Here is a 230686-nt window from a genome sequence, read left to right as displayed (position 1 = left end):
CACGAGGGGCACGCGTCCCTCATGGTCGAGGCGCGCAAGCGCGCGAAGACCGTCGTGGCCAGCATCTTCGTCAATCCGACCCAGTTCGGCGTCAACGAGGACCTGGACAGCTATCCCCGCGACCTCGAGCGCGACAAGAAGATCGCCGCGGCGGCCGGGGTGGACGTCATCTTCGCCCCCAAGGCGGCCGACATGTACCCCGCCGGCTACCAGAGCTACCTGAATGTCGAGGAACTCACCACCGAGCTTTGCGGCGCGAGCCGCCCCGGCCATTTCCGCGGCGTGACCACGGTGGTCGCGAAGCTCTTCAACATCGTCATGCCGGCAGTCGCCATCTTCGGCAAGAAGGATTTCCAGCAGCTCGCCGTGATCCGGCGCATGGTGCGGGATTTCAACTTCGACGTCGAGATCGTGGGTATGCCCATCGTGCGCGAGGCCGACGGGCTGGCCTTGAGTTCCCGCAACGCGCGGCTTACCCCGGAACAGCGCGAGCCCGCCCTGTGCCTCTCCCGTTCCATCGCCGCCGCCCGTGACGCCTTCCGGGGTGGCGAGAAGAGCGTCGCCGTCCTGAGGCAAAAGGCGCTGGCGCCGATCGAGCGTGAGCGCGTCGCGGAACTCGATTACCTGGAGTTCAGGGATCAGGATACCCTGCTTCCGTTGCAGATAGCTGATGAGAGGACGCTGCTCGCACTGGCCGTGCGGGTCGGCTCGGTAAGATTAATCGACAACTGTGTACTAGGGGAGGAATAAGAATATGGACAGGAAGATGCTGAAGAGCAAGATTCACCGCGCCACCGTCACCGGTGCCGACCTGCATTACGAGGGGAGCATCACCATCGATCTCGATCTCATGGAAGCGGCCGACATCATCCCGTACGAGGCCGTCTGCATCTGGGACGTCACCAACGGCAGCCGTTTCGAGACCTACGCCATCGAGGGGGAGCGCGGTTCCGGCGTCATCTGCATCAACGGCGCGGCGGCGCGTCTGGTCGCTCCGCAGGACCTGGTGATCATCGCGAGCTTCGTCAACATGGAGAACGCCGAGGCCATCGCCCATGAGCCCAAGCTGGTCTTCGTCGACGAGAAGAACAAGATGCTCCCCACCCGCAAGGAAGCCGCCGGCCAGGCCACCCTGAAGAGCGTGCACTGGAAGAACTAGCGTCATCGAAGCAGCAACAAGGGACGCTGATGGATAGATAATTCGTCAGCGTCTTTTTCTTTTAGCTCTTTCAGTAAGGAGCCCTCTGCCCCCCCTGTTGCCTCTCAATCTCACTCTCCCTCTGGGAGAGGGGCGGGGTGAGGGTCGCCTCGCCGCTTCTTTCCCATTAGCCTCGAGCACAGAACCTGTTAAACTATGCTCCTGTGGTTTTCCTCTGAGACCTCAGTGATCCTCCGTGTCCTCTGTGGTAAAGCTTCTTTGCTGTGCGGGGTTTTCGAATGAGAATATATGCCGCTTCCTACCTGCTCCCCATTTCCTCTCCGCCCATAGAGGGGGGTGCCCTCGCCGTGAAAGACGGCCGCATCGTCGCGGTCGGCAAGATCAACGAGTTGCGCGCGCAGTTCTCCGCGCCGGTCACCGACCTGCACGAGTCGGTGCTCATGCCGGGCATGGTGAACGCGCACACCCATCTCGAGCTTACCCATTTCTCCGCCTGGAAAGTCCGCAAGGACCTCGACTATCTTCCCAAGCGCTACGTGGAATGGATTCAGCAGGTGGTGAAAATAAAGCGGTCTCTGGAGCCGGGAGAGCTGGAGCACTCGGCGCGGGAAGGGATGAGGCTGTGCGTGGAATCCGGCACCACCGCCGTGGGGGACATTCTCTCCGATCTTTCCCTGGTGCCCCTGTACCGCGACACGGTGCTTACCGGCAGGCTGTTCCTGGAGGCGATCGGGCACGACCCCCTTTTATGCGACACGGTGGTGGCGCGGATAGAAGCGACGCTCGAGAACTTGCAGGGAGGGCTTCTTCCCGGTCTTTCCCCGCACGCGCCCCACACCGTTTCCGCGAAACTGTTCCGCTGCCTGCAGGATCTTTCCGGGAAGCTGGGCGCGCCCAAGGCGGTGCATCTCTCCGAAACCGCGGCAGAAGCCGCCTTCATGCATGACACGACCGGCGACATTGCCGAACTGCTCTACCCGATGGCGCACTGGGAGCAGTACCTGCCACACCCGATGCGCACTACCTCGACCCGTTACCTGGACGAGCTGGGCGTGCTGGACTCCGCCACCCTGGCGGTGCACGCGGTCCATGTCACCCCCAACGACGTCTCCATCCTCAAGGAGCGCGGCGTGAGCGTCGTCCTTTGCCCGCGCAGCAACGACCGTCTCTTCGTGGGCTGCGCTCCGCACAAGCTGTTAAAGGAAGCCGGGCTGCCGCTCGCCCTCGGTACCGACTCGCTCGCCAGCAACGATTCGCTCTCGCTTTGGGACGAGATCCGTTTCCTCGAGCAGATAGCCCCCGGCGTCTTCAGTTGCCAGGACCTTCTCGCCATGGCAACGCTCGGTGGCGCCCGGGCGCTGCAGATCGATTCCGACACCGGATCCCTTGAAGTCGGGAAACGGGCGGATTTCCTGGTCCTTGGCGGCTGCAACGTCGCCGCCGGCGCCGGCATCGAGGCGACCGTCCTCGCCAAGGGGCGTCTCGAGCGTGTTTATGTTGCCGGAGCGGCGCCGCAGTAAAAAACTCGGCGCCGCCTGATCTCCACCGTCCCCCTCACGCGTCCAGGACCTCCCGTACCCTCTGTAAAAGTTCCATCGGCTGGATCGGCTTCATGATCAGATCGATTCCCTCCTCGGGCACCCCGCGTTTCTGGATGAAATCCGCCGTATAGCCGCTGGCGAACAACACCTTCGTCCCGGGGGCCTGCTCGGCGATCTCGTCGTAGGCTTCCTTGCCGTTTTTGCGCGGCATGATCAGGTCCATCAGGATCATGTCGATCTCGTCCCGGTGCGCGAGATACTTCTCCACCGCGTCCTGGCCATCCACCGCCTGGATCACGCGGTAGCCAAAGCGCGTCAATACCGAGACGACCAGGTTGCGCACCCCTTCGTCGTCCTCGGCGACCAGTATCGTCTCGCTCCCTCCCTGCGGCGGCGCGGCCTGCCTGCCGTCGTCATGGCCCCGGACCGCGTCCGAGTGGTAGATGGGGAGGTAGATCCTGAAGGTGGTGCCGTGGTCGGGTTCGCTGTAGACGTTGATGAAGCCGTTATGCTGCTTCACGATGCCGTACACGATGGCCAACCCCAGCCCGGTTCCCTTGCTGACCTCCTTGGTGGTGTAGAACGGCTCGAAGATCCTCTTGCAGGTCTCCGTATCCATGCCGCAACCGGTGTCGGAGACGGTCAGCACCGCGTAGTGGCCCTGCTTGTGCTCCCCCGATTCCTGGTCCAGCGGGGATTCCACCTCCTGGCTCCCCGTTTCTATGGCGAGCACGCCACCTTTGGACATGGCGTCCCTGGCGTTGGTCGCCAAGTTGATGAGGACCTGCTCCATTTGCCCCAGGTCTGCCATGATGTACAGGCTTGCCGTGCTGGGCGTCGTTTTCAGCTGGATGTCCTCGCCGATGATGCGCACCAGGAACTTCCGGACGCTCTCCACCACGTCGTTGAGATTCACCGGTGCCAGCGTGATCACCTGTTTGCGGCTGAACGCCAACAGTCCCCTGGTCAGTTGCGCCGCCCGCTCCGCCGCCAAAAGGATCTGGTCGACTTCCTGTTTCTGCCGCTCGTCGAGCCTTTCATCCAGCTTCAAGATGCTGCCGTAGCCGCTGATCACCTGCAGCACGTTGTTGAAATCGTGGGCGACTCCGCCGGCCAGTTGTCCCACTGCCTCCATTTTCTGCGCCTGGCGCAGCTGCGCCTCCAGGGCGATGCGCTCGGTGAGATCGACGAAGCTGACCACGGCGCCCTCGATAACCCCGTCGTTCACGATGGGATACGAGGAGTACTCCACCGGGAAAGAGGTGCCGTCCTTGCGCCAGAACACCTCGTCGCGCACGGTGCACCCTGCACCTTCGTTGAAGGCCCTAAAGATGTTGCATTGCGCCACCGGCGCGGGGAGCCCGTTGGGTTGGGTGTGGTGTATGATGTCGTGCATGTTCTTGCCGAGCAAGTCGTCCAGGTTGTCGTAGCCGGTAAGCTTGAGGCAGGTCCTGTTGGCGAAGATGCATCTCCCCGCCGTGTCTATCCCGTAGATGGCGGCATGGGTAGAATCCATGATCAGCTGCAGCGTCCTCTGGTTCGCTACCGCCTCCTCCTGGGCCGCCTGGCGTTCGGCAACTTCCTCCTCCAGGAGAGTGGCCTGCTCCCGGAGCTGTTCCTGGGCGATCTCGCGTTCGGTCACCTCGTTCAACAGTTCGGCATTGGTCTCTTCCAGGCGCCTTGAGCTTTGCGAAATCTTCCTGGCCCCCAAGAGGATCAGGCATAATCCCGCGCTACCTATCAGCAGAAGGGTCGCCGCGGTGCTGGCGAGCACCTGGTTAGAGCCAGCCGAGAAGAGCGTGAGCGGCACCGTCACGCTGATGCCGCCCCGGATGTCGCCCTTTTTGTAGCCTTGGGCGGCATGGCACTTCAGGCACGAGATCTCGACCTTGAAAGGCCGCATGAACCTGATGAAGCGGCGGCCGTCCAGCGTCACCACCTCGCTCACCTCCTGCGCCCCATTTTCAAAGGCCTCAAGAGCCTTTCGTTCCCACGCGTCGGGGGCGTTTTCACCCCTGATCGGGTTCAAGCTGGTGATGTGTCCCCTGGCGATCTGTTTTTCTGTCTCAGCCAGTTCGAAAACCTGGCGCGTCATGTACGCCGGGTTGATGAGGGTCAGTTGCTTGCCCGAGGGAGTCGTGATGTCACGTTCCGGGATATGGGCCAGGTAGGGGTTGGGTTGGGTGTGTGGGGTGACGGGGACGTAGACGCCGCCGTGTTGGGACGCCCACTTACGGTACAGCAGGTCCTTCTCGAAGGCGATGCGGGCCTGCGCCTTGGCGACTTCATCGAGGTTATTTCTGTGCTGAACGTAGAACCACGCCAGCGATACGGCGATGAGCAAAACCCAGATGAAGCATAGCGAGAGGGCGTATCGCCTGGTCGTGGAGAGTCGGGAGAACATCTGGGTCACCGCCTAGGCTGAGTCGGTCTTTGCGTTCGGATTGTCATCACTGTATGAAGTAGTATTCGGCAGATTGCTGGTGCACGTTTAGGGGTATTTGGTGAAGTCCTTGTGGGACAGTGCCACCTCCTTGAAGATCCGTTGCTGGTCGGCGGCACAGTCCGGGCAGATGCCGTGACTGAACATGGCGTCGGAATGCTCGCTGAAATACATTTCGAGCTGTTGCCATGAATCTTCCTCGGTGCGGATCTTCTTGCAGTAGGAACAGATCGAGATAATCCCTTCCAGGCGCTTGATCCTGGCCAGCGCAGCGTTGAGTTCCTCGTTTTGCTGCTTCATCTCGTCGCCGTAGCGCTTGGCCTCGGCGTGGAGCAGGGCGCTCATCTTGCTCTTGTAAAGAAAACGCGCGGAGGCCACCGTCATGGTGGTGAAGAGCAACATCAGCACCAGCCCCACCGCGGCTTCCTTGCGCCAGGAGGTCATGTAGTCGGCCGGCGAGATGGTAGCAAAGATGTAATAGGGATACTTGGCGATCTTGCGGAAGGTGACCATCCGCTCCTTTTTGTCCCGCGCGAAGACCGTCTTGTAGGTGGCGGTTACCGGGTTGGCGAGGATCATGTCGCGTGTCTTTTGGGAGATCACGTTGGAGCCGATCTGGCTTGCCGCCTCCTTCCCCTTCGGGTGCAGGGCGACCAGCTTGAAATCCGTATCCCGAACGCCGACGGCGCCGTACTTGCCTATATCGAGGTGAGCGAGGAGTTTGTCGAAGTAGGCGACATCGATTCTACCAACCACCACCCCCGCGAAGGAACCGTCCATGTTGTTGTAGCGTCTGGCGGCGATGATCATCCATTTGCCCGTAATTTTCTCCTGCAGCAGGTTGGAAACCACCAGTTGTTCGTCGAGGCCGTTGCTGAGTCTTCGGAAATAGTCACGGTCGCTGATATTGACGGAGGCGGTGGTGCCGTCGCTGCCGCAAAGAACGTTGCCGGAGGGGTCGGTGATGGCGATCTTGTCGGCTTCCGGCAGTACCTGGACCTGTTGCCTGGCGTAAGCGCTCAACGCTCCCTTGTCGATGCCGCGCGAGGCGATTTGTTCTTGTGCCTCTTCGCCGACCGAGAAAAGGACGATGTTCATCTTGTCCAGGATGTCTGAGACGTTCGACTCGAGGGATCTGGCGAGGTTTTGCGTAGTCACTTCCGCAAGCTTGTCGTAGTGCTTGCGGCTGTTGTAGAGGGAGTTGCCCACCATGAGGTAGGCGAAGACGTTGAACAACAGCACTCCCACCACCAGGCTGGAGAAGAAACTGTCTTTGTCCCGGGGTGGAGTGTGGCCTGGTTCAGTGTTCGCCATTCGCGAATTGCCTCTGTGACAGAAAAATCAATGTGGAAGATGAAATTAGCATTAGATTATACAGCACTTTCTGTCACTGTCATTGCAGCGAGAGTAGGATTATTTGCCGTCGATGCTGCCAGTTGTACTGCCAGAATTATTTTTTGAGGTCGCACGCAGCGCATTCCTTATCCGTTCCAAACCTTTGCCGTAGGTCTCGGCGTCGCCGAACTCGAAGAAACGGGGATAGCGGCTGTGGGCGTCGCGAATGCGCCGGGCGTGCTTTATCGGGCACCAGTATTGCTCGGTCCGTGCGCCGATCTCCCTGACCAATGCCGCCAGACCGTTGCCGTACGAGCAGTAGAAACAGTTGAATTTCTCGATAATGTTCAGGTACTGAAGATCTTCCCGGTCAAAGACCAGGTAGTCTGAGCGTTTCACCTTGTGAATCCCGTAAATGGGGAAACAGATCGACTGGTACAGGAAAAGATACAGGTCAAGCACGATGAATGGCACGAAGCCAAGATAAATGAGCGGCGCGGAAATGACGTTGAGGAGTCGTGCCTCCAGGATATACCTGAACAGGCCGGTCTTGAGTCGGCGTTGCTGGCGGGCCACCTCTTCGGCGAAGCGGACCCGCTTCTCGTTGATGGTGAAATCGAACTGCGCTCGCCTGTTGTGGTACTCGACCTCCAGCTCTTCCTCGAGGTCGTGCATTTTCCGGATCAGTTCGTCAACGTTGGGGCTCATGCCGGTCTCCGATGTGCAATAGGTTGGACAGCTTGCACGCCCTCGGCCCGACGATCGAGCGGAAAGAGTAATTTTTATAGGAAAGAAGATACCTCGAAACTGACTTAGTTCCGGCAATCGATCAAGACTTGCAACTTAGAGAAAGGTTGATGTGGATAAAGGAATTAGCTTCGATTATACAGTACTTCCTGTCCCTGTCATGAAGTGAGAATAGGATTGTTGCCGCATTGTATTTCTCCGCCATCTCGCACAGCGCTGAAGCTCAAGTGGGAAAGCAGACAAGGTCCCAAGAGCAAGAAAGCCTCAGGTCATACTTCCGGGATCAGAGGCTTTCTTTTCCACCTCGATGTTATCGATACTTTAATTTCCAGAGCACTGCAGGAGGTCGTCGAGCTCGTTAGAGATTTTCTGCCGTAAGCAAAAAAACCCTTATATTTTTCCCCCTGTCCTTTTGTAGGCGATTCTGGTACTATGAGTCGTTATGGGTGAGAAGCTGATTTGCAACAACAAGAAGGCCTTCCATGACTACTTCATCGAAGAGCGTTTCGAGGCGGGCATGGTGCTGCAGGGGACCGAGGTAAAGTCCCTGCGCAATGGCAAGGCCAACCTAAACGACTCCTTCGCCATGGTGAAGAACGGCGAGGCCTTCCTGCACAACTTTCACATCAACCCGTACGATTTCGGGAACCGGGAAAACCACGATCCGGACCGGATGCGGAAGCTGTTGTTGCACAAGAAGGAGATCGTGAAGCTCTTCTCCAAGATCAGGGAGCAAGGCTACACGCTGATCCCGCTTCGGGTATACTTCAAGGACGGCAAGGTCAAGACCGAACTGGGACTCGCCAAGGGCAAGAAGAACTACGACAAGCGCGAAGTCATGAAGGAGAAGGACATGCGGCGCGACGTCGTGGTCGCGCTGAAAGAAAGAAACCGAGGATCCAGGGACAGGGACTAAGTTAAAATTTAAGGTTTTAGGGGGGTGTAAAGGTTTCGACGGGGGTAAGAAGCTAAGGTTGCATGCCGAGGTCCGGGTGGCTCGTTAAACAATCCGGGACGCATTAAGCGCCGACAATTACGATTACGCTTTAGCAGCTTAATAACCTGCTAACGTTCTACCTGCCATCTCCCACGTGGGAGGATAGAACGTCATTCAGTGGGATAGTTTCAGGGAGAGTCCGTGGCCCTGCGGCGAAATTTAGCGGAATCGGCAATCGGGAATCCCGGCCTGTGGAGTCCCGAGCGGCTAAAGTAAAAACAGGTATAAGCATGTAGACGCCTTATGTGTACGATTCTCGGACGCGGGTTCGATTCCCGCCACCTCCACCAACCTCCGCCAAGGCTTCGGTTGGCACGCCAGTGCCAGCCGGAGCCTTTTGCTTTTGGCGGAGGTTGTACCTCCCCTGGAAGTTAATTACCTATCTCGGTTTCACCGATGACGCCAAGGCCGTCGTCTTTGAAAAATACAAAACGGCTCCGGCCAAGCCTTCCGAATAAAGCCCTTCTGATTCTCTCGATGTCCCTCCCGGTCCCCCTTGACTTTCCAGGCAAAAGCGGTGACACTGGCCGACCGCGCCGCGCGACACCACTTACCGCTTAAGGAACATCATGCAGGCCAAAACCATCAAGTCCGATCTCCTACTCCTCCTGATCGCCGCCATCTGGGGCGGCGGGTTCGTCGCGCAGCGCAAGGGACTCGATTTCCTGGGGCCGTTTTCCTACAACGGCGTCCGCTTCGCGCTGGGGAGCCTCTCTTTGCTCCCCCTGGTGTATCTGAATCGGCGCCGGCTGGGACCCTACCACGGCAGCCTGCCGCAAGCCAGTACCCGCGCGCTGATTCACGGCGGACTGATGGCGGGAGGCGCGCTCTTCATGGGGGCTTCGCTGCAGCAGGTCGGCATAGCCTACACCACGGCGGGTAACGCCGGTTTCATCACCGGACTTTACGTGGTCCTCGTTCCTCTGCTGGGAACCTTCTGGGGACAGCGGCCCAGCATCGGCACCTGGCTCGGCGCCGTCCTCGCTGCCGCCGGACTTTTCTTTCTGAGCGTCACCGACCACTTCACCATCGGCATCGGTGATCTTTTGGAGCTGATCGGTGCCGTTTTCTGGGCGGGGCACGTGCTCCTGATCGGCTGGCTCTCTCCGCGCCTGGACCCCTTCAAGCTTTCCGCCCTGCAGTTCGCGGTCTGCTCAGTCCTGAGCCTTATCACCGCGTTCGTCTTCGAGTCCATGACGCTCACTACGGTGGTTGCGGCCTGGCGTCCCATCCTCTACGGCGGCCTGATCTCCGTGGGCTTTGCCTACACCATGCAGGTGGTGGCGCAGCGCGATGCACATCCCGCGCACACGGCGGTGATCCTGAGCGCCGAGGGTGTGTTCGCCGCTACCTGGGGGTGGTTCTTCCTTGGCGAGGTGCTGGGATCCCGCGGGTTGTTAGGCTGTGCCCTGATGCTGGCCGGCATCCTCTGCTCGGAACTCTGCAATTTTGTCATCCAAGTAAGGAGCAGCGCCAAGACGGCGTGAACGTGATGACCGACGAGCACATCCTCATCATTCCCTTCCTGCTGGCGGCTTATCTCTCCCGGAGAATCGGCAAGGTCTTCATGCCGGTTCCGCTGTACCGGTTCCTCGCCAATAAGAATCTTAAGGGGTAAGGGCCAGTTACCATCGTCGTGTACCTCGGAGGTACAGATAAATGCGAAAGCTTTGGCTATTTCTCTCCACCATCTTCAGCGGTAACACGACGCACAGCGATGTGAACGGCGAGCGCTTCGCGTCCCTGCCGTTTAGCTATTCGCAGTTCGACCTGGCCTTGGCGTGGGAATTGAAGCAGGCGGGAATGGAGACGGTTGTCGAGGGGGTGGGGAAAAATCTCCGCTACGCCTTCATGGAAGGGATCGAGATCTGGATCGCGGCAGTCGATGCCGCAGGGGAAACAAGAGCACGCAACGTCTGCTTCGTCATCCCGCGCCAGGTCAGGCAGGACGGGACCTTTCCCTTCAGCGTCAAGCTTGCGGTTCCTGTGGAGCCAGGCATGCAGCTGAAGTTCACCTACAAGTACAACGGCTCCGATGGCGGTGACGGTGGCGTGAACTGGATGCAGAGTTTCGACTGGACTGTGCCCTAAAGTATGATGTTTTTTGAGGACGATGGGAGAATCTGTGGCCAGGCTTGCGATGTTGCAACCTTGAACTGACAACGGACCTTGCAACAGCGCAAGCCTGACTCGGTTAGAATAAACCGCTAATCAAACAACTCAGACAGCCATGATTTTCTCTTGTGATAGCCACTTTGCTGATAGCCGTGGCCATCATGATGGTCTTCCCTATGATGCTGCCGATGTGATGGCGCTTGGTAATTCTGTTGTTCCACTGGAGCACTGGTTGTTGCCGGCGCAAATGATCGGTCGATGATCTTATCCAGTTCTCCCCGGTCAAGCCAGACACCCCGGCATTCGGGGCAGTAATCGATTTCCACTCCCTGGCGCTCAGCTATTTTGAGTTCGACTCCTGGACATATCGGGCATTTCATACGTTCTCTCCTAGTTGTTACCTGCTGTCAATCCCATAAAGACTTTTCGGCTTACTCGCGCCACTGATGCCTAATAGCAAGGAACGCGTTGCCGAGGACAGCCGGTATTCAGCGGTTTGATGTGGTTTTACTGCCTGTGATGCTTTCGGCAAAACGGGCGTAGCAACAAGAGGGGTTCTTAACAGTGATGGCGTGCGACTGCGGCGTGATTTTCCGGAGGGACGAATATCTTGTCCAGCATGCGTGGCAGGGCCAGATAGGGTTCTTTGGACAGAGGATGGTCGGTGATGTCGAAGTAGGGGGGATGGATCAAGGATGTAGGGACGTGGCCAGCACAGCAGCAGGCGGTTTCGCAATTGTCGGAATGGTCCCCTGGGCTTTCATCGCACTGGGTAATCTCGATGCTACTATGATCGGCATGTGCTGAAAACTCGTCGCAGGGATGCCCGAAGCAGAGGGCGGGAAGCAACAGGTAGGCTATGATCAGTATGACAGATACCACTTTCATAAGATGGTCACGATCATCCTTGCTCGTAATGGGCACCACTGTTAAAAACGCTTCAGCTTGTGCGTTTTCGTACTATAGATGAAACACTGCGAATTGCAAGGTCGCAGTGCATAACTTCACGCAGTACCGGTCTTGACATGGATGAAGAGGATGAATGGGCGGAGTAACGCGTTGATGACCGCCAAGGGGGCGCAGGATCTCGTACGCACACAAAGACGGGGACGGGGGGCTGAAGCTGCCGGAGTGCGTTGGGCGCAGGCGATTTGCTCCGGCCCGATGCTCGGCTTAAGGGAAAAACGACCCGGTGCTGCTCCGTTTCTTGACACGCCTGCGAGATCGGATATATTGGCATCTGCTAATAAAACTTGGCGGCTGTTAATAAATTTGAACGGAGGTGCCCATGCCCCACCAGTACGACATCGTGGAATTGAATTTGCGAAGGCAGCCTTTCCCCCAATACTTTGTAATCCTTCACGGTTTTGCGGATGCACTCGATGCCTGTCAGCTGTACAACGAGAACCGGCCGGCACACATCCACCCCGGGCAGAGGTTCCGGGATCATGTGACAACCATGAAAGAACTGAGCGTTGGGGCAGACCGCGGTGACACCCTGCTCCAGAAAAAGCGCCAGGCAATTCGGGATCTCTCGGAGCTCGAAATGCACGCCTCCGTCAGCTACGTTAAGACCATTGCGATCCACCTGAAGGACCCCGGCATCCTCCGTGCCTTGAACCTGCCCATCAAGGAGACTTACCAGAAGAGTTCCCGCAAACAGCTGTCTCCGCAACAGGTCGAGATACGCCTGGAGCTGAAACGGGTCAGAAACGAGTCGGGGGCGATCATAATTATGGGCCGTCATGTGCGGGGCGGGGGGCCGTACATGATCAATCTCTGCAAGGGGGAGCCCACTTCGGAAGAGAGCTGGTACAACCCAGGCGGGCATTACTCGAGTTGCGGCAGGATCCTCCAAAGGAACCTCGAACCGGCGAACAAGTACTACGTGAGGATGAGGACCGATCGCCCGGAGGGGCTGGGACCTTGGTCCCAGCCGGTTTCCATCATCGTTTTGTGAACCTTACCCCATCCCACCGCTTCGGCCTGCCGCCACCTCGGCAGGCCGAAGCTTCGCCCCCTCCCTCCTTGTTTCCACACGCCTTTCAATACCCAAATGAAGCGCCAATCTTCTGAAGATACGTGCACGCGCGGAAAGTTTTTGACAACTTCATCAATCGAAGTTTCAATTTCACGAATCGGCGTTTCAACTTCAAAAAGATATTTTCATACCTCGGTAAGATACGTTTAAACTCAAAAAGTTAGCGCCAACTTCACGGATCGAAGTTTCAATTTCAAAAAACGACGCTCGAACTCCAAAAAGATTTTTTCAAATCTCGGTCAGATGAGTTTAAGCGCAAAAAGTTCGCGACGACTTCACGAATCGAAATTTCAAATTCTGAAATGGACGCTCGAACTCCAAAAAGATTTTTTCAAACCTCGGTCAGATGAGTTTAAACGCAAAAAGTTCACGACAACTTCGCAAATCGAAATTTCAAACTCGCAAACCGACGCTCGAACTCCAAAAAGATTTTTTCAAACCTCGGTGAGATGAGTTTAAGCGCAAAAATTTCGCGACAACGTCACGAAGCGGAGTTTCAATTCCACAAACCGGCGCTCGAACTTCAAAAAGATTTTTTCAAACAGCGATAAGATAAGTTTAAGCGCCAAAAGATCGCGACATCTTGGGGGGGGCAGCGTTCACGCTCAAAAAGGTTGCCAACGTCTCGCAGGACAATGGTGGAAACGCGGGCGGCGGGGCGAAGTGATGACCTTGTGTTGACATATTCGGATATCCGGATATAATGTCAGCCATGAAAAAACAGATGCAACAATTAAAGGCGCTCGCCGACGAAACGCGACTCCGGCTCCTGGCGCTCCTGCTCAGCGCCGGAGAACTTTGCGTCTGCGACCTGACCGCGACGCTGCAGTTGCCCCAGTCCACGGTGTCCAGGCATCTCGCCTACCTGAAAGGGGCAGGGTGGGTCATCGACAGGAGGGTAGGGGTCTGGATCTATTACTCCATCTCCACCGACAACGCGCTGCAGCACGACATTGCCGAGGTGCTCCGCGCCCGGCTTCCGGAAATCCCGGCCATCGCTGACGACATCAGGAGACTCGCCTCGTTTTCCGAAGGCGCCAGCTGCGCCTGATTTTTTTTGCCCCCACGTATCCGTTAATCCGGATGGAAGGAACTGCCGCCGCGAGCTCGTACCATTCCGGGGCGAGGCCCCCGTCCGTCACGAGCCTGCGGATTCCGATCCGATGGGGGCGGCAAGGATTGTAGATGCTCAAGGATTTAGCTGACGACTTGGTCTTCACCACGCTGGGGATGGACCCCAGGAGTCCCCTGGGGGAGGCGCTCGACTTCTTCATCTACGACACGGTGAAGATATTCCTGCTGCTGACCACCATCGTCTATGTCGTCGCCGTGATCCGCTCCTACTTTTCGCCCGAGCGCACCCGGCGCATCCTGTCCCACAATCGCGAGTACGTCGGCAACGTCCTCGCCGCCCTTTTGGGCATAGTCACCCCGTTTTGCTCCTGCTCGGCCGTCCCCCTGTTCATCGGTTTCGTCGAATCGGGCATCCCGCTCGGGGTCACCTTTTCCTTCCTTATCTCCTCGCCCATGGTGAACGAGGTGGCGCTCATCATGCTGTGGGGCCTGTTCGGCTGGAAGATCGCGACCATCTACATCGTTTCCGGGGTGTTGGTGGCTATCCTGGCCGGCATCGTGATCGGCAGGCTCGAGATGGAACGCTATGTCCAGGACTATGTCTGGGAGATCAAGGTCGGTGCCTCCGAGATACAGGAGCGGAGCTTCAGGGAGAAGCTCGCCGACGCGCGCGACTACACCGTCAGCCTGCTCAGGAAGATATGGCCGTACGTCGTCGTGGGGATCGGCCTCGGGGCCTTCATCCACGGCTATGCGCCGGAGGACCTGCTCCTTCGTTACGCGGGGAGGGACAACCCGTTGGCCGTGCCGGTCGCGGTCATCATCGGCGTGCCGCTCTACAGCAACGCGGCCGGCATCATCCCGATCGTGCAGGCCCTCATGGAAAAAGGGCTCCCCATCGGCACGGTGCTGGCCTTCATGATGGCGGTGACGGCCCTCTCCTTTCCGGAGGCGGTCATCCTGAAGAACGTCCTGAAGACGAGACTGCTGGCGACCTTTTTCGGCACCGTCGCGGTGGCCATCATCGTGGTCGGTTATCTGTTCAACACCATACTGTAAAAGGAGATTGCGATGAAAATCGAAGTGCTGGGAACCGGTTGCGCCAAGTGCACGACGCTCTACGAAAACACCAGACAGGCCTTGCAGGAGAGCGGCAAGAGCGCCGAGGTGGTCAAGGTCCAGGATATTCCCACCATCATGAAGTACGGCGTGATGAGCACGCCGGCGCTGGTCGTCGACGGGCAGGTGAAGGTTTCGGGGAAGGTGGCCACGGTCGCCGAGATCGTCGGGTTGCTGTCATGAGGCGGCTAATCCTCGCGGCAGCTCTCCTCGTCGCCGCCACCGCCCATGCCGAGCTCCCCTCCGCTTCCGACGCCGTCATCCGCAAGGCGCTCGCCTCGGGGAAGCCGACCGTCATCGACCTGGGGGCGCGCACCTGCATCCCGTGCCGGCAGATGGCCCCGGTCCTTGAGCAGCTTTTTTCCGAGTACCGGGGCAAGGCATCGGTGCTCTTCATCGACGTCCACGCCGACCAGGCCGCAGCGGAACGGTTCAGGATCCAGATGATTCCCACCCAGATCTTCTTCGACGCCAAGGGGCGCGAGGTGAAGCGGCACGTCGGGGCGCTGGAGAAGGCGGACATCGTCAAAGAGTTGAAGGCGGCGGGACTGCGGTGACCATCCTCGACGACGTCGGGCTGATCGTCTCGACCTACCCGCTGATCGCCTTCGGCGCGGTGTTCCTGGCGGGAGTGCTGTCTTCGGCCTCGCCCTGCGTGCTGGCTACCATTCCGCTCGTGGTCGGTTTCGTCGGCGGCTATGCCGACGGCGACCGCCGTCGGGCCTTCACGTTGTCCCTGGCATTCGTCGTGGGGCTTTCGCTCACCTTCACCGCGTTCGGCGCGGCCGCCGGGTGGTTCGGCACCATGTTCGGCACGGTGGGAGGCCGGTGGTACCTCGTTGCCGGGATCGTTGCGCTGGTGATGGGGGGGCAGCTCATGGGGTTCTACGAGGTGCGTCTGCCGCTGCGGTTCGACTACCGGCCCAGGCAGGGGGGAGCGATCGGCGCCTTCCTGCTGGGCCTTTTCTTCGGCGTGGTCTCCTCGCCCTGCGCCACTCCCGTCCTCGTCGTTCTGCTCACCGTCGTCGCCACCAAGGGAGAGGTCCTCTACGGCGTAGCGCTCCTGTTCACCTACGCGGTGGGGCATTGCATGCTGATGCTGGCGGCGGGCACGTTCACCGGCTTCGTGGAATCGTTTGCCGCGGCGCGGGGAGTTTTGAGCTTCTCGGCCTGGTCCAAGCGGGTCGGCGGCGCCATCGTTGCCCTGGTCGGCATCTACCTGGTCTGGAACGGGTTCTAGCCGTCGGGCCGGGGCGCTTCTGCCGGAGCAGCGCCTTTGCTGTTTACTTGTTAAAGAGAATAGTGTATACGCTATCGGCAGGGCGAGAGGGAACCTGCAGCCGCCGATGCATCCGAGCAATTCCCGTACGCGACGAATCGAAGTAGCTGGGCCCGATCGGGCCCGCGGTTCTGCAGCCGTCGATACCCGTAGCGATTTCGGCGGCGTTTAGGGATGCCATGATGCGTTCTCTGCCACTGTACGCCGCGATGACCGCGGCCCTCAAACAGGCCCACATGCTTTCCTCCGCCGTCCTGGCGGGGAGCGGGGCCATGCTTCTCTACCTGCTGCACATCTACACATCCTCATCGCGAAAAATGGAGAGCGCCGCCCTCAACCAGTCGACCATCGAACTGGTGTGCTATCTCCTGTTGCCCAGCGCCGGCTTCTGCATCGTCACCGGCGCCATCATCTGCCTGGCCGAAAAGCGCGCCGTCTTCTCCTGCCACTACCTGATGACCAAGGCCGCCAACGCGCTCGCCGCGCTGGTTCTCGGCGGCTGCCTCTACCTGGGGCTTGGCAAACTCGCCGCCGCGGCCTCGGATCTGCGCGGGGTGGCGCTCGCGGGGCGCATGTTCCAGGCCGAGGATCTTCTCGGCGGCAACAACGTCCTCGCCGCCGTCTTCATGGCGACGATATTCTTCGTGCTCTACAACGTGGTCCATCGCCCCTGCGACGGCTGCCAGCTGTGCGGTCCGACCCGCGACGAGGCCTGAACGGGGTCGCCGCCCGTTGTTCGTGAGCTGATAGCAGGTCCCACCGTTTGTTCCGCTCTCCCTGCCGCGGAAAAAATTCCTTTGGTAGTATTTTCCTGATGTAGCCACCCCTTTACGCTTTATCATTCTCTGTTATCTTATCTTGACTCGGACGGCTGATACTCATTAGACAGTCAACGCCAGTTCCTGTGGAGCGGTTTTACTTTCAGCGCATTCCCTATGAGGATCTTTCTCTTCACATCAACCAGAGGACCCGCAATGCTCAAACGTCTCATCGTCATCGCCTGCCTGCTCGCCTCCGTCGCCGCCGCGACCGCTGCCGATCACCTGCACAAGACGCTGGTTGTCGGCAGTGAGGAGAACTTCCCCCCCTTCTCCACAGGGAGCACCGATGACACGGCCGGCGGTTTCGCCGTGGAGCTCTGGAAGGAGGTGGCCCGCGAGGCGGGGCTCACCTACACCATGCGAGTGAGGCCGTGGGGCGAGCTGCTCCAGGAGTTCAAGGACGGGAAGGTGGACGTCCTGGTCAACATCGCCACCTCGCCGGAGCGTCATCGTTACACCGATTTCAGCGTCCCCCACGTCACCGTCAACGGCGCCATCTTCGTGCGCAAGGGGGACTCCCGGATCCGTTCCGAGGAGGATCTCGCCGGCAAGTCCATCATCGTGTTCAAGTCCGACCTGGCCCACGAGTACGCGCTCTCCAGGGGATGGCAGAAGCAGCTCGTGCTGGTTTCGGACGCGGCGGAAGGGCTGAGGCTCCTCGCCTCCGGCAAGCACGACGCCATGCTGGTCAGTAAGCTCGCCGGTCTGCAGACGCTCAAGGAGCTGAAGATCGGCAACGTGAAAGCCCTCGATGCCAAGGCCGGTTACGCGCAGAAGTTCACCTTCGGGGTGCACAAGGGGGAGACCGACCTCCTCGCCGCGCTCAACGAGGGGCTGGCACTGACCAAGGCCGACGGCGACTACGACGAGCTGTACCAGAAGTGGTTCGGCGTCTACGAAGCGAAGGAGCCGACCTTCACGGACATGCTGAAGTACCTGCTCCCCTTCGCGCTTTTGGTGCTCTGCCTCGCCGCCTACTTCTTCTACCGGCGCAGCCGCGAGCGCAAAGCCGCCGAGAGCGCGCTGCGCGAGAGCAAGCTGCGCCTGGACACCATCCTCGACAACGTCGGCGCCTGCATCTTCATAAAGGACACCGACTACCGCTACAGCTACGTCAACCGCAAGGTCTGCGAACTCTTCGGCCACTCCGAGGACGAGATCCTGGGCCGGACCGACGCTGCGTTCTTCTCGCCGGAATCGGTGCGCGAGATCAGGGTGAGCGACCGGCCGGTGCTCGAGGAGGAGGTCACCGTCAAGCGGGAAGAGACCGACCTGAGCGCAGGCGACGACCAGCCGCGCACCTACTGGACCGTGAAGATCCCGCTCAAGGACGAAACCGGCGCCGTGTACGGCCTGTGCGGCATCTCGACCGACATCACCGAGCGCAAGCTGCTCGAGGACGAGGTGAAGAAAAAGACTACGCAGCTCGAGGAGGAACTGGCGGAGCGCGAGATGGCCCAGTTGTCGCTGCAGGAACAGACGGCGCTCTTGGAGGAGCAGACCGCGATCCTGGAGGAGGAGGTCGAGGAGCGCAGGAGGGCGGAACAGGCCCTGAAGGCGAGCGAGGAGAGCGTCCGGCACCGGCTGAAGGCGATCATGGAACCCGAGGGGGACATCGGCGCCCTGGAGCTCTCGGACATCATCGACAGCGACATGCTGCAGTCCATGATGGAGAATTTCTACCAGCTCACCGGGATGTTGGGCGCGGTGCTCGATGTTTCGGGCAAGGTGCTGGTCGCGGTGGGGTGGCAGGACATCTGCACCAAGTTCCACCGGCTTCATCCCGAGGCGTGCAAGAACTGCCTTGAAAGCGACACGGTTCTCACCAGCGGGGTGGCGGTCGGGACGTACAAGCTGTACCGCTGCAAGAACAACATGTGGGACATGGTGACCCCCATCGAAGTGGGGGGACGACACGTCGGCAACGTCTTCATCGGCCAGTTCTTCTACGAGGACGAGCCGCCCGACCTGGAGCTGTTCCGCGAGCAGGCGAGGCGTTACGGCTTCGACGAGAAGGAGTACCTCGCGGCGCTGGAGCGGGTGCCGCGCTTCAGCCGGGCGGCGGTCGACGCCGGGATGAAGTTTTACGCCGAACTGACCCGGATGGTTTCCACGCTCAGTTTCACCTCAATCAAGCTGTCGCGGATACTCGCCGAGCGCATCCACCTCGAGGAGCAGCTCCGCCAGTCGCAGAAAATGGAGGCGGTGGGGCAGTTGGCGGGGGGCGTCGCCCACGACTTCAACAACATCCTGCAGGTGATCAGCGGCTACGGCAACATGCTCATGATGGAGCAGGGGCTCGCCGAGCAGCAGCGGCAATGGGTCGACCACATCCTCTCCTCGGCGGACCGTGCCGCCCAGCTGACCAAGGGGTTGCTGGCGTTCAGCCGCAAGCAGGTGATCAACCTGCAACCCGTGGACCTAAACGACATCATCGAGAATTTCAGGAAGTTCATCCTCAGGGTCATCGGGGAGGACATCCACCTGAGGACGGTTACCTTCGCCGAGCGCCTGGTCGTGCTCGCCGACGCGGGACAGCTGGAACAGGTCCTCATCAACCTGGCCACCAACGCCCGCGACTCGATGCCCAAAGGGGGCGTCCTCACCATCGAGACCGGGCTGCAGGCGGTGGAGGCCCCCTTCGACCACGAACTCGGGCGCGCGGAACCGGGAAGCTACGCCGTGGTCACCGTGTCGGACAGCGGCAGCGGCATGGACCAGGAGACACGCAAGAGGATCTTCGAACCCTTCTACACCACCAAGGAGGTCGGCAAGGGGACCGGCCTCGGCATGGCCATCGTCTACGGCATCGTCAAGCAGCACAACGGTGTCATCAACGTCTACAGCGAGCCCGGGCGCGGAACCACTTTCAGGATCTACCTGCCGGTCGAGGAAACGGCGCGAAAAGGCGAGGGGGGGCAGGCCGAGCCGGTGCAGCCGGTGCAGGGGGGGAGCGAAACGATCCTTTTAGCCGAGGACGACGCCGAGGTTCGCGAGCTCGTGGTTTCCATCCTGAGCCGCTACGGCTACGAGGTGATCCAGGCGGTGGACGGCCAGGACGTGGTGGAGCGGTTCGTCGCGAACAGGGACAGGATCGCCATGATCCTCATGGACATGATCATGCCCAAGAAGAACGGCAAGGAGGCCTACGACGAGATCTCCTCGCTGCAGCCGGGGGTGAAGGTGCTCTACTCCAGCGGCTACACCGCCGACTTCATCCAGAACAGGGGGGTCTCGGAGGACGGCATCGAGCTGATCATGAAACCGGTGCAGCCGATGGAGCTGTTGCGCAAGGTCAGGGAGATACTGGATCGTTGAGAAACAATCATTTCCGCAGCGCCAGGATGAACAGTTCCAGGGTGACCAGGTCGTGCACGAGATGCATGCCGAGACGCTCGAAGAGCTTTCCTGAGCCGTAGCCGGCGTCCCACAGGGTGCGGTCGATGTCGAAATGGGCATGGGCCTTGATACTGCCGTCTTCCTGGGGCGCCACTATGGCGGGGAAGCCCACCGGCCGGGTGATGCCCCGGATGGTGAGCTCGCCGATCACGGTCCCCTCCGGCGCTTCGGGCGGTCCCGAGCTTTCGGGCTCCCAGCGGGTGAGCCGGAACGAGGCGGTGGGGAAGCGCTCGACGGCGAAGAAATCCACGGATTTCAGGTGACTCACCAGGAGGTCACGCCAGTAAGGGTCCTGCAGATCGCGGTTTTGGATGCTGGTCATGTCCAGCACTATGGAGCCGGCGGTGAGCCTGCCGTCGCTCAGCACCAGCTCGCCTCCCTGCACGCCAATGGTGCCGTGGTGGCGGTTGTTCAGGTTGCGTCCGATCCACTCCAGCGAACTCCTTTCCGCATCGATCAGGTAGCTCCCGTCGCAACGTCCCGCGTCGGTCGGCGGTTTCGCTCCGGTCTCAACGGGAAGGCCGGCCGCTTTCAGGGCGGCGAGTCCTCCTTCCAGGACGGAAACGTTTCGATACCCTGCCTGAACCAGGCGATCACCCGCCACCTCGGCGGTGAGCCTGCTCCCGGTTGCGTCGTACAGGACCAGTTCGGTGTTCCGCTCCGGAACCAGTTCAGCGACGCGGTCCAGGAACACCATTTCGTAGATGCAGGCGTTATGTGCACCTGCCAAATGGCAGGCGGCGTAATCCTCGGGCGTCATGACGTCGATGACAATGGCGCCGGAGGTCAACAGGTCCTTCAGTTCTGCACAGGTGGTCGTCTTCATGTCTCATCCCTCTTGTTCTCCAGCGGTAATGACTTCAGGCACCGATCCATCCTCTTATTTTAACACTTCAACCGATTTCAGAAACTTCAGAACCAAGGTGTCCCGTACCGCCCCCAGTATTTGAATCCTGGCAGCTTTACGCGGATCACCTTTTTGATATTGTTTGCAGGTCGGCTGTGTCTGGCGGTCCCGGTTCAACTGCTTTCCCGTGTCAGGTGCAACGCTCACCATCTCGCATGAAGGAGGACGCTATGAGGAAAAAGCTGATTGCCTGTGTCGTAGCCTTGTCGGTAGCAGGTTCGGTCGCCGCGGCCGACCGTCCGGTCGCTCCCAACGGCATCGCGCTGTATCCCGACTACCTGTCCTGGAAGGTGGTCGCGCCGTCGTACCGGGAGGACAAGGGGCAGATCCGGGTCATCACGGGGAACGAGATCGCGGTGGCAGCGCTGAAGGCCGGCACCAGGCCGCTTCCGGACGGGAGCGTGCTGGCCAAGGTGGCCTGGAAAGCGGAGAAGCACCCTTCTTTTCCCGTGGCGACCGAACCGGGCGCGTTCGTGCAGGTCGAGTTCATGGTGAAGGATGCCAAGAAATACAAGGATACCGGGGGGTGGGGCTTCGCCCGTTTCGTCGGAAACCGGCTGCAGCCTTACGGCAAGGATGGCGGCTTCGTCGCCGAGTGTTTCGGCTGTCACACGCCGGTTGCGGGTAACGACTACCTGTTCACCAGCATGGTCAAGACGCCGTAGCTGCCTGGCTTTTTGAAAAGGTAAATCCCCCGCCTCCCCCTTCGCAAAGGTTCATCCGGGAATTTCGGGAATAGAGCGCGCGTAACTCCCCTCCCTTGACGGGAGGGGAACTGTAACAGCGTGTTTCCGGAATTACCCGAAGACCTTCGCAAGGGGGGGACGCGGGTTCGCGTGCGGTGTTTTGCTGATATCCACTTAGCATGATTCATGAATATAGGAATTTCTTGCTATGAGGTGACCCACATGCTATAAACCTTTCCAGTTTCAAAAAAGACAAAAAAGGTCCTATTTAAAAGTGGAAAAGAAAAACTGTATCTGTATCGACGCTTCGGAACTCTCACTGGGTGAGAATTGCGAGCCCCGGGTCAAAGCCGCGAGAGGGCCCCGGCTCTCACTGAGAACCTTCATCCTCGCTTCGTCACTCGCTGTTTCCTTCATCAGCTTCGCTTGCGTCCTCGGCATCACCTCGCTCGTTTACCTCGACACCGCCAAGCGCAGCGCCACCACTCTCGCCTACGACCAGGCGCGGCAGTTGCGGCACTCGATCCCCTTGCTGATGGCGAAAGGGACCACGCGGCGGGAGCTTCTGAGTCTCTACAACACCCCGGGGACGTCGGGGATGCCGGGAAGCCATTTGGTCGAGTTGTACCGCACCCCGGTGGTGGAGGCGCTGTACGGGCGGACCGAGCTTCCCGCCGACCCGGGCGTGGCGCGGGTGTTCACAACCGGCGCGGTCCTCGAGCGCGGCGCGGGGCGGGTGGTCGAGGCGATCTTCCCGCTCTTCGCGGAGAAGAACTGTCTCGGGTGTCACGGCAACGCCCGCACCGGAAGCCTGCTCGGGGCGGTCAAGGTGCGCCAGGATATAGAGCCGATGCTGCGGCAGGCCCGGCAGAAACTCCTGTTCCTTTTCCTGCTCCTTTCCCCCATCCCGGTGCTGATGGCCTTCTTCATCGCGCGGCTGGTCAGCGCACGGGTGGTCCCGGCCATCACCGAGCTAGGGGACAAGGTGATCAAGGTCAACAGCATCCGCGACCTGACCCGCCTGGAGTTCTCCATGGTGGCACCCGGCTTCACCGAGCTGGACCGGATCTTCGCCGAGGTGTCCAAGCTGGTGGACAAGATACGGGCGGTGTCGGTGGACAAGGAGATCCTGGAACTGGAGATCCAGATGCTGGAGAAGTTCATCATCACCTCGGAGGTGATCCGGGACTGGAAGGAGCATGTCGCCTGCCTGCTCCTGGAGATCAACCAGGTGGTGGACGCCTACATGCTGTTCTGCATCTTCCAGGTGGGCGAGGAGCTCTACGATATCGAGATCTTCTGGCGCTCGCAGCCCAGCGAGGGGACCAAGAAACAGGTCGAACGGGAGGTGCTGCGCAAGATCCGCAGCGAGAACGCCCGCCTGGCGGAGAGCTCGGCCCTGCAGGTGATCCACAACGTGGCCGCGGACACCACGCCGCTCGCGCTCGAGCAGGGTGACCTGGAACTGCAGACCAAGTCGCTGATCCTCGATTGCCCGCAGATCGGCGGGGTGGTGGGGATCGGGGTCCAGTCCGAATCGGCGTGGAACTCGACCCGCGGACTGGTGATCGACAGCATCCTGACCACGCTTTTGAACGTGATCGGCTCCATCAAGGCGATCCACAAGTACACCAAGGACCTGGAATACTACGCCACCCGCGATCCCCTCACCAACCTTTTCAACCAGCGGGTGTTCTGGGAGCTGATCTCCTACGAGATCGGCCGGGCCGACCGGCACGGCTACAGTTTCGGGCTGCTCGTGATCGACCTGGACAACTTCAAGCACATCAACGACACCTGGGGGCACGCGACCGGCGACCGCTACCTGGCCGCCTTCGCCGGCGCGGTCCAGCACGCCCTGCGCAAGGGGGACATCTTCGCCCGCTACGGCGGGGATGAATTCGTGATCCTGCTCCCCGAGGCGGACGAGGAGCAGGCCGCGCTGGTGGCGGCACGGATCCGGAACATCACCGAGGACCTTGACGTCGGCACGCCGGACGGGGGGAAGGCGCGGGCGACCGCCTCCATCGGCCTCGCCATGTTCCCGCTGCACGCGGTGAACGAAAAGGACCTGTTCCTGTTCGCGGACAACATGACCTACAAGGCCAAAGGGGAGGGGAAAAACCGGGTCAGCATTCCGACAGCCGAGGACGTGGTCGAGGTGTTCCGGATGGTGGGAGAAAAGGCGCGGCTCGTGCAGGAGGCGGTGGACGGCCGCCGGGTGATGCCGTACTTCCAGCCCATCGTCGCGCTGGGGCCGGGGCAGCCCGAGTGCTGCGAGGTGCTCTGCCGCATAGAGATGAAGGGGGAGGTGATCGCCGCCGGCGACTTCATCGAAACCGCCGAGAGCCTCGGCATCGTGGGACGGCTCGACGCGATCCTCCTGGAAAAGGCGTTCGCCATGGTCGAGGAGCAGGATTACCAGGGGAACCTCTTCGTGAACCTCTCCCCGAAGTCGATGATCCTGAGCGAATTCCTTCCCAACATCATCGGCCTCGCGGACCGGTACCGCATCGACCGCAGCAAGGTGGTGTTCGAGCTGACCGAGCGGGAAACGGTGAAGAACCTGACCCTGCTGGAGAAATTCGTCTACGACCTGAAGTCCCAGGGGTTCAAGTTCGCCATCGACGACTTCGGCTCGGGCTTTTCCTCGTTCCAGTACATACGGCAGTTCCCCATCGATTACGTGAAGATCGAGGGGGTCTTCGTCAGGAACATGCTCAACGACTACAAGGACATGGCCTTCGTGAAGACGCTCGCCATCCTGGCCAAGGAGTTCAACATCAGCACCATCGCCGAGTACATCGAATCGGAGGAGATCCTGGAGGCGGTGAAGAGCGTCGGCATCGACTACGCCCAGGGGTACCACCTTGGCTGCCCCTCGCCGAACCTGGGGCAGGAGGACGACCTGGACGCGGCGTGATTGCTTACGTTACGGGATCGGAGCGGTGATGAAAGCGGCGGCCGTCGGAACCGGCGCGTGGTGCAGGGAGATGCCGAGCGACGAACGGGTGAAAGGTGAGTCAGCGGGAAGGCGGCAGTGGTCGCAGCACGCGGTCCCGCTCCGCGGCGCGCCTTGCGGCGCGTGCCTTGACAAGGTCGATCTCCTTTTTCGCCAGCGCGTCGCCCAGGTGCTCGTACTCGGTGGCGCAGGTATAAAAACAGTAGGTCGAGCCGTTGACCGCGTACTTGTCCTTCGACCTCGCGAACTGCTCCATTTTTATCCTGAGCTCCCCTGCCGGCATCTTCATCAGTTGCTCGTACTCGACCGGCTGGCAGTCGCACTCTTCGGCCCATGCACCCCCGTTCGGAATCGGCAGCAGCAATAACAGCGACAGCGCTATCTCTTTCATGGCGTCCTCCCGGTGAGGCGAATTGGATCATGAGCTTCGGCCAATGTTAGCAGGCGCGCCCGGTTCCGCAAGCCGCGCGATGAAGCCGTCGCGGCCGGCGCAACATAAACGTTGATTTTGACCGGTCGGTCAACTATTTTGGCGTTACCTTGCCTACGTCCCGGGACCAGGCCCCGGAAATTTTTTTGAGAAGGAGCACTCCATGCGTCTGAAGATACCTTTCCTGTTCCTTATGATGGCCCTGTTGACTTCGGTGGCTCCTGCGTTCGCGGGGGGCGGCGTGAAGAAGGTGCTCATGGTGGTCACCAGCAGCGCCCAGTTGCCGGACGGCAAGCCCACCGGTCTCTGGCTCGAGGAGTTCGCGGTCCCGTTCCTGATGTTCAAGGAGGCGGGCTACCGGGTGACCGTGGCCAGTCCCGCCGGCGGCAAGGCGCCGGTCGATCCGCGCAGTTTGGAGGATAAAAAGAAGGTGCAGCGCTGGAGCAGGGTGGCGGCGGAACTGGATGAGACCATGCCGCTCGCGGAGGTCGTGGCGGAGCGTTACGATGCCGTCTTTCTCCCCGGCGGGCACGGCACCATGTTCGATTTCCCCGGCGACGCCACGCTGAAGGCGCTGCTCAACAAGTTCGCGGCCTCGGACAAGGTGATCGCGGCGGTTTGCCACGGACCGGCCGGCCTGGTCGGGGTGAAGAAGGCGGATGGCACCCCGCTGGTGGCGGGGAAGACCATCACCGCCTTCACCGACGCCGAGGAAAAGGCGATCCAGCTCGACAAGGTGGTGCCGTTCCTGCTGGAAAGCAGGCTGCGCGAGGAAGGCGCCAAGTTCGTGGTCGGGCAGAAGTGGGCGGCGCACACCCAGGTGGACGGCCTGCTGGTCACCGGGCAGAACCCCGCCTCCAGCGCCGGGACTGCCGAGGCGGTGATCCGCATGCTCAAGAGCAGGTAGAAAGCTGGAAAAAAAAGGGACAGGCTACTTTTCAATCCATGCAAAAGGAACGAGACGCAGAAAAAGTAGCCGGTCCCCTTTTCCCTTTTCCCCAAAGAGCACGTAAAAAATCTTATCCAGGAGGACGTTGTCCATGTCGAAGAACATTCTGTTGCTGACCGGGAGCCCCAGGAAAGGGGGGAACACCGACAAGCTGGCTGACGCCTTCACCACCGGCGCGGAGCGGGCGGGTCATACCGTGGTGCGGTACCGGACGGCGGACAAAAACATCAAGGGGTGCGTGGACTGCAAGACCTGCTTCAGCAAGGGGACGGCCTGCTCCTTCGCGGATGATTTCAACGAGCTGGCGCCACTTTACCAACAGGCCGACGTGGTGGTGTTCGCGACGCCGCTGTACTGGTTCTCCTTTCCGGTCCAGCTGAAGGCCGCCATCGACAAGCTCTACGCCTTCTTGATTGGCGACCGGCCGCTGAAAATCAAGGAGTGCCTGCTCCTTGCCAGCGGCGGCGACAAGGAGGAGCGCAAGTTCGAGGGGCTCGTGAAGTCGTACCAGCTCATCGCGGAGTTCCTGGGGTGGCAGGACCGCGGCGTCCTGGTGGTGCCGGGGCTCCACGACAAGGACGATGTCGTGAAGACCGAGGGGCTGCGCCAGGCGGAAGCGCTGGGACAGGCCATCGCATGATTGGAGAAATGACGCCGGAGACGGCGACGAAGGATGCCATGACAGCCAATGACGATTGCTTGCGGCAGTTGATCGACCAGGCGAAGCAGCAGCAGATGTTCCTGGAGATGTTCGTCCGCTCCTGGGTGGACGATTACCGCTGCGGCGGCGGCACCGTCCACTGCGGCAAGGGATGCCGCAACTGCTGCAGCCTCGCGGTCCATACCGGCTTCGCCGAGGCGCTGGCCGTGGCGCGCCAGTTGAGCGTCGAGCAGGGAATGAAGGTGGCGGATTACGCCGTGAAATTGCGGGACCTCGCGCGGGGGGTAAGCGAACTGCCGCACTACCTGCGCCTGCACCGGGACGAGATGGGTTTCTGCCCGTTGCTGAACGAGGAGGGGGCCTGCGGCGTCTATCCGGTCCGCCCCCTGACCTGCCGCTCGCTCATTTCCACCCGCGAAAGCGTCTGGTGCGGCGCCGATTTCACCAAGGTAGCCGCTGCGGAGCGGGATGCCTTTCTGGCGGCCCTGGATCGGAAGGTGGTCTCCTTCCCGAGCCATTACGTGGCGGTGCTCCAGGAAAGCGGCAAGGAACTGGAGGAGGCGGGGGCGCAGCTGATGCGGTCCCTGCTCGGCTTCGCCCTCTACGGCAACCTCGGAGTCCTGGCGCACCTCTGCTTGCATCACGACCTGGCGGGGGCGGCACTGGAGGGACGCGACCGGGCGGTTTCCGTCATCGCCCAGGCCGGTTTCGATCATCCGCTGCTGCTGACCGTTTCCTAGCGGTGCGGTCGGCGCTTCTTCCGGCGGGCGCCGCCGCTTCCCCGCTTCATTTCGACCTGCCGGATCTCCCGGATCTCCCGCCCGTCTTCAGCGGATCGCCCGGGTAGCCAAGGGCCTTCCAATCCAGACGCCTCCCCCCCTCGTGGCACTCTCCGCAGCGCAGCGCCTTTTCCCTGGGCGCCACTTCGTGGTTGATGTTGCCGAAGGAAACCGTCCTGACGAACTCGAATTTCCCGCTGTAGGGGAGACCCGTCCCCTTGGCCCCTTCCCGGAGCGCCCTTTCCCAGTCGTGGTTGTCGTAGAACTCGCCGTGGGTCTGCGGGACGAGCAGGTACCGGTACACCGAATCCATGGGCTGGTTGCCGGCCAACGCCTTGAAGGGATAGATCTTGGCGGCGGCATCGGTGATGTCCCCGGCCGGCCTGGAGAGCGCCACCGGCTCGGCGGTCCCCGTGATTTTCTCCCCTTTCAGGTATCTCCGCACCGTACCGTTGAACCAGGCGTAGGTCGGCACCACGTTTTTGCCCCACACAAAGCTTCCCTTTCCCTTGTCGAAGGTGTCCTTGTCGAACTGCTCCTCGGGCTCGATCTCTTTGCCGGCGCTGGACCAATCCCAGCTCATCTTGGTGGCCTGTTCCCTGGCGAACTGCGGGATGTGGCAGGTCTGGCAGGCCACCGACGCGAGGTGCCGGTTCAGGATGGCGCGGTCGGGGGAGTCGCGGTGGGGGTCCTTGGCGCCGGCGTGGCAATCCTCGCAGGCGACCCTGCCGTCGTAGGTGGCGAGAAAGGTGGAGGCACCGGCGATCCTGTGCCGGCTGGTGCGGTGGCAGCGCTGGCAGGCCATGTCCTGGCCGCCGCTTTGCCTGGTCCCCATGTGCACGTCGTTGGCCTTGTCGGTCTTCAAGAGGGAGGAACTGAGATCGCCGTTTTTGGAGCCGTCCTCGCCGCCGCTGAAGAAATGACAGGTGCCGCAGTTGTTCCGGGTAGGCGCCCCGACTCCCTGTGCCGCCCGGGTCAGGTCGAGGTAGCCGTGCACGATCGCCTTGGCGTCGGGCATGCCGGCTGAGACTTTTTTGTAGGCGGCTTCCCTGGCGTGGCAGACCAGGCAGTCGATCCGGGTCCTGTCGCTGTAGTCGAACCCGCTGCCGGTGAGGCCGTAACCGGCGTGGCACTTGGCGCACGCCTCGATGTTGGCGTAGTTGGGGCCGCCCTGCACCGAGATGGCGAAGTTGTTGACCAGGTTGATCTTGCCGAGCTCCTGTGCGCTCCGCTCCATCCCCTTGACCAGTCTCGGCGGCCCTTTCCAGGTCCAGTGCGGGGTCTTGATGAAGTCCGCGGCCTGCCGGTCGTGGCAGGCAATGCAGGCCTTGGTGACTTCGAGGGCGTTTTTGAAGGGACCGCGCACCAACTGGGAATGATCGACCGCCGCCATTGATCCGGCGGGCCCCATGACAACCATCGCTGCGACGAGTGCGGCTGAACTTGCTCTCACATGTCCTCCCGGCTGACGTGCTGGTGCTACGGCGCCGTAGTATACCTCAGCCTTGTCGCTTTCCGGGTGGGAAAAATAGGGGGAGGGGATGGGATATTTCGGAGAGGGGGAGGGGGAAATCACCGCTGCGAGGTCTTGCGCATCACCTCTTTGAGCACGTTCAGCGTGTACGGCTTCTGTATGAAACCGGCCAACCCTTTGCCGTCGAACTTTCGCACCACGTCCTGTTCGCTGAAACCGCTGGACATGATGACCCGCACCTTGGGGTCGAGGAGTTGCAGCTGCCGGAAGCACTCCTCCCCGTCCATCCCGGGCATGGTGAGGTCGAGTATGACCGCCGTGACGTCGGGGTTGTCCCGGTAAACGGAGATGGCTTCCGGGCCGCCTGGCGCCGCCAGCGGGGTGTAGCCCAACTCCCGCAGCATGCGGGTGCCGATGCTGAGCACCGTCTCCTCGTCGTCGACCAGCAGTATCTTCCCTTCTCCGTGCCAGTCATCCCGGACCGGCGCCGCCTCGACCGGTTCGCTGGCGGCGTCGCCCGCCGGCAGCAGCACCTTGAAGGTGGTGCCCCGTCCCGGCTCGCTGTAGATCCGGATCCCCCCCTTGTGTCCACGGACGATGCCGTGGACGGCGGCGAGGCCAAGCCCGCGGCCGGTGAACTTGGTGGTGAAGAAGGGATCGAAGATCTTGGTGAGCACCTCCTGGTCCATGCCGCTGCCGGTGTCGACTACCTCCACGAAAACGTGGCGCCCCTCCGTCATGTTCTCGCCCAGGACGAGATCCTTCAGGCTGTCCCGGTCCAGAGTCGTGGAGCCGGTGCGGATGGTGATCTCCCCCTTTTGTTCCCCTATCGCTTCGGCGGCGTTTTGCACGAGGTTCATCAGTATCTGGCGCATCTGGTTCAGGTCCGCCTCGACCACGGGGAGCGGACGGACCAGGTCCAGCTTCACCCGGGCGTTGGGGGCGGAGGTCTCCAGCACGTGGCGCAGTTCCTCGATGAGCCGGTTTAGGTCTCCCTTCTCGACCAGGAACCTCCCCTTGCCGGAGTAGGCCAGCATCTGCTTGGCGAGGTAGGCGGCGCGGTTGGCGGCGGTCTCGATGTTCTTGAGGTTGGGAGCGACGGGGGAGTCATCGGGGAGCTTCATCAAGGACAGGTCGACGTTGCCGATGATGGCCATGAGGATGTTGTTGAAGTCGTGGGCGATGCCGCCGGCGAGGACGCCGAGGCTCTCCATCTTCTGGGCGTGCAGCAACTGCTGCTCGTAGCGGGCCCGGTCCTCCTCGGCCTTCTTGCGCTCGGTTATGTCCTGACCGACCGCCTGCACCTCGGCGAGCCTTCCCTGCTCGTCGAAGATCCCCCTGTTGGTCCATTGGTGCCAGATGACGGTATTCTCGGGGCCGAGGAAGGCGAGCTCCATGGTCTCGGTCGGGTGCTCCTGGGTCAGGTTGCCCAGGGAGTCCCGCACCGGGGAGCGGTACTCGGGGACCATGAAATCGAGCAGGTTTTTCCCCGCCAGTTGTGCCTGGGTGGTGTGGGCGTCTTTGGCCAGGGCTGGGTTCACGTAGGTGAGCGTGCCGTCGGGAAGATAGGTGCAGATGTAGGCGGGGCTGTCCTCGGAGATCTTGCGGTAGCGCTCCTGGCTTTCCCTCAGGGCCTGCGCAGCCCTCACCGCGCTCGTGTGGGCGTTGCGGAGCATGAAGGCGATCACCGTCAAGAGCGCGCTGACGATCAGCCCCCCGGCGAGGTAGCTGCGGGACTGGCTCTTCCCCTGCTCCCTGGCGAAGCTCGGCAGGGTCTCGAACGTGAACAGCCAGTCGCGCCCGAACCTGTTCAGGCTGCGGGTGGCCTGGAAGTCGGGGCGGTAGTCCCGGGGGCGGGGGAGCTTCCAGTCGGCAACGCTGTCGAAGAGAAGGGCAGATTCGCTGGGGCTCTTCTCGGTGTAGATGCGAAAGCCGATGTCGAGGGGGGGCTTGGGGAAGGTGGCCGACATGAAGTCCCTCATCCGGATCGGGCTGTAGGCCCACCCCAGCAGCGCGTCGACGCGCTGCTCCCTGGTGGCGCTGGCCTGGCTCCGGTCATAGACCGGAACGTACATGAGGACTCCCTTTTGGCGGTCCTTTTCGGTCTCCTGCACCAGGAATACCGGGTTGGTTAGCGCCGCGTCGCCGGTGTCGCGCGCCTTCGCCATGGCGTCGTGACGGTTGGGCTCGGAGAACATGTCGTAGCCGAAGGCCCGCTGGTTGCGCCAGTCGAACGGCTCCAGGTAAACGATGGCGGTGTAGAGGGGGCGCTCTCCGTCGGGCCAGATCCGGTACCGTGAGAATCCCTCCGCCCGCATGCGCCTTATATGGCGTTCCTTGTCCTTGGGGAGCACCACCTGGGAGAAGCCGAGCCCCTGAAGTCCGGGGTAGTTCCGGTCCAGGGAGAGCGAATTGGAGAACCGATGCCATTCGTCGCGGGTGACGCTGTCGCTGGCGTTGAAGAGGCCGACCGCTCCGCGCAGGACCTGCTCGTCATCGGTCATCCGGTTCAGGAACCTGTTCATGATCTCGACGCTTTTGTCCTGGAAGGCGGTCTGGAAGCGGGAGGTAAGGCTGCGGTCGTATTGGCGCCAGAAGAAAAGCGTCATGAGCAAGGACAGGGTCAGGACCAGGTAGGGAAGCAGGTTCACGGCCCTACCCCAGGAGGAGACTCCCTGGAGCGGCGACGCGGTGGCTTCGCTTGGCTTGTCGCTGTCTGTCGGCATCTGTGCTCCCCGGCTCGTTGCGCGTGGCGCTTCCCGCCCTGTGGCTGGATGATTAACTTTACAGAAGTTGGCGCCGAATTCAATGCGTGCGGGCGGTGTTGGGGCTTTGGGCGTCGGCGTTCGTTACACCCGGGGCGCGCCAAAGCCGGCCGCCCTGATCACGTCACGCAGCGAGGAGAGTTTGTAAGGCTTTTGGATCAGCCCGGCGAGTCCCTTACCCGCGAACTTCCGCGACACCTCGTGCTCGCTGAAACCGCTGGACATGATGACCGGGACCGTGGGATCGATGCGGCGCAGCTCTCGGAAACACTGCTCACCGTCCATGTGCGGCATGGTGAGATCCAGCAGCACCAGGACGATGCCTCGCCGCTCGCGGTAAAGCTCCAACGCCTCGCGGCCGTCGGCGGCGGTGATGACGTCGAAACCGAACTGGCGCAACAGGTCGCCGCCGGTGCTCCGGATGGTCTCCTCGTCGTCCACGAGGAGCACGACCCCCTCGCCCCGCCAGTCGTCGGTCTTTGCTTCCGGGACGACGTCGGTGGCGGCTCCAGCCGCGACCGGAAGCAGCACCTTGAAGCTGGTGCCGCGTCCGGGCTCGCTGTAAACCTTGATCGCCCCCTTGTGGCTGCGGATGATGCCGAGCACGGCCGCCATCCCCAGGCCGCGGCCGGTGAACTTGGTGGTGAAGAAGGGATCGAAAATCCTGGCGAGGGTCTCCTGGTCCATGCCGCAACCGGTATCACAAACCTCGAGGGCGACGTAGGAGCCTTCGGGTATCGGGTCGATGAGCCAGGGGTCCTTCAGGTACTGCTCCTGGCATTCGATGCAGCCGGTCGAGACGGCTATGACGCCGTCGCGGTCGCCGATGGCCTCGGAGGCGTTGATGACCAGGTTCATCACGATCTGCCTGATCTGGGTGGCGTCCACCTCGATCGCGGGGAGCTTTTGGGAGAGGTGGTAGCGCAGCACCACCTTCTTGGAGATGGCGACCTGGAGCATGTGCCCCATCTCCTGGAGCAGGCGGTTCAGATCGATGGACTCGATGACGAACTTCCCCTTGCCCGAGTAGGCCAGCATCTGCCGGGCCAGGTCGGCGGCGCGCACGGCTGAGGCCTCGATGCGTTGCAGGTTCTCGCACGCGGGAGATGCCGGGGGGAGCCTGAGCTGCGCCAGTTCGGCGTTTCCCATGATCGAGGTGAGGATGTTGTTGAAATCGTGGGCGATGCCGCCGGCCAGCACGCCGAGACTCTCCAGCTTCTGGGCGTGCAGCAGCTGCTGCTCGAGACGGATGCGCTCCTCCTCGGCCCTCTTGCGCTCCGAGATGTTCCTGGCCACCCCGATGACGGCGTGGCGCCCCTCCAGGTCGATGCGCCGGACCTTCACTTCCGCCGGAAAGGTGGTCCCGTCCTCGCGGCGGTGCACGGTCTCGAAGGTGACCGAGGCGGAGAGGGGGAAGCTGTCGAACTGGCGGGCCACCTTGCCGTCGTCGTTGTTGATGGCGTCGAGGTCGCCGATGCTTTTGGAGAGCAGCTCCTCCCTGGTGAAGCCGAGCTCGTGACAGGCCTGCTCGTTGGCGTCCAGGATCCTTCCCCTGGCGTCGGCGATGTAGACCGGATCGGCCACGTTCTGGAACAGTTCCCGGAAGCGCTGCTCGCTGGCCGCGACCGCCTGCTCGGACCTGGTCCGCTCCGTGACCTCCCGCTCCAGGTCCGCGGTGCGATCCCTGACCCGGTCCTCAAGCTGCACCGACAGCGCCTTCAGGGCCTGTTGCGCCTTCTCCCGCTCCCGTAGTTCCTCCCGTAGCGACTCCGTCCGGCTGCGCACCACTTTCTGCAAGGCGTAGTTGGCGTAGGCGGCGCCGACGAGCAGCAGGGCGAGCAGCACCGCGACGCTGCCGACGATGAAGGTCCTGGTCGGGCGCCAGCGCATGTCCTCCACGAAAAGCCACTTCTGCAGGGCGCGGCTGCGCTCGTCCCGGTCGATGGCCGCCAGCCCCTTGTTCAGGATGCGCTGCAGGATCGGCCAGTCCCTGCGCACCCCCATGCCCCAGCGGTAGTCGAAGTCGGTCTTGCCGGCCAACTGCAGGTTGGCGATGCCGGCCTCTTGCGCGTAGTAGGTGGCGTTGGCCATGTTCTCGACGTAATAATCGACCATGCCCAGGGAGGTCTTGGCCAGGGCCGTGGAGACGTCGGGGACCACCTCCAGCCTGATGTCGGGGAACCTTGTGCTGAGGATGTCGTGGGAGGCGTAGTTGGAGACCACCGCGACCTTCTTTCCCTTGAGGTCGGTCAGCGTGAGGTCGGTGCGGGTGCCGCTGCGGGCGAAGATGCCGCCGGGGACGGTGACCAGGGTGTCGGTGAAAAGGGCGAACCGCTCGCGGTTTGGGGTTCGCACCATGGCGCCCAGCAGGTCCACCTCGTGCGCCTTGAATTTCTCCAGCACCTCGTCCCAGTTGCGCAGGCGGACCGCGGTGATGGTGATGCCGAGTTTTTGTTCCAGCAGCCGGATCATGTCGGCCGCGGCGCCCTGGTAGCGGCCTTGATCGTCGAAGAACTCGATGGGCTTGAAATCCGGGTCGGGGGCGAGCTTGATGACGGGATGCCGTTGGAGCCATTGTTGCTCCTCGACGGTGAGTTGAACGCCCGCTTCGGCCCGGCCGGCGCTGGAGAGGAGCGTCGACAGGACTGTCACGAGCAAAAAGGTTGCTGTTACAACATGTCGGATACAAGTCATATCGCCATCCTTCATGGGGTGAAGACGCGTCAACTGAGCCGGGTAACAGTTCATTTCTCTTCGGCTGACAAAGCTGCAATCTTTACAACTGATTTCATGACCGTGGCGTCAACATGGAACCGGAGCGCCCTCAACATGGCGCCGTGGCTCCTGAGGCTGTGCCGGGGGCGGGAAACCTGTGCAGGGCGCGCTCGGAAGCGAGGGGGGCGGCCACCAAGGCGGCGGATGGCCTCGCGCCGGGGCTGGGGACAGGTATTGACATCGCATGGGGCGAATCCTATCCTGAGTAGGTCGGGGTCAATAAATCCCTGACAGACAGGAGGTTTATCATGACAAAGCCCATTCCGGAAGGATTTCACAGTGTCACAGCCATGTTCATGTTCAAGGACTGCCGCAAGGCGATCGACTTCTACAAGAATGCCTTCGGTGCCGTGGAAAGATATGCCATGCCGGGACCTGACGGGCGGGGGATCATGCACGCGGAGTTGCAGGTGGGCGACTCCATCATCATGATGGGGGACGAGTTCCCCGGCGAAAACTGCAAGAGCGCGGAAACCCTCGGAGCATCACCGATCAGCTTCTATCTTTACGTCGATAACGTCGACGCGGCCTTCAGGCGCGCGCTGGAAGCCGGGGCCACGGAGAAGATGGCGGTCCAGGAGATGTTCTGGGGAGACCGGGCCGGTTCGCTGCAGGACCCCTTCGGGTACAACTGGATGCTCGCTACCCACACCAGGGACTTGAGCCCGGAGGAGATCAGCGCAGGCGCCAAAGCCGCGTTCGCCCAGGTGCCGAGGGAGATCAAGGAAATAATATCGTGAGGTCGATGCCATGCCGCTTCCGGCACCGCGCGGGGGGCGCACGACGTCTGCTCGCGGGTGCCGGAGGCGATGGGAGGGACATAATCATGAAGAGCATGATCCGCATTTTCACCCTCACCGCGCTCATGGCGGCGCAGATCGCCGGCGCGGAGACGAACTGGTACGCGGGGGACGAGCGCTGCCCGCCGCCCCGGGACGACGGCACCTTTTCGGCGCCCTACGACGCCAAGGATCACCCCGGCGACTACCCCACCTTTGCCGGGGCGGACAAGCCCGGCTGGTTCTGCAGTTACCAGCGGGAGGACGGGGTCCTGGTACAGTACGGCAACAGCCTGACGCCGCAGCAACAATGGCTGGCCGTCTGGGCCTCAGGCGCCAACAGCATGGATTGAGAGCGGCAGGCCTCAACGGGGAGGTCCCTATGAAAGATCTCGAAGGGAACATCATTTTGATCACCGGTGCGACCGACGGCCTGGGTGAAAAGGTCGCCACCGATTTCGCCGCCCTCGGGGCGACGCTGTTATTGCATGGCCGGGACCCGGAGAAGGGGCGTCGGGTCACGGCCGCCATCAGCGAGACCACGGGGAGCGACCGGCTGCATTACTACAACGCCGACCTCGCCTCGCTCGCCGCGGTGGAGGCCCTGGCCGACTCCATCGCCGCCGACTGGCGCGGGCTGGACGTCCTGGTCAACAATGCCGGGGTCGGCGCCGGGCCCGATCCCAAGCGGCGCGAGCTGAGCCGGGACGGTTTCGAGCTCCGTTTCGCGGTGAACTACCTGGCGCCGTTTCTGCTCAGTTACCGGTTGCTGCCGCTGTTGCGCCTTCGGGCCGACGAGGTGGGGCTCGCCCGGATCGTGAACGTGGCCTCGGTCGCGCAGCAGGCGCTCGATTTCGAGGACGTGATGCTGGAGAAGGGGTATGACGGCATGCGCGCCTATGCCCAAAGCAAACTGGCGCTGATCATGTTCAGCTTCGATCTGGCCCACGAGTTGGTCGGGACCGGCATCACGGTCAACGCCATGCATCCGGCTTCGCTGATGGACACCAAGATGGTGCGTGAGTGGTTCGGGGCGGCGAGGACCACGGTGGAGGAAGGGGCGCGCTACCTGGAGCGGCTGGCGGTGGACGACGAGGTGCAGGGGAAAACGGGGCTCTACTTCGACCAGGGAACGCCGGCACGGGCGGCCGAACAGGCGTACGACGAAAAGGCGCGCGAACGGCTTAGGGAGTTGAGTTTGAAACTGATCAGCCTTCGCCAAGGCTACGGCCGACACGTCGGGGGGATCAATCCGGATGATGAATCTCGACGATAACTCGGCTGAGTCATGCACGTCGGGAAGATGAGTCTCGACGATGGGGCCGGCTGACGTATTGATCATTCCTCGCGGGGCGGCACCAGGTACCAACGGTCGTCGCCGAGATCATGACGGAGCAGGTGCTGCCCTCCTTCCTCTACCGACACCTTGAAGTAGTTGCCATCCCGGTCGTACCATCGGTCGAGGACGTCGAGCACCTGGTACGTCCGCTCCCGCCAGGTGACGGTGGTGGGACGCTCGTCGGCCTTGTACCCGGCATAACAGGTGACTTCTACCGGCTCTCCCCTGTGCTGGTCTCCCACATTCTCTCCCATCGGTTACAGTTCCCTGCGTGACCCAGCCGGCGAAAACCTCACCGCAACGATCCGGATCAAGGCCAAAGAAAGCACCAAGGAGATGGTCATGGCAACTTCCTGCCAATCGATGTCCTTGTACCAGAAAGCCATTACTTCTGTCAGCACCGTGACGATCACCGTGTCGATGATGTAGGTCACCTTCACGCGCCCTTCCGTCGAATAGGCGAGCGCGGTGCGCAGGACCTCGATGATGGCGAGCACGGTCAGCAGATCCACCATGATCTGCTTTGACGCGCCGTGGAAGTCCTGCTGGAAAACCAGGCGCAGGTCGTAGAGCGTGCACCCGACTCCGGCCACGATGGCAAGCAGGATGGCTACGATCAGCAGGCATAGCACCGCGCGCGCCGACATCTCGTAAAACCGGTTCAGCCTCAGATCAACGCTGTTTTCTCTCCACATGATCCTTCTCCCTTGGTTTCGTTTTGCGGCGAACGTACCAGAGGAAGGTTACGGAGCGTTGAAGAGAGTTTTACATTTGCGTTAAAGCCTCTTCCTGAAGTTTGGCCAGTAGTGCCAGAAGCTTGGTGGTATCGGGGAAGCCGCGCTGGATGTGACGGATGACGCCGGCCTTGTCGATGACGAAGGTGGCACGACCGGCTCCATAAAGCTTTACCAACTTCCCGTTCTCGTCGGCCAGAAGCGGGAAGGCGAGGTTGTGTTCCCTGGCAAATTCCGCGTGGGTCGCCACCGTGTCGCTGCTCACGCCCAGGACCTGGGCGTCCTGCTTCTCAAAAAGGGAAAGTTCCTTTTGAAAAGCCTGCATCTCGCTGGTTCAGACGGGAGTGAAATCGGCGTAGTAAAAGGCGAGCACCACATACTTCTTACCCGCGTAGTCGGCGAGCCTGACGGCGCCAAGGGTGGATTCCACCTCGAACTCCGGCGCTTGCTCCCCCACCCGCGGCAGCCTGGTGCCGATACTGCCGATGGCGGCGAGCGCCGACGTTGCCATGCTTCCCAAGATCGATCGTCTCATCTTATCCCTCCTATCACGTGCGCAGAGTGTGCGCCGCAACCGGCGCCACCACGCGAGTGTACCAGATACCACGAAAAAACCAGCTTCCCTTAGGGAAACTGGTCCGCGAAACCGTCAGCTGAAGGATCGACCTTATCTGTGCACGCGTTTCCTGCGCCACCAAGTCGCGCCCAGCATCCCGGCAAAGCCGGTGGCCATAAGCAGTGCCGTGGCGGGCTCGGGGGTCGGCCTGGGATCACACTTTACGGAGACGGTCCAGGTCCCTTCGTTGAAATTCCGGCCGAAATCGGCACCGTACATGCCGATGTCGTACGAGCCGTCGGGGGAGTTCTCGGAGTAGACGGTGTACGTGGTGTCGAGCGGGTTGTCGGCCAGCCAGATCCACCAGCCGATGGGGGTGCCGTCAGCTTTGAGGCCGTCGAAGATCTCCAGTTCGGCGAAGCAGCCGTCGCCCAGCTTCATGGTCTGGTAGCCGTCGGACATGATGAAGGAGATCATCTCGGAACTCTGGTTCTCAGCGACGGTGCGATCGCTGTAGCTCAGGGGGTGGTCGGTGAGCAACGAGATGGTGACGTGGTTGGCGGGAGTGTAGACGGTACCTTCGATCCAGTCGAAGGGGAGCCCGACGTACTCGTAATCGTAGAGATGGGCGTGCGAGGATACCGGCAGAAGCAACAGCACCAAAAGCGCGGCGGCGAGAAGCGTGGTCCTCATGTGTGACCTCCTTTGCTGCTGTCAGTCGTGCACCGATACTGCGATTATATTTTTCCAATAAAATTGAAGCAACGGCTAAGGTATTAAACGGCGGTTGCTTCGTCGCTAATAAGAGAGGCCGGGTCTGCGTTAGCGACGCCGGCGAGCGCGACGACGCGGTAGGCGCGGTCGCCGCGCTACCTTGTCAGGTCACCCCCAGATCCTTCAGCGCGAGGCTCGCGGCATGGTAGCCGCACATGCCGTGCACGCCTCCGCCGGGGGGTGTCCCCGAGGAACAGAGGTACACGCCGGGAAGCGGGGTCCGGTACGGTGCCAGCAGTTTGGGGCGGGCCAGGAACTGACGCAGGTCCTGTACGCCGCCGTTGATGTCCCCTCCTATGATGTTGGCGTTGTATTTTTCATACTGCCGGCAGTTGCGGGTGTGGCGCCCGAGGATGAGGTCGCGGAATCCGGGTGCGAAACGCTCGATCTGTGCCTCGATTCTCTCGGTCATGTCGAGGGTGGAGCCGTTGGGGACGTGGCAGTAGGCCCAGGCGACGTGTTTTCCCCGCGGCGCCCGCGAGGGATCCACCAGGGTGGGCTGCGCCACCAGCACGAAGGGGCGCTCGGGGTGGACGCCACGCCATACCTCGGCCTCGCCGGCGGTGACGTCTTCAGCGGTGCCGCCGACATGGACGGTGGCGGAACGCCGGCACTCGGACGAGGTCCAGGGGATGGGGCCAGCCAGGGCCCAGTCGATCTTGAAGACGCCCGGGCCGTAGCGGTAGCGCGAGAGCCTGCGCTGGTACCCGGCCGGCAGGCGTTGACCGGCAATCTCCTCCAACTGGCGCTCGGTGACGTCGAGCATGACGATGCGGGCCGCGGGGAGGTCGGCGAGGCCTTTGACCTGGCACCCGGTGACGATCTCGCCTCCAAGCGTGCGGAGGTAGCTTGCCAGGGCGGCGGCGAGGTTGCGCGAGCCCCCCTTCGCCACCGGCCAGCCGGCGACGTGCCCGAGCGTTCCGAGGATCAGGCCAAAGGCTGAGGTAAGCGGATGTTGCAAGGGGAGAAAGGCGTGGGCGGACATGCCGCAGAAGAGGGCTCGGCCGGGGGCTTCCTTGAATGCGAGCCGGGCGAGCAGGTGCGCGGGGAAGAGCGCCTTTACGCCGAAGAGCGCGGTGGCGACGGGGTGCCGGGGGACGTGCAGCGGCGCCAGCAGGTCCGGGGCGAGGTCGTCCCAGCGCTCGACCAGGGGGTGGAACAGGCGGCGGTAGGATGGGCCGTCCTGTCCCAGGTGGGACGAGGTCTGTTCGAGGTCGCGGAGCAGCAGCGCCGCCTCGCCGTCGGGGAGCGGGTGGGCGAGCTGCACCTCCGGGTAGATCCATTCCAGGCCGTGCTCTGCCAGGGGCAAGGTTTTGAAGAAGGGGGATGCGACGCCCAGGGGGTGGATGGCGGCGCAGACGTCGTGCAGGAAGCCGGGGAGGGTGAGTTCTTCGCTGCGGGTCCCCCCGCCGAAGGTGGCGGCACCCTCGACGACGGTGACCGAGAGACCGGCCCTGGCAAGGGTTATGGCGGCAGCGAGGCCGTTCGGCCCGGACCCCACCACCACGGCATCCATGTCGCTCACCTTTGGCATCCCGGTAACCCCGCGCGAACTGAAATCGAAACACGAGGTCCAAGTCTAACAAACGGAAAACCATTGGCCACGGAGAAAATCTGAGGGAATCTGAGAAAGACGAACCGGAGAAGGACAGAGGCGTGAAACCTTACGTCATCGGAATCTACGGGTTGTGCAGAGATCAGCGGAGGGCGAGGAGGGTCTCGCTGGTGAAGGTCTCGCAGTGGTTGCGGTGGGAACGCATGTGCCATTGCACGGATACGGCCTCGGCGCTGCGCCAGGGAGGCGCCAGGACCTTGCCCTTCCCCTCCAACAGGGCGCGGACGTTGTCGATGCCCCTGCCGGCATAGGGACCGGTGGCAGTCCCGCCCAGCCACCTCTCCTCGGGGATGTCGCTGCTGGTCCAGGAAAAAGGGGAGGCGAACAGGAAGCGGGCGTCCCGCTCGCGGGCGACGCGGTTCATCTCGTAGAGGTGGGCGAGCGGGTAGCCGACCCGGTCCAGCACGTTCAAGGACGAGACTTGTCCGAAGCTCCCCTTGGCGAAGGGAAGCCGCAGGGCATCGGCGACGACGAATTCGACGCGATCGGAGGGGAGAGCGTCCGGCAGGACGATCTCGAAGGTCTCGCGCAGGTTCCCCTCCAGGGGGAGCGAGTACTTGAGTCGGCGTTCGCGGGCCAGGCGGCGGGCGGTCTTGACGAAGCTGAGCGACAGGTCGCAGCCGACGGCGGTCGCACCTGCCGCCGCGAGTTCCAGGACGATCCTCCCAACCGAGCATCCGGCGTCGAGCGCCAAGGTTCCTGCGGTGCCCAAGGCGCCCGCCCAGGCCGCGACCGCGGCGGCATTGCCGGCGTCACCGTGCAGGTCGGCGTAGTGGCTCCAGAGGTAGCGGTTCAAGGTCTCGGCATCCTCGTAACGCCAGTGCCCCTCGTTTTCGGCGCCGGGCAGGAGCAGGGCGACGCCGTCCTCGATGGGGAAGCGGCGCCCGCACCCCGCGCAGCGGAGGCTGCCGTCGATGATGTCGTCCCCGGTTTGCCGATGGGCCGTCAGCTCCAGCCGGTGCTCCTTGGGGAGACAGGTGGGGCAGATGAGATGGGGGAGAAGAAACGTCTTCATGGGCCGCAACGGTATCACATCACGACGGGCGATCAAAGACGCAAACCATTGGCCACGGAGAAAATCTGAGGAAATCTGAGAAGGCCAAAAGGCAAACTGCAAAACCACGCACACGGAGAACGGGAGAAAGAAGCAAAAAAGGGAACAAAAAGGAAGCACCTGTTGAAGATGGGAAGGGTGCCGGCCGCCGCTGTGGTCGGCGGCCGGTTCACATTGGGGTACGTCTACTTGTGGGCGTGACGGATGCCGAGCATCATCCGGCCGGGGCCGGGGACGCCGGTGGGGACGAAGGCGACCTGGTCGCCGGGATGCACTTCGTGGTCCAGCGCGTACGCCTTGTGGTTGACGAATACCGCCTCGATCTTCTCCATGGGAAGACCAAGTTCACGGGCGATGGCCGACGCGGGACACCCCTCCTCGGGAACCGCCACCTCGGCCTGGGACGCAAGACCATGGTCTTTCCTGAAGGTGTGCAGTAGGCCGAACATCCGAACCGTCGTGTTTGCTTTCGATGACATGTCTGACTCCTCTCTTTGGTTGTGACATTGCAGGCGGTGCTTCACCGTTTCATGTTGCAACTGGCTAAGAGTGAGGCATCTGTCCCTGTCTTAAATCGAACGTTTGTTCGGTTAAGACTTTACACCTTTTTGTATGACAAACAAGTGAAAAATGTCGTGAGGACGCGGGAGTGTCACCCGCGACTCCTCATTCACCGGCTGCTGTTCAATGCCAGCAGGAGCAACTCGGCCAGGTGCAGGGGCTTGCGCTGGGTCGCCTGCAGGATCTGGGTGCGACAGCTGAAGCCGTCGGCGACGATGTAGTCGCCCGGCCGGGCCTCCCTGACCACGGGGAGAAGCCCCATCTCGCCGATACGCATCGATATCTCGTACTTCCCTTTCTCGAAACCGAAGGATCCCGCCATGCCGCAACATCCCTGCTGCGGCTCGACCACGGTGAGCCCCATCTGCTTGAACAGTTCGTGCGCAGCCTCCGGATTCAACAACGCCTTCTGGTGACAGTGGGCCTGGTACACGATGGTCCCCGCGAGCTTGGGCGGGGTGAGCCCCTCTCTCTTCATGAATTCCGATACGGTCACGGCGAGGCTGGTGACGCGTTTGCCATCCTCGTGCTGCGGGTAGAACTCGGACAATTCGTCGCGGAATACGGCGGCGCTGCTCGGCTCCAGGATCAGCACCGGGATGCCCTGGCGCACGTAGGGACTCAACAGCTCCACCGCCTTGAGGATCTTCTTCCTGGCATAGTCGAGCATGCCGTAGTCGATGGGGGGACGCACCGCCGGGGGGCGCTCCTTCGGGACGATGACCTGGTAGCCATACCGGGTCAGGAGCTCGAAGGCGGCCTTCAGCGTCTCGGGAAAGAAGCAGTCGTTGAAGATGTCGGGGTAGAGGACGACGCTGGGACCGTCACCGCGGCCGCCGTATTTGCCGCTTTTATACCAGGAGGTGAAGGTCTCGTCGGCGAAGCGCGGCATGCTCCGCTGGGACGCGATGCCGCCCAGCGCCTTGGTGATGCCGGAGAGGACCGGGGTCTGTCCCATGAAGTTGGCGAGTGCCGGCACCTTGGCCCCCAGGGCACCCCAGATCCCGAAGAGCCCCATGGAGTAGGCGGGGAGCGGGCGGAGCCGGCGCCGGTAGTGGTGGTGCAGAAACTCGGCCTTGTAGGTGGCCATGTCGACGTTGACCGGGCAGTCGGTCTTGCACCCCTTGCAGGAGAGGCAGTATTCCAGGGACTCCAGCACCTCCTTGCTGTGCCAGCCGTCGGCCACGAAGTCGCCCCGGAACATCTCGAAAAGGAGATGGGCGCGGCCGCGGGTGGTGTGCTTCTCCTCCAGCGTGGCCAGAAAACTCGGGCACATGAAGGCGTCGTGGGTGCGGCGGCACTTGCCCACCCCGACGCAGCGCAGGATGGCGCGCGGGAAACTGCCGTCGTCGTTGGGGAACCGGAAGCGCGTTTCCGGCTGCCAGGGGTTGTACTCCGGCCCCAGCCGCAGGTTCTGGTCGGGACGGAAGGGCTCCACGACCTTGCCGGGGTTCATCTTCCACTCCGGGTCCCATAATTGCTTGAAGCTGCGGAACGCCTCCAGGAGTTCGGGGCCGTACATCTTTTCCAGGTACATCGCCTTGGACTGGCCGTCGCCGTGCTCGGCGGAGAAGGAGCCGCCGTAGCGGACCACGAGGTCGGTGGCCTTGTCCAGGAAGCTCAGGTAGTTTTGCACCCCCTGGTGGGTGAAGAGGTCGAAGGAGATGCGGCAGTGGATGCAGCCGTCGCCGAAGTGGCCGTAGAGCGAGGCGATCAGGCCGTGCTCTTTGAGCAGGGCGTGGAAATCGCGCAGGTAGGGACCCACCTTGTCCGGGGGGACGGCGGCGTCCTCCCATCCCGGCCACCCAAGCGGCACCCCGGGAACGTTGGCCGTGGCGCCAAGACCCGATTCCCGCACCTCCCAGACCATCTTCTCCTCCTTGCTGTCGGAAAAGAGCTTCATGCTGGGGGCGTCGTTCCGCTTGCCGATCTTCTTCATGGCTTCCCGCGCCTTGTGGTCGGATTCCTCCCTGGTATCGCCGCCGAACTCGGCCAGGAGCCACCCCTTGCCCGGCGGGAGGAGCTCGAGATCCTCGGGGTGCAGTTTCTTCTTCTTCATGAACTTGATGAGGAGCTCGTCCAGCCCCTCCAGGCCGACCGGGCCGAACTCCATGATTGCGCCGATGTCGTCGGCGGCGCTGTAGACGTCGGGGTAGCCCAGCACCAACAGCGTACGCGACGGCGGGCTGTGCACCAGGCGGACGGTCGCTTCCAGCACGGTGACGCAGGTTCCCTCGGTCCCCACCAGGGCCCGCGCCACGTTGAAGCCGTTTTCGGGGAGGAGGTCGTCCAGGTTGAACCCGGAGACGCGGCGCGGGATCCTGGGATAGCGGCGTCGGATCAGCTCGGCGTAGCGATCCCGGATCTCGCGCAGCCCGGCGTAGATCGCGCCGCGCCTCCCGCCGCCGGCGATGATCCGCTCCAGTTCCTCCTCGCTGGTGGGCCCAACCGTCATGCGGACGCCGTCGTAGGTGACCACGTCGAGTTCCAGCACGTTGTCGGCGGTGCGCCCGGCCATGACCGAGTGGATGCCGCAGGAGTTGTTGCCGATCATGCCGCCGAAGGTGTTGTGGTCGTGGGTGGCGGGGTCCGGGCCGTAGGTCAGGTGGAACTTCTCGGTCTCGTCGCGCAACTGGTCCAGGACCACCCCCGGCTGCACCCGGGCGATCCTCTTTTTCGGGTCGATCTCCAGGATGCCGCGCAGGTACTTGGAGTGGTCGATGACCACGGCGACGTTGCAGGTCTGGCCGCACAGGGCGGTGCCGCCGCCGCGCGAGACCACCGGGGCGCCGTGTCCGCGGCAGATCTCCAGGGTCTTGATGACGGCGTCGGTGGTTTTGGGGAGCACCACGCCGATCGGTATCTGCCGGTAGTTGGAGGCGTCGGTCGCGTACAGGGCGCGGCTCGTGCTGTCGAAACGGACCTCGCCATCGACCGCCGTGCGCAGCTCCGCCTCGAGCGCCCGCGCGTTGACCGTCTCGCTTCCCATTCTTTCTTCTTCGCTCATCGCTCCTCCTCTGTGGCGGTCAGATCTGGAACCTCCGGGCCTCGGCCACCCTGAGCGCGAGGCCGTGCCCGGGGCGCTCCAGGTCGGGCGCAAGGGTGCCGTGCCACGGCTCGATGACCCCGTCCAAAAGCATGCGCTCGATGCGGACGTGGTCGTGGAAGTATTCCAGGTGGCGGACGGGCGCCGCGGCGCAGCACAGGTGCAGGTGCAGCGCGGGGGCACAGTGGGACGACATGGGGAGGCCCCAGGCGCCGCACAGGGCCGCGGCCTGCATGAACCCGGTGATCCCGCAGCGTGTGGCGTCGGCCTGGAGCACGTCGACGCAGCCGTCCCGCAAAAGGTCCAGGAAGTAGCGCAGGTTGAAGCCGTACTCGCCCGAGGAGATCTCCATCCCCTCAGGTGCCAGGTCGCGCAGCAGGCGCAGCCCCTCCCGGTCCTGGTGCGGCACCGGCTCCTCGAACCAGGTGACCCCCTGCGCGGCGAACTCAGCGGCCAGGGCGAGCGCCTGCTTGCGGGCATAGCCGCCGTTGGCGTCCACCATGAGCTCGGCTTCGGCCCCGATCGCCTGCCGGGCCGCCCTGACCCTTTCCGGGTCCGCCTTGGCGTCGCGCCCCACCTTCATCTTGACCCGGCCGATCCCCTGGCCGACCCAGCCCGAGAGCTGCCGCTGCAGCTTGTCCACCGGATACGAGGTGAAGCCGCCGCTGCCGTAGACCGGGACCCGTTCGCGCGCCTCGCCCAAAAGGGCGACCAGCGGCACCCCGAGCAGCCGTGCCTTCAGGTCCCACAGGGCGGCGTCCAACGCCGAGACCGCCAGCATGCCGATGCCGTCTTCGCCCAGGTTGCGCAGGGCTCCGGTCAGGACGACCCAGCAGCCGGCGATGTCCAGCGCGTTGCGCCCGCGCAGCAGGTCGCCCAGCTTGTCCTCGATCAAGGTCGCCGCGGCGGGTGAGGCGTAACTGTAGCCGAACCCCTTCTCGCCGCCGCAGAAAAGGTGCACCGCGACCATGACCGTGTCCTCCCAGCGGTAGGTCCCGTCGGACTCGCGCTCCTCGGTGGGGATGCGGTAGCAGTTGACCTCGACCCGTTCCACGATGCCCTGTTTCATGCCGGTTCCTCCCGCGGCAAGGCCGTTTGCAACCGGCGCCGCCGCAAACGCACTTCGCTCTCAGCGCCGCCGCGGCGCCGCGAGCCGCCAGTCGTACTCCGCGTACTCGATGTGGAACGATTCCGGATGTTCCCTGATCTCTCGGGCGGTGTCGGCATCGGTGTAGCCGGCGACGAATACCGCCACGTCGTGGGCCGTCCTCCCCGGATCGTCGAACCACTTGAAGATGCGCGGCAGCACCAGTTTCCTCTCCGCCAGGTCCAGCCGCGCCTCCCGCCCGAGATAGCGCCGCAGCGCCGACGAGAGCTCCGCCTCCAGGGTCGCCGGAGTGAGGACGGTGATCGGCGGGGACGAGGCGGTGGCGGTGTGGACCGCGAACAGGACCCGCGGGTCGCTGGGGCGGATGGAGCGGCGCAGGCGCGGGTCGCCGGGGGGGAAGGGGGGGAGGAGCCATCCCGGCGCCGGGCGGTTGCCGCGCAGGACGCCGTGCAGGATCGCCTCTGCGCTGAACTCCTCCCGGCCGATGCGGCACCCCGCCTTGCGGTAGAACTTGGGGACCTCCTTCACCGACACCCGCGGTTCGAGCGCGAGCACGGCGTGGATCACCACCAGGGCGTGCAGGTTGCACCAGAAGCTCGTCTGCCCGGGGATCTCGCGCACCCCTTCCAGGTCGAAGGCGGCCAGCGATGACAGTGCCTCGGCGAGTTTCTGCCGCATCCCGGCCGCGGCGAGCCCGCTGTAGTCGGGGTGACCCTCCTGGGCGTGATCGCGGGCCACCTCGGCCAGCAGGTCGGCCAGCTCCTCCGGGGTGGCGGCCGCCGCCGGGTGCGGCGCCCCGGGGATGAACAGTTCCGGGCGCTCGGGCCTGCGCCGCTCGTCGGCCTTGGCGTTGGCGAGCGAGGTGGCCGCCACGATGTAGGCCTCGTGGCTGAACGCCTGCGGGAAGTTCCCCAGCTGTTCCCGCCACAGCGGGTCGTACTCCTCCGCCAGGAGATGGAGGTGCCCCCCCACCTGGTTGACCCGCCCCAAGAGGAGGTCCGCCTCCTCGATCTCCCCCTGCTTGGCCAGGTTGGTGATGAGCCACAGCGTGCAGGCGAGGAAGGTGCCGTCGCGCCCGGGGAGACCGTCGTCGGCGCGGTAGCGGTAGAGAAAGCCGTCCTCGGCGAGGTCCATGCGCAACGCTTCCACCGTCGCGAGCATGCGGGGATCGTCGTAGGGGATGAAGTCGCTGATGGACATGAGCAGCGCGCTGCCGTCCAGGGTGTCGCTGTCGTAGCACATGGTGAAGGCCTGCCGGGTGGCGCTCCAGCCGCGCGACAGCACCTCGCTCTCGATCTCGCCGCGCGCCCCCTCCCACCCCTCGCCGGGGGGAAGCCCGAGGTGCCGGGCGATGCGCAGACCGCGGTCCAGGGTCACCCAGCACATGGACTTGGAGTGGACGTAGTGCCTGGGCTCGCCCCGTATCTCCCAGATGCTCCAGTCGGCCTCGCGCCAGTGGTCCCGCGCGAAGTCGCACATGAGGCTAAGCCCCTGCCACATCTCGGGGGCGCTGCCGCGGTCGCGGCTCAGCGCCAGGTGGGCCGCGATCAGGACATGGCCGTAGATGCTGAACTGCTTCTGGGAGGAGGCCTGGTTGCCGATGCGCACCGGCGCGGAGCCGCGGTACCCCTGCAGGTGCGGCAGCTCGTATTCTTCCAGCCTGCCGGTACCGTCCATGCGGTACATCACCTGCAGCTCGTTTCTCCTGCTCTTCAGGATCACCTCCTCCAGCCACCCAAGGTAACTCTGCACCTCGTCGAAGTGACCCACCTCGAAAAGCGCGGTGAGCGCCATGGCGGTGTCGCGCACCCAGGAGTAGCGGTAGTCCCAGTTGCGCATCCCGCCGATCTCCTCGGGGAGCGACGTGGTGGCCGCCGCGGCCATGGTCCCCTGCGGCTCGAAGCAGAGCAGTTTCAGCACCAGGAGGGAGCGGATCACCGGGACCCGGTGCGGACCGAGCTCGTTGAAAAAGCCGGTGCCGCTTTTGTGCAGCCAGTCGCGCCAGAAGGCGAGGGTCTCCACCAGGAGGTGCTCGGCCCTCCCTTCGGAAACCGGATCGGGCTCGCTCGTCCCGAAGTGCAGCCGGAGCACCGCCCGGTCACCCTGGCCCAGGTCCCAGATCCCCTCGGCATCGCCCCCTTTGACCGAGAGCTCGCCGGTGCAGGAGAGGGTGACGCCGGTGTCGCCGCCGCGGGCCACCACGCCGCGTCCGGGATAGGGCACCAGTTCCGGCGTGACGCGGCCGTAGTCGAACCTGGGGGAGAACCGGACCCGGAGCCTGATGCGGCCGCTGTCGACCTTGATCAGGCGCAGCAGCACGAAGTCGCGCAGTCCGTCCTCCCCCTCGGGCTGGGGGAGGGTGAGGAAGTCGGTGAGGGTGCAGCTGCCGCTTCCTGTGCGGAAGCGCGCGGTGAGGACGTTGCTGTCATCGAGATAGGAGTGGGTGGAATCCCATTCCCCTTCAGGGGTGATGGAGAAGGTGCCGCCCCGGTCCCGGTCCAGGAGCGCCGCGAAGACGCTCGGGGAATCGATGTGCGGCAGGCAGAGCCAGTCGATGGCGCCGTCGCGCCCCACCAGCGCCACCGACTGCAGGTTGCCGATTATGCCGTAATCACTGATGCCGTTGCTCATCGCCCCCCCTGGTCCCTCATGTGCGCCCCGGCTGCCGCGGACACATTGGTGCAGTATAACCGAGTGAAATTAAAAATCACAAATTTTACTGCGCGGCGCCGAGGCTCATGTGAGATGGCGAGGCCCGGGGCGGGCCTGGGCCGGAATCCGCCCGGGCCGGAGCTTCCCCCTGCCGCTTCCGGAGGCCTTTTCACATGAGTCCGGGTTTGACTCCCTTCTAATTGCTATTACAGTTGAAGCGTCGGCTTTTCGGTGACATGTCCTTGTGATCTCGGCCCGCCAACCGCGGTGGCCGGGGCGTGACCATGAACGGTACCCTAAACCAGCAGCACGATGACCACCCCTGGCACGAACTCCCGGTGCCGGACGTACTGGCTGCGCTTGGGACCTCCGCCGCCGGGCTCTCCTCCGCGGAGGCCGCCGCCCGGCTCGAGCGCGACGGCCCCAACACCATCCGCGCCGCCGCGGGGAAACCCCTCTACCGCAAACTGTTGGCCGACTTCAGCCACCCCATGGCGCTGCTGCTTTGGGGTGGCGGCGCCATGGCCTGGCTGGGCGGCATGCCACAGCTCGCCATCGCCATCTGGGCCGTCGTCTTCATCAACGCCGTTTTTTCCTTCTGGCAGGAGTTCCGCGCCGAGCAGGCGGTCGCGGCGCTGCAGCGGCTTTTGCCGGCCCAGGCGACGGTCCTGCGGGACGGGGTCGAACGGCAGGTGCCGGCGCGAGAGCTGGTGCCCGGCGACCTGGTCCGGGTGAGCCCCGGGGATCGCATCTCGGCCGACGCGCGGGTCATCGAGGAGTGGGACCTGCGCGTGGACCAGTCCACGCTCTCGGGCGAGGCGCATCCCGCGCGCAAGAGCGCCGACCCGCTCCCCGGGCAGCCCCTTTCCCGCACGGAACTCCCCAACCTCATCTTCGCCGGTACCTCAGCGGTCGCCGGGACCGGCAGCGCGGTCGTCTGCGCCACCGGGATGCGCACCGAGTTCGGCCGCATCGCCCACCTCACCACGGCAACCCCGGAGACCCCGTCGCCGCTGCAGATCGAGATAGACCGGATGACCCGGGTGGTGACCGCGCTGGCGCTGGCGATCGGGACGCTCTTTTTGGTGCTTTCGGTGGGGGTGCTGGGGCGCGAGCCGCACGTTGGCTTCATCTTCGCCGTCGGCATGGTGGTCGCGTTCGTGCCGGAAGGGCTGCTCCCGACGGTCTCCCTGTCCCTGGCCATGGCGGTGCAGCGCATGGCGAAGCAAAACGCCCTGGTCAAAAAACTGTCCTCGGTGGAGGCCCTTGGCTGCTGCACCGTGATCTGCACTGACAAGACCGGGACCCTGACCCAGAACGAGATGACGGTGCGCGAGGTCTGGGTTGACGGCGCCGCGCGGGAGGTCTCCGGGGTGGGGTACGCCCCGACCGGGACCATCGGGGGGGGCAACGCCTCGGCCACCCTGGCACGGTTACTCACCGCGGCGGCTCTGTGCAACGACGCCCGGCTCGTCCAACCCCAGGGGGATGGGGAGCCGTGGCGCATCATCGGCGACCCGACCGAGGGGGCGCTCCTCGTGGCCGCGCGCAAGGGGGGGGTGGACCCGGAGGCGCAGGTGGCCCTCCTCCCCCGGCTGAGGGAAATCCCCTTCGATTCAGAGCGCAAGAGGATGACCAGCGTGCACCGCGAGGGGGAGGGGGAGACGGCCTTCGTGAAGGGGGCGCCGGCCGAGGTGGTGGCCCTTTGCTGCGCGGTCGCCCGGGACGGGAGCACGTCGCCGCTGGATCCCCCCCTGGTGGCCGAGGTGCTCGGGCAGGTGGACGCCTACGCGCGCCAGGGGTACCGCGTGCTCGCGGTCGCCGAGCGCAGGGTGCCGCGGGAGATCCCGGCATACACGGCGGGGGAGGTGGAGCGGGAGCTCACCCTGCTCGGCCTGGTGGCCATGAACGATCCTCCCCGTCCCGAGGTGGCGAGCGCGGTGCGCAAGTGCCACAGCGCCGGGATCAGGGTGGTGATGGTGACCGGTGACTACGGCCTTACCGCCGAGAGCGTGGCCCGGCGCATCGGGGTGCTCGGGCCGGCGGACCCCTGCCTGGTGGTGAGCGGGGCGGAACTCGACGCCATGGATGAACCGGCCCTGGACCGGGTCCTGTCCGGGGAGGTGATCTTCGCCCGCGTCTCCCCCGAGCACAAGCTGCGGGTGGTGAGCGCGCTGCAAAAACGGGGCGAGATCGTGGCGGTCACCGGCGACGGCGTCAACGACGCGCCGGCCCTCAAGAGGGCGGACATCGGCGTCGCCATGGGGCTTGCCGGCACGGACGTCGCCAAGGAGGCGGCCGACATGATCCTTTTGGACGACAACTTCGCCTCCATCGTCAACACCATCGAGGAGGGGCGCGCCGTCTACGCCAACATACGGAAATTCGTCACCTACATCTTCACCAGCAACATGACGGAGGCCTGGCCCTTCATCCTGCAGATAACCCTGAACGTGCCGCTGGCCCTGACCGTGATGCAGGTGCTCGCCATCGACCTCGGGGCCGACATCCTGCCGGCGCTGGCCCTGGGCACGGAGCCGCCGGAGCCGGGGATCATGGAACGGCCGCCGCGCCCCCGCGACGAGCGCCTGGTGAACTGGGCGCTGCTCTCCCGGGCTCTCCTCTGGCTCGGGACGCTGATGGCGCTCTTGTGCCTTGGGGGCTTTTTCCTTTTGTACCGAAGCTACGGTTACACCGACCTGCTGCACCTGCCGCGTCCCGATCTCCTCCCCTACCAGGAGCGCCTCGCCTCCCCCGACGGCGCCGTTTACGTGCTGGCGAGCACCATGTTCTTCGCCGGCGTGATCGGGGCCCAGGCGGGCAACGCCTGGTGCTGCCGCAGCGAGCGACTCTCCGTCCTGCGCATCGGGCTGTTCGCCAACCGCTTCCTCGTGGCCGGCGTCGCGTTCCAGCTTGTTTTCTGTCTCGCCCTGATCTATCTCCCCCCCCTGCAGCGCCTCTTCGAGGTGGCGGCGCTGCCTCCGCGTTTCTGGGGGGTGATCGCCTGCTATCCCGTGCTGCTGTTCCTCGCCGAGGAGGCGCGCAAGTGGTGGCTGCGGCGACGGGAGGCGAAGCGGGGTTCCGGAGGTGCATCATGAAGGTGATAGTGATCGGGTGCGGCAGGCTTGGGGCGGCGCTCGCCGAGGCGCTCGCCGGGCGCGGCATGCGGGTGGCGGTGGTGGACCGCGACGAGGGCGCCTTCGAGCGGCTCCCCCCCTCCTTTGCCGGGAGCCGGGTGGTCGGCATGGGGTTCGACCGGGAGGCGCTGCTGCGCGCCGGGATCGAGAGCGCCGACGCCCTGGCCGCGCTCACCGCCAGCGACGAGGTGAACGCGGTGAGCGCGCGGGCGGCGAGGCTCCTGTTCCGGGTGCCCCGCGTGGTGGCGAGGCTCTACGACCCGGGCAAGGCCGAGTCCTACCGGCGCCTGGGGATCCCCACCATCTCGCACGTGACCTGGGGGGTGGGGCGCATCATCGAGCTCTTGTGCTACTCGCCGGTGGAGCAGGTGCGCAGCCTGGGCGCGGGGGAGGTGGAGCTGGTGCAGGTCGAGCTGCCGCCGCTTCTGGCCGGGCGCGGCGTCCAGGAACTCACCCTGATGGGGGAGATCATGGTGGTCGCCGTCACCAGGCAGGGACGGACCCTCATCCCGACGCCGGGGACGCTGTTCCAGCACGGGGACCAGGTGCACCTGGCCCTGCTCACCTCGTCTTCGGCCCGGCTGAAGCACCTGCTCGGCCTGGTATAAGGAGGGCGCCATGTTCGTGATCATCGTTGGCGGTGGCAAGGTCGGCGCGCACCTGGCGCGGCTTCTGTCCGGGGCGGGAATGCGGGTGCTCCTGGTGGAGGAGCGGCGCGAGCTCTGCCGGGAACTGTCCCGGGAGTTGGACGGGGTGGGGGTGCTGGAGGGGAGCGGCTGCGATCCGGGCGTGCTGGAACGGGCGGGTGTGCGCGAGGCGGACGCGGTGGCGGCGGTCACCGGGACGGACGAGGCGAACCTGGTGGTGGCAAGTCTCGCGCACGCCGAGTTCGGGGTGCGCCGGGTCATCGCGCGGGTGAACGACCCGAAGCACCTCTGGCTGTTCACCCCCAAGCTCGGCGTGGACGTCGCGCTGAACCAGGCGGACATACTCTCCCACCTGATCGCCGAGGAGATGTCGCTGGGGGAGATGATCACCCTTTTGAAGCTCAGGAAGGGGGAGTACTCGCTGGTGGAGGTGAAGGTGCATCCCCGCTCCGGCGCGGCCGGGCGCTCCATCATGGAGCTGGCCCTTCCCGCCGAGAGCGTCATCGCCGCGGTGATCCGGGGGGGGCGGCTGATCGTGCCGCGCGGGAACCTGGTCTTGGAGTCGGGGGACGAGGTGCTGGCGCTGGCGCACGCCCGGGAGATCCCGAAGCTGTCGGCTCTTTTGGGGGGGGCTGAAGGGAGCTAGCCTTGCGCCGGCTGCGCCGGGAGCACCTCGCGCAGCACCCGCGCCACCTCCTTGACGGTGTAGGGCTTGGTGAGCGTGGCGCAAAAGCCGTGTTCCCGGTACTCGGACATCACCGGGTCGTTGGAGTAGCCGCTGGAAACGATGAGGCAGGCCGCCGGGTCCAGCTCCAGGATGCGCCGCGCCGCCTCCTTCCCTCCCATCCCGCCGGGAATGGTCAGGTCCATGATCACGGCGTCGAACCGCTCCCCCTTTTGCCGCGCCGCGCGGTACAACTCCACCGCCTCGCTCCCCTCGCAGCAGGTGGTCGGGGTGTAGCCCAACTGCTCGAGCATGGCGCCGGTGAGGTCCCGGATCAGCTCCTCGTCGTCCATCACCACCACGCTGCCCCCCCCGGCGGGGACGTGCCCGGTATCCCGCTCCTTGGCGAGTTCGGCGGCGCTCTGGCCGAGCGAGGGGAGGTAGATGGTGAAGGTGGTCCCCCGCCCGGGGGTCGAGTCGGCCAGGATCACGCCGCCATGCCTGGTCACGATGGAGTGGGTCGAGGCGAGCCCGAGGCCGGTGCCGCTGGTCTTGGTGGTGAAGTAGGGGTCGAAGATCTTCTTCAGATCGCCCTCGGCGATGCCGCACCCCTCGTCCCTGAAGTCGAGCCGCACGTAGTGCCCCGGCGCGAGCCCGAGCCGGTTCTGCGGTGCCATGACCTCGTTTCTCCCGGTGATGGTCAGCGTGCCGCCGCCGGGCATGGCGTGCACCGCGTTGATGATGATGTTGTTGAAGGCCTGGTTCATCTGCCCTTCGTCCGCCTCGACGATGTCGAGCGTGTCCGCTATCTCGATCCTCCCCTTGACGTTGGTGCCCCGCAGCACCAGGGAGAGCGACTCCCCGGCCAGCTGCTTCACCGAGAAGACCTTCTTGATGGGCTGGCCGCCGCGGGCGAAGGTGAGGAGCTGCCCCGCCAGCTCCGCCGCCCGCTGGCAGGCCTTTTCCGCCTTGCCCAGCGGTCCCTTGGCCTTGTGCTCCTTTTCCAGCACCATCTGGGCGAAGCTAATGTTGCCGACGATGCCGGTCAGGATGTTGTTGAAGTCGTGGGCGATGCCGCCGGCCAGGACCCCCAGGCTCTCCAGTTTCTGCATGTTGAGCATCTGCGCCTCGATGCGCTTGTTCTCGCGGTCGAGACGCTTCTCCTCGGTGATATCCTGCACCATCACCAAAAGGTGCGCCCTCTCCTCGACCTGGAACCGGGCCATGTAGCAGCGCAGGGTAAGGGCCTTGCCGAACGTGGAGTGCAGCTCCCGCTCCAGGGTTCGCGGCGTGCCGTCGGAGAGGACCAGCAGCGCCTGTTCCAGCATCCCCCCCTCCCCATGCCATGAGGAGAGCTCCCTGAAGTTCTGCCGCAGCATTTCGGTCACGCTGCCGCCGGTGATCTCGGCAGCGGCCTGGTTGGCCCGGATGCAGGTGCCGGTCTCCCCGTCGAAAACGACGATCCCCATCGGGGACTGGGCCAGGAGCGTCTCGACCAGCATGAGCGCCTTGCCGCGCGCCTGCTCCGCCTCGATCCGGTCGGTGATGTCGGAGATGATCCCCACCAGGGCCCGCAGCGTCCCGTCCGGCGCCTCGAGCCTTCGGCCGGAAAGGTAGCCCCAGAAGTGCCCCTCCTTGCCGCACAGGTAGTGGCGCTCGGTGGAGGTCCCCTTCACCTCGCCGGACATGAGACGGCGCATCAGTTCGGTGCCGGTCTCCTGTTGGTCCGGGTGCAGGTGACTCGTATAGCTTGAGCCCACCAGTTCGTCCATGGTGCAGCCGAACATCTCGGCCATGCGGTTGTTGGCGAAGCGGATGATCCCCTGCGGGTCGACCATGATGATGCCGGCCTGCGAGGTCTCGAAGGTCACCCTGAGCTGCTCCTCGCTCTCCTTGAGCGCCTTTTCGGCGGCCATCCGCTCACCGACCTCCGCCTTGAGGGTCGCGTTCAACTGCCGGAACTTCATCACGATGGCGCACAGGATGGCGATGACCGCGGTGCTGAGCAGCAACGCGCCCAGAAGGAGGCCGTAGCTCCCGCGGGGCCCCGGATCGTAGATGATGCCGGAGGGATCGAAGCCTTCGGGAAGCATCCCCATGCTGGCGAAGGTGTCGGCGATGTGGCGCCAGCGGGTGGGGCTTTGGTAACCGAGCTCGACCAGGGTGGGCTGGATCAGCCCCTCCATCTGGTTCGCCTCGAAGAGGAGCCAGGCGCGGCTGCGTTCCCGGGAGTACTTGGCCAGGATGAGGTCGGCGATCTCCTCCTTGTGGGTGAGGGCGTAGCGCCACCCCTTGAGGGTCGCCTCCCGGAAGGACTTCACCAGCGCGGGACGGGAGGCGATGTTGGCGCGGGTGGTGAAGAAGTTGTCGCCGTAGAAGTCGATGCCGTAGGTGAGCGGGGAGAAGACCAGGTACGGTTCGCCCGCCTGCTCCAGGATGTAGGGCTCGTTGAAGCTGTAGGCCATCATCACGTCGGCCTTGCCGGCTATGAGGTCGCGGGCGTCGCCGCGGTGCTCCACCTTGACGATGTCCTTCTCCTCGATGCCGTTGTTCTTGAGCAGGGTAAGCATGTCGCCGTGCTGGTTGGAGTACATGAAGCGGCGACCCTTCATGTCGGCCACCGTGTGGATGCCGGTCTTGCGCGGGGTGAGCAGGATGGCGGGGGAGTGCTGGAAGATCTGGCCGAGCACGACGAGGTCGTCGCCGTGGGCGCGGTGCAGCAAAAGCGCGGAGGTCCCCACCCCGAAGTCGGCGCGCCCCGAGGTGACCGCGTCCTCGACCTCGACGTCGGGGCCCCCCTCGCGGATGGTGACGTCGAGCCCGGCTTCCCGGTAGTACCCCTTGTCCAGCGCGGCGTAATAGCCGGCGAACTGGAAGTGGTGCAGCCACTTGAGCTGGAGGGTGGCGCGTTCGAGCGCGAGGGCTGGGTGCGCGAGCGCGAGCAACAGGGACAGCGCGAGCAGGACGCTCCACCCCGTGCGCGTGGCTCGTTGGGCAGGTTTCATGGTGCGTTCCTCGTCAGCGGTGCGGCGGCGCGTGGGCGCGGGGTCACGGTGTGTTGCAGTAGTCGGCCAGGTAGCCGCGGATGCGGTCCAGGTCGTCCTGGTCCTGGTCGGGCTCCTCGCGCATCAGCTCCATCAACAAGGCGATGCAGCCGCTGCCGTCGACGTCGTGGTCCACGAACTTGACGCCGAGCAGCTCGCGGTCGCCGTGCACCACCTCGGTCCAGATCTGCAGGGGGGGGCGTGGGTCGGGGTCGGGGTCGAGATGGATGCGCAGCAGGCACCCGGTCCCTCCGGAAAGTGCCGCTGCGTCGCGCAGGTGGAGCAGCGCCCCGTTGAACGAGATGTTCTCCAGGACGCCGGTGAGGCACTCGCCGTGGTGCACCAGTTCCACCTTTTTCGAGGAGGGGGCACGATAAAACTGTCGCAGCTCTGTCATAGGGTGCTGACCTTTGCCAAACAGGATGAAGTGTTCAGTTTCATCATCGGAAAGAACCTTCCCGCCCTTGAGAACTTTTCGCAAGAAGCTTGTACGCCACACTGTGAGACCTGCGCGTGAGGCAATCACCTCGTCGAGCGTTAGTATTATGCCATGATATGAAAGTTTTTCGCTATGGTTTTGTCTTACAAAACGCCAGGAGATGGTGGTGTCAGCCCCCCTCTCTTCTTGAGTGGCGGTTGATTAAGAACTGCCGCGATAGTGCTTGAATCTGGCTGGCCCTTCTTGTATAAGTACCCTGGCCTGTCTATCTCTCCCACAGTGAGCCGGGCTCCCCATTTTTACCCACCTTACCGTCCGGTGTACCGACCGCGGACGACGCTTTTAACCGAAACTGTTTGATTGACCGCCCTGCCAACTGGAGCACCGTCGATGGGATACGCCGAGGCAAGAGAGCACCAGCAGCCACCCTCCCTTCTGTGGGGGGCGGCCTTTTCGCTGCTGCTCTGCGCGCTGGTCCGGCTGGAGCTCCTGTCGATGTCGCTGCTTGGCGGCTACCTGCTGCTGAGCTTGTGCGCCTTTCTCCTTTACGCGGCGGACAAGCATGCCGCGCTGCGCGGGGGACGCAGGATCCGGGAGCGGACCCTGCACCTGGCGGGGCTCTTGGGAGGGTGGCCGGGCGCGGTCCTGGCGCAGCACCTGCTGCACCACAAGTCGCGCAAGCGCTCCTTCCAGCTCGCCTTCCGGCTCACCGCGCTGGCCAACTCGGCGGCGCTCGCCCTCTACGCCTGGGGGCGCCCGGGGGGGTAAGGGCGGCGAACGCCGCGGTCGGTCCGGGCGCCGGGCGCGGCCCCCTGCCGTTTCACTTTAATGCAATGAAGATCGTGGAGGGATGGTGTCAGGTTCGGATCAGCAAGCGATGGAATACGGGATGTTCTCCTACCCGGCGCGGGGGGAGCAGCGGTCGCTGTACCAGGAACTGGTGCTGGTGAACCGGACCCTCAAGCAGAAGGTCGAGGAGCTGAACCGCGCCCAGCAGCGGCTCATGGAATACCGCAAAGTCTTCGAGTGCACCCGCGACCTCATCTACGTCTTCGATCGCGATTACCGTTACCTCATGGCCAACGAGGCCTACCGCGAGTGCCGCAAAAGCCGGTTCCCGGACCTGATCGGACGCACCCTCCCCGAGGTGATCGGGGCGGAGACCTTCGCCCGGGTCAAGCCGCACATCGACGCCTGCTTCGCCGGCAACGAGCTGAGTTACGAGGACAGCCACCACTACGTCGACAAGGGAAGGCGCGACCTCCTGGTCACCTTCTCCCCCATCTTCGACGGCGACCGCGTCGAGCGGGTCGCCTGCCTCATCAAGGACATCAGCGAGCGCAAACTCTTGGAGGAGCAGCTGCGGCAGTCGCAGAAAATGGAGGCGATCGGCACCCTGGCCGGCGGCATCGCCCACGACTTCAACAACATCCTCACCGTGATCGCGGGCTACGCCTCGCTGATCCAGATCAACGGTGAGCAAAACGAAGCCGCGGCCATGGCGGAGGAGATACTGTTCTCGGTGGAGCGGGCCGCGGAGATGACCCGGAGCCTTTTGGCCTTCAGCCGCAAGCAGGAGGTGCACCTGGAGACGGTGGACCTGAACCAGCTGGTGGCGGAGCTGCACAAGAGCCTGTCGCGGCTGATCAGCGAGGAGATCGAGCTCGTGGTGCACATCTCCGGGGCCGAGCTCTGCTGCGTGGCCGACCGGGGGCAGCTGGAGCAGGTGCTGATCAACCTCGCCGTCAACGCCCGCGACGCCATGCCCGGAGGGGGGATCCTCGATATCTCGACCGGGACCGCGGACCTTGAGGAGGAGGAAATCGCCGCCGGCCGCTACGCCGTGATCACCGTCTCCGACAACGGCACCGGGATGGAAAAGGAGGTGCAGGAGCGGGTCTTCGAGCCCTTCTTCACCACCAAGGAGGTGGGGAAGGGGACCGGCCTCGGACTCTCCTCCAGCTACGGCATCATCAAGATGCACAACGGGGCGATCCGCATGCAGAGCGAGCCGGGGACCGGCACCACCTTCCGCATCTACCTCCCCCTGGCCGCCGGGCGCCCAAGCGGTGAGCGCGGGGAGAGCGAGGGGGGCTTGAGCGCGGGGAGCGGCACCGTGCTCCTGGCCGAGGACGAAGAGAACGTGCGCGACATGACCCGGGTGCTCCTGGAGCGCCACGGCTACCGCGTGATCACCGCCCGCAACGGCCACGAGGCCCTGGAGCTGTACCGGGAAAACCAGCAGAGCGTGCAGGTGCTGTTAAGCGACGTGATCATGCCGCGCATGAACGGCAGGGAGCTCAGCGAGCATGTGCGGCAGCTGGCGCCGGAACTCCCGGTCATCTTCATGAGCGGTTATCCCGCCGACGTCATGTCCGAGCGGGGCCTTTGCGGCGGCGGCGCCTACCTGCAGAAGCCGGTCAAGCCCGAGGAGCTGCTCGGGACGCTGCGTAAGGCCCTGTCTCTGGCGGGGCAGGCGCCGTCGGCATGATGCCGCGCCGCCCTCCCGGGCCCGGCTTCCCCCTGCCGCTTCCCCGGTCGTGGTTTTTCCGGCCCCTTGAGCTAGGGCCTCCGCTCGGGCTTCCGCCACCTTCGACACGGTAGAGAATTGGCTCAACTTCCCTTTATACTGTCTTAAAAATCGTCCCCACTGTCATTACTCCTGACGACGCGGCTTCCTCCCCATGTTGCATCAATCAATTCAGGCGCTACACTCAATACGGTTTCGCGTCGCCAGTCACCAATCCGACCAATTTAAAGGTTAATTCCTTTTCATTTCTTTTACACATACACTTTCTTTCGAAAATTGACTTCCGTCAAATATTTTCCCCGGCGTTTCGTGCATGAATGGGGCGCGTTTTGGCCGTCCACAGCAGGCTGCAATCGGCGTAATGGGCCGGAAATCCATACACTACAAGAGGAGGAAAACGATGCTCAAGAAGAATGTGGCTGTTACCGCTGCAATTGCCGGGGCGATCGCGCTGTTGTCGATCCCCGCCCTGACCACGGCGGCCAAAAGCAAGCCGGTGCAGGTCGCCAACGACGGCAGGGCCAAGTGCTACGACTGTCACGACGAGGTGAAGGCGCTCAAGGAGGGGTCCAAGCACGCCAAGCTCTCCTGCAAGGTGTGCCACGACAAGCTGGACGCCCACATGAGCGATCCGGAGAAGAACAAGCCGGTCACCGTGATCGACCAGGCGCTGTGCGGCAAGTGCCACAAGGCGCAGTACGACAGCTTCTTCGAGGTGAACTACGAGGCGGCCGCCAGGAAGGAGAAGGGGACCCCGACCGGGCGTTCGCCGATGCAGGACAAGCTCCTCGCCGGGCACGGCTTCACCTTCGAGCACGATGAGCCGCGCGGCCACGCCTTCATGGTCATCGACCAGTTCGCGGTGGACCGCTTCCAGGGCGGCCGCTTCCAGTACAAGAAAGGGTGGCAGGGGGTCACCTCCACCGGCAAGACCTGGGACGTCTTGACCGACACCGGCAAGAAGCTCCCGGAAACCGCCATGGCCGGCAACCCGACCTGCATCCAGTGCAAGACCTCCGACCACCTCCTGAAATGGAAGTTCATGGGTGACAAGGATCCCAAGGCGAAGTGGGACCGCACCTCCAACATCGTCGACGTGGCCAAGGACACCAACAACCCGCTTGGCTGCGTGCACTGCCACGACCCGCACGGCACCCAGCCGCGCGTGGTGCGCGACGCGCTGATCCAGGCCATCGAGCGTGACCCCAAGGGGAACATCTTCGCCAAAAACGGCGCCACCGACCTCAAGGTGATCGACTTCCGCGGCTTCAGGAAGATCGGCATCATGCAGAAGACCGACTCCAGGATGATGTGCGCCCAGTGCCACGTGGAGTACAACTGCAACGCGGGGACCCAGTGGAGCGACGGCAAGCCGGTGAAGTACGACGACCTGCGCACCAACCACTTCCCGCTCAAGAACTCGCTGCAGCTTTTAAAGCACTACCAGGATCTCAACTTCTTCGACTTCAAGCACGCCGTGACCGGCGCGCGCCTGATCAAGTTCCAGCACCCGGAAGCCGAGACCTACGCGGGGAGCGTCCACGACAAGGCGGGCGTGCAGTGCCACCAGTGCCACATGCCGCAGAAGAAGGACAAAAACGGCAAGAAGTTCTCCTCGCACGGCGTGATCCGTCCCAAGAACCACGTCAAGGAGGCCTGCCTTTCCTGCCACCCGAAGGACAGCGTGGCCAAGAAGAGCTACGAGATCGACGCCGCGCAGAACTACGTGAAGGGCAAGATGCGCAAGGCCGAGTACTGGCTCGGGCAGCTGATCGACACCTATGCCGCGGCGCAGCGCATGGGGGTCGCCCCGACCGTCCTGGACGAGGCGCGCGCGAAACATGAAGAGGCGCACGTCCTCTGGGAATACTGGACCGCCGAGAACTCGGACGGCTTCCACAACCCCGACCTGGCGCGCGAGTCCCTGACCGGCTCCATCGCCGCCTCCAAGGCGGGCGTCAAGATCCTCAACGACGCCATGGCGGTAGCCAAGAAGGACGAGCCCAAGAAGTAACGGACGGACCGTAACCGCTGCAAACAAGAAAGCCCCGCCTCCGCATGGAGACGGGGCTTTCTTTGTTCGCGGGCACAGTCAGGGAGCTTCTTTGTCGGGCACGGCCGGCTGGGGCACTGACAAAAGCGGCCCTCGGTACTGACATTAAAATAAAATAATCCAGTTAACGTAAACGGGATTCAAGGATTGAAGTGAGGTTCCGATAAATGTCACTGGCGGGAGTTATGGTAGCGGTTGTTTCGCTAAATCTATTTTCTCGCCGGGAGTGTTCTATGGCCTTTACGTTTTTCATGCGCGACCAGCCCACACTGGAGTACGCGGCCGATCACATGATCGGTTACGCCACCGGCCGAAGCCGCATCAAGGTCTGGGACGCCGGCTGCGCCCTCGGGCAGGAAACCTACACGCTGGCCATGATCTTCGCCCAGAAGATGAACTCCTTCGGCTTCAAGAACCTGCGCATCGACGCCACCGACTACGACAGCGCCAACAACTTCGGCGACGTGGTCAAGGCGGGCACCTACCCCTACGACGAACTGCAGCGCACCCCCATCGAACTTTTCAACAAGTATTTCGAACCCGCGGAGCGGCCGGGCCAGTACCGGGTGGTGCCGCTTCTGCGCGACCGGGTCAACTTCCAGTACCACGACCTCCTCTCACTCAAAGCGCCCGGCGGCGACTACTGCCTGGTGGTGTGCAAGAACGTGCTGCTTCATTTCCAGTACCAGGAGCGGGTCGAGGTCTTCAGGATGTTCCACCAGGCCCTCGCACCCGGCGGCTACCTGGCCACCGAGAACACCCAGAAGCTGCCACCTGAGGTCGCCCACCTCTTCGAGCAGGTGGTGCCGGACGCGCAGCTGTTCAAGAAGGTCGGGGGGGCACCATGATTTGTGGCAGGTCCTGGTCGAGGTGCTGAAAACGCAGCAAACCTGAAATGACAAGTCCCCGCGCCGACACGGAAACCGCCGTGGCGGTCGTGTAGCCGGGCGATAACGCGGAATCAAGGAGGCAGACATGAAGTGGTTTTACGATCTGAAGCTGGGGACAAAGCTGATGACGGGGTTCATCGCGATAGCCGTCATCGCGGGGGCGATCGGGTACTTCGGCATCCGGGAGATTCACAACATCGAGGCGGCCGACAGCAAGCTGTACGAGAAAATCACCATCCCGATCGCGCACCTGCAGGACGTTTCCACATCGTTCCAGCGCATCCGCGTCAACTTAAGGGACCTGCTCACCGCGAAAACGCCGCAGGAAGAGCAGGCCAAGGTGGACCGGGTCAAGATGCTGCGCGGCGAACTGGACAAGGCCGCCGGCGAGTTCGAGAAGACCATCCTCACCGACGAGGGGCGCAAGCTGTTCCAGGAGTTCAAGCAGGCCCGTGCCGGCTATGAGCCCATCATCGACCAGATCGTGCGTCTGGCACTCGCCAACCGCGACAACGAGGCTACCGCCCTCATGACCGGCGAGGGCGCCAAGTTCTCCAAGATGGAGCAGGACGCCATCGACAAACTGGTCGACGCCAAGCTGAAGCAGGCGAAGCTCACCGCCGACTCCAACGCAGAACTGGCCACCTCGGCCACCAAAATCATGCTGGTCCTGATCGTGGTGGGCATGGCTCTCGCCATCGGGCTCGGGCTCTTCATCACGAGGATCGTGCAGCGCCAACTGGGTGCCGATCCCAAGGAGGTGGGCGAGGTCGCTAACCGCGTGGCCGCGGGCGACATGAGCGTCACTATAGACCTGAAGGGTGTGCACGGCGACTCGGTCATGGCCGCCATGCAGAAGATGGTCGATTCCATCAAGGCGCTGGTCGTTGACGCTTCCATGCTCTCCGACGCGGCCATCGCCGGCAAACTCGCCACCCGCGCCGACGCTTCAAAGCACCAGGGAGACTTCCAGAAGGTGGTGGCCGGGGTGAACGACACCCTCGACGCGGTGATCGGACCCCTGAACGTGGCCGCCGAGTACGTGGACCGCATCTCCAAGGGAGACGTGCCGCCGAAAATCACCGACAGCTACAACGGCGACTTCAACGAGATCAAGAACAACCTGAACGTCTGCATCGACGCGGTGAACGCGCTGGTCGCCGACGCCGGCATGCTTTCCCAGGCCGCGGTGGACGGCAAGCTCGCCACCCGCGCCGACGCCTCCAGGCACCAGGGCGACTTCAGAAAGATCGTCACCGGCGTGAACGACACCCTGGACGCGGTGATCGGACCCTTGAACGTGGCCGCCGAGTACGTGGACCGCATCTCCAAGGGGGACATCCCGCCGAAAATCACCGACAGCTACAACGGCGATTTCAACGAGATCAAGAACAACCTGAACGTCTGCATCGAGACCCTGGGCGCCCTCATCGCCGACATGAAGAACATGTCGACCCAGCACGACCTCGGCGACATCGACGTGCAGATCGCCGCGGAGAACTACCAGGGGGTCTACCGCGAGATGGCCGCGGGCGTGAACAACATGGTGAACGGCCACATCGCCGTCAAGAAGAAGGCGATGGCCTGCATCGCCGAGTTCGGGCGCGGCAACTTCGAGGCGGAACTGGAGAAATTCCCGGGCAAGAAGGCCTTCATCAACAACACCATCGAGCAGGTGCGCGCGAACCTGAAGGCGCTCATCGCCGACGCGAACATGCTCGCCGAGGCGGCGGTGGCCGGCAAGCTCGCCACCCGCGCCGACGCGAGCAAACACGAGGGCGACTTCAGAAAGATCGTGCAGGGGGTGAACGATACCCTGGACGCGGTGATCGGGCCCTTGAACGTGGCCGCCGAGTACGTGGACCGCATCTCCAAGGGGGATATCCCGCCGCGCATCACCGACAACTACAACGGCGACTTCAACGAGATCAAGCTGAACCTCAACAACTGCATCGACATCATGAACAACCTGCTCATCGAGGCCAACAAGGTGGTCAAGGCGGCGGCGGACGGGCAGCTTGACGAGCGCGCCAACGCCGACCTCTTCATCGGCGGATGGAAGGAGCTGGTGGTCGGTGTGAACAACATCGTCACCAACATCGTGAACCCGCTCATGGTGACCGCGGATTACGTGGACAAGGTGGCCAAGGGGGTCATCCCTCCCGCCATCGTCACCGAGTACAAGGGACAGTACAACATCATCAAGGAGAACCTGAACGCGGTGGTGAAGATGATGAACGAGCTCCTCGAGCAGACCGACATCATCATCAAGGCCGCCGCCGACGGGGAGCTGGACAAGCGCGCCGACGCCGCCCTCTTCGTCGGGGGGTGGCACAAGCTCGTCACCGGCGTGAACGACACGGTCACCAACATCGTCAACCCGCTCATGGTGACCGCGGACTACGTCGACCGCATCGCCAAGGGGGACATGCCCCCGACCATCGTGACCGAGTACAAGGGGCAGTACAACCTGATCAAGACCAACCTGAACGTGCTGATCGAGGCGATCAACAAGATCACCGACGCGGCCAAGGAGGTCTCCAACGGCAACCTGATGGTCTCCCTCAAGGAGAGAAGCAGCCAGGACGAGCTGATCCACGCCCTCTCCGCCATGGTCGGCAAGATCACCGAGGTGGTCACCGAGGTGAAGGTGGCGGCGGACAACGTCGCTTCCGGCAGCGTCCAGCTCTCCGCCAACGCCCAGTCCATGTCCGAGGGTGCCTCGCAGCAGGCGGCCGCCGCCGAGGAGGCCTCCTCCTCCATGGAGGAGATGAGCGCCAACATCAGGCAGAACGCGGACAACGCGCAGCAGACCGAGAAGATCGCGGTGAAATCGGCCGAGGACGCCAAGGAGGGGGGCAAGGCGGTCGCCGAGACGGTGCAGGCGATGAAGGACATCGCCGGCAAGATCTCCATCATCGAGGAGATCGCGCGCCAGACCAACATGCTGGCCCTGAACGCGGCCATCGAGGCGGCCCGCGCCGGCGAGCACGGCAAGGGGTTCGCGGTGGTGGCTTCCGAGGTGAGAAAGCTCGCCGAAAGGAGCCAGGTCGCCGCGGGCGAGATCTCGGAGCTGTCGATAACCAGCGTCGAGGTCGCCGAGCGGGCCGGTGAGATGCTCTCCGCCATCCTCCCCGACATCCAGAAGACGGCCGAGCTGGTGCAGGAGATCAACGCCTCCAGCAAGGAGCAGGACACCGGCGCCCAGCAGATCAACAAGGCGATCCAGCAGCTGGACCAGGTGATCCAGCAAAACGCCTCGGCCAGCGAGGAGATGGCCTCCACCGCCGAGGAGCTTTCCTCGCAGTCGGAGCAGCTGCAGTCGACCATCTCCTTCTTCAGGATTGACATGGTGGCGCGCGGGCACCAGGCGGCGCCCAAGCAGCTCACCAAGTCGGCAACCAAGAACGAGGTGAAGCAGTTGAAGCAGAGGCCGGCCGCGCAGACCAAGAAGGCCATGGGGCATGACCTGATGCTGGCCGATATGGACAGCGACGGCGACTTCGAGAGGTTCTAGCACGAAACGGGTCCGGGCGGCGATTTCCGCGCCGCCCGGACCGCCAAGAAGGATAAACCATGGACGGGGCACACGTGAAGGTATCGAAGAGGAAGGACCGTACCCTGGTCACCTTCTCGGGGGAGATGACCATAGCCAATGTCGGGGAGCTCAGGGAGCGGCTGCTGCAGGCCTTCGCCGCGGGCAAGCCGGTGGAGCTTTCCGTGGCCGGGCTCACCGACATCGACGTGACCGGGCTGCAGCTTCTGTGCAGCTGCCACAGGACCTCCGTGGCGCGGGGGCTACCCTGCACGGTTACCGGCCGCAACGAAGCGCTGGCGGCGACCGCCGCGGTGGCGGGGATGCCCAGGCTCAAGGGGTGCGTGATGGACGTCGACAGGACCTGCGTCTGGCACATCGACACGGATAAGGTGGCGGTATGAGTGATGCTTTTGCCCAGGCGTTCAAGGACGAGGCACGGGAGCTGCTGGCGGACCTCGAGGAGGCGCTGCTCGAGATGGAGGATAACCCTGCCGACCTCGGGCTGGTGGGGCGGGTGTTCCGGACCATGCACACCATCAAGGGCTCCGGCGCCATGTTCGGCTTCGATGACATCGCCTCGTTCACCCACAACGTGGAGACGGTCTACGACCTGGTGCGCAACGGCGAGCTGGCGGTGAGCAAGGAGCTGGTCAACCTGAGCCTCGCCGCGCGGGACCGCATCCTCGCCATGCTGGAGGCCGCGGAGAGCGGCGCGCCGGCCGATGTGCAACGAAACGAAGAGGTGATCAGGGGCTTTCGCGCCCTGGTCCCCGACCCGGGGGAGGAAGGGGCGCCAACGGTTGCCCAGGGCGCACCGGAAAAGGTTGAGGCGGCGGCGCCGATGGTCACCTACCGGATCCGGTTCCGGCCGGAACCCGCGATCTTCAACAGCGGCGTCAACCCGTTGAGCCTGTTGCGCGAGCTGCAGGAGCTCGGGCCGTGCCGCGTCGTGGCCAACACCTGCGACATGCGGACCCTGGACGCGCTCGATCCGGAGCTCTGCTACCTGTACTGGGACGTGATCCTCAGCACCTGCGCGGGAAGGGACGCCATCGACGACGTCTTCATCTTCGTCACCGACTCCTGCGAGCTGAGCGTCACCGTCATCGACGACGGCAGCGTCGAGGAGGCGGCGGGGGGATACAAGAAACTCGGCGAGATCCTCATCGAGCGCGGCGACCTGACGCCGGAGCAGATGGACGAGCTCTTGGGGAAACAGAAGAAATTCGGCGAGCTGGCGCTCGAGGCGGGACTCGTCAACGCCGCCACCATCACCTCGGCGCTGGTCGAGCAGCAGCACGTCAAGGAAATGCGCCAGGAGCGGCAGGCCCAGACCCAGAGCCAGGAAGCCGCCTCCAGCATCCGGGTCAGCGCGGACAAGCTCGACCTCCTGGTGAACCTTGTGGGCGAGCTGGTGACGGTCCAGGCGCGCCTGAGCCTGGTGGCCCAGGAGTTGAAGCGGCATGCCGAGCTGGTATCGGTGGCCGAGGAGGTGGAGCGGCTCACCAACGACTTGAGGGACAACGCGCTCGACATCAGGATGCTCCCCATCGGCGCCACCTTCTCGAAGTTCAAGCGGCTGGTCCGGGACCTCTCGGCGGAGCTTGGCAAGGAGATCGAGCTCACCACCGAGGGGGCCGACACCGAGCTGGACAAGACGGTGATCGAGAAGCTCAACGACCCCCTGGTGCACATCATCCGTAACAGCATCGACCACGGCGTCGAGACGCCGGAACAGCGCCTGGCCAAGGGAAAGCCGCGAAGCGGCACCATCCACCTCGCCGCGGTGCACTCCGGCGACAGCGTGCTGATCACCATCCGCGACGACGGGGCCGGCTTGAACGTGGACGCCATCCGGGCCAAGGCCGTGGAGAGAAAGATCATCTCCGCGGGTGCGGAACTCGCCGACCGCGAGATCTGGCAGCTCATCTTCGCTCCCGGCTTCTCGACCGCGGCCAAGGTGACCTCCGTCTCGGGGCGCGGCGTCGGCATGGACGTGGTCAAGCAGGCCATCGAGGGGCTGCGCGGCAGCATCGACGTGAAGAGCGAGCCGGGCCGCGGCACCTGCATCACCCTGAAGATCCCGCTCACCCTGGCCATCATCGAGAGCCTCTTGGTGCAGATCGGCAAGGACCGCTTCGTCATGCCCCTGGCCATGGTGGACGAATGTATCCTGCTCACCGAGAAGGAGATCGAACAGGGGCACGGGCGCGACCTGCTCCTGGTGCGCGAGAAGCTGGTCCCCTACATCCCGCTCAGGAAGATGTTCCGCATCGAGGGGAAGGCCCCCCCGATCCAGCAGGTGGTCATCTGCCAGTTGGAGGGGAAACGGGTGGGGCTCGTGGTGGACTGGGTGATCGGGGAGCACCAGACCGTGATCAAGTCCCTGGGGCGGATGTACCAGCAGGTCGAGGGGATGTCCGGCGCCACCATCCTGGGGGACGGCTCGGTGGCCCTCATCCTGGACGTCCCCACCATCTTCAAAACGGCCGAGGGGGCGGCCTGACCGCGGACCCGCCATGGGGAGGGGAGCACCTTGTGGCTGGACAAGTCAGCAGATGCTGTGTACTATAGGCCCCATTTTTCGCAAGCTCCTCCTGTTTCTTCCGGCAGTATCCAGGCCCCTGTTTTCTGGAGTTTCTGCGTGAAGCGCGTTACCGCACGACTTTTTATCATGCTTACCGTGCTCTGGCTCGGTTTGCTCGCCCTCCACACTCCCCCTGCCTGTGCTGTCCAGCAGACGGTGCGCATCGCCGCGTTCAACTTCTATCCCGGCATCTTCAAGGCCAAGGACGGCAGCGTCCAGGGCTTCTACGTCGACACCCTCGCCGAGATCGCGCGCCGGGAAGGGTGGCGCGTCGAATACGTCTACGGCGACTGGGCGGAGGGGATCTCCCGCATCAAGAACGGCGAGGTCGACCTGCTCACCAGCGTTGCCTGGACCAGCGAACGCGCCCAATTCCTCGACTACGGCAAGGTGCCCCTGCTCACCGTGTGGGGGGAGCTCTACGTCCCGCGCAAGGCGAACCTGAACAGCATCAAGGACGTCGAGGGGAAGACGGTCGCGGTGATGAAGCGGGACTTCAACGGCGCGAGCTTCCGCAACATGGTGGAGAAGTTCGGCATCAACTGCCGCTTCGTGGAATACGGCAACTTCGAGGAGATCTTCCAGGCGGTCGTTGCCGGCCGGGTCGACGCCGGGGTGGTCAACAACACCTTCGGCGCGGCCAAGCAGTACCAGTACGGCCTGGTCTCCTCCGGCATCATCTTCAACCCCTTCGATATCTTTCTCGCCACGGGCAAGGGACGCAACGCCGGTCTCCTCGCCACCCTGGACCGCTACCTCGAGGGGTGGCGCGGCACCGAGGGGTCGCCCTACCACAAGGCCCTGGACCGCTGGTCCCACGGCGGCGCGGCCTCCATTCACGTCGTGCCCGGCTGGCTCGCCCCGATCCTGATCGGACTGGTCCTGTTCCTCGCCGTTGCCGGCATCTTCATCATCCTGCTCCGTCTCCAGGTGCGCAAAAAGACCGACGAGATCGTCAGGCAGGCCGCGGACCGGAAGCTGATCGAGGAGACGCTCTACTTCATCAACGACTGCGGGGCCAGGCACCGGGGCGACAAGCTCCTCTACGGCATCAACCGGCACCTCGCCACCTGCCTCGACGTCGATTACGCCTTCGTGGCCCGACTCGGCGACGAGCCCGGCTGGGCCCGCACCCACGGCTTCTACGCCCGGTCGGGGGAGGGGAGCGACATCAGCTACCGCCTTGCCGGCACCCCCTGCGACAACGTGGTGGGGAAGAGCCTCTGTGTCTACCCGGAAGGGGTGACCGCGCTGTTCCCGCAGGACAAGATCCTGCGCGACCTGGCGGTGGAGGGGTACGCGGCGGTGCCGCTTTGGGACGCCCAGGGGGAGGGGATGGGGCTCCTCGGCATCATGAGCCTGGCGCCGCTGCGTAACCGCCCCCTCATCGAGACCGTGCTCGGCATCGCCAGCTCCCGGGTAGCCCAGGAACTGGAGGCGATGCACCAGCTCTCCCGGCTGGCGGAGCAGAACGCCCAGCAGGCGAACTACATCTCGGAGAAGAGGCGCTCCGAGGAACAACTGCTCGAGTACCAGAAGGTGGTCGAGTGCTCCCGTGACCTGGTGTGCGTCCTGGACCGCGACTACCGCTACCGCATGGCCAACGGCACCTACCTGCGCTACCGCGACCTCACCCTGGAGCAGGTGGTGGGGCGGACCGTGCCCGAGGTCGTCGGTGAGGCGTATTTCGCCAAGGTCAAGCACCACCTGGACGCCTGTCTCGCCGGTCAGTCGGTACGTTTCGAGACGGAAGAGGCCTATCCCGACCGCGGGGTGCGCGTAATCAGCGTGACCTTCACGCCGGTCGAGGACCGGGGAGGGAACACCAGGATCGCCTGCGTGATCAGCGATGAGACCGAGAAGAAGCACCTCGAGGAGCAGCTCAGGCAGTCCCAGAAGATGGAGGCGATCGGGCACCTGGCCGGGGGGATCGCCCACGACTTCAACAACATCCTCACCGTCATCGTGGGGTACGGCAATTTCCTGGAGCTGGACGGCTCGCTCGGCAGGCTGCAGCACGACCAGGTTGGGCAGATCATCGCGGCCGCCGAGCGCGGCTCCCAGCTCACCCGCGGTCTGCTCACCTTCAGCCGCAAGCAGGTCATGAACCCGCGCGTCCTGGACCTGAACGTGCTGGTTGGGCAGGTGCAGAAATTCCTGCTGCGCATCATCGGCGAGGACGTGGAGCTCCAGTTCACCCCCGCCCGCGACCCGCTCAACGTCCTGGCCGACGGCACCCAGCTGGAACAGGTCCTCATGAACCTCGCCACCAATGCCCGCGACGCCATGCCCGACGGCGGCACCCTCACCATCGAGACCTGCTGGCAGCAGGTGGACGAGGCCTATGCCCGGTCGCAGGGGTACGGCGCCCCGGGGCGCTACGCCTGCATCCTCGTCTCCGACTCCGGCAGCGGCATGGACCGGGCGACCCGCGACAGGATCTTCGAACCCTTCTTCTCCACCAAGGCGGTCGGCAAGGGGACGGGGCTGGGGATGTCCATCGTGTACGGCATCGTCAAGCAGCACAAGGGGTTCATCAACGTCTACAGCGAGCCGGGCGAGGGGACCACCTTCAAGATCTACCTCCCCGAGGCGGCCACCGGGGCGGAGGGGCACGCCTCAGAGCCGGACCTGGCGGTGCCCGAGATGGGCACCGAGACGATACTGGTGGCTGAGGATGATGCGAGCGTCAGGGGGCTCGTGGAAACGCTGCTCAAGAAGTACGGCTACCAGGTGGTGCTGGCGGTGGACGGCGGCGACTGCGTGCGGAAGTTCCTCGAGCACCGCGGCAAGATCGACCTGGTGCTGATGGACGTCATCATGCCGGGGAAAAACGGCCGGGAGGCCTTCGAGGAGATCCGGAGGGTCGACCCCGGCGCCAGGGTGCTCTATTCCAGCGGCTACACCGCCGATTTCATGAAAACCCGCGGCGTCCTCGACGACAGCGTCGACCTGATCATGAAGCCGGTGCAGCCGATGGCGCTGCTGCACAAGGTGAGGGCGGTGCTGGATCGAGCAGGTTGAGGTTAAGGTTGAGGCTGAGAAAGGCGTTTAACAAAAACGGGCACTCCAGAGACGGGTGCCCGTTTTTTCATTGTTACCTTTAGCGATGACTTCGGTGTCAGGTTCAGCTTTTCCTCAACCTCAACCTTGTTTCTGGCTTATCGCCGCCAAGCGCCAGGCATTGTTGCCCACGGGCCTCGTGAAGGTCCAGTACTCCTCGAACTTCACCGGATCGCTCTTGCTCCCCTCGAGCACCGTGCCGCGCTCGTCGGTGGTGTAGTCGAGCAGGTTGGCGTAGATGAGGGTGGTGACGTAGTCCTGTCCCGCCTCCTGCCAGACCTCGGCGAGTTCCACGCTGCGCACCGCGATATTCTCCAGCCGGTTCACGCGCCCCTCGCGCAGCAGGCGCTCGATGTCCTCGCGGAAGACCCCCTGCATCTCGGGGGTGAGCAGGGGCGAGAGCGCCTGCAGGTCGCGGTTCATCCATCCCCCCTGGATCTTGAAGAAGTTATCCATCACCAGGTCCTTGAAGCGGGCTTCGTCGAAGCCGGGGTCCATCTGGCGCAGGTGGGAGAGACCGGTGTGGACGTCGTCCCGGACCGGCTCGTCGACGCGGTAGGAGGCCGGGATGCTCTGCTGGTAGGTGTCGTTCCCCTGCGAGCCGTAGCCGGTCGCGACGCTCCGCAGCTGGGTTTGCGCACGCCGTCCGCGCACCATGCGGTAGATCAGGTAGCCGATGCCCGCCAGAAGGAGGATGTCGAACAGCCCGATGCCACCGCCGCCGTAGCCCATCCCGCCCGCGCCGGCGAGCCCCCTGAAGAGCATGCCGCCCAAAAGGCCGCCCGCGATGCCGCCGGCCATGCTGCGCAGGAAGCCGCCCCCGGGCGAGGGCTGTTGCATCTGCGGCTGTCCTATGGGGGAGGGTGCCGACTGCTGGTAAGGGGTGGACTGGCGGTACGTGGTTCCCGGGGTCGAGTAGCTGCGGGAGCCGCGGCTCCCGATGGAGCGCCCGCCGGCCGCCCGGGCATGGGCGCTGGTTTCCAGCACCGTGGCGCTCAGCATGAAGACCGCGGCGAGAAGTGCGAAAGCTTTGGCGAAGTTGCGTTTCATGTCGTTTCTCCTGTTGGGTGGTTGGTTCGGGTGGCTCAGTTGCCGGCCAGTTGCAGGGTTTGCACCGGGATCTTTCCCGTCGCGCCGCCACGGACGCGTCCCTTGCGGATGCCCTTGGCGAGCCAGAAGCCGATCGCCTCGCGCACCAGGTCCGATACGTTGAGCGAGGTCGCCTTGGTAAGGCGCTCCAGGAGGCGTTTCTCCTGGTCGCTCACCCTGAGCGACACCACGTTCTTCAATACCGGTTCCCTGGTCTCCTTTTTCTTTCTGGTCGTTTTTCTTTTCACATGCGTGATGTATTGTTTCTGTTCCATTTCCCTCTCCTTTCAAATATTTGCCAGGTGCAAGGGGCGCCGTCAACAGCCTGGCGGCGCCATGTAACGATAAAAAAAAAGACCTTTACCCGGGGCGACTGCTCGCTACAGGTAAAGGTCTTGCTGTTAGATGAATTATCCTCGGGCCCGGGTGTTGCCACCGTCTTGACGAACCAGAGGTCGGCCATTTCTCCGGCCGATAGCTACTCCCCTTTACAGGTCATGATAATAGTAACGCTCCCGCCGGCTGTCAACCCATTTCTGCAAAAAATCGTAAACGGATCCGACGCGGAAAATAAGATTTGCGTTGGTTAATCTTTTGACGGATTGCTATACAATTGTCCGGGTGCAAAACCCCACATCCCGCAGCGGGCCAGCGACAGCGTCCGCGGCGGCAGCCGGGAGACCGCCATGATCAGACCAGCCAGCAGCGTGATCCGTTACACGCGCTTTTTCAGGCTCGCCAAGGTGCGCAGGGTGCTCGACTACGGCGCGGGACTCTTGCGCAACGCGCTCTACCTCACCGATGAGGGTTTCCAGGTTTTCGCGGCCGACGTGCCGGGACAGGTCAAGGCGCTGGCGGCCCATCCCGAGGCGGGAAGGCTGGCCGGGTTGCTGACGGTAGGGGGGCTGGCGCAGGCCGGGCTGGGGGTGGACCTGGTCGTTTGCACCTTCGTCTTCAACATCCTGGCGACCAGAAACCTGAAAAAGCAGTACCTGGAAAACGTGGTGGCCAACCTGCGTCGCGGAGGTTATCTCCTCATTGAAGTAAACAGCAGATATCCCGATACGGTTTTTTGTGGATCGATGCTGCGGCATTATTACAGCTGTGACGGCAGTGCCAGGAGTTACAGCCACGACGAACTCGACAGACAGTTGGCTTCCTTTGGTTTCGAGCGCCTCTGTCACTATTACAGCGGCCATGCGCTGGCAGCCGTGTACCGGTTGAGAGCATGAAAAAAATGAGACTGCATTTTTGACTTTTAATTTTAGAAAAAGTATAAGAATATGCTGAACGGATTAACTGTGGAATCAGCGTTCGGAGGTCTGCATGGCTTTGAAGGACGTGAGGATACTCATCGTTGACGACGAGATTTTTTTCCGCCAGGTGTTGCGTGCCGTGTTGGAGAAGATCGGGTTCACCGTGGTCGGAGAGGCAGGCGACGGTGCCGAGGCGCTGGAGCGGTACCGCGCCCTGCGCCCGCACATCGTGATCATGGACATCTACATGCCGGACATGAACGGCATCGAGGCGACCAAGGACCTGCTCGCCTTCGACCCCAACGCGCGGGTGCTGGTGGCCAGCGCCTCCGATTTCGACTGCGATACCCAGGCCGCTCTCGATGCCGGAGCGAAGGGGATCCTGATGAAGCCCTTCGTGCCCAAAGAGATCTACGAAATGATCAGGAAGCTGCTCACCGGGAAATAGTAGGCGTCGCGAAGCCGCCAGGGGAGCCAATCCGCGAAAGGTGCCGACCCTGCGAGCCTTTTTCCCGCCCCATAAAAAAACCTGCCCAAGAACAATTTTTTGGGTTGACGGCTCAAAGGCGTTTTGCTATAAAACGGATCTCTGTTGAGCGGGAATAACTCAGTGGTAGAGTGCAACCTTGCCAAGGTTGAAGTCGCGGGTTCGAACCCCGTTTCCCGCTCCATACTTACAACAAAGGAATCCTTCGGGATTCCTTTTTTTTTGCTCCCGCTTTCGCAGGAACTTTCGCAGGTGGTCGAACTGCGACCGCTATTTCCCCCCCGCTTGAAGTCCCTGCCGAAGTAGGCGAGGATCTTCAGGCGGTCCTGCTCCGGCCCCTCCACGTAGCGGCCATAAACTTCGAAAATCATTTGCTTGCTGGCGTGCCCCATCAGGTTCACCAGCCGGTTCTGGTCCGTCCTGATCGCCAGAGCCCACGCCGCGAATGTGTGCCTGGTCGTGTAGGGCTTCCGGTACTTTACGCCAGCTTTTTTCAATGCCTTAACCCATACCCGCCGCTGAAACCTCTCAGCGGTGAAGGTCATCCCGTTTTCCATAGTGAAGAGGTACTCGCCTGAGGCCTTAGACGCGGCCTCATCAAGGATTTCCGTTAAAGCTTTCGTCAGAAGTATCCGCCGCTCCCGGTGCACGGTTTTGAGTTCGTCGGATTCTTCCCCCTGTACGATGGATTGCTGCACGTACAAGTAGCCGTCACGTACATGCGACTTCTTAAGCGCCGCTTTCCCGAGGCGATCATGCCCGTGATGACCATCAGCTTCGCCACCGGCCGGTAGTACGCCTCCATCGCCTCAATGATCGCCATCCACTCGGCGAAACGGAATACCTCCACGACTTTCTTCTTTTTCTTCGGGAGGTGCCTCTTCAACGACCTGCACGGGTCGGGGAGATTCCAGCGGTGGGAATACGACGAGAAATGGCGGTATGGGATAACACGCCCTAAATTCATTGCTGCGAGGTGTAGATTGAGACATATATTGGCAAATACACGGTTACTTGTATTTACGGGTGGATTCGCTGTAGGGGCATCATCGGTCGTCAGCTATATGTCCCATAAGTGGCATTGGTTTGGCCGATCTGGAGCAGTTTTAACTATGACTGGTGTTTTTTTGAGCTTCAGGCCCATTATTCGAATGGGGCTTGCAGATTGGCTTAAGGCTCAGGCTACTGTCGATGGTGGTAATTTTGTACCAACTCCAGAAGAGATTGAGGCAGATCGCCAAAGTCATTTGGACGGAGTAGCTTGTCAACTGGGAATAATTATGGCTATAACCGGTACTATACTATGGGGTTACGGTGACCTTATCGGTGGTCTGCCTTGATCCTGGTCAAATATTGCAGCTTAAAACAGGTTATATTGAGCAGGAAAGGAAGGGGCAATTTAACAATTCAATTCGATAGATGACATGCCATTGATTGACAACAAAAGGTCCGCTAAGAATTCCCTCCCAGTCTCTTCTATATCCTTGTTCACCTGAATGGCATAATACGGACCCGTGCTAGGAGGACTGATGTGAAGAGTGAGATTCAGCTTAAAAAGGGCATCAGCCTGGACGAGTTCTACGCACAGTATGGATCAGAAACGTTGTGCGAGGAATCCATCGAGGAATTCCGCTGGCCCGAAGGGTTTAAATGCCCAAGGTGCAGCGGCAAACGCCATTCATTGTCTCCTCTGCCCCCTACATTACAGGTGAGCTATCGAGTCGACAACTATTTTGACATGGGGGGGGCTCAGAAGTTTCCCCTTGCCGCCTCCTGAAAAATTAGCTTGTCCAAGGTCAGGTCACTCACCGCCTTGCGCAGACGGGCATTTTCCTGCTCAAGCTCCTTTATCCGCTTGGCCTAGCTGACCTTCATCCCGCCGAACTCTTTCCGCCAGCGGTAATAGGTCCCCTCAGTTACACCAAGAGCCTTAACCACTTCCTCTACTGTACTCCCTTTGCTTAGCAGGACATCTGCCTCCCGCAATTGGTGATGATCTCCTCGGGGCGAAATCTCTTCTTGGCCATCTGATCCTCCTGTCAGGTTTTACCTCTGTATCTTACACTGAGGTTGGACCGATTCACGGGGGCAGGTCAGAGTAGATGTTACCTATCAACCACAAATATACCATAAGGATTGACAAGCGGTGGCATTGTGATATATGAGAAATCGCTATTTAATGCTTATTTGTAAACACTTCCCCCGTTAAAGCCGTCCCGTAAGCTTCCCCGTCAAGTAGACATTTCATAAGTAGAGTTTCTGGTGTAGCGATTCATGTAATCAGCGGGTGTCAGATCCCCGAGAGCGTCATGCGGGCGTAGCTCGTTGTAGTCGTTCATCCACCAGTAGGTAATCTCCCGGACCTCGCTGAGGCTCTGGAAAACATACAGGCTTAGGATCTCCTCCCGGTAGGTGCGATTGAACCGCTCGATGTACGCGTTCTGGTTCGGCTCTCCAGGTTGGATGTAGTGGATCATCATTCCAGCGTCTCAGCCCAGGCAACGAAGTCGTCACTGAGGAACTCAGGGCCATTATCAGTTCTCAGCACGTGAGGAAGGCCACGCTCCTGCTTCAACCGCTCGAAGAGGCGGATCAGACGCCCGCCGGTGATCGAGGTGTCGATCTCAATGCTGAGACACTCGCGATTGAAATCATCGATGACGTTGAAGGTGCGAAAGGTTTTCCCACAGTAGAGCGTATCGCTCATAAAATCTGCCGACCACACCTGGTTCGGTTGCTGAGGCACCCGAAGAGGTTGCTTAATCCGCTTTGGCAGCCGTTTCTTAGCCCGGCGTTTTAGGTTGAGCTTCAGATCACAGTAGACCCGAAAGACGCGCTTATGGTTCCATCTGTGGCCCGTGCGGCGAAGGGCTTTGAATGACTTCCAGAACCCCCCATCGAGGATGACGCTCCATCTGCTTGTTCAAAGCATCGATGACGCGCCCATCGCGCTCAGATGAAGGCTTCGGAACTCTGTAGAAGGCCGCACGAGAAATGCCAACACAGGAGCAACTTTGCTGCACGGTCAGCTTGTGTTCTTCGACCAGGTGAACCACTGCTTCGCGTTTCGCCTGCGGCCCTAGAGCTTTTTTTCGATCAGGTCCTTAAGCGCATGGTTCTCCAGCGCGAGGTCAGCGTACATTCGTTTGAGCCGAGACAGCTCCGCTTCCATCTCCTTCATACGCTTGAGATCGGAAGCTTCCATGCCGCCGTACTTGGACTTCCAGTTGTAGTAGGTTGGCTCGGAGATGCCGCTTTCGGCAGATGCCCTTCACCAGAACTCCGGCGTCGGCCTCCTTGAGGATCGAGACGATCTGTGTCTCAGTGAAGCGTGACTTCTTCATGTAAAACCTCCTGGCGTTAAATAATGCCAGAAAGCTCTACTTTTTAAGTGTCTATTTCTAAGGGAAGCTTACGGACGCACTGATTGGTTTCAAAATGGAAATAATCAACTTTAGCAATAATTACATTGGCAAAGTGTTGATGTATGGCACATTTGTGAAGCTCAAAAGCAAGATATCACAAGAACCAACTAAACCAGCAACAAAATAGTTACTTAAATAGTTAGGAATATTGGATCTTATCCGGTCTTGTGACAGTCCGAAAAGCTGCTAAACCAGGCAGCACGGAGGGACTGTCATGGAAGGTTTCAACAACAAAGCGAAAGTGACCTGCAGAAAAGCGTACGGATTCAGAACCGTCGAAGTGATAAAGGTAGCGCTATATCACACACTTGGAAATCTGCCAGAACCAGAACGCACCCACAGATTCTGCTGAAGAGCCATATTGAAAGGCGGTGTCGTTAAGCGACCGGCTCTTTCAGTGCCGGCCGCTCTGAGGCCTTTACTATCATCCGTGATGTTACACGAACAATAACATTGGTCCGTTTCATGGGGGCAGGTTAACGATGTCAAAATTGAAAATTCTATATGTTACATCAACTCTTAGATATCCATTTTTTGAAAAGAGAATATCAGCTTTAAGTAAATATTTAACACCTTTTCAAGTTGTTGGATTTGACAGAAAGTTACCTTACTGCTTTGGTGCGCCTAAGGCTAACTATATTTCGCTAGGTGAAATACCCTCTGGTCGTTACTTGTTGAGAATTGCTTATATGATTAAGGGTATACTACGTTTAAGAACTAGTATTGAAAAAACAGAAGTAATATATATGTTTGGCCTTGATATGGCAATGATGGTATTTGCGTCCCTCACTTTAAACAAATATAAACCACTACTGGTTTACGAGGTGCATGACATCAGAGAAATAATGATTAAAAATCATATTGTATCAATTTTATTAAGAAAACTAGAACGTTATATTGTAAGTAAGTGTAACATAACAACTGTAACTTCACAGTCATATATTGACAACTACTACAATAACATACTTGGTTTAAAAGATATAATATTCTATGTGTTGGAAAATAAACTGTTACCAGAAGAATTGCCAAAAAGCATGATGATATTGCCAAGTATAAACAAACCAGTACGCATAGGATACTTTGGATCGATTAGATGTAGTGTAGCTTGGAGTGTCCTAAAAGAATTGGTTGATAACTCTAATGGTGATATCCTGCTTTATGTCAGAGGTGTCCCCCAAAATATTGAAACTTTTTATACTGACATAGAAAATTCTCCTTATATTAATTATGACGGGCCTTATAGAGATCCAGACGATCTTAATGACATATATACAAAGGTAGATTTGATATGGGCGGCTGGCTTTCACGGAAAATCTAGTTATGCCTGGGCAAGATCATGCCGTTTCTATAACGCTTGTTGTTTTAAAGTCCCAATTATTTCACAAATGAATACCGATGAAGGAGAAGTGGTGGATAAGTTAAATATAGGAATTTGTATCGATCTTAATAATAAGAACACAATATATCAAATATGCAAAATAACTTCTGATGATATTAGATCATGGCGTCATAATTTAATTAATCTTCCTGTTTCTATGTATACATACACGAATGAACATCGTAAACTGGCGGGACAAATAAGTAATTTATTAGCATAGGAGCATTGAGTTGACATCACTAGAAAAAAAAATTCATTCTGTAATAAAGCATTGTCCAGCACTGAGGGAGTTTGTTGTCGCTAGTTATCAACGAGTCTGCTCAGTTGTACCGGTTACTGAATTTCAGGTTAACAATTTTATTCATCGAGATGGTTACTTCTACGGATTCCATGACAAATGCCCATGGTCTCATGATAATACAAAATTGCTGGCACACAAGTTTGATAGTAATAAAGCAATTAGAAATATTGAGGGTCATCCAATTGTAGTGGGTTATTTCGAAGACCCAGAGCTTTTATTTTTTAATCCAATAGGCACCACTTATGCATGGAATTGGCAGCAGGGAAGTATGCTGCAATGGTTAGGCTGTTCTGATTTTATTGTATATAATGACATAGTAAATGAAAAACCATGTGCAAAAATAGTTGATCTGTCAGGGAGGGAACTATCCGTAATTTCAGGTCATGTTGCTGATATCTCCCATAACGCCAAGTGGGCTATATCGTATTCATATAAGCGTTTAGGCGCAGGTATGAAAGGGTATGGCTATAACAGTAAATATCATTCGAATATGCTAGAAGAGGGAAAGATGTTTTTGACCAATCTTATAGATGGTACCCGGACGGAGATAGCTGATATTAACAAAATTATTCAAACTCCACATAGAGATCCCTCTCATGATTATTTTTATTATGCACAGTTTTCCCCTAATGATGAGCGTATATCCTTTTTTTGCAGAGCAAGATTACAAATGGGTGGGTATGATACGTCATTATTTACGTCAGATGTTTACGGTAACCATTGCTATGCTTGTCTTGGTAATAACTTTTCTCACAAGATTTGGTTTGATAATGTGTCCATATTGTCGTATTTCAAACCAATTGTTAGTAGTGAAATAGGTTTTTATCTTATAAAAGATAAGGGAGGGGGCTTTGAAAGAATTGGAGAAAAATATTTAACTTCCGATGGCCACCCTCATCTGCATAGCTGCACAGATGGTTTGATATTGCTGGATACATACCCCGACAGATTCAGAATGCAGTATCTGAAATTATATGATATTGAAAGCAATCGACAGTCTATTCTACTGAGAAAACGGATCCCTTTTCAGTTTCGGTATGAACGAAGGTGTGATTATCATCCGAGATATGATAGGTTGAAACAAAAAGTTTGTTTTGATTCCGGTCATTCAGGTATTAGAGCAATCTGTGTTATGGACCTCCCATCTTGACTCCGTGATGCCAGCGCAAAGGGAATACTTTTGCATGTCAGCGACGGGGAGCCCATTAAAGAGCGCACGCGCCTCAGGGATCATGCCGTTTCGGTAGTAGGCTTGTGCCAGGGCCTCCCGCACCGAACTGTCTTTCAGGACGCTCTTGGGCTGCGACAGCAACATCTCGATGGCCGTTGCGTAAGCGCCGATCTCTTCCATGAGCAGGGTGGCCGCCCTGAGCAGACTCGGCAGGGAGCTGTTGTTCTCTATTCTGATGCCGGAGAGGAGCTCCTCAGCCTCGCAGTATTCGTAGCGCTCCAGCAGTTGTTGCGCTTCCCTTACCGCATCCCTTGGAGAACAGGGGTCCAACCGCTTCGCCTGGTATTTCTTCGGCGGCTTCGACACCCCACTCTCCACCGGTTCGGCAACGGTGAGAAGGGCCTTCTCCGACAATGACCTGATGAGTGCGTGGCAGGCGTCCACCGAGGGGAGGGCGGTATGTTTTATCAGCACGATCTCGGCGCTGCACGGGAACGGCACCAGACAGAACGCTTCGCGATAGTGCTCGAGGAGCAGATTCTGCAGCGCGTCTTTAAGGTGGTAGCTGCGCTCGCGGTCCGGTTCAGGAAGCTTGAGCCGGGTGGGGTTGATCCACTTGATGAGAGTTATTATTTCCAGCGATGAGGGAATACGTGTTGATGCAAGTAGTGTCTCGGCCTCGGCGACGCACGAGTCCCAGGTCATAGAGTCGTCCCCCCTTCTTTTAAGTTAAAAATATTTCATACTGGAATGGGGGATTGTCCGGCAGCAAGTCACGAGCGCTACTCTTTGCTTGACAGGGAGGGGGACGATGAGGTTAATTCCTGGTGGGACGCGGCGTTTTCGTTTCCGCGCGTATATCACAGACAAAGGATCAACATGACAACCCTGCCCAAATGCCCCTCCTGCAGTTCCGAATACACCTACGAAGACGGCGCGCTCTACGTCTGTCCCGAGTGCGGCAACGAATGGCCGCAGGCCGCAGCGGACGCCGCGCCGGAGGAGAGTGTGGTGCGCGACGCCTTCGGCAACCAGCTCCAGGACGGCGACTCGGTCACCGTGATCAAGGACCTGAAGATCAAGGGCTCCTCGCTGGTGGTCAAGGTCGGTACCAAGGTCCGCAACATCCGCCTCGTCGACGGCGACCACGACATCGACTGCAAGATCGACGGCATCGGCGCCATGCAGCTGAAGTCGGAGTACGTGAAGAAAGCCTGAACGACTGAAGGGGATCATCCGATCCCCCTCGTCGACAACGTCCAAACCCTGGCTGCCCACGGCACCGGGGTTTTTTGCGTCCGTACTGTCTACCAGTTCACGGCCCCCACCAGTTTGCGGAGCATGATGATCAAGTCGGCGACGTCGATGGTCCCGTCGGGAACGGGCCTGCCGTCAGCGCCCAGCGGTGCGACATCGAAAAGCCCCTCGTCGGTATCGGAAAGCTGCGTTTGTCCCAGCACCGATCGGTAGGCCGACTGCACCTCGGTGAGCGTGTAGGTGTTGGCGGCGTAACTCGCGGCCACGGTGTGCGCGGCGACCACGTCCTTTAGGACATAGCTGCCGTTGGTGACCTGGCCCAGGCAATCGCTGCCGTTGTCGGAAAGGGAGGCGAGGTGAAAGCCGGCCTTGGGCGCCAACGTGCAGGTGGCGGTCCCGCCATGGATGGTCTCGGCGGGGCAGCTTATGGTGCCCATGTCGTCGGCGCAGGTTCCCGTCACCGGGTAGAAGATGGCGCTGAAGCTGACGGCGATGGCGCAGTCCGCGGTGACCGGGGCGGTGGCGTAGGTCGCGCCGGTGAGCACCCCTCCGCAGCCGCTGGCGGAGGCGATGCGGTAGCCGGTGTCAGGCGACAGGGTGAAACTCGCTACGGTCCCGTACTCTACGGTCTGCGCCGTCGCCGGGGTGATGCCACCGTGAGCGGCGACGACCGGGGTGACCAGGTGTGTGTCGATGCCAAAGCCCGCCGTCACGGTGACGTTTCCGGTCACGCCGGTCAGCACCAGGGGATTGGCGGATGAGCTGAAACCGTTGTTCCCGGTCCAGCCGAGGAAATGGTAGCCCGTCGCGGGGACGGCGGTAACGGCGCTGGTGCTGCCGCCATGGTTGATGGTCTGCGCGGCGGCTCCGGCGAGCGTGCCGTGGTCGCCCGCCGTGTAGTTCACTGTGTAGGTGTTGACCGCGAACAGGGCGCTGAAATCATGGTTTGCCGTCACTCCCGTGAAGGGAAAGGCGTAGGACGATGTCCCGGCCGCTGCCGGCTGGTTCGAGCCGTCAACCGTGACGCTCGTGATGTGATAGCCGTTATCAGCCGACGCGGTGCAGGTAACGGTCCCGTTGTAGGTGACCGAGGATCCGGGCGCGCAGTCGATGTTCCCCCCGCTGCCGCTGGTGGTGAGAATGGCGTACACGAGCGGGGTGAAGGACGCGCTGACCGCGCAATCGTCGGTTACGGGCCCCGTGGTGTAGGTGGCGCCGTTCAGGGTGCCGCCGCATCCGGTCGCCGAGGCTACCTGGTAACCCGTGTCGGGGACCAGGGTGAAACTGGTCACCCCCTGGTAGACGACGGTCTGCGGCGTGGCCGGGATCAGCCTTCCGTTGGACGCGGCGCCGGGCGTGACCGCATGGGTGTCAGCGGCGAAGTGGGCGGTCAGGGTGAGCCCGGACGTCACGTTGGTCACCGTCAGGGGATTGGCTGTCGTGGTGGCGAAGCCGTTGGTTCCCGTCCAGTTGAGAAAATGAGAGCCGGTGCCGGGGACGGCGGTGACCGCCGAGGCGCTGCCTCCATGGGCGACGGTCTGGCTGGCGTTACCGGTGAGACTGCCATTTCCGTCGACCGCGAAGGTGACCCGGTAGCTGTTCGGCGCGAATGTCGCGGCCATGGTATGGTCGGCGTCCACGGGACCGAAGGAATAGGTATAGCTTGCCGCGCCGGACGTCGCCTTGTCGGCGCCGTCGACGGTGACGGTCTCCACGTGGTTTCCCGCCGTCGCCGCCGCCGTGCACGAGACGGCGGCGCCATAGCTTGCCGTCGCCGCCGGCGTGCAGGTGAGGTTGCCGCTGCCGGTCGTGGTGGTGGCGATGGTGTAGCTCAGCGTTGACAAGGAGACGTTGACCGAGCAATCCGCGGTGGCGACACCAAGGTCATAGACGTTGCCGTGAAAAGTGCCGGGCTGGCAGGTCCCGCTGACGTTGCCGGATAACAGGAAACCTGGATCGGGGGCGACGGTGAACGCGGCGGCTGAGCCGAAGGGGACGGTGAGAGGGTTGGCCGAGCTGATACTGCCGCTGCCGCCGGTTATAGTTGCCGTCATCGTCACCTGTGCCGGGTTTCGGACCAGCATCACCAGGCGGCCGCGGATGGGGGTGTTCCAGCTTTCGGGGTAGGCCGCGCCGACGGGATGAACCATCCACTTGTAGACGGCGGAGTAGTTGAGGCAGGTGTCCGAGGTCCAGTAATAGTCGTGCTGACCGTTGACGAACCCCTGGCTGTTCAGCCACGCCCCGCCGTCGGACACGTTCTGGCTGCTGATGCTCAAGAGTTCCTTGCGGTTGGGCAGCCGCCAGTCCCCCGCCGCCGAGGCGTCGGTGAGGCCGCACGAACCGCTGGCCAAGGCGTTGGCGGCATCGAGGGCTTGTTGCCAGGCGACGGGGCCGAAGCAGTTGGCATTTTTGAGCCAGACCAGCCCGGTCAACGTGTCGGTCAAGGTGCCGTTTCCGTTGTCGGTAAAGCGCGGCGAGGGCCACTCCACACCGAACCGTGTCTCGCCGTCCTCACCGGTTCCGGCGCAGTCGGTGATGTTGCCGGCGACGTCCCAGCAACGGTCCTGGCCGGTCCTTGGGAGCTGGATCGTGGCGGCGTCGGCCGCCGGCGCCGATAGGGCCAGTGCTAAAAGCAAGAGCGCTGTAGTGAGCCACATGACGACCTCCTTGATCAGTTCCACGGGAAAAGACTCGGTGCTTTCCTCTACTCCACGGTTGCGCTGAAGGTGGGCGACAGGCCGGTGATGGTGGTGCCCCGCAGATCCACCGCCCGGAAGTCGCTGGTGGAGAACTCCGTCGCCTTGGGGAAACTCCCCTCGCTGATACCGCAGTGGATCTTGGCGAACTCGCCGGTGGTGAACCCGGCCGGCTCGCTGCTGGCCAGGACCACCCGCAGCGACCCCGGTGTCGTGGACGTGGACGGGATGAGGGTGGTCAGCGTGACCGTCGTCGCTGCGGTCACCTGCCCCGAGCCGGTCACGACGCCGGCCGCCACCCCGCCGTTGGCGTCGGTGGCTACCGTGACGCCGGGGGGAAGCCCGACCGTGACCGCCAGGCCGGCGATCGCCGATCCCTGTGGCAGAGATCCCTGCGTCGCCAGGGTGACCACGGCGCTGGTGGGTTGCACCGGGGGCGGCGGGGGCGGGGTCACCGTGCCACCGCTGCCGTTATCCACAGTTCCACCGGTTCCCCCGCCTCCGGTACCTCCCCCGGTACCTCCACTGCCGCCGGTCCCGGCACTGCCACCTCCGCCTCCGCCACCGCAACCAAGGGTCACCAACAACCAGCACACCAGCAAAGCGTATCTGAGCATCTGGCACCTCCCGCCGCTATCGCCGGGCGACCTGCGCCCCCGGCCGATCGATCATGTCGCCTCTTCAGCGTCCTCCCCGAACCGGCCACACGAAATGGGTGGCGGTGGCCTTGTCGCTGCCGTTGACCGCGCCGTCGGGCATGTACACGTAGCGCGCCCGCAGGATGTGGAACGCGTTGGTGGTTGAAGACCAGTAGCCGCTGGTCTGGACGTTGCGGAAGGGATGCCCGGTGGGAAGGGCGGGGTTGATGTTGGAGATGTCCACGAGGCTCTCCAGTTCCAGGATGTTGGGCAGGCGCCAGTCTCCCGCCACGGAGAGATCGGACAGGTCGCACATCCCGGAATGGAGGTTCTTGGCGAGGCTCAAGGCATCGGACCAGAATTGCAAGGCATAGCAGTTGGCCTGCCTGAGCCAGATGAGGCCGGTGAGGTTGTCAGTGACGGTGCCGTCGTTGTTGTCGGTGAAACGGGGCGTAGGCGGCGCGAGCCCCTGCTGCAGTTCGCCGTCCTGCTTGGTGCCGGCACAGGGGATCTGGGTGCCGGATTGGTCGTAGCAGGCCTTTTGCCCCGTCTGCGGCAGTTGAACGATTCCGGCATACGCGTTCTGTAGCAGCGTGAAGGTGAGGAGCACCACTGCCGTTGCCAGTCGCAACAAGCTATTGCTCACCTCATTTATAACGACATCTTTGAGTATCATGGACTGCCTCCTTATCGCGTTATGAAGCCATGGTGACAAAGGTTGTGGTGGCAGTTGCTGTGAGCCTTCTGGGCTGTGACATCCGAATCGCTATACGAGGGATGCCATTGACAGGTTCTAATGGTACATAGGTGGAGCCCCGCCACAATGGTTACAGGTCACAATTTGAGCAGTATTTGCCTTGGACCTCTTCCGCCTCCGGATGAACCGAGGTGGTGGAATGGCTCGTAAGATGATGAGGGACTCACATACAGTGTTGCAAATACCGCCAGAATCCTATACCTTTGCGGCGCGACAATTCACCCCGGCGCACGCCGTGAAAGGGCGCGCCAAAAGGATCACGATCATGGGCATATTCGGCAAGATGTTCGGCAAAGACTCCGCGGAGAGCAGGGGGGCTACCCCCGCCAAGGGGATCAACTTCATTACGGCGCTGTCGATGCACGTGCGCGGCGAGCTGGAGCCGGCGCTTTCGGCCTACGCCGCCATGGCGGAAGCGGACCCCAACGACTTCCTGGCCCTGTTCTTCACCGCCGCCGTCAAGGCTGCCGACGGCAAGCTGGAGGAGGCGGTACAGGGGCTGCGTGAACTGAGCGGCCGGATCTCCGAGACGGGCGAGAGCATCTCCCGGGTCATCGTCGTCGAACTCGCCAACCTGCTGGCGGACGATTCCGTCACCGTGAAGCGCCCCGCCGTCACCGAGCTGGTCGTTTCCTTCGGGGACCTGCTCAAGCAGGAGGGGCAGACACGCGAGGGTGCGGTCTGTTACGAGATAGCGACGGGACTGGCCCCGGACAACGCCCATGTGCTGCACAAGCTTGGGGACACCCTGCACGATCTGCGTATCTACGACTACGCGGAGTCCGTGCTGCAGGAGGCGCTCAAACATGCTCCGTACCACTTCGGCGCGCTGTACACCTACGCGGTGCTCCTGCAGGACCTCGGCCGCAACGAAGAGGCCATCGCCCAGTACGAGAAGGCGGTCAAGCTGGTGCCGACCCACGTTGGGTGCCAGAACAACTTCGGATCGGCACTGCTGCGGGCCAACCGCCTGGACGAGGCGCTGGAGCACTGCAGCACCGCGCTCGAGCTCGACCCGAAGGCCCCGCTGGTTAAGATCAACCTGGGGTACATCTACCTGCTCAAGCAGGACTACGCCGCCGCTCGCAAGAGCTTCAGCGGCGCCATCGAGCTCAACGACCAGCTCGCCCCCGCTTACTACGGATTGGCCTCCGCCGAACAGGCCCTCGATGGCGACCCGAAGACGATCCGGGAACTCTACTTGAAGGCGATCGAGGTGAATCCTTCCATCGCCGAGGCCCATTACGCCCTGGCCAACGTCCTTGCCGGTGCGAACGATCCGCAGGCTCTCGACTATTACGCCACCGCCTTGCAGTTGAACAGTTCGCTGCCCAACCTGCGCCGTGACTACGGCTGTGCCTGCCTGCAGCTTGGCAAGCGCGAGGAGGGGCTGGAGCTGTTGAAGCTCGCAGTAATGCTGAACCCTGAAGATTCCATCGCACGCGATCTCCTTGCCCAGGCGCAGGAGGCGTAAAGCGAAGCGCAGTCCTCCGGGTCAAGGACCCGGCTTTTTATGTGATGACATTTGAAGGAGGTGTGTGATGTACCGCTCGCTGTTCGTCCTTCTGCCACTTCTAGTCGCTTGCATGACGGGTCCCGCTCTTGCCGAAGAGCCTGTGGCAGTAAAAGGAGCCAGCCTTCCCCTCTGGCACCAGAATTCGGGGAATGCCGCTGCAGCTCAAGAGGCCAAACCGGAAGTAAAACCGGAGGCGAAAGTAGACGCTAAGCAAGAGGCCAAAGCAGAGGCCAAGCAAGAGGCCAAGCAAGAGGCCAAGCAGGAGGCCAAGCAGGAGGCCAAGCAGGAGGCCAAAGCAGAGACCAAAGCAGAGGCCAAAGCAGAGGCCAAAGCAGAGGCCAAAGCAGAGGCCAAAGCAGAGGCCAAGGTCGAATCCAAGGACGGGACCGGCAAGGTGCCCGGCAAAGCGATGGACTTCGGCACCCAGGAGCAGTACCGCGCCTGCATGTACTCCGAAGATCACATCAAGGACCTGCGCAAGATGCTGGAAGAGCACATCGCACAGAACAACGAGGCGATGGCGGAGATAAGAAAGCAGGCTTCCGCGCTGCTCGAGTTGCAGCGCAAGGTGGTGATGTCGGACGACGCCATGGTGGACGATTTCAACCGGCGCACCCAGGAACACAACAAGCAGGTGAAAGCCGCCAACGAGGCCTCCGACAAGTTGAAACTCGAACTGGAGTCGTACAACAGCAAGTCCATGGACCACAACCTGAACTGCGGTTCGCTGATCGTGAAGATGTCCGACCGCGACGCGGTCATCAAAGAACGCACCCCCGCCGTAAATCAATAGCTCATACAATAGCGGGCACCTTTTCGGGTGCCCGCTATGCCGACTCTCCGCTCCAGAAGCCGCCATCTCTTTTCCACCAAACTCCTGTTTTTTGACTTGGGTCAATGAGCTTCCCGCGCCCAGGCCATAGGTTCAGCGACTGTCACTTCATTCGCGGCCGCAACTGGTGGCCAGATAGTGGGGATCAGTCATGGAACATTCCCAACAGCCGGCCGCTCTCAGTGCACCTCAGAGTTTGACCTGTTACAAGTGGGGACTCGCCTTCGGTTGGACCGTGGTCATAGCCCTCCTGCTGGTAATCAACTACCGCCATGAACGGTCGCAGGCCGTTGAGACCGCGCGCACCCAGGCCAGGAGCCAGTACCAGCGGGATCTCACCTACAGGCACTGGAACGCCGCTTACGGTGCCGTCTACGTCCCCGTTTCCCCTCAGATTCCGCCGAACCCGTACCTGGTCGAGGTCCCGGAGCGTGACCTGTTCACCACCGGCGGCAAGCATCTCACCCTGGTCAACCCCGCCTACATGAGTCGGCTCGTCTTCGATCTCGCCGCCCGCTCATACGGGGACAAGGGACACATCACCAGTTTGAATCCCTTGCGCCCCGAGAACCGTCCGGACCCGTGGGAGACCGGCGCGCTTATCGCCTTTGACCATGGGGTCCTCGAGCAAAGCTCGGTGGTCGACATGGCTGACGGCCGCTTTCTCCGGTTGATGAAACCGCTGAAGACGGAAACCGAGTGCCTCAGGTGTCACGGCAAACAGGGGTACCGCGTTGGGGAGGTGCGCGGGGGACTCAGCGTTGCCGTGCCCATGGCGCCCCTGCTGGCGGTCGCCATGCAGAACTGGCTGGTGAATGCCGCCAGCTTCCTGCTGCTCTGGGCGCTCGGACTGCTGGGGATAGGGATCGGGGCGAGGAGCCTGACCCGCACCATCCACGAACGGGATCAGGCCGAGCAAAGGCTGATCGAGCTCAATCGAGACCTGTCCCTGCGGGGCAGGGAACTGGAAGCGGCGAACCGTGAGCTCGACGCCTTTTGCTCCACCGTCTCGCACGACCTGCGCACCCCGCTGACCGCCGTGTCCGGGTACTGCCAGTTGCTGAAGTACATCCCCGATCATGACCGAGACGTTGAGAAGCAATACATCGACGCCATCCTGGTATCGGTCGAGAAGGCGGACGAACTGATCACAGCCTTGCTCAAGTTCGCTCGAATAACCGCCAACCCACTGGTCCTGGCGGAGGTGGATCTGAGCGCGCTCGCCAACGACATCGCCGCCGGTCTCATGGCCCGGGAGCCGCTTCGGTCCGCTGTTTTCACCATCGCCAAAGAGATGGGCGTGCGTGCCGACGCCGTGTTGTTACGGGTGGTGATGCAGAACCTGATGGGGAACGCCTGGAAGTACAGCAGTCATTGCGCGGAGACGCTAATAGAGGTGGGAGTTCAGTGCCGGGATGGGCGGGACTTCTTCTTCGTCCGGGACAACGGCATCGGTTTCGACAGCAGTCACGCCGAACATGTATTCGAGGCCTTCCAGCGGCTTCCCAATGCCGAGGCGTTCGAGGGGGCTGGCATCGGGCTGGCCACCGTGAAGAGGATCGTTCAGCGTCATGGCGGCCGGATCGGCTGCGAGGGAGAAGTGGGCAAAGGTGCGATCATTTATTTCTCGCTGCAGTAGGGCTGGCAGGGGGGCGACGCAAGGGGACGCCAGCTCCTCCCGAAGGCTCATCCCCTCCACGGAGCCATGCCCCCCCCGACCCATTCGCTTCTGCTCGCGCTGGTCTGAACGCTGGTGTTCGTGCTGGGTGATACCGAAGCTGCAGGTGACCCGGCCGCGGACAAGCGCTCCGGGAGAAACCGGGTCGAGATCGGCTGACAGACACCGCAATTTTGACCTGCGTCATGGCCTGTTGCGGGGGAGGGGCTATCATCGCCGTTACCAAACGGTAACAGGAGGCGAGTCATGGCAGCGGCGGCAACGGATACGGAAGGAGTCTTCAGGGCGATTCTGACCAGCATGGGCGAGGGGATCATCTTCGCCGACCACACCAACAAGATCGTCTGCGTCAACGCCGCCGCGGAGCAGATCCGCGGCATCGACGCCGCCAACTACCTGGGGCGGGACCTCCTCGCGATCCACTCTCCGCCTGCCCGGCCCCGTATCGCCGCCATCATCGAAAGCCTCAGGGGGGGCACCCTCGCTTTTCATACGCGTCCTCTCGAGGTGAAGGGGCGCATCTTCGAGAACAGCTACTATCCCATCAAGGACGCCGAGGAACGCTTCGTCGGCACCCTCATGGTGAGCCGCGACATCACCGAGCGGGAGCATCTCAAGGAAGAGAACTTCGTGTTGCGCGACCAGCTCCTGAGCGAATACTCCTTCGGCGGCATGATCGGCCGCAGCCCCTCCATGCAACCGGTCTTCCAGGTGATCCGCTCGACGGCTCCCCTTGACTCCACCATCCTCATCACCGGGGAAAGCGGCACCGGCAAGGAACTGGTGGCGCGCGAGCTGCACGGCAAGAGCCGGCGCAGCGGCTCCCCGCTCATCAAGGTCAACTGTGCCGCCCTCCCGGAGAACCTGCTGGAATCGGAGCTGTTCGGCTTCGAGAAGGGGGCCTTCACCGGCGCGCTCAGGGAGCGCAAGGGGAAGTTCGAGCAGGCCCACCGCGGCACCCTGTTCCTGGACGAGATCGGCGAGCTCCCGCTTTCGGCACAGGCGAAGCTTTTGCGCGTCCTGCAGGAGAAAACCGTGGAGCGGATCGGCGGCAGCCGGGAGATCCAGGTCGATGTGCGCATCGTGGCCGCCACCAACCGCGACTTGCGCCACGACGTCGCAGCCGGCCACTTCCGTGAGGATCTCTTCTACCGGTTGAACGTCATTCCCATCGAACTCCCCCCGCTGCGGGAGCGCCTCGAGGACATCCTGCCCCTGGCCACCATCTTCCTCTCCCGCTTCGCCGCCGACATGGGGCGCCCGGAGCTGAAACTCGCCCGTCAGGCCAAGGAAGCCCTCTTGGGCCACCGCTACCCCGGCAACGTCAGGGAACTCAAGAACGCCATGGAACGGGCTACCGCCCTTTGCACCGGCGACACCCTCACCATCGACGATCTTCCCGCCGAATTCGGCCACGGCGTGTTCCCGGCGCAAGCCGCGCCGCCGCTGTCCCCCACAGCCCAGGGCTCGGTCCTTTCCAGCAAACTCGACGACCGGGAGGCCGAGCTGATCGAACAGGCGCTGGCCGCCACCGGCAATCGGCGCGCCGAGGCCGCACGCCTGCTGGGAATCTCGCGCAAAACCCTCTGGAAAAAAATGAAGCGTTACCAGTAGGTAACGCCGCGTTACCCATCCGCCACCGTTTCCCCTTCCGCTGCAGACGCAAAAGAACGAAATTCTCATGATTTGCGGCTGAACACCGCCGTGGCACGTTCCCTGCTCAAGGTAGTGACATCGTTACCCGTGTCGGCGGCAGCCGCGCAAGGCGGGAAATCAGAACAGAGGAGAATGTGATGAAGATGCTGCGAGGATGTGTCGTCATGGCTGTGGCGGGGTTGGCGTTGGCGGGGGGCGCTTGCTCGCCGAAGAAGATCGAGCTGAGCGAGGTGCGCCCGGCGATTCCGGACGGGACCGTAGACCCGGCCGAGTGGGGCAAGCTCTACCCGAAGCAGTACCAGCTCTGGAAGCAGACCTCGGAGCCGACGCCGGCCGGTAAGAGCAGGTACAAGAAAGGGTGGGATGTCGGGGAAGAAAACCCGGACAAGATCGATGAGTACCCCTTCCTCGCGCTTCTCTACAACGGCTGGGCCTTTGGGACCGAGTACAAGGAGCCGCGCGGGCACTTCTACATGGTTCAGGACCAGCTCGAGGTCGATCCCGGCCGCTACAAGGCCGGCGGCTCCTGTCTGACCTGCAAGACCCCGTACGCTCCCGTGTTGCAGAGGCAGCTCGGCAAGGATTACTTCGCCAAGCCGTACCAGGAAATCCGCGCCAAGATCCCCAAGGCGGACCAGACCCTCGGCGTCACCTGCATCGACTGTCACGACAACCGGGACATGTCGGTCAAGATCTCGCGCGGCTTCACCCTGGGCAAGGGGCTTGAGAAGCTCGGTGTCGACCAGTCCAAGCTGACCCGGCAGGATTTGAGGACCCTCGCCTGCGCCCAGTGTCACGTCACCTACAGCATTCCCAAGGATGCCGACATGAAGTCCACCGACGTCTTCTTCCCCTGGGACGGCAGCAAGTGGGGCGGCATCACCATAGAGAACATCATCAAGAAGCTGCGCGGCAACAAGCCTAGCGGCGAGTGGACCCAGAGCGTTACCGGCTTCAAGCTCGCCTTCATCCGTCACCCCGAGTTCGAGCTCTTCTCCAACAACAGCGTGCACTGGCAGGCGGGCGTCACCTGTGCCGACTGCCACATGCCGACCGTCGATGTCAACGGGCAGAAGGTGTCGGACCACCGCATCATGAGCCCGCTCAAGAACGACCTGAAGGCGTGCAGGCAGTGCCACGATGAATCCCCCGAGCAGATGCGGGAGAAGATCTTCGCCATACAGGACCGCGTCATGTCGCAGTTCATCCGCTCCGGTTACGCTACCGCCACCGACGCCAAGCTCTTCGAGATGGCCCACAAGGCCCGCGCCTTCGGCAAGCAGCTCGACCAGGGGCTCTACGCCCAGGCGAAGGACCATTACGAGGAGGCCTTCTACCGTGTGGTCTTCATCGGGGCGGAGAACTCCGTGGGCTTCCACAACCCCGACGAGGCGCAGCGGGTCCTGACTGATGCCTTGTCCCACGCGGCTGCCGCGGAGCGGTTGTTGCGTGAGCTGTTGGCGAAGGCTGGGGTGGATGTGCCGGCCAAGGTCGACCTGGAGTTGGCGAAATACCTCAACAACCGCGGCGTGAAGAAACTGATGTTCAAGCCCGAACAGGAGATAAAGGATCCCTTCGCGGGTAAATAGCACGGCATGACCGGGGCAGGGCTCGAGGGCGCTGCCCCGGTTTATCTAACGGTACCGGGCCTTCCCCTCTCTATTCAACTCCACTTCAGCAACGCCGACAGTACCCCCGCTCCCCCCGGGAGAGGGTGGCCAAAGGCCGGGTGAGGGCGCTGCCATCTCCGGCGGCCCTGGCCTCGCCGGATCCCTCACCCCGGCCCTCTCCCAAAGGGAGAGGGGGAAGGGCACCGTCTCGGTTTTAATTCAATGACAGGAGGAAAACTTTGAAACGACGCCTTTCCGTGGTGATGCGGAGAAAGGTCGCCATCCGCAAGAGGCTGGCGCGGGTGCCGCGACGTTGCCGGGCTCCCCTGCGCGGCACGCGCGGTCCCATGACGCTTCGTTACGCGGCGTGGAGCTTTCTCAGCGCGATCGCCGGGCTCCTCGCCATCACCCAGGTGACCGTCCTGCTGGGCCACCCCCTGCTGATCGGCTCGCTCGGCGCCTCGGCCGTGCTCCTGTTCGGGGCCAACGAGTCTCCGCTGGCGCAACCGCGTAACCTGGTGGGGGGGCATCTCCTCTCCGCCGTGGTGGCGGTGGTCGTGGTCGCCCTGTTCGGATCGACACCGCTTTGCATGGCGCTCGCCGTCGGCACCTCCATCTTCCTCATGAACCTGACCCACACCACCCATCCACCCGGCGGGGCGACCGCCCTGATCGGCGTGCAGGGGGCGGTGGGCCCCTCCTTCGTGCTGCTTCCGGTCCTGACCGGGGCGCTGATCCTGCTCGCGGTCGCCTGTTTCACCAACAACGTCGTCTATCACCGCTCCTACCCGCGCCAGTGGCTGTGATGTAAGAAAAACTGCTTCAAATTATTCCGTGTTCATGGTAGTAGGTGAGTGCCTTTGAGTTAAAAGTTGCACCTGAATCTATCAAGTAAGGAAGAGGTTGCGCGTGATAGCTAAGATCGTGGTTCGCTATGCCGACGGCAGGGTTGTTAAGGGTACCACCGAGGACCTGGCCGCGAACAAGACGCTGTTCCATCTCACCGAAGTGGAAACCGGTAAGCGTTACGAGGTGAACGTCGAGGAGTTGAAGGCCATCTTTTTCGTGAAGAGCTTCCAGGGAAATGCGGAACACCAGGAGCGGCTGGACGTGGAGAGGGTGGGGCTGGGGAAGAAGATCAAAGTTTCCTTCAAGGACGGCGAGACCCTGGTCGGCTACACCCAGGGGTTCTCGCCGGCCCGTGCCACCTTCATCGTCTTTCCCTGTGACCCCGCCAGTAACAACGAGAGGGTGTTCGTGGTGACCGCCGCTGCGGGCAACGTGGAATTCGTATAGAAACGATGAGCGCCGAAGCCACCTGTCCCTTCTGCCGGCTCGATCCCGCCACGATCCTGCTCGAGAACGAGTTCGCCCGCGCCTTCCCGGACGGTTTCCCGGTGACCCTCGGGCACACCCTCGTGGTTCCCAAGCGGCACGTGGCTTCGTTCTTCGAGACCACGCCTGAGGAGCAGGCCGCGCTCTTCTATCTCGTGGGGCGGGTGCGGGAGTTGCTGCTGGAGCGGCATGCGCCGGACGGCTTCAACATCGGCGTCAATGACGGGGTGGCGGCGGGACAGACCGTGCCGCACCTGCACGTCCACCTGATCCCCCGCTATGCCGGCGACACCGACGATCCGCGCGGCGGCGTGCGCTGGATCATGCCCGTCAAGGCCCCCTACTGGAAGAGGGATGAGCGCTAGCCCTTCCCCTTGAGCTGCCGGTAGAACTCCTCGGGGTCGCTGGTGGGGCGGCGGCAGCTCCTGTTTTCGCACAGGTACGCCACCGCCCGCTCGCCTTGCGCCACTTTCCGCTCCAAAAGCGGGATCAGCCGCGCCGCCTGCCGCAACTCCTCCCCCTCGCAGACCACCACCAACACCCGGTTCGGCAGGAAAACCCGCCGCAGTCCCGCCAGGAAAGGCCCGGCCGCCTCGGGCCTGCCGGCCGGTGCCACGATGACCACCTCCTTGGGCGTCTGCTGCCGGTAATCGAGGGCAAGGAGCATCTCGGAGAGGGCGGTGGGAGACTTGGCCAACTGCGTGGCGAATGCAGCGAGAGCCCGCTCCGCCTGTTGCATGAGACGCGGGTCGTCGGTGAGGGTGTTCAGGCGCAGCAGGTTCAGTACCATGACCGAGTTGCCCGACGGGATCACCCCATCGTAGGCGGGCTTTTCCCGCGAGATCAGCCGCTCGTGATGCGGCCCGGTCATGAAGAAGCCGCCCCGCTCGCGGTCCTCGAACTGCTCCACCGTCGCCGCGCACAGCTCGAGCGCTCGCTCCAGCCACTTCATCTCGCCGCTTGCCTCGAAGAGGTCGATGAGCCCGGCGGTCACCAAGGCGTAGTCGTCGAGGAAGCCCTCGCCCCTGGCGGTCCCCTCCTGGTAGCCGTGGCGCAGCCTCCCGTTGTCCATCATGGTATCCAGCAGGAAGTCCGCCGCGTTGGCCGCGACCTGGACCAGGTCGGCATCGTCCAGAACGAGACCGGCGCGGGCGAAGGCCGAGATGGCGAGGCCGTTCCACGACGCCAGGATCTTCTCGTCCCTCAAGGGGAGCGGCCTCTTGGCGCGGGCCCGGTACAGCAATTCGCGGCAGTCCGCCAGCATGAGGTCGAGCTCCTGTTCCGGGCGCCCCAGTTCGGTCGCCAGTTCCGCGAGGCTCTTGTCGCGGTGCAGGATGCTACGCCCCTCGAAGTTCCCCCCTCGCGTCACGCCGTAGCAGGCGGCGACCAGTTCCCCCCGTTCCTTCCCCAGTGCCTCGACCAGTTCGTCCGGCGTCCAGGTGAAGAAGATCCCCTCCTCGCGGTGTCCCTCGGGGTCCAGGCTGTCCGCGTCGGTCGCGCTGTAGAATCCCCCTTCCGGCGCCCGCATGTCGCGTTGCAGGTAGTGCAGGATCTCGCGTGCGACCCTGGCGAATTCGGCCACGCCGGTGGCCTGGTAACCCTCGAGGTAGCTCACCGTCAGCAACGCGTTGTCGTAGAGCATCTTCTCGAAGTGAGGTATCTGCCACGCCGTGTCGGTGGCGTAACGGTGGAACCCGCCGCCGGCCTGGTCGTAGATCCCCCCGGCGGCCATGCGCCGCAGGGTCAGTTCGGCCATGCCGAGCAGCTCCGGGTCTCCGGTGCCCTGGGCGCGGCGCAACAGAAGGCGCAGCGGCAGCGAACTGGGAAACTTGGGGGCGCCCACCAGGCCGCCGTTACTGTCGTCGAACCGGTCCCGGTACAGGCGCACCGCCTGGTCCAGCGACACCTCGTGCCAGGACCCCGCGCCCTCGGTCGGCGCCAGCATGGTGCGGATCGCCTCGGTCAGCTGCACCCCCGCCCGGGTGACCCGGTCCGGCGTGGCGATGAAGCTTTCCCTGATCCGTCTGAGCAGGGTGGAGAATCCCAGGCCGCCGGGATAGTCGCTGGGGGGGAAGTAGGTGCCGCCGTAGAAGGGCTTGCGGTCCGGCGCCACGAAGACGTTGAGGGGCCACCCTCCCTGCAGTCCCATGGCGTGCACCGCGGTCATGTAGACCGTGTCCACGTCCGGTCGCTCCTCGCGGTCCACCTTGATGGCGATGAAGTTGCTGTTGAGGAACTCGGCGATGTTTTCGTCCTCGAATGATTGCTCCTCCATGACATGGCACCAGTGGCAGGTGGCGTAACCGATGCTCACCAGGACCGGCCGGTCCAGCTGCCGTGCCAGCTCGAAGGCCTCGTCCCCCCAGGGGAACCAGTTCACCGGGTTGTGGGCATGCTGCAGCAGGTAGGGGCTCGTCTCCAGGAAGAGGCGGTTGGTGTACTTGGCCCACCCCTCCGGGAGCAGGTGCCGGGTGCGCGGGCGGTAGGAAAAACCCCGGCGCTGGCGCACCCTTTCGAATTCATCGAGCGGAGGGGCGGGAAGTCCGACGGTTCCCGGGAGCGGCTGATAATGATCGGCGAGCGTGGACATGATCGTTCTCCGTCGTGGTTGACCGCTGCGGGGCCCGGGCAGGCTCCGGTCGCGGCGTGGTTCCGGGCGCGAAAGGTTTAACTTTACCATGTTTCCCCACGGCGGCGATTCCCGCCCAGGGCTATCGCGGCCAAGAAACAGTTGACGACGGATGCACGGATGGTATATGCGTGTACATGCACGCATAGGAGGCGTCATGGATGCGCTGACTCAATCAACTACCACCAGGACCAAAAAGAAACCGACCGACCAGCCGAGCGCCTGCAGTTGTGTCAACCTGCGGCGCGCCTCGCGCGCCATCACCAAGGTGTACGATGATGCCCTCCATGCCGCGGGGCTCAAGGTGACCCAGTATTCCGTGCTGGTAAACCTGTCGCGGGCCGGAGCGGTCAGCGTGAGTGAACTGGCCAGGAGGCTCAGGCTGGACCGCACCACGCTGGTGCGCAACCTGAAGGCCCTGGAACGGGCCGGGATGGTCGAGGGAGCCCCCTCGTCCGACCCGCGGGAAAGGGGGGTAAGCCTGAGCGAAGCCGGAAGGGCGGCGGTGGCCCAGGCGCGACCGCGCTGGATCGAGGCGCAGCGGTTGATCGAGGCGCGGCTGGGCGCCGACGGCGTGCGGCAACTCGGGGAGCTGGCGCTGGCATTGGAAGGTATCGCCGGGCGGGATGTGGCAGGCGCGGACTCCGTCGAGTCCGAGTAGGGGAGGGAACAACAGATGGCGGCTTCGAGAAAAATTCACTACGCGTGGCTTATCATGGCCGTGACCTTTCTGACCCTTCTCACCACGGCGGGGATCAGGTCGACACCCGGCATCCTGATCGTCCCCCTGGAGCACGAGTTCGGCTGGTCCCGCGCCACCATCTCGCTGGCGGTATCGGTGAACCTGCTCCTCTACGGCTTGATGGGCCCCTTCGCCGCCGCCTTCTTCGACAAGATCGGCGTGCGCCGCACCATGGCGATCGCGCTTTTCCTGCTGGCCGTCGGGGTCAGTTCCACCACCCTGATGACGCGCCCCTGGCACATGGTGCTGATCTGGGGCGTCGTGGTCGGGTGCGGTGCCGGCATGACCGCTTACAGCCTGAGCGCCACCGTGGTGAACCGGTGGTTCAGCAAGTCCCAGGGGACGGTGCTCGGGGTGCTGACGGCGAGTGCCGCGACCGGGCAACTGCTGTTCCTGCCGCTCTTGGCCCGACTGTCGCACCACCACGGCTGGCGCGCCGCCGCGTTCGCCACCGCCGGGGCGGCGCTCCTGGTATTCCCCCTGGTGCTTTTCATCATGCGCAACCACCCGCAGGAGGTGGGCGTCTCGCGCTACGGGGCGGCGGAGGACGAGCCGGCGCCGACCGCCTCCGGTGAGAACCCGTTCCGGGTCGCTCTGTCGGGCTTGCAGCGGGGGATCGGCAGCGCCGATTTCTGGCTCCTGGCCGGGAGCTTCTTCATCTGCGGCGCCAGCACCAACGGCCTCATCGGCACCCACCTGGTCCCCGCCTGCGTCGACCACGGCATTCCCGAGGTCACCGCCGCCGGGCTGCTCGCCTTCATGGGGATACTCGACCTCTTCGGCACCACCTTGTCGGGATGGCTCTCGGACCGCTACAACAGCCGCTACCTCCTCTGCTGGTACTACGGCCTGCGCGGGCTGTCGCTTCTGGGGCTTCCCTTCGCGCTTTCCGGGCCGCAGTGGAGCCTCTCCGCCTTCGCGGTCTTCTACGGCCTGGACTGGATCGCCACCGTGCCACCCACCGTGCGCCTCACCGCCGAGGCCTTCGGCCGGCACAACGTCGGCGTGATGTTCGGCTGGATCTTCGCCAGCCACCAGGTGGGAGCCGCGCTGGCCGCGACGTTCGCCGGAACCGTGCGCACCTACCTGGGGGACTACATGATCGCCTTCCTGCTGTCGGGGGTGATCTGCCTGCTGGCGGCCGGGCTGGTTTTGAGGATCAAGAGCAGGCTGCCCGAACTCGCGCCCGAGGCAGCCTGAGAGGTCCGAGGAGGTCTGGGAGGTCAGCCGATGCGGGATTGCCTGCCGCAGTCCTGCATGGCGAAGAAAAGTTGGGTATGGCGGTTGGGGGTGCGGTGGGGGAGTTCGCCGCGCACGTGACTGCGGCGCGGCGGGCGCGCTGAAGCTGGCATCTCGCTGCGCCCTCCTCCCTTCAGGTACTCGGCGGTGATCAGCTTGAACTCCCTGCGAGCGGCCGCCAGCGCCGATTCGAAGAACCTGCACAGGGAGGGCTCCTTAAAGCAGCGGCAAAAGGTGGCGTAAAGGTCGATGCTGAAACGCTTTTCGAGCAGCGCCTGGTGCAGCTGGTTGCACGGCGCCCCCCCCCTTTCCCCCGTGGCGGCGATGCGCGCCAGCGCCCCCCCGGGGTCGGCTTCCGCGGTGTCGGCCTGGGACAGTTGTCTCAGCAGGATGTCGATGCGCCGCGACTGTTCCTGTGCCAACCGCTCGAAGAAGCTCCTTTGTCCCGGCTCCTCAGTCATGGCACCTCTGCGATACAGCATCTCGCTGTTCCGCTCCATGCTCACGGTAACTCTGATCGCCTCCGCCAGTAATTCTTTCATCGCTCGTTCTCCCGCTGCGGTCGCTGCGACCGCTGGCAACCTGCTCCTTTCCGAAGATATGAATCTTTTAACATTTGCAATGCTAGCCGCGCTGGCAAGCGGAGTCAATCGGGTTAATATTAAAGGGCGAGACGATCGATTCACATGAGTTGGACGGGCAGCGCGAGCGGAGTGGCATTTTGAGCGACAACTGTGCTATGGTGTCGCCTTGTGTCGTGATTTTTGGATTGCCAAGGAAAGCTAGATGACGATTAGATGGTACCCCGGCCACATGAGCAAGGCGCTCGAACAGATCTCGGAACTGGTCCGCAAGATCGACCTGATCATCGAGGTGCTCGATGCGCGCCTCCCTTTCTCCAGCTCGAACCACCTGCTGGAGCAGGTGCGCCGGAACAAGCCCTGCATCAAGGTGCTGAACAAGAACGATCTCGCCGACCCGGCCGTGACCCGCGCCTGGGTGCAGCATTTCCAGAAGAGCGCGGGCGTGCGCGCCCTGCCGCTTGTCGCGAAGAACATCCCGGAGGTGAAGAGCCTGGTGAAGCTGTGCAAGCAGATGGTGCCGCAGCGCGGCAACCCGGGCTACCCGATCCGCACCATGGTGGTGGGGATTCCCAACGTGGGCAAGTCGACGCTGATCAACACCCTGGCGGGGAGAAGCATCGCCAAGGTGGGGGACCGCCCGGCGGTGACCATGCGCCCGCAGCAGATCCCGCTCAACAACGGCATCCTCATCTTCGATACCCCGGGTCTGCTCTGGCCCGCCATGGACGACCAGGGGGGCGCCTACCGCCTGGCGACCAGCGGCGCCATCGGCGCTAACGCCCTGGACTACACCAACGTCGGGGTCTTCGCGGCGGCCTACATGATGCGCCGTTACCCCGACCTGCTGAAGGAGCGCTACAAGCTCACGGAGCTCCCGGAGACGCCCCACGAGGTGATCGAGGCGGTGGGACGCTGCCTGGGTTGCATCATGAGCGGCGGCGTGGTCGACGTGCATCGCGCGGCAGAGACCTTCCTGCGCGAGCTTCGCGCCGGCAAGGCTGGGCACATCAGTTTCGAGGAACCCGGGACCCCGGAGGATGTCGAGGCGGAGCTGCTCCGCTTCGCGGGGATCGAGTTCGGGGAGCGGGATCAACAGGCACCGATAGTGCCGGAATGACACCATGGAAGACCGTCCGCTTCGGACCAGCAGCATGCGCGCGAAACTAACGCAATTTTTCCCCGTAGGTTGGCGGGAGAGGGGCTCCCTTCTCCTCGCCCTTTTCACCATCTGTTTTCTCGCCGCTCCTTCCGCACTCCTGGCAGCCGGTGATGTTGCTGCCGCCCAGACCCGCACCGTCGTGGTCGGCGGCGACCGGGACTACCCCCCCTACGAGTTCATCGACCGCTCCGGCCAGCCCGCCGGCTACAACGTCGACCTGACCCGCGCCATCGCCGAGGTCATGGGGATGAAGGTGGAGTTCCGCCTGGGAAGCTGGGCGGAGATGCGCGACGCGCTCCAGTCCGGGCGCGTCGACGTGCTGCAGGGGATGTCCTACTCAGCGGAGCGCTCGGACGAGGTCGACTTCTCCGTGCCGCACGCCGTGGTGAACCACGCCATCTTCGGCCGGAAAGACAACCCCTCGGTCAACTCCCTTGAGGAACTCAAGGGGAAGAGTGTCGCCGTGCATCGCGGCGGCATCATGCACGACTACCTGATCAGGCAGGGGCTGGGGGAGAAGCTCACCCTGACCGACACCCCCGCCGATGCCCTGCGCCTGGTTGCCTCCGGTAAGATCGAGTACGCGGTGGTGGCCATCGTTCCGGGCATGTACATGATCCGAGAACTGAAGCTCACCAACCTGGTTCCGGTGGTGCGCAACGTGGCAACCCACCGCTACTGTTACGCGGTCGACAAGGGAAACGCCGAGCTGTTGTCGCGCTTCAACGAGGGGCTCGCCATCCTCAAGAAGACCGGCCAGTACGAGGTGATCCACAACAAATGGCTGGGGGTGGTGGACACCGCTCCCATCGACTGGTGGACCATTGTGAAGTACGCGGCGGTGGTCGTGGTGCCGCTCGTGTTTCTTTTGGGAGGCTTTGCCCTCTGGTCGCGCACGCTGCATCGTCAGGTGGCCCTGCGCACGGCGGACCTGACCCGGGAGATAGCGGAGCGCCGTCAGGTCGAGGAGGAACTCCGGCTGAACCAGCAGCAACTGGTGCAGGCGGACAAGATGGCCGCGCTGGGGGTGCTCGTTTCCGGCGTGGCGCACGAGATCAACAACCCGACCGGGATCATCCTCCTGGAGGCACCGATCCTGAAGCGCTTCCACATCGACGCCACGAAGATACTGGAGCGCTACTTCGAAGAAAACGGCGACTTTACCTGCGGCGGGCTCCCTTACTCCCGCATGCGCCAGGAGGTGCCCAAGTCGCTGGCGAAGATCCAGGACGCCGGCAAGCGCATCAAGAGGATCGTGGACGACCTGAAGGATTTCGCGCGGCAGGACACCACCAGCGGCAACGACGTCATCGACCTCAACACCGCTGCCCAGGCGGCGGTCAGGCTGGTGGAGCCGACCATCCGCAAGGCGACCCGCAACTTCAGCGTCGGCTATCGCAAGGGGCTGCCGCGGGTGCGCGGCAACCGGCAGCGCATCGAGCAGGTGCTGGTCAACCTGATCCTGAACGCGTGCCAGGCGCTCCCCGACCAGGAGCGCGGCATCGAACTCATCACCTGGCACGATGCCTTCCGCGACAACGTGGTGGTGAGACTGCGCGACGAGGGGACCGGCATTGCACCGGAGCACCTCTCCCGCCTGACCGACCCCTTTTTCACCACCAAGCAGGACCAGGGCGGGACCGGGCTCGGGCTGTCGGTGTCGGCAGGCATCGTCAAGGAGCACGGCGGCACCCTGGAGTTTCAATCCGACGGCAGCGGCACCACGGTCACCCTGACCCTGCCCGCCTATCACAAGGAGGTTGACGCGTGACCGAGACCCTCTATCCCGATTTCGGCGTTCTATTAGTCGATGACGAACCCGACTGGCTCGGTTCCCTGACCCTCACCCTGGAGACCGCCGGGGGGGTCAACAACATCACCACCTGCAGCGACAGCCGCCAGGTCCTCTCCATACTGGAGGAGAAACGGATCGGGCTGGTCATGCTCGATCTCACCATGCCGCATCTCTCGGGTGAGGAGGTGCTGGCCCAGATCGCCGAGCGCTACCCGGACATCGCTGTCATCATCCTGAGCGGCCTGAACCAGCTGGAGACTGCGGTGCGCTGCATGCGCCTTGGCGCCTTCGACTACTGCGTCAAGACCGACGAGGAGGAACGCATCGTCGGGAGCGTCTCACGGGCGATACGGATGGTGGAGATGCGCAGCGAGTTCCAGGAGGTTTCCAGCCGCCTGATCTCGCGCGAGCTGTCGCACCCCGAGGCCTTTTCCGCCATCGTCACCGGGGACCGTGGCATGCTGGATGTCTTCGCGTATATCGAGGCGGTCGCCAAGAGTCCCCAGCCGCTTCTGATCACCGGGGAGAGCGGGGTAGGGAAGGAACTGATCGCCCAGGCCGTGCACCGGCTGAGCGGCTGCCGCGGCAAGCTGGTCACGGTCAACGTGGCGGGGCTGGACGACACCGTTTTCGCCGACACACTGTTCGGGCACGTGCGCGGCGCCTATACCGGCGCCGACCAGGCTCGGCGGGGCATGGTGGAGGAGGCCAGCGACGGGACCCTCTTTCTGGACGAGATCGGGGATCTCAGCATCCCTTCGCAGGTGAAACTCCTTCGTCTGCTGCAGGAACGCGAATATTATCCGCTGGGATGCGACCTGCCCAAGCGCCTCAAGGCGCGCATCATCGTGGCGACGCACCAGAACCTCTCGGCCAAGGAGGGTGAAGGGAAGTTCCGCCGCGATCTGTACTACCGGCTGCGCACGCACCGGGTGCAGATACCCGCGCTCAGGGAGCGGCGCGGCGACATCCCGCTCCTTTTGGACCACTTTCTGTCCGAGGCCGCCGAGGCCCTTGGCAAGAAGAAGCCGACGCCTCCCAAGGGGCTGGCGCAGTTTCTCTCCACCTACAGCTTCCCGGGGAACGTCAGGGAGCTGAAGGCGATGGTCTTCGACGCGGTCAGCGTGCACCGCGACCGGATGCTCTCCATGGACAGCTTCGTGAAGGCCGTCGAGTCGGCCCAGGCCGAGGCGGGTCCTTCCATCGCCGCTCCCCCGCGACAGAATCCCTTCAGCGACTTCGAAGAACTCCCCACCTTCAGCGATGCCGCCGCTTTCCTGGTCCAGGAGGCGCTGGCCCGCGCCAACGGCAACCAGACCCTCGCCGCCAGGCTGCTGGGGATATCCCAGCCAGCCCTCAGCAAGCGGTTGAAGATGATGCACTCCTGAAATAGGGGGCGGTGCCAAAGCGGGGTGAGGCCGCCGCTGCCGCCCCTCATGAAGAGGCATAACCTTCGGTTATAATGATAACCTCGCGTTATATGAATGTGTAACTAGCTGATTACATAAGTGTTTGTCGCTGCGCAGATGAAATGCCATAGCCTCCGGTTATGGCATTTTTGTTTTCCGGTTCCAGTTTCGCAAGAGATATTGTATGTGATTTCAAGGTCTTACATAAAGCGCGCATCTTGGCATCATGCCTGCTCTACTACGGTTAAATAACGACGCGAGGCACGACCTCGCCAAAGCTAACCAAGAGCAACATAGGAGGAAGTCATGGCAGCGATGTTCTGGATCCAATTCATACTCGTACTTGGCGCGGTGCTGGTAGGCATCCGCAAAGGCGGCGTGGCGCTCGGCCTCATCGGCGGCCTCGGCGTGTCGGTGCTGGTGCTCGGTTTCCGCAGTGCCCCTTCCGAGCCCCCCATCGCCGTCATGCTTATCATCCTCGCCGTGGTGACCGCTTCGGCGACACTCCAGGTGGCGGGCGGCCTCGACTACCTGGTGCAGCTGACCGAGAAGCTGCTGCGCGCCCATCCCAAGTACGTCACCATCCTGGCCCCGCTTTCGACCTTCTTCCTGACGGTCTGTTGCGGCACCGGCCACGCCGTCTACGCCCTCTTGCCGGTCATCTCGGACGTCGCCATCAAGACGAAGATCCGCCCCGAGCGCCCCATGGCCATCTCCAGCGTCGCCTCCCAGATGGGGATCACGGCAAGTCCGGTGGCGGCCGCGGTCACCTTCTTCCTCGGCTTCGCCTCCAAGGCCGGGCACCCCGTCACGCTGGTCGACATCATCTCGGTCACCATGCCCGCCGGCATCATCGGTGTGCTGGCCGCCGCGGCCTGGAGCTTCAACCGCGGCCTCGACCTCGACAAGGACGCCGAATTCCAGGCCCGTCTGCAGGATCCCGAATTCCGCAAGGGACTCGATGCCGATGTGACCACCCTGGACAAGAAGATCTCCACCGTCGCCAAGGTATCCGTCGCGCTCTTCTTTGCCGGCGTCGGCACCATCATCGTGATGGCGAGCTGCCCCTGGCTCCTTCCGTTGGCCGCCGACAAGAAGCCGGTCCCGATGACCACCGTGGTTCAGTTCGTCATGCTCGCCTACGGCGCTTTCATCCTCTTCGCCGCCAAGGTCAAAGCGAAGGACATCGCCCATTCCAGCGTCTTCATCGCCGGCATGATCGCGGTCGTCTCCATCTTCGGCATCGCCTGGATGAGCGATACCTTCATCAGCGCCAACAAGAAGTACCTGGTCGACAACATCGGCATCATGGTCAAGATGGCACCCTGGACCTTCGCCATCGCCACCTTCTGCATCTCCGCTTTCGTCAAGAGCCAGGCGGCCACCCTTGCCATCACCTTGCCGCTGGGGCTTGCTCTTGGTCTTCCCATCCCGCTGCTGCTGGGGCTGATGCCGGCCAGCTACGCCTACTTTTTCTTCGCCTTCTACCCGAGCGACCTGGCCGCCATCAACATGGACCGCACCGGCACCACCAGGATCGGCAAGTACCTCTTGAACCACAGCTTCATGATCCCGGGCCTGATCGGCGTGGGGGTCTCCACCGTGGTCGCCTACACCATCTCCCAGTTCATTCTCTAAGGCGATTAACAGGGATAAAGGGGATAAAAGGGATACGGCAAGATAAGGAAACAGTGCTCAGCGCTGTAACAGAAAAAGGGTCCTGGCAGAAATGCCGGGACCCTTTTCTTATTTAGTTTAGGTTTTAACGTAGAACTTAGAACGTAGAACGTAGAACCTGTTTTAAGCCAACTCGAAGTTGTTCTGGTAGGCGGCGAGCGTGTTGATCATGAGCGCGGCCACGGTCATGCGGCCGACGCCACCGGGAACGGGGGTGATCCACTCGCACTTGGGGGCGACGGCATCGAAGGCGACGTCGCCGACCAGCTTGCCGTTCTCCAGGCGGTTGATGCCCACGTCGATGAGGGTAACGCCATCCCGCACCATGTCCGGCGTGACGAAGCCGGGGATGCCGACGGCGACGATGACGATATCGGCCCGCCGTGTCTCGTCCAGCAGCAGCTCCCGCGGCGTCTCGATGTGGGTCAGGGTCACTGTCGCGTTGCCGATGTCGAAGTCGTTGGAGAGCATGATGGAGATCGGCTTGCCCACGATGTTGGAGCGCCCGATGACCACGCAGTGCTTGCCCGCCACCGGCACCTGGTAGAACTGCAGCAGCTTGCAGATGCCGTAGGCTGTCGCGGGGCGGAACGCCTTCTGTCCAAGGGCCATGCGCCCGAAGTTGGTGGGGTGGAAGCCGTCGATGTCCTTGTCGGGTGAGATGGCGTTGATGACGCGCTGGGCGTTGATCTGCTTGGGGAGCGGAAGCTGCACAATGACGCCGTCGGTGGAGTTGTCCTCGTTGATTTCGGCGATCAGGGCCAGCAACTCCTTCTCGGTGACCGTCTCGGGGAGACGGACCAGGTTGCTGTCGAAGCCCGAGAGCGAGCAGGTGGTGATTTTGGATTTGACGTAGGACTCACTGGGGGCGTGGTGGCCGACCAGGATCACCGTCATGTGCGGTTTCCTGAGCCCCGCGTCCACGTGGCGCGCGACCTGCTTCGCGATGCCGGCGATCAGGCTGTCAGCGCATTTCTTGCCATCTAAAAGGTTCATGCTGTTTCCTCTGTCTGGAGTTTGCCTCGGCCAAGGAGAGGTAAGGGGGCCGGTCAACGAGTAGTAACACAAAAAAAGTCACGGCTCAACAGCTAGTTAGGGTGGATCGGTATACGTTACGCCCGGCTTCTACGGGGGCGCGGAGCGCCGATGGACGACGGCATCCGGGAGGCCGTGCGCCTTCTTCGGTCGCGGCGCTTCCGTTGTCGGGCGGGTCATGGCGCATGATCCGTATACGGTGTTTGCGCGGCACCTGCAGCGTAAACCCATGCAATATTGATGTGTTGCAAAAACTACAACATTAATGAGTGTTAAATGTTAAACAGGAAGTATACCATTACTAAACTTTTTGTTGACAAAATTCGGGCAACGCAATACATTGCCAAAATACAAAAGGTTTACTGTTACTAAACCGGGGGGGACACTTGAAAATCGGTGAGAGGTTGAAGAGGCTCAGGATGGCCAATTCGCTCACTCAGGAAGAGCTGGCCAGCCGCGCCGATCTGACCAAGGGCTTCATTTCGCAGCTGGAGAACGATGCGACGTCACCGTCCATCGCGACGCTGAAGGACATCGTCGACGTCCTCGGCATCAGCATGCAGGAGTTCTTCAGCGAGGAAGTCGACCAGGACATCGTGTTCGGAAAAGATGCCCGGGTGCAGGCGACGGACGACGGCGACAACGTCAAGGTGGAACTCCTGGTGCCGGGCGCGCAGAACCGTGAGATGGACCCGGTGCTGGTGACGCTCGATCCTGGCGGCGAGATGGACGAACAGCCCATCCACGAGGGCGAGGAGTTCGGTTTCGTCATTTCCGGCAAGGTGCAGTTACGGTTGGACGACAAGCTGTACACGGTGGACAAGGGTGAATGCTTCTACTTCTCCTCGGACCGCAAACATGCAGTCAAGAATGTAGGAAAGAGCGCGGCGAAGCTGCTCTGGGTTGTGACACCCCCAACGTTTTACTATTGATAAGAAGGAGAGCTAGTCAAATGAGCAAAGTATTGATTATCGGGGCAGGCGGCGTAGGCGGGGTTGTTACCCATAAGTGTGCCCAGGCAACCGGCGTGATCACCGCCATTACCCTCGCTTCCCGCACCGAATCCAAGTGCCGCGCCATCGCGGACCAGATAGAGTTCCCGATCGGCACCGCCCAGGTGAACGCCGACAACGTGCCGGAGCTGATCGAACTGATCAAGCGCGAGCAGCCCAAGCTCGTCATCAACGTGGCGCTGCCGTACCAGGACCTGACCATCATGGACGCCTGCCTGGCCTGCGGCGTTGACTACCTCGATACCGCCAACTACGAACCGCTGGACACCGCCAAGTTCGAGTACAGCTGGCAGTGGGCCTACCAGGACCGCTTCAAGGAAAAGGGGCTGATGGCACTGCTCGGCTCCGGCTTCGACCCGGGCGTCACCAACGTCTACACCGCACTTGCCGCCAAGAACTACCTGGACGAGGTGCACGAGATCGACATCATCGACGCCAACGCGGGCAACCACGGCCAGCCCTTCGCCACCAACTTCAACCCGGAGATCAACATCCGCGAAGTGACCGCTCCCTGCCGTCACTGGGAGAACGGCGACTGGGTCGAGACCTCGCCGCTGGCCACCAAGCGCGTCTTCGACTTTCCGGACGGCATCGGCCCGATGAACATCTACCGCATGTACCATGAGGAGATGGAGTCGCTGGTGAAGCACATCCCGACCATCAAGAAGGCGCAGTTCTGGATGACCTTCTCCGACAACTACCTAAAGCACCTCGAGGTGCTGCAGAACGTCGGCATGACCCGCATCGACGAGGTAGAGTTCAACGGGCAGAAGATCGTACCGCTGCAGTTTTTGAAAGCGGTGCTGCCGGACCCGGGGAGCCTTGGTCCGCTCACCAAGGGGCGCACCTGCATCGGCGTCATCGCCCGCGGCATCAAGGACGGCAAGAGGAAGCAGGTCTACATCTACAACATCTGCGACCACGAGGCGTGCTACCGCGAGGTGAAGAGCCAGGCCATCAGCTACACCACCGGCGTTCCGGCCGTGGTGGGCGCCATCATGATGCTGACCGGCAAGTGGCGCGGCGAAGGCGTGTACAACATGGAGCAGTTCGATCCGGAGCCGTTTATCGAGCAACTGGGCCCCATGGGCCTTCCCACCGTGGTAGTCGACGGTGGCGACTGGGCGGAACTGTAAGTGACCAAACTGCACGTAGAAGAGATGACGCGGCTCGCGCCCTCGCCGGCCTTCGTGGTCGACCTGGGGCGGCTGCGCCACAATTTGACCATACTCGACGAGGTGCAAAAGCGCAGCGGCGCCAAGATCCTTTTGGCGCTGAAGGCGTTCTCCATGTGGAGCGTCTTCCCGATCATCGCGCAGACGCTGCACGGGATCTGCGCCAGTTCGCCCTGGGAGGCGCGCCTTGGTCGCGAGGAATTCGGCAAGGAGGTGCACAGCTTCTCCGCCGCCTTCAAGGAAAGCGACGTGGCGGAGCTCCTCACCACCTCGAACCACCTTGTGTTCAACTCCTTCAACCAGCTGGAGCGCTTCCGCCCCATGTGGGAAAAGTACGCCGGCCGCGTCTCCATCGGGCTCCGGGTGAACCCGGGGCATTCCGAGGGGCACACGCCGATCTACGACCCGGCTGCGCCCAAATCGCGCCTGGGCATCCTGCGCTCCGAGTTCGACGGCACGTCGCTCGCCGGCGTGGAGGGGCTCCATTTCCACACCTTGTGCGAACAGCTCTTCGAGCCCCTGGAGCGCACCTCCAAGGTCTTCGAGGAGAACTTCGGCGCGTTCCTGCCCCAGATGAAATGGCTGAACCTTGGGGGCGGGCACCACATCACTCGCGATGGGTACGACATCGACGCCCTGGTGGAGCTGGTGCGCTACTACCGCGAGAAGTACGACCTCGAGGTCTACCTCGAGCCGGGTGAGGCGATCGCCATCGGCACCGGCATCCTGGTCTCCGAGGTGCTCGACGTGGTGCACAACGAGGCGGACATCGCCATCCTGGACGTCTCGGCCACCTGCCACATGCCCGACATCCTGGAGATGCCCTACCGTCCCGAGATCCAGGACGGCTACCTGCCGGGAGAGAAGGCGCACGACTACCGCCTGGGCGGCCCGTCGTGCTTGGCCGGCGACGTCATCGGCGACTGGTCCTTCGACCACGAGCTGGTCCCGGGGGAGAAGCTCGCCTTCCTGGACATGTCGCACTACACCATGGTCAAGACGACCACGTTCAACGGCATTCAACTGCCGCATATCTGTACCTATGAGCCGCAGACCGGGGAATTGCGCGTCGTGCGCAGCTTCGGCTATGAAGATTTCAAGAACCGTCTGTCGTGATGACTGTCAACATCCCACTTTGCTGAACATGGTGAACTGAACATGGCTAAATGGACCATCAACGATTCCTCCAAGATCTACAACATCGATAACTGGGGCGCGGAACTCTTCTCCGTCAACAAGAAGGGTAACGTCTGCGTGCATCCGACTCCTAATTCGAAATATTCCATCGATCTGAAGGTGCTGGTCGACGACCTGATCAAGAGAAAGATCAAGCCCCCGATCCTCCTGCGTTTCATGAACATCCTGGAGGGGCGTATCGCCTCCATCAGCCGCGTGTTCAAAAACGCCATTCACGATAACAGCTACCCGGCCAAGTACCAGACCTTCTACCCGATCAAGGTGAACCAGCAGCGCCAGGTGGTCGAGGCGATCGCCAACTTCGGCAAGAAGTACAACATCGGCCTCGAGGTCGGCTCCAAGCCCGAGCTGGTGGCGGCCATCTCCATGGTGACCGGGAGCAACCTCCCCATCATCTGCAACGGCTACAAGGACACCGAGTTCATCGAGACCGTGCTCTTCGCCACCCGCGTCGGCTACGACATCACCATCGTGGTGGAGAAGCTGTTCGAGCTGGAGAAGATCGTCGAGGTCGCCAAGCGCACCGGCATCACGCCGAAGCTCGGCATCCGCGTCAAGCTCTCCTCCAAGGGGATCGGCAAGTGGTCCACCTCCGGCGGCGAGGACGCCAAGTTCGGCCTGCGCATCTCCGAGATCATCGCGGCAATCGACATGCTGCGCGAGAACGACATGCTGAACACGGTGAAACTGCTCCACTTCCACGTGGGGAGCCAGATCACCAAGATCGACAAGATCAAGAACGCGCTCATCGAGGGGACCAGGATTTACGCGGAGATGAGGAAACTCGGCGTCGACCTCGAGTTCCTGGACATCGGCGGCGGTCTCGGCGTCGACTACGACGGCTCCAAGTCGAGCTACTTCTCCAGCGTCAACTACTCGCTCGAGGAGTACGCCAACGACGTCATCTACCAGGTGAAGAACATCTGTGACGACGCCGGCGTCCCTTGCCCGAACATCATCTCAGAGTCCGGCCGCGCCACCGTCGCGCACTACTCGGTGCTGGTGACCGACGTTCTCAACAACAACACCCAGACGCTCATGCCGGATTTCGAGTTCATCCTGACCGAGACCGAGAAACTCTCCCCGACGGTCAAGAAGCTGGTCGATATCTACAAGAGCATCGACAAGCACTCCCTGCGCGAGGACTACCACGACACCATCCAACTGATCCAGGAGTCGGTGAGCCTCTTCAACCTGGGCTACCTGAACATGGCCGAGCGCGCCAACGCGGAATGGATCTACTCGAAGATCATCAGGAAGATCAACTCCATCGTGGACAAGATGAAGCCCATCCCGGACGAGCTGCAGAACTTCCAGTTGAGCCTCAGGCAGACCTACTTCGCCAACTTCTCGCTGTTCCAGTCCATCCCGGACTCGTGGGCCATCGACCAGCTCTTCCCGATCGTCCCTATCCAGCGCCTGGACGAGAAGCCGGACGTCCTGGCGTCGATCGCCGACATCACCTGCGACTCGGACGGCGAGATCACGAGCTTCGTGGGCGAGAACGGCAGGACCAAGGCGCTGCCGCTGCACAAGATCAAGGGGGACGAGCAGTACTACATCGGCTTCTTCCTGATCGGCGCCTACCAGGAGATCCTGGGCGACATGCACAACCTGTTCGGCGATACCAACGCGGTGCACATCACCTTCAACAAGAAGACCAACTACAAGATCGACACGGTCATCACCGGCGATGCCACCTGGGAGAGCCTGAAGTACGTGCAGTACGACGCACAGGAGATACTGAAGCGGGTCCGCAACAACCTGGAGAAGGACGTCTCGCTGCAGAAGGTATCCATCGAGGAGAGCAGCCACTTCCTGGAGCTTCTGGACAAGACGCTGCAGTCCTACACATACCTCGGGGAATAGTTCAGCTTTTATTAAAGTTCGATATCTCGTTGTCGATAAAGTACAGGGGAAAACCAATGGTTTTCCCCTGTTACTGTTTCAGGGATGGTGCGGGCTCGGCGAGGCTGGTATTGGCAACGGCTTAACATTTGGACATTTTCAGTAGCCTGTGTTAAGCTCTGACGTCGATGCGATCAGGTCCCCGTGCCGTTTCCGAAACAGATGGCGGCATCCATCTCGAGCTGTGGAGGACGTAATGCTTATTCAGGTGAGCTACGACGACAACAAGTACGACTACGTCAAAGACTTTATGCTGGAGACCCTGATCCAGTCCGGCACCATATCGAGCTTCCGGCGTAGGACGGGCTGGGTTCGCATCGGCGTCGACCCCGTTCGTACCCCGCGCCGCGAGCCGTACGCCGGTGTCGAAAGAAGGGGCGCCAACGCGTAGCCCCGGTCTCCTCGACATTGGCCGGGGGGCAGTCCTCCAGCACTGGCGGAGTCTGCCCCCTCACCCTGTCCCAAAACACTTTTCCGCAGTCGTGCCGTTACCGCTTGGTGCACCCTCCGAAACATCCCCCACACGTGAGCGGCTCGCGGCCGTCTCCACTCCATCAGGCGCATTCCTTTTGTCGACAAACCGGACCTTAATGGTATTATTGGGGTGTTGTTGCAATCATACTGTCGTTTGGAATTGACCAAGTGACACAGAGGAGGAAAGCCATGATCAGATTTACCTCAGCCCGCGTGGCCGGTTTGTTCACGGTGGCGTTTCTATTCGCAGCACCCGTCCTCGCCTCGGCCGCAACCTGGAACATCGATCCCGACCACAGCAGCATAGGCTTCAAGGTCCGCCACCTGATGGTCTCCAACGTGAAAGGGGTGTTCGGCAAGGTGTCGGGGATAGTCAACATCGATGACAGAGATCTCGCCAAGTCGTCGGTCACGGCGACCATCGATACCACGTCCATCGACACCGGGGTTGCCAAGCGCGATGCCCATCTGAAGAGCCCAGACTTTCTGGACGTGGCCAAGTACCCGACCATGACCTTCGTCTCCACGCGGATCACCAAGGGAAGCGGGGGCAATTTCAAGGTCCTCGGCGATCTGACCCTGCACGGGGTGACCAAGTCGGTGGTGCTCGACGTGGAGGGCCTCTCTCCTGAGGTCAAGGACCCGATGGGGACCATGCGACGCGGTGCCGCGGCGAGCGCCACTATCAACAGGAAGGATTTCGGCCTCACCTGGAACAAGATGCTGGAAGCGGGAGGCGTCGCGGTTGGCGACGAGGTGAAGATCAACATCGAGGTCGAGATGACCAAGGCGAAGTAACGACCTGATCATCGGTGGTGTTCGAAACAGGGGCGTCTCCGGAAGGAGGGGCCCCTGCTCGTTTCAAGGTTGAACAGCGGGCGCATGCGGCGGTTATACACCCTCGAAAACAGAAATTGCGTCCGTGATTTCGGGGGGTTGCCAGCGAGATTGGGGAAGCGTGCAGGGAAACGGGTGCCGGGGTGTATGAAAAAAACATACTATCGGCAGCGCCCGCTGAGAGCGGGGCTGTCTGCTTCTCCTGAGAAATCACTGTAGTTTCGGAATGTTACGTGTGAGGGTGGCGGCTTTCCTGGATCTGGCACGCTTGATGCTTTTCATGAGTCGTGCAGGCTAACGACCGATCCTAAAAGGAGGATGTCATGAAAGCGAGAGCACCTATTACCTCGATCATCGCAACAGTCGCATCGGCAACGTCGGCTTTTGCCGCCAACGGTGCGCAGGCGGACGAGCCTGGCATCCTTGTCTGGGCTTTCATGGGCTTTGCCGCCGTCATCGTCGCGGGCCAGATGGTTCCTGCAGCCATGCTGGTAATCGGCGCGGTGAAGGCGCTCTTTGGCAAACCGGAGGCTGCCAAACTGAAGGCGTAACAAGGATGTGGTGAGTAGTCAGCTGCAAAGAGAAAAGCCGCTCTTCCGAGCGGCTTTTCCTTTTGTGGTCAGCCGTGATCTTGCGCTAGTCCCCTCTCCCTCAGGGCTTGCCCACTGTAGGTACCGGCCCGGAGGCGGGAGAGGGGAACTTCAACATCAATCCTTGAGCCGCTCCGCCAGCAGTTCGGCCGTGTGCTTCACCCGCACCGGAGCGCCGTCCTGGTCGAACCCGCCGCTTATCTGCAGCACGCATCCCGGGCAGTCCATCGCGACCAGTTGCACCCCGGTATCCTTGATGTTCTTCAGCTTCCTTTTCAGTATCGGCGCGGAGATTTCGGGCAGCTTCATTGAGTAGGAGCCCCCCATGCCGCAGCACATGTCGCATTCGAACATCTCCTCAAGCTCATAGCCCACCTGCCGCAGTAACTCGCGCGGCTCTTCCGACACCTTGAGCGTCCTCTTCAGGTGGCAGGAATCGTGGTAGGTGATCTTTTCCAGTTCGGCCCCTTCCTGGAAGCTCAGGCGCCCCTCGTCCACCAGGCGCTTCACGAGTGTTGAAAGGTCGATGGTCTTGTCGGACAGTTGCTTCGCCTTGTACAGCCACTCGGTCCGCCCGACCGCATCCAGCGTCTTGGCAAAGTCGTGGGCAAGCGCCACGGTACAAGTGGGGCAGGCGGAAACCACGTACTGGGCGTCCTGCGCCAGGAGCGCCGCGATGTTGTCGGCGGCGTTTTGGGCCGCGACCTCGTAGGCACCGCTGTAGAGAGCCGGTGCGCCGCAGCAGGTCTGGTCCTCGGGGAACACCACCTCGATCCCCGCCTTGTTGAGCAGTTTGACCAGCGCGACCCCTGTCTCGGGGTAGGCGAAGTCGATCAGGCAGCCGGCGTAGAAGATCGCCTTTTCCTTACCCTTGGGCTGCTCGATCCCTGAGTAGAGGTCGCGGAAGGGCTTGTCGGCGATGGCCGGGAGGCTGCGCCCGTCGGTGAGCTCGGAAAGAAACAGCGGCAGGTGACGGATGAATTTGCCGGAGGTAAAAGGCTTGCCCGCGACCGAGGCGGCGCGCAGCATGCCGTGGAAGAGTTTCCTGTTGTTGACCACGCTGAAGATCGCCTTCTGCACCAGGGGCTGTCCCTTTTCCAGTACCAGACGGCGCCGGATCTCCATGATCATCTCCGGGATGTCCAGCTTGCCCGGGCAGACCTGGGTGCAGTTACCGCACTGGATGCACAGTCCCTGGATCTCCTCGGACTTCTTCAGCTCGTCGAACCAGGCGGTGAGGATGGTGCCGATGCCTCCGGTGTAGACCTTGCCGAAGACGTGTCCGCCCACGAGGCGGAAGATGGGACAGACGTTGAGGCAGGAGCCGCAGCGGATACACTGCAGGGCCTGCTTGAACTTGGGATCCTTGGCCATGTCGGTACGCTGGTTGTCCATCAGGATGATGTGCAGATCCTTTAGTGAGCCGTCGTCGTTGGGTGTGGGGCCCGAGATGATGGAGACGTAGCTGGTGAGGAGTTGCGCGGTGGCGCTCCTGGGGAGCGCGTCGAGGATCGGGACCACCGTCTCGAACTTTTCGACCAGCTTCTCGACGCCGACCAGCGCGACATGGATGCGGGGGAGGGTGGTAACCAGCCGGGCATTCCCCTCGTTGGTCACCAGCACGATGCTGCCGGTCTCGGCGACGGCAATGTTGGCGCCGGAGATGCCCATGTCGGCGGCCAGGAATTTTGGGCGCAGTTCGTTGCGGGCGACCTTGACCAGGCGCGGAATATCGGTGTCGAGACGCTCGTCGACTTCCTTGCTGAAGATCTCGGCGACCTCCTCCTTGGTCATGTGGATGGCGGGCATCACCATATGGGACGGGGTCTGCCCGGCAAGCTGGATGATCCATTCACCGAGGTCTGTCTCGGCAACGGAAATCCCCTGCTCCACCAGTGCCTTGTTCAGGTGGATCTCCTCGGTGGCCATCGACTTCGACTTCACCACGTTCTGCACGCCGTTGTCACGCGCCACCTGGAGTATGTACTGTTTCACCTCTTCCGGATCGCGGGTGCGGAACACCTTCGCCCCCAGGGCCTCGGCGCTCTTGCGGAAGGTCTCCGCCACCTCGTCAAGGTGGCAGGCGGCGGCCGACTTGGCCTCGGCGATGCGGCCGCGCAGCTCCTCGAAATCGATCCCCTCGTAGGCCTTGGTGCGGTTCACCTTGTAGGCTTCAGAAAACTTGCCGAGCGCGCCGGTGAGGTTGGCGTCGTTCAAAGCCCTGTTTATTGATGCCTTGAATTCACGTTTCATCGCTTCTCCCCTCCCAGCTCGTCGACGAACAGTATGATCAGCCGCTCCGGCCCGTGCACGCCGATGGTGAGGACGCGCTCGATGTCCGCGGTGCGACTGGGCCCGGTGATGAAGGCGATGTAGCGGCTGTTCGTGGGATTGATGCGGCTGAAGAGTGACGCCTTGTCCGGGACGATATTCGCCGAAGGTACCAGCGCGATGTGGATGCCGGTCAACGCGGAGGCGAGCCGCTGGTCCGCCGCCGCCTGGTCCTGCACGAGCGAGCCGGTGTCGGCCACGGCGAAGGACATGTCGCTGATGCCTACCTTGGCCTGTGCCGCGCGCTCCCTGGTCACCTCGAAGCCCAGACCGGCAACCCCCGCCAGCGTCTCCTGGCCCACCGTCTCCAGAAACGGGCCCTTGGCCCAAACAGCGTAGCTGCCGGGAGTTTCGGCAACCCCTTCCTGTTTTAAAAAGGAGAGGACGAATTCGACCGCGTCACTGCAGGTGCCGACCCGGTGCACTTCCGCCCCGACCCCGACTGCCCTGGCCTTGAATTGCTCGTACATGCTGTTCTTCCTCCATCGCTGTTGGCATTACCCGCCGCACCGCCCATCGCCTCATGAGAGCCAGTCGTTTGATCAGGGTAAAGCTGTTTTAAATTCCCCGGAACCCGTTCCATTTCTGTGTCATACGTTCGTTCGGTGAATCGGGTTCCAAGTATATGATGAAAAAGATATTACCATAAGGCCAAAATATCGTAGTCCAAAAACCCGCATGAGTAAAGCTATTTATATAGCGTATGCAAAATAACTTGACACTGTTATGAAAAGGTGGTTAATTGGCCTTACCAAAATGTATAACTTGGTTTGATTGCCCAGTTCTCCGCATGTCAGGCCGTGGGCGTCAGTTCGCAGCGGGCCGTTTCGAACCTATTCGATTTCATTGTAGATAGCCATCTTTTGCCGCCCATACCAGCATCACGAACCAAAGGAGAACTACAGTCATGCCATGGATTCAGAGCTACACCCCCGTTGCGGGAAGCCTCGCGATGTCCGCGCTGGTTGCCGCCATCCCCCTCGTCGTCATCTTCGTCTGTCTGGCCGTCTTCAAGATGAAGGCGCACAAGGCGGGCCCGCTGGCGGTTGCCTCCGCCATCGCCATCGCCATCTTCGTGTGGCAGATGCCGGCGAAACTCGCGGGTCTCGCCACCCTGCACGGCGCCGCCTTCGGCCTTTTCCCCGTCTTCTATATCGTGGTGACCACCATTCTCCTCTACAACATCACGGTCAAGGGGGGGCAGTTCGAGGTCATCCGTGCCTCGTTGGCCGGTCTCACCGGTGACCGCCGTCTGCAGGCCCTGCTGATCGCTTTCTGCTTCGGCGCCTTCATCGAGGGTGCGGCCGGCTTTGGCACCCCGGTGGCTATCGCCGGTGCCACGCTGGTCGGCCTCGGTTTCCGCCCCTTCTATGCGGCGGGAGTCTGTCTCATCGCCAACACCGCTCCGGTCGCCTTCGGCGCCATCGGTATCCCGGTTGTCGCCCTGGCGGGCGTCATGGGGTACGACGACGCCGGGCTCATGAAGCTCTCCACCATGGTGGGGCGCCAGCTTCCCTTCATCTCGGTGTTCATTCCGTTCTACGTCATCATGATCATGGTCGGCTGGAAAAAGACCATCGAGGTGCTCCCCGCCATCATCGTCTGCGGCGTGACCTTCGCCTTCGCGCAGTGGGGCACGGCGAGCTACCTCGGCCCTTACCTCCCCGACGTCACCGCCTCCCTTTTGACCCTGGCCGCCCTGGTCATCCTGCTCAAGTTCTGGCAGCCGGCGACGGTCTGGACCTTTGACCACGAGCCGGAGTTCAGCGGCAAGGAACGCCACGACTACACCGGCGCCGAGGTGTTCCGCGCCTGGGCTCCCTACCTGGTGCTCACCATCATGGTGCTGGTCTGGGGCATCCCGTCGGTCAAGACCTCTTTGGACAAGAGCAAGGTCGTCATTCCGGTCGCGGGGCTCGACAACGCCATCGTGAAGAAGGTTTCCAAGCCGGAGGACGGCATCAAGAAGGTCGCCGCGGTGAAAGCGGAAGCTGCCAAGCAGGCGGCGCTGCTCTCCCCGGCTGACCCCAAGCAGGCCGCCCTGGCCGTCGGCCTGACCGAGCTGCAGGCGCTCGAGGATAAGGTGCTGGTGGTGGAGCAGGCTCTCCCGGCCGGCAAACCGGTAGTTACAGCCGAGCGGCTCGCCGCCTACGACGCCGTCGACAAGAAGCAGAAAGACCTGCAAAAGGTCGAGAAGGAGCTGGTCGAGGCGAAAGCGGTGGACAAGGCGCAGTTCAAGGCGCTGGATAAAGCGGTCACCGACCAACTCCCGGCCAAGGTTGCCGCCAAGTTCACCTTCAACTTCATGTCCGCGGCAGGCACCGCCATCCTGATCGCGGCCATCATCTCGGCGCTCATCTGCGGCGTCGGCGTCGGCGCCTTCATCCAGGTGCTCGGCAAGACCCTGTACGACATGCGCTGGCCCGCGGTCACCGTCGCCTCCGTGGTCGGTCTCGCCTTCGTCATGAACGCCTCCGGCATGACCACCAGCATGGGTATCTCCTTCACCAAGGCCGGCGCCGCATTCCCGTTCCTCTCCCCGTTCCTCGGCATGCTGGGCGTGTTCCTCACCGGCTCGGATACCTCCAGTAACGTCCTCTTCGGCGGTCTGCAGAAGGTGACCGCCGAGCAGCTCGGCATGAACCCGCTCCTGACCGGCGCCGCCAATACCAGCGGCGGCGTCATGGGCAAGATGATCTCCCCGCAGTCCATCGCCGTCGCCTGTGCCGCCACTGGCCTCGTCGGCGAAGAGGGGAACCTGTTCCGCTTCACCCTGAAGCACGCCTTGTTCCTGACCACGGTCATGGGCATCATCGTCGCGCTGCAGGCCTACGTCTTTCCCTGGATGATTCCGTAGTAGCGTGACCCTTGAAGCGGCAGCCCGGGGGGGGATTCACCGGGCTGCCGACGACACCTCCAGAAGCGTCCCTTTTTTTTCAAGCGCACCTGCCCCTCCCCGAACCAGAGAGGAGGGCAGGGCAGAGCGGTGCAGGCTCATGGCAAGAAAGCTGTTCGACATCTGCTGGCAGATCGTGCTCCTGTGGCTGGTATTTCGCTGCGGCGTGTTGCTGGTCGGCGCGCTGCACCTCTCCCTGCCGGGCAATGTCGCCGGGATGCTGATCATGTTCGCTCTCCTTGCCAGCGGCATCGTGAAGCCTGTTCTTATCGAGACCGGCAGCGGGTTCCTGCTCAAGCACTTCGCCTTCTTCTTCATCCCGATCTCGGTCGGGCTCATCTCCTTCGGCGGTCTGATGCGGCAAAGCGGGCTGGAACTGCTGGTAATTCTCTTCGCTAGCGCCGTGGTCGGTGTCGCGGTCACCGGAGCCACGGTGCAACTGCTGCAGCAAAGGAGGGAGCGGTGAGCGGCGTCCTCTTGTTCACCTTCTTCGTCGTCCTTACCGTGACCAGCTACCTGGCGACCCGCAAGCTCTTCATCACCTACCGGCACCCGCTTTTGAACCCGGTTTTCCTGAGCACGGTGGCCATCATAGCGGTGCTCAAGGGCACCGGCCTGGGGCTCGACGACTACCGCCCCGCCACGGAGGTCATGACCTACCTGCTCGGCCCGGCCACCGTGGCGCTGGCGCTGCCGCTGTACCACAACCGGAAGGTGCTGGCAGCGCACCTGCTGCCGGTACTGGTCGGGGTGATGGCTGGTTCGCTGGCCACCATGGCGGCCGCCCTCGCGGCGGGTCGTCTCTTGAAGATCGACCCCCTCGTGCTCATCTCCCTGGGCCCCAAGTCGGTCACCGTGCCGATCGCGGTGGAGATCTCCCGGCTTGCCGGCGGGGACGCGAGCCTGACCGCCGCCTTCGTGGTCGCCACCGGCATGATCGGGTCCATCATGGGGCCGTCGCTGCTCTCCCTGTGCCGGGTGCGCAGCCAGGTTGCCCGCGGACTGGCCCTGGGGACCGTCTCGCACGGGCAGGGGACCGCGGTGGCGCTTCTGGAGAGCGAGACCGCCGGCGCCATGGGCGGGGTGGCCATGGCCATCGCCGCCGTTTTCACCGCACTGGCAGCACCGTACTATCTGCCCCTGTTCCTGCAGTAGCGGCACAGTGGCCACGGACCATTCACTTAGCCAAGAAAGGAACTATTCGTCATGGAAACGAGCTTCATAAAAGCGCTCTCGGAGATAGTGGGGGAGCAACATACCCTTTCCGACCCTGAATCACTCGCCTGCTACGGCTACGACTCGACCCCCGAACTGCAAAGCCGCCCGGGCGCGGTTGTCCTCCCCGGAACAGCCGAGGAAATATCAAAGGTGCTGGCGCTGTGCAACGGCGCCGGCGTGCGCGTCACTCCGCGCGGCTCCGGCACCAACCTCTCCGGCGGGTCGATCTCGTTCGACGCGGGCGTCGTGCTGCAGACCAGCAGGATGAACCGGATTCTCGAGATCGACGAAGAGAACCTGACCGCGACGGTGGAGACCGGTGTGATCACCTCGACGTTGCATCGCGAGGTGGAGGCGAAGGGGCTTTTCTATCCCCCCGACCCCGGCAGCATGAACATCTCCACCATGGGGGGGAACGTCGCCGAGAACTCCGGCGGTCTCAGGGGCCTCAAGTACGGGGTCACCGACGATTACGTCATGGGGCTGAAGACCATCCTGGCCGATGGCGAGGTGCTGAAGACCGGCGGCAAGGTGGTCAAGGACGTGGCGGGCTACAACCTGAACCAGCTCCTCGTTTCCTCGGAAGGGACCCTCGGCATCTTCACCGAGGTCACCGTTAAGCTCATCCCCAAGCCGCAGGCGAAGAAGACCATGCTGGTTCATTTCCCGCAGTTGGAGCAGGCCGCGCTCACCGTGTCCCACATCATCGCGGCGCGCATCATCCCGGCGACGCTTGAGTTCCTGGACCGCACCACCATCAAGTGTGTGGAGGACTACGCCCACGTCGGGCTGCCGTTGGACGTGGACGCCGTGCTCCTCATCGAGGTGGACGGGCATCCCGCCCAGGTCGAGGAGGACGCCGCCGGCATCCGTGACATCTGCGAGCGGCACCACTGCTCCTTCTTCCAGACCGCGGCCAGTCCCGAGGAGGCCTTGAAGCTCGCCACCGCACGCCGTGTGGCGCTCTCCGCCCTGGCCCGGGTCCGTCCCACCACCATCCTCGAAGATGCCACCGTACCGAGGAGCTGCATCGCTCCCATGGTGAAGCTGATCCAGGACACCGCCAAGAAGTACGACCTGCTAATTGGGACCTTCGGCCACGCCGGGGACGGCAACCTGCACCCCACCTGTCTCACCGACGAGAGGAACCCCGACGAGATCAGGAGGGCGCACCTGGCCTTTGGCGAGATCTTCGAGGCGACCATCGCCATGGGGGGGACCATCACCGGCGAGCACGGTGTCGGTGTGGCCAAGAAAAAGTACCTTCCCAAACTGGTGGGTGAGTCGGGTCTGCGCGTCATGCGCGGCATCAAGGGCGCCTTTGACCCCAGGGGCATCCTGAACCCCGGGAAGATTTTCTAGGCCCGCCGAACCGCGGACTCAGCAGGATCTGTCAGATCAGTCCGACCGATCAGAAAAAGAAAGAGGCCATCATGGATTACGTCAAACTCATCAACTGCATGCGCTGCGGCATGTGCCTGCCGCACTGCCCGACCTACAAGGAGTCCTTCCTGGAGACCGCCTCGCCGCGCGGCCGCGTGGCGCTGGTGCGCAAGTTCCAGGAGGGGGAACTGGTGGAGAGCGAGAAGTTTCTGGAATACGTCTCCCTCTGCCTGGATTGCCAGGCCTGCGCCTCCGCCTGCCCCTGCGGCGTCAACGCGGGGGAACTGGTGGCCGAATTCCGCTGCGAAAGAAAGCAGGAACAGGGGCTCTCCACCATGGAGGACCTGATTCTCAGGAAGCTGGTTCCGCACCCGGACCGCCTGGAGGCGGCCACGGCGCCGCTGAGGCTCTACCAGCGCACGGGCCTGCAGAAGGTGGTGCGCTCGCTCGGGCTTTTGAAGGTGTTCCCCGCGGCGCTGGGGAGGATGGAGGGGCTGCTGCCGAAGCTTCCCGACGCCCCGCTGCGTCAGACCATCAGCGAGGTGACCCCCGCGGTCGGCGAGCAGAAGGGGACGGTGGGCTTTTTCCTCGGGTGCGTCATGAGCCTCATCTTCAGCGAGGCGAGCCTCGCCACCGTCGAGCTCCTCTCCGCCCTGGGCTACAAGGTGGTCACCCCCAAGGACCAGAAATGCTGCGGCGCGCCGAACATGCTCGGGCATGACATCGACGGCCTCAAGGAGGCGGCGCGCTTCAACACCGACCTGTTTCAGTCCCAGGAGCTCGACTTCGTGGTCACCGACTGCGGCGGCTGCGGCGCCGAATTGAAGAAGTACGGCCATCATCTGGACGGCGAGACAGCCGCCACCGCCTTCAGCACCAAGGTGCGGGACATCTCCGAGATACTGGCAACCGAGGCCGCGACCTTGAAAAACAAACTGAAGCCCCTGCCGCTCAAGGTGACCTACCACGACCCGTGCCACATCGCCCACTGCCAGGGGATCCGCAGCCAGCCCCGCGCCCTGATCAACCTGATCCCCGGCATCGACTTCCGCGAGCTCCCCGAGGCGGACGCCTGCTGCGGGTCGGCCGGCACCTACAACATCGAGAAACCGGAGATGTCGGACCGGGTGCTCTCGCGCAAGGTGCAGAACGTCCAGAAGAGCGGGGCCGATTACCTGGTCACCAGCAACCCCGGCTGCCTGTTGCAGTTGAAAAAGGCGCTTACCGAGGCCACACCGCCGGTCAAGGTGATCCACCTGACCGAGCTGCTGCAGATGAGTCTCAATGCGTGAACCGAAGCGGCGCGGCAGGTCGAAACGGAATTGACGTGTGCGTCAAATTGACGCGGTTGGCGCGGCCAGACCCTAAAAATTTTGTTGCTTTAGCCACTCTAATGTAGTATCGGTGCCTTCATGAAATTTACGCCGATTAAACCGAAAAAGGTATCGACGCAGATCGCCGAACAGATCCGCAGCTCGATTTTGGCGGGCGAATTCAACCCGGGGGAGAAGCTCCCCCCTGAGCGCGAACTGGCCGAGCTGTTCGGCGTTTCCCGCCCGTCGGTGCGCGAGGCGCTCAACATTCTCACCTCGTCGGGACTGGTCGAAACCTACCAGGGGGGAGGGACGCTGGTCCGTTCCCTGGTTGAGAACTCGGCCGCCATGCCGCTCACCGAGCTGATCCGCATCGACGGCGACCGCGCCCTCGATGTAATCGAGGTGCGCAAGGGGATGGAGTCCTGGACCGCCTGGTACGCGGCGACCCGGGCGCTCCCCGAGGATATCCGGCGCCTCGAGGCCGTCATCGAGGGTATGAGGAAGAACCTCGATGAGCTCCAGCACTCCGAGGACTTCGACGCCCACTTCCACATGCTGGTGGCCCGAGCCACCCACAACGTGGTCTGGTCGCACATGATGCAGAGCATCTTCGAGGCGATGCAGGAATTCCAGCGCGACGTCTGGCGCGCCGTCTACCTCACCGAGGAGGACCAGCGGCTCCTGTACAACCACCACCTGAAGATCTACGAGATGATCCGGGACCGCAACGCCGACGGCGCCCGCGACGCCATGCTGGAGCACCTTGATTTCGCTCAGAAGCGCTGCTCCGCCTACGTCTCCATGCGCGGATCGGAATAGAACTCCAGCCCTGGAACCCAAGGCCCGGTAGAGCACTCTGCCGGGCCTTTTTTGCCTCCGTCGTCCGCGCCGGCCGCACCGGCCGCGGCGGGCGGGGCTCCGCCCGATCCCCGCGCGGGGGTGCTTTTTGGTTGAAGCAAAAATTGTTTTTGGTTATAGTTACGCGATTTAGTTCCCTGCAGATAAAACCAAGGAGGGTTTACATGATAGATTTTCTGGGCGATTGGAAGAGAACCAGTTATTGCGGCGAGTTGCGGGCCGAGCACATCGGTCAGGACGTGGTCCTGATGGGATGGGTAGCCAAGCGGCGCGACCACGGCGGGCTCATCTTCGTTGACCTGCGCGACAGGGACGGCGTCGCCCAGGTGGTCTTCGACCCGGAAAGAAACGCCGAGGCGCACGCCAAGGCCGAGACCGCCAGGAACGAGTTCGTGCTCGCCATCAAGGGTACCGTGGCGGCGCGTCCGGAAGGGACCGTGAACCCGAAGATGAAGACCGGCGAGGTCGAGGTGCTGGTCAAGGAGTGCAAGCTCCTGAACCCCTCCAAGGCGCTCCCCTTCACCCTGGACGGTTTCGTCGACGTCAACGAGAACATCCGCCTCAAGTACCGCTACCTCGACCTCAGGACCGGGCAGCTGCAGCAGAACCTGATCCTGCGCTCCAAGGTGGCCCAGCTCACCCGCTCCTACCTGACCGACAACGGGTTCCTGGAGCTGGAGACCCCGTTCCTCACCAAGTCCACCCCCGAGGGCGCCCGCGACTTCCTGGTTCCCTCGCGCATCAACAAGGGTGAGTTCTACGCCCTGCCGCAGTCCCCGCAGCTCTTCAAGCAGATCCTCATGGTTTCCGGCTTCGACCGCTACTTCCAGATCGTGCGCTGCTTCCGCGACGAGGACCTGCGCGCCGACCGCCAGCCCGAGTTCACCCAGATCGACTGCGAGATGTCCTTCATCGACCGCGAAGACATCATCACCGTCATGGAAGGGCTCATGGCCCGCATCTTCTCCGAGGCGCGCGGCGTCAAGGTCGAGCTCCCGATCCAGAGGATGACCTACCAGGAGGCGATCCGCCGCTTCGGCGTGGACAACCCGGACCTGCGCTTCGGCCTCGAGCTGGTCGAGCTCTCCGACATCGTCAAGGAGTCCGGCTTCAAGGTGTTCGCCGACGTGGTCAAGGGTGGCGGCATCGTCAAGGGTATCAACGTGAAGGGCGCCGGCGCCATGAGCCGCAAGGAGATCGACGACCTCACCGAGTTCGCCAAGATCTACGGCGCCAAGGGCCTCGCCTACGTGAAGATGACCGCGGAAGGGTGGCAGTCCCCGATCGCCAAGTTCTTCACCCCGGAAGAGATCGCCACCATGGATAAGGCCTTCGACGCCAAGGAAGGGGACCTGCTCCTGTTCGTGGCCGACAAGCCCAAGGTGGTCAATGACTCCCTCGGCAAGCTCAGGAACCACCTGGCCGCCAAGATGGGGCTCACCGACCCGAACGTGTTCCGCTTCGTCTGGATCACCGACTTCCCGCTGCTCGAGTGGGACGAGGAGGAGAAGCGCTGGGCCGCCGTGCACCACCCGTTCACCGCGCCCATGGACGAGGACCTGCAGTACGTGGAGAGCGACCCCGGCCGCTGCCGCGCCAAGGCCTACGACCTGGTCCTGAACGGTAACGAGATCGGCGGCGGCTCCATCAGGATCCACCAGGAAGAGGTGCAGTCCCTCATGTTCAAGATGCTGGGGCTTTCCGAGGAAAGCGCGCGCGGCAAGTTCGGCTTCCTCCTCGACGCCCTCGAGTACGGCACCCCGCCGCACGGCGGCATCGCCTTCGGTCTGGACCGCCTCATGATGCTGATCACCGGTTCCGACTCCATCCGCGACGTCATCGCCTTCCCGAAAACCCAGAAAGGGGCCTGCCTCATGTCCGAGGCCCCCTCGGGCGTCGACACGCTGCAGCTGCGCGACCTGGGTATCCGTCTCGCCGCAAAACAGTAGGGGAGTCCGCTCTTTTGAGGCTTCTCGCCCGTTTCATTACCTTGCTGCTCCTCGTAACCGCGGCGGCCTGCGCAACGCAGCCGCCGCGGTTTCGCGATGAGGCCGCCGCCAAGCTGGACCAGCTCAAACTCGAAGGGGGAGAGCGGCTGCGCCCGGCCGAGTACGCGAGCGTGCTGCAGGCGTTCCTCAAGGGGGACGCCTACCTGATGGAGAGCGAGCAGGAGGAGGCCGACCGCTACTTTCAGCTCACGGTGCTGAAGGGGGAACTCCTCGAGCAGGAGGTCGCCGCCGAAAAGGCGCGGCGGCTCGCCGAGGCTGCGCGTCTGGCCGAGGAGCGTCGCCGGGCCGAGCTGGAGCGGCTGGCTCGACTGGAGGAGGAACGCCTGGCCAAGGCGCAGGCCGCCGAGAAGGCGCAGCGCGAAGCCGCCGAGGCGGAACGGCGCAAGGCCCGGCCGGTGGTGAAGGAGCCCGTGCAGGTCGCCTCCTGGACCGTCCGTCGTGGCGAGTCTCTGCCGCTGATCGCCTCCCGTTCCGAGGTCTACGGGGACCGCAACCTCTGGCCCCTGATCTACCGGGCCAACCGGGACCAGATCCGCGATCCCAAGCACATCTGGCCGGGCCAGGTGCTGCGCGTTCCCAGGAACGCCGGGCGCGACGATTTCGCCGAGGCCCGCCGCTACGCCCAGGACCACCCGCTGCACTGACGCCTGTCCGTTCCGTTAGACAGTATTTTTGAACGGTATTTTGTCGAGACGGCGTCCCGGCCTCGATTCCTTGCGGGGCAGGGGGAGGGGCTCTTCCCGGGGCACCACCCACCCCCCCCGGCGTCCCGGCGCCCACCTCCGTTTTTCCCGTATGATTTTGCACCGCTGCGCGTTTTAGCGTGGTTTTTTCCCGCTTGCTGCCGGCTTTCTCCCCGCCGGCGCCCCGTTGCCCACCGCTTCCTCCCTCATTTGAATCCTCACCATATTCACCCAGATTTTCCCTTGACAGTGAAAAACGTTTTGTATACTGTATACAAAATTTGAAATCCCAGCTTATCCTGCTAACATCCCATAATCCTTTATATATTTCGAGAGTCGCCGCAATGGCCCCTCGCGGGGGGTAGGCGGCAGGTTGTTGACGGGCTCCCGCAGGCTAATAAAACACCATGTCGGGCGATGGCGGCGTAGCCATTCCCATCATTTTGTATTCGTGCTTCGTATAAAACCCAAGGAGAGATCATGACAACACAGACTAAGATCGTTTGGACCAAGATCGACGAGGCCCCCGCACTGGCAACCTACTCCCTGCTCCCCATCGTCAACGCCTTCACCAAGGCGGCCGGCGTCGAGGTAGAGACCAGGGACATCTCCCTGGCTGGCAGGATCATCGCGAACTTCCCGGAGAACCTGACCCCGGAGCAGAGGATCGCCGACGAACTGGCCTACCTGGGTGAGCTGACCCAGAAGCTGGAAGCCAACATCATCAAGCTCCCCAACGTCTCCGCCTCCATCCCGCAGTTGAAAGCGGCCATCGCCGAGCTGCAGAGCCAGGGGTACAACATCCCCAACTACCCGGAAGAGCCCAAAACCGACGAGGAGAAGGCCCTGGCAGCCCGTTTCGCCAAGGTGCTCGGTTCCGCCGTCAACCCGGTTCTCAGGGAAGGCAACTCCGACCGCCGCGTCGCCAAGGCCGTCAAGGAATACGCCAAGAAGCACCCGCACAAGATGGGCGCCTGGTCCTCCGATTCCAAGAGCCACGTCTCCAACATGAGCGCTGGCGACTTCTATCACTCCGAGAAGTCGGTGACCCTGAAAGAGGCCACCACCGCCAAGATCGAGTTCGTGGACAACCTCGGCAACGTCACCGTGCTCAAGGAGAAGCTTCCGCTGCAGGCTGGCGAGGTGCTGGACGGCTCCTTCATGAACGTCCGTGCTCTCAGGAAGTTCATCCAGGAGCAGATCGACGACGCCAAGGCCAAGGGGATCCTCTTCTCCGTGCACCTGAAGGCCACCATGATGAAGATCTCCGACCCGGTCATCTTCGGCCACTTCGTCTCCGTCTACTTCAAGGACGTCTTCGAGAAGCACGAGGCGACCTTCAAGGAAATCGGCGTCAACGCCGACCTGGGCCTTGGCGACCTCTACAAGAAACTCGAGAAACTCCCGGCCGCCAAGAAGGCCGAGATCGAGGCCGACATCCAGGCCACCTACGCCAAGCAGCCGCCGCTGGCCATGGTCGATTCCGACAAAGGGATCACCAACCTGCACGCCTCCAACGACATCATCATCGACGCCTCCATGCCGGTCGTGATCCGCGACTCCGGCAAGATGTGGGGCCCGGACGGCAAGCTCGCCGACGTGAAGTGCACCATCCCGGACACCAGCTACTCCGAGTGGTACCAGGAGTGCATCGATTTCTGCAAGAAGAACGGCCAGTTCGACCCGACCACCATGGGCGCCACCTCCAACGTCGGCCTCATGGCACAGAAGGCCGAGGAGTACGGCTCCCACGACAAGACCTTCGTTGCACCGCTCAACGGCACCATGCGTGTTGTTGACGCTTCCGGCGAAGTGCTGATCCAGCATCAGGTCGAGCAGGGCGACATCTGGCGCGGCTGCCAGGCGAAGGATCTCCCGATCCGCGACTGGGTCAAGCTTGCCGTTAGCCGCGCCCGCGCAACCGGCGCACCGGCCGTGTTCTGGCTCGACAAGAACCGCGCCCACGACGCACAGATGATCGAGAAGGTGAACACCTACCTCAAGGACCACGACACCACCGGGCTTGAGCTGCACATCATGTCCCCGGTCGAGGCGATGAAGTTCACTCTCCCCAGGGCCAAGGCAGGCAAGGACACCATCACCGTCACCGGCAATGCCCTCAGGGATTACCTCACCGACCTGTTCCCGATCCTCGAGCTCGGCACCTCCGCGAAGATGCTCTCCATCGTTCCGCTTCTGGCGGGCGGCGGCCTCTTCGAGACCGGTGCGGGCGGCTCCGCTCCGAAGCACGTGCAGCAGTTCCAGCAGGAAGGGTACCTGCGCTGGGATTCCCTGGGCGAGTTCCTGGCCCTGGCCGTTTCCCTCGAGCACCTGGCAGCAACCTTCAAGAACGAGAAGGCTGCGCTCCTCGCCGAGACCCTCGACGTCGCCAACACCAAGTTCCTGGATCAGAACAAGAACCCGGCACGTAAGGTCGGCCAGATCGACAACCGTGGCAGCCACTTCTACCTGGCCATGTACTGGGCCGAGGCCATTGCCGCCCAGACCAAGGACACCGACCTCGCCGCCAAGTTCGCCAAGGTCGCCAAGGCGCTGCAGGACAACGAAGAGAAGATCAACGCCGAGCTTATCGGCGCCCAGGGCAAGCCGGTCGACATGGGCGGCTACTACCACCCGGACGATGCTAAGACCGAAGCGGCCATGCGTCCGAGCGCAACCCTGAACGCCATCATTGACTCTATCGTCTAAGAAGCGTAAACAGTAGTTTTCCGTGTACGACAGACATCACATTTAATTAACGGAGGAACAAAACATGGCACGTAAGAAAATCGCACTTATCGGTGGTGGTCAGATTGGCGGCGTACTTGCTCAGCTTGCAGCTCTGCGCGAACTGGGTGACGTGGTAATGTTCGACATCGTGGAAGGCCTGCCGCAGGGTAAAATGCTGGACATCGCCGAGGTTGGCTCGGTAGACGGCTTCGACTGCTGCCTGAAAGGGACCAACAGCTACGAGGACATCCAGGGCGCCGACGTGGTCATCGTTACCGCAGGTCTGCCGCGCAAACCGGGCATGAGCCGTGACGACCTGATCGAGGTTAACTCCAAGATCATGACCTCCGTCGCGGAAGGGATCAAAGCCCACGCACCGAATTCCTTCGTCATCGTCATCTCCAACCCGCTCGACGCGATGGTGACCCTGTGCCAGAAGATCACCGGCTTCCCCTACAACCGCGTCATCGGTCAGGCCGGCGTCCTCGACTCCGCACGCTTCAAAACCTTCATCGCTTGGGAGCTGGGTGTTTCCGTGAAGGACGTGAACGCGATGACCCTGGGCGGCCACGGCGACGACATGGTGCCGCTGGTGCGCTACGCCTCCGTGAACGGCATCCCGGTCATGGAACTGCTCGAGAAGAAATACAAGGACAAGGCCAAGGCCAAGGAAGTCATGGACGCCATGGTAAAGAGGACCCGCGGTGCAGGCGGCGAGGTTGTCGCACTGCTCAAAACCGGTTCCGCATTCTACTCCCCGGCTTCCTCCGCCATCTGCATGGCTGAGTCCATCCTCAAGGACCAGAAGCGCGTTCTGCCGACCTGCGCATACCTCAACGGCGAGTTCGGCGTGAAAGGCTTCTACGTCGGCGTTCCCTGCGTCCTGGGTGAGAACGGTGTCGAGGCGATCCTCGAGTTCGAACTGGATGCCGAAGAGCAGGCCATGATGGACAAGTCGGTTGCCGCCGTCAAGGAACTCGTTGGTTCCATGAAGTAACAGGCAGCTTACGTGGTACTACCAGGGGGTAGGGAGGTTTCCCCTCTCTACCCCCTTTTTACAAAAACATACCGTTTGGGCCAAAATCCGAGCACTTGCATTTTGTAAACACTATGTGTTATAACCCCACAATTTGCACAGCCTGCGAGGGCAATTTGTCAAAGGAGCTACGTTGATGGAGAAAACACCGGCGAACATCGAGATCATCGAGAAGTACTGCAAGGGGTGCCACATCTGTGTGGAATTCTGCCCCACCAAGGTCTTGGAAATGAAGGGCTTTGTGGCAAGCGTCAAGAACCTTGAGGCCTGCATCAAGTGCATGCAGTGCGAGCTGAGATGCCCTGATTTTGCAATCAAAGTATCGTAAACAATCTTAGGAGGTATGAAAGTGGCTAAAAAAGTTGCATTCCTTCAGGGGAACGAAGCTGCCGCACAGGGGGCACTCTACGCCGGGTGCACGTTCTTCGGCGGTTATCCGATTACACCCTCTACCGAGGTGGCAGAGGTTATGTCTGTCGAGCTTCCGAAGATCGGCGGTAAATTCATCCAGATGGAAGACGAGATCGGTGCCATGGCTTCCGTCATCGGCGCTTCCTTGACCGGCGCGAAAGTACTGACCGCGACCTCCGGCCCGGGCCTCTCCCTCAAGCAGGAGCTGATCGGCTACGCTTGCATCGCCGAGACCCCGTGCGTCATCGTCAACGTAATGAGGGGCGGCCCCTCCACCGGTATGCCGACCGGCCCTTCCCAGTCCGACGTCATGTGCGCCAAGTGGGGCACCCACGGTGACCACCCGGCCATCTGCCTGACCCCGGCCTCCGTGCAGGAGCTGTTCGAAGAAACCGTGCGCGCCTTCAACCTGGCCGAGAAATACCGCACCCCGGTCATGGTCATGCCGGACGAGATCGTGGCCCACATGCGTGAGCGCATCGTGTTCCCTGAGCCGGGCGAGCTGGAAGTCATCAACAGGACCGCTCCGAGCGTCGCGCCTGCCGAGTACAAGCCGTACGACACCAGTTTCGGCGACGTGCCGCCGCTGGCTGCTTTCGGTAGCGACTACCGCTTCCACGTGACCGGCCTCAACAAGGGCCAGGACGGCTTCCCGACCACCAAGGCTGCCTGGGTTCAGGCCGAGGAAGAGCGCCAGGTGCGCAAGGTCGAGGCCAACGTCGACGACATCGTCCAGTTCGAAGAGTACGAACTTGCCGACGCCGAAGTGGCCATCGTCGCCTACGGCTCCACCTCCCGCTCCGCCCGTTTCGCAGTGAACGAGGCCAGGAAGCAGGGGATCAAGGCCGGCCTCTTCAGGATCAAGACCTTCTGGCCGTTCCCGGAGAAGCAGATCGCCGCTCTCGCCGGCAAGGTGAAGGCGTTCATCACTCCGGAGATGAACCTCGGCATGTGCACCGGCGAAGTGAAGCGCTGCGCTGAAGGCAAGGCGGCGGTCCACGGCATCTTCCGCGTTGACGGCGAGCCGATCAACCCGGGGCAGATCCTCGAAAAGATCAAGGAGGTTAAGTAACATGTCTTTTGATTACGATAAGTACATCCGTCCCGGCAAGCTGCCGCACATCTGGTGCCCGGGCTGCGGTCACGGCATTGTCATGAAAGGCCTGATCCGCGCGATCGACACCCTTGGTCTTCAGAAGAACAACACCGCCATCGTTTCCGGCATCGGCTGCGCATCGCGTCTTCCCGGCTACATGGACTTCTGCACCCTGCACACCGCGCATGGCCGCGCCGCCGCTTTCGCAACCGGCGTCAAGATGGCCAAGCCGGAGATGAACGTCATCCTGGTGGGCGGCGACGGCGACGGTACCGCGATCGGCGGCAACCACTTCATCCACGCCTGCCGTCGTAACATCGACATGACCTACATCATCATGAACAACAACATCTACGGGATGACCGGCGGCCAGTTCTCCCCCTGCACCCCGACCGGTGCCAAGGCGTCCACCACCGTGTACGGCAACCCGGACCCGGCATTCGACGTCGCCAAACTCGCCATCGGCGCAGGCGCCACCTTCGTCGCTCGCGGCACCGCGTACCACGCGACCCAGATCGACAAGCTGATCGCGGAGGCCATCCAGCACAAGGGCTTCTCCGTCGTCGAGATCCTGGACGACTGCCCGACCACCTACGGTCGCCGCAACAAGTTCAAGTCGGTCATCGAGATGATGAACCGTCTGAAGGACATCGCCGTTCCGGTCAAGGCCGCCGAGAAGATGACTGCCGAGCAGCTCGAAGGCAAGATCCTCACCGGCGTTCTGTACAAGGAAGAGCGTCCGAACTACACCGATGAATACGCGAAGGTCATTGAGCGCGCCAAGAAATAACAAAGGAGGAGAACCTCAGATGTCTCAGAGATATGAAATCAGATTTTCCGGGGCTGGTGGGCAGGGTCTCATCCTCGCCGGCGTCATCATGGCAGAAGCCGCTTCCATCTACGACGGCAAGCAGGCAGTTCAGTCCCAGAGCTACGGCCCCGAGGCAAGGGGTGGTGCATCCAAGTCGGAGGTCATCGTTTCCGACACCATGATCGACTACCCGAAGGCCACCGTGGTCGACGCGCTGCTCGCCCTGACCCAGGAAGCAGCCGACAAGTACTCCCACGACCTGAAGGAAGGGGGCGTGCTGTTGATCGACTCCGACCTGGTGAAGAACGTCCCTAAAGGGAACTTCAACACCGTTGCCTTCCCGATCATCAACACCGCCAAGAACGAAGTCGGCCGTGAGATCGTGGCCAACATCGTGGCGCTGGGCGCCATGGTGGCACTGACCGGTGTGGTCACCAAGGAAGGCGCCGAGAAGGCAGTCCTGGCCCGCGTGCCGGAGGCTTTCATGGAGCTGAACAAGAAGGCGTTCCAGATGGGCTACGAGAAGGCCATGGCAGCACGCGCCTAATCGTCCTGACTTCCAGTCACACAGGAAAGGCCCGGCCTCACAGCCGGGCCTTTTTTTATTCAAAAACCAAACACCAAATGCCTTAACGCAAAGGCGCGGAGCCGCAAAGGCGCAAAGGGAAAAGCGGTACTACAGGAACTTGAAACGGCCGTGTCTGCTTTAAACACCTTTGCTCTTAGCGTCTTAGCGCCTTGGCGACTTTGCGTTAAGAAGTTAAAAACCTCGAAATTTAACGCAAAGGCGCAGAGCCGCAAAGGTGCAAAGCAAAAGAAAATCTTAGTGCTTGGTACTCTTTGCGGCTTGGCGACTTTGCGTTAAGTTTTATAGGTGTTGAACTTTCGATGCCATCAGCTATAAAGATGTGGCCAGTGATAACCTCGGCCCTAAAGGAAGAAAGCATGCCCCAGGAACTGTGCCACCTGGCCCTCAGACAGACTCTGGATCTCATCGGGCTGACCGACGAGGCGCTGAAGGATCTGACTCGCCGCAAGTTCAACAGTGACGAACTGTACCACGAAGTGCTCGGGAAACTGCTCGGCGGTAACGGCCGCCGCGGCCCCCGCGGCATACTTATAGCCAACGAAGGACCGGGGGCGGTCTGCTGCAACGGCCGCGTCTTCCACTTGCAGCACGGCGAACTCCTGGAGCGCTCCGACCAGATCACCATCGAACCCGGATCCACCTACGCGAGCAGTCTGCTCATGGTCGAAGGGGGGAGCGAGGCGGTGGCGCTCAACTGGTCCGATAGCTGCGCCAGTATCGAGGAGTTCCAGACCTTCTTCCACCCCCAGGTTGTGGCGGCCATGGGGGAGCCCATCGTCAACTTCGTGAGCTGCCGGATCAGCGGCGACGTCCGCGGCGTGATTGAAGCCTTCAACTACGCCGGCCATGTGACCGAGTACGACGCCGACGTACTGAGAAGCGCCGCCGTCATGATCGGTTCCCTGCTCACCGTCTCCAACGGCATGCGCGAGACCGAGCACGCCTTCCACTACACCATCCATGCCCTGGCCCGCGCCTGCGAGGCCGCCGAACCGGACACCGGGCGCCACATCGTTCGGGTAAACCGCTACGCCGGGGCACTTGCCGCCAACATGGGGTTCAACACCGAGTTCGTGGAGGACATGTCCCTGTCCGCGCAGATGCACGACGTCGGCAAGATCCGCATTCCGACCGAGATCCTGCTCAAAGAGGGGCGGCTCACCCCGAGGGAGATGAAGCTGGTGCGCCAGCATCCCGCATACGGTTCCGAGATCATCGGGGATTCCCCAAGGCTCAGGATCGCGCGCGAGATCGCCATCTCCCATCACGAGAACTGGGACGGCACCGGCTACCCGAAGCGGCTCAATGGAGAGAGGATCCCGATCTCGGGGCGCATCGTCAAGGTGGCCGACGTCTACGATGCGCTGCGCTCCCGGCGCAGCTACAAGGGAGCCATGAGCCACCAGGAAACGCTGGACGTTTTCAGAAACGGTGACGACCGCATCAATCCTGCCGCCCATTTCGACCCCGAAGTCCTGGCGGCGTTCTTCAGGATCGAGCACATGTTCGAGATGATCTACGACAGCTCTGTTCCGAAGCTCGGCTTAGACCGGGTCATCAAGATCACGAAGAATAAAGAGCAGGAGCAGAGGTAGAGGTAGAGGTAGAGGTAGAGGTAGAGGTAGAGGTAGAGGTAGAGGTAGAGGCCGATGACGAGGGGACGAACCCCAGCGGGATAGTAGCAAAGTACGTCCCCTCGCCCTCTGAGAGAGGGGCAGGGTGAGGGCGGGTTTAAGCGCCTACAAGCTTTCTGAACTCCGCCACCCTATGCTGCATGATAATCTGCTGTAGCTTCTCGGGTGGCACCTCTTTGTTGTCCAGCAGTGCCGGATCGATCCCCAACTGGGCCGCGTTCATCCGCGCCACCTCCAGCGCCACATCCCATCCCGGCATGGTGGCATGAAAGTCCGCCGCCACCTGCAACGGCAGGAAATCCTGAATCCCTCCCTTGATGGCATCGAGCGCCAGCCTCACCTTGGTCGAATCCCGTAGTTCCTCCCACCGATTGGCGCTGTTGTGCAGCTTGTTGGTTGCCTGCAGCGCGCGCTGCAGCGCGACCGGCAGACGTAGCCTTTTGCAGAAGGCGGGCACCTGCTGGGAACCCAGCGCGTCGTGGCCGTGATGCTTGGGGTGGAGCTCCGGTGGCGTGTACAGCTTGCCCAAGTCGTGGAAGAGGGCGCAGAAGCGGGCGGTCGTGTCGGGCGTCAGTTGCGTCATCCGCTCTAATACCTGCAGCGAGTGGGTGAGCAGGTCCCCCTCCGGGTGGTGCTGGGGCGGTCCCGCCGTGATCTGCGCCATGTTGAAGATCTCGGGGAGAAAGTTGCTGCCGATGCCGAACTCCACCATGCGGCGGAAAAAGCGGGACGGGTCCGCCTTGGCCATCGCCTTCAGCATCTCCTGGGAAAACCGCTCCACCGGGATCCGCTGCAGCTCCTCAGACCACTCCCGGGTTTTCAGGATCGCTTCTGCCTCCCCATCCAGGCGCCATCCTTCGCACTCGAAGCGGAAGGCGCGCAGGATGCGCAAGGGATCATCGGTCAGGCTTGTGGGGCTGCAGCAGCGCAGGACGCGCGGCTTAAGGTCGGTTTGACCGTGAAGGGGATCGACGAGCTGGCCGTCCAGTGACATGGCCATGGCGTTCACCGTGAAGTCGCGCCGGGACAGGTCGTCGGGGAGCGCGTCCAGCGCGGGGAGCCATGTTACCTCGATCTTGCCGAAGGGTTCTTTAAACCTGAAGTAGATGTTCGGGGTGCTTTTGGATTCCACCAGGCGAAAGCCAAGGGTGGTGAGTTCAGAAACGGGAACGGCAGCGGCCAGGTCCACGTCCTGGCACTCGACCCCGAGCAAGACGTCCCTCACCATCCCCCCCACCATGAAGATGGACGGGTGGAGGTGCTCCGGGAAAAACCCTTTCAACGCCGCGATCAGTTGGTCCATTGATACCCTCGAAAGACCTCAACGCAAAGGCGCCAAGGCGCAGGGGCGCGAAGAATACCTACAGAACCGCTTTGCTTATCTTTGCGCCTTTGCGGCTCTGCGTCTTTGCGTTAAAGCCTTTGAAAAAGAAAGGCTTCGAGAAAATCCCAAAGCCTATCTTGTCCTTTGCGCCTTTGCGGCTTTGCGCGAGCTTGATTCAGCCTTTAGGCTTTTTCCAGCAGCGCCACGTCTTCGACGTGCACCGTCTGCGGGAACATGTCCACCGGCTGTATCTCCAGCGTCTTGTAGCCGAGCCCCGCCAGGATATCCAGGTCGCGCGCCAACGTCTCCGGCGAACAAGAGACGTAGATGATCCGCTGCGGCTTGATGCCCGCCACGCTCTTCAGCACCTTCTCGTCGCATCCCTTCCTGGGCGGGTTGAGTACGATCAGGTCGGCGCCGCCCTCCGCGCCGATCTCGTCGATGAGATGAACCGCGTCGCCGGCCTCGAAGCTGCAGTTGTCGGCGCGGTTCATGGCCGCGTTGGCGGTGGCGTCCGCGACCGCCGCATCCACGAATTCGATGCCCACGACTTCGCGCGCCTTGTCAGCGAGGAACAGCGAAATGCCGCCGATGCCGCAGTAGAGATCGATGACCCGCTCCTTGCCGGTCAGGCGGGCGAACTCGCGCACCTTCTCGTAGATGATACGGGCCGCACCGCTGTTCACCTGGAAGAAGGAGTGCGGCGACAGGTTGAAACTCTTGTCTCCGATGTACGCCTTTAGCGTCTGCGCCTTGGTGATGGAGCGGTCCTTGTGGCCGAAGATCACGTTGCCGGTTGAGGTGTTGATGTTCTGCGCCACCACGGCGACTTCAGGCACCGCCTGTTGGATGAACTTGGCCAGGTGGTGCATCTCGTTGTATCCCTCGTCCGTGGTCACGAAGACCACCATGACCTTGTTGCTCTGCTCGGCCACGCGCACCACCAAGTACCGCAGCAGCCCCATCTCGCTCTTGGGGTTGTAGATCTGCACCTTACCCTTCTTGATCCCAGCCTTGGCGGCCTTGACCACCTTGTTGATCAGCGGATGGTGCAGGGAGCAGTCGGCGATCTCCAGCACGTCGTGGCTGTTGCGGCGGTAGATGCCGATCACCGGGTCGTTGTTCTTCCCGGCCACCACCAGCTTGGCGGTGTTGCGGTAGCCGAGCTCGTTGGGGGAGGCGATGGTGTCGTGGATCACCGCATCGGAAAGCGACGGGAACTTCCGGATCTGCCTGGTGACCAGCCCCTTCTTCCAGGTAAGCTGCGCTGGGTAGCGCATCTGCATCAGGCCGCAGCCGTCGCAGGCCCGGCCCATGGTGCAGGCGGGGGAGGGTGCGCGGTCGGGCGAGCGTTTCAGTATCTTTATGATGTTGGCGAACGATTCGCGACGTCCCACGTAGGTGATCTTCACCACCAGGCTTTCGCCGGCGAGTCCCCCGGCCACCAGGATCCTGGTCCCCTCGTGGTAAACGACGCCGTAGGCCTCGTCGTTGCTGCTCTGTATCTGGACTTCCAGCACCTGGCCGCTGCGCAGCGTGGGCTGACGTTCTTCCTGGGCGCGGGGGCGATCGGGGGTCCTCCCCTTGGCCGGCCTGTCGGCGCCTTTGCCTTCGGCCCTCTTGGCGGACTTGGCCGGTACATGCTCGCGCTGCTCATGCGGTTTGCCCGCTGCGGAACGAGGCTTGTTGGCGGTCGAGTGCTCGGTGGCAGCCGGGCGATCCGGTCTGGACGTCGACTTTTTCGCCGCGGGCGCGGCGGAGGTTTCGTTGCGGTAAGCTTTGGGACTGTCGGAGATTTGCTTTGGTTTTCTGGTATTTTTCATCCCTCATACTTAAAGGGAAAAACTGGCCATGTCAACCGCCGAATTTCCTGGGGCACTTGCAGAGTCCCGGCCTAAAGTTACACTCAAGCCTGGTGCCGCTGTATCAGTCCTCAGAAAGCGGCAGACGTGAGAGACGAGTTGACGTGACGGAGGCATACCATGAACAATCTCAGGCGGAGTCTATTGTTGTCCCTGGTGCCGACACTTCTCTGTGCGGCATCGCTGCAGGCGAAGGATGCAAAACTGTCACAGCTGAAACTCACCACCAGCGTGTTCACCAACTCCGGCAGCATCCCCGCCGCCTTCACCTGCGACGGCTCCGAGGCCAGCCCGCCGCTCGCTATCTCCGGAGTGCCCAGAGAAGCCAAGTCGCTCGCCCTCATCATGGACGACCCCGACGCACCCGGCGGCACCTGGACGCACTGGGTGCTCTGGAACATCGATCCCGCCACGAGCCAGATCCCCCAGGGAACGGCACCGCGCGGGGCGCAGCAGGGGATAAACAGCTGGGAGCGCAAAGGTTACGGTGGCCCATGCCCCCCCTCCGGCCAGCACCGCTACTACTTCCGTCTCTACGCGCTTTCCGCGCGCCTGAACCTCCCCGCCAACAGCACCAGGAAGGAACTCGACCTCGCCATGCGCGGCAAGGTCCTGGGAGAGGCCGAGCTCCTCGGAGTCTACGCACACCGCTGAGGGGCTAGTAGGTGAAGCAATCGCAGCCCAGGTTCCAGAAGCGTCGCTGTTGCGGCAGCCAGATGCGGGGGTGGCGGTGCGGCGCTTCCGCCTGTTGGCGCGCCACCAGGGAAGCCGATCCATTGCCGCGGTGGTATCCCCCGAAATGACCCACCGGCGACCAGTCCGGGCTCACCGGCAGCGGCGGCACCAGGTTGCCGAACATCTCGCCGCCGTACACCACCTTCCCTCCAACCACGGTCAGCACCGATTCTATTGCCTTGATTTCCTTCTCGGGGACCTCGAAGTAATCACTGGAGAGAACCGCCAGGTCGGCGAGTGCTCCCGGTGTCAGGGTCCCCTTTTTTCCGTCCTCGCCGGAAAACCAGCTGCTTCCCTCGGTGTACAGCCTGAGCGCCTCCATGCGGCTCAGGTGGTTCGCCTCGGGGTAGAGCAGCGTCCCGCCGATGGTGCGCCCGCTCACCATCCAGTACAACGACAGCCACGGATTATAGCTCGCCACCCGCGTCGCGTCGGTACCGGCGCCTACCGGGATGTCCATTGCCATCATGCTGCGCACCGGCGGGGTATGGGCGGTTTCCCGCTCGCCGTAGCGGTCCAGGAAATATTCGCCCTGGAAGGCCATCCGGTTCTGGATGGCGATGCCGCCCCCCAGTGCCTTGACCCGCTCCAGGTTCTCCTGGGTGATGGTCTCGGCATGGTCGAAGAACCAGCGCAGTCCGTTGAACGGGACGTCACGGTCCACCGCCTCGAACACGTCCAGAAAGCGCGTGATCGATTCGTTGTAGGTCGCGTGCAAACGAAACGGCCAGCGCTTCTCGGCCAAGAGCCGTACCACCGCGGCAAGATCCTCCTCCATCACGGCGGGGAGATCCGGGCGCGGCTCCAGGAAATCCTCGAAGTCGGCGGCCGAGAACACCAGCATCTCTCCCGCGCCGTTCAGGCGGAGGAAATCGTCCCCCTGTCCCGGCTGCACCATGGTGACCCACTGTGAGAAATCGGCCAGCTCACCCGTAGGGTGCTGCGTGAACAGGTTGTACGCGATGCGCAGTGGGAGTTCTCCCGCCTTGGCGAGTTCCTGGATGACGCGGTAGTCGTCCGGGTAGTTCTGGAACCCGCCGCCGGCGTCGATGGCGCTGGTGAGCCCGAGCCGGTTCAGCTCCCTCAGGAAGTGTCGTGTCGAGTTCACCTGGTCCTCGAAGTCGAGCTTGGGCCCCTTGGCGAGGCTCGCGTAGAGCAGCATGGCGTTCGGCTTGGCGATCAACAGCCCCGTGGGATTGCCGTTTCGGTCCCGCTCGATCATCCCCCCCGGCGGGTCGGGCGTGTCCTTGCCGTAGCCGAGCGCATGCAGCGCCGCCCGGTTCACCAGGGCGCGGTCGTACAGGTGCAGGATGAAGACAGGTGTATCGGGCGCCGCCAGGTTCAGCTCATCGAGAGTGGGCATGCGCCGTTCCGCGAACTGGAACTCGGTCCAGCCGCCGATGACCCGCACCCATTGCGGCGGCGGGGTGCGCTTCGCCTGCTCCATGAGCATCTCCAGCGCCAGCGCGAGCGACGGCACCCCGTCCCAGCGCAGTTCCATGTTGAAGTTCAGCCCTCCCCGGATCACGTGTATGTGCGAGTCGTTCAGCCCCGGGATCACCCGGCGACCCTTCGCGTCGATAACCTGGGTGTGGTCGTCCGCTGTTGTGGTCAGCTCTGCACCGCCGAGAGCCTCTACCTTGCCGTCCTTGATCGCGATGGCGGCAGCCTCCGGCCTTTCCTGGTCCAGTGTGCTGATCCTGCCGTTATGTATAATCAGGTCTGGTCCCTTCATTGTTGTGCCTCCCCAAAAAGACACAGGCAGGGGACTGAGCCCCTGCCTGCCGAACGTACAGCCCGATGTATGGCAACCATGCTGCGAAGTCCCCTCCCCTGGAGGGGGCGGGTTAGGGAGGGGGAAGCTGCCACAGCTAACCCCCTACAGGCCGCTGTTGTGCCTGCTGGCCGGCGCCCCATGCACCATGGTATAGGCGTACTCGACCCCCTGCCCGTAGGCGCCGCAATGCTCCTTCACCACGGCGATCACGTCGTCGTAGGTTTCCTTGCGGGCCCAGGTTCTCTGGTACTCCAGCATCACCTGCAGCGACGTCATAGGCACCGCCCCGGCCTGTTCGATGCGGCGCATGGCCGCGTTGTGCGCCGCGACGCTGGTGCCACCCGAAGCGTCTTCCACCGCGTACACCTCGAAGCCGGCCTTCATGGCCTCCAGGGCGGGGAAGGCCAGGCAGACCTCGGTCCAGAGCGCGGCCATGATCAGCTTGGTGCGCCCCGTGGCCTGCACCGCCTCGACGAACTTCGGATCGTCCCAGGAGTTCATGGAGCTGCGTTCGATGATGTCGTTATCAGGGAAGATGTCCAGGAGCTGGGGCCACATGTTACCGGAGAAACTCTTGGTTTCGACGGTGGTGAGGATGGTGGGGACGCGAAAGATCCTGGCGGCCTTAGCCAAGAGGATCACGTTGTTGAAAAGGGTTTGTCGGTCGATACTGGCAACGCCGAAAGTCATCTGGGGCTGAAAGTCGATGAAGATGACCGTGCTGTTGGTTGGATTGAGCAGATCCAGTTTACTCATGACGGGTACCTCCTGTCTCTTTTACCTCCAATAGGCACAGTATAGTCCTCCCGCTAATTAGTGGCGCAGGAATTTGCCAATCGCCGCTGCCTGCCGCAGTGACGGTGGGGGGTGATCCTCCTTGCTTTTCCCCATAGATTTAGCTACTATGTCCCGCTATGAAAAAGCTCACCCGGCAGATAAAGATAGGCAACGTGCCGATCGGTGGCGGCGCTCCCTGCTCCGTACAGTCCATGTGTTCCACCGACACGAGAAACGTGGCCGCGACCCTCGAGCAGATCGGCCGCCTGGCCGAGGGCGGCTGCGAGATCGTGCGCTGCGCGGTACCCGACCTGGACGCCGCCAAGGCCCTGGCCGCCATCAAGGCAGGCAGCGCCATCCCGCTCATCGCCGACATCCACTTCGACTATAAGCTGGCCCTGCAGGCGCTGGAATCCGGCGTCGACGGCCTGCGCCTGAACCCCGGCAACATCGGCGAGCGCTGGAAGGTGGCCGAGGTGGTGAAGGCTGCCGCCGAGCGGCAGATCCCGATCCGGATCGGCGTGAACGGCGGGTCACTGGAGAAGGAACTCCTGGTCAAGTACGGGCACCCCACACCCGAGGCGATGGTCGAATCCGCCCTGGGGCACGTGAGGATCCTGGAAGAGCTCAACTACCAGGAAATCAAGATCTCCATTAAGGTCTCCGACGTGCTGCGGACCCTGGAGGCGTACCGGCTCCTCTCCGAGGCGGTCGACTACCCGCTGCACATCGGCGTCACCGAGGCCGGCACCATCTTCTCCGGCACCATCAAGTCTTCCGTCGGCCTCGGCATCCTGCTGCACCAGGGGATCGGCGACACCATGCGCGTATCGCTCACCGGCGATCCGGTGCACGAGGTGCGCGTGGCCTACGACATATTGAAGTCGCTGGGGCTTCGGCAGCGCGGCATCAACTTTGTCTCCTGCCCGACCTGCGGCAGGTGCCAGATCGATTTGATCCCGGTGGCCGAGGAAGTCGAGCGTCGCCTGGCGCACTTGGACAAGAACATCACCGTGGCCGTCATGGGATGTTCCGTGAACGGGCCCGGCGAGGCGCGCGAGGCCGACTTCGGCATTGCCGGCGGCAGGGGAGAGGGGTTGCTGTTCAAGCACGGCGAGATCCTGCGCAAAGTCCCCCAGGACAAGCTCGCCGACGCGTTGATAGAGGAAGTGTTAAAACCTTAAAACCATTGGCCACGGAGAAAATCTGAGGAAATCTGAGAGAAGCAAAAGACTTTTGGGGGGGAAACCCGTCTTATGTTTTTGGTTTTCTCAGAAGTTCTCAGATTTTCTCCGTGGCCAAAGGTCTTGTTTTCTTTTGCTTTTAAATTCACTTAGAGGTCGAACGAATGCGTTATTCCCAGTATTTCATCCCCACCGTCAAGGAAACCCCCTCTGACGCGGAGGTCATCTCCCACAAGCTGATGCTGCGCGCAGGCATGATCAGGAAGCTTGCCGCCGGCATCTACAACTATCTGCCGCTGGGTCTGCGCTCCATCCGCAAGGTCGAGCAGATCGTACGCGAGGAGATGAACCGGGCCGGGGCCATCGAGCTCCTCATGCCCGCCGTGCAGCCGGCCGAACTCTGGAAGGAATCGGGGCGCTGGGAATTCTACGGCAAGGAACTGCTGCGCTTCAAGGACAGGAAGGACGCCGAGTTCTGCATGGGCCCGACCCACGAGGAAGTCATCACCGACCTGATCCGCAAGGAGATCCGCAGCTACCGCCAGATGCCGATCAACCTGTACCAGATCCAGGGCAAATTTCGCGACGAGATCCGCCCGCGCTTCGGCCTGATGCGCGGCCGCGAGTTCATCATGAAGGACGCCTACTCCTTCGACGTGAACGAGGCGGGAGCGGATGTCTCCTACGAGAAGATGTACAAGGCATACCGCCGCATCTTCGAGCGCTGCGGCCTGAAGTTCCGCGCCGTAGAGGCCGATACCGGCTCCATCGGCGGCAACTACTCCCACGAGTTCATGGTGCTGGCCGACTCCGGCGAGGATGCCATCGTCTCCTGCTCCTGCTGCGAGTACGCGGCCAACATGGAGAAGGCAGAGACCAAAAGGACCGACGCGGTGGAGCACGCCGACCCGCGTCCGATGGAGCACGTTGCCACCCCGGGCCAGAAGAGCATCGAAGAGGTCTCCGCGTTCCTCGGCGTCAACGCGACCCAGGTCGTGAAGACCCTGGTGCTGGTTGCCGACGGCGAGCCGGTCGTGGCGCTCGTGCGCGGCGACTACGACCTGAACGAGATCAAGCTGAAGAATCATCTGGGCGCCGCCGAAATCGAGATGGCCGAAGACGATGTGGTCCTCAAGGTCACCGGCGCGCCGACCGGCTACGCGGGCCCCGTCGGTCTTCTCGGCAAGGTAAAGGTCGTCGCCGACCTCTCGCTGCAGGGGATGCACAACTTCGTCACCGGCGCCAACGCCGCCGACACCCACCTCAAGAACGTCAACATCGGCCGCGACTTCCAAGTGGAAGGGTTCGTCGACATCAGGAACGTGGTCATCGGCGACGCCTGCCCGCGCTGCGACAGCGGCAAGCTCGAGATCTGGCGCGGCATCGAAGTCGGTCACGTCTTCAAACTGGGGACCAAGTACTCCAAGGCGCTGAACGCGAGCTTCCTGGACGCCAACGGCAAAGAACAGATCATCTTCATGGGGTGCTACGGTATCGGCATTGGCCGTACCGTCGCCGCCTGCATCGAGCAGAACCACGACGAGAACGGCATCATCTTCCCGATCCCGATCGCGCCGTTCCACTGCATCGTCTCCGCTTTGTCCGCCAAGGACGACGAAGTGAAGGCCGCCTCCGAGCAGATCTACAACGAGCTGATGGAAGCGGGTGTGGAAGTGCTGCTCGACGACCGTGACGAGCGTCCCGGCTTCAAGTTCAAGGACGCCGACCTGATCGGCATCCCGCTGCGGATCGTGGTTGGCGCCAAGACCCTGGCCGAAGGCAAAGTCGAGCTGAAGGAGAGAAGGGGCGGCGAGGTTGAAATCCTCCCCATTGCCGAAGCCGTAGCCAAGGTGAAGGCCGCCGTCAAAGAGGCACTGCAGGCATAAACCAAAAAACACCATTGGCCACGGAGAAAATCTGAGAAAATCGGAGAGAACGAAACAACAGCATTGGGTGTAACCCGTTTGACGTTTTTCTCTTTTTGGTTATCTCGGAAGTTCTCAGATTTTCTCCGTGGCTAACGGTTTTGACTTTAAGGATTTCGATTATGACCAGAGAAGAAGCAATCAAGAAGATCATCTTTGCCATGGACGTGAAGGAGTTCAGCGACGTCCAGTACTGGGCGGAGCTCCTTTCCCAGCACGTCGGCATGTTCAAGGTCGGCAAGCAGCTCTACACCGCCTGCGGCCCCGCCGCGGTCCGCATGATCCAGAAGTGCGGCGGCGAGGTATTCCTCGACCTGAAGTACCACGACATCCCCAACACCGTTGCCATGGCCGCCCTCGAGGCCGCCAATCTCGGCGTTCAGCTCTGCGACCTGCACGCCATGGGCGGCTACGAGATGATGAACAAGACCATGGAAATGCTCGACAAGAACTTCAGCGGATGCACCCCGCGTCCCAAGGTCCTCGCCATCACGGTGCTTACCTCCTCCAACGAGGAGACCCTGCGCGGCATCGGCATCGACCTCCCGGTCCCGGAAATGGTAGTGAAACTGGCGAAACTGGCCAAGAGTGCCGGCGTTGACGGCGTGGTCGCCTCCCCGCAGGAAGTCGGCCTGATCAGGGAAGCCTGCGGCAGCGATTTCCTGGTTGTCACCCCCGGCGTCCGTCCGAGCTTTGCCTCCGCCGACGATCAAAAGCGCATCATGACCCCGGCCGAAGCCGTCAAGGCAGGTTCCGACTACCTCGTCATCGGCCGTCCCATCGCCGTTGCGGAAAGCCCGGTCGAAGCCGCCCAGAAGATCGTAGACGAAATCATCGCCGGCTAGCCCCAGATCCACTCCTCCTCCCGAAGAGGGGAGGTTGGCAGGGTGGCAGCCGTCCACCTGTAGGGGCGAATAATCATTCGCCCCCCTTACGCATTGCGCTGATACATTGCAACATCGAGGGAGCTTCCCGTGAGCAGAAAACTCACGTCCGGAAGCTCCACCTTTTTGAGGACACATATGTCAAAAGAAGAAATCATCTATGGCCTGAACCCGGTAATGGAAGCTCTCAGGGGCTCGCGGAAGATATTCGAACTCTTCGTAGCCGGAACCAGTGCCGACAAGCGCCTGGAGAAGCTGCTGAAACTTGCCGCGGAGAAGAAGATCCCGGTGCGCCAGCGCGAGAAGGGCGACCTGAGCCGCCTGTGCGGCACCGAGCACCACCAGGGTGTTGCCTTAAAAGTCGAACCCTTCCCCTACGCCGATCTCGATGACGTGCTTCAAGGGCTGGAAGGCGACCCGAGCGGTCTCATCCTGGTTCTCGACAGCGTACAGGACCCGCACAACCTGGGCGCCCTGATCCGCAGTGCCGCCTGTGCCGGCGCCCACGCCGTCGTTATCCCCAGGGACCGTGCCGCGGGCGTCACCGCCGTAGTCGAGAAATCGTCCGCCGGAGCCACCGAGACGATTGCCGTGGCGCAGGTCACCAACATCTCGCAGGCGTTGGAAACTTTGAAGAAAGCAGGTTTCTGGATCTATGGCGCCGACGGCTCAGCCAGGAGCACCCTTTACCAGCAGGACTTCACCGGCCGCGTTGCCCTGGTCATAGGTGGGGAAGGGGAGGGGATCCGCCCCCTGGTCAGAAAAGGATGTGACGAAGTGGTCAGCATCCCGCTGCAAGGAGGCGTCAACTCCCTGAATGCCTCCGTTGCCGGCGGGATTTTCCTCTTCGAGGTAGTGCGTCAGAGGCTTTGCGGCAAGAAGTAAACAAGGATGAAGGATGCAAGGGATCTACCACTCAAAGGGATTTTGCAGTTATCCCTTTTATCCCCTTTATCCCTGTTAGCTTTCCTCAAATGTTTACATTGACTTGTCGGAAGCCGTGTAGTATAAAGTTTGAGTTGTTCATGACGCGGGGTGGAGCAGTCTGGTAGCTCGTCGGGCTCATAACCCGAAGGTCACAGGTTCAAATCCTGTCCCCGCAACCAAAAGAAAATCAGGGACTTGCACATCGTTGCAAGTCCCTTTTTTCATGCCTGTACCCTTTTTTGTACCCCGTCCGCGGGAAAGGGGTTTCTGGCCTGCACAATAGGACTTGCGGAGGATTTTTTTATGGCAAGTCTGAAGAAGCGGGGCAGGGCCTACTACGCCCAGTATTACGACAACGGCAAACAGAAGAGGGTGAACCTGCACACGGAGTCCCTCCAGGTCGCGAAGGAGAAACTGCGCCAGATCGAGTCGGCTCAGTTCCGCGAAGAGGAGATTCCCCTTACCACCAAAACCCCCATCGGCGACATCCTCGAGAAGTACATCAAGTACAAAAGCGGGCACAGCAGGGACAAGAACATCCCTAAGATAAACACCTACCTGCGCGGTGCCTTCGGTCCGGTATGCGAAGCGTTGCAGGTTCGCAACCAGGCCATCGCGCAAAAGGCCGTGAAGCGTCCGAGTGCCGGCTCTGCCTCTATCATCTCCATCTCCCACATCGAGCATCTCAGCGCCGAAGTCCTGTCCACATTTCTTTCCGAGCTCATCAAGGACAAGCGCGTCTCTCCGAGAACGGCCAACCACTATCGTCAGACCATAGTCACTTTGTGCAACTGGGCTCAGCGGGAAGGTGGGGTGCGCTTTCCTGGCGGGAAAAACCCGGTAGCTGACGTCAAGTGCTACAAGGTACCCAAAAGCATGATCACCTTTCTCAAGCTTAAGGATATCCGCACTCAGCTTGACGTGCTCGCAAACGATACCCAACTTCAGACGATGGTTGCCGTTTTCATCTACGCTGGTCTTCGCCGGGAAGAGGCCCTGTGGCTGACTCCTGATGACTTTGAGTGGAGCATGGGCAACCACGGAGTCATCATGGTGCGAGGGAAGACGATCGATGGCAAAACGTGGATGCCCAAAACCGGCGAGGACCGCCCGGTGCCCATAAGTAAAGCCCTCAGGGAGCATCTGGACTCCTACCTCGAGGTAAGGAAGCCGGGGATCTGGTTCTTTTGTGCTCCCAAGGGTGGGCAGTGGGATCCTGACAACTTTTCTGAACTCCTGCGGGAGAGTAACTCGAAGCATGGTCTGTCCTGGTCCTGTTTGGATTATCGCCACACCTTTGGCAGTCAGTTGGCGATGAAGGGTGAAAGTTTGTATAAGGTGTCGACGCTAATGGGTAATTCCCCGGAAATGTGCAGAAAGCATTACGCGGCCCTCATGCCGGAATCACTTATGGAAAGCGTCGAATTTCCGGTAGAGCAGGGCCTGGCTGTGCTCGATTCTGCAAAGGGCGATGATGGCGCGGAGCCGGCAACGCGAAGAGCTACTTTGAAACTGGTGGTCAATAACAGGTAGTACAACAACAAGCAAATAGGCATGGTGGCAGGCAGGTCGAGTATGTCTCGTCTGCCACCTTGCTACATGCTGGTGCATTTGCCATGGATTCAGACTCGAACCGTTCTCGAGGCCTCATACTCCATGATCTCTTTGAGAAGGAAGCGCACCATGCCGTTTTTCCCGGTTCCGAGGCAGACTCTGGAAAGGTTTTCGCGTCTTGCGATCCTGTCCACGCTGGTTCGGGCACAGTGCCAGCGATGTGCAAGTTCTTCAGGAGTTATAAATATTGGTTCCCCCGGCCGGACCTTGTGGGTGTCGGTATTGTTTTTCATGACTGTTCTCCATTGATGTGCTGCTCGAGCTTTCAGCTGCGCATCGTTTATTTAGTAGCTACTGTTATTGTGCAGGCCAGCAATGATTTAATTTTTTTGTTATTGTAAAAACACCAAAAATGGTATCAAAAAAAATCATCCTCATTTTTACTATATAAAATGTGACAGATGTCTCAGTGTAAAGTATGTACCAAATTTGGTATACTCGCGCCTAAAAAAATATTTAGTAGCAAAAAAGTGTTGCAATTAGGATTGTGGTTGAGCTATGGTTTTACTGCGTGGTTAACGCAGGCGCAGTTTGCGCTGCCATGAAAGGATGATGGCAACATGAAACTAGTCTTTTGTACCGAGTGCAGCGATATATTTAGTCTCTCGCTCAACGTGCGTTCTTGTCGGTGTGGTCGCGTTAAAGGCCGCTACCTCGACGAAAGGAATGCAGAGGTCAACGGACGAGGATTCTCTATAGCCATCGATAATGTCTCGCTTTTCAAAGCGATTGGCAGAATGGGTTGTCTACATGAACAAACCACCGAAGGGTATGAGCAAGCTTGCCAGGTAGACTGCTGGGTTAGGCCGCATGATGGCGAAGGCAACCCCCATACCGTCGTCAATAAGGGGCTTTGAGCCGAGAGACACGGCTAACGGTGGTATTTAGGGGGAGAGGGGCGGGGCAGTTCTCTAAGGAGGTAGTGCGATGAAGCTTATCTATTGCATTAGGTGTGGCGACGTTGTGGCATTACGTAGGCAAGAACGCTCTTGTTTCTGCGGCGAAAGTAAAGGGTCGTACGGCCCAGATGGTCTCCACGCAACTATATCCGGAGCAGCGATCCCTTTGGGGTTTACCAATCAGTCGTTCAGGCATGCTCTGATGAATCAGCCTGAAACCGGGCTTGGAAAAGAATTCACAGCCTTCGTTATTCAGAGGGTCTGTGACACTGTCGAGATTGTATAGTCCGGGCATGGGGAATATGCCGGGATTCTTCGGCCCTTCTTGGAAGGGCTAAATGTAGTAGAGGTTTGAGAAATTTAAGCTGTTCTTTTGATAGATTTTTATTTCCGATACGGATTTTCAGCTCCCGGCAACAATTCCCCAGCCGGAGCCAGGTGAAAGATGCACTCCGCCAAAGCATCTTTTGGGGAACACGTGGCGATGATTTTGTTTCTTTGAGGGCGCGTTCGCGATAGCTGCTTGTTATGCGCCGTGGACCAGCACTTTTTAAATGACGAGCCAATCATGATCTATGTTACCGGCGACTTGCACGGCGGCGAAACCTCTTGGCATGTGTCGTCTGCCAATTTTAAACCTGCGAAAAAAGGCGATATCGTGCTGTGCTGTGGCGATTTCGGTGGAGTCTGGTACCACGATTACCACCTGAACCAGAACCACAGGCGCCAGGAGGATTATTTTCTTGAGTCACGGCTTCGGCAGCGAGTTACCTGGCTGGCCGTGGATGGGAATCATGAAAACTTCGCAAGGCTGTTTGGCGGAGAGTTTCCTCTGGTGGATCTGTACGGTGGACGCGCCTACCAAATCCGTAAGAACGTATTCTATCTCAAACGCGGAGAGGTCTTTCAAATCGAAGGTGAGACATTCCTTGCCTTCGGTGGAGCAATCAGCCAAGACCGGTTCGGCGCCAAGATACCTTCACTTGGCTGGGAGGGTGGGTATGACTACCTGCCGCCCCGAAAAGAGGGGGTGAATTGGTGGCCGGAAGAATTGCCTACGCAAGATGATTATGACAATGCCTGCCGCAACCTGGACAGGGCAGGCTGGGTTGTCGATCATGTGATAACCCACACATGTCCGGCCAGTCTGCGCCCGGGCTTTCTTAAATCGGGACGTATTCCTGACCCCACAGAGGATATGTTGCAAAAGATATACGAGCAACTGACCTTTGGAAGTTGGCATTTCGGCCACCTGCACATTGACAAACAGGTGGGAAAATTCACTTGCCACTATAATAAGGTAAAGCGACTGGTGAAAAACCAAGCGGCAGAAATACCGTGATCCCCGTGAAGGGACAGTCGCTGCTGGGATCGCAGTGGTCCTCATAATTCCTACAAGAAGGCCCTCTGGCAGAAAGAGTACCGGAGGGCTACCTCCCTCAAGAATCTGCTTTCGCATACATTAAGTAGATGATGCCACGCCGGATTCAACCGCACTCTTCATGATCTCCACTTTGGCATCAAAATGCTTTCTTGATGCTCTCCACTGATGCAAGCGATAGCTTGCCGGACCGCAGGTTCTTCTGCGGTTCGTCTATCCTGCCACCACAACCTGCGTTGACGCGCAATAGAGGGACCTGCCGTCTCTTTACTCATAAGCGAAGCGTTGAGAAAGAGACGGCAGGCAATTCCTTAATGCTGCCGACACGTTAGCGCCGAATCTCGAAGAGATTCGGCGCTTCGAAATTCTCAATTTCGATTCCCCCGCCACCTTGCACTCCTACAATTCCGCGCAACGCGCGTTTCCATATGACTCATCCCCAGCCTGTCCCGATCGCGATCGGGGCGGCAAATGTCACGCAGGAATGCCCCTGATGGGGATCCTCGCCTTACGAGACGAGGCTAAAACCTGTGGCGATGCGGACCACTATGGCCCGCATTCGGTGGTTTTCTAAACTGAAGACCACAGACACCTACACTCAACAGCATCTGCTGGGGCTAGGCGGTGTGCTGCGGCATGCGCTCCTGATTGCCAAATCAGGAACGCATGCCGCAGCACATCACTTACGGGAGGTCAATTTATGGGAACGCACACAGAGAAACTGCAACAGGAAGCACGGAACGTGATAGGGAAAAATTGGAATGGCGCGTCATTGACCCGGGAAAAACTTCTCGGAAATCTTAATCGTATCGCAGAATTTGCCGCCCAAAAGGGCTACCAGCATATGGACCAGGTTGGTGGCAAGTTCGTGAACGACCTATTTGAAAAGCTCAAGTCTGAAGGCTTGTCTCCATCAACTATCAGCGGGTACGCTACGGCAATGAGAACGCTCGCCGGTGCTATCGGGAAGGCTAATATCGTCCCCCGAGACAACGGAGCATTGGGAGGTTCCAGAGCCGGTACTCGCCTTCAGCCGAAAGATCCGAACGTTGAAAAGATGCTGGAGGTACGCCAGGCTCTGTATGAAAAGGCGGAGTGGCTGGGAATCGCAAGTGACCTTCGTGCTTCCTTTGGCACCCGGGTGAAGGAAAGTCTTCTCACCAAAATCACCTTTACCGATACTCGTGGCAGGACTTTGCTCAAGATTGAAGGTACAAAGGGTGGTCGGCCTCGAAGCCTTACAGTCGATACACCTGAAAAAGGCGCTGCCTTGGCAACTCTTAAGCAACATTTGGCCGAAACAGGAGCAAAATCCTTGATCCCCGCCAGCATGACCCTCAAGCAGGCCTATGACTTTCAGCGTAATGCCCTGCATCGCGCGGGTGCCACGAAAGAGAATGGTGCGAATGCGCACCTTGCCAGGCATGGGTACGCTCAGGCTTTGAAAGCGGCTGGCGTTGACCGCGAGGCCATTGCCAGGGATCTCGGGCACGGCAGAATCGATGTCATTTCCCACTACTGCCGCTAGGCAATCTATCCAGCAACGGAGCCATCACAAAGTGAACGGGGCTCGTCTGTCACTGCAACGCAGTGGCGGGCGAGCCCCGTTTTTTATTGTGCATGAAGGGACGGCGGAAGGGGAGCTATTCAGATGTGGTGCCGGCACGCAGCAGGCGAATCATATCCATGATGCGGTTTTGGTCATGTGCGGAAAGGGCGCTGAACTCTGCGATAAGTTCTTGAATCTTTTCCTGTTGAACCAGGTCTTCGATTTCGGACCTCGATTTGCGCCCCACAAGATAGTCGACTGAGCAATCAAGCGCCTTGGCAAGGCGCATGAGCGCCTCCCTATTTGGGGTTCGGGTGCCGGAAAAGTACATGCTGAGGACAGATGGGGAGAGTTCCGCGGCCCTGGCAAGGGCTGCCTGGCTGAATCCTTTAGATACCATGTGATCGCGCAAGCGGTCGATAAACATCTGCTGGTCGATGATCTTTTCCATGCCCCATTTTTAGCATAGCGGTGGATGAGTATCAAGAAGATGTTCGCGCACGTGAACTTTTTGTTGAGTTCGCGCGCGCGACGTGATATAATGGCATTTGTGAACAGTTGACGGGGGTTGATCTTCTGTGAACGAACTTAACGCATGGGAGGGAACCATGAACATGAGAGGGAAAAAGGATGTTCGGCAATGGGTAGGGCAGAACGTTGGGATGACCTTGGACCAGCTTGATCCGGAGGTCGCCGATGTCCTGCACAATCTGGCAACAGAACAGACGCGTGATTTTCTCGAAGTCGCAGAGCAGGGCTTGCGGCTGAGCAGGAAAAAGGCAAATCTTCCCCCGCCGAATTCCCGGCGGGAGGTGGTTGCTTTTTTCATGGAGTTCCGGGTCAAAATCCAGATGGTGCACGATCGCGTCCAGGGAGTGCCCGATGTGCCGCTGTTCGACTTTGGTGGGTATCGGTTTTTGAACAGCAGGGCGTTCGTGGAAGCAAAGATGCTTTACGGAGCGATGGGGGGACTGGCATGACGGACCTGGCTGTGGCTGGAAACAAGCATCACTCTGGCAAGGGTAAACAGGTTGTGGCGCCTGTGCGTGTCGCCGAACTCGCCATAGACAGCAGCGATCCGGCTTGGTTTCAAAAAGCACGGGCGATCGTAACTTCGAGTGGGTACATAGAGCGGCTTCTTCCGGTTGGAAAATCCGTGATCCGGCGAATGGAGCACATCATAGTGTGGGAAATGGTCAACGGGAAAAAAGTCCCGAAGGGATGGTTTGTCCACCACGTAAACGAGCGGAAAGATGACAACGATCCTTCGAACCTTGTAGCCCTGCCTCCAAGGCTGCACAGGGAACTCCACGTGAGGCTCCGTGCGCTTGCAGGGGAGTGTAATGGGCTTCTTTACGCAGTGCGGAGGCTCGAGTTGACCCAGGAGTATGTGGCGCGTGCAACACGGCTTGAAGATCTCAGGAAATACTGGTCCGGAGTATGAAAAAAAAGGAGGTAAACCATGAATGACAGGCAAAAGCAGATTGTTCCGGTTGATATCAGGAGAATCAGGCAGACCTTGGATCTCACCATGAAGCAAATGGGTGAACAGATCGCCATTTACTCCCAGGGGGTCCCTTATTCCCCTGTTCCTGAGACTCGGGTGAGCGAGTGGGAGTTCCGGCACCGCCACATCCCTAGCTATGTCTTCACCGCCTCGGCGAAGCTGCTGTTGGATCATTGGTCGGAGGACCGGCATATGGCGTTACCAGCAAGGCAACTGGATGTAGATGTTTTCTACGGTTCGGCCCTGAATCCAGCCTTTGGTCACATGTTCAAGCTGGAAAAGGAAATGCTAAAGGGCAGCAGTCGAAACCACAAAGTACTTAGCTGGCTTCGAGAAGCGCGCGTTATGCAGCAGCGCTACCTGGAGAGGCTGCTGGCAGTTCGGATGTTTTATGTTTTTGCTCACGACATGGGAGTCGATGTTACGGCTGATAAGGAGAAAGGAATATGACAAAAAAAACGGAGAGCGAAATGCTCATCATCGGCGGATTCTGGAAAACCCCTTCTGTGGCAGAGCAGCCTGAGGTCGTCATAGAGCGCTGGCGGATTCTCGAGGTGCTTGAAGGGCCCTGTGCAGGAGAACGCCACATCGTTGGCTACAACCGGTATGATTTTGAGGGCCGGGTGAGCACCGCCATCGTTTCCTATGATCCCGAGACGAGGAAATGTGTGACGAGATCTGGGAGGGTGTACGTACTCACGGGCAGGTCGGGGTATGACGCTGACGGCGACTACGTGTGGGGAGCTTGGTGCAGGGTAAATGGTGTTGCTGCTCAGGTGGATGTCTCGGGAATGTATCAAGATTTGACTCCTGATGATAGGCAGTTATAGCTTGGTGGACTCCCGTCGACGGTTGTTGTGGATCGGCTTCGAATTTTAACCCAGTATCGGCGTCCAAGGGTGACCCACCCCCTGTGAAATATTGAGGCTTTACAGATTGAGGGGGTGGGTCTCAAGATGCCGATGGTGGGTTAAAGTTGGGTGCCGATCGACACGCCTGAGCAGGAAAAAGGCAAATCTTCCCCCGCCGAGCACCCGGCAGGAGGAAGGTGAGTTAAAATTGGAATCCGATTTACAACCATGAAGCTGATTGAGCACCTGAGGTGAAAAAATGAAATTTGGTCTAGTCGCCAAGGATGGAGTGAACCGCTTGAAGAAAGTCTAGAGGAGAGAATGGCTTTAGGAGGATACTAACGCCTTCCGGAAGTGGCCGCTCTGGAATATATCCGCTCATATAAAGTACGCGAACTGATGCATTTCTCTTGCTCATTTCTTTAAAGCTAGAGATACCATCCATTCTAGGCATGACGATGTCAGTTACAACCAAATTGATACACTGCTGGTTTAGCTCGAACTTATCTAGCGCATCCTGTCCATCAACCGCCTGTATGACGTTGTAACCATAATTAGTAAGGAGGGTATAGAGCAAGGACCTCATTTGGGCCTCGTCATCAACAAGAAGTATCGTTTTAGGTCCGGCAGATTCGTCCTGTTTCATAAGAGCCTCGTTGTTGAGTTAAACGCTCAAAATTTGTGTTGTATGTATATCAGCAGCCGGTGCATAAAGCTGTAGACAATTGCCCCCATCATCTTCTTGCTTCAAAGCATTCACTTGCCTTCTGCTTTGTTGCATTGAGCAGGCGATCCACCGCTGGTACTATCACATTGTCTTCAATCTAATTATTGTATTGTAACGTGACAATTGCAACACCTTTCAACTGTGCCTGTGGAAAAATCCCAATAATCTGTGGATAAATGTTTTGGTTGTGTCGCAAAAATAGGTACTTTTGCAACTTGCACGTTTTCTGCGCATCTTTCTAACTTACTGTAATTACGTCTAAAATTTATCTCTTGTGACTTGAATTCGCTTTCTGGTTACGCTATATATCTGGAGCAAACATATGGAGGTGGAGTTGCTCGAATCACATGGTGAAAAGTAGACATCTAAGGTCAGTATTTCACGTCGTCAGTATTAAACATTAAAAACATTGGAGGAAGCACTATGACCATCGACACATTGTTTGGACCAGTAGAAGTAGGCCAAGCGCCATCAAGCTCAAGTACATGTTCGTAAGCGACATCATCACCGACTACCTCAAGCCCAACCCTTGCTATAGCTTAGCATCCAAAGTCTTCGCCCCCTTCAGCTTGTGGGTCGGCTTCGAATTTTAACACAGTATTGGCGTTCCGGGTTGCCCACACTCTGTGAAATATTTTTCCGTTACTAGATTGCGGGTAGGTCTCATAATTGTCGATGGTGGGTTGAAATTGGATTCCGATAGACAAAATGGGCCACACATAGTTGTGCATTAATGGAAGTTGCTTTTGGGGCGGAGGTTTGTTATGGTCTTTAGGTGATGTTCGACGCCGCATGGCGTTTGAGCTTGTAGGTCTCTAATTTGTTCAAAGGAGGGTGTATGAAAAAGATTGTTTCATCGATGTTTGCCTGCGCTGCAGTGCTGACTGTGGCGACTGCCGCAATCGCTGGAGAGCGAGAGGGGGCGTTCTCTATTTCTCCGTTTGCCGGTGGTTACACCTTTGATGGTGAGCAGCACCTGAAAACCGCCCCTGTCTTCGGGCTGCGTCTGGGGTACGACCTGACAAAGAACTGGGGGGTCGAAGCCGTCGCTGATTACCTTGCGACCGAAGGAACGCGCAATGACAGGAGTGTCAACGCACTGTCCTATCGCTTGGACATCCTCTACAACTTCCTCCCTGAAGGGCCGCTGGTACCGTACCTTGCCGTGGGCGGCGGGGGAATTACCTATGGGCACGGCCGTGAAGGGCTTAAAATCAGCGACAGAACCACCGATGCGACTATCAATGCCGGCGGTGGGGTCAAGTACTTTGTGACCGACTCGGTAGCTCTGCGCGCTGATGCTCGTCAGCTGTTCTTACTGGAGAGCCCTGACAGTCCCAAGTACAACTGGGAATACACAGCGGGTCTGACCTTCTTGTTTGGGGGCAAGACCGCTTCTGCACCAGTGGCGGCTCCGGCCCCTGTGCCCGAACCGGTTGTTGAGCCTGCTCCTGTGCAAAAGCCAGTTCCGGCTCCGGTAGTTGCTCCTGTCCCAGTGCCGGTGCCTCCGGCTCCTTCTGTCAATATGACGGTTGCCCCGAACTCGATCACCAAAGGTGAAACAGCGACCTTGACGTGGAGTTCGAACAATGCTACCAACTGCGAAATTCAGCCTGAAATTGGCTCTGTTCAGCCTCAGGGCACTATGACGATTGCCCCCACTGACAATGCTGCGTACACCCTGACTTGCAATGGCGCTGGCGGCACTGCTAAGAGCGCAGCAAGAGTTGCGGTAATCGCACCCGCTCCAGTAGTGGTAGCTCCTGCTCCCGCTCCTAAACTGTGCAGCCCTGCAGTCATAAACGTCCAGTTCGATACTAACAAGGCCGATCTCAAGCCCCAGTATCGCAATGAATTGAAAACTCTGGCTGACTTTTTGAACGAGTTTCCCAAAGCCACGGGGGTGATTGAGGGACACACTGACAATGTTGGCCCCAAAGCACTTAACATGAAACTCTCTCAGCGACGCGCAGATACGATACGTAATTATCTTGTCAAAGAATTCGGGATCGTTCCTGAGCGAATCAAAGCTGTTGGATATGGTCCTACAAAGCCCATCGCCAGCAACAAGACCAAAGCAGGGAAAGCACAGAATCGTCGTATTGAATCCAACTTCACCTGCAACAACAATTAGTAATCATTGCTACCGACGCTAACAAGCAAACACCCTTTTGGAGTTTTTTCTAGGAGGGTGTTTTGCTATGATTTCTCATGTTTCATCGCACTCTTACCTGGAAGGAGAATCACAATGTCAAAGAGACTCTGCGCTGAGTTCATCGGTACATTCTGGTTGGTTCTTGGTGGCTGTGGTAGTGCGGTACTCGCGGCTGCTTTGCCGAATGTTGGGATTGGGTTACATGGCGTCGCTCTGGCTTTCGGTTTGACGGTCCTCACGATGGCATTCGCTATTGGACATATTTCGGGCTGCCATCTGAACCCGGCGGTTTCCATCGGTCTCTTTGCAGGCGGACGTTTCCCTGCTAAAGACCTTGTGCCGTACATCATTGTTCAGGTGCTCGGGGGGATCGCTGGTGCGGCAGTACTTTTCCTGATTGCGAGCGGAAAAATGGGGTTTGATGTTGCTGCGGGCTTCGCTTCAAATGGCTATGGGGAGCATTCCCCCGGCGGGTATTCGATGTTCGCTGGACTCATCACAGAGATTGTCATGACCATGATGTTCCTGTTTATCATCATGGGAGCAACTGACAAACGTGCACCACAGGGATTTGCGCCGATTGCCATCGGCTTGGGGCTTACCTTGATCCACCTCATCAGCATTCCAATCACCAACACATCGGTAAACCCAGCACGCAGCACGGGGGTTGCTATATTCGTCGGAGGATGGGCCATTTCGCAACTGTGGCTCTTTTGGATTGCCCCAATTGTCGGGGCGGTAGCTGGTGGTGCGATTTACCGCTTTCTCGGATCCAGCAATGAGTAGATGCAGCTTGCCAGAAATCAAAACGAAAACAGGGATACTGTTCCCGTGGGGTCGACAAATCCTATGCTGCCCCCTTCATCTCCTTGACAGGAGCTATGACAACTACGACGTCGTACACCAATCCCCATCTGGCCGCTCTGGCGGGTGGGGCCTAACTCGTAATCCTCACGGAGGACATCAACATGAGCATTGTCAAAGAATTTAAGGAGTTTGCTGTAAAAGGTAACGTTGTCGATATGGCGGTGGGTATCATCATTGGTGCAGCATTTGCCAAAATAGTGTCGTCCTTTGTCGGTGACGTTATTATGCCACCAATCGGAGTCATGCTGGGGGGAGTTGATTTTTCCCAACTGGCCATCATTGTGAAGGAGGGGGTTGACAAAAAGCCTCCTGTGCTGATCAGTTATGGCAAGTTTATACAAACCCTCATAGACTTTACCATAATCGCGTTTGCAATTTTCGCGGCAGTCAAGGCGATAAATACAATGAAGAAAAAAGAAGCAGCGGCACCAGAGGTGCCACCTGCACCAACACGAGAAGAGATTCTGCTTGCTGAAATCAGGGATTTACTAAAGGGTAACCGTTAATTGAATGTAAATGTGCAATTATGTTCTGATACTAGCGATAACAAGCCTCTTGCATCTGCATACTAATGTAACCCGAAGGAGAAAGAGCATGAAAACAAAGGCGTTAGGCAGAATCATCATTGGGTGCGCCCTCGTTGCAATTTTGGCTAGTGGTTGCGCGACAAACCCTGACGGTAGCACCGAGTGGCAGAAGACCGCTATCGGATCGCTCGGTGGCGCTGCACTTGGTGCGGGTGTGGGGGCACTGGTTGGTGGGAAGTCACATCGAGGACGGAATGCAGCAATCGGTGGCCTTACCGGCGCGGTCGTCGGAGGCGGTATCGGCAACTACATGGACCGGCAGGCGGCTGCACTGAAAAAGAGTATGCCTGAAGCCGAGGTAGTAAGGGACGGGGACAAGGTGTTTGTAGCGCTGCCGTCGGGGATATTGTTTGATACAGGCAAGGCTGACCTCAAACCGGCAGCTAAAGACTCGCTGGCCAAGGCTGCGGCTACCTTGGCGAAGTCAGAAACCACCATAATTATCCAGGGGCATACTGATTCTAGCGGGACCGACGCCATCAACCAGCCTTTGAGTCAAAGGCGGGCAGATCAGGTTCGTGACTTTTTAGTCTCAAACGGAGTGCCCAGTGCTCGAATGACTGCGATAGGGTATGGCTCAAGCCGCCCCGCAGTACCCAACGACACTGATGCGAATCGCGCATTAAACCGCCGTGTGCAACTAGAGATTACTCCTAACGAGAAGGCTCGGGCTGAGAACAGTGGTAACAATTAAGACTCTTACGCGAGTGCAACATTTTAACGATAGTCACAAGGAGAACCTACGTTGAAAAAAATGATTGGTGGCATTGTCCTGGTTGGAGCAACCGCAAGTTTTGCTATTGCTGGTGTCAATGTTGGCGTCAGTACTCCTGGGGTACAAGTACAGGTGGGCTCTCCTCAACCTCAACCTGTAAGAGTTGTTGAGCGAGACCGCGTGATTGTAAAAGAAAAAGTGGTTACTGAGCACTCAGATAATGGCAAACATAAAGGTCACAAAAAGCATAAAAAACATAAGAAACATGATCGCCATGAAGATTAATTAGGTGCGGCTATTGTTTTTGATGTCAAAAAAAGTTTCAGTAGATGAAGAATGACATTTTGCAGAAGGTAGTGTACTCGGTACTACATGTATCCTAGGTTGGCTGAGTAAAGTCAGAATGAGTATTAGCGGTTTAGCAAATTGCGAGTATTATGATATTTGGCTACAGCGTTAAATACGTTCGCAAAATCATCTGGAGGTGTTACCCATGAAGAAAGTCCTGTCTGCAATAGTTGCCACCCTGGTAGCCGTGTCCTTTACTGCTGTAGCGTTCGCTGCTGAAGCTACCAATCCGTCTTATGTACCTGCTGCTGTAAACAAGGCTGCTGGCGATGTGCAGAAAGGTGCAGATGCAGCTACCGCAAAAGCTAACGATGCGAAAGTAGCTAAAGGGAAGGCAAAAGCTGATGCAAAAGCCAAGGCTGATGAGGTAAAATCTGCAAAAGCAAAGGCAAAAGCTGATGCAGTTGCAAAGGCTAAAGAAGCCAAAGAAGCGAAAACCAAAGAGGCAAAAGACGCAAAAGCCAAGGCCAAAGCTGATGCAAAAGGAGTAAAGGAAAAAGCTAAGGCTGATGCGAACGCTGTAAAAGATGCGACAGTGCCGGTGGTTAAATAATTAAACGAGTGGGGCTACTCTACAAAAATTAACCGCGTGAATTCTCGATAAGGCCGCTTTTGCGGCCTTATCTATTTTCAGTTTCGTCACCTCGTACATGTATCAAGCCTTTGATGGATGCTCCTTCACGAGCTGGATACAAGGTTTCTCTTGAAAATGAAGGGTTGTTTCAGAGGGCCATCCCCGTGCTGGTTAATCTGCTGCCCCTCCCCCAAGGTGGAAGAGCATACCTTTCTGCCCCCCCTTGCCTCTAAATGTGAGGTCACTGTGTTATAGATCCACTCCCAAAGCGGTCCACCTCCAGCCATTACTATTCAGCACTTATCGTAAGTATCCTTTGTGTCGAGGTTGGTCTCCTGCTTGTTTATGTCGTTGGGCTGTTTATTGAATTCACTAGCACCATCTGTGCTGGCATTGGAGCAGGGAACCCGGCTGCAGAAAGGCTCTCACGGATAGTACGGTTGCCGTCGAAATAAACCTGCCAGTAATTGTCGTTGTGGCAGAATGGTCGAACTGCCAACACGGGTCCAATCAAGGTGAACTCCAAAATTTCGACCTCCACCGGCGGTTGCGATAACACGTTGGGAACTGTTGCTAGTTTGTTCCGTAGTAGCTGCATGGCTGCAACGTGATCGGTACTGCCGGCCAGTTGGCATTTCAATTCAACCCTCCTAAACGGATTTGCGGTGTAGTTCTGGATGTTGTCGCTGAAAACTTTGCCATTGCCAACCATAGTCAAGACATTGTCTGGGGTGTTGATGGCGGTAACGAAAAGTCCGATCTCTTTAACTGTGCCAGTCACCCCGCCAGCAGTTACGAAATCACCGACTTTGAATGGATGCAACACTACGAGAAAGATCCCTGCTGCAAGGTTCGAGAGTAGCCCACCCCAAGCAGCGCCGATCGCGATACCTATACCAGCCACCAACGCCGCAAAGGTGGTGGTCTGGATTCCGCAGTAACCAAGTATGGCGACAACTAAGATGATGTTCAGCGTGACGGCCACGAAATTGCCGATGTAGCGCATTAGGGTAGCATCGACTTTTTGCTTCTCCAAAACTCCCTGAAGCATGCGCCCCACTAGTCCAATCAACCAGCGGCCAACCAACCAGAAAATAATTACGGCGATGACCTTGGTCCCGAATTCGGTGGCATAAGTGACTGCAAGCTGCCGGTATTGACTCATGTTATCCATACGTACCTCCGCTAAGGTGATTGCCAGCGTTTGGTCCACAGGCTGCCAGGCTACTGAGGCCTTTGCCGCTAAACATAAACTCCTTAACTGCGAATTAACTAGGAAAGTGTACGGCGGAGCGAGTAATTTGCAACCCCATCAATGGGATGGTAAGAGCTTGACTTACACCTGTTGGCTGGTAATTTTTAAAGTTGTTTTTAACTTATTACCCTAAGGAGGATGGACATGAGACTGATCGCCGCGTTGATAGGAGTAGCTCTGCTTACCGCTGTAACGGTGTTCGCTGGCACGACCAAGACCTACCAAGTAACCGGTCCGGTGCTAGAGGTGAAAGATGACATGATCGTGGTCCAGAAGGGTAAAGAAAAGTGGGAAATCGCCCGGGACAAGGATGCCAAGGTGACCGGCAATCTGCAGGTTGGAAGCAAGGTCACTGTCATGTACACCATGAAAGCCACCACAATCGATGTCAAGGCTGCTGCCAAGGCGGGAAAAAAGAAGTGACTCGTCACGGGCAAGATTTGACTTCAGGCAGGTTCATCTGGCTTAAGCATGAAGGAGGTGTGACATGAGGCGTTTTCTGCTGAATGGGGTGTTGTTCGCAGCTGCTGTGCTGCTCGCCATTGGGGTTTCCCTGGTGGGCGCCAGTGCCGACGACGCCATCAAGACCGTGGATAAGGCAAAGGCCGTGGATAAGGCAAAAACGGCGGCAAAGACAAAGACCTCTACGAAACCCGCGGTTTTAGGAGCCAAGGTTGATATCAACAGTGCTTCGCAGGCGGAGTTAGAGAAACTGCCTGGTGTCGGCGCAGTAACGGCTAAAAAAATCATCGATGGCAGGCCGTATACCTCGGCAGCCGATCTCTCCAAAGCTGGACTGTCCTCCAAGGTCATTGAAAAGATACAGCCCTTTGTGGCAGTTGGCACGACTCCTGTGGCGGCACCGGTTGTGGTACCGAAAGTCTCGGTCCCCAAGGCATCCGTACCTGCTAACCCGGCAGCGGCAAAAGCTGTAAAACAGGTTCAGCCTCCAGCAGGCAGCGGCATGGTCTGGGTGAATCCGGATTCGAAAATATATCACAAATCCGGTAGCACATGGTACGGCAAAACTAAACAGGGGACCTACATGACGGAGTCAGAGGCAATTAAAGCGGGTTACCGGGAGTCCAAGCAGGGGGGGAAGTAGCTGCAGTGAATTAATCACATGTAGCCGCGAACAAGGAGGTTGCCATGGGAATATTTGACGACGTCGTAGGCAAGGTTCTTGGCAAGTCAAGCGAATCCGGTGGAGAGAGCTCGGGGCTCCTCAAGGGGGTTATGGATATTCTCACAGATAAAGAAGGGGGCGGATTAAGCGGGCTGGTCCAATCGTTCCAGCAGAAGGGACTCGGAGACACCATTTCTTCATGGATCGGAACAGGGCAGAATACGCCAATTTCTCCCGAACAAATTGAAGAAGGGTTAGGGAGCGAAAGAATCCAGAATTTAGCAGCCAAGGCAGGGATGTCAACTGAAGAAGTGACAGCCATGCTTTCAGAGCAGTTGCCAGATATTGTAGATAAAATTACGCCTGATGGCGTCGTTCCCGAAGGAGGATTTCTGGATAAGGGACTGGAGTTTTTAAAGAGCAAGTTATCATAACGAGCCGACTGCCCTTGTCTTGGGTGTAAGTCAAGGGATAGAAGGGAGGCGACGTGTGGATCGTCTCCCTTTGCTTTCGTGTGTTGAGGCACATAAGTTTCAGAAGGAGTCGGTGCCATCGCTGTTTCTTGAATTTTGTCGGAGTGGTATTGGTAAAAATTTATTAGTTACCGGCTATGGATGGGTTGACATCTGGAGCCCTTAAGGTGTACAAAAAGGGGCAAAATGGTGCAAAGGGAGTGAGGCTGTGGCTGTATGTGAATCTATTTATATTAACTGTATGTAAAAAGGTCGCTTGTTTGCAGGCGGCCTTTTTGTATTCTGGTTCGTGTGACCCTCATTAACGTGGGCCGCGTGGCCTCTTCTGTCTAAAACTCTTTGGCTTATGAGGACGGTCTTCGTCAGGCGGTCCGTCTACACAGCCGTCTGGATGGCTACGATACCGCCGACTGCAGTGGATTTACTTGACCCAATCGATTAAGCCAGGTTTGACGAACCTCACGTGCGGTATGTTTTCAGAAAATGGAGATAAAAATGACGGACTCTGAACAAATTACCACGAACATCGAGTCTATGCGGGATGTCATACTCAGTATGGCCATTGAGTCTTGGCGCTTTGGCCGGGTGTTTGACCGTCTGCTGCTGAAACTTGATGCCGGGGAGCAGAGCCGGTACAAAAGCCAGTTCCGCTGGTTCATCAAAAAGGTCGAGGAGGCCCTTGAACAAGCGGATCTACGAATCGTAAATGTCGAGGGACATCCCTTCGATCCCGGCATTGCTGCTACCCCGCTGAACATCGAAGAGTTCGATGGGAACGATGCCTTGATGGTCGACCAGATGCTCGAGCCGATCATTATGGGAAAAGAAGGTTTGGTTAAGACAGGAACCGTGACTTTGAGGAAGGTGGAACTATGAAAAATTTCGTCGGCATTGACCTAGGTACAACAAACAGTGCGATCTGTTCCTATGACGGTTCCGAAACTCGCATTTGGAAGAGCCCCGAGCAGAATGATGTGACCCCATCGGCGATATATATCGACCGTCGCGGCAACAAATATGTGGGAAAGCGAGCATATGATTCGGCTCCGCACAGCCCGGATAATTCAGCAATGCTGTTCAAACGGCTCATGGGGACGAGCACGCCCGTGCGGCTTACAGCGGTAAACCTGACCAAGACCCCTGAGGAATGTTCAGCAGAGGTGTTGAAGTTTCTGTTCGGCTATATGCCTGAAGAAATCAGGAATGATCCTGATACCGGAACCGTCATTACCGTTCCTGCGGCGTTTAACCAGATGCAGAAGAACGCTACCATGCAGGCCGCAAGTATGGCAGGTCTCGGTAAGGTTGCGCTTATGCAGGAACCGGTCGCCGCTGTCATGAGCGTCATGCGTGCCCGTAACACCGACGGCATGTTCCTGATCTATGACCTAGGTGGCGGCACTTTGGATGTCGCCATTGCTGAAAGCATTAGTGGGCGGGTCAACCTCCTCGCACACGGCGGTATCGCCATGTGTGGTGGCCGGGATTTCGACCGCGTTCTCGTCGATAACGTTGTCCGCCCATGGCTGCTGGAAAACTTCGATCTACCACAAGACTTCTCCGTGAATCCGAACTTCAAGTCGCTTATTCGGTTGGCTACCTGGGCCACCGAACGCGCCAAGATTGAGCTCTCCGCCCGTGAGGATTCTGTCATAAGTCTTTCGGAAACCGAGGCCCGAATAAGGGATCTGAACGGTAATGAAATCTACCTCGATATCCCCCTGCAGCGTGATGCTTACGACAAACTCATCGCTGAACTTGTCGCTGAATCAATCGAGTCTGCCCGAGAGACGCTCAACAAGGCTGGCCTTTCTCCGCATGACTTGGAACGGATTGTGTTCGTCGGCGGACCGACCAATTACAAGCCCCTGCGCGACAAAGTTGCCTTTGAACTGGGAATTCCGGGAAATACCGATGTAAATCCCATGACGGCCGTAGCCGAAGGGGCGAGCCTTTTTGCGGAGTCTATCGACTGGAGTTCCCAGAACCGGTCCCGCAAAAACACCCGTGGTCAGATTTCCTCCGGAGGCAGGCTGGCGTTGTCTTTTAACTACATCGCCCGCACTCCGGATGTTAAAGCCAAAATTGCCGTTCAATTGGCAGGCCAGGCTGCGGCTGGCTCCGAGTTCCAAGTCGATAGTGTCGACACTGGTTGGACGTCAGGTAGATTGCCGCTCAAGCATGGCGCAGCCATCGACGTCACCCTGACAAAAAACGGCGTTAATACTTTCAAGGTCTTTGTTTTTGATTCCGTAGGTGGCTCCATTGGCCTGGAACAGGACAAAATCGTTATTACGCGAACCGCCGCCACAGTCGATGCCATCCCGGCCTCACACTCCGTTGGCATTGAGGTCTTGGAGAAGCTCGGGGGGCGCCCTCTGCTCGACTATCTGGTTCGCTCAGGTGACTCGCTGCCCAAGAAGGGGAAAAAGGTGTTCAAGGCGGCTGAGTCGCTCAAATCCGGAGCCTCAGGATCACTCAACCTGAAACTCTGGGAGGGGGAGATCGAAGACCCCATTACCGATAACCGCCCCATCGGTGTCTTGAAAATTTCCGGCTCCGATATCGAAGACGGTGTGATTCCCGCCGGTGCCGATCTGGAATGCGAATTCGAGATCTTGGACTCTGGCAACATCATCATCGAAGTGTCCGTGCCCTGTATAGGCGGCACCTTTCATTCTGGAAAGAACTTCTACTCTCGCCAAGAGGGGCAACTCGACTACACTGCAGCAGCCGTTATGGTTGTCGAGGAAGGCGAAAGAACCCTGAACCGCATTGACGAAATCAACGAGGTGGTGGACAACCCCAAGCTGGAACAAGCACGACAGAAACTTGAATTCGCCGTTGCGCTCGATCCAAATGAAGCAGAAACAGAGAAGTCACAAGAGGCCATGGAGAAGGTGCTCGAAGCACGGAGACTTCTGGCCCAAGTGCGAAAGGAGCACCTCAAAGAGATTCGCCAGATTGACCTCGACGGTGTGGTGTCCTTCTTTGACGAACATATCCGGCAGAATGCGCGTCCCTCCGAAGCATCTGCCTTCGACAACTTAGCGAAAACGGCTCAACGATCAATTGACAGAAACGATAAGGATTTTGAGCACCAGCTTGATGAACTGAAAGGTAAAAATTTCGAAATCCTTTGGCGTCAGGATTGGTTCGTGGTCGAGCGCTTCAAATGGATGGTCAGCTCACCTCACCTGTTTGCCGATAAGCACCGTTTCGAGGAACTCGCCCACATTGGCACGCAACTCATGCGTTCCGATGACATCGAAAAACTTCGCGCCGTTGTTGCCCAACTTTCGATGATTAAAATCGGCGGTGGACCCGACAACGAGATGTTCGACGTAGCCAACATTATCAGGGGATGATTTATGGCCAAGGATTTGTGGCTGCCTAAAGGCTTTGAGCTGTCGGACGGATCTAAGATCCGGTCGCTCCTCTACTCAGGAGATGAGTGGCAGATTTTTGATACCAATGGGGCGAATAATATCCTACTCGTGCGTCCGGAACTGGCGCGGAAGTGGGATGAGTTCGATTTTCTCAATGAATCCCTGCTTGGAGATGTTGCTTGCGGTAGTGAAACATTCCGGAGCCTGAGCAGCCATAAGAAGTACACCCTGACGGCGATTGAGAATGGCAAATCCCCAGAGAGCAAAATCGATGCACTTTCCTTTGCTTTCGCTCTCAAAGAGTCTCGGAAACTTTCGGAGGAGGCCTCTTTCCATGATGCCCTTTATGTGGAGCAGTATTCCAGACTGCTTCCGACCTGGACGCTGACACCTTATGTAGATGATGAAGTAGTTTTGGGGACCTACATCACTGGTGGGGTTATCATCTCCACGCAATCCTTCCGGCGTTTGACCAACCTGACCGGTTGGATGCCCGTTGGCGATTTGGCCGAAATTATTAAAACAGCCGGTTTTAACGTACCTGCAGATGCTGACTCACTTGCCAAGCGAAAGCCCGCCTCTCAACCCATGACCGGCTCAAAGGCCTCCATTTCAGAGGCGGCTGGGAAAAACGACCAGCTGGAATCACCCGAAAAATCGGCCGAGGCCAAAGTGTTTAAGCTACCAGGGCGACCGCAGCTCGAGGAGTTTTTCAATGAGCACGTCATCGACATCATCTTCAATGCACAGAAGTACCAGGCGTTGGGTGTCGATTTCCCTTCCGCAATCGTTCTGCATGGGCCGCCGGGGTGTGGCAAGACCTTTGCCGTGGAGCGGCTTGTCGAGTTTATCGATTGGCCCAGCTACTCGATTGACTCCAATAGTGTCGGCAGCCCCTACATTCACGAAACCAGCAAGAAGATCTCAGAGATATTTGACAAGGCGATTGATGGTGCTCCGTCCGTTGTCGTCATCGACGAGATGGAATCTTTCCTGTCCGATAGGCGATCTGGTAGTTCGTCTGGCTTGCATCACGTCGAGGAGGTAGCGGAATTCCTTCGGCGGATTCCGGAAGCTATCAAAAGTAAGGTGCTGATCATCGCCATGACGAACCTGATCGAGATAATTGACCCGGCTATTCTGAGGCGCGGACGTTTTGACCATATAATTGAGGTCGGCATGCCGTCGAGGGAAGAGGTAGCTTCCCTTGTGAATTCACTCCTGGCCAAACTGCCGAAATCCGACAAACTAGATGTTACCAAGATCCTCGATGCGCTCACGGGGAAGGCTCTTTCCGATTCGGCTTTTGCCATACGCGAGGCCGCAAGGCTCGCTGCAAAGGCAGGGAAGGCAGTGCTTGACCAAGAGAGCATTGAGGCCGCCTTGAACAGTCTTTCAAAAGCCCCAGAGAGGAAAAGCAAACGTATCGGATTCGTCTGGGATGACAAGTAACCGGAGCGGAGCATGGACCTATTGCAAAACCCTTTTCACATTCTGAATGCCAGCCCTCGCGATAATCGCCGACGTATCATGGAACTCGCCGATGACCGAAGCCTTTTGCTCGACCCAAGCGAGTGCATGGAGGCGCGGTCGAGTTTGACCAACCCCCGGAAAAGGCTCTCCGCTGAAGTTGCCTGGCTGCCTGGTATTGGACCGAAACGAGCAGGAGAGGTGTTGTCGCTCCTTGAATCCTCGCCAGCCAATTTGCTCGCTGTCGACAAGCTGTCGTCAATTGCTAGGGCGAATATACTCGCTGCAGCCCTCACACGTTTGCCTGAATACAATGCCGATGTTGTTGCGGAATGGATCCTCGAAATTTCATGGGCATTCGAGGACCTCGTCCCAGATGAGCTGAGAGTGATTATCAACGAGGAACGGGTTGTTTCTGGTTTTCCGGAAGTATCGGACCTCTCAGCCGTCGAAGCTGAAATCATGGAACGCCGGAGGCACTATCGCCAGGTCATCAAGTCGACCTTGGACTACCTGTCCCCAAAAGAACTCGTGAAGGCAGTCACAGTTGCCGTCGAGTCCGCGACTGACGATGGCGAAGAGCACGGCCCTATTCTGATAGCTGACCTTGTTGACTCGTATGAGGTAGAGGCACAGGGATTTCTAGATAAGGAAGAAGAGAACATAAGAGGCCTTGTGGAAAAACTGCGAGCCTCCGTCGACGCGGAGCAGCCGGATTCCTTATTGGCTCCCATGGTGAATCAATTAGTCCAGGTTGTTAAGAACTGGGATATCGTCGCTCAGCCGATTCAGCTTAGTGCGAAGAGTCGAGGGTTCGATCATGATGCGAGCCACCGCGTCGCCGGTCTGGTTCGTGGTCTGGCGATTCATATGTTCAATGAGCACGGTAAGCTCGATTTCTCACAGCAACTCACAAACATGCTGCAGGAAGTATTTGCAGAGGTTGGTGAGGTCGCCGAACGCACCGCTGAGGACGCAGACGCTCTTAGTGAGATAGCGGAGCAGCGGATTCGTTTCATAGAGGATGCAAAGAACAAGGCTGAAAAATGGCGAAGAGAAATAACCTATGAGGTCGATGTCGGGGCCATTTTCAAAGACAAACTGCGCATTTCTCCTGAGGGTATTGAGTGGAAAGGCCGCCGTTGGAATCTTGATTCAATTACCAGGATTCGTTGGGGGGGGACCCGGCATTCGCTTAACGGCATCCCCACCGGAACAACGTATAGCATCGTTTTCGGCAACGGCTCAAATTTCGCAACTATTGAACTGAAGAAGGAAGCAACATATTCCAACTTTGTTGATCGTTTGTGGAGGGCAGTCGGCGTCCGTTTGTTGACGGAATACCTTGAAGGTCTGCGAGACGGCAAGAAATATCGCTTCGGCTCCACAGTTATAAGCGATGACGGCATTGAGCTAGAGCGGAAAAAACTCTTTGGCAGCAACGAACGAGTCTTTTGCCGTTGGGGTGAGTTGGTGATCTGGAATGGTGCTGGTGTTTTCTGCATCGGGAAAAAAGAAGACAGGAAACTTTCTGCAGACTTCTCGTACCAGGAGGAGGACAACATTCATGTTCTCGAGGCTGCTATCCGCATGTTCTGGAAACAGGGCGGAGACCGGCTGAGCAGTCTTTTGGGGAACTAAAAATAATATGCACAGCAAAGACAACAAACGGGGAATACTATCTGGCCTAATCTCTGACACCCGGACTATCCCACAGATCCAACGGTAAGCCACTCCGCAGCCATCAGCGGCGTTTCCCTTGCTGGAACTGGCAAAGTGGCCACCTCTTCACGCTCCATACTCGTGTTCGGTCATAATGGGGGATAGTCGGCATTAAATGTGTAGATGGAAGGGGGCTACGCTCATGATTGGTGATAATGATACGGATAAAAAGGGCTTCTCCGGGCTTTCTGGATTGGCATCCGATTTTGGTGCTACAAAGCCCATAAAGCCTGAGCCAGAAGAGGAGGCCAAGCCCTCAACATCTAAGCAACAACGGCAGCCTCCGCTGGACACTGCTCTTCCCGAGCCTGAACGGAAAAATGCAGGCTCTCCCCCACCTATTGAAACCGTTAGCTCTCGAAAAAACGACGGCGGTTCGGGGGGCAGGTGGATTGTTGGCTTTATCGCTGTTGTTTTAGTGATCTGGCAGATTAATAGTGGTGACCATAGCAACAAGAACCCTTCATACAGTCCCCCTTCGTCTTCGCAGAGCAACGGCTACCCACAGAGCACCACGACTCCGGAAGTTCAACCCTCTAGCACGGTCCCAAGCGACGGACTGCAGTGTACAAAGCCTTCAATCGGCAACGATAATGTGCTGTCTGTGCCGGAGATCCGCTGGTGTATCCGAGAGGATATTCGCATTAAAGCGATGCGGGACGTCATCGATACCAATGCAGGCATTGATGAATTCAACCGGATCGTTAACGACTACAACAGCCGTTGCGGGAGCTACCGGTACCGTCAGGGGGCTCTGTCTGGAGCTGAACGTGATGTTGAAGCCTACCGAAATGAAATAGTTTCGGAGGCGATTCTGGAGGCTAGGCAATTAAGCAGCCGCTCGTACCCATCGGTGTCCCCAGGCGTATCTGTAAACAGTACTCCCGTTAGGGGCAGCAGCCCTTCCGTCGCCACTACAGTTGCACCGGAAAACCTCACACTTGAGGAACAGTCTAAGTACAATACTGCACAGCGGCTTCGGCGCCTGGGCTATGATGTTGATTGGCGGACAAGCTCTTTAGTGGACATGATTGATTCAGAATCTAGAATTTCTGCGGCGAACCGACTCGCCAGGCTTGGCTATAACGTGGACTGGCGAACAAAGTCGCTAACAGACATGATTGATGCAGAATCTAGGATTGGTACCGCGAACCGCCTTTCCCAGTTGGGGTATAACGTGGATTGGCGAACAATCTCGCTAACGGACATGATTGACGCAGAATCTAGGATCAGTGCGGCGAACCGCCTCAAACGGAAAGGTGTTTCCGTAGATTGGCGCAATTACTCGCTAACACGGTTGTTGGACATGGAGTATGGTCAGAATTGATCTATGCTCTGATATTGCAACTATAGTAATCGGTGCCCTTCATGTCACTTCTAAAGGAGGAAATCATGAGTGATGAGTTCAGGCGAGGCACTGGCGGTCCCGGAGGTAGACCGCTTAAAGAGTATGGTAAGCTTGGCACTTTTGGACTTGCTATCGCGCAAAAACTTGCAGCAACAGGACTTACTGAAGCCGACTATATTCAAATTGCTCGGCAATTTAAAGCTGACGAAACACGTTTCTATGCATACATCCGATATTTTAAAAACGAGAAATTCAATATAATTTTAGAAAATGGCCGGTATGTGGACAAAACCGAACGCATAGATAACCGGGCATCTGGCGAAAGCCGTTAAAAGAGGTTGCTAACCAACCGGCTAGAGCTTTGTCTGGCTGCGTTCTCTGGAAAGCAAGCCAGTTAGACTAACGTTGTGCATCAAGATAAGGCTCCATTTTGGTGTATAACGATATCCTTGGGAGCCAAGAAGGAGAGGACTACGCTATGGGAAAGTTAGTATTTTGCTTGGGCATTGTATTACTCGCTTCACCTGTGCTTGCAGGAAGTTACGACAACTACGAAATTAAACAAGACCCCTATGGTTATGGTCGTTCCTACGGTGGCAGTAGGGAAATCGAAATGAAAAATAAGTATGACTACGATCCATCGAACAAGTACAGAGGTGAAATCGAAAGTGATGGAACCGTCAGGATGAAAAACTATAACGGCGACCGATTGCGCGGCACCATTGATAATGACGGTTACGGCACTTTGCGTGACCAAAACGGAAATACCTACAGAGTGAGGCCTCGATAATTAAAAGCAGGAGAAATAAGATGAAGCTGTAAAAATAATCTTGGTGGCCCAATGAATTTAGGAGCCGGCATGAGTGGGCAACAAAAAAGTGGGGGAAGAAAAAATCTACTCCGAGTGCTGTTAGATCATCAAGGGAAAAGCCGAAAATACGCCCCAAGTTGAGGATCGGCTTCGGATTTTAACTTTGGTAGCAGCATCCACGGGAGCCCTCCCCTATGAAATATTAAGGCTTTTTAGATTGAGGGGGGGGCTCAAAATTCCGATTGTGATTGGGCGCCGTTGACACCCCTGCATTGTGGTTAGTTGTCCCCGTGTCTCCAGTCAATACATCTGATATGGTTAGATGAAAGTTATACTGCCCCTAGGACATTCCACTCGCTTTCTGGCCGTTTGCCCTCAAGGACGCTGCCGAATGAGAAGAGTGAGCTTGTTTGTGACTCACAGCTTTCGATTAAGGACGTGTGTGACTGATGAATTCAGACGAGGGGGAGGAGCCAGAGGTTAGCAAAACTTCAACTGTGACAAATTGTCGCGAAGGTGATGTGATGTGCAACTGCGGGGAGATACAGAATTTTAAAGTCAAACCATGGGTCTCTTGGCGGGTCTATAGGACTGCATCGGAAACAAGATGCTTCTTGTCAAACGAGTCAACGCGAAACTTTCTACTTCTCGCCGATGAGTCTGCGGAGCTTTTTGATCTGATAGCCAAAAATGGTGCCAGTTATACCAAGCTTAAATCTTTGGCTGAACTGTTAGGAGTGGAAGACGAGTTAGATTTATTTGTTCTAGAGCTAGCAAATGAAGGTTTAATCGAAAATTGCCGAACTCTTAGTCACACTCAGGCTCAAGTTCTTAACACTGATTATGCCGCGACTGCCAAGAACGAAATTGAAGATGAGATGATGCAGTGGGCAGACAAAAACAATTTCTTATATAGCTCTCATTTAGACCTGACTTACGTATGTAATCAAAGGTGTATTCACTGCTATAATCCGAATGCCGCTTCAAGACAGGCTGGGGCAACAGATGCACAAGAAGAGATTTCGACTGCGGAGGTTTTACAGCTTCTTGACGATTTGGTTGTGCTAGGGGTTTTTCGGCTTTTTTTAAGTGGTGGCGAAATTACCCTCCGACAAGATTTTTGGGAAATCCTCCTGGGTGCACGAAAGCGAGGATTTTGTGTTGAGGTGTATACGAATGGATTGGGGATAGACGCTGAGTTTGCCGCCAAACTGAAAAGTTTCGGTGTTCACAAGGTCGATATCAGCGTTTACAGTGCCGTACCCAAACAGCACGATGCGATCACAGGAATTTCCGGGTCCTGGCAAAGGACTATTAACACATTTCATCTACTTCGGGATGCACGGGTTCCCACCGTCCTAAAGAGCATCCAGATGACTTCAACTGTGTCTGGGTACCATGCAACTAAGCGACTTGGGGAAGAACTTGGTGCCAAGGTTCTTATGGATATGTCCATGTCTGCTGGATATGGCAATAATATGCGTCCCCTTGCACTGTTGCCCTCTGTCGAACAAATGGCAGAAGTTTTCAGAGTAGAGATTGAAAACGGCGTTTACCGAACAGACATGCAGCTTAACAAAGATAGGCATCCGTGTGGTGCAGGCCGTAAATCCCTTTGTATATCGCCGGACGGGACGGTGTATCCCTGCACTGGATTTCCTGTCGGGCTTGGAAGCATACGCGATCCCGGCGGGATCACCGCAATTTGGCAACGGGGGTGCTTAAGCCAAGAGGGGTTCCTATCAAAATGGCGCGGCATAAAGATATCTGATTTTAAAGAATGCGGAACCCATGACTATTGTGATTATTGCCCGGAAGTCTGTGCCGGTGCAGCATGGCTCGCCACAGGTGATTATCTTGCAGCAAATGAGAGCAGCTGCCGCCAAGCAAAGGCCTTCCTTAAAGCCGTTAGGCTGGTGGTGGGGCTACGCACTGCGGACGACTCGGAGCAAGGTGCGACGCCTATTCGTGAATGAGAGGAGGTGAATTGACGATGAAAAAGCTGGGAATTAAGTCAAAAGAAGCTCATGACAATGGCACCTGCAGTAAAGGGTGCGGCATGCACTGGGACAATCTCTGCGGGAAGCGACAGTAACAGGCCCGCAAAACTCCACGCGGTCACGATACTTGGGGGATGAAGTCGAGAGCCCCTGGAGTTTCCTTGAAGCCTCAGAATCCTAAATTTTTTAATGGTGTAAGTTGTCGTTGAAGAACGTCAAAAACTCCGTACCCTAACCTGTACCCTAAGGCGTTGCAAACGTGTTAAACATGTGTTACTTTGTTACCGCTCTGGTAGCGGTAACATATTGTATCGGCAGCAAGTTGATGATTTTTTGAGGGTACGGTAGGGGCGGGAGGTTGCTCTCATAACCCGAAGGTCACAGGTTCAAATCCTGTCCCCGCAACCAAAACATCACAAAGGCACTTGGCTGAGACCAGCTAAGTGCCTTTTTTGCGTATTATCCCTCGCAACTTTGTCCTGCTTTCGCTCTCCCATTGCCAATTAATATAATTTTGGACATCTTGCCTCTGTCTTGGTCTTGGCTCTGTCTGGTGCATAATTTACATAAGTTGCCAGCGTCTCTGGCTAGAGGTGTTTTCAAATTTGTGTAAAAAGGGCTTTACACTTTATGTAAAGCCCCTTGGTCCTGCAGAGATCTTACTGAAGATCATGCCTCGTTCCTGCGACGCTTTCCGTAGATCGCGATCCCGGCGAGTCCGATGCCCATAAGTAGCATGGTGCCCGGCTCGGGGACCGGGGCGGTCTCGTTGTTATAGTTGAGGCAGAGCACGGACCGGTCCAGATAGAGGAAATTAAGGCAGCCCCTTTCGTCGTAGATGAGGGATACGTCGAGGTCCTGGCCCTGCGCCCATGGTGCGGTGATGCTCGAGGCGACGTCGAACCTGGTCGACTCCATCGGGTTCCAGAACCAGATCCAGCCGGTGTCGTTCTTGAGGGTCCCCAGGAAGTTACTTTCCACCTGCACAGCGTCGTTGCCGCCGTTGACGAAGTTCGAGTAGATCGTCAACTTGGCGCTGTTGATGGTGTCGTAGGGCATCTCGAAGTCGCCCGGCATCTCCTGTTGCCAGGTGGCCGTGCCGGTGCCGGTTAGGATCCGGTCCAGGTCGGTGGTGCTCGTGTAGAAGGTTGCCCCGGCGATCCCCGTTGCGCCAAGCATTAGCGCGGCGGTCAGAATTCCTGCCACAATAGCTCTCATTCTCATGCCCTCCCTGTTCGTTGTATTTTGAAACTGTCCATTGCAAGGCAACTAGCGTGCCGCCATAATTAAATCAGCCGGTTACGGGCGGGAGCCGCGTGCCGTGGAGGTGCTCAGAGAGGGGCTTGGTAAGATGCAGGAGGGAAACGTGTAAAGATCTACGACAGGTGTAAAGGCGTGTACAATGGGGGGCGGCTCCTTCCGCTCGCCGATTCCCCCAATTGTTGTAGTGGCATGCCTAAAGCTCGGGCAACGATCTTTCATGCCGGCTCGGCTCCAGCACCACTCCAGTCATTTTTGTAGGTGCCATTTCTTTTTTCGCAGCCAAGGCGGGTGTACGGGGCGCACCTTTTTTAACTGGTTTTCTGATATATTGCACGCGATGGCTGCAGAACGTGGTGCTGCGCAAAAAAGGATGACCGCCACCCAGCCGATGACTTGATAGCGGCCTCTCACTAGAGATCCCATACCGGACAGCGACCATGAAAAATAAATCCTTGCGGCTCAATTCGCTTTGTTACAGGGCTTTGCCTTTCCTTGTCCTGCAGTCCCCAACATCAGCCACTGCTGCACCCCTGGAACGGGGAGCAATGGGGGGCACCCTGTCAGGGGAGGGCGGCTCGTACCAGATCCTGGCGTCGGTGGCCATCGTGGCGCTGATTACCCTCCTTATTGTCACGCTGCGCCAGATGCGCCAGTCGAAGGAAGCTTCCCGGTCACTAGCCGAAAGCGAACGGCGCTTCCGTACCTTGGTGGAGCAGGCAGGTGACGGTTTTGAGCTGATAGGACCGCAAGGGGAGATCCTGGACTTAAATAGTGCCACCTGCGATTGTCTCGGCTATACCAGGGCCGAACTCCTCAGGATGAACGTGACGGATATCGACCCGCTGATCAGCAGGGAGACTTTCGCTGTCCAGTTCGCCTCATTGATAGACCAGCCGCCGGTCACCTTCGAATCGGTGCACCGGCGCAAGGACGGATCGACATTTCCCGTCGAGATCCGAACCACGGTCTTCAAACTGGGGGGGATGCACGTGGGGCTTTCGCTGACCCGCGACATCTCAAAGCGTCGGCATCAAATGGCCGAACTCGACTACACCAACAAATGCTTCACCCAGGCGCTGAACAGCCGTCATCACGTCCTCTACCGTCTCAACGTCACAGAAGGCAGGTATGATTACCTGAGCCCCGCCTTCGAGCAGATAACCGGCCATCCCGTTGCTGAATTCCAAAAGAACAGCCTTGAAACGCTCAAAGAGTACTTCCATCCCGATGACAGGGTACGCATCTTTGCCGTTCTGGAGGAGGCGTTTCTCCACCGCACCACCGCAACTGTCAATCTGGACCTCGAGTACCGTCTCAGGAGGGCTGACGGAGAATATTGCTGGCTGCGTGATTCAACCACTGCCTGCTTTGATGAACGGGGCGACTTGGAGTGTTTCTTCGGTTCAGCTCATGACATCACAGACTCCAAACGAGCCGAAAAGGAACGTGAACAGTTCCATACACTGTTCATGACCTCTGACGACCTCATGTGCATAGCAGATCCACATGGTGCCTTCCTTAAGACCAACCCCTCTTTCTCCGAGATCCTCGGCTATTGCGAGGAAGAACTCGTGGCCAGGCCGTTCATCGATTTCGTTCATCCCGACGACAGGGAACCGACCCTTGCCGAAATGGAGCAGCAGATACGGTCCGGGCATTCGTTGAGGTTCGAAAACCGCTATGTGTGCAAGGACGGTTCCGTCCGATGGCTATCATGGAGCGCGGTGTACAACCCTCAGGATGGGTTAACCTACGCGACCGCCCGTGACATTACCGAACGCAGGGAGGCGGAAGAAGAGCGCAACCGGCTGGAGCAGCAGTTGCTCCACGCGCAGAAACTGGAAAGCCTCGGCGTCCTGGCGGGAGGCATCGCCCACGATTTCAACAATATCCTGACCAGCATTATCGGCAATGCCGATTTGGCTCTGACGCAGATCGATCCCCAGTCGCCGGTCATGGAAAACCTGCAGCGGATCGAAAAATCGGCAGCAAGAGCCGCCGACCTGGCCAAGCAGATGCTCGCCTACTCTGGTAAAGGGAGGTTTGTGGTCGAGCCCACCGATCTCAGCCATCTGGTCGAGGAGATGAAGCATATTCTCGAGGTCTCCGTCTCCAAGAAGGCGATGGTGAACTACCATCTCACCCGCCCGCTGCCTGTCGTTGACGCCGATGCAACGCAAATCCGCCAGATCGTCATGAACCTGGTGATCAACGCCTCCGAGGCATTGGGGGAGCAGGCCGGGGTGATCGATGTCGCTACTGGGAGCGTCCACTGCGATGAGAAATACCTCCAGGGGACCTGGCTTACAGACATCATCCCCGAAGGAGTCTATGTCTTTGTAGAAGTCGCCGACACTGGATGTGGCATGTCTACGGAGACTGCCTCAAAGATTTTTGATCCCTTCTTCACCACCAAATTCACCGGGAGGGGCCTGGGGATGGCTGCCGTGCTGGGGATAGTGAGGGGACACAGGGGTACCATCAAGGTTGACAGTACGCCCGGCAAGGGAACCACATTCCGGGTACTCCTCCCCGCGAGCGACAAGGCTCCCGAGGTCGCAGCACCTCCTGCCGCCGAAGTCCGGTGGCACAAAAGCGCAGGGAAGGTGCTCCTGGTGGACGACGAGGAGGAGGTGCGCAACATCGGCTGCCAAATGCTGCAGGCGCTCGGTTTCACGCCGCTCTCTGCAGAAAACGGGCGGCAGGCGGTAGAGGTCTTCAAAAACACCCCGGACCTCGCATTGGTAATCCTCGACCTCACCATGCCGCAGATGGACGGGGAGCAATGCTTCCGGGAGCTGCGGCAGTTGGATCCGAAGGTGCTGGTGCTCATGGCAAGCGGCTACAGCGAGTACGAAGTGGCCCCCAAATTCGCCGGCACGGGATTGGCTGGATTCGTGGAAAAACCTTTCAACCTGTCGACCCTGAGAAAGGCGATAGATGGGATTCTCGGTAAAAGCCACCAAGGATGATGCGGAACTGCTTTTGGGTAAACGGCAGTCGGTTTGTCCAGAAGGGGATGCACTAGCAGCAAAGCCTCCGGAGCACATAAAAACGCGGCTGCATGTTCATGCAGCCGCGTTCCTGATTCCTCTCCCAGGGGGGTGATACCTCACAAAACGATGACGGTGACGACCCGCGACCGGTGCCTTTGGTATTTTTCGCGATCGGGCGGGGGGAGCTTCTCGCTTCGGGCCGGGGATGAACGTCAAGACGAAGTCAGGTCAAATGAGGATGCTGCGCGGGAAGCCTGGTCGTAGCTGCCGGACACGTTGCGCAGGAACTTCGCAATGCCGGCCAAAGTCTTTGCTTCTTCGTCACTCTTGGTGAAGCTTTCGATGAGGCAGGTGTCGCGCACCAGCTTGTAGTTATTGCAGATGTTCGAGCCTTTAGCGGTGGTGGAATAATACATCTCCTTTCCCCTCTTTGTTCCGCTGACCAGCCCCGCGGCAATCAGCTTTTTGATTGAGTAGGTGGCAAGATGGGTGTCTTCGATGTTCAGGATGAAACAGATGTCCGCCAACCGCTTCTGCTTGCCGCGGTGGTTGATATGGTGCAGGATCAGGATGTCGAGCGGGGCCATGTCCTTGGCTCCGGCGGCGTTCATACAACGCACCATCCAGCGTTCGAAGGCATGATAGGCAATGATGAGCCCGAATTCGAATTCGGATGACTCGGGGTAGGAAATAGCGAGATGTGAGGACGTAACGATATGGACGTTATTCTCATCGGACGGCTTGGAAGTACCCTGAACGCTGCTGGTATCGATCTCTTTCTTTGGCATAGACCCTCTGATATCTGCGGAACTTGACACAGGCGTGCTGTAAGGGTGCAGTATAACTACCGTGAGTCCATTTTTCCAAGAAAAATACTTTTAAAATCCGGCTGCTGACCCCTATTCCGCCGGTTCCACCACGCACAGCAAGTCGTTGGTCGCAACCGGGACGCCCTCTTTCGCCTTCAGTGAGCCGATAACCCCGGCAACGGTTGCCTTGATCTCGTTCATCATCTTCATCGCCTCAAGGATCATAAGCACTTGGCCCGGTTCGACAGGCTGCCCTTGCTTGACCAGGATCTTGCAGACGTTGCCAGACATTGGTGACCTGATCTCCTGCCTCCCGCTTGGCGCGGCGGACAGCTTCCTGGCCAGCTTTTTTTTCTTCTCCTCAACTACTTCCAGTTCGAAATGATCCCCCTGGATGTCGACACCGTACATCTCCCCACTCTCGGAAACTTCGATGTCGACCTCGTACGATTTGCCATCGATGATCAGGGACAAGAGGTTATCCCGCGATTCGTGGTAATCGACCAGGTATTCCTTCCCTCCCAAGTGAACGGTGTACAGGCCGGGATGACGCTCCTCCACCCCTATGTTCCGCTCTTCTCCCTTGCAGGTAACGATATATGCCATGTGGAATCCCTCCGGTACGTGCCGTCAGCGTTTGATACGGCCACTCATCTTCCAGCCCGATTCGGCCTGCAAAGTGGTGTCTGAAATAGCGGCGCTCTTGCGAGTCTGGGACTGGTCGCTGCGGAACGCTTTGATGGCGACCGCAAGGAGCGCCACCTCCTGGTGCGGTTTTTCCCTGGCGGCATCCTCCTTGACGAACCTGCTGTCGATGAAGGTCGTGTCGTAGTCGCCGGCAATGAAATGCTCATTCTGCATGACCCGTTCGCAGAAGGGGATCGTGGTCTTGATCCCCTTCACGAAGTACTCGGACAGTGCCCGCCGGGTCCGGCTGATGCAGCGCTCCCGGGTGCTGGCCCACACCACGAGCTTGGCCAGGTGCGGGTCGTAGTAGGGGGGCACCTCGAGTCCCTCGTACATGCCCGAGTCATCGCGGACACCCGGGCCGCCCGGCGTGCGCAGGCCGGCGATGCGCCCGGCGATGGGGAAGAAGTCGTGATCCGGATCCTCCGCGTGGATGTGGCATTCGATGGCGTGACCACGAAACGAGATGTCCTGCTGCTGGAAGCAAAGGGGGAGGCCGGCGGCCGCGCGGATCATCTCCTTGCAGAGGTCGGTGCCGGTGACAGCCTCGGTGACCGGGTGCTCGACCGCCAGACGGGTGTTCATCTCCAGGAAGAAGAATTCCTTCGTTGCCGCGTTGACCAGGAACTCTGCGGTTCCAGCCGAATCGTAGCCGACCGCTCGCGCGATGCGGAGAGCCGCTTCGCCCAGTTTCCCTCGGAGTTCTTCATCCACGATGGTCGATGGCGCCTCTTCGATCACTTTCTGGCGACGGTGCTGGATGGAACACTCGCGTTCCATGAAATGGACCACGTGCCCTTGTTTGTCGCCGAATATCTGGATCTCTATGTGCCGGGGGCTTTCGATACAGCGCTCCAGGTAGACCGCCCTGCTGCCAAAGCAGTTGAACGACTCGGAACGGGCCGCCCGCACCAGCCTGGCCAGGTCCTCCGGGCGCTCCACGACACGCATCCCCTTTCCGCCGAACCCATGCACCGCCTTGACCATGAGCGGGTAACCGATGGTGTCAGCTACCTGCCGCGCCGCGCCGTCGTCCTTCAACTCCTCCAGCATGCCGGGCACCAGCGGGACGTCCTGCGCGGCCGCCACCCTCCGGGCCGCGACCTTGTCCCCCATGGTCCTGATGGCATCCGGGTTGGGCCCGATGAAGGTGATCCCTTCTGCCGCGCAGAGTTCGGCAAAAGCGGCCGTTTCAGAGAGGAACCCGTATCCGGGGTGGACGGCGTCGCAGCCGGACCTCTTCGCCACCTCGATGATGGTGTCGGTCCTGAGATAGGAGCGGGAGGCGGGGGCTGGGCCGATGCAGTAGGCTTCATCCGCCACCCTCACGTGCAGCGAGGCCCGGTCCGCCTCCGAATAGACAGCTACGGTGGGGATCTGGAGTTCCTGGCAGGCGCGGATGATCCGTACCGCGATCTCGCCGCGGTTGGCGATGAGGACTTTGTTAAAAAGCTTGTCAGCAGGCATATGAACTACTCCTTGCAGTACGCTTCGAGATGCAGTGGTAACTCGCCGGCTACAGCGGGATGTTGCCGTGCTTGCGCGGCGGGTTGGCATCGCGCTTGTTCTTGCACATCTCGAGCACGCTGATCAGCTTGGACCGGGTCCGGGCCGGATCGATGACTTCGTCGATGTAGCCGAGTTCGGCCGCATTGTAAGGGTTGGCGAACTTTTCCCGGTAGTCGCTGACCAGTGATTTCCGGGTTTCCTGCGGGTTGTCGGAAGCGCACATCTCGGCCCGGTGAATGATGTTGACCGCGCCTTCCGGCCCCATGACCGCGATTTCCGCCGTGGGGAAGGCCATGCTGTAGTCGCCGCGGATGTGCTTCGAGTTCATGACGCAGTAGGCGCCGCCGTAGGCCTTGCGGGTGATGACGGTGATCTTGGGCACGGTCGCTTCGGCCATGGCGTAGAGGAGCTTGGCGCCGTGCTTGATGATGCCGCCCAGTTCCTGCCCCACGCCGGGCATGAAACCGGGGACGTCCTCGAAGATCACCAGCGGGATGTTGAAGCTGTCGCAGAAACGGGTGAAGCGCGCCCCTTTGAGGGAGGAGTCGACGTCCAGGGCGCCGGCCAGAAAGATGGGCTGGTTGGCGACGATGCCTACCGGCCTGCCGTTCAACCGGGCGAAGCCCACCACCAGGTTCTTGGCGTAGTGCTCCTGGACCTCGAAGAAATAGCGGTCATCGACCACGGCCTTGATGACCTCCTTGATGTCGTAGGGGACGTTCGGGTCATCGGGGATCATGCTGCGCAGGGCATCTTCGCAGCGATTGATGTCGTCGTCACACGCGGCCCGCGGAGGGTCCTCCATGTTGTTCAGGGGGAGAAACGAAAAGAGTTCGCGCATCATCAGCAGGCATTCTTCGTCATCGGAACAGGCGAAGTGCGCGCATCCCGACTTGGAGTTGTGGGTCATGGCTCCCCCCAGTTCCTCCTTGGTCACCTCCTCGTGGGTTACCGTCTTGATGACCTCCGGGCCGGTGATGAACATGTAGGAGGTGTCCTTGACCATGAAGACGAAATCGGTGATGGCCGGCGAGTAGACCGCTCCCCCCGCGCAGGGCCCCATGATGGCCGACAGCTGCGGCACCACCCCGGAGGAGGTGACGTTGCGCAAAAAGATGTCGGCGTAGCCCGCGAGCGAATCGACCCCCTCCTGGATCCGGGCCCCGCCGGAATCGTTCAGGCCGATTACCGGCGCCCCGTTCTTCAGGGCCATGTCCATGATCTTGACGATCTTCTCGGCATAGGATTTGGAGAGGGACCCGCCAAAGACGGTGAAGTCCTGGGCGAAGACGTATGCCGGCCTTCCGTCGATGGTGCCGTAACCGGTCACCACACCGTCGCCGGCGATCTTCTGTTTTTCCATCCCGAAGTTGTGGCAGCGGTGGGTGACGAACTTGTCGATCTCGTTGAAGCTCCCCTCGTCGAGCAAGATGGCGATGCGCTCCCGGGCGGTGAGCCTGCCGGACTTGTGATGCTTCTCGATCCTGTCAGCGCCGCCCCCCAACTCGGCCTGCTCGTTTTTGGCCTGCAGAAGATGGAGTTTGCTTTCGATGGTCATGGTGTACCTCGCTTTAAAGAGTGCCGAAGGCGTTCAGTTGAACCTTTTCCCGCTCCAGCCGCGACCTGATGATCCGGATCATCTCGATAGCTTCGGCGGTATCGCCATGAACGCAGATGGTCTGGGCGTTGAGAGGGACCTCGCTGCCATCTATGGAGGTCACGCTGCGGTCCCTGACCGTGGCCAGTACCCGTTCCGCGGCCAGCGCCGGATCGTGGATCACCGCGCCCGGCTGGGTCCGCGGCACCAGTTTCCCTTCCCGGGTGTAGGCGCGATCGGCGAAGACCTCTTCCACGTACCTGATGCCGGTTGCCTTGGCGGCGGTCACCATCTCGGAATTGCTCAGGCATACCAGGTACAGGTCAGGATCCAGGGCCTTGATCGCCTCGGCGATGGCCAAGGCTATGGTGCTGCTGACGGCGGCCTTGTTGTAGAGCGCCCCGTGCGGCTTTACGTGCTGCAGCTTGATCCCTTCGCACTTGCAGAACGCGGCCAGGGCCCCGATCTGGTAGATCAGGTCCGCGGTGACCTCCTCTGCCGAGAGTTCCATGGGACGCCGCCCGAACCCGACCAGGTCGGGGTAGGAGGGGTGGGCTCCCACCGCGACGCCGTGGGTCTTGGCCATCCTGACGGTCTTGCGGATGGTCGCCGGGTCAGAGGCGTGAAAGCCGCAGGCGATGTTCGCCGAGGTGATGAACGGCATCACCTGCTCGTCACTGCCGATAGTGTACGCGCCGAACCCTTCACCCATGTCGCAGTTCAAATCGATGTGCATACTGTTTTCTCCTTACTCCGGGCCTCGCGTCTTGCGCTGGCCCCGAACGCCCCGGCACTTACCCGAGCGCCGCCTTCTCGTAGCTCAAATTTTCCGCGGCCAGCGCCGCGACCGCCTCCTGATCGCCGCACTCCACAAAGGTCACGCTGTCTCCGGCCTTGGCCTGTGCCAGCTTGGACAGGTCGGGTCCGATCACGAAACCGATCTTCGCGTAGCCGCCCGTCGTCTGGCAGTCCGCCATCATGATGATGGGGTGCCCGTCCCCCGGAACCTGGATCGCGCCCGCGCTCAGGGCGTCGGAAATGATGTCCGGCCCCGCGGCATGCTCGATGGTCGGCCCTTCCAAGAGGACACCCATGCGGTCGTTTCTGGGGGAAACCGTGAAGCTCTGGCTGAAGAGCGACCGCAACCCCTCGGGGGTAAACAGCCCTTCCTGTGGCCCCGGAATTACCCGCAGGCGCACCTCGCTGCCGTACTTGGGGAGGTGATGGTAGGAAAGTTCGCGCGGTGCGAAGGGCATCCGGTCGGCCTTGGCGATTTCGATGACGTCATCGGCCTGCAGTGCCCGGCCGTCAAAGCCGCCTATGCCGGCGCGGGTATAGGTCGACCTGCTTCCCAAGACCTCGGGGACGGCGATGCCCCCGTAGAAGGCGAGATAGCTGCGGCAGCCGTTCACCGCGTAGCCGAAGCAGAGTTCGCTGTTGGCCGGGACGTAAAAGGCGGACCAGTTTTTGATCTTCTTGCCGTTCAGGGTCCCCTGCATATCCGCCCCGCACACGGCCAGGTAGGTTTCGTTGGGGAAGCGGAAGGTTCCGCCCAGCATGGTCATTTCCAGTACCGCCGCCCCGGGGTCATTGCCGGCCAGGATGTTGGCCATGCTGGCGGCGTAGCGGTCCATGACTCCGGACACCGGCATCCCGAAGGCGCGATACCCGGTGCGCCCACGGTCCTGGACGGTCGTCAGCATCCCCGGTTTGATCACAGTGCACATGCGGCGTCCCCCCCTCGTTCAATAGTGCCGGTCACCGGCAGGTAGCTACCCGATTCCACCTGCCGCCTGATATCCAGGAAGGTTTCGGCGTCTATCGCGGTAAAGCGCAGGAAGTTTCCCGCCGCGAAGAGAAACGGGTTGGCCGACCCGGGACTGAAGATCTGCAGCGGCGTGCGCCCGATCAACTGCCACCCGCCGGGGCTCTCGATCGGGTAGATGCCGGTCTGGCTGCCGGCGATGCCAACGGAACCCGCGGGGATCACCACCCTGGGTTGAGCCAGTCGCGGTGCCGCGATCCGATCCGACATCCCGCCCAGATAGGGAAAACCGGGGGTAAAGCCCAGCATGTAGACCTGGTAGGCGCGGGAGGTATGAATCTGGACCACCTCCTGCGTGCTCAGCTTGTTGTGGCTCGCGACGAAATCGAGGTCGGGGCCAAAATCGCCGCCATAGCAGACCGGGATGCTGACCACCGTGGCCGTGTCGCTGCGGTCACCGCTTTGGTCGCCGCTCTCCAGGTAGAGCCTGATCTTCTCGCTGAGCGCCTCCCGGTTGATTCTCTGCGGGTCGAAGTAGACCATCAAGGAACGGTAGGTCGGCACCAGCTCGAGTATCTCGTCCGGCATGTCGCTGGCGATCAACTGCGCCAGGCGATGAACCCGGGCGTTGACGCCGGGGTCGATCACGTTGCCGAATTCCACCACCACTCCTTGTTCGCCGGCTTTGACGATGTTTGTGTCGCTCATGCTCCCTCCCCAGGGAAGTTCCGGTCCAGGAAGACCTTCACGAACTCCTCGAAGTCCGCCTCCTGGTCGCCCCGGTACACCATTGCGGATCCTATTTCGGCCGCGAGGATTGCGAAAAGGTACTTCTGGGGCAGTTGTCCGATCCTTTGGCTGTAACTGCTGTTTTCGCTCAGGAAGCGGGGGAGGTGGCTCATGATCGCCCGTTTGAAGAGCGGTTGCAGGCAGATGTCCGGCCGTTTCTGGAAGAAGCTGAACAGCCGTGCGTAGTGCGTGTTGATCTCGGCGCTGATGGAATTGGAAATGTCGGTGCAGAGAAGGTTTGGCTGCTCGCGGCGGCGCCTCAGGATCAGCCTCGCCTCGTCAGCGGCGCGTCGTTCCAGGATCTGGAGCACGTCGGCAACGTAGCGCTCCTTGTTGGCCAGGAACTCCTCCTCGGTCAGCAGCAGGTTGGCGATGATCTCGTAGGAGGAGGAGATGACCCCGCACTTGTTGGCGGATGCGTCCCGCATGATGATGATGCCTTTTCTCTGCAGGTGCTGCCGCGCCTCAGGGGTGATGAACGAGTTGGCCCCCTCGATGATGACCTTGGCGGAAGGGGTGCCGTCGGGGAGTAAGAAGCGTTCCCAGTTGTGCGTGTCGATGGTTTCCGGCCTGCCGCCACCGGGGATGAAAAGGTCCGCCTTCACGCAGAAGGGGAGCTCCGCGAATTCCCGGGAGAATTCATCCACCGAGATCCATTCTTCCTCCACCCCGTCGGCCGTTCGGGTCACCTTGCGATAGAGCTCGCGCAGTCCCTCGGAGCGGCTCCCGCTGCGAAAGAGCATGAAACCGCCGGGATTGAGTTGCCACGGGTCGAAGGCGTCGAGGTCCCGGGAAAGCAGTATGCGCCCGAGTTCGTCGCGGTCCGCTCCGGCCGTGTCGCACAGCGCCGCGGTCCCGTCCAGGATCAGCCGGATCTGCACCTGCGGAGAGCGCTCCAGGAGCAAGCGCATGGCGTTGCCCGCCACGTCGCCGTTGGGACCGCCGGTCATCTTCACGGAGTAGGGGGCTTCGCGCATGTCGATGCCGAGTTCGGCCATGGTTATCTCGGCAAAGGTGACGACACCGAGCGAGGTGACGCCGAATTCCTTGTGATTGATGCCGACCTGCTTGCTGGACATGATGCCGTTGCCGAGGATGTAGCCCCTTTTCGCCGAGATGCGGGCGATGGCCTCGATGACGTTGTCGTGCATGTTCTCGTCCGGGCCAAGCTCGATCGGTTCATCCTCGCGATAGTAGTCGACGACGCCGGGATTTTTCGCGATCCCGTTTTCGGTCACGTATATGTCGAGGAAGGCGTTGATGACACCGTACTGCAGCTTGTACAGGCGCCAGGTTTCCTGGTCACGATCCCGCGCCTTGAGGTCGGCGGTGTTCAGGATCAACACCATCTTGGAGCCGCCCTCGTAGATGTCCTTGTTCTTGAGATGCTGGGTGAACGCCAGCACGAAGTTTTCGCGGAACAGGTTGTTGGAGTTGGTGACGAAGTCATCCTTGGTGCGGGCGATGACGGTGCGCCAGCCGCCGCGGGCGATGTCGGAAAAGCCGATGTGGTAGCCGAAGCCGAAACGGCTGAAGAAGAAGGTGATCCGAAACGGTGTGCCTTGTGGCAGATCCCCGGTGAAGTCGGGACCGAGCTCGGCCAGATAGGCGGGGTCGATCCTGAAGGAGAGCGCCTGCTTCACCACCACGAAGAAGTTGGTCTTCAGCGTGTTGCGGATAAAGGAGAGGCAACAGCGGAAAATCGCCCTCCGTATCTCGTCCAGGTAGCGGTGGCCGGTGCTGTAATCGGTCACGGTCTGCTGCGTCGCGGCCAGCAGCGCCTCATAGTCGGTCGCGCCAACGGCGCGCGGGTCGAAGCGGCTGCGGAACAGCCTCACCAGCTGGAGCGCTATGTCGGGATGGGAGGTGAAGGCGTTTTGGACGTCCTCGAGGCCGAAGCGGTCGGGCTGGTTGTGGGCGAGGTTGGAATGGCAGAACGCGGTGAAGGCGTTGATCAGGGCGGCGTCCTCGCCGGAGATGACGTCCTTGGTGACGAACTCGCGGTACGTCGGGGAGCCGACATTGAGAATCTGCGTGGTGTATAACTCGCCTTGCAGACGAACGAAGCTCTCGGAGTTCTTTTCCAGCAGGCTCCCCCCGCGCGGGCGCACGTAGAAGGTCCCGAGGAAGTAGGGGTGGACGCCGTTGGAGATGGTCAGGCAGTAGGCGCGGTTCACGGCCAGCCCAAGCCGGTTGAAGACTTCCATGACCTGCAGCAGGAAGTCCTTCTGGGGGGGATTGGCAACGGCAAAGAGGACCCGCGACTCGCCTCCCGTTGCCATAGGTTCCACGTCCAGGTGCAGGCCGCCCCCCTGGTTGCCCATCTGGAACAGGTTCAGGATCTGGGCCACCCGCGCCGGCGGGGAAATGCGCACGTAGCTCTCGTTGTTGAGCCAGATGATCCGTAGCAGCCGGTCGAAGTCCCCGGTGGGGCTCGCCGGGTATTCCCGGATGAAATCGTCATGGATCCGGTTGCGCACATCGGCGGGAACCTCGTTTCCTTTGCCGTTCAAGACCTCGTGGTTCGATTTGCGGTCGAATTCCAGGCGCTGGATTTCCAGGGTCTGCTGCATTCCCGGGAGAGGGCCCTCCGAGTGGGCGATCATCGCGTAGGATATCTCCCGCTCGCGCACCCGGCGGATCGACTCATACAACGACCCGGGAACGTTGGCCACGGCCTGGATGAAGCTCCTGTCCCGGTCCGCGAGTATCAGGCGGCGGTTATGCCGCAGGGTCCCCAGTTCGCGCCTGAGGATATCGATCGCCTCCGGCTCGTCCTTCATGGAGACGAAAAAGTAGGGATGCATCTCTGCTTCAAGCCAGCTGTTGTTATCGCCGCTGTGGCTTACCGCTCCTTCAACGCCTTGGTTGGACACGACTTTCTCCTTTTGGCTCTAGAACGCGTTCATCAGGAAATACATCAGGGCGATGTTGACCACGAGCAGCGGCAGGGCGGTCATGATCTGCACCTTGATGACCCCGTTTTTGTCGGGAAGGTCGAGCAGGGCCGCAGGGACGATGTTGAAGTTAGCCGCCATGGGGGTCATCAGCGTGCCGCAGTAGCCCGAGAACATGCCGATCGCGGCGACGATGGCGGGATTGCCGTGGAACACCCCCATGAGGATGGGAACCCCGACCCCGCCGGCCATGACCGGAAAGGCGGCAAAGGCATTGCCCATGATCATGGTGAAAATGGTCATCCCAAGACAGAAGACCGCTACGGCCACCAGCTTGAAGTCCATCGGGATGTAGGTGGTGGTGATGTTGGCTACCGCCTTGCCTACGCCGGCATCCATGAACAGCAGCCCCAGGACAGCCAGCATGTGGGGCAGCACCACGGCCCACCCCATCGAGTCGATCAGGCGGCGGGCTTCGCGCATGGCCTGCACCGGTGTGGACCCCGTGAAGCGGCAGGCGACGATGAGGGCGAGAATGCAGCCGATGCCAAGGCTTACCAGGGTGAAGTTCTTTTGATCGAGCAGGAACATGCCGCCGATCTTGGTCTTTTGAAATACCACCGAGCCGATCATGGTGGTAAAGGGGATGATCAGTGCCGGATACAACAGGCGGTTGCCCAGTTTGACCGCGCTTTCGTGGCGCTCCTCGGCGGTGAACTGGCTGTACTTGCCGAGGGAGACGCCGCCCAGCCCGGCGATGAGTGCCATCGCCACGACGATGATGCCGGCGACCAGGGGAAGCAGTAGATCACCGATCAGGAAGACCACCGCGTAGAGCGCCCAGAACGAGCCGGTGGCGATGCGCCTCGGGTTGCCTTGATCGCGAAAGGACATGATGGAAATGACGGACAGCGTCAGTCCCAGCAGAATGAAAAAGTAATTCAGCGGCAAGATCGTCGAACTCATGCTTTTTCTCCTGTGAATGCCTCGGTGACGACGGTTTCAGCGGTTTTCTGGAAACCCAGTTCCCGTTCGATTTCCACGTCCAGCCTGCGCAGGCGGAACGCGTGGATGGTGAATGCCGAGATGGCCGTTGGGATGCCCCACAGCGCCATGTGCAGGGGATTGACCTCTATGCTGTACCCGCGCAGGATCGTCTGCATCAGCACGATGGCTCCAAAGGCTACGAAAATGTCTTCCCCGAAGAACAGGCCGACGTTATCCGTGGCGGCAGCCATTGCCCTTATCTTGTAAAGCAGCTGGTCCGGTATGGAGCCGTAGCGGTTTTCGGTCGCACCTTCGGCCATAGGCGCGATCAGCGGGCGCACCATCTGCGGGTGGCCGCCAAGGCTCACCAGGCCAAGCCCGGCCGTCAACTCGCGCACGAACAGGTAGACCATCAGCAACCGTCCCGCTGTCGCTGATTTGATCTTGGCGATTATGCGCTGGGCTTGTTCTTTCAGCCCGTAGCGCTCCAGCAGACCGATGACTCCCAGTGGCAGCAATAGAATCAGTGGCAGGTTCCGGGTCTTCACGAATCCGGTGCCCAGCGAGATGAGAATCTTGTCGATGGGCATGGCGGCGGTGAGGCCGGTAACCACCGCCGCGATGATGACAACCATAACGGGGTTTTGCCGTAGGATAAAACCGGCAATGATTACGGCTACACCGATGAGCGGCCAGAGGTTTACAGCTCCTTGCGTGGCTTGCATGGCATTCTCCTTTTCGGGGGTGAAAAATACGACTATGAACTTGACGCCGGCCGGTCTGCCCAGGAGCGCATCAGGTGGGGCAGGGGGGATTAAGAAGTTTTATGCCATGTGGATCAACCGCGAAGAGCTCTTCCCACCTGGGGGGGCTTCCACGGGAGGGCGGTCAGGTGGCAGCAGGGCGCCTGTTACGGCGAAGTTCGTCTGTCGCCCCTCCATGAGGTGCACGGCGGCCTGTACTCCACAATTACAAACAACGTTTTCGGTATACAAACATTTCGTTGATAAAATGTCAACGTTTTGTTGACGTGTCGTTGAAAAATTTTGCTGAGCCTTTTTCTGGAAATCATTCTGGAAGGGGGAGGAGGGGCTGCGAGGTGGCGGGAGGTGTGATGCATGCTAACGGAGCTATTCGCCGACAAACAGTTTAACCATACATAAGAAGCCGCCAGGGCTTTGCCCTGGCGGCTTCTTTGCTTCGGAATGGTTTTAGTGATCTCCGGTTCTGTTATTCCTGCACCGGCACCGAGACAAGGAGGATTCCGCAGCTCATTGCGAGTCGAGCTTGTATCCAAAACCACGCACGGTCTTGATGAGGTCGCCGGCTGACCCCAGCTTGGTGCGCAAGCGGGTGATGTGGGTGTCGACGGTCCGGCTGTCCTCCACGAAGTTGTAACCCCAAACATCCCGCAACAGCACGTCGCGGCTCTGAACCCTTCCAGGTCTCTGCGCCAGGGTGTGAAGCAGCTTGAACTCGGTGCTGGTGAAGAAGATCTCCTCCCCGTCGACCATGACCAGGTGGCGGTCGGCATCGATGGTTATGGACCCGAACTGCAGAATCGTGCGGGGAGCGGTTTCGGTATTGGTGCGCCTGAGCACGGCCTTAACGCGAAGGAGCAGTTCCCTGCTGGAGAAAGGCTTCACGACGTAATCGTCGGCTCCGACCTCGAATCCGACGACCTTGTCGATCTCTTCGCCTTTCGCGGTGAGCATGATGACCGGGATATGGGAGGTTCTTTCCGATTTCTTCAGGTTCTTACAGACGTCCGTGCCCAGCATCCCTGGCAGCATGAGGTCAAGGATGACCAGGTCGGGCTGGCAATGGGCAACGTTAGCCAGTCCTTCATGGCCATCAGTGGCGATGATGGTCTTGAATCCCTCTCTCTCCAGATTGAAGGAGAGAAGTTCGGCGAGGTCCCGCTCGTCTTCGACGATCAATATGGTCTGCATAGTCACCTCACGGGCACTTTTGGTTGTACCCGGTCCTTTTGTCATGCCGGCGAGGTCCGGAGACGACTGAGGCGTCAGGCGATGGTGTGGCGGATATCCTTACCCTTGATCATGAAGATAACCATCTCGGCGATGTTGGTGGCGTGGTCGGCGATGCGCTCGAGGCCCTTGGAGACCTGGATGATCTTCATGGCCCGGCTGATGGTCTTGGGGTCCGCCATCATGAAGGTCAGAAGCTCGCGCTGGATCTGCTCGTTCAATTCGTCCACGCACTGGTCGTCCTGGCAGACCTTTATGGCCAGCTCGTCGTCGCCGCGTACGAAAGCATCCAGCGCTTCCGTCACCATGTTCGACGCGGCCTGCGCCATGCGCGGCAGGTCGATGTACGGCTTCAGCGACGGCTCCTGGTTCAACTCGCGTGCGCGCTTGCAGATGTTGGCGCACTGGTCGCCGATCCGCTCCAGGTCGGTCACGATCTTCAAAGCCAGGGTGATGAAGCGCAGGTCGCGCGCGGCCGGCTGGCGCCGGGCCAGTACTTCGAGGCAGCGATCGTCGATCATCATCTCCAGGGTGTTGATCTCGTGGTCGAAAGCGATGGTCCGCTCCGCGAGTTCCGTGTCCCTTTCCACGAGGGACTTCATCGCGTTGGCGATCATCGATTCGACCTTACCGCCCATTTCCAGGAGCTTCTCGCGTATCTGGTTCAGTTCGTTGTCGAACTGCTTACTGAAATGTTCTCTTTCCATGTCGTCTCCGGTTGTTTGTTGGTTGCGCCGATCGCCGCTTACGGGTTAGCCGAACCGGCCGGTGATGTAATCCTCGGTCCGCTTAACCTCGGGGGTCGTGAAGATCTTCTTGGTCTCGCCGCATTCGACCAGGTCACCCATGTAGAGAAAGGCGGTGTAATCGGAGACGCGCGCGGCCTGCTGCATGTTGTGGGTGACGATGATGATGGTGTAGCGCTCCTTGAGCTCTTCGATCAGTTCCTCGATTTTGAGGGTCGAGATGGGGTCGAGGGCGGAGGCGGGCTCGTCCATGAGGATCACCTCGGGCTTCACGGCGATGGTGCGCGCGATGCAAAGGCGCTGCTGCTGGCCGCCGGAAAGCATCATGGCGTTACTCTTCAGCCGGTCCTTCACCTCGTCCCAGAGCGCCACGCGCTTCAGGCAGCTCTCCACGATCTCGTCCGCCTCCTCGCGGGGCAGCCTCCCGTTCAGCTTGTAACCGGCGATGACGTTGTCGTAAATGGACATGGCGGGGAAGGGATTGGGCTTTTGGAAGACCATCCCCACCCGGCGGCGGATGGCTACCGGATCGACGCTTCTGTCGTAGATGTCGCCGTTGTCCACCAGGATTTTCCCGGTGACACGCGCCGACGGTACCAGGTCGTGCATCCTGTTCATGGAACGCAACAGTGTCGACTTGCCGCAACCTGACGGGCCGATGATGGCGGTCACGCTGTTTTCGGGGAAGGTCATGCTGATATCGCGCACCGCGTGGGTTTTGCCGAAATGTATGTTGACCTGGTCCAGTTGTACCTTGTTGTTCATCTTTTCCTCTTTCTCTTTATCTTTTCGTGAAAGCTACCTTGCCTGTTTCGTCCTACCGAAATAGCGGGCGGTGAGGCTGAGTGCGAACATGACGGTTACCAGCACCAGCGCCCCGGCCCAAGCCAGCTTGTGCCAGTCCTCGTAAGGGGCGATGGCGAAGCTGAAGATCTGCAGGGGGAGCGCCGCCATCGGCTGCATGACGTTCTTGCTCCAGAACTGGTTGCCGAGCGCGGTGAAGAGCAGCGGTGCGGTCTCACCGGCGATCCTCGCGACGGCGAGGAGTATGCCGGTCAGCACGCCGGAAAGGGCGCTGCGCAGGGTTACCTTGAGGCTGGTGCGCCAGAAGGGGACGCCGAGCGCCAGCGACGCCTCGCGCAGCGACCCGGGGACCATCTTCAGCTGCTCCTCGGTGGTGCGCAAGACGATCGGAATCATGATCATGGCGAGCGCCACCGATCCCGCAAGGCCCGAGAATCCTTTCATCGGCACCACGAGCAGGGTGTAGGCGACCATGCCGGTGATGATCGACGGGGTGCCCGAGAGGACGTCGGCGGCGAACCGGATCACGTTGGAGACCCGGGTGCCACCGAACTCGGAAAGGTAGATTGCGCCGAGGATGCCGATGGGGAGACCGATCAGGGAGGCGCCAGCTATCATGATAGCCGAGCCGAACATGCCATTGGCCATCCCGCCGCCCGCCTCCCCGGTAGGCGCCGGGATGTGGGTGAAGAAGTCCAGGGAGAGCGAGCTGAGCCCCATCTTGACGATGTGGAAGAAGATGAGCCCGAGCGGAACCAACACGGCCAGCGTGCAGGCGAGCATGATGAAATTCATCAGGCGGTTTTTCATCTTGCGGAACGTTACGCTGTGAATCATGCCGCACCTCCCTTGGCGCTTCTCGACACGCTCCAGATCAATAGCCGCGCCAGGGCGTTGACCACCAGGGTAACCACCATGAGGATCAGGCCGATCTCCATAAGCGCGGAGGCGTGCAGCTTGGAGGTCGTCTCCGCGAATTCGTTGGCGATGACGCTCGGCATGGTGTACGCCGGGGAGAGCAGGGACAGCGATATGTTGGGGGCGTTGCCGATCACCATGGTGACGGCCATGGTCTCTCCGATGGCGCGTCCCAGGCCGAGGATGGCGGCACCTAGGATGCCGGACTTGCCGTAGGGGAGAATGGCGATCTTGATGGTCTCCCAGCGGGTGGCCCCGAGGGCAATGGCCGCTTCCTTCTGGCTCTGCGGCACCGCCAGGAGCACCTCGCGCGTGATGGAAGTGATGATCGGCACCACCATGATCATCAGGATGAAGATGGCGGCCAGCATGCTGACGCCGTAGGGCGCTCCCTGGAAGAGCGGGATGAAACCGAAGTGCTCGATCAGGAAGGGCTGGACCGTGGACTGGAGCCAGGGGGCCATGACCAGCACCCCCCACAGCCCGTAGATGACCGAGGGGATCGCTGCCAGAAGTTCAACGAGCGGCGCCACGATAGCGCCCATCCTGCCGGGGGCTACCTCCGTTATGAACAGGGCCGCGCCGATGCTGAGCGGCGTCGCCAGTAAAAGAGCGAGCACCGACGAAACCACCGACCCGTACAGGTAGGGAAGGGCGCCGAAGTTTCCCTGCACCGCGTCCCACTCCCTCGAGCTCACGAACTTCCACCCGAACGCCTTGATCGCGGGCATGCTCTCGCCGGTCATCTCATAGATCATGAGTGCCAGTATGGCCAGGATGCTGAGGGCAAACAAGGTCGTGAGACAACGAAAGACGTAATCTCCATTCACCTTCTTCGTGTCTTGAGTCGGGCGTCTACGCGCCGTCACTGATGCCACCTTTGTCTCCGTTTCATTGCTGCAGTAGGAACTGCGTGCATCTATCTCCAAGCACCGCCTCCGTAATCTGACCGTTTTGCGAGGACTTGGGCAGGAGAAAAGAAGCGGGATCCCTTTTCCTTTGCCCGGTCCATCCGCATTGCGGCTAGGATGCCCCAGCAATGTTACAGCGTTGTTACAGCTAGGCTAAATGTTTATGAACCTGTGGCCGGGGCAAAAGCAATGCGCCTGCAGATGACGAATAGTAGCCTGCAGCCATGGCAAGTTGCGCCGGCGAGGATCTTTTGGGGATGTAGCCGGGGTGGGGCAGAGGGATGGGCCGAGGGGTGTGACGTTTTCACAAATTCTTGCTCTGACTGTAACGAAACTGCGACATTTCTGGCCTATAGTGCCGACAAACCCAGAAAGGAGAATACAAAATGATCAAGAGCATGAAGAAAGTATTGACCACCCTGGCCCTGATGGTCGCGGTGGGCACCGCAGCTCAGGCATCCGCCGAGACCCTCGTCAACGGGGCCGGCGCCACTTTCCCGTACCCGCTTTACTCCAAGTGGTTCACCGAGTACGCCAAGATTGACAAGGGCGTGAAGTTCAACTACCAGTCCATCGGCAGCGGCGGCGGCATCAAGCAGATCAGCGCGCAGACCGTCGACTTCGGTGCGAGCGACAAGTTCCTCTCCGATGAAGAGTTGAAGGCCGCTCCCGGCAAGCTGATCCACATCCCGACCGTCATGGGCGCCGTCGTGGTGACCTACAACGTGCCCGGCGTCGGCACCGGTCTCAAACTGAACTCCGAGGACCTGGCCAATATCTACCTCGGCAAAATAACCATGTGGAACGACCCGAAAATCGCCGACGACAACAAAGGGGTGAAGCTCCCGGCGAAGCCGATCATCGTCGTACACCGCTCTGACGGGTCCGGCACCACCAGCATCTTCACCGATTACCTGACCGGTGTGAACGCCGATTGGGCGAAGAAGGTGGGTAAGGGCGCTTCGGTGAAATGGCCGGTAGGACTCGGCGGCAAGGGGAACGAAGGGGTAGCAGGGCAGATCAAGACCACGCCGTACTCCATCGGCTACGTCGAACTTGCCTACGCCTTTGAGAACAAGCTGCCCTACGCCTGGCTGAAGAACAAGGCAGGCGTCTTTATCGAGCCCTCGATCAAGTCCACCAGCGCCGCTGCCGCTGCGGCCGTGAAACAAATGCCCGCCGATTACCGCATCTCCCTGGTGAACCAGCCGGGCAAGGATGCCTACCCGGTGGTCGGTTTCACCTGGCTCCTGGTGTACGAACAGCAGAAGGATCCGGCTAAAGGGAAGCACCTGGTCGAGTTCCTGAACTGGGCCATGACCAAGGGGCAGAAGATGGCCGCCCCGATGCTCTATGCGCCGCTGCCGGAGAGCGTGGTGAAGATGGTGCAAAAGACCGTCAAGACTCTCAAGTAGAATTACCCTCAAAGCCGTAACGACCCCAGGCTGCCGGTGCTACCGGTGACCTGGGGTTTTTTTGTTGAGGGTACCAAGAACGGCCGGGTCATGCGGGTTCCGTCCGCTGACCAAAAACAACAAGGGCACCCGGTGACGATCTGGGTGCCCTTGTTGTTTGTCGTGATTGGTAAGGTGATTAGCGAGTAATGCCCGTACTAATCCTGCACCGGTACCGCTACGAGGAGGGCGTCGTCATCTTCCACGGCCTCCTGCTCCGCACCCAGGTCGCCCTCCCACTTGGCGACGACGGCGGTGGCGATGCTGTTGCCGATCACGTTGGTCGCGGTGCGACCCATGTCGAGGAACTGGTCGATACCCATGATGAGCAAAAGGCCCGCCTCGGGGAGGTTGAACATGGGGAGGGTGGCGGCAACGACCACCAGGGAGGCGCGCGCCACGCCGGCCATCCCCTTGCTGGTCAGCATCATCACCAGGAGCAGGGCGATCTGCTTGGAGATGGAAAGTTCGATGTTGTAGACCTGGGCGATGAAGATGACGGCGAAGGCCTGGTACATCATGGAGCCGTCCAGGTTGAAGGAGTAGCCCAAGGGCAGCACGAAGCCGGAAACCTTCTCTTTCACGCCGAAGCGCTCCAGGGATTCCAGGGTCTGGGGGTAGGCGGCCTCGCTGCTCGCGGTGGAGAAGGCGATCAGCATCGGCTCGCGGATCAGTTTGAGCAGGGTCCAGGTGGAGTTACGCAGGAACAGGTAACCGGCGCCGATCAGCACGGCCCAGAGGACGACCAGGCCGACATAGAAGCTGCCGATGAACCTGCCGTAGGTGGTCAGGACACCGAGCCCCTGGACGGTGATGCAGGAGGCCATGGCGGCGAAGACGCCTACCGGGGCCAGGCGCATGACGTAGTCGGTCACCTTCAGCATGATGTGCACCAGCTCCTTCACGAAGGCAACCACGGTCTTGGTGCTGTCGTCCTTGAAGGAGGCGATGGCGAAACCGAAGAACACGGAGAAGATCAGGATCTGCAGGATCGAGTTCTTTGCCATGGCGTCGAGGAAGCTGGTCGGGAAAATGTTGGTGACGAAATCCTTGAAGTTGAGGGCGGCAACGTTGAGGTTGGTGCTGGCGCCGGCTGCCGGGGCCGGGAGCGATGTGCCGACACCGGGCTGGAACAGGTTGACGAATACCATGCCCAGCACCAGGGAGATCACCGAGGCACAGAGGAACCAGGCCATGGCCCGTACCCCGATACGTCCGATCGCTTTGGAGTCGCCGTTGCCGGCGATGCCGGAGACGATGGTGCCAAAGACCAGCGGCGCGATGATCATCTTGATCAGGCGCAGAAAGACCGTGGATATGATGTCGAAATACCCCGCAATGACTTTGGCCGCCTTGGCGTCCGGCGCTGAAAGGTTGCAGAAGTAGCCAACGACGATTCCGAGAATCATCGCCACCATGATGTACAGGGTCAGTTTGTTCTTTTTCATACCGCGGTCTCCTTCAGGTTGAATTGCATCGTTGTCCCCAATGTCACAGCTTCCCGTAAAATACTTTTCTAGATCCTGCCGCACCCCCGAGATAGCAAGACAACTGCCAATTCGTCTACAAATGGATAAGTGGCGGTAATGCCGTCAGTTATCTGGAGTAAGCGGGGGGGCGTGTATGCGCAGGGGGGTATAACCTGTGGGCGGCAAAGCGGGTTTTGTGCGGGTTTTGTTTAAGCAGTAGCGGCAGTTACGCGGATTGGTCGGAGGTTATAGCGGTGGGGCAGGTTATAGGGGTTTGGAAAGGGGGAGAAACGGCGAAGCCCCTCGCGGCCGCGCAGGCGGCGCGAGAGGGTAAAACCGCGTTGGGTGTTGATGATTACGGTGCGGATTCCCCTGTCTTTTTGAGGCGTTTGCTGAGCGCGGGCTGGGAAACACCGATGAGGCGGCAGGCTATGGACTGGTTCCCCTCCGCCCGGCGCATCGCCTCGGCGACCAGGAGATCGCCCACCTCGTGCAGGGCGGGGAGCGGCTCGTTCGGGACGAAGACGCTCCGTTGCCCCTGCGCGTCCAGGCGCACCGGCCGGCTCTGGTCTTTTCCCAGGACCCGTTTGAAGGTATCCATGGAGAGCATGTGCGCTTCGTGGCGGCTCATGGCGTCGTACACCAGCGCGCGCAACTCGCGCACGTTGCCCGGAAAGGAATAGTTGGTGAGCAGGACGGGGAGCTCCTTGGGGACGGTGGGCTTCTTCTTGTTAAGCTCCCGGGCCGCCTCCTCCAGGAAATGGTCGAAGAGGAGCGGGATGTCGTCGGGGCGCTCGCGCAGGGCCGGGATGTGGATGTGGTGACCGCACAGGCGGTAGTAGAAGTCCTTGCGGAACTCTCCGGCGGCCTGCTTGGCGGCCAGGTCGTGATGGGTCGCCACGACCACCCGAGCGTTCATCCGCTTGGGGGCGTCGCTGCCGAGGGAGAAATACTCCCCCTCCTGCAACAGGCGCAACAGTTTGACCTGCGAGGTGATGGCCAGGTCCCCGATCTCGTCCAGGAACAGGGTCCCGTCCGCCGCCCGCTCGATCATGCCGCTGCGGGGGAGTTCCGCTCCGGTGAAGGCTCCCCTGGTGTGGCCAAAGAGCGTGTCGCTGAAGATCTGGTCGTCCAGCCCGGCCACGTTCACCGAGACCAGCTGGCCCGGACGCCGGCTCACCTTGTGGACCGCCCGCGCCACCAGCTCCTTGCCGACGCCGCTTTCGCCGGTAATCAGGATCGGCTGGCTGCTCCCGGCCACCGCCTCGATGTAGCGGAAGATGGAGTGCATGGCCCGGTCCGCGGTGAGGATGTCGGCGAAGGCCTCGGCGTGCTCCAGCCGGTCGCTCAGAATGCGGGATTTCATCTCGGAGTTTTCCCGCTGCAGGTCGATCATCCGGATGGCGCGGTGGATTCCCTGGATCAGGCGCTCCTCCTCCACGGTCTTCACGAAGAAGTCGAAAGCCCCCTTCTGCATGCACTCCACGGCGACGGAAACCTGGTTCAGCCCGCTGAGCACGATCACCGGAACCTCGGGGTGCTCTTCGATGATGGCGGGGAGGAGGTCCTGTCCCGAGAGGTTCGGCATGTTCAGGTCCAGAAGGACCAGGCCGATGGGGCGAGACCGGAGCAGCTCCAGTACCTTCCGGCTTTCGGAGCAGCGCACCACGTTGTTGATGCCTCCCGACATGGCGAGGGTCATGCTGATACTGCGCAGCCACGCCTCTTCGTCGTCCACCAGGAGGATCTCGAAGGCCGGGTTAAGTGCGTCGATCATGCTCATGCTCCTTTTAGGGCGGGTAGCGCTACCCGCACCGTGGTTCCCTCGCCCGGCCGCGACTCGAAAACCATGGTTCCCTCGTGTTCCTTAATGATGGAGGCCGATACCGACAGGCCGAGCCCGGTGCCGCCTACCTCTCGCTTGGTGGTGAAGAACGGGTCCGCGATACGCGGCAGATCCTCGCTGGCGATGCCGACCCCTTCGTCCCGGACCACCAGGAGCACCTCGTTGTGCTCGGCGTCAAAGCTCGTGGTGAGGAAGATCCCCTTGCCCGGGTCGGGGAGCGCCTGGCAGGCGTTGAGGATCAGGTTCACCACCACCTGTTCGATCCGCTGCGCGTTGCCTCGAATGGCGGGTAGCCCCTCGGCGAGGTCGGTGACCACGTTGCCGGTGGTCTTGCGGATGGAGTTTTCCACCAGCCTGAGCGCGGCCCGGACCACGTCGTTCAGGAGCACCGACTGGTCCATCTGCGAGGTGTCCTTGCGGGCGAAGTCCTTCAGGTCCTCGACGATGCGCTTGATCCTGGTCGCGCCGTCCTGCATCTCGTCGATGAGCAGCGGGATGTCCTCGCGAAACTGGGAGTAGCGCAGCCCCCCGATCATGAAGTCCCCTTCCTTTTGGAAGCGCTGTTCCAGGTGCTCTTCGGTCGAGCGGAAGATCTTCTTCAATACCGGCAGGTTGTAGAGCAAAAGCCCGGTCGGGTTGTTGATCTCGTGGGCGATGCCGGAGACCAGGACCCCGAGCGACGCCATCTTGTCCGCCTGGATCAGTTGCTGTTGCTGCAACTGCATCTCCTCGGTGCGCAGCGCAACTTCCTTGGCAAGCCTGCGGTTGATGTAGCCGATGGCGCTCAGCATAAGCAACAGGGGCAGGGCGGTGATGGCCGCGTAGGTGAGGATCTTGCGCCAGGAGACAGCTGGGGGCTCCAGCGCGCCCAGCCACTTGTCGTGGATCTTCTGGTAGCGCCCGGTGTTTTTCAGGATGGCGAGCCCTTCGCTGAACTGGGACAGGATCTGGTCGTTGCCCTTTTTGACGGCATAGCAATACGGTTGACCGGCGAACAGTTTGCCTACCGGCACGATGTTGGAGAGGCCGAACTCGCGGCTCAGGTAGAGTCCGGGGAGGTTGCCGACCAGGGCGTAGTCGTGCTTGCCGGCGGCGAGCTGGCGCAGCGCGTCGATGTGGGTGTCGACGGGGAAGATGGCGGCTCCCACGTTCTTTTCCAGGAGGTAGTCGTGCATCATGCCGCCGTTTTGCACGAAGACCTCTTTCCCCTTCAGGTCGTTCAGGTCCCGGACCGGCTTGGTGCCGCGGCGGGCGAACACCGACTGGTTGATGATGGAATGCGGCGGCGAGAAGTCGTAGTCCTTAGCCCGCACCTCCGCCTGGACCATCCCCTGGACGATGTCCACCTCGCCCGTTTGCAGCGCCCGGCGCATCTCGTCCCAGCGGCCGAGTCGGATCTCCACGGTCATCCCCATCACCTCCGCGATGGCGCGGGTCAGGTCGACGTTGAACCCGGCGGGGTGGCCGTCCTTGTCGATGAATTCGTAAGGGGGATAGTTGTGGTCGCCGCCGACGACGATGGTTCCCGCCGCTGCAGCCCAACCGGAGCAGGGCGTGAGCATGCACAGAACCAGCAGCAGAACCGGCAGGAAACGGCGGGTGTATGGGAGGGCGTAAGTCATGCAGTGCCGTACGAAATCAAAGGGAATGTGGAGTAAAGGCTATCTGAGACACCTCTGCACTCCCGCCTGAACATGAATTGACAGACCTGTGGGCGCACTTGAGCGTACTACCATCGCACAAGCGTTAGCAAGAGGAAATCAACGAGGACGAAAACCAAGTGTCAGCAGCAGCCGCCGCAGTACCAGCCGGAAAACTCGGGCAGGAAGACGTTGTCGATGACCTGGATCAAACCGTTGCCGCAGGTTATGTCGGTCCGCACATACTGAGCGTTGTCGATCACAAGGCGCCCCCCTTGGGTACGGACACTGAGCGATTTGCCACTCTCAGTTAAAAGGTGATCGTTCTCAGCGATCTGCGCGGAGTTGTGCGCCCCCTTGACGACGTGATAGGCGAGGAGTGAGGCCAGTTTATCCTTGTCGGCCGCGATCACTTCCACCTTCACGCGCGTGAATGCCTCGTCATTGGGAGCGAACAGGGTAAAGGCTCCAGCGCCGTGCAGCCTCTCAGTCAGCCCGGCGCTCTCCAGCAGCGAGAGCAGGGTCTGAAAGGAACCGTCCGTCTTCAGTGTGTCGATGATGTCTTTCATGTCCTCCCTCCTTCACAACCGGCCCATGTGATCATGGTCCGGTGGGTAGCACTTTTACATAAGGTCGCTGTGCTGTCGGGACTGCCTTAATTATAGAAGGGGCGCAGGATGGATGGGAAGAACAAACATTGTGTCGTATGAGAGGGAAAACGGCCCCTCGAAATGCCCCTGCCTCAGTCATAGACCTTGCCCTGGAAGGGATGACTCCTTGCAGGCTAAAAAAGGAAACGGTTCAGGGGATTCCTGAACCGTTTCGCTTGGAGCGCAATTTTTCATGACCACCGGCTCGGGTGAACACGAGGGTGCCGTCGCCGGTGCATCAAGGTTTGGCGAGATCGAAGCGGTCGAGGTTCATGACCTTGTCCCAGGCGGCAACGAAGTCGCTCACGAACTTCTCCTGGGAATCACGGCAGCCGTACACCTCGGCCAGAGCCCGAAGCTGGGAGTTAGAACCGAAGACGAGATCGACGCGGGTGCCGGTCCACTTCAATTCGCCTGTTGTACGATCCCGCCCCTCGAACACATCGCCGGCTACCGATGCCGCCTTCCACACTGTTTGCATGTCGAGCAGGTTAACGAAGAAATCGTTGGTAAGTGCACCCGGCCGCTTGGTCAATACGCCGTGCCGGGTCTGTTCGAAGTTCGCCTCAAGTACGCGAAGGCCACCGATCAGGACCGTCATCTCGGGAGCGGAAAGCGTCAGTAGCTGCGCTTTGTCGACCAGCAACTCCTCGGCGGTCACCGAATACCGGGCTTTGAGGTAGTTCCTGAACCCGTCGGCTGCGGGTTCGAGGGCGACGAACGAGGTTACGTCGGTCTGCTCCTGAGATGCATCGGTGCGTCCTGGTGTGAACGGGACCCTCAGTTCGTGGCCCGCGTTGCGGGCCGCCTGCTCGACGGCGGCGCATCCCCCCAGAACGATCAGGTCCGCGAGAGAAACCTTCTTGCCGGGTGCACCGTTGAACTGTTCCCGGATCTTTTCGAGGGTCTTAATTACCGCCGACAGCCGGGCTGGTTCGTTGACTTCCCAGTCTTTCTGCGGGTAGAGGCGAATGCGCGCGCCGTTCGCCCCGCCGCGCTTGTCAGTACCGCGGAAAGTGGCTGCCGAAGCCCAGGCGGTCCGGACCAAGTCCGAGATCGTCAGCCCGGAGGCGAGGATCCGCTCCTTGAGCTGCGCGACGTCACGCTCGTCGACCAGTTGATGATCGACCGCGGGGGTCGGGTCCTGCCAGACCAGCTCCTCGGACGGGACCTCGGGGCCGAGGTAGCGCAAGCGGGGACCCATGTCGCGATGGGTCAGCTTGAACCACGCCCTGGCGAAGGCGTCCGCGAACTCCTGCGGGTTTTGCTGGTAGCGCCGCGCGATAGGCTCGTAGATCGGGTCGAAGCGAAGGGAGAGGTCGGCCGTGGTCATCATGGGACGGTGTTTTTTGGACGGGTCGTGGGCATCAGCCACCATGTCCTCCGCGGCCACGTCCTTGGCGATCCACTGGTGCGCACCCGCCGGGCTCTTCACCAACTCCCACTCGTACTTGAACAGGACATTCAGGTACCCCATGTCCCACTTGGTCGGTTGCGGCTTCCACGCCCCCTCCAGCCCGCTGCCGATGGTGTCCCCGGCCTTGCCGCTGCGGAAGCTGTTTTTCCAGCCCAGCCCCTGCTCCTCGATTCCCGCAGCCTCGGGGGGCGGACCGACATGCGCCGGATCACCCGCTCCGTGGCACTTGCCGAAGGTGTGCCCACCCGCGATGAGCGCGACGGTCTCTTCGTCGTTCATGGCCATGCGCTTGAAGGTCTCCCGGACGTCGCGTCCGGACAGCACCGGATCGGGGTTGCCGTTGGGGCCTTCCGGGTTCACGTAGATGAGCCCCATCTGCACGGCGGCGAGAGGGTTTTCCAAGTCCCGTTCGCCGCTGTAGCGCTTGTCCCCAAGCCACTCGCTCTCTGAGCCCCAGTAGGTTTCGTCAGGCTCCCAGACGTCCTCACGTCCGCCGGCAAAGCCGAAGGTCTTGAATCCCATCGATTCGAGCGCGCAGTTTCCGGCGAGAATCATGAGGTCGGCCCAGGAGATCTTTCTGCCGTATTGCTGCTTGATGGGCCAAAGGAGCCTGCGCGCCTTGTCGAGGTTGACGTTGTCGGGCCAGCTGTTCAAGGGGGCAAAGCGCTGGGTCCCCGACCCGGCGCCGCCGCGGCCGTCTCCGGTGCGGTAGGTCCCCGCGCTGTGCCAGGCCATCCGTATGAAGAGGGGACCGTAGTGACCGTAGTCGGCCGGCCACCACTGCTGCGAGTCGGTCATCAACGCGTAGAGGTCCTGCTTCAGGGCCGCCAGGTCGAGCTGCTGGAACTCTTCTGCGTAGTTGAAGCTCACACCCATGGGGTTGGACTGGGGTGAGTGCTGGTGCAGCAACTTCAGGTTCAACTGGTTCGGCCACCAGTCCCGGTTGGTGCGACCTCTGAGTTCTGGGCTGTTCGTTGCGCCCGTTATCGGGCATTTCTTCTCTGACGCCATGTTTCCCTCCCTCTTAGCGTGACGAGTACATTTATTGTCGTCGTTTAAATATACAGTCACCGAGCCGCTCTGTCTAAAAACGCACCTGTTTTTTGACTTAGCGCAGACCTCTGATTCGGTCTGCTGCAGTGTCAGCAAGCATGAGGGGATTGTGGCTGTAAGCGGTGGGGTAGGAGGATGGGGCTATTTCGGCCCGCTAGTGATCGCCTGCAGGTTCCACACGATACTGCAGATCCCGGCGGCGATCATCGCGAGGATCAGGACTAGGGCCATATTCATCGCTGCTGTGGACCCGGTGAATGACTTTGCCTGCGTCTGCTGTGAATTACGGCCCCTGCCTCTTGTTCAAGTCCTGCAGGGACCGCGTATTCACTTCGTCGTGTCCTTGGTGCATGCGGTCTTTCGTGCTTTCTGTCGGGATGTGTCCAATCTCGATCGCGTGCAACTGTGCCGCAGCTTACCAGGTTTGGGTTACCGCGTCGGGGGTGACTGCCAGGGTGGCGCGCAGCCAGCTGAACTTCGATTTTAGTTGATCGAAGTCGGGTCCGGACGTTATAAATGCGGCTTTCCCCTTGATGAGGAAACCTGCGCCGGGTCCGTGCAGTCCCTGCACCTTGCTGCTCCCCGCCGTGATCAGGACTTCGGGGTTGAAGGCGACGTTGGCCTCGGTGCGGTTCATGTACCCGGCGGGAATGAGGATACGCCCCTCGTCCGAGATGCGGATGTAGCTGTTCCAGGTGTTGACCAGGTGCGGTCCGTCTTCCCCCAAGGTGGCGATGGCGACTACGCCATCCTGTTTCAGAATTTCAAGCAGCTTCTCGGGTATCATTTCTTACCTCCTGTTGTTGATCGTGCACAGCCAATGTGTGACTGGACGGGTTCATGTTTATCCTCAATGCCAACGACAAAGCTCCTCTCTACCGGCAACTCTACAACCAGATCAGGGAACAGGTGCTGTCAGGAAAGCTCCCTGCCCATGCCAAGCTCCCGTCGGTCCGGGATCTGGCGACGGAGCTTGAAACCAGTCGGAACACGGTCGAGGGGGCGTACCAGGAACTGTTCGCCGAAGGCTACATCTACAGCCGGCAACGCAGCGGATACTTCGTGTCCGCCATCGATCAGCCCGTGGCGCCCGTGTCGCGACTCACAGCAGCGCGCAAGCCGCACCGTCCTTCCGCCTCGGAACCGATATTCAGGTTCGACTTCCATCCCGCACGGCTCGACCCCGCCGGTTTTCCGCTGGCCCAGTGGCGCAGTTGTCTTCTGGAGACGCTGCGCGAGAGCCCGGCGGAGCTTTCCCACTACGGCGGCTTCCAAGGGGACGGGGAGTTACGCTGCAACATCCAACGGTACCTGGAACGCTCCCGCGGGGTAATGTGCGACCCCGAACGTATCTTCGTCTGCGCCGGGCTGCAGCAGAGCCTCGACCTGGTGGCGCACCTGCTGCGAGAGGGGCACTCCACCCTCGCGGTCGAGAATCCCGGATACCATTTGTCGCGAGCCGTGTTCCAAAACAACGGCTTCGAGGTCGTCCCGGTGGAGGTCGGACCGGGGGGGATGGACCTGGAGGCGCTGCGCGCCAGCCGCAGCGGCATCGCCTACGTCACCCCGTCTCACCAGATGCCGCTGGGGCAGGTGATGCCCATCGCCAACCGGTTGAACCTGATCGAGTGGGCGCAATCCGGCGGCAACGTCATCATCGAGGACGATTACGACAGCGAACTGCGCTACCACGGCAAACCGATCCCGTCCTTGCAGGGGTTACGTCCCGACGCGGACATCATCTACCTCGGGACCTTCTCCAAGGTGTTCTCTCCGGCGCTGCGCCTCTCCTACATGGTGCTGCCGAACTCCCTTTTGGCTGGTTTTCATGCCTTGTACCGCGACTATTTCCCCACTGTCTCGCTCCTGGAGCAGAAGGCCATGGCAAGATTCATGGCTGAGGGGCACTGGGATCGCCACATCCGGCGCATGCGCATCGTCTACCAGAAAAAGCACGACACCATGCTGAAGGCGATCGAACAGCACTTCGGCGCCCGGGCCACCGTGATCGGGGCCGGCGCGGGATTGCACATGGTCCTGGAGTTGCGGGAGTCTTCTCGCGGGGAAAGCGCCATCATCAGCGAGGCCGCCGCCTGCGGAACCTACCTGTTCCCGTTCAGCGCGACCTGCGCCGGCGGCGCGCCCGACACGACCCGCCTCATGCTCGGCTTTGGCGGCATGACGGCCGCCGATATCGGCGAGGGGATCAGACTCCTCGCCGAGGTCTGTCTCAACGTAGAGGAAAAGTGCCCCCGGGAACAGGGGCAGAAATGAATATTATCGTGGGGGCAGACGGGGCACCGCCTCTGGAGAGATCGAGGGCTAAACCGCCGGCGGCAGGATGGGGTTGGGCGAGGTCCACCCCGCCGCTGGCACGGCGGCACGGGAGGGGAGGCGTTCTTCGGCTGGATGTTGCGGACCCTGGACCGGCAGGGACTGCAGGATCGGCAACAGCGCCACCGCCGTCAGGGGTTTCTGCAGGCAGGCGAGGACACCGAGGTTGCGGCAGGTCTCCAGGGCGTGCGGATCTTCACTCGAGGTCAGCAGGACCACGTTCAGCGACGACGTGGCCGCTTGCTCCCGCACCTTGTGCAAAACCTCGATGCCGTCCATGAGCGGAAGTTTCATGTCAAGCAGGACCAGGTCCGGCCGTAGCGCCGGCACCTGCCGTATCAAGACCGATACCGCCGCGAAGCCGTCGCGCACCACGGTCACCTGCTCGAGCCCCAGCTTTCTCAGTGTCCTCAAGGCGAGCCATTCGTCGTCGGGGTTGTCTTCAACAAGCAACAGCGACAGGTTGTTCATGATTACCTCCGGTTGATCCATACCAGCCACCGCAACTTGTATCCTCCAAGGTAAAGAAGAAGCATGCTCCCTCACCCGGGCGTCCTTCGGCCCAGACTCTGCCGCCGTGCCTTTGCACGATGCGCTTCACTATGCTGAGCCCCATGCCACTCCCCTCGAATTCCTGCTCCTGGTGCAGCCTGGAAAACGGCTCGAAAAGCCGGTGGCAGAAAGTCATGTCCAAGCCGGTACCCTGGTCACGGACGAAGTAGGCACCCGAGCCTTGGTCGATGCCGAACTCGATGGAGACGAACTCGTTTTTGCTGCTGTACTTGAAGGCGTTTTCGAACAGGTTGCGCAGACAGATGTTCATCATGGAACGGTCGCCACTGGCAACCATCTCCGGCTGTATCCGCAGCAGCACCTTGCGACCTGGCGCCTCTTCGCCCAACTCGGCAACGATGGTCCGCGCCATCTGTGACAGGTCGACTGGCTCCTTCTGCATTTCGGTTCTGGACAGACGGTTGATCAGAAGCAGGCTGTCGATCACCACGCGCATCTTCTTGCTGCCGTCTTCGATCCGCTCGCCCAGGTACGGCAGTTCCTCGAGATCCCCACCCGCCACCGCCTCGCGGATCAGGCTGCTGAACGCCTGCAGCCGGGCGATGGGGGCTCGCAATTCGTGGGAGATGGAGTAGCAAAAGCTCTCTAGTTCGCAGTTGAGCCGTCTCAGTTCCGCGGAGCGTTCAAACACCATCTGCTCCAGGTTCAGGTTCAATTGCAGCAGTTTCTCCTCGGTTTCCTTTAGCCGGGATATGTCGGTGCACATGAGAAAGGAGCCGCTCACCTCGTTTTCGTCGGAGAAAAACGGCGCTGCCGAGGCCTGCAGCCAGGTGACGGCGCCGTCGTCGCGGGGAATGCGCAGATCCCAGGTGCAGACCTCGCCCCTTTTGAGGATGGCCAACTGGTGCCGGAACAGCAGCAGGTCCTCGTGAAGGATGAAGTCGTGGGCATTTCTGCCGAGGACCTCGTCCGCCCCCCGACCCAGGATCTCGGCCAGACGGTTGTTGAGATAGCTTGTCTTCCCCTCGGCATCCAGGATCCACACCCCTTCGTTCGCGGTGTTGACCAGGACGGAAAACGACTGCTCGCTTTGCTGCAGTTTGGTAGAGGCCTCGCGAAGCCTCTCGGCCGAGGCGGCACGCTCCAAAGCGTAGGCTGCATCGGCCTCGGCGACTATCGCTCTTCTTTGAAGCCCGTGAATCCCTTTCCATCCCCAAGCGGCGCTAATGCCAAAGAAGACGAAGATGGGCGTGCGCATCATCGAGAAGTCAAATGGCACTCCCGTCACCAACTCCATCCAGTAAACCATGCCCAGCGACAGTCCCGTCGCGGCCAACCCGGGCCATAGTCCGCCATAGGCAGCCGTCATGAACACCGCCGGATAGAAGCTGGCGAAAGGAAAGGCAGTACCCAGAAAGGAAAGAAACAGCAGGCGTACCGCGGCGCCCAGGGAGACCGCGATCGCCGCCAAGGCGGTGGAGAAGACCCACCGCTTTCTCATCTGGTTGAGCGCCTGCCAGAGGGGGATCCCTTCTGCCGCGGGTTTTTCCAGGGACAGCACCGCCGCAACGAGCATGTACAGACCGCCCAAGGACTGGGCACCCCGTCCGATCCAACCAATCCAACTGCCGTTGGCTTTTTGCGCCAGGATGGCTGTCACGCCGACAGCTAAGAGAATCAGCGCGTTGGGATACCAGTGCAGATAGGGGGAGGCGGGGCGGTTCAAGTAGAGCATGATGACCGCGGTCAGCGCGAGCATGACCACTGACGAGGCGAGCACAAGATGGCGCACCAGGGTGCCGCCATGCCCGGGGGTGAAGAAGGTAGGCAGCCATCCGGAGAACGCGGCGACGGCAATGGCTGCTGCTGTCGCTGTCGAGAGCTGGTAGGCCACCGCGACAACCAGTCCGGGGCGTCTGGGAGCCACCTGCCAGTTCAATGACATGCTGACCCCGGCGAGGTGGCAAAAAGAGGCGAGCCAGACGCAGCAGTTGTGCACGGTTATGATGTGGTTGACGCTTACCGTTTTCTGCGGCTGCTTAAAACCGCCCAGCGTGGCCACCAACCCGGAGCAACTCCAGATCACCACGCCGCACCCCATCATCAGGATGCTCGGTCGTTTGTGCCTGATAAAGCTTTGCGCGATCACCGCTGCGGCGACGATGTTGAAAAGGGTATAGCCTACCAGGGTGTTTGCGGCCATGAGGCGGAAGCACTCGTAAGACCGAACCGGACCGTACGCCCACAAAGCAAATATGACTACGGCGAGCAACGGGGCGGGGAGTATCGATGCACGCTTTACCATCGGCTGATGAAGTTTGTCCGTCCACAGCTGCAACAGTTTTTCCATGGGCTTCCAAATTGGACCGACAGCACTCGCTCTCGGCGATGCGGTCCGTGAGAGTGGGAATTGTCCGTTGTGAGCTTGTTACAATAATTGCAAGCTTATGTCAATATTCTAATGTGTGGTGCTGCAATTTCTGACGGCAGCGTCACCAAAGCTTCGCCTGATCCTTGGTTCCAGCAACAAGTCTGCCTGGGGGGCGGGGACAAACAAAAAAGGCACCCGGGTTTCCGGGTGCCTTTTGCACTTTTGTTTGCGGCAATCAAGACTACGGGAGCTCGGTCTCTCCCATCAGGAAGCGGTCGCATTCGCGAGCGGCGCCGCGCCCTTCGTTGAAGGCCCAAACCACGAGGCTCTGGCCGCGACGGCAGTCGCCGGCGGCGAAGACGCCGGGGATGTTGGTGGCGTAGCGGTTGAACTCGGCCTTGATGTTGCTGCGGCCGTCACGCTCGAGGCCGAGCGACTCGGGAAGCTCCTGCTCGGGGCCGAGGAAGCCCATGGCCAAAAGCACCAGGTCGGCGGGGCGAACCTGCTCGGTGCCCGGGACGGGGACCGGTATGAACTGCCCCTTCTCGTTCTGCTTCCATTCCACCTGAACGGTGTGCACCGCCGTCACGTTCCCCTGTGCGTCACCCTCGAACTTGGTCGCGGTGGTGACGAAGACGCGCGGGTCGGCGCCGAATTTGGCCGCCGCTTCCTCCTGGCCGTAGTCGACCTTGTGGACCTTCGGCCACTCCGGCCACGGGTTGTCTGCTGCGCGGGTGTCGGGGAAGCGGGGCATGATCTCCAGCTGGGTCACGGACTTGCAGCCGTGGCGCAGCGAGGTGCCCACGCAGTCGGTACCGGTGTCGCCACCGCCGATGATGATGACGTTCTTACCCTCGGCGGAGATGAAGTCGGCCCCTTCGTTCAAGACGGCTTTGGTGTTGGCAGTCAGGAAGTCCATGGCGAAGTGGATCCCCTTGAGGTTCCTCCCGTCGATGGGAAGGTCGCGGGGGAGGGTGGCTCCGGTGGCAAGGATCACGGCGTCGAAGTCGCCTTTGAGCTTCTCGACCGGGTAGTCGGCGCCGCCGATGGCGGTGTTGCAGACGAAGTTGATCCCTTCCTGCTCCATGAGCTTCACGCGGCGCAGCACCACTTCGCGCTTGTCGAGCTTCATGTTGGGGATGCCGTACATCAAAAGCCCGCCGGGGAGATCGGCCCGCTCGAACACGGTGACCTGGTGCCCGGCCTTGTTGAGCTGGGCGGCGGCGGAGAGGCCGGCAGGGCCGGAACCAACCACGGCGACCTTCTTGCCGGTTCTCATCTGCGGCGGGTTGGGGGCGATCCACCCCTCGGCCCAGGCGCGGTCGATGATGCTCACCTCGATGTTCTTGATGGTGACCGCGGGGTCGATGGAGCCCAGGGTGCAGGACCCCTCGCACGGGGCGGGACAGACCCGGCCGGTGAACTCGGGGAAGTTGTTGGTCCTGAGCAGTCGGGCCAGGGCCTGTTTCCACAGGCCGCGGTACACCAGGTCGTTCCACTCGGGGATCAGGTTGTTGATGGGGCAGCCGCAGGCCATGCCGCTCACCAGCATGCCGGTGTGGCAGAACGGGATGCCGCAGTCCATGCAGCGGGCACCCTGGGTGCGCAGGTGATCTTCCGGCAGGTGCAGGTGGAACTCGTTCCAGTCCTTGAGCCTCTCAAGCGGCTCGCGGTCGGCCGGGAGCTCGCGATTGTATTCCATGAATCCGGTAGGTTTTCCCATAGCTCTATCCTATCTGAAGTATCAGGTCGTTTAGCTTATCTAGTGTGCGGCCTGGCTTGCGTTCTCTTCGAAGGCAGCGGCCAGCGCGTCGTCGCCGGTCAGGCCGGAGGCCTTGGCGCGTTCAAGGGCCTGGAGCACACGCTTGTAGTCCATCGGCATCACCTTGACGAATTTGTGGGCGTGGGTCTTCCAGTCGTGCAGGATGCGCGTGGCGCGGGCGCTGCCGGTACGTCTGGCATGCTGCGCGATCATTTCCCGGAGGGTCTCCAGGTCCTTCTCGTCCAGCAGTTCCAGGGCCACCATCTCGGTGTTGCAGCGCTCCTTGAAGTCCCCAGCGCTGTCCAGGACGTAGGCGACGCCGCCGCTCATGCCGGCGGCGAAGTTGCGGCCGGTTTCACCGAGTACCACGACGGTGCCGCCGGTCATGTACTCGCAGCCGTGATCGCCCACCCCTTCCACGACGGCGTTGACGCCGGAGTTGCGCACGCAGAAGCGTTCCCCGGCCATGCCGCTTATGTAGGCGGTGCCGCTGGTGGCGCCGTAGAGGGCCACGTTGCCGGCGATGATGTTCTCCTCCGCCTTGAAGGGGGAGCCGTCGGGCGGGTAGACCACGATGGTGCCGCCGCTTAGGCCCTTGCCGAGGTAGTCGTTCACGTCCCCGGTCAGCTCCAGGGTCATCCCCTTGGGGATGAAGGCGCCGAAGCTCTGCCCCGCGGAGCCGCGGAACTTGAGCCTGATGGTGTCGTCGGGGAGCCCGTCGGAGCCGTAGGCGCGGGTGATCTCGTTGCCGACGATGGTGCCGACGACGCGGTCGATGTTGGTGATGGCAAGCTCCGCGCTCACCTGCTCGCCCTTCTCGATGGCGGGTTTGCAGATGTCCAAAAGCTTGGTCATGTCGAGCGACTTCTCCAGCCCGTGGTCCTGGGACTCGGTGCAGTAGCGGCTTCCCTTGATGCCGGTCTGCGGCTGGTACAGGACGTTGCTGAAGTCGAGCCCCTGCGCCTTCCAGTGGGCCACGGCGCGCCTGGGCTCCAGGCGGTTGGCGCGGCCTACCATCTCGTTGAAGGTGCGGAAGCCGAGCTCCGCCATGATCTCGCGCACTTCCTGCGCGATGAAGCGCATGTAGTTGACCACGTACTCGGGCTTGCCGGAGAAGTTCTTCCTCAGTTCCGGATCCTGGGTCGCGACGCCGGCCGGGCAGGTGTTGCTGTGGCAGACGCGCATCATGACGCAGCCCAGGGTGACCAGCGGCGCGGTGGCGAAGCCGAATTCCTCGGCGCCCAGAAGGGCGGCGATGGCGACGTCGCGGCCGGTTTTCAGCTGGCCGTCCACCTCGACGATGATCCTGCTCCTGAGGTTATTGAGCATCAGGGTCTGGTGCGTCTCGGCGAGACCGAGCTCCCAGGGAAGACCCGCGTGCTTGATCGAGGAGAGCGGGGAGGCGCCGGTGCCGCCGTCGTAGCCCGAGATGAGCACCACGTCGGCATGGGCCTTGGCCACGCCGGCCGCGATGGTGCCGACGCCGACCTCGGAGACCAGCTTGACGCTGATCCGGGCGCGCCGGTTGGCGTTCTTCAGGTCGTGGATCAGCTCCGCCAGGTCCTCGATGGAGTAGATGTCGTGGTGCGGCGGCGGCGAGACGAGGCCGACGCCCGGGGTGGTGTGGCGTGTCTTGGCTACCCACGGGTACACCTTGTGCCCCGGCAGCTCGCCACCTTCGCCCGGCTTCGCGCCCTGCGCCATCTTGATCTGCAGCTCGCTGGCGTTGGTGAGGTAGTTGCTGGTGACGCCGAAGCGGCCGGAGGCGACCTGCTTGATGGCGCTGTTCTTGGAATCGCCCTGCTCGTTGGTCCAGGTGAAGCGCTCCGGGTCCTCGCCCCCTTCGCCGGTGTTGGAGCGGCCGCCGATGCGGTTCATGGCGATGGCGAGCGCCTCGTGCGCCTCCTGGCTGATGGAGCCGTAGGACATGGCGCCCGTCTTGAAGCGCTTCATGATCTCCTCGACCGGCTCGACCTCCTCGATGGGGACCGGGATGCGGATGTCGCGGTTGAAATCGAGCAGGCCGCGCAGCGTGTACAGGCGCTCGTTCTGCTCGTCGATCAGCTTGGAGAAGACCTTGAACTCGTTGTAGTCGTTGGTCCTGGTGGCCTTTTGCAGCGACTGGATGGTGAGCGGGTTGAACAGGTGCTCCTCACCCTCCTTGCGCCACTGGTACTGGCCGCCCGGGTCCAGGGTCGGGTCCGCCGGCACGCGGTGCGGGTAGGCCTTTTTGTGGCGCTGCAGCAGCTCGGCCGCGATGCCGTTCAGGTCGATGCCGCCGATCCTGGACGGGGTCCAGGTGAAGTACCTCTCGATCACGGACTGGTGCAGGCCGACCGCCTCGCAGATCTGGGCGCCGCGGTAGCTCTGGATGGTGGAGATACCCATCTTGGCCATGGTCTTGACGATCCCCTTGATGGAGGCCTTGACGAAGTTCTTGACCCCTTTCTTGTAGTCGAGGCCGGGGAGCATCCCCTCCTGGATCATGTCCTCGATCGACTCGAAGGCGAGGTAGGGGTTGATGGCGGTGACGCCGTACCCCAGAAGCACCGCGAAGTGATGCACCTCGCGCGGCTCGCCCGACTCGAGGATCAGGGAGGCGTGGGTCCTCGTGGCGGTGCGGATCAGGTGGTGGTGCAGGCCGGCCACGGCCAGAAGCGCCGGCAGGGCCGCGTACTCCTCGTTGACGCCGCGGTCGGAGAGGATGAGGACGGTGGTTCCCATCTCGATGTGACGGATGGCGCTGTTGAAGAGGCTTTCCAGCGCCTTCTCCATGCCGTCGGCGCCGTCGGCCGCCTTGAACAGAAGCGACAGGGTGGCGGTCTTGAAGCCGGGGCGGTCGAGTTCACGCAGCTTGCCGAGGTCCTCGTTGGTGAGGATCGGGTGCTCCAGGCGAATGACGCGGGCGCTGGTCGACGACGGCTTCAAGAGGTTCGATTCGGAGCCGATCCTGACCGCGGTGGCGGTGATGATCTCCTCGCGGATCGGGTCGATCGGCGGGTTGGTCACCTGGGCGAAGAGCTGCTTGAAGTAGCTGTAGAGAAGCTGCGGCTTCTCGGAGAGGACCGCAAGCGGCGTATCGGTACCCATGGAGCCCAAGGGCTGGATGCCGGAGGTCGCCATCGGTCCGATGATGGTCTCCTGGTCCTCGAAGGTGTAACCGAAGGCCTTCTGGCGCTGAACCAGGGGGGATTCCTCGACCGCCTGGCTCTTCGCCTTGGGGAGGTCGGCGAGGGGGAGGTGGTTCACCTTGACCCAGTCCGCGTACGGCTTGGCGGTGGCCAGCTCGTTCTTGATCTCCTCGTCGGGGATGATGCGCCCCTGCTCGGTGTCGACCAGGAACATCTTGCCCGGCTGGAGGCGACCCTTCTTGATGACCTTCTCGGGCGGCACCTGCAGGACACCCGCCTCGGAGGCCATGATGACCAGGTCGTCGTCGGTCAGGTAGTAGCGGCAGGGACGCAGGCCGTTACGGTCCAGCACCGCGCCGATGATGCGGCCGTCGGTGAAGGTGAGGGCGGCCGGGCCGTCCCACGGCTCCATCAGGCAGGAGTGGTACTCGTAGAAGGCGCGCTTCTCCTTGCTCATGGTCTCGTGGTTTTCCCACGGCTCGGGCACCATCATCATCACCGCGTGCGGCAGGGAACGGCCGGTCATGAGCAGAAGCTCCAGGCAGTTGTCGAACATGGCCGAGTCGGAGCCGTTGGTGTTGATCACCGGCAGAAGCTTCTTGATGTCGTCGCCGAAGAGCTCGCTGTTGAACATGGACTGGCGCGCATGCATCCAGTTCACGTTGCCGCGCAGGGTGTTGATCTCGCCGTTGTGCGCCAGGTAGTGGTAGGGGTGGGCGCGGTCCCAGCTCGGGAAGGTGTTGGTGGAGAAGCGGGAGTGCACCACCGCGATGGCGGAGGTGACGTCCTCGTCGCGCAGCTCGGGGTAGTACTGGTCCAGCTGGGCCGGCATCAGCATCCCCTTGTAGACGATGGTGCGGGTCGAGATGCTCGCCACGTACCAGTAGGGATCGACCTCCTGGTCGCGGATCTCGTGGATCGCCCTCTGGTTCACCAGGTAGAGCTTCCTGTTGAAGGCATCCTCGTCGGCGCAGGAGGCGCCGCGCTTGAAGAAGATCTGGCGCACCAGCGGCTCGCCCGCCTTGGCGGTGTCACCCAGGGAAGAGTTGTCGGTCGGCACCTCGCGCCAGCCGATCACCTCGACCCCTTCCTCGGCGATGATGCGCTGGAAGATATGCTTCGCGGCGCTGCGCTCGGTGGCTTCCGGGGAGGTGAAGAGCATGGCCACGCCGTAGTCGCCGGGGGCGGGGAGCTCGATGCCGGCTTCGGGGCAGACCTTGCGGAAGAAGGCGTCGGGGAGCTGGATCAGGATACCGGCGCCGTCGCCGGTATTGTACTCGCTGCCGACGGCCCCGCGGTGGTCCAGGTTCTCCAGGACGGTGATCGCCTGCTGGACGATCTCGTGGGACTTCTTCCCCTTGATGTTGGTGACGAAGCCGACGCCGCAGGCGTCGTGCTCGAACTGGGGATCGTACATCCCCTGCTTCTTGGGTAATCCGATTGTTTTCATGATGCAACCTTTGCGGGGTAGTGGTTCAGACGATAGTTAAGTGCCTTATCAGCAGGTACCGTGCCAGCTGGAGTGTATACGCGAAGTCTAAATGAGAGCCGCGCAAATCCAAGGGGTTTCCGGGGGGGGTGCCGTCGTGTCGCGGGACGGGTTACCGCGATTTGTCATACACCGGATTACAACACCTACTCAGTTGTGTACTCATTAGCCCGATGATGGCGAGGCGCCGGGGTGGAGATAACGGGAGATAAAGAGCTAAAGGTGCAGCCGGTGGCACCGAAGAGTTAATTATGCGTGGGACCCGATGCGGGTGCCGCCCAAGTAAATGAACAACTGGGGACCAGGTCATGAACTTTCTACTCGATCTCTACCTCCACCTCCGGATCCGCACCCGAATCATCCTGCTTTGCGTCTGTTACAGCTTCTGCATCGTCTTCGCCGTGGTGGCTGGAAGGTCGTTCTCGCTGGCCCTGTCGGTGGTCTCGACCACCGTGTTCCTGGTGCTGGGCGCCTTCTTCAGCGCGCTGCTGTTCTGGTCCGTGAACGACGCGCTGCGGCGCATCATCGGAATTCTGCAGACCATGATCGACGGCGATCTGACCCAGCCCATCTCCGCCAAGCGCAACAACGAGATCAGCACCATCATCCGCTCCATCGACGCGCTGCAGAGTACCATGCGCGGCATCATACGGCAGATCAAGCAGAACTCGGAACAGGTGGCCCTCACCTCCCACCAGCTGCAGGAGAACGCCGAGCGGATCTCGGCCGGTACCGACGACGCCGCCGCGCAGACCAACGCCGTGGCGGTTGCCAGCGAACAGATGGCGGCGACCTCCGGCGACATCGCGCGCAACTGCCTGAGCGCCGCCGACAACTCCAAACGCGCCAGCCAGACCGCCGACTCCGGAGCCGAGGTGGTCCGCCAGACCACGCTGGGCATGGAGCGGATCGCGAGCAGGGTACGGGGCGCCGCAGCGACCGTGGAGGAACTGGGCGCGCGTTCGGACCAGATCGACCAGATCATCGGCACCATCCAGGACATCGCCGACCAGACCAATCTGCTCGCGCTCAACGCCGCCATAGAGGCCGCCCGGGCCGGTGAGCAGGGTAGGGGGTTCGCCGTCGTCGCCGACGAGGTCCGTGCCCTCGCCGAGCGGACCACCAGCGCCACCCGCGAGATCGGGGAGATGATCAAGGCGATCCAGGGGGGGACCCGCGGGGCGATCGCCGCCATAGAGGAAGGGGTGGCCGAGGTGGGCAAGGGGGCTGAGTACTCGGCGCGCTCCGGGCAGGCCCTGGAGGAGATCCTGACCCAGGTCAGCGAGGTGAACAGCCAGATCGGCCAGATCACCGCCGCCGCGCAGCAGCAGACCTCCACCACCGACGAGATCACCCGCAGTATCCAGAAGATCACCGACGTGGTGCAGCAGACCGCGCGAGGGGTCAATGATACCGCCGCCGCTGCCACGACCTTGGCGCTGCAGTCGGAGGAACTGGAGCGGCTGGTGGGGCAGTTCAGGTTGTAACGGGCCGCCCCGGCAACGATCTTGCCACCGTTTCCCTAAGGACCGCCACGTCGTAGGGTTTTTGCAGGAAGCCGTTCGGGGTGATGTCACCGAACTCCTTTGCCAGTTCCTGCTCGTTGTACCCGCTGGACATGATCACGGCGACGTCCGGGGCCAGCCGGCGCAACTCGCGCAGGCACTCCCTGCCGTCCATCCGGGGCATGACCAGGTCGAGGACCACGAACCCTATGCCTGGTGTCTCCTTGAAGATCTGCAGCGCCTCCTCCCCATCCCTTGCCAGTAGCACGGTGTACCCCAGGTGGCTCAGCATGAGGGTCCCAACGCTGCGCACGCTCTCCTCGTCGTCGACCAGCAGCACCGTTCCGCCGCCATGGTGGTCTTCCGCTGCGCTTGTGCAGGTCGGTTCAAGGGGCGGGGCAGGGGCTCCGGCAGGCAGGAAGACCTTGACACTAGACCCGTGGCCCGGCTTGCTGTCGATGCTGATGGCCCCCTTGTGACCCTTGACGATCCCCTGTACCGCTGCCATCCCCAGTCCCCGTCCCGTGAACTTCGTGGTGAAAAACGGGTCGAAGAGCCTGGCCTGCGTCTCCGGGTCCATGCCGCAGCCGTCGTCGGAAACCATCAGGTAGACGTACCTGCCGTCCGGGAGTTCCACCTCCTGCCGGGACCCTTGCAGCTGTTTGTGTTCCACCTGCGTGCAGCCGGTGGCAATGACGACTTGACCGGTGGCGTCCCCTATCGCCTCCGAGGCGTTGATCACCAGGTTCATGACGATCTGGCGCAGTTGCGTCGGGTCGGCGTCGGTGAGCGGCAGCGGCCGGTGCAGGTCGAGAGTCAGGGTGACCTTCTTCGAGATGGAAACCTCCAACAGGTGCAGCAGGTCTTCGATGAGGCGGTTCAGGTCCAGCGTCTCCACGACGAACCTCCCCTTGCCCGAGTAGGCGAGCATCTGCTTGGTCAGATCCGCGGCCCGGGCCGCCGAGTCCTGGATCCGGTTCAGGTTGTCCGCCACGGCCGATCCCTCAGGGGTGCGGAGCAGGGCCAGATCCGCGTTCCCCATGATGGCCATGAGGATGTTGTTGAAGTCGTGAGCGATGCCGCCGGCCAGCACCCCGAGGCTTTCCAGCTTCTGGGCGTGCAAGAGCTGCTGCTCGAGCTGGGCTGCCTGCTTTCTTTGCGTGATGTCCCTGGCGATGCCGTGGTACCCCGTAACCGCCCGGTCCCCGTCACGCTCGGCGGTGATCGACACCTCGGTCCATATCATGGACCCGTCCTTGCACCGCTGCTGGATCTCGAGCCAGGTCGAGTCCGCCTGGGCCACTTCGTGCGATTCCAGTGCCGCTTTTATGGCGTCATGCCAGGTCTCGGTCGTCTGCTCGAAGATGGTGTGACCGAGGACCTCCGCCGCTTGGAAGCCCCGCAGCTTCCGATCCGCCGGGCTGATGTAGGTGAAGCGGAATTCGCCATCCAGCTTCCAGACCACGTCGGCCACGTCCTCGGTAAGCAGGCGGTAGTGGCTCTCGCTGGCGCGCAGTCGCGACTCCATCGTCTTGCGCTCGGTGATGTCTTGAAAGATCCAGATCGAGCCGTCCGCCGGTGCGCCGGGATTGACCATCTGTCCCGTGAGGCTGCACCACATCAGCGATCCGTCCTTGCGCCTCATTTGAACATCCAAGGAGTAGATTTCCCCCCTCTTGAGCGCCTGGTATCCCGACTCGCCCACCTGCTGGTACCACCCCGACTCCGCGTAGAGCACCGAGGTGTCCCGTCCTGCCGTTTCACCCGGCGCAAACCCCATGATCCTGTCGAAGGCGGGGTTGGCCATGTGAATCTTCCGGTCCATGAGCAGGCAGGCACCAAGGGGCATGGTGCTCAGGATGGTGCGCTGCTCGCTCGCGAGTCTCTCCACTTGACGGGTTCGTTCCTCGACCCGTTGTTCCAGTGAGTCGTTCAGCTGCTTGAGTTCGACCAGGTACTGCTCGATGCTGCCGCTCATTCCCTTGAAGTTGGCGATTAGGTCGCTGGTTTCCGTGATGCCGCTCTCCGGCCAGGTTACCTTCCCGCCCGATGCCAGCGTGGAGGGGACGTCGCTGGTGATCCTGCGCAGGTTTTCCAGGGTGCCCATGATGCGGCGGCTCAACACGTCGGCGAGCGCCAGCGACAGGAGCAGGATGACGAAGAGGATGACGAGTTTTTCTGTGTAGGAGTCGTTGAGCCGCTTCTGGAAGGGCGCCACCGGTTGTTCCAGGACCAGCCTCCACTCGGCGAGGTCGCCGATGATCGCCTCGGCAACGTAGAAGGAATTTTTCCACCGTTCCGACACCGGAACGTTCTTGGCCGCGACCGGGACCCACTGGCTTATCCCCGCGTCCAGGCGTCTCAGGGTTCCCTCGCCCCGGTACAGAGCGGTCATGACCTGCTGCCCCGGCCTGTTGCTCATAATGACCTTGCCGTTTTTGTCCAGCAACGTGTACAGCATGTTGCTGTTGCTGGAAACCTTGTCCAGCTGTTCCTTGACCTGCTTCAGGCTCAGCACGCCGATGAGGTAGCCGTCGTAGCGTCCCTCCCGGACCACGGGGGCAACTGCGGAAACGACCGGCTCGGGTGCCCCCAGCCGGGCCATCACCACTTCCGAGAGCCTCGGTTTGAGGGTCCGTTTCAGGTCCGGAATGAAGGGGCGATCCGCGTAATTCTTGCCGATACAGTTCTGCCCCTTGTCGTCCACGAGGGGCCAGAAGGCGGTCGTGGTCGCGTCACGGTCGAGAAGTCCCATACGCTTGAAGTTACTGTCGTTTTTGGTTGCCTGCTCCAGGAGGGGCTGTACCTGTTTCGGGGAGAGGGAAGCGGCCGACGCGGCGAGGTTCACGATCGGCGTCCTCCGGTTGTGGACCCACGTCTCCAGGCGCTTCGCCTCCCTCCCTATATCTTGCAACAGCACCTGCCGGATCATGCTGTCCGTGTCGGTGAATTCGCTGCGGCAGCCGATGGCCAGAAGTACCAGGGAGGGGGCCAGGACGAAGCAGGCGAGCAGCGTTGCGATGATCTCCCTGAACGAGATGCGGGTCGACTTGGTCCTGAGGGCGAAACCGGTGAAGATAAGCCGGGCGATGATGGCGTTGGCGATGCCGTTCACCGCCTGCTTGGTCATGACGATGTAGGTGTTGCTCAGGGGGACCTGCATCACCACGTGGTAAAACAAAAAGACCAGCGGCATGCCGACTACGGTCCAGTACACCGCGTCGGCAGTGACCAGGGCCATACGGCGCCGCTGCATCAGGAGCCCGACCAGGGCGGTTTCGGCGACGACGATGAGGGTGGCGTAGGGGTGGTTCCACAGGAAATAGGTATAGCTGCCGATGACCAGCGCCGCGAGCACGCCGCGGCCCAGGCCGAGGAGCTGCAGGGCGAGCATGGCGAAGATGCTGCCGAAGAGGAAGTCGATGTTGAGGAAGATGCTGAACTTGAAATAGTTGCCGGCAAGACCGGCGGCGATAAGGGCCAACAGCAGCAGGGACCGCTGTTGCTTGAGGTAAGGGGGCACGGGCAAAATATACTCCTGTGCGGGAGGTGATTGGGACGGGCTGTTACTCAGTGGTGTTGGTTCAGTACCGGAAAAACATATATCACGCTAATGATTCCTTGATTGTAGGTGTTTTCGAAACTACGATTTCCGTAAGTCCGGCCGGGGCTGCATATCAGTGTGAGATGTGCTTTGCTGGTCATAGATACGCACTTTGATTGCGAGGTCATGCGCTGTCCCAATAATCGTCCGACCGCTGCAAGAAAAATGGAATTATACCGCCATCATCGGGGAACCGAACGTTGCTTCGCGGCCGGATGTGTGCTATAGCTGGCAGAACATCGCCTACCGCAGAGGCAAGGTGCAGAGGCAACATCCCCGGGGTAACAGGTTTAAGCAGCCCACAAAAAAAGCAGGGGTTACCCAGCCAGGTAACCCCTTTTTGCGTCGGAAGTGTCGAGATGTCGAAAAACGGTAAGTTGAAGAAAGCGAAGAAGGTCGAGAAGCGTCGCCTTCAGATGCAGGAAGCCCTTGAATGTCTGCCTCTCAAGGAGGCGGCCGGGATAGATCCGCTGCCGAGCACCCCGCTCGAGGATGCCGAGGAATTTCAGCCGCTGCCGGCCATGCGGAAGCAGCCCAAGCAATGCCCGTTTCCCCCCTGTGGGCGCTACGTCGACCCCTCCTGCCACGTCTGCCCCTACTGCGGCACACACCTGCCGGAGTAAGCTGCGCGGCGCGGACTCCCTCCCCAAAACCGTTGCAAATGAAAAGGGACGGCGCGAACGCCGTCCCTTCTGGTCATGCCTCTTGGTCGTACGGACTAGTATTTGCCCGGACGCCTGGTGTCTTCATCGAGATCATCCTCGATGTTTTTCTCCGCTTTGCCGACGTTTTTCTGCACCTTGCCGGCTATCTTTTCCGCCTTCCCTTCGGTTTCCAATGAAACATTCCCGAATACCTTGCCGGTAGTTTCCTTTATTTTGCCCTTTGTTTCGTGGAGTACGCCTTTTGATGTATCTCTTGTGCTGGATTTCATGGCTAATCTCCTTGTAAAAATGATTCTTCGGTTTAGCTGGTTCGGGTTAATCACCGGCTACGAACTTATTTTACCACGCATCTACTTTTGAAATACAGTCGATAAATTTAAACGATAATAATGCGATGCGAAAGGTACTTGCAGCGCAGTAACCAGCCTTGAATATCAACTGGGCCTCGTCGGGTCTTACGAAATCGGGGCCGGGGGTGAAGACACCTCGTTGGCGTTGAGTTGCTCCATAGTGATTTTGTCGCTTCGAAAGATCCTGCTTTTAGGATTTTGACATTGCAACCTGAATCATTTAATCTTCTGCATATCGTGATGCAGAAGTCGTCACGGGAGACCTCGCTATCTCAGACCGGGTTTCAGTGACAACTCCCAAGCGGAGAAGTAATGAACTGGTTAAAATCCCTGCCCATTCATCTTCTAATAGCGTTCATGCTGACGATCATGGCGCTGCCGTCGGTCGCGCTCATCATTTATTCCGGAATGGAGGGGCGCTCCGACGATCTGCGCATATCGACACGCGCCACGACGTACCTTCTTGACAACATCTCCTCCGAACTCAACAGCAAGGTCGAGGCGTCCCGGCAGATGATGGAGGTCCTGTCACTGATGCCGCAGATCCGCCACAAGGACGCCGCCGCTGTCGGCCCGTTGCTGGCGGGGCTGTTGAAAAAGTTCCCAGGCTACGCCAACATCATGATCGTGGACCGCTCCGGCATGACGTGGGCCACCGCGGTCCCCACGGCGAAGCCGGTATCTCTGGCCGATCGCAAGGCCTTCAGGGACGCCAAGGCCACTGGCCGCTTCTCCACCGGTGAGTACACGGTAGGCAAGGCGTCAAAAAAGCCCATTCTGAACCTGGCTTACCCCCTGAGGGATGACGCCGGCGCCTTCGACGGGGCCATTCTTTTGGGCGTCGACCTCACCTATATCGGCACGCTGCTGCAGGCCAGCAAGCTTCCTGCCGGCACTTCATTCGGCATCTTCGATCACAACGGTATCTTTCTTTACCGTACCGTCGATCCCGACAAGTACATCGGGACCCCAGACCGCTCCAACCAGTTCGAAAAGATGAAGAACGGTCCGGAAACCGGGGTGATCAGGCTGACCTCGAGCGACGGCGTCCAAAGGCTCTCCGCGTACCGCAAGATCAGGCTCTCGCCCGAACTTCCCCCCTACGCCTACATACGGGGCGGCAGCCCCTTGGACATCCTGCTTCAAGAGGCGAACCACCAGTTGGCCTGGAACCTCTCGGTCATGTTCCTGGTGCTGGTGATGGTGTTCGCGCTCAACATCTGGCTCAGCAAGCGGCTCATCGCCAACCGTATCAGCGCCTTGGAAACCGCTTCGCGCAGCCTCGCCGCCGGAGAACTCCAGGTGCGGGTGGGTGAGGAGGTGCGGGGAGGGGAACTGGGGAGTCTCGGGGCTTCCTTTGACGAAATGGCGGACGCTCTCGCCTTCGAGCTCTCGCAGCGGATCAAGAACGAAGATGCGCTGCGGGAAAAGTCGGACCTTCTCGAACTTGCCCATGACGCCATCATCCTGCTGGACCTCGACGGATCCATCGTCTACTGGAATCAAGGCGCCGCCAGCACCTACGGCTACCAGGCGGGCGAGGCGCAGGGGCAAGTGATCCACACCCTGCTGCGGACGGTGTTCCCAAAACCGCAGGACGAGATCATGCAGGACCTGCTGCGGGTGGGGCGCTGGGAGGGGAAACTGACGCACACCACCTGCCACGGGGGGGAGATCGTCGTGAGCAGCAGGTGGGCGCTGCAACGGGATAAGCAGGGACGTCCCTGGCGCATCATGGAGATAAACAGCGACATCACCGAGCGGGAAAAGTCGCAGCAGGAACTGCTCAAGATGCAGAAGCTGGAATCGTTGGGGGTGCTGGCGGGAGGGATAGCCCACGACTTCAACAACATCCTCACCGGCATCATGGGGAACATCACCCTGGCCCAGATGACCCTGGAGGACGCCGCGCAGGCGCACCAGTTGCTGAAACAGGCGGAAAAGGCCTGCCAGAGGGCCTCCGAGCTTTCCAACCAGCTGCTCACCTTCGCCAAGGGGGGGAAGCCGATCAAGAAGAACGTGGCGGTGAGGCATCTCGTGGAGGAGACGGTTTCCCTGGTGCTGCGCGGCTCCAACGTCTTGAGCGTGCTTGACCTGCCCAAGAACCTTTATCTGCTGGAGGTGGACGAGGGGCAGGTGCACCAGGCCTTCAGCAACATCGTCATCAACGCCCTGCAGTCCATGCCCCAGGGGGGCACCTTCACGGTGGCGGCCGCCAATGTCACCATCGAGGAGGGTAACAGCATGGCCCTTGCGGCAGGAAGATACGTCAAGTTCTCCTTCAGCGACACCGGGTGCGGGATTGCCGCCGAGGACCAGAAAAGGATATTCGACCCGTACTTTTCAACAAAGACAGGCGGCAAAGGCCTCGGGCTCTCCTCGGCTCACTCCGTCATCGTGCGGCACGGCGGGTACATCACCGTCCGCTCCCAACCCGGCATGGGGACGGCGTTCGAGGTGTTTCTTCCGGCTGCGCAGGGAGAGGGGAAGGGGGGCGAGCCTGAATCGCCTGCCGCCGCCCCGGCGGTGGCCGCACTCCCGCAACGCAACATCCTGGTTATGGACGACGAGGAGATGATCCGGACACTCATCTGCGCGATACTCGAGAACCTCGGCTGCAAGGTGACGAGCTGCGCGAACGGAAGCGAGGCCATCTCCCTTTACGCCGCTGCCAAGGAAGCGGGCACGCCGTTTGCCGCGGTGATCATGGACCTGACCATTCCAGGAGGGATGGGAGGGCAGGAGGCCGCGCGGCATATCCTGGCAATGGACCCGCGCGCCTCGCTCATAGTCTCCAGCGGATATTCAAACGACCCCGTCATGTCCGACTACGCCCAGTTCGGGTTCAAGGCCACCATGGCGAAACCGTACCGGGCTTCGGAGGTGGCCGAGGTGCTCGACAGGGTGCTCACCTCAACGTGAACTGCCCCGCTTTCCCCGTACCCTCCCGGCCTCGCTCCACCGCCCGCATCGTCCTCGCTCCCCCGCATCGTCTCCCCGCTGGTTGAAAACTGTCGCGGATCTGACAAACTCTCCTGATTGGAAAATTCCAACCTTTCAAGGAGGCGTACATGGCTAGTGCGATGTTTTGTCGGCAATGTGAGCAGGCGGCGCGCGGGGTAGGGTGCGACGTGATGGGGAACTGCGGCAAGACCCCCGAGGTGTCGGCGCTTTTGGACCTGATGATCTTCGGGCTGCAGGGCGTGGCCCTCTACGCCAGCAAGGCGCGGGAGTTGGGCCAGAAGGACCAGGACGTGGACCGTTTCATGCTGGACGGTCTCTTCACCCGGGTCACCAACGTCAACTTCGATCCGGACGATATCGCCCGGCGCCTGCACAACTGCAACCGGATGAAGGAGAAGGCAAAGGCGCTGTACGAGAACGGCTACCAGCAACAGAAGGGGGGCGCGGCGCCGCAACTGTCACAGGAGGCGGCCAACTGGCAGCCGGCGGGTGACACCCAGGGGCTCATCGCCCAGGGGCGCCAGCACGGCGTCCGCACCTGGCACCAGGACGAAAACATCCTCTCCACCATAGAGATCCTGATCTACGGCCTCCTTGGCATGGGCGCCTTCGCCTGGCACGCGGCGGAGATGGGGAAAAAGGACGAGGGGATCTACGAGTTCATCCACCGCTCACTCGCCAAGACCACGGACCCGCAGACAAGCCTTGAGGACTTCGTCGGCCTCTCCCTCGAGTGCGGCAAGTGGAACCTGCGCACCATGGAGCTCCTCTACGACGGGCACGCCGAGTTGCTGCAGGCCCCGGAACCGATGAAGGTGAACCTCGGCACCCGCGGCGGCAAGGGGATCGTGGTCTCCGGCCATGACCTCCCCATGCTGGAGGAGATCCTCAAGCAAAGCGAAGGAAAGGGGATCAACGTCTACACCCACGGCGAGATGCTCCCCGCCAACGGCTATCCCGGCCTCAGGAAATATCCCCACTTCGCCGGCCATTTCGGCACCGCCTGGCAGAACCAGGCCCGCGAGCTCCCGGACTTCAAGGGGGCCATCATCTTCAACACCAACTGCATCCAGAAGCCCGAGGCGAGCTACACGGACCGCCTCTTCACCTGGGGCGAGGTGGCCTGGCCCGGCATCCCGCACCTGGAGGGGTACGATTTCACCCCGGTGATCGACAAGGCGCTCGCGCTGCCGGACCTCCCTGAGAACCCGGGGCAGGAGATCCTGGTCGGCTTCGGTCACGAGGCGGTCTTCAAGGTGGCCGGTGCCGTGGTGGACGCGGTGAAAAACGGCGCCATCAGGCGCTTCTTCCTGATCGGCGGCTGCGACGGGGCGAAGACCGGGCGCAACTACTTCACGGAACTGGCGGAGAAGGTGCCCAAAGACTGCGTCATCCTCACGCTCGCCTGCGGCAAGAACCGCTTCAACCGGCTGGAATTCGGCGACATCGGCGGCATCCCGCGCCTGCTCGACGTGGGGCAGTGCAACGACGCCTACTCCGCCATCCGCATCGCCGTCGCGCTCTCCGACGCCTTCCAGTGCGAGGTGAACGACCTGCCGCTCTCCATGATCCTTTCCTGGTACGAGCAGAAGGCCCACGTGATACTGCTCACGCTCTTGCACCTGGGCATCAAGGGGATCCGGCTGGGCCCCTCCCTCCCCGCCTACGTGTCGCCGGCGGTGCTCGACTTCCTGGTGCAGAATTACGACCTGGGTCCCATCACCACACCGGACGAGGATCTGCGGCACGCACTGGGACAATGATGACCCCCTTCTGGCACAGCGCGGGGCGGCTCTCGCCGCCCCGCGCATCCTGACCGACTCACCCACCGTCAAGCCGCTCCTTTAGCAGATCTCCCTCAGGTTTTACAGCGTCACGCCGATACGTGTGACTGAACCATCGTGTTTCCTACCTGAGGGAGTAGCATGCAACTCTGGCTTAAACTGCTGTTGAGTTATCTCGCCATCATCTGTGCCACCGTCCTGATTTCGATCGGGGGGATTTCCGGGGCTCAGAAGGTGAGGGACAGCTTCTACAAGGTGAACAAGGAGGTCATCCCGCACCTGCTCGTGCTCAAGGACCTCCGCTACGCCGGGCTGCGCATTGTCTCCTCGTCGATGGAGTACGCCTTCCTGACCTCGGTGCAGCCTGCGGAAGGCGAGGGGAAAGAGGCTCTGCAGGCCAAAGAGGAAGAGGTGCGGCTTCTCGAAGAGGGACGGGCGAGTTTTCGCAACAGCCTCGAACTCTGCAGCAGGACCCTGGTGCACGGGACGGAAAGGATGCCCAGGACGCTGGAACTGACCGGTCAGGCACTGCTGAAGCAGTCCCGCGATTACATCGCCGTAGTTGACGCGAGGGGGAGCGCTCTACAGCTGATCGCCGCCAAGGAGCGCTTCGAGCAGGCGGAGAAGGATTTTCTGCAGGCCGTCAACGCGGCGCATGACCGGGAGATGGCCGACCTGAACGTGCACCTCGCCGCAACACTGAAAAGCGTCTCCAGCGCCATCGTTTCTGCGGTGGTGCTCTCCGTGGTGGCGTTGACCGCTGCCCTTCTTTTGAGCGTGGCCGTTCCCTACAGGATTTCCCGCCGTATCAGGATCCTCAAGGATGCCGCAGCAGCGGTCGCCGCAGGCAAGCGCGACGTGGTCGTCCCGGAAACCGAGCATGACGAGATCACCGCGGTCTCCATCTCCTTCAACACCATGGTGCAGCGGTTGCGGGACTCCGAGGAACGGCTCAACTCCACCAACAAGTACCTGGACAGCATCATCGCCACCATGCCCGAGGCGCTCACCGTGGTCTCCCGCGAGGGGGGCATCCTCGACGTGAATCGGGCTACCGTGGAGGTGTTCGGCTTCGCCAGGAAGGACATGGTGGGCCGCGACTTCGCCGGGCTGTTCGTCGACCCGAGCCTGGGTGATGATTTCATCGCCGCGGTGCTGCGCCAGGAAGGGCTGGTGGAGCGGGAGGCCAGCCTGGTGACCGAAGATGGCCGTGCCATCCACGTACAACTGTCGGCGACCATGCTCGAGTCGAGCGGAAAAAAGGATCGCTTCCTCTGCCTGAGCCACGACATCACGTTGCGCAAGCAGGCGGAGCTGGAGGTGCACAACCTCGCCTACTTCGACCAGTTGACTGGTCTTGCCAACCGGACCCTCTTCTACGACCGTTGTTCCCAGGCGCTCGCCCGCGCCAAGCGCTACGGCGAGATGTTCGCCGTCCTCTTCTTCGACCTGGACCACTTCAAGGACGTGAACGACACACTGGGGCACCATGCCGGCGACCAGTTGTTGCAGCTTGTGGTGCAGCGTTTCCGGACGATCATGAGGGCGAGCGACACGTTCGCCCGCCTCGGGGGAGACGAATTCGCCCTGCTGTGCTGCCAGGTGTCGGGGGGCGACGGCATAGCCAAGCTGGCCGAGAAGCTGCTCGACCTGGGCAAGCAGCCTTTCGAGGTGGAGAACCGTCAGATCTATTCCGGCGCCAGCATCGGTATCGTCCTCTTCCCCGAGGATGGCGACGACATCGCCACCCTGCTGAAAAACGGCGACCTTGCCATGTACGCCGCCAAAAGCGCCGGTGGTAACCGTTACCAGTACTTCTCAAAAGGACTGAACCAGCAGGCGCAGGAGCGGGTGGCGCTCGAGGCGGCTTTGCGCGATGCGCTCAAAAACGACCGGCTCACACTGCACTACCAGCCGCAGCTCGAGCTGCGGGAGGGGAGGGTGGTCGCCATGGAGGCCCTGGCCCGCTGGCACGACGACACCCTGGGGATGGTCTCGCCGGCGCGCTTCATCCCCATCGCCGAGCAGACCGGGTTGATCCACGAGCTGGGGGCTTGGGTGCTGCGCGAGGCGTGCACCCAGTGCAAGCGGTGGCATCAGGAAGGCTACCAGGTAACTGTCAGCGTCAACGTCTCCATCAAGCAGATGATGCAGGAGGGATTTTCCGAGATGGTGGTAGGGACGCTCCTTGAGGCGGGGCTGGAGCCCAAGTACCTCGACCTGGAACTGACCGAGAGCATGCTCATGGAGAAAGCGGCCGAATCGGTGGCGCTTTTGCGCATGTTCAAGTCGCTCGGGGTGCAGGTCTCCATCGACGACTTCGGGACCGGGTACTCTTCGTTGAGCTACCTGAAGAACTTTTCGGTGGACCGGATCAAGATCGACCAGTCCTTCGTCAGGGATGTCACCGTCCGGGACGATGCCGTCGGCATCATCAAGGCCATCGTCGCCATCGGGCACAGCATGGGGCTCAAGGTGATCGCCGAAGGGGTGGAGAGCCAGGAGGAGGAAGAGAAACTCCTGCTGTGCAAGTGCGACCAGGTCCAGGGGTACCTGCACGCGCGGCCGATGCCCGCCGCCGAGGCCGACGCCTTCCTGCGCGATGCCTTTGCTCGCACCGCCTTCAGAGCCGGGGAAGAGGCGGCCTTGTAGCGTTCCTTCGGGAATTCCCAGAAAATGCAGCTAGCCGTTCACAAGCGACCACGAGAACCCGCGTCCTCCCCTTTGCGAAGGAGAGACAGAGGGGATTTGGTTTTGTAGACCATAATGGGAAAAGGCACCCTGCCTGAGGCGGGGTGCCTTTCTCGTTTTATTCAAGAGCGTGTGCTCGCCTAGCTCTAGCGGAGAGCTCTACGGCTTCAGCACGTTCTGTTCGAAGTTGTAAGTGGCGAAGTAGTCCTCGACGGTCTCGGCGCGGCGGATCAGCTCCACCCGGCCGTCGGCGCGCAGCATGAGCTCCTTGGGACGCAGCCTGCCGTTGTACTGGAAGCCCATGGCGTGGCCGTGTGCGCCGGAATCGTGGATCACGACCAGGTCGCCGTCCTCGATGGGGGGGAGCTCGCGCTGGATGGCGAACTTGTCGTTGTTCTCGCACAGCGAGCCGACCACGTCGTAAACTTCGCTGCGCTCAACGCCCTCCTTGCCCACAACGTCGATGTGGTGGTAGGAGCCGTACAGCGCGGGGCGCATCAGCGAGGACATGCAGGCGTCCAGGCCGATGTACTTTCTGTAGGTGTCCTTGCTGTTGATGGCGGTTGCCACCAGGGCGCCGTGCGGGCCGGTCATGAAACGGCCGCTCTCCATGAACATGGCCGGCGCGTGGCCGTGACGGGAGCGGAAGTCCGCGAAGAGCGCGGTGATCTCCCTGGACATGGTGGGGAGGTCGAGCGCCTTCTGCTCCGGGCGGTAGGGGATGCCGAAGCCGCCGCCGATGTTGACGAACTCGAAGGTGATGCCGAGCGCCGCCTCGACCTCCTCGGCGACCTCGAGCACCATGCGGGCGGTCTCCACGATGTAGGTGTAGTCGAGCTCGTTGGAGGCGACCATGGTGTGCAGGCCGAAGCGCTTGGCGCCGCGCGCCTGGGCTTTCCGGTAGGCCTCGACCACCTGCTCGTGGGAGACGCCGTACTTCGCCTCTTCGGGGTTGCCGATGATGACGTTGCCGGTGCGGCGCGGGCCGGGGTTGTAGCGGAAGCAGATCAGCTCGGGGAAGACCGGTACCTTGTCGATGAGGGAGATGTCGTCGAGGTTCAGGATGCAGCCGCCGTCCTTGGCCGCGAACTCGAACTCTTCCTGGCTCGTGTTGTTGGAGGTGAACATGATGTCTTCCGGCTTCGCGCCCAACTGGCGAGCCTGGATCAGCTCGGGAATGGAGCTGCAGTCGAAGCCGAAGCCCATCTCCTTCATGAGCTTCAGGATCTCCCGGTTCGGGAGCGCCTTCACGGCGAAGAACTCGCGGAAGCCCGGGATGGCGGAGAAGGCCTTGATGAGGTTGGCGCCGGTCTCGCGGATGCCCGCCTCGTCGTAGATGTGGAACGGGGTCTGGAAATGCTGCTGGATGGCGGGGATCCGGGGGAACAGACGTTCTTTGAAAGAAGCGGACATCGGCATGACTTTGGTTCTCCTTCTAATGATGGTAGCTGCGCAACGCGTATTGTATTAAGAGTGACGGCCGTTGCCGTTGTGTTCCGCGAGATCCACCCTTCTGGTTTCCTTGACCGTTTCCAGGACCACCTGGGTGCGGATCGACCTCACCCCGGGTAGGGGCCTGATCTGGCGCAGGATCTTGGCCAGGGTGGTGTGGTCGGCGGTTCTCAGCTTGACCAAAAAGCCGTCCGGACCGACCACCTGGTGCACCTCCTGCACCGAGGAGATGGCGGCGAGCGCCGCGGCGGTCTGCGCGTCGGTGCCGTCGGTCTCGACCTGGACGAAGGCGG

The 230686-nt window shown here is 60.7% G+C and carries 183 protein-coding genes, 2 tRNA genes, 1 other RNA gene and 4 pseudogenes (2 of these 190 only partly in view); 117 read left to right on the top strand and 73 right to left on the bottom strand.

The window, feature by feature from the left end:
- The 3 genes from panC to KOL99_RS08745 all read left to right on the top strand — a co-directional run.
- A protein-coding gene (gene panC / locus KOL99_RS08755) for a pantoate--beta-alanine ligase (RefSeq protein WP_216510069.1) crosses the window boundary here: on the top strand, positions 1-750 show its 3' portion. 90 nt of this gene lie to the left of the window's left edge; the window shows 750 of its 840 coding nt (coding positions 91-840); its start codon lies beyond the left edge, outside the window; its stop codon occupies positions 748-750.
- Positions 751-754: 4 nt separating this feature from the next.
- Complete coding sequence (gene panD / locus KOL99_RS08750; RefSeq protein WP_183351179.1) at positions 755-1159, top strand: aspartate 1-decarboxylase; 405 nt, start codon at positions 755-757, stop codon at positions 1157-1159.
- A 278-nt stretch (positions 1160-1437) separates the two neighbouring features.
- Entirely contained in the window at positions 1438-2679 is a 1242-nt protein-coding gene (locus KOL99_RS08745; protein WP_216510068.1) for an amidohydrolase family protein, read from the top strand.
- 34 nt (positions 2680-2713) lie between these two features.
- On the opposite strand, the gene KOL99_RS08740 is transcribed toward KOL99_RS08745, so the two are convergent.
- The 3 genes from KOL99_RS08740 to KOL99_RS08730 all read right to left on the bottom strand — a co-directional run bounded on the left by KOL99_RS08740 (position 2714) and on the right by KOL99_RS08730 (position 7186).
- Positions 2714-5104 (bottom strand): ATP-binding protein, encoded by a 2391-nt coding sequence (locus KOL99_RS08740; protein ID WP_216510067.1) that lies wholly within the window; start codon positions 5102-5104, stop codon positions 2714-2716.
- A gap of 87 nt (positions 5105-5191) precedes the next feature.
- Positions 5192-6457 (bottom strand): PDC sensor domain-containing protein, encoded by a 1266-nt coding sequence (locus KOL99_RS08735; protein ID WP_216510066.1) that lies wholly within the window; start codon positions 6455-6457, stop codon positions 5192-5194.
- Between the two features lie 99 nt (positions 6458-6556).
- Positions 6557-7186 (bottom strand): hypothetical protein, encoded by a 630-nt coding sequence (locus KOL99_RS08730; RefSeq protein WP_236025899.1) that lies wholly within the window; start codon positions 7184-7186, stop codon positions 6557-6559.
- Positions 7187-7667: 481 nt separating this feature from the next.
- On the opposite strand from KOL99_RS08730, the gene smpB reads away from it, so the two are divergent.
- The 5 genes from smpB to KOL99_RS08710 all read left to right on the top strand — a co-directional run bounded on the left by smpB (position 7668) and on the right by KOL99_RS08710 (position 10313).
- Complete coding sequence (gene smpB / locus KOL99_RS08725) at positions 7668-8141, top strand: SsrA-binding protein SmpB (protein WP_199394439.1); 474 nt, start codon at positions 7668-7670, stop codon at positions 8139-8141.
- 20 nt (positions 8142-8161) lie between these two features.
- Positions 8162-8512, top strand: a transfer-messenger RNA (tmRNA) gene (ssrA, locus tag KOL99_RS08720).
- Between the two features lie 279 nt (positions 8513-8791).
- Entirely contained in the window at positions 8792-9709 is a 918-nt protein-coding gene (locus KOL99_RS08715) for a DMT family transporter (protein WP_216510065.1), read from the top strand.
- Positions 9706-9840, top strand: coding sequence for a hypothetical protein (locus tag KOL99_RS21795; RefSeq protein ID WP_268898914.1), 135 nt, complete (start codon positions 9706-9708; stop codon positions 9838-9840). The genes KOL99_RS08715 and KOL99_RS21795 overlap by 4 nt, the downstream gene beginning before the upstream one ends.
- Positions 9841-9881: 41 nt before the next feature.
- Positions 9882-10313, top strand: coding sequence for a hypothetical protein (locus KOL99_RS08710; RefSeq protein WP_216510064.1), 432 nt, complete (start codon positions 9882-9884; stop codon positions 10311-10313).
- Between the two features lie 116 nt (positions 10314-10429).
- On the opposite strand, the gene KOL99_RS08705 is transcribed toward KOL99_RS08710, so the two are convergent.
- Positions 10430-10717, bottom strand: coding sequence for a TFIIB-type zinc ribbon-containing protein (locus KOL99_RS08705; protein WP_216510063.1), 288 nt, complete (start codon positions 10715-10717; stop codon positions 10430-10432).
- Positions 10718-11625: 908 nt separating this feature from the next.
- Here KOL99_RS08705 and KOL99_RS08700 point away from each other — a divergent pair.
- From KOL99_RS08700 to KOL99_RS08665, 8 genes are all read left to right on the top strand, one after another.
- The gene (locus KOL99_RS08700; protein ID WP_216510062.1) at positions 11626-12297 is read left to right on the top strand and encodes a hypothetical protein; all 672 of its coding nucleotides are present in this window, start codon (positions 11626-11628) and stop codon (positions 12295-12297) included.
- Positions 12298-13090: 793 nt separating this feature from the next.
- The gene (locus KOL99_RS08695; RefSeq protein WP_216510061.1) at positions 13091-13429 is read left to right on the top strand and encodes an ArsR/SmtB family transcription factor; all 339 of its coding nucleotides are present in this window, start codon (positions 13091-13093) and stop codon (positions 13427-13429) included.
- Positions 13430-13563: 134 nt separating this feature from the next.
- Positions 13564-14511: a permease gene (locus KOL99_RS08690; protein ID WP_216510060.1), complete on the top strand. Its 948-nt coding sequence runs from the start codon at positions 13564-13566 to the stop codon at positions 14509-14511.
- A gap of 12 nt (positions 14512-14523) precedes the next feature.
- Positions 14524-14754, top strand: a complete 231-nt coding sequence (locus KOL99_RS08685; RefSeq protein ID WP_216510059.1) for a thioredoxin family protein — start codon at positions 14524-14526, stop codon at positions 14752-14754.
- Positions 14751-15128 carry a thioredoxin family protein gene (locus KOL99_RS08680; protein ID WP_216510058.1) on the top strand — a complete coding sequence of 126 codons (378 nt, stop codon included), beginning with the start codon at positions 14751-14753 and terminating at the stop codon, positions 15126-15128. Before KOL99_RS08685 ends, KOL99_RS08680 begins: the two co-directional genes overlap by 4 nt.
- Entirely contained in the window at positions 15125-15811 is a 687-nt protein-coding gene (locus KOL99_RS08675) for a cytochrome c biogenesis CcdA family protein (protein WP_216510057.1), read from the top strand. The genes KOL99_RS08680 and KOL99_RS08675 overlap by 4 nt, the downstream gene beginning before the upstream one ends.
- Positions 15812-16032: 221 nt before the next feature.
- Positions 16033-16566 carry a hypothetical protein gene (locus tag KOL99_RS08670; RefSeq protein WP_216510056.1) on the top strand — a complete coding sequence of 178 codons (534 nt, stop codon included), beginning with the start codon at positions 16033-16035 and terminating at the stop codon, positions 16564-16566.
- Positions 16567-16824: 258 nt separating this feature from the next.
- Positions 16825-19989 carry a PocR ligand-binding domain-containing protein gene (locus KOL99_RS08665; protein WP_216510055.1) on the top strand — a complete coding sequence of 1055 codons (3165 nt, stop codon included), beginning with the start codon at positions 16825-16827 and terminating at the stop codon, positions 19987-19989.
- Positions 19990-19996: 7 nt separating this feature from the next.
- Here the strand turns inward: KOL99_RS08665 and KOL99_RS08660 are convergent, their stop codons facing one another.
- Positions 19997-20896 (bottom strand): YceI family protein, encoded by a 900-nt coding sequence (locus tag KOL99_RS08660; protein WP_216510054.1) that lies wholly within the window; start codon positions 20894-20896, stop codon positions 19997-19999.
- Between the two features lie 251 nt (positions 20897-21147).
- Between KOL99_RS08660 and KOL99_RS08655 the strand changes: the two genes are divergently transcribed.
- Positions 21148-21642: a cytochrome P460 family protein gene (locus KOL99_RS08655; RefSeq protein ID WP_216510053.1), complete on the top strand. Its 495-nt coding sequence runs from the start codon at positions 21148-21150 to the stop codon at positions 21640-21642.
- Positions 21643-21937: 295 nt separating this feature from the next.
- Positions 21938-24586 carry a putative bifunctional diguanylate cyclase/phosphodiesterase gene (locus KOL99_RS21895; protein ID WP_216510052.1) on the top strand — a complete coding sequence of 883 codons (2649 nt, stop codon included), beginning with the start codon at positions 21938-21940 and terminating at the stop codon, positions 24584-24586.
- 100 nt (positions 24587-24686) lie between these two features.
- Here KOL99_RS21895 and KOL99_RS08645 read toward each other — a convergent pair whose 3' ends face one another.
- The gene (locus KOL99_RS08645) at positions 24687-25016 is read right to left on the bottom strand and encodes a hypothetical protein (protein ID WP_216510051.1); all 330 of its coding nucleotides are present in this window, start codon (positions 25014-25016) and stop codon (positions 24687-24689) included.
- A 202-nt stretch (positions 25017-25218) separates the two neighbouring features.
- Between KOL99_RS08645 and KOL99_RS08640 the strand changes: the two genes are divergently transcribed.
- The 3 genes from KOL99_RS08640 to KOL99_RS08630 all read left to right on the top strand — a co-directional run bounded on the left by KOL99_RS08640 (position 25219) and on the right by KOL99_RS08630 (position 27405).
- Entirely contained in the window at positions 25219-25962 is a 744-nt protein-coding gene (locus KOL99_RS08640) for a type 1 glutamine amidotransferase domain-containing protein (RefSeq protein WP_236025897.1), read from the top strand.
- Between the two features lie 133 nt (positions 25963-26095).
- On the top strand, positions 26096-26644 hold the full coding sequence (locus KOL99_RS08635; protein WP_216510050.1) for a flavodoxin family protein: 549 nt from the start codon (positions 26096-26098) through the stop codon (positions 26642-26644).
- 38 nt (positions 26645-26682) lie between these two features.
- The gene (locus tag KOL99_RS08630) at positions 26683-27405 is read left to right on the top strand and encodes a YkgJ family cysteine cluster protein (protein WP_216510049.1); all 723 of its coding nucleotides are present in this window, start codon (positions 26683-26685) and stop codon (positions 27403-27405) included.
- A 46-nt stretch (positions 27406-27451) separates the two neighbouring features.
- On the opposite strand, the gene KOL99_RS08625 is transcribed toward KOL99_RS08630, so the two are convergent.
- From KOL99_RS08625 to KOL99_RS08615, 3 genes are all read right to left on the bottom strand, one after another.
- Complete coding sequence (locus KOL99_RS08625) at positions 27452-28897, bottom strand: tetrathionate reductase family octaheme c-type cytochrome (protein WP_328760029.1); 1446 nt, start codon at positions 28895-28897, stop codon at positions 27452-27454.
- A gap of 119 nt (positions 28898-29016) precedes the next feature.
- Entirely contained in the window at positions 29017-31644 is a 2628-nt protein-coding gene (locus KOL99_RS08620; RefSeq protein ID WP_216510048.1) for a CHASE domain-containing protein, read from the bottom strand.
- A gap of 123 nt (positions 31645-31767) precedes the next feature.
- Entirely contained in the window at positions 31768-34335 is a 2568-nt protein-coding gene (locus KOL99_RS08615; RefSeq protein WP_328760082.1) for a response regulator, read from the bottom strand.
- 371 nt (positions 34336-34706) lie between these two features.
- On the opposite strand from KOL99_RS08615, the gene KOL99_RS08610 reads away from it, so the two are divergent.
- From KOL99_RS08610 to KOL99_RS08600, 3 genes are all read left to right on the top strand, one after another.
- Positions 34707-35198, top strand: coding sequence for a VOC family protein (locus KOL99_RS08610; protein WP_216510047.1), 492 nt, complete (start codon positions 34707-34709; stop codon positions 35196-35198).
- An 86-nt stretch (positions 35199-35284) separates the two neighbouring features.
- Positions 35285-35590 carry a hypothetical protein gene (locus KOL99_RS08605; RefSeq protein WP_216510046.1) on the top strand — a complete coding sequence of 102 codons (306 nt, stop codon included), beginning with the start codon at positions 35285-35287 and terminating at the stop codon, positions 35588-35590.
- 29 nt (positions 35591-35619) lie between these two features.
- Entirely contained in the window at positions 35620-36513 is an 894-nt protein-coding gene (locus KOL99_RS08600) for an SDR family NAD(P)-dependent oxidoreductase (protein WP_216510045.1), read from the top strand.
- Positions 36514-36575: 62 nt separating this feature from the next.
- Here KOL99_RS08600 and KOL99_RS08595 read toward each other — a convergent pair whose 3' ends face one another.
- The 10 genes from KOL99_RS08595 to KOL99_RS08550 form a co-directional block, all read right to left on the bottom strand.
- Positions 36576-36818 carry a DUF6504 family protein gene (locus KOL99_RS08595; protein ID WP_328760027.1) on the bottom strand — a complete coding sequence of 81 codons (243 nt, stop codon included), beginning with the start codon at positions 36816-36818 and terminating at the stop codon, positions 36576-36578.
- A gap of 15 nt (positions 36819-36833) precedes the next feature.
- Entirely contained in the window at positions 36834-37271 is a 438-nt protein-coding gene (locus KOL99_RS08590; protein WP_216510043.1) for a phosphate-starvation-inducible PsiE family protein, read from the bottom strand.
- Positions 37272-37341: 70 nt separating this feature from the next.
- The gene (locus KOL99_RS08585; RefSeq protein ID WP_216510042.1) at positions 37342-37845 is read right to left on the bottom strand and encodes a peroxiredoxin; all 504 of its coding nucleotides are present in this window, start codon (positions 37843-37845) and stop codon (positions 37342-37344) included.
- 132 nt (positions 37846-37977) lie between these two features.
- The gene (locus KOL99_RS08580; RefSeq protein ID WP_216510041.1) at positions 37978-38559 is read right to left on the bottom strand and encodes a PEP-CTERM sorting domain-containing protein; all 582 of its coding nucleotides are present in this window, start codon (positions 38557-38559) and stop codon (positions 37978-37980) included.
- Positions 38560-38743: 184 nt separating this feature from the next.
- Positions 38744-40174: a phytoene desaturase family protein gene (locus KOL99_RS08575; RefSeq protein ID WP_216510040.1), complete on the bottom strand. Its 1431-nt coding sequence runs from the start codon at positions 40172-40174 to the stop codon at positions 38744-38746.
- Positions 40175-40337: 163 nt separating this feature from the next.
- Complete coding sequence (locus tag KOL99_RS08570) at positions 40338-41270, bottom strand: methyltransferase domain-containing protein (RefSeq protein WP_216510039.1); 933 nt, start codon at positions 41268-41270, stop codon at positions 40338-40340.
- Positions 41271-41494: 224 nt separating this feature from the next.
- On the bottom strand, positions 41495-41788 hold the full coding sequence (locus KOL99_RS08565) for a MoaD/ThiS family protein (protein WP_216510038.1): 294 nt from the start codon (positions 41786-41788) through the stop codon (positions 41495-41497).
- A gap of 191 nt (positions 41789-41979) precedes the next feature.
- A complete protein-coding gene (locus tag KOL99_RS08560) occupies positions 41980-44877 on the bottom strand; it encodes an FAD-binding and (Fe-S)-binding domain-containing protein (RefSeq protein WP_216510037.1) in 2898 nt (965 codons plus the stop codon).
- Between the two features lie 19 nt (positions 44878-44896).
- Complete coding sequence (locus KOL99_RS08555; protein WP_216510036.1) at positions 44897-45985, bottom strand: enolase C-terminal domain-like protein; 1089 nt, start codon at positions 45983-45985, stop codon at positions 44897-44899.
- A gap of 60 nt (positions 45986-46045) precedes the next feature.
- Positions 46046-48655: a glycoside hydrolase family 15 protein gene (locus tag KOL99_RS08550; protein WP_216510035.1), complete on the bottom strand. Its 2610-nt coding sequence runs from the start codon at positions 48653-48655 to the stop codon at positions 46046-46048.
- 305 nt (positions 48656-48960) lie between these two features.
- Here KOL99_RS08550 and KOL99_RS08545 point away from each other — a divergent pair, with 305 nt between their 5' ends.
- The 3 genes from KOL99_RS08545 to KOL99_RS08535 are packed head-to-tail and all read left to right on the top strand — an operon-like array spanning position 48961 to position 53106.
- Positions 48961-51774: a cation-translocating P-type ATPase gene (locus KOL99_RS08545; protein WP_216510034.1), complete on the top strand. Its 2814-nt coding sequence runs from the start codon at positions 48961-48963 to the stop codon at positions 51772-51774.
- Positions 51771-52421, top strand: a complete 651-nt coding sequence (locus tag KOL99_RS08540) for a potassium channel family protein (RefSeq protein WP_216510033.1) — start codon at positions 51771-51773, stop codon at positions 52419-52421. The genes KOL99_RS08545 and KOL99_RS08540 overlap by 4 nt, the downstream gene beginning before the upstream one ends.
- 10 nt (positions 52422-52431) lie before the next feature.
- Positions 52432-53106 (top strand): potassium channel family protein, encoded by a 675-nt coding sequence (locus tag KOL99_RS08535; RefSeq protein ID WP_216510032.1) that lies wholly within the window; start codon positions 52432-52434, stop codon positions 53104-53106.
- Here KOL99_RS08535 and KOL99_RS08530 read toward each other — a convergent pair.
- Together KOL99_RS08530 and KOL99_RS08525 are read right to left on the bottom strand one after the other, a co-directional pair.
- Positions 53103-56129, bottom strand: a complete 3027-nt coding sequence (locus tag KOL99_RS08530) for an ABC transporter substrate-binding protein (RefSeq protein ID WP_216510031.1) — start codon at positions 56127-56129, stop codon at positions 53103-53105. The genes KOL99_RS08535 and KOL99_RS08530 overlap by 4 nt on opposite strands.
- Before the next feature lie 43 nt (positions 56130-56172).
- The gene (locus KOL99_RS08525) at positions 56173-56565 is read right to left on the bottom strand and encodes a PilZ domain-containing protein (RefSeq protein WP_216510030.1); all 393 of its coding nucleotides are present in this window, start codon (positions 56563-56565) and stop codon (positions 56173-56175) included.
- Between the two features lie 432 nt (positions 56566-56997).
- Between KOL99_RS08525 and KOL99_RS08520 the strand changes: the two genes are divergently transcribed.
- From KOL99_RS08520 to KOL99_RS08485, 8 genes are all read left to right on the top strand, one after another.
- Positions 56998-57375, top strand: a complete 378-nt coding sequence (locus KOL99_RS08520) for a DUF1294 domain-containing protein (protein ID WP_216510029.1) — start codon at positions 56998-57000, stop codon at positions 57373-57375.
- An 85-nt stretch (positions 57376-57460) separates the two neighbouring features.
- Positions 57461-59098 carry an ATP-binding protein gene (locus KOL99_RS08515; RefSeq protein WP_328760022.1) on the top strand — a complete coding sequence of 546 codons (1638 nt, stop codon included), beginning with the start codon at positions 57461-57463 and terminating at the stop codon, positions 59096-59098.
- 439 nt (positions 59099-59537) lie between these two features.
- Entirely contained in the window at positions 59538-61151 is a 1614-nt protein-coding gene (locus tag KOL99_RS08510) for an ammonia-forming cytochrome c nitrite reductase subunit c552 (protein ID WP_216510027.1), read from the top strand.
- 272 nt (positions 61152-61423) lie between these two features.
- Positions 61424-62038, top strand: a complete 615-nt coding sequence (locus KOL99_RS08505) for a CheR family methyltransferase (RefSeq protein ID WP_216510026.1) — start codon at positions 61424-61426, stop codon at positions 62036-62038.
- Positions 62039-62165: 127 nt separating this feature from the next.
- Positions 62166-65597 (top strand): MCP four helix bundle domain-containing protein, encoded by a 3432-nt coding sequence (locus KOL99_RS08500; RefSeq protein WP_216510025.1) that lies wholly within the window; start codon positions 62166-62168, stop codon positions 65595-65597.
- 59 nt (positions 65598-65656) lie between these two features.
- Positions 65657-66019 carry an STAS domain-containing protein gene (locus KOL99_RS08495; protein WP_216510024.1) on the top strand — a complete coding sequence of 121 codons (363 nt, stop codon included), beginning with the start codon at positions 65657-65659 and terminating at the stop codon, positions 66017-66019.
- Positions 66016-68124 (top strand): chemotaxis protein CheA, encoded by a 2109-nt coding sequence (locus KOL99_RS08490; protein ID WP_216510023.1) that lies wholly within the window; start codon positions 66016-66018, stop codon positions 68122-68124. Before KOL99_RS08495 ends, KOL99_RS08490 begins: the two co-directional genes overlap by 4 nt.
- Positions 68125-68262: 138 nt before the next feature.
- Positions 68263-71229: an ATP-binding protein gene (locus KOL99_RS08485; RefSeq protein WP_328760018.1), complete on the top strand. Its 2967-nt coding sequence runs from the start codon at positions 68263-68265 to the stop codon at positions 71227-71229.
- A gap of 120 nt (positions 71230-71349) precedes the next feature.
- On the opposite strand, the gene KOL99_RS08480 is transcribed toward KOL99_RS08485, so the two are convergent.
- Together KOL99_RS08480 and KOL99_RS08475 are read right to left on the bottom strand one after the other, a co-directional pair.
- Positions 71350-72318, bottom strand: a complete 969-nt coding sequence (locus KOL99_RS08480) for a Tim44 domain-containing protein (protein ID WP_216510022.1) — start codon at positions 72316-72318, stop codon at positions 71350-71352.
- A 35-nt stretch (positions 72319-72353) separates the two neighbouring features.
- The gene (locus tag KOL99_RS08475; protein ID WP_216510021.1) at positions 72354-72632 is read right to left on the bottom strand and encodes a ribbon-helix-helix protein, CopG family; all 279 of its coding nucleotides are present in this window, start codon (positions 72630-72632) and stop codon (positions 72354-72356) included.
- Positions 72633-73043: 411 nt separating this feature from the next.
- Here KOL99_RS08475 and KOL99_RS08470 point away from each other — a divergent pair, with 411 nt between their 5' ends.
- The 3 genes from KOL99_RS08470 (at position 73044) to KOL99_RS08460 (ending at position 74284) form a co-directional block, all read left to right on the top strand.
- Positions 73044-73589, top strand: a complete 546-nt coding sequence (locus KOL99_RS08470) for a class I SAM-dependent methyltransferase (RefSeq protein WP_216510020.1) — start codon at positions 73044-73046, stop codon at positions 73587-73589.
- Between the two features lie 94 nt (positions 73590-73683).
- Positions 73684-74061, top strand: a complete 378-nt coding sequence (locus KOL99_RS08465; RefSeq protein WP_216510019.1) for a response regulator — start codon at positions 73684-73686, stop codon at positions 74059-74061.
- A 148-nt stretch (positions 74062-74209) separates the two neighbouring features.
- Positions 74210-74284: transfer RNA gene (locus tag KOL99_RS08460), tRNA-Gly, on the top strand.
- Positions 74285-74465: 181 nt separating this feature from the next.
- Here KOL99_RS08460 and KOL99_RS21985 read toward each other — a convergent pair.
- Positions 74466-74804, bottom strand: a pseudogene (locus tag KOL99_RS21985) (tyrosine-type recombinase/integrase); the annotation flags it as partial.
- Positions 74805-75631: 827 nt separating this feature from the next.
- On the opposite strand from KOL99_RS21985, the gene KOL99_RS08450 reads away from it, so the two are divergent.
- The gene (locus KOL99_RS08450) at positions 75632-75877 is read left to right on the top strand and encodes a transposase (protein ID WP_216510018.1); all 246 of its coding nucleotides are present in this window, start codon (positions 75632-75634) and stop codon (positions 75875-75877) included.
- On the opposite strand, the pseudogene KOL99_RS21605 reads toward KOL99_RS08450, so the two are convergent.
- Together KOL99_RS21605 and KOL99_RS08440 are read right to left on the bottom strand one after the other, a co-directional pair.
- Positions 75859-76127, bottom strand: a pseudogene (locus KOL99_RS21605) (transposase); the annotation flags it as partial. The gene KOL99_RS08450 and the pseudogene KOL99_RS21605 overlap by 19 nt on opposite strands.
- A 204-nt stretch (positions 76128-76331) precedes the next feature.
- Positions 76332-77444: pseudogene (locus KOL99_RS08440) on the bottom strand (IS3 family transposase).
- A gap of 295 nt (positions 77445-77739) precedes the next feature.
- Between KOL99_RS08440 and KOL99_RS08435 the strand changes: the two are divergent.
- From KOL99_RS08435 to KOL99_RS08425, 3 genes and pseudogenes are all read left to right on the top strand, one after another.
- Positions 77740-77877 (top strand): annotated as a pseudogene (locus tag KOL99_RS08435) (transposase); the annotation flags it as partial.
- Positions 77878-78007: 130 nt separating this feature from the next.
- Positions 78008-79123, top strand: a complete 1116-nt coding sequence (locus KOL99_RS08430; RefSeq protein WP_216510016.1) for a glycosyltransferase family protein — start codon at positions 78008-78010, stop codon at positions 79121-79123.
- A gap of 10 nt (positions 79124-79133) precedes the next feature.
- Complete coding sequence (locus KOL99_RS08425; RefSeq protein WP_216510015.1) at positions 79134-80354, top strand: hypothetical protein; 1221 nt, start codon at positions 79134-79136, stop codon at positions 80352-80354.
- Here KOL99_RS08425 and KOL99_RS08420 read toward each other — a convergent pair.
- Positions 80313-81080, bottom strand: coding sequence for a hypothetical protein (locus KOL99_RS08420; protein ID WP_216510014.1), 768 nt, complete (start codon positions 81078-81080; stop codon positions 80313-80315). The genes KOL99_RS08425 and KOL99_RS08420 overlap by 42 nt on opposite strands.
- A gap of 174 nt (positions 81081-81254) precedes the next feature.
- On the opposite strand from KOL99_RS08420, the gene KOL99_RS08415 reads away from it, so the two are divergent.
- On the top strand, positions 81255-81593 hold the full coding sequence (locus KOL99_RS08415; protein ID WP_216510013.1) for a zinc ribbon domain-containing protein YjdM: 339 nt from the start codon (positions 81255-81257) through the stop codon (positions 81591-81593).
- Between the two features lie 89 nt (positions 81594-81682).
- On the opposite strand, the gene KOL99_RS08410 is transcribed toward KOL99_RS08415, so the two are convergent.
- The 3 genes from KOL99_RS08410 to KOL99_RS08400 form a co-directional block, all read right to left on the bottom strand.
- Positions 81683-84292: a DUF1566 domain-containing protein gene (locus KOL99_RS08410; RefSeq protein WP_216510012.1), complete on the bottom strand. Its 2610-nt coding sequence runs from the start codon at positions 84290-84292 to the stop codon at positions 81683-81685.
- Positions 84293-84339: 47 nt separating this feature from the next.
- Positions 84340-84948: a hypothetical protein gene (locus KOL99_RS08405; protein ID WP_216510011.1), complete on the bottom strand. Its 609-nt coding sequence runs from the start codon at positions 84946-84948 to the stop codon at positions 84340-84342.
- Between the two features lie 64 nt (positions 84949-85012).
- Entirely contained in the window at positions 85013-85645 is a 633-nt protein-coding gene (locus KOL99_RS08400) for an Lcl C-terminal domain-containing protein (RefSeq protein WP_216510010.1), read from the bottom strand.
- 346 nt (positions 85646-85991) lie between these two features.
- Here KOL99_RS08400 and KOL99_RS08395 point away from each other — a divergent pair, with 346 nt between their 5' ends.
- The 8 genes from KOL99_RS08395 (at position 85992) to KOL99_RS08360 (ending at position 94718) form a co-directional block, all read left to right on the top strand.
- A complete protein-coding gene (locus tag KOL99_RS08395; protein WP_216510009.1) occupies positions 85992-87200 on the top strand; it encodes a tetratricopeptide repeat protein in 1209 nt (402 codons plus the stop codon).
- A gap of 67 nt (positions 87201-87267) precedes the next feature.
- Complete coding sequence (locus KOL99_RS08390; protein WP_216510008.1) at positions 87268-88035, top strand: hypothetical protein; 768 nt, start codon at positions 87268-87270, stop codon at positions 88033-88035.
- Positions 88036-88225: 190 nt separating this feature from the next.
- Positions 88226-89713: an ATP-binding protein gene (locus KOL99_RS08385; protein WP_216510007.1), complete on the top strand. Its 1488-nt coding sequence runs from the start codon at positions 88226-88228 to the stop codon at positions 89711-89713.
- 285 nt (positions 89714-89998) lie between these two features.
- Positions 89999-91366 carry a sigma-54 interaction domain-containing protein gene (locus KOL99_RS08380; RefSeq protein ID WP_216510006.1) on the top strand — a complete coding sequence of 456 codons (1368 nt, stop codon included), beginning with the start codon at positions 89999-90001 and terminating at the stop codon, positions 91364-91366.
- 179 nt (positions 91367-91545) lie between these two features.
- Positions 91546-92997, top strand: coding sequence for an ammonia-forming cytochrome c nitrite reductase subunit c552 (locus KOL99_RS08375; RefSeq protein WP_216510005.1), 1452 nt, complete (start codon positions 91546-91548; stop codon positions 92995-92997).
- Between the two features lie 260 nt (positions 92998-93257).
- A complete protein-coding gene (locus KOL99_RS08370) occupies positions 93258-93824 on the top strand; it encodes an HPP family protein (RefSeq protein WP_216510004.1) in 567 nt (188 codons plus the stop codon).
- 103 nt (positions 93825-93927) lie between these two features.
- Entirely contained in the window at positions 93928-94314 is a 387-nt protein-coding gene (locus tag KOL99_RS08365) for a DUF6982 domain-containing protein (RefSeq protein ID WP_216510003.1), read from the top strand.
- Between the two features lie 5 nt (positions 94315-94319).
- Positions 94320-94718, top strand: a complete 399-nt coding sequence (locus tag KOL99_RS08360) for an HIT family protein (RefSeq protein ID WP_216510002.1) — start codon at positions 94320-94322, stop codon at positions 94716-94718.
- Here the strand turns inward: KOL99_RS08360 and KOL99_RS08355 are convergent.
- Positions 94715-96943: a thioredoxin domain-containing protein gene (locus KOL99_RS08355; protein ID WP_216510001.1), complete on the bottom strand. Its 2229-nt coding sequence runs from the start codon at positions 96941-96943 to the stop codon at positions 94715-94717. The two genes, KOL99_RS08360 and KOL99_RS08355, sit on opposite strands and share 4 nt — an antisense overlap.
- 196 nt (positions 96944-97139) lie before the next feature.
- Here KOL99_RS08355 and KOL99_RS08350 point away from each other — a divergent pair, with 196 nt between their 5' ends.
- Both KOL99_RS08350 and KOL99_RS08345 read left to right on the top strand, forming a co-directional pair.
- The gene (locus KOL99_RS08350) at positions 97140-97643 is read left to right on the top strand and encodes a MarR family winged helix-turn-helix transcriptional regulator (RefSeq protein ID WP_216510000.1); all 504 of its coding nucleotides are present in this window, start codon (positions 97140-97142) and stop codon (positions 97641-97643) included.
- 15 nt (positions 97644-97658) lie between these two features.
- On the top strand, positions 97659-98924 hold the full coding sequence (locus tag KOL99_RS08345) for an MFS transporter (protein ID WP_216509999.1): 1266 nt from the start codon (positions 97659-97661) through the stop codon (positions 98922-98924).
- A gap of 23 nt (positions 98925-98947) precedes the next feature.
- On the opposite strand, the gene KOL99_RS08340 is transcribed toward KOL99_RS08345, so the two are convergent.
- Complete coding sequence (locus KOL99_RS08340; protein WP_216509998.1) at positions 98948-99505, bottom strand: ferritin family protein; 558 nt, start codon at positions 99503-99505, stop codon at positions 98948-98950.
- A gap of 244 nt (positions 99506-99749) precedes the next feature.
- Between KOL99_RS08340 and ylqF the strand changes: the two genes are divergently transcribed.
- The 4 genes from ylqF (at position 99750) to KOL99_RS08320 (ending at position 105548) form a co-directional block, all read left to right on the top strand.
- The gene (gene ylqF / locus KOL99_RS08335) at positions 99750-100664 is read left to right on the top strand and encodes a ribosome biogenesis GTPase YlqF (RefSeq protein ID WP_216509997.1); all 915 of its coding nucleotides are present in this window, start codon (positions 99750-99752) and stop codon (positions 100662-100664) included.
- Positions 100665-100698: 34 nt separating this feature from the next.
- Positions 100699-102477, top strand: coding sequence for a transporter substrate-binding domain-containing protein (locus tag KOL99_RS08330; protein WP_216509996.1), 1779 nt, complete (start codon positions 100699-100701; stop codon positions 102475-102477).
- A complete protein-coding gene (locus KOL99_RS08325; RefSeq protein ID WP_216509995.1) occupies positions 102474-103889 on the top strand; it encodes a sigma-54-dependent transcriptional regulator in 1416 nt (471 codons plus the stop codon). The genes KOL99_RS08330 and KOL99_RS08325 overlap by 4 nt, the downstream gene beginning before the upstream one ends.
- Positions 103890-104216: 327 nt before the next feature.
- On the top strand, positions 104217-105548 hold the full coding sequence (locus KOL99_RS08320) for an anaerobic C4-dicarboxylate transporter (RefSeq protein WP_216509994.1): 1332 nt from the start codon (positions 104217-104219) through the stop codon (positions 105546-105548).
- Between the two features lie 162 nt (positions 105549-105710).
- Here the strand turns inward: KOL99_RS08320 and KOL99_RS08315 are convergent, their stop codons facing one another.
- On the bottom strand, positions 105711-106583 hold the full coding sequence (locus KOL99_RS08315; protein WP_216509993.1) for a bifunctional 5,10-methylenetetrahydrofolate dehydrogenase/5,10-methenyltetrahydrofolate cyclohydrolase: 873 nt from the start codon (positions 106581-106583) through the stop codon (positions 105711-105713).
- A gap of 425 nt (positions 106584-107008) precedes the next feature.
- Here KOL99_RS08315 and KOL99_RS08310 point away from each other — a divergent pair, with 425 nt between their 5' ends.
- The 7 genes from KOL99_RS08310 to KOL99_RS08280 all read left to right on the top strand — a co-directional run bounded on the left by KOL99_RS08310 (position 107009) and on the right by KOL99_RS08280 (position 113777).
- A complete protein-coding gene (locus KOL99_RS08310; protein ID WP_183348805.1) occupies positions 107009-107554 on the top strand; it encodes a helix-turn-helix domain-containing protein in 546 nt (181 codons plus the stop codon).
- 20 nt (positions 107555-107574) lie between these two features.
- On the top strand, positions 107575-108771 hold the full coding sequence (locus KOL99_RS08305; RefSeq protein WP_216509992.1) for a saccharopine dehydrogenase family protein: 1197 nt from the start codon (positions 107575-107577) through the stop codon (positions 108769-108771).
- A gap of 24 nt (positions 108772-108795) precedes the next feature.
- Complete coding sequence (gene nspC, locus KOL99_RS08300; RefSeq protein WP_236026011.1) at positions 108796-109926, top strand: carboxynorspermidine decarboxylase; 1131 nt, start codon at positions 108796-108798, stop codon at positions 109924-109926.
- Positions 109927-109968: 42 nt separating this feature from the next.
- Positions 109969-111876, top strand: coding sequence for a biosynthetic arginine decarboxylase (speA, locus tag KOL99_RS08295; RefSeq protein ID WP_216509990.1), 1908 nt, complete (start codon positions 109969-109971; stop codon positions 111874-111876).
- Positions 111877-112111: 235 nt separating this feature from the next.
- A complete protein-coding gene (locus KOL99_RS08290; RefSeq protein ID WP_216509989.1) occupies positions 112112-112306 on the top strand; it encodes a GSU3473 family protein in 195 nt (64 codons plus the stop codon).
- 272 nt (positions 112307-112578) lie between these two features.
- Positions 112579-113187 carry a YceI family protein gene (locus tag KOL99_RS08285; protein WP_216509988.1) on the top strand — a complete coding sequence of 203 codons (609 nt, stop codon included), beginning with the start codon at positions 112579-112581 and terminating at the stop codon, positions 113185-113187.
- 362 nt (positions 113188-113549) lie between these two features.
- Entirely contained in the window at positions 113550-113777 is a 228-nt protein-coding gene (locus KOL99_RS08280; RefSeq protein WP_216509987.1) for a hypothetical protein, read from the top strand.
- A gap of 156 nt (positions 113778-113933) precedes the next feature.
- Here the strand turns inward: KOL99_RS08280 and ldhH are convergent, their stop codons facing one another.
- Both ldhH and KOL99_RS08270 read right to left on the bottom strand, forming a co-directional pair.
- Positions 113934-116069, bottom strand: a complete 2136-nt coding sequence (gene ldhH / locus KOL99_RS08275) for an L-lactate dehydrogenase (quinone) large subunit LdhH (protein WP_216509986.1) — start codon at positions 116067-116069, stop codon at positions 113934-113936.
- Entirely contained in the window at positions 116066-116617 is a 552-nt protein-coding gene (locus KOL99_RS08270) for a LutC/YkgG family protein (protein ID WP_216509985.1), read from the bottom strand. Before KOL99_RS08270 ends, ldhH begins: the two co-directional genes overlap by 4 nt.
- 437 nt (positions 116618-117054) lie before the next feature.
- On the opposite strand from KOL99_RS08270, the gene KOL99_RS08265 reads away from it, so the two are divergent.
- From KOL99_RS08265 to KOL99_RS08195, 15 genes are all read left to right on the top strand, one after another.
- A complete protein-coding gene (locus KOL99_RS08265) occupies positions 117055-119004 on the top strand; it encodes an L-lactate permease (RefSeq protein ID WP_216509984.1) in 1950 nt (649 codons plus the stop codon).
- A 139-nt stretch (positions 119005-119143) separates the two neighbouring features.
- The gene (locus KOL99_RS08260) at positions 119144-119509 is read left to right on the top strand and encodes a CidA/LrgA family protein (RefSeq protein WP_216509983.1); all 366 of its coding nucleotides are present in this window, start codon (positions 119144-119146) and stop codon (positions 119507-119509) included.
- A complete protein-coding gene (locus tag KOL99_RS08255; RefSeq protein ID WP_216509982.1) occupies positions 119506-120198 on the top strand; it encodes an LrgB family protein in 693 nt (230 codons plus the stop codon). Before KOL99_RS08260 ends, KOL99_RS08255 begins: the two co-directional genes overlap by 4 nt.
- Before the next feature lie 51 nt (positions 120199-120249).
- Positions 120250-121623 (top strand): FAD-binding oxidoreductase, encoded by a 1374-nt coding sequence (locus tag KOL99_RS08250; protein WP_216509981.1) that lies wholly within the window; start codon positions 120250-120252, stop codon positions 121621-121623.
- Positions 121624-121694: 71 nt separating this feature from the next.
- Positions 121695-122936 (top strand): (Fe-S)-binding protein, encoded by a 1242-nt coding sequence (locus KOL99_RS08245; protein ID WP_216509980.1) that lies wholly within the window; start codon positions 121695-121697, stop codon positions 122934-122936.
- 120 nt (positions 122937-123056) lie between these two features.
- Positions 123057-123779, top strand: coding sequence for a FadR/GntR family transcriptional regulator (locus KOL99_RS08240; RefSeq protein ID WP_216509979.1), 723 nt, complete (start codon positions 123057-123059; stop codon positions 123777-123779).
- 203 nt (positions 123780-123982) lie between these two features.
- Positions 123983-125767 carry an aspartate--tRNA ligase gene (gene aspS, locus KOL99_RS08235; protein ID WP_216509978.1) on the top strand — a complete coding sequence of 595 codons (1785 nt, stop codon included), beginning with the start codon at positions 123983-123985 and terminating at the stop codon, positions 125765-125767.
- A 14-nt stretch (positions 125768-125781) separates the two neighbouring features.
- On the top strand, positions 125782-126471 hold the full coding sequence (locus KOL99_RS08230; protein ID WP_216509977.1) for a LysM peptidoglycan-binding domain-containing protein: 690 nt from the start codon (positions 125782-125784) through the stop codon (positions 126469-126471).
- Positions 126472-126990: 519 nt separating this feature from the next.
- Positions 126991-129219 carry an NADP-dependent isocitrate dehydrogenase gene (locus KOL99_RS08225; RefSeq protein WP_216509976.1) on the top strand — a complete coding sequence of 743 codons (2229 nt, stop codon included), beginning with the start codon at positions 126991-126993 and terminating at the stop codon, positions 129217-129219.
- Positions 129220-129283: 64 nt separating this feature from the next.
- Entirely contained in the window at positions 129284-130237 is a 954-nt protein-coding gene (mdh, locus tag KOL99_RS08220; RefSeq protein WP_216500652.1) for a malate dehydrogenase, read from the top strand.
- Positions 130238-130412: 175 nt separating this feature from the next.
- Entirely contained in the window at positions 130413-130604 is a 192-nt protein-coding gene (locus tag KOL99_RS08215) for a 4Fe-4S binding protein (protein ID WP_129126504.1), read from the top strand.
- Positions 130605-130625: 21 nt separating this feature from the next.
- Complete coding sequence (locus tag KOL99_RS08210) at positions 130626-131759, top strand: 2-oxoacid:acceptor oxidoreductase subunit alpha (RefSeq protein ID WP_216509975.1); 1134 nt, start codon at positions 130626-130628, stop codon at positions 131757-131759.
- A 1-nt stretch (position 131760) separates the two neighbouring features.
- The gene (locus KOL99_RS08205) at positions 131761-132573 is read left to right on the top strand and encodes a 2-oxoacid:ferredoxin oxidoreductase subunit beta (protein WP_129126502.1); all 813 of its coding nucleotides are present in this window, start codon (positions 131761-131763) and stop codon (positions 132571-132573) included.
- 19 nt (positions 132574-132592) lie between these two features.
- Positions 132593-133141 (top strand): 2-oxoacid:acceptor oxidoreductase family protein, encoded by a 549-nt coding sequence (locus tag KOL99_RS08200; RefSeq protein WP_216509974.1) that lies wholly within the window; start codon positions 132593-132595, stop codon positions 133139-133141.
- Between the two features lie 398 nt (positions 133142-133539).
- Entirely contained in the window at positions 133540-134778 is a 1239-nt protein-coding gene (locus KOL99_RS08195) for an HD-GYP domain-containing protein (RefSeq protein ID WP_216509973.1), read from the top strand.
- A gap of 136 nt (positions 134779-134914) precedes the next feature.
- Here the strand turns inward: KOL99_RS08195 and KOL99_RS08190 are convergent, their stop codons facing one another.
- Together KOL99_RS08190 and rlmD are read right to left on the bottom strand one after the other, a co-directional pair.
- Complete coding sequence (locus KOL99_RS08190) at positions 134915-136120, bottom strand: HD domain-containing protein (RefSeq protein ID WP_216509972.1); 1206 nt, start codon at positions 136118-136120, stop codon at positions 134915-134917.
- A 203-nt stretch (positions 136121-136323) separates the two neighbouring features.
- Complete coding sequence (gene rlmD / locus KOL99_RS08185; protein ID WP_236025891.1) at positions 136324-137964, bottom strand: 23S rRNA (uracil(1939)-C(5))-methyltransferase RlmD; 1641 nt, start codon at positions 137962-137964, stop codon at positions 136324-136326.
- A gap of 159 nt (positions 137965-138123) precedes the next feature.
- Here rlmD and KOL99_RS08180 point away from each other — a divergent pair, with 159 nt between their 5' ends.
- Positions 138124-138657 (top strand): YbhB/YbcL family Raf kinase inhibitor-like protein, encoded by a 534-nt coding sequence (locus KOL99_RS08180; protein WP_216509971.1) that lies wholly within the window; start codon positions 138124-138126, stop codon positions 138655-138657.
- A 4-nt stretch (positions 138658-138661) separates the two neighbouring features.
- Here KOL99_RS08180 and KOL99_RS08175 read toward each other — a convergent pair whose 3' ends face one another.
- Positions 138662-140473 carry an amidohydrolase gene (locus KOL99_RS08175; protein ID WP_216509970.1) on the bottom strand — a complete coding sequence of 604 codons (1812 nt, stop codon included), beginning with the start codon at positions 140471-140473 and terminating at the stop codon, positions 138662-138664.
- Between the two features lie 144 nt (positions 140474-140617).
- Complete coding sequence (locus tag KOL99_RS08170; protein ID WP_216509969.1) at positions 140618-141271, bottom strand: hydrolase; 654 nt, start codon at positions 141269-141271, stop codon at positions 140618-140620.
- A 158-nt stretch (positions 141272-141429) separates the two neighbouring features.
- Here KOL99_RS08170 and ispG point away from each other — a divergent pair, with 158 nt between their 5' ends.
- From ispG to KOL99_RS08140, 6 genes are all read left to right on the top strand, one after another.
- Positions 141430-142476, top strand: coding sequence for a flavodoxin-dependent (E)-4-hydroxy-3-methylbut-2-enyl-diphosphate synthase (ispG, locus tag KOL99_RS08165; protein WP_216509968.1), 1047 nt, complete (start codon positions 141430-141432; stop codon positions 142474-142476).
- A gap of 164 nt (positions 142477-142640) precedes the next feature.
- Positions 142641-144362, top strand: a complete 1722-nt coding sequence (locus tag KOL99_RS08160) for a proline--tRNA ligase (RefSeq protein WP_216509967.1) — start codon at positions 142641-142643, stop codon at positions 144360-144362.
- Positions 144363-144523: 161 nt separating this feature from the next.
- Entirely contained in the window at positions 144524-145246 is a 723-nt protein-coding gene (pyrF, locus tag KOL99_RS08155) for an orotidine-5'-phosphate decarboxylase (protein ID WP_216509966.1), read from the top strand.
- Between the two features lie 177 nt (positions 145247-145423).
- Entirely contained in the window at positions 145424-146170 is a 747-nt protein-coding gene (gene rlmB / locus KOL99_RS08150) for a 23S rRNA (guanosine(2251)-2'-O)-methyltransferase RlmB (protein WP_216509965.1), read from the top strand.
- A 144-nt stretch (positions 146171-146314) separates the two neighbouring features.
- A tRNA-Met gene (locus KOL99_RS08145) sits at positions 146315-146391 on the top strand.
- Positions 146392-146515: 124 nt separating this feature from the next.
- Positions 146516-147745: a tyrosine-type recombinase/integrase gene (locus KOL99_RS08140; RefSeq protein ID WP_216509964.1), complete on the top strand. Its 1230-nt coding sequence runs from the start codon at positions 146516-146518 to the stop codon at positions 147743-147745.
- An 89-nt stretch (positions 147746-147834) separates the two neighbouring features.
- Here the strand turns inward: KOL99_RS08140 and KOL99_RS08135 are convergent, their stop codons facing one another.
- The gene (locus tag KOL99_RS08135) at positions 147835-148059 is read right to left on the bottom strand and encodes a hypothetical protein (RefSeq protein WP_216509963.1); all 225 of its coding nucleotides are present in this window, start codon (positions 148057-148059) and stop codon (positions 147835-147837) included.
- A 1234-nt stretch (positions 148060-149293) separates the two neighbouring features.
- Here KOL99_RS08135 and KOL99_RS08130 point away from each other — a divergent pair.
- A complete protein-coding gene (locus KOL99_RS08130; protein ID WP_216509962.1) occupies positions 149294-150067 on the top strand; it encodes a metallophosphoesterase in 774 nt (257 codons plus the stop codon).
- A 739-nt stretch (positions 150068-150806) separates the two neighbouring features.
- Positions 150807-151634 (top strand): integrase domain-containing protein, encoded by an 828-nt coding sequence (locus tag KOL99_RS08125; protein WP_216509961.1) that lies wholly within the window; start codon positions 150807-150809, stop codon positions 151632-151634.
- Between the two features lie 115 nt (positions 151635-151749).
- On the opposite strand, the gene KOL99_RS08120 is transcribed toward KOL99_RS08125, so the two are convergent.
- Positions 151750-152106: a helix-turn-helix domain-containing protein gene (locus KOL99_RS08120; protein ID WP_216509960.1), complete on the bottom strand. Its 357-nt coding sequence runs from the start codon at positions 152104-152106 to the stop codon at positions 151750-151752.
- A 157-nt stretch (positions 152107-152263) separates the two neighbouring features.
- On the opposite strand from KOL99_RS08120, the gene KOL99_RS08115 reads away from it, so the two are divergent.
- Genes KOL99_RS08115 through KOL99_RS08100 form a run of 4 tightly spaced genes read left to right on the top strand, consistent with a single transcriptional unit; the run spans position 152264 to position 153992 of the window.
- On the top strand, positions 152264-152635 hold the full coding sequence (locus KOL99_RS08115; protein ID WP_216509959.1) for a hypothetical protein: 372 nt from the start codon (positions 152264-152266) through the stop codon (positions 152633-152635).
- Complete coding sequence (locus tag KOL99_RS08110) at positions 152632-153099, top strand: HNH endonuclease signature motif containing protein (RefSeq protein WP_216509958.1); 468 nt, start codon at positions 152632-152634, stop codon at positions 153097-153099. The genes KOL99_RS08115 and KOL99_RS08110 overlap by 4 nt, the downstream gene beginning before the upstream one ends.
- Before the next feature lie 18 nt (positions 153100-153117).
- On the top strand, positions 153118-153612 hold the full coding sequence (locus KOL99_RS08105) for a hypothetical protein (RefSeq protein WP_216509957.1): 495 nt from the start codon (positions 153118-153120) through the stop codon (positions 153610-153612).
- Positions 153609-153992, top strand: coding sequence for a hypothetical protein (locus tag KOL99_RS08100; RefSeq protein ID WP_216509956.1), 384 nt, complete (start codon positions 153609-153611; stop codon positions 153990-153992). Before KOL99_RS08105 ends, KOL99_RS08100 begins: the two co-directional genes overlap by 4 nt.
- 292 nt (positions 153993-154284) lie before the next feature.
- Here the strand turns inward: KOL99_RS08100 and KOL99_RS08095 are convergent, their stop codons facing one another.
- Positions 154285-154659 (bottom strand): response regulator, encoded by a 375-nt coding sequence (locus tag KOL99_RS08095; protein ID WP_216500823.1) that lies wholly within the window; start codon positions 154657-154659, stop codon positions 154285-154287.
- Positions 154660-155578: 919 nt separating this feature from the next.
- On the opposite strand from KOL99_RS08095, the gene KOL99_RS08090 reads away from it, so the two are divergent.
- The 6 genes from KOL99_RS08090 to KOL99_RS08065 all read left to right on the top strand — a co-directional run bounded on the left by KOL99_RS08090 (position 155579) and on the right by KOL99_RS08065 (position 159965).
- The gene (locus tag KOL99_RS08090) at positions 155579-156874 is read left to right on the top strand and encodes an OmpA family protein (protein ID WP_216509955.1); all 1296 of its coding nucleotides are present in this window, start codon (positions 155579-155581) and stop codon (positions 156872-156874) included.
- Positions 156875-156988: 114 nt separating this feature from the next.
- On the top strand, positions 156989-157681 hold the full coding sequence (aqpZ, locus tag KOL99_RS08085; RefSeq protein WP_216509954.1) for an aquaporin Z: 693 nt from the start codon (positions 156989-156991) through the stop codon (positions 157679-157681).
- A gap of 182 nt (positions 157682-157863) precedes the next feature.
- A complete protein-coding gene (gene mscL / locus KOL99_RS08080; RefSeq protein ID WP_216509953.1) occupies positions 157864-158268 on the top strand; it encodes a large-conductance mechanosensitive channel protein MscL in 405 nt (134 codons plus the stop codon).
- 88 nt (positions 158269-158356) lie between these two features.
- The gene (locus KOL99_RS08075; RefSeq protein ID WP_216509952.1) at positions 158357-159043 is read left to right on the top strand and encodes an OmpA family protein; all 687 of its coding nucleotides are present in this window, start codon (positions 158357-158359) and stop codon (positions 159041-159043) included.
- 51 nt (positions 159044-159094) lie between these two features.
- Positions 159095-159349 carry a hypothetical protein gene (locus KOL99_RS08070; protein ID WP_216509951.1) on the top strand — a complete coding sequence of 85 codons (255 nt, stop codon included), beginning with the start codon at positions 159095-159097 and terminating at the stop codon, positions 159347-159349.
- 208 nt (positions 159350-159557) lie between these two features.
- Positions 159558-159965, top strand: a complete 408-nt coding sequence (locus KOL99_RS08065; RefSeq protein WP_216500817.1) for a hypothetical protein — start codon at positions 159558-159560, stop codon at positions 159963-159965.
- A 364-nt stretch (positions 159966-160329) separates the two neighbouring features.
- Here the strand turns inward: KOL99_RS08065 and KOL99_RS08060 are convergent, their stop codons facing one another.
- A complete protein-coding gene (locus tag KOL99_RS08060) occupies positions 160330-161160 on the bottom strand; it encodes a mechanosensitive ion channel family protein (protein ID WP_216509950.1) in 831 nt (276 codons plus the stop codon).
- 225 nt (positions 161161-161385) lie between these two features.
- Here KOL99_RS08060 and KOL99_RS08055 point away from each other — a divergent pair, with 225 nt between their 5' ends.
- The 11 genes from KOL99_RS08055 to KOL99_RS08005 all read left to right on the top strand — a co-directional run bounded on the left by KOL99_RS08055 (position 161386) and on the right by KOL99_RS08005 (position 173556).
- A complete protein-coding gene (locus tag KOL99_RS08055; RefSeq protein WP_216500815.1) occupies positions 161386-161664 on the top strand; it encodes a hypothetical protein in 279 nt (92 codons plus the stop codon).
- Positions 161665-161728: 64 nt separating this feature from the next.
- Positions 161729-162346, top strand: a complete 618-nt coding sequence (locus KOL99_RS08050; RefSeq protein ID WP_216509949.1) for a ComEA family DNA-binding protein — start codon at positions 161729-161731, stop codon at positions 162344-162346.
- Between the two features lie 44 nt (positions 162347-162390).
- Positions 162391-162801 (top strand): YidB family protein, encoded by a 411-nt coding sequence (locus KOL99_RS08045; protein ID WP_216509948.1) that lies wholly within the window; start codon positions 162391-162393, stop codon positions 162799-162801.
- 534 nt (positions 162802-163335) lie between these two features.
- Positions 163336-163716, top strand: coding sequence for a hypothetical protein (locus KOL99_RS08040; protein WP_216509947.1), 381 nt, complete (start codon positions 163336-163338; stop codon positions 163714-163716).
- Complete coding sequence (locus tag KOL99_RS08035) at positions 163713-166208, top strand: Hsp70 family protein (RefSeq protein ID WP_216509946.1); 2496 nt, start codon at positions 163713-163715, stop codon at positions 166206-166208. Before KOL99_RS08040 ends, KOL99_RS08035 begins: the two co-directional genes overlap by 4 nt.
- Positions 166209-166211: 3 nt before the next feature.
- Positions 166212-167681 (top strand): ATP-binding protein, encoded by a 1470-nt coding sequence (locus KOL99_RS08030; RefSeq protein ID WP_216509945.1) that lies wholly within the window; start codon positions 166212-166214, stop codon positions 167679-167681.
- 12 nt (positions 167682-167693) lie between these two features.
- Positions 167694-169340: a hypothetical protein gene (locus tag KOL99_RS08025; RefSeq protein WP_216509944.1), complete on the top strand. Its 1647-nt coding sequence runs from the start codon at positions 167694-167696 to the stop codon at positions 169338-169340.
- Between the two features lie 223 nt (positions 169341-169563).
- On the top strand, positions 169564-170748 hold the full coding sequence (locus tag KOL99_RS08020) for a hypothetical protein (RefSeq protein ID WP_216509943.1): 1185 nt from the start codon (positions 169564-169566) through the stop codon (positions 170746-170748).
- Between the two features lie 65 nt (positions 170749-170813).
- On the top strand, positions 170814-171101 hold the full coding sequence (locus tag KOL99_RS08015; protein WP_216509942.1) for a hypothetical protein: 288 nt from the start codon (positions 170814-170816) through the stop codon (positions 171099-171101).
- A gap of 146 nt (positions 171102-171247) precedes the next feature.
- Positions 171248-171559: a hypothetical protein gene (locus KOL99_RS08010; protein ID WP_216509941.1), complete on the top strand. Its 312-nt coding sequence runs from the start codon at positions 171248-171250 to the stop codon at positions 171557-171559.
- A gap of 635 nt (positions 171560-172194) precedes the next feature.
- Positions 172195-173556, top strand: a complete 1362-nt coding sequence (locus KOL99_RS08005; protein WP_216509940.1) for a radical SAM protein — start codon at positions 172195-172197, stop codon at positions 173554-173556.
- Between the two features lie 693 nt (positions 173557-174249).
- Here the strand turns inward: KOL99_RS08005 and KOL99_RS08000 are convergent.
- Positions 174250-174798: a PEP-CTERM sorting domain-containing protein gene (locus KOL99_RS08000; protein ID WP_236025890.1), complete on the bottom strand. Its 549-nt coding sequence runs from the start codon at positions 174796-174798 to the stop codon at positions 174250-174252.
- Positions 174799-175280: 482 nt separating this feature from the next.
- Here KOL99_RS08000 and KOL99_RS07995 point away from each other — a divergent pair, with 482 nt between their 5' ends.
- The gene (locus KOL99_RS07995; RefSeq protein WP_216509938.1) at positions 175281-177815 is read left to right on the top strand and encodes a PAS domain-containing hybrid sensor histidine kinase/response regulator; all 2535 of its coding nucleotides are present in this window, start codon (positions 175281-175283) and stop codon (positions 177813-177815) included.
- A gap of 236 nt (positions 177816-178051) precedes the next feature.
- Here KOL99_RS07995 and KOL99_RS07990 read toward each other — a convergent pair whose 3' ends face one another.
- The 15 genes from KOL99_RS07990 to pstC all read right to left on the bottom strand — a co-directional run bounded on the left by KOL99_RS07990 (position 178052) and on the right by pstC (position 194267).
- Positions 178052-178627 carry a winged helix DNA-binding protein gene (locus tag KOL99_RS07990; protein ID WP_216509937.1) on the bottom strand — a complete coding sequence of 192 codons (576 nt, stop codon included), beginning with the start codon at positions 178625-178627 and terminating at the stop codon, positions 178052-178054.
- Positions 178628-178738: 111 nt separating this feature from the next.
- Complete coding sequence (locus tag KOL99_RS07985) at positions 178739-179254, bottom strand: biotin/lipoyl-containing protein (protein ID WP_216509936.1); 516 nt, start codon at positions 179252-179254, stop codon at positions 178739-178741.
- Between the two features lie 24 nt (positions 179255-179278).
- Positions 179279-180802 (bottom strand): acetyl-CoA carboxylase biotin carboxylase subunit, encoded by a 1524-nt coding sequence (locus KOL99_RS07980; protein ID WP_216509935.1) that lies wholly within the window; start codon positions 180800-180802, stop codon positions 179279-179281.
- Between the two features lie 49 nt (positions 180803-180851).
- Complete coding sequence (locus KOL99_RS07975; RefSeq protein ID WP_216509934.1) at positions 180852-182402, bottom strand: acyl-CoA carboxylase subunit beta; 1551 nt, start codon at positions 182400-182402, stop codon at positions 180852-180854.
- A 13-nt stretch (positions 182403-182415) separates the two neighbouring features.
- Entirely contained in the window at positions 182416-183177 is a 762-nt protein-coding gene (locus tag KOL99_RS07970) for a LamB/YcsF family protein (protein ID WP_216509933.1), read from the bottom strand.
- A 58-nt stretch (positions 183178-183235) separates the two neighbouring features.
- Complete coding sequence (locus KOL99_RS07965) at positions 183236-184168, bottom strand: 5-oxoprolinase subunit C family protein (protein ID WP_216509932.1); 933 nt, start codon at positions 184166-184168, stop codon at positions 183236-183238.
- Positions 184156-184914: a 5-oxoprolinase subunit PxpB gene (gene pxpB, locus KOL99_RS07960; RefSeq protein ID WP_216509931.1), complete on the bottom strand. Its 759-nt coding sequence runs from the start codon at positions 184912-184914 to the stop codon at positions 184156-184158. The genes KOL99_RS07965 and pxpB overlap by 13 nt, the downstream gene beginning before the upstream one ends.
- Positions 184911-187871: an NAD-glutamate dehydrogenase domain-containing protein gene (locus KOL99_RS07955; protein ID WP_328759994.1), complete on the bottom strand. Its 2961-nt coding sequence runs from the start codon at positions 187869-187871 to the stop codon at positions 184911-184913. The genes pxpB and KOL99_RS07955 overlap by 4 nt, the downstream gene beginning before the upstream one ends.
- Before the next feature lie 18 nt (positions 187872-187889).
- Positions 187890-188858, bottom strand: coding sequence for a DUF979 domain-containing protein (locus KOL99_RS07950; protein WP_216509930.1), 969 nt, complete (start codon positions 188856-188858; stop codon positions 187890-187892).
- Positions 188855-189604 carry a DUF969 domain-containing protein gene (locus KOL99_RS07945; RefSeq protein ID WP_216509929.1) on the bottom strand — a complete coding sequence of 250 codons (750 nt, stop codon included), beginning with the start codon at positions 189602-189604 and terminating at the stop codon, positions 188855-188857. Before KOL99_RS07945 ends, KOL99_RS07950 begins: the two co-directional genes overlap by 4 nt.
- Before the next feature lie 546 nt (positions 189605-190150).
- Positions 190151-190831, bottom strand: a complete 681-nt coding sequence (locus KOL99_RS07940) for a response regulator (protein WP_216509928.1) — start codon at positions 190829-190831, stop codon at positions 190151-190153.
- A 74-nt stretch (positions 190832-190905) separates the two neighbouring features.
- Complete coding sequence (gene phoU, locus KOL99_RS07935) at positions 190906-191577, bottom strand: phosphate signaling complex protein PhoU (protein ID WP_199395572.1); 672 nt, start codon at positions 191575-191577, stop codon at positions 190906-190908.
- Positions 191578-191622: 45 nt separating this feature from the next.
- Positions 191623-192381: a phosphate ABC transporter ATP-binding protein PstB gene (pstB, locus tag KOL99_RS07930; protein ID WP_216509927.1), complete on the bottom strand. Its 759-nt coding sequence runs from the start codon at positions 192379-192381 to the stop codon at positions 191623-191625.
- A gap of 33 nt (positions 192382-192414) precedes the next feature.
- Positions 192415-193257: a phosphate ABC transporter permease PstA gene (gene pstA / locus KOL99_RS07925; protein ID WP_216509926.1), complete on the bottom strand. Its 843-nt coding sequence runs from the start codon at positions 193255-193257 to the stop codon at positions 192415-192417.
- A complete protein-coding gene (gene pstC, locus KOL99_RS07920) occupies positions 193254-194267 on the bottom strand; it encodes a phosphate ABC transporter permease subunit PstC (RefSeq protein ID WP_216509925.1) in 1014 nt (337 codons plus the stop codon). The genes pstA and pstC overlap by 4 nt, the downstream gene beginning before the upstream one ends.
- A 368-nt stretch (positions 194268-194635) precedes the next feature.
- Here pstC and pstS point away from each other — a divergent pair, with 368 nt between their 5' ends.
- Positions 194636-195664, top strand: a complete 1029-nt coding sequence (gene pstS / locus KOL99_RS07915) for a phosphate ABC transporter substrate-binding protein PstS (protein WP_216509924.1) — start codon at positions 194636-194638, stop codon at positions 195662-195664.
- Between the two features lie 197 nt (positions 195665-195861).
- Here pstS and KOL99_RS07910 read toward each other — a convergent pair whose 3' ends face one another.
- The 6 genes from KOL99_RS07910 to KOL99_RS07885 all read right to left on the bottom strand — a co-directional run bounded on the left by KOL99_RS07910 (position 195862) and on the right by KOL99_RS07885 (position 204565).
- Positions 195862-197151: a dicarboxylate/amino acid:cation symporter gene (locus KOL99_RS07910; protein WP_216509923.1), complete on the bottom strand. Its 1290-nt coding sequence runs from the start codon at positions 197149-197151 to the stop codon at positions 195862-195864.
- Between the two features lie 376 nt (positions 197152-197527).
- Positions 197528-198949, bottom strand: coding sequence for a sigma-54-dependent transcriptional regulator (locus tag KOL99_RS07905; protein WP_216509922.1), 1422 nt, complete (start codon positions 198947-198949; stop codon positions 197528-197530).
- 2 nt (positions 198950-198951) lie between these two features.
- Complete coding sequence (locus tag KOL99_RS07900; RefSeq protein ID WP_216509921.1) at positions 198952-200640, bottom strand: transporter substrate-binding domain-containing protein; 1689 nt, start codon at positions 200638-200640, stop codon at positions 198952-198954.
- Positions 200641-200801: 161 nt separating this feature from the next.
- Positions 200802-201227 carry a fasciclin domain-containing protein gene (locus KOL99_RS07895; protein ID WP_216509920.1) on the bottom strand — a complete coding sequence of 142 codons (426 nt, stop codon included), beginning with the start codon at positions 201225-201227 and terminating at the stop codon, positions 200802-200804.
- 319 nt (positions 201228-201546) lie between these two features.
- Positions 201547-203736: a catalase/peroxidase HPI gene (katG, locus tag KOL99_RS07890; RefSeq protein ID WP_216509919.1), complete on the bottom strand. Its 2190-nt coding sequence runs from the start codon at positions 203734-203736 to the stop codon at positions 201547-201549.
- 457 nt (positions 203737-204193) lie between these two features.
- Positions 204194-204565 carry a pyridoxamine 5'-phosphate oxidase family protein gene (locus KOL99_RS07885; RefSeq protein WP_216509918.1) on the bottom strand — a complete coding sequence of 124 codons (372 nt, stop codon included), beginning with the start codon at positions 204563-204565 and terminating at the stop codon, positions 204194-204196.
- Positions 204566-204618: 53 nt separating this feature from the next.
- On the opposite strand from KOL99_RS07885, the gene pdxR reads away from it, so the two are divergent.
- On the top strand, positions 204619-206052 hold the full coding sequence (gene pdxR, locus KOL99_RS07880; protein ID WP_216509917.1) for a MocR-like pyridoxine biosynthesis transcription factor PdxR: 1434 nt from the start codon (positions 204619-204621) through the stop codon (positions 206050-206052).
- Between the two features lie 48 nt (positions 206053-206100).
- Here the strand turns inward: pdxR and KOL99_RS07875 are convergent, their stop codons facing one another.
- The 4 genes from KOL99_RS07875 to gltB all read right to left on the bottom strand — a co-directional run bounded on the left by KOL99_RS07875 (position 206101) and on the right by gltB (position 215339).
- Positions 206101-206583 (bottom strand): response regulator, encoded by a 483-nt coding sequence (locus tag KOL99_RS07875; protein WP_216509916.1) that lies wholly within the window; start codon positions 206581-206583, stop codon positions 206101-206103.
- Entirely contained in the window at positions 206555-208828 is a 2274-nt protein-coding gene (locus KOL99_RS07870) for a sensor histidine kinase (RefSeq protein ID WP_216509915.1), read from the bottom strand. Before KOL99_RS07870 ends, KOL99_RS07875 begins: the two co-directional genes overlap by 29 nt.
- A gap of 409 nt (positions 208829-209237) precedes the next feature.
- On the bottom strand, positions 209238-210719 hold the full coding sequence (locus KOL99_RS07865; RefSeq protein ID WP_216509914.1) for a glutamate synthase subunit beta: 1482 nt from the start codon (positions 210717-210719) through the stop codon (positions 209238-209240).
- A gap of 39 nt (positions 210720-210758) precedes the next feature.
- Complete coding sequence (gene gltB / locus KOL99_RS07860) at positions 210759-215339, bottom strand: glutamate synthase large subunit (RefSeq protein ID WP_216509913.1); 4581 nt, start codon at positions 215337-215339, stop codon at positions 210759-210761.
- A gap of 347 nt (positions 215340-215686) precedes the next feature.
- Here gltB and KOL99_RS07855 point away from each other — a divergent pair, with 347 nt between their 5' ends.
- Positions 215687-216865 (top strand): methyl-accepting chemotaxis protein, encoded by a 1179-nt coding sequence (locus tag KOL99_RS07855; protein WP_216509912.1) that lies wholly within the window; start codon positions 215687-215689, stop codon positions 216863-216865.
- Here KOL99_RS07855 and KOL99_RS07850 read toward each other — a convergent pair.
- Complete coding sequence (locus tag KOL99_RS07850) at positions 216855-220406, bottom strand: PAS domain S-box protein (protein ID WP_328760081.1); 3552 nt, start codon at positions 220404-220406, stop codon at positions 216855-216857. The genes KOL99_RS07855 and KOL99_RS07850 overlap by 11 nt on opposite strands.
- Before the next feature lie 440 nt (positions 220407-220846).
- Between KOL99_RS07850 and KOL99_RS07845 the strand changes: the two genes are divergently transcribed.
- Positions 220847-221110, top strand: a complete 264-nt coding sequence (locus KOL99_RS07845; protein WP_216509910.1) for a hypothetical protein — start codon at positions 220847-220849, stop codon at positions 221108-221110.
- 95 nt (positions 221111-221205) lie between these two features.
- Here the strand turns inward: KOL99_RS07845 and KOL99_RS07840 are convergent, their stop codons facing one another.
- Positions 221206-221421, bottom strand: coding sequence for a CsbD family protein (locus tag KOL99_RS07840; protein ID WP_216509909.1), 216 nt, complete (start codon positions 221419-221421; stop codon positions 221206-221208).
- A 393-nt stretch (positions 221422-221814) separates the two neighbouring features.
- Between KOL99_RS07840 and KOL99_RS07835 the strand changes: the two genes are divergently transcribed.
- The 3 genes from KOL99_RS07835 (at position 221815) to KOL99_RS07825 (ending at position 228902) form a co-directional block, all read left to right on the top strand.
- Entirely contained in the window at positions 221815-224424 is a 2610-nt protein-coding gene (locus KOL99_RS07835) for a hybrid sensor histidine kinase/response regulator (protein ID WP_216509908.1), read from the top strand.
- A gap of 149 nt (positions 224425-224573) precedes the next feature.
- Positions 224574-226229, top strand: coding sequence for a hydroxylamine reductase (gene hcp / locus KOL99_RS07830; protein WP_216509907.1), 1656 nt, complete (start codon positions 224574-224576; stop codon positions 226227-226229).
- A gap of 162 nt (positions 226230-226391) precedes the next feature.
- Positions 226392-228902 carry an EAL domain-containing protein gene (locus KOL99_RS07825; protein WP_216509906.1) on the top strand — a complete coding sequence of 837 codons (2511 nt, stop codon included), beginning with the start codon at positions 226392-226394 and terminating at the stop codon, positions 228900-228902.
- Positions 228903-229100: 198 nt separating this feature from the next.
- Here the strand turns inward: KOL99_RS07825 and lysA are convergent, their stop codons facing one another.
- Both lysA and KOL99_RS07815 read right to left on the bottom strand, forming a co-directional pair.
- Positions 229101-230360 carry a diaminopimelate decarboxylase gene (gene lysA / locus KOL99_RS07820; protein WP_216509905.1) on the bottom strand — a complete coding sequence of 420 codons (1260 nt, stop codon included), beginning with the start codon at positions 230358-230360 and terminating at the stop codon, positions 229101-229103.
- Positions 230361-230408: 48 nt separating this feature from the next.
- Positions 230409-230686 carry the 3' portion of an Lrp/AsnC family transcriptional regulator gene (locus tag KOL99_RS07815; RefSeq protein WP_216509904.1) on the bottom strand. The gene runs 193 nt beyond the window's last position, so 278 of the gene's 471 nt are visible here — the last part of the coding sequence; its start codon lies off the right edge, out of view; the stop codon is at positions 230409-230411.

The organism is Geomonas azotofigens (assembly GCF_018919395.1).
In the GTDB taxonomy this organism is placed as follows: Bacteria; Desulfobacterota; Desulfuromonadia; order Geobacterales; family Geobacteraceae; genus Geomonas; species Geomonas azotofigens.
Note: the sequence above shows the minus strand (reverse complement) of the source record. Positions and strands in the feature narration are given on the sequence as shown.

Excerpts from the sequence above, each read along its gene's own strand:
- KOL99_RS08360 (WP_216510002.1), top strand. The coding sequence starts at position 94,320 with ATGAGCGCCGAAGCCACCTGTCCCTTCTGCCGGCTCGATCCCGCCACG.
- speA (WP_216509990.1), top strand. The coding sequence starts at position 109,969 with ATGGCTAAATGGACCATCAACGATTCCTCCAAGATCTACAACATCGAT.
- KOL99_RS08640 (WP_236025897.1), top strand. The coding sequence starts at position 25,219 with ATGCGTCTGAAGATACCTTTCCTGTTCCTTATGATGGCCCTGTTGACT.
- KOL99_RS08115 (WP_216509959.1), top strand. The coding sequence starts at position 152,264 with ATGAACATGAGAGGGAAAAAGGATGTTCGGCAATGGGTAGGGCAGAAC.
- KOL99_RS07825 (WP_216509906.1), top strand. The coding sequence starts at position 226,392 with ATGCAACTCTGGCTTAAACTGCTGTTGAGTTATCTCGCCATCATCTGT.
- ldhH (WP_216509986.1), bottom strand. The coding sequence starts at position 116,069 with ATGAAACGTGAATTCAAGGCATCAATAAACAGGGCTTTGAACGACGCC.
- rlmD (WP_236025891.1), bottom strand. The coding sequence starts at position 137,964 with ATGAAAAATACCAGAAAACCAAAGCAAATCTCCGACAGTCCCAAAGCT.
- KOL99_RS08570 (WP_216510039.1), bottom strand. The coding sequence starts at position 41,270 with ATGAAGACGTTTCTTCTCCCCCATCTCATCTGCCCCACCTGTCTCCCC.
- KOL99_RS08225 (WP_216509976.1), top strand. The coding sequence starts at position 126,991 with ATGACAACACAGACTAAGATCGTTTGGACCAAGATCGACGAGGCCCCC.
- KOL99_RS08375 (WP_216510005.1), top strand. The coding sequence starts at position 91,546 with ATGAAGATGCTGCGAGGATGTGTCGTCATGGCTGTGGCGGGGTTGGCG.
- KOL99_RS07845 (WP_216509910.1), top strand. The coding sequence starts at position 220,847 with ATGTCGAAAAACGGTAAGTTGAAGAAAGCGAAGAAGGTCGAGAAGCGT.
- KOL99_RS08555 (WP_216510036.1), bottom strand. The coding sequence starts at position 45,985 with ATGAAACAGGGCATCGTGGAACGGGTCGAGGTCAACTGCTACCGCATC.
- KOL99_RS08245 (WP_216509980.1), top strand. The coding sequence starts at position 121,695 with ATGGATTACGTCAAACTCATCAACTGCATGCGCTGCGGCATGTGCCTG.
- KOL99_RS08495 (WP_216510024.1), top strand. The coding sequence starts at position 65,657 with ATGGACGGGGCACACGTGAAGGTATCGAAGAGGAAGGACCGTACCCTG.
- aspS (WP_216509978.1), top strand. The coding sequence starts at position 123,983 with ATGATAGATTTTCTGGGCGATTGGAAGAGAACCAGTTATTGCGGCGAG.
- KOL99_RS08205 (WP_129126502.1), top strand. The coding sequence starts at position 131,761 with ATGTCTTTTGATTACGATAAGTACATCCGTCCCGGCAAGCTGCCGCAC.
- KOL99_RS08470 (WP_216510020.1), top strand. The coding sequence starts at position 73,044 with ATGATCAGACCAGCCAGCAGCGTGATCCGTTACACGCGCTTTTTCAGG.
- KOL99_RS07965 (WP_216509932.1), bottom strand. The coding sequence starts at position 184,168 with ATGTGCACTGTGATCAAACCGGGGATGCTGACGACCGTCCAGGACCGT.
- KOL99_RS08565 (WP_216510038.1), bottom strand. The coding sequence starts at position 41,788 with ATGTCATCGAAAGCAAACACGACGGTTCGGATGTTCGGCCTACTGCAC.
- KOL99_RS08290 (WP_216509989.1), top strand. The coding sequence starts at position 112,112 with ATGCTTATTCAGGTGAGCTACGACGACAACAAGTACGACTACGTCAAA.
- KOL99_RS07855 (WP_216509912.1), top strand. The coding sequence starts at position 215,687 with ATGAACTTTCTACTCGATCTCTACCTCCACCTCCGGATCCGCACCCGA.
- KOL99_RS07875 (WP_216509916.1), bottom strand. The coding sequence starts at position 206,583 with ATGAACAACCTGTCGCTGTTGCTTGTTGAAGACAACCCCGACGACGAA.
- KOL99_RS08415 (WP_216510013.1), top strand. The coding sequence starts at position 81,255 with ATGACAACCCTGCCCAAATGCCCCTCCTGCAGTTCCGAATACACCTAC.
- KOL99_RS08475 (WP_216510021.1), bottom strand. The coding sequence starts at position 72,632 with ATGGAACAGAAACAATACATCACGCATGTGAAAAGAAAAACGACCAGA.
- KOL99_RS08645 (WP_216510051.1), bottom strand. The coding sequence starts at position 25,016 with ATGAAAGAGATAGCGCTGTCGCTGTTATTGCTGCTGCCGATTCCGAAC.
- KOL99_RS08095 (WP_216500823.1), bottom strand. The coding sequence starts at position 154,659 with ATGAAACAGGACGAATCTGCCGGACCTAAAACGATACTTCTTGTTGAT.
- KOL99_RS08540 (WP_216510033.1), top strand. The coding sequence starts at position 51,771 with ATGAAGGTGATAGTGATCGGGTGCGGCAGGCTTGGGGCGGCGCTCGCC.
- KOL99_RS07970 (WP_216509933.1), bottom strand. The coding sequence starts at position 183,177 with ATGCACATCGATTTGAACTGCGACATGGGTGAAGGGTTCGGCGCGTAC.
- smpB (WP_199394439.1), top strand. The coding sequence starts at position 7,668 with ATGGGTGAGAAGCTGATTTGCAACAACAAGAAGGCCTTCCATGACTAC.
- KOL99_RS08605 (WP_216510046.1), top strand. The coding sequence starts at position 35,285 with ATGAAGAGCATGATCCGCATTTTCACCCTCACCGCGCTCATGGCGGCG.
- KOL99_RS08545 (WP_216510034.1), top strand. The coding sequence starts at position 48,961 with ATGAACGGTACCCTAAACCAGCAGCACGATGACCACCCCTGGCACGAA.
- KOL99_RS08160 (WP_216509967.1), top strand. The coding sequence starts at position 142,641 with ATGCGTTATTCCCAGTATTTCATCCCCACCGTCAAGGAAACCCCCTCT.
- KOL99_RS08280 (WP_216509987.1), top strand. The coding sequence starts at position 113,550 with ATGAAAGCGAGAGCACCTATTACCTCGATCATCGCAACAGTCGCATCG.
- KOL99_RS08330 (WP_216509996.1), top strand. The coding sequence starts at position 100,699 with ATGCGCGCGAAACTAACGCAATTTTTCCCCGTAGGTTGGCGGGAGAGG.
- KOL99_RS08130 (WP_216509962.1), top strand. The coding sequence starts at position 149,294 with ATGATCTATGTTACCGGCGACTTGCACGGCGGCGAAACCTCTTGGCAT.
- aqpZ (WP_216509954.1), top strand. The coding sequence starts at position 156,989 with ATGTCAAAGAGACTCTGCGCTGAGTTCATCGGTACATTCTGGTTGGTT.
- KOL99_RS08380 (WP_216510006.1), top strand. The coding sequence starts at position 89,999 with ATGGCAGCGGCGGCAACGGATACGGAAGGAGTCTTCAGGGCGATTCTG.
- KOL99_RS08315 (WP_216509993.1), bottom strand. The coding sequence starts at position 106,583 with ATGAACCTTTTAGATGGCAAGAAATGCGCTGACAGCCTGATCGCCGGC.
- KOL99_RS08575 (WP_216510040.1), bottom strand. The coding sequence starts at position 40,174 with ATGCCAAAGGTGAGCGACATGGATGCCGTGGTGGTGGGGTCCGGGCCG.
- KOL99_RS07840 (WP_216509909.1), bottom strand. The coding sequence starts at position 221,421 with ATGAAATCCAGCACAAGAGATACATCAAAAGGCGTACTCCACGAAACA.
- KOL99_RS08345 (WP_216509999.1), top strand. The coding sequence starts at position 97,659 with ATGGCGGCTTCGAGAAAAATTCACTACGCGTGGCTTATCATGGCCGTG.
- KOL99_RS08705 (WP_216510063.1), bottom strand. The coding sequence starts at position 10,717 with ATGAAATGCCCGATATGTCCAGGAGTCGAACTCAAAATAGCTGAGCGC.
- KOL99_RS08355 (WP_216510001.1), bottom strand. The coding sequence starts at position 96,943 with ATGTCCACGCTCGCCGATCATTATCAGCCGCTCCCGGGAACCGTCGGA.
- KOL99_RS08260 (WP_216509983.1), top strand. The coding sequence starts at position 119,144 with ATGGCAAGAAAGCTGTTCGACATCTGCTGGCAGATCGTGCTCCTGTGG.
- KOL99_RS07940 (WP_216509928.1), bottom strand. The coding sequence starts at position 190,831 with ATGCAGACCATATTGATCGTCGAAGACGAGCGGGACCTCGCCGAACTT.
- KOL99_RS08635 (WP_216510050.1), top strand. The coding sequence starts at position 26,096 with ATGTCGAAGAACATTCTGTTGCTGACCGGGAGCCCCAGGAAAGGGGGG.
- KOL99_RS08030 (WP_216509945.1), top strand. The coding sequence starts at position 166,212 with ATGGCCAAGGATTTGTGGCTGCCTAAAGGCTTTGAGCTGTCGGACGGA.
- KOL99_RS08100 (WP_216509956.1), top strand. The coding sequence starts at position 153,609 with ATGACAAAAAAAACGGAGAGCGAAATGCTCATCATCGGCGGATTCTGG.
- KOL99_RS08120 (WP_216509960.1), bottom strand. The coding sequence starts at position 152,106 with ATGGAAAAGATCATCGACCAGCAGATGTTTATCGACCGCTTGCGCGAT.
- pxpB (WP_216509931.1), bottom strand. The coding sequence starts at position 184,914 with ATGAGCGACACAAACATCGTCAAAGCCGGCGAACAAGGAGTGGTGGTG.
- KOL99_RS08710 (WP_216510064.1), top strand. The coding sequence starts at position 9,882 with ATGCGAAAGCTTTGGCTATTTCTCTCCACCATCTTCAGCGGTAACACG.
- KOL99_RS08190 (WP_216509972.1), bottom strand. The coding sequence starts at position 136,120 with ATGGACCAACTGATCGCGGCGTTGAAAGGGTTTTTCCCGGAGCACCTC.
- KOL99_RS08685 (WP_216510059.1), top strand. The coding sequence starts at position 14,524 with ATGAAAATCGAAGTGCTGGGAACCGGTTGCGCCAAGTGCACGACGCTC.
- KOL99_RS08700 (WP_216510062.1), top strand. The coding sequence starts at position 11,626 with ATGCCCCACCAGTACGACATCGTGGAATTGAATTTGCGAAGGCAGCCT.
- KOL99_RS08140 (WP_216509964.1), top strand. The coding sequence starts at position 146,516 with ATGGCAAGTCTGAAGAAGCGGGGCAGGGCCTACTACGCCCAGTATTAC.
- KOL99_RS08385 (WP_216510007.1), top strand. The coding sequence starts at position 88,226 with ATGGAACATTCCCAACAGCCGGCCGCTCTCAGTGCACCTCAGAGTTTG.
- KOL99_RS08695 (WP_216510061.1), top strand. The coding sequence starts at position 13,091 with ATGAAAAAACAGATGCAACAATTAAAGGCGCTCGCCGACGAAACGCGA.
- KOL99_RS08500 (WP_216510025.1), top strand. The coding sequence starts at position 62,166 with ATGAAGTGGTTTTACGATCTGAAGCTGGGGACAAAGCTGATGACGGGG.
- KOL99_RS08055 (WP_216500815.1), top strand. The coding sequence starts at position 161,386 with ATGAGACTGATCGCCGCGTTGATAGGAGTAGCTCTGCTTACCGCTGTA.
- KOL99_RS08175 (WP_216509970.1), bottom strand. The coding sequence starts at position 140,473 with ATGAAGGGACCAGACCTGATTATACATAACGGCAGGATCAGCACACTG.
- KOL99_RS08630 (WP_216510049.1), top strand. The coding sequence starts at position 26,683 with ATGACAGCCAATGACGATTGCTTGCGGCAGTTGATCGACCAGGCGAAG.
- KOL99_RS08340 (WP_216509998.1), bottom strand. The coding sequence starts at position 99,505 with ATGAAAGAATTACTGGCGGAGGCGATCAGAGTTACCGTGAGCATGGAG.
- KOL99_RS08480 (WP_216510022.1), bottom strand. The coding sequence starts at position 72,318 with ATGAAACGCAACTTCGCCAAAGCTTTCGCACTTCTCGCCGCGGTCTTC.
- KOL99_RS07910 (WP_216509923.1), bottom strand. The coding sequence starts at position 197,151 with ATGAAAAAGAACAAACTGACCCTGTACATCATGGTGGCGATGATTCTC.
- KOL99_RS08560 (WP_216510037.1), bottom strand. The coding sequence starts at position 44,877 with ATGAGCGAAGAAGAAAGAATGGGAAGCGAGACGGTCAACGCGCGGGCG.
- KOL99_RS08735 (WP_216510066.1), bottom strand. The coding sequence starts at position 6,457 with ATGGCGAACACTGAACCAGGCCACACTCCACCCCGGGACAAAGACAGT.
- KOL99_RS08390 (WP_216510008.1), top strand. The coding sequence starts at position 87,268 with ATGTACCGCTCGCTGTTCGTCCTTCTGCCACTTCTAGTCGCTTGCATG.
- KOL99_RS08410 (WP_216510012.1), bottom strand. The coding sequence starts at position 84,292 with ATGTGGCTCACTACAGCGCTCTTGCTTTTAGCACTGGCCCTATCGGCG.
- pstA (WP_216509926.1), bottom strand. The coding sequence starts at position 193,257 with ATGATTCACAGCGTAACGTTCCGCAAGATGAAAAACCGCCTGATGAAT.
- KOL99_RS08135 (WP_216509963.1), bottom strand. The coding sequence starts at position 148,059 with ATGAAAAACAATACCGACACCCACAAGGTCCGGCCGGGGGAACCAATA.
- KOL99_RS08075 (WP_216509952.1), top strand. The coding sequence starts at position 158,357 with ATGAAAACAAAGGCGTTAGGCAGAATCATCATTGGGTGCGCCCTCGTT.
- KOL99_RS08730 (WP_236025899.1), bottom strand. The coding sequence starts at position 7,186 with ATGAGCCCCAACGTTGACGAACTGATCCGGAAAATGCACGACCTCGAG.
- KOL99_RS08200 (WP_216509974.1), top strand. The coding sequence starts at position 132,593 with ATGTCTCAGAGATATGAAATCAGATTTTCCGGGGCTGGTGGGCAGGGT.
- KOL99_RS08670 (WP_216510056.1), top strand. The coding sequence starts at position 16,033 with ATGCGTTCTCTGCCACTGTACGCCGCGATGACCGCGGCCCTCAAACAG.
- KOL99_RS08535 (WP_216510032.1), top strand. The coding sequence starts at position 52,432 with ATGTTCGTGATCATCGTTGGCGGTGGCAAGGTCGGCGCGCACCTGGCG.
- KOL99_RS08035 (WP_216509946.1), top strand. The coding sequence starts at position 163,713 with ATGAAAAATTTCGTCGGCATTGACCTAGGTACAACAAACAGTGCGATC.
- KOL99_RS08195 (WP_216509973.1), top strand. The coding sequence starts at position 133,540 with ATGCCCCAGGAACTGTGCCACCTGGCCCTCAGACAGACTCTGGATCTC.
- KOL99_RS08520 (WP_216510029.1), top strand. The coding sequence starts at position 56,998 with ATGGGATACGCCGAGGCAAGAGAGCACCAGCAGCCACCCTCCCTTCTG.
- KOL99_RS08525 (WP_216510030.1), bottom strand. The coding sequence starts at position 56,565 with ATGACAGAGCTGCGACAGTTTTATCGTGCCCCCTCCTCGAAAAAGGTG.
- KOL99_RS08530 (WP_216510031.1), bottom strand. The coding sequence starts at position 56,129 with ATGAAACCTGCCCAACGAGCCACGCGCACGGGGTGGAGCGTCCTGCTC.
- KOL99_RS08010 (WP_216509941.1), top strand. The coding sequence starts at position 171,248 with ATGGGAAAGTTAGTATTTTGCTTGGGCATTGTATTACTCGCTTCACCT.
- KOL99_RS08180 (WP_216509971.1), top strand. The coding sequence starts at position 138,124 with ATGAACAATCTCAGGCGGAGTCTATTGTTGTCCCTGGTGCCGACACTT.
- KOL99_RS08285 (WP_216509988.1), top strand. The coding sequence starts at position 112,579 with ATGATCAGATTTACCTCAGCCCGCGTGGCCGGTTTGTTCACGGTGGCG.
- KOL99_RS08680 (WP_216510058.1), top strand. The coding sequence starts at position 14,751 with ATGAGGCGGCTAATCCTCGCGGCAGCTCTCCTCGTCGCCGCCACCGCC.
- pyrF (WP_216509966.1), top strand. The coding sequence starts at position 144,524 with ATGACCAGAGAAGAAGCAATCAAGAAGATCATCTTTGCCATGGACGTG.
- KOL99_RS08065 (WP_216500817.1), top strand. The coding sequence starts at position 159,558 with ATGAAGAAAGTCCTGTCTGCAATAGTTGCCACCCTGGTAGCCGTGTCC.
- KOL99_RS08430 (WP_216510016.1), top strand. The coding sequence starts at position 78,008 with ATGTCAAAATTGAAAATTCTATATGTTACATCAACTCTTAGATATCCA.
- pstB (WP_216509927.1), bottom strand. The coding sequence starts at position 192,381 with ATGAACAACAAGGTACAACTGGACCAGGTCAACATACATTTCGGCAAA.
- nspC (WP_236026011.1), top strand. The coding sequence starts at position 108,796 with ATGACGCGGCTCGCGCCCTCGCCGGCCTTCGTGGTCGACCTGGGGCGG.
- ispG (WP_216509968.1), top strand. The coding sequence starts at position 141,430 with ATGAAAAAGCTCACCCGGCAGATAAAGATAGGCAACGTGCCGATCGGT.
- KOL99_RS08490 (WP_216510023.1), top strand. The coding sequence starts at position 66,016 with ATGAGTGATGCTTTTGCCCAGGCGTTCAAGGACGAGGCACGGGAGCTG.
- KOL99_RS08025 (WP_216509944.1), top strand. The coding sequence starts at position 167,694 with ATGGACCTATTGCAAAACCCTTTTCACATTCTGAATGCCAGCCCTCGC.
- mscL (WP_216509953.1), top strand. The coding sequence starts at position 157,864 with ATGAGCATTGTCAAAGAATTTAAGGAGTTTGCTGTAAAAGGTAACGTT.
- KOL99_RS07870 (WP_216509915.1), bottom strand. The coding sequence starts at position 208,828 with ATGGCCGCAAACACCCTGGTAGGCTATACCCTTTTCAACATCGTCGCC.
- KOL99_RS08320 (WP_216509994.1), top strand. The coding sequence starts at position 104,217 with ATGGCAGCGATGTTCTGGATCCAATTCATACTCGTACTTGGCGCGGTG.
- KOL99_RS08045 (WP_216509948.1), top strand. The coding sequence starts at position 162,391 with ATGGGAATATTTGACGACGTCGTAGGCAAGGTTCTTGGCAAGTCAAGC.
- KOL99_RS08660 (WP_216510054.1), bottom strand. The coding sequence starts at position 20,896 with ATGAAGACGACCACCTGTGCAGAACTGAAGGACCTGTTGACCTCCGGC.
- KOL99_RS08510 (WP_216510027.1), top strand. The coding sequence starts at position 59,538 with ATGCTCAAGAAGAATGTGGCTGTTACCGCTGCAATTGCCGGGGCGATC.
- KOL99_RS07905 (WP_216509922.1), bottom strand. The coding sequence starts at position 198,949 with ATGATCGACGCACTTAACCCGGCCTTCGAGATCCTCCTGGTGGACGAC.
- KOL99_RS08015 (WP_216509942.1), top strand. The coding sequence starts at position 170,814 with ATGAGTGATGAGTTCAGGCGAGGCACTGGCGGTCCCGGAGGTAGACCG.
- KOL99_RS08620 (WP_216510048.1), bottom strand. The coding sequence starts at position 31,644 with ATGCCGACAGACAGCGACAAGCCAAGCGAAGCCACCGCGTCGCCGCTC.
- KOL99_RS08125 (WP_216509961.1), top strand. The coding sequence starts at position 150,807 with ATGGGAACGCACACAGAGAAACTGCAACAGGAAGCACGGAACGTGATA.
- KOL99_RS08060 (WP_216509950.1), bottom strand. The coding sequence starts at position 161,160 with ATGGATAACATGAGTCAATACCGGCAGCTTGCAGTCACTTATGCCACC.
- KOL99_RS07900 (WP_216509921.1), bottom strand. The coding sequence starts at position 200,640 with ATGACTTACGCCCTCCCATACACCCGCCGTTTCCTGCCGGTTCTGCTG.
- KOL99_RS07885 (WP_216509918.1), bottom strand. The coding sequence starts at position 204,565 with ATGATACCCGAGAAGCTGCTTGAAATTCTGAAACAGGATGGCGTAGTC.
- KOL99_RS08505 (WP_216510026.1), top strand. The coding sequence starts at position 61,424 with ATGGCCTTTACGTTTTTCATGCGCGACCAGCCCACACTGGAGTACGCG.
- KOL99_RS08170 (WP_216509969.1), bottom strand. The coding sequence starts at position 141,271 with ATGAGTAAACTGGATCTGCTCAATCCAACCAACAGCACGGTCATCTTC.
- KOL99_RS08105 (WP_216509957.1), top strand. The coding sequence starts at position 153,118 with ATGAATGACAGGCAAAAGCAGATTGTTCCGGTTGATATCAGGAGAATC.
- KOL99_RS07995 (WP_216509938.1), top strand. The coding sequence starts at position 175,281 with ATGAAAAATAAATCCTTGCGGCTCAATTCGCTTTGTTACAGGGCTTTG.
- KOL99_RS08420 (WP_216510014.1), bottom strand. The coding sequence starts at position 81,080 with ATGACCTGGGACTCGTGCGTCGCCGAGGCCGAGACACTACTTGCATCA.
- panD (WP_183351179.1), top strand. The coding sequence starts at position 755 with ATGGACAGGAAGATGCTGAAGAGCAAGATTCACCGCGCCACCGTCACC.
- KOL99_RS07985 (WP_216509936.1), bottom strand. The coding sequence starts at position 179,254 with ATGGCATATATCGTTACCTGCAAGGGAGAAGAGCGGAACATAGGGGTG.
- ylqF (WP_216509997.1), top strand. The coding sequence starts at position 99,750 with ATGACGATTAGATGGTACCCCGGCCACATGAGCAAGGCGCTCGAACAG.
- KOL99_RS08050 (WP_216509949.1), top strand. The coding sequence starts at position 161,729 with ATGAGGCGTTTTCTGCTGAATGGGGTGTTGTTCGCAGCTGCTGTGCTG.
- KOL99_RS08400 (WP_216510010.1), bottom strand. The coding sequence starts at position 85,645 with ATGATACTCAAAGATGTCGTTATAAATGAGGTGAGCAATAGCTTGTTG.
- KOL99_RS07835 (WP_216509908.1), top strand. The coding sequence starts at position 221,815 with ATGAACTGGTTAAAATCCCTGCCCATTCATCTTCTAATAGCGTTCATG.
- KOL99_RS08000 (WP_236025890.1), bottom strand. The coding sequence starts at position 174,798 with ATGAGAGCTATTGTGGCAGGAATTCTGACCGCCGCGCTAATGCTTGGC.
- KOL99_RS08610 (WP_216510047.1), top strand. The coding sequence starts at position 34,707 with ATGACAAAGCCCATTCCGGAAGGATTTCACAGTGTCACAGCCATGTTC.
- mdh (WP_216500652.1), top strand. The coding sequence starts at position 129,284 with ATGGCACGTAAGAAAATCGCACTTATCGGTGGTGGTCAGATTGGCGGC.
- KOL99_RS08395 (WP_216510009.1), top strand. The coding sequence starts at position 85,992 with ATGGGCATATTCGGCAAGATGTTCGGCAAAGACTCCGCGGAGAGCAGG.
- KOL99_RS08350 (WP_216510000.1), top strand. The coding sequence starts at position 97,140 with ATGGATGCGCTGACTCAATCAACTACCACCAGGACCAAAAAGAAACCG.
- KOL99_RS08240 (WP_216509979.1), top strand. The coding sequence starts at position 123,057 with ATGAAATTTACGCCGATTAAACCGAAAAAGGTATCGACGCAGATCGCC.
- KOL99_RS08580 (WP_216510041.1), bottom strand. The coding sequence starts at position 38,559 with ATGAGGACCACGCTTCTCGCCGCCGCGCTTTTGGTGCTGTTGCTTCTG.
- KOL99_RS08590 (WP_216510043.1), bottom strand. The coding sequence starts at position 37,271 with ATGTGGAGAGAAAACAGCGTTGATCTGAGGCTGAACCGGTTTTACGAG.
- KOL99_RS08715 (WP_216510065.1), top strand. The coding sequence starts at position 8,792 with ATGCAGGCCAAAACCATCAAGTCCGATCTCCTACTCCTCCTGATCGCC.
- KOL99_RS08690 (WP_216510060.1), top strand. The coding sequence starts at position 13,564 with ATGCTCAAGGATTTAGCTGACGACTTGGTCTTCACCACGCTGGGGATG.
- hcp (WP_216509907.1), top strand. The coding sequence starts at position 224,574 with ATGGCTAGTGCGATGTTTTGTCGGCAATGTGAGCAGGCGGCGCGCGGG.
- KOL99_RS07945 (WP_216509929.1), bottom strand. The coding sequence starts at position 189,604 with ATGCAAGCCACGCAAGGAGCTGTAAACCTCTGGCCGCTCATCGGTGTA.
- rlmB (WP_216509965.1), top strand. The coding sequence starts at position 145,424 with ATGTCAAAAGAAGAAATCATCTATGGCCTGAACCCGGTAATGGAAGCT.
- KOL99_RS08740 (WP_216510067.1), bottom strand. The coding sequence starts at position 5,104 with ATGTTCTCCCGACTCTCCACGACCAGGCGATACGCCCTCTCGCTATGC.
- KOL99_RS08600 (WP_216510045.1), top strand. The coding sequence starts at position 35,620 with ATGAAAGATCTCGAAGGGAACATCATTTTGATCACCGGTGCGACCGAC.
- KOL99_RS07990 (WP_216509937.1), bottom strand. The coding sequence starts at position 178,627 with ATGCCAAAGAAAGAGATCGATACCAGCAGCGTTCAGGGTACTTCCAAG.
- gltB (WP_216509913.1), bottom strand. The coding sequence starts at position 215,339 with ATGAAAACAATCGGATTACCCAAGAAGCAGGGGATGTACGATCCCCAG.
- KOL99_RS07975 (WP_216509934.1), bottom strand. The coding sequence starts at position 182,402 with ATGACCATCGAAAGCAAACTCCATCTTCTGCAGGCCAAAAACGAGCAG.
- KOL99_RS08270 (WP_216509985.1), bottom strand. The coding sequence starts at position 116,617 with ATGTACGAGCAATTCAAGGCCAGGGCAGTCGGGGTCGGGGCGGAAGTG.
- KOL99_RS08465 (WP_216510019.1), top strand. The coding sequence starts at position 73,684 with ATGGCTTTGAAGGACGTGAGGATACTCATCGTTGACGACGAGATTTTT.
- KOL99_RS08020 (WP_216509943.1), top strand. The coding sequence starts at position 169,564 with ATGATTGGTGATAATGATACGGATAAAAAGGGCTTCTCCGGGCTTTCT.
- KOL99_RS08215 (WP_129126504.1), top strand. The coding sequence starts at position 130,413 with ATGGAGAAAACACCGGCGAACATCGAGATCATCGAGAAGTACTGCAAG.
- KOL99_RS08110 (WP_216509958.1), top strand. The coding sequence starts at position 152,632 with ATGACGGACCTGGCTGTGGCTGGAAACAAGCATCACTCTGGCAAGGGT.
- katG (WP_216509919.1), bottom strand. The coding sequence starts at position 203,736 with ATGGCGTCAGAGAAGAAATGCCCGATAACGGGCGCAACGAACAGCCCA.
- KOL99_RS07895 (WP_216509920.1), bottom strand. The coding sequence starts at position 201,227 with ATGAAAGACATCATCGACACACTGAAGACGGACGGTTCCTTTCAGACC.
- KOL99_RS08405 (WP_216510011.1), bottom strand. The coding sequence starts at position 84,948 with ATGCTCAGATACGCTTTGCTGGTGTGCTGGTTGTTGGTGACCCTTGGT.
- KOL99_RS08305 (WP_216509992.1), top strand. The coding sequence starts at position 107,575 with ATGAGCAAAGTATTGATTATCGGGGCAGGCGGCGTAGGCGGGGTTGTT.
- KOL99_RS08550 (WP_216510035.1), bottom strand. The coding sequence starts at position 48,655 with ATGAGCAACGGCATCAGTGATTACGGCATAATCGGCAACCTGCAGTCG.
- KOL99_RS08040 (WP_216509947.1), top strand. The coding sequence starts at position 163,336 with ATGACGGACTCTGAACAAATTACCACGAACATCGAGTCTATGCGGGAT.
- KOL99_RS08655 (WP_216510053.1), top strand. The coding sequence starts at position 21,148 with ATGAGGAAAAAGCTGATTGCCTGTGTCGTAGCCTTGTCGGTAGCAGGT.
- KOL99_RS08250 (WP_216509981.1), top strand. The coding sequence starts at position 120,250 with ATGGAAACGAGCTTCATAAAAGCGCTCTCGGAGATAGTGGGGGAGCAA.
- KOL99_RS07950 (WP_216509930.1), bottom strand. The coding sequence starts at position 188,858 with ATGAGTTCGACGATCTTGCCGCTGAATTACTTTTTCATTCTGCTGGGA.
- lysA (WP_216509905.1), bottom strand. The coding sequence starts at position 230,360 with ATGCCGATGTCCGCTTCTTTCAAAGAACGTCTGTTCCCCCGGATCCCC.
- KOL99_RS08090 (WP_216509955.1), top strand. The coding sequence starts at position 155,579 with ATGAAAAAGATTGTTTCATCGATGTTTGCCTGCGCTGCAGTGCTGACT.
- KOL99_RS07980 (WP_216509935.1), bottom strand. The coding sequence starts at position 180,802 with ATGCCTGCTGACAAGCTTTTTAACAAAGTCCTCATCGCCAACCGCGGC.
- KOL99_RS08665 (WP_216510055.1), top strand. The coding sequence starts at position 16,825 with ATGCTCAAACGTCTCATCGTCATCGCCTGCCTGCTCGCCTCCGTCGCC.
- phoU (WP_199395572.1), bottom strand. The coding sequence starts at position 191,577 with ATGGAAAGAGAACATTTCAGTAAGCAGTTCGACAACGAACTGAACCAG.
- KOL99_RS08265 (WP_216509984.1), top strand. The coding sequence starts at position 117,055 with ATGCCATGGATTCAGAGCTACACCCCCGTTGCGGGAAGCCTCGCGATG.
- KOL99_RS07865 (WP_216509914.1), bottom strand. The coding sequence starts at position 210,719 with ATGGGAAAACCTACCGGATTCATGGAATACAATCGCGAGCTCCCGGCC.
- pdxR (WP_216509917.1), top strand. The coding sequence starts at position 204,619 with ATGTTTATCCTCAATGCCAACGACAAAGCTCCTCTCTACCGGCAACTC.
- pstS (WP_216509924.1), top strand. The coding sequence starts at position 194,636 with ATGATCAAGAGCATGAAGAAAGTATTGACCACCCTGGCCCTGATGGTC.
- KOL99_RS08745 (WP_216510068.1), top strand. The coding sequence starts at position 1,438 with ATGAGAATATATGCCGCTTCCTACCTGCTCCCCATTTCCTCTCCGCCC.